At 67.4% G+C, this 230,686-nt stretch carries 214 protein-coding genes, 3 tRNA genes and 2 pseudogenes (2 of these 219 cut by a window edge); 107 read left to right on the forward strand and 112 right to left on the reverse strand.

From position 1 onward, the window contains the following. On the reverse strand, positions 1-569 hold the 5' portion of the coding sequence (locus ACFU5V_RS13730) for an NAD(P)H-dependent flavin oxidoreductase (protein ID WP_378699862.1). 433 nt of this gene lie to the left of the window's left edge; 569 of the gene's 1,002 nt are visible here — the first part of the coding sequence; it begins with the start codon at positions 567-569; the stop codon falls past the left edge of the window. A 37-nt stretch (positions 570-606) separates the two neighbouring features. Beyond that, positions 607-2,661, reverse strand: coding sequence for a CoA transferase (locus tag ACFU5V_RS13735; protein WP_378699865.1), 2,055 nt, complete (start codon positions 2,659-2,661; stop codon positions 607-609). Positions 2,662-2,931: 270 nt separating this feature from the next. On the opposite strand from ACFU5V_RS13735, the gene ACFU5V_RS13740 reads away from it, so the two are divergent. The 4 genes from ACFU5V_RS13740 (at position 2,932) to ACFU5V_RS13755 (ending at position 7,451) form a co-directional block, all read left to right on the forward strand. Continuing rightward, entirely contained in the window at positions 2,932-4,911 is a 1,980-nt protein-coding gene (locus ACFU5V_RS13740; protein ID WP_378699867.1) for a flavin-containing monooxygenase, read from the forward strand. 16 nt (positions 4,912-4,927) lie between these two features. Continuing rightward, positions 4,928-5,791, forward strand: a complete 864-nt coding sequence (locus ACFU5V_RS13745) for a crotonase/enoyl-CoA hydratase family protein (protein ID WP_378699870.1) — start codon at positions 4,928-4,930, stop codon at positions 5,789-5,791. A 34-nt stretch (positions 5,792-5,825) separates the two neighbouring features. Further along, entirely contained in the window at positions 5,826-6,602 is a 777-nt protein-coding gene (locus tag ACFU5V_RS13750) for an enoyl-CoA hydratase-related protein (RefSeq protein WP_378699872.1), read from the forward strand. 102 nt (positions 6,603-6,704) lie between these two features. Continuing rightward, a complete protein-coding gene (locus ACFU5V_RS13755) occupies positions 6,705-7,451 on the forward strand; it encodes an IclR family transcriptional regulator (RefSeq protein ID WP_378699874.1) in 747 nt (248 codons plus the stop codon). A 7-nt stretch (positions 7,452-7,458) separates the two neighbouring features. Here ACFU5V_RS13755 and ACFU5V_RS13760 read toward each other — a convergent pair whose 3' ends face one another. Genes ACFU5V_RS13760 through ACFU5V_RS13775 form a run of 4 tightly spaced genes read right to left on the reverse strand, consistent with a single transcriptional unit; the run spans position 7,459 to position 10,353 of the window. Further along, entirely contained in the window at positions 7,459-8,292 is an 834-nt protein-coding gene (locus tag ACFU5V_RS13760) for a hydroxypyruvate isomerase family protein (RefSeq protein ID WP_378699877.1), read from the reverse strand. Further along, entirely contained in the window at positions 8,292-8,720 is a 429-nt protein-coding gene (locus ACFU5V_RS13765) for a PaaI family thioesterase (protein ID WP_378699879.1), read from the reverse strand. Before ACFU5V_RS13765 ends, ACFU5V_RS13760 begins: the two co-directional genes overlap by 1 nt. Further along, entirely contained in the window at positions 8,717-9,298 is a 582-nt protein-coding gene (locus ACFU5V_RS13770; protein WP_378699881.1) for a nuclear transport factor 2 family protein, read from the reverse strand. Before ACFU5V_RS13770 ends, ACFU5V_RS13765 begins: the two co-directional genes overlap by 4 nt. Continuing rightward, complete coding sequence (locus ACFU5V_RS13775; protein ID WP_378699883.1) at positions 9,295-10,353, reverse strand: NAD-dependent epimerase/dehydratase family protein; 1,059 nt, start codon at positions 10,351-10,353, stop codon at positions 9,295-9,297. Before ACFU5V_RS13775 ends, ACFU5V_RS13770 begins: the two co-directional genes overlap by 4 nt. Positions 10,354-10,716: 363 nt before the next feature. Here ACFU5V_RS13775 and otnK point away from each other — a divergent pair, with 363 nt between their 5' ends. The 6 genes from otnK to ACFU5V_RS13805 all read left to right on the forward strand — a co-directional run bounded on the left by otnK (position 10,717) and on the right by ACFU5V_RS13805 (position 16,347). After that, on the forward strand, positions 10,717-11,982 hold the full coding sequence (otnK, locus tag ACFU5V_RS13780; RefSeq protein WP_378699885.1) for a 3-oxo-tetronate kinase: 1,266 nt from the start codon (positions 10,717-10,719) through the stop codon (positions 11,980-11,982). Further along, positions 11,969-12,616, forward strand: coding sequence for an aldolase (locus tag ACFU5V_RS13785; RefSeq protein ID WP_378699887.1), 648 nt, complete (start codon positions 11,969-11,971; stop codon positions 12,614-12,616). Before otnK ends, ACFU5V_RS13785 begins: the two co-directional genes overlap by 14 nt. Before the next feature lie 126 nt (positions 12,617-12,742). Then, on the forward strand, positions 12,743-13,585 hold the full coding sequence (locus tag ACFU5V_RS13790; RefSeq protein ID WP_378699889.1) for an oxidoreductase: 843 nt from the start codon (positions 12,743-12,745) through the stop codon (positions 13,583-13,585). Positions 13,586-13,836: 251 nt separating this feature from the next. Beyond that, the gene (locus ACFU5V_RS13795; RefSeq protein ID WP_378699891.1) at positions 13,837-15,018 is read left to right on the forward strand and encodes a thiolase family protein; all 1,182 of its coding nucleotides are present in this window, start codon (positions 13,837-13,839) and stop codon (positions 15,016-15,018) included. 1 nt (position 15,019) lies between these two features. Continuing rightward, positions 15,020-15,334 carry a DUF3263 domain-containing protein gene (locus tag ACFU5V_RS13800; RefSeq protein ID WP_378699893.1) on the forward strand — a complete coding sequence of 105 codons (315 nt, stop codon included), beginning with the start codon at positions 15,020-15,022 and terminating at the stop codon, positions 15,332-15,334. Between the two features lie 272 nt (positions 15,335-15,606). Then, on the forward strand, positions 15,607-16,347 hold the full coding sequence (locus ACFU5V_RS13805; protein WP_378699895.1) for an IclR family transcriptional regulator: 741 nt from the start codon (positions 15,607-15,609) through the stop codon (positions 16,345-16,347). Between the two features lie 453 nt (positions 16,348-16,800). On the opposite strand, the gene ACFU5V_RS13810 is transcribed toward ACFU5V_RS13805, so the two are convergent. The 10 genes from ACFU5V_RS13810 to ACFU5V_RS13855 form a co-directional block, all read right to left on the reverse strand. Then, positions 16,801-17,025: a hypothetical protein gene (locus ACFU5V_RS13810; RefSeq protein WP_378699897.1), complete on the reverse strand. Its 225-nt coding sequence runs from the start codon at positions 17,023-17,025 to the stop codon at positions 16,801-16,803. A gap of 145 nt (positions 17,026-17,170) precedes the next feature. Beyond that, on the reverse strand, positions 17,171-18,277 hold the full coding sequence (locus ACFU5V_RS13815; RefSeq protein ID WP_378699899.1) for an ABC transporter permease: 1,107 nt from the start codon (positions 18,275-18,277) through the stop codon (positions 17,171-17,173). Positions 18,278-18,279: 2 nt separating this feature from the next. After that, the gene (locus tag ACFU5V_RS13820; protein WP_378699901.1) at positions 18,280-19,749 is read right to left on the reverse strand and encodes a sugar ABC transporter ATP-binding protein; all 1,470 of its coding nucleotides are present in this window, start codon (positions 19,747-19,749) and stop codon (positions 18,280-18,282) included. Between the two features lie 68 nt (positions 19,750-19,817). Further along, positions 19,818-20,825, reverse strand: coding sequence for a sugar ABC transporter substrate-binding protein (locus ACFU5V_RS13825; protein ID WP_378699904.1), 1,008 nt, complete (start codon positions 20,823-20,825; stop codon positions 19,818-19,820). A 163-nt stretch (positions 20,826-20,988) separates the two neighbouring features. Further along, positions 20,989-22,332, reverse strand: a complete 1,344-nt coding sequence (locus tag ACFU5V_RS13830) for an MFS transporter (protein WP_378699906.1) — start codon at positions 22,330-22,332, stop codon at positions 20,989-20,991. A 709-nt stretch (positions 22,333-23,041) separates the two neighbouring features. After that, positions 23,042-23,707: an SDR family NAD(P)-dependent oxidoreductase gene (locus ACFU5V_RS13835; RefSeq protein WP_378699908.1), complete on the reverse strand. Its 666-nt coding sequence runs from the start codon at positions 23,705-23,707 to the stop codon at positions 23,042-23,044. Positions 23,708-23,778: 71 nt separating this feature from the next. Beyond that, a complete protein-coding gene (locus ACFU5V_RS13840; protein ID WP_378699910.1) occupies positions 23,779-24,801 on the reverse strand; it encodes a zinc-dependent alcohol dehydrogenase family protein in 1,023 nt (340 codons plus the stop codon). A 63-nt stretch (positions 24,802-24,864) separates the two neighbouring features. Continuing rightward, a complete protein-coding gene (locus ACFU5V_RS13845) occupies positions 24,865-26,049 on the reverse strand; it encodes an alpha/beta hydrolase (RefSeq protein WP_378699912.1) in 1,185 nt (394 codons plus the stop codon). A 646-nt stretch (positions 26,050-26,695) separates the two neighbouring features. Beyond that, on the reverse strand, positions 26,696-27,283 hold the full coding sequence (locus ACFU5V_RS13850; protein WP_378699914.1) for a DUF998 domain-containing protein: 588 nt from the start codon (positions 27,281-27,283) through the stop codon (positions 26,696-26,698). Positions 27,284-27,401: 118 nt separating this feature from the next. Next, a complete protein-coding gene (locus ACFU5V_RS13855; protein WP_378699916.1) occupies positions 27,402-28,649 on the reverse strand; it encodes an MFS transporter in 1,248 nt (415 codons plus the stop codon). Between the two features lie 176 nt (positions 28,650-28,825). On the opposite strand from ACFU5V_RS13855, the gene ACFU5V_RS13860 reads away from it, so the two are divergent. Then, a complete protein-coding gene (locus tag ACFU5V_RS13860; RefSeq protein WP_378699918.1) occupies positions 28,826-29,737 on the forward strand; it encodes a helix-turn-helix transcriptional regulator in 912 nt (303 codons plus the stop codon). Between the two features lie 63 nt (positions 29,738-29,800). After that, positions 29,801-30,691 carry an IS982 family transposase gene (locus ACFU5V_RS13865; RefSeq protein WP_378699920.1) on the forward strand — a complete coding sequence of 297 codons (891 nt, stop codon included), beginning with the start codon at positions 29,801-29,803 and terminating at the stop codon, positions 30,689-30,691. Positions 30,692-30,909: 218 nt separating this feature from the next. Here ACFU5V_RS13865 and ACFU5V_RS13870 read toward each other — a convergent pair whose 3' ends face one another. Further along, positions 30,910-31,326 (reverse strand): nuclear transport factor 2 family protein, encoded by a 417-nt coding sequence (locus tag ACFU5V_RS13870; protein ID WP_378699922.1) that lies wholly within the window; start codon positions 31,324-31,326, stop codon positions 30,910-30,912. Between the two features lie 82 nt (positions 31,327-31,408). Between ACFU5V_RS13870 and ACFU5V_RS13875 the strand changes: the two genes are divergently transcribed. After that, entirely contained in the window at positions 31,409-31,690 is a 282-nt protein-coding gene (locus ACFU5V_RS13875; RefSeq protein WP_378699924.1) for a hypothetical protein, read from the forward strand. A 596-nt stretch (positions 31,691-32,286) separates the two neighbouring features. Here ACFU5V_RS13875 and ACFU5V_RS13880 read toward each other — a convergent pair. Beyond that, positions 32,287-32,883 (reverse strand): TetR family transcriptional regulator, encoded by a 597-nt coding sequence (locus ACFU5V_RS13880; RefSeq protein WP_378699926.1) that lies wholly within the window; start codon positions 32,881-32,883, stop codon positions 32,287-32,289. 74 nt (positions 32,884-32,957) lie between these two features. On the opposite strand from ACFU5V_RS13880, the gene ACFU5V_RS13885 reads away from it, so the two are divergent. Then, entirely contained in the window at positions 32,958-33,494 is a 537-nt protein-coding gene (locus tag ACFU5V_RS13885; RefSeq protein ID WP_378699928.1) for a GNAT family N-acetyltransferase, read from the forward strand. Between the two features lie 4 nt (positions 33,495-33,498). On the opposite strand, the gene ACFU5V_RS13890 is transcribed toward ACFU5V_RS13885, so the two are convergent. Next, a complete protein-coding gene (locus tag ACFU5V_RS13890) occupies positions 33,499-33,951 on the reverse strand; it encodes an Imm63 family immunity protein (protein WP_378699930.1) in 453 nt (150 codons plus the stop codon). Position 33,952: 1 nt separating this feature from the next. Then, the gene (locus ACFU5V_RS13895; protein WP_378699932.1) at positions 33,953-34,645 is read right to left on the reverse strand and encodes a TNT domain-containing protein; all 693 of its coding nucleotides are present in this window, start codon (positions 34,643-34,645) and stop codon (positions 33,953-33,955) included. 238 nt (positions 34,646-34,883) lie between these two features. Between ACFU5V_RS13895 and ACFU5V_RS13900 the strand changes: the two genes are divergently transcribed. The 3 genes from ACFU5V_RS13900 to ACFU5V_RS13910 all read left to right on the forward strand — a co-directional run bounded on the left by ACFU5V_RS13900 (position 34,884) and on the right by ACFU5V_RS13910 (position 37,252). Continuing rightward, on the forward strand, positions 34,884-35,177 hold the full coding sequence (locus ACFU5V_RS13900; RefSeq protein WP_378699934.1) for a DUF4193 domain-containing protein: 294 nt from the start codon (positions 34,884-34,886) through the stop codon (positions 35,175-35,177). A gap of 68 nt (positions 35,178-35,245) precedes the next feature. Further along, positions 35,246-36,487, forward strand: coding sequence for a UPF0158 family protein (locus tag ACFU5V_RS13905; protein WP_378699936.1), 1,242 nt, complete (start codon positions 35,246-35,248; stop codon positions 36,485-36,487). Positions 36,488-36,610: 123 nt separating this feature from the next. Then, positions 36,611-37,252 carry a dihydrofolate reductase family protein gene (locus ACFU5V_RS13910; RefSeq protein ID WP_378699938.1) on the forward strand — a complete coding sequence of 214 codons (642 nt, stop codon included), beginning with the start codon at positions 36,611-36,613 and terminating at the stop codon, positions 37,250-37,252. Positions 37,253-37,281: 29 nt separating this feature from the next. On the opposite strand, the gene ACFU5V_RS13915 is transcribed toward ACFU5V_RS13910, so the two are convergent. Continuing rightward, positions 37,282-38,613: an MFS transporter gene (locus ACFU5V_RS13915; RefSeq protein WP_378699940.1), complete on the reverse strand. Its 1,332-nt coding sequence runs from the start codon at positions 38,611-38,613 to the stop codon at positions 37,282-37,284. A 195-nt stretch (positions 38,614-38,808) separates the two neighbouring features. Here ACFU5V_RS13915 and ACFU5V_RS13920 point away from each other — a divergent pair, with 195 nt between their 5' ends. After that, a complete protein-coding gene (locus ACFU5V_RS13920) occupies positions 38,809-40,425 on the forward strand; it encodes a helix-turn-helix domain-containing protein (RefSeq protein WP_378699942.1) in 1,617 nt (538 codons plus the stop codon). A gap of 147 nt (positions 40,426-40,572) precedes the next feature. Here ACFU5V_RS13920 and ACFU5V_RS13925 read toward each other — a convergent pair whose 3' ends face one another. Both ACFU5V_RS13925 and ACFU5V_RS13930 read right to left on the reverse strand, forming a co-directional pair. After that, on the reverse strand, positions 40,573-40,866 hold the full coding sequence (locus ACFU5V_RS13925; RefSeq protein ID WP_378433412.1) for a HigA family addiction module antitoxin: 294 nt from the start codon (positions 40,864-40,866) through the stop codon (positions 40,573-40,575). 50 nt (positions 40,867-40,916) lie between these two features. After that, positions 40,917-41,198 carry a type II toxin-antitoxin system RelE/ParE family toxin gene (locus ACFU5V_RS13930; protein ID WP_378699944.1) on the reverse strand — a complete coding sequence of 94 codons (282 nt, stop codon included), beginning with the start codon at positions 41,196-41,198 and terminating at the stop codon, positions 40,917-40,919. 105 nt (positions 41,199-41,303) lie between these two features. Between ACFU5V_RS13930 and ACFU5V_RS13935 the strand changes: the two genes are divergently transcribed. Continuing rightward, complete coding sequence (locus ACFU5V_RS13935; RefSeq protein ID WP_378433414.1) at positions 41,304-41,564, forward strand: acyl-CoA-binding protein; 261 nt, start codon at positions 41,304-41,306, stop codon at positions 41,562-41,564. Here ACFU5V_RS13935 and ACFU5V_RS13940 read toward each other — a convergent pair. Together ACFU5V_RS13940 and ACFU5V_RS13945 are read right to left on the reverse strand one after the other, a co-directional pair. Then, positions 41,561-42,517, reverse strand: a complete 957-nt coding sequence (locus tag ACFU5V_RS13940; RefSeq protein WP_378699946.1) for an alpha/beta fold hydrolase — start codon at positions 42,515-42,517, stop codon at positions 41,561-41,563. The genes ACFU5V_RS13935 and ACFU5V_RS13940 overlap by 4 nt on opposite strands. A gap of 127 nt (positions 42,518-42,644) precedes the next feature. Further along, entirely contained in the window at positions 42,645-43,769 is a 1,125-nt protein-coding gene (locus ACFU5V_RS13945) for a serine hydrolase domain-containing protein (RefSeq protein WP_378699948.1), read from the reverse strand. 151 nt (positions 43,770-43,920) lie between these two features. Between ACFU5V_RS13945 and ACFU5V_RS13950 the strand changes: the two genes are divergently transcribed. After that, positions 43,921-44,970, forward strand: a complete 1,050-nt coding sequence (locus ACFU5V_RS13950) for an MBL fold metallo-hydrolase (protein ID WP_378699950.1) — start codon at positions 43,921-43,923, stop codon at positions 44,968-44,970. 49 nt (positions 44,971-45,019) lie between these two features. On the opposite strand, the pseudogene ACFU5V_RS13955 reads toward ACFU5V_RS13950, so the two are convergent. Beyond that, positions 45,020-45,357, reverse strand: a pseudogene (locus ACFU5V_RS13955) (winged helix-turn-helix transcriptional regulator). Here ACFU5V_RS13955 and ACFU5V_RS13960 point away from each other — a divergent pair. Continuing rightward, on the forward strand, positions 45,348-45,959 hold the full coding sequence (locus ACFU5V_RS13960; RefSeq protein ID WP_378700172.1) for a malonic semialdehyde reductase: 612 nt from the start codon (positions 45,348-45,350) through the stop codon (positions 45,957-45,959). The pseudogene ACFU5V_RS13955 and the gene ACFU5V_RS13960 sit on opposite strands and share 10 nt — an antisense overlap. Positions 45,960-45,966: 7 nt before the next feature. Here ACFU5V_RS13960 and ACFU5V_RS13965 read toward each other — a convergent pair whose 3' ends face one another. Further along, complete coding sequence (locus tag ACFU5V_RS13965; protein ID WP_378699952.1) at positions 45,967-46,257, reverse strand: hypothetical protein; 291 nt, start codon at positions 46,255-46,257, stop codon at positions 45,967-45,969. Between the two features lie 225 nt (positions 46,258-46,482). On the opposite strand from ACFU5V_RS13965, the gene ACFU5V_RS13970 reads away from it, so the two are divergent. Both ACFU5V_RS13970 and ACFU5V_RS13975 read left to right on the forward strand, forming a co-directional pair. Next, positions 46,483-46,968 (forward strand): polyketide cyclase, encoded by a 486-nt coding sequence (locus ACFU5V_RS13970; protein WP_378699954.1) that lies wholly within the window; start codon positions 46,483-46,485, stop codon positions 46,966-46,968. Positions 46,969-47,019: 51 nt separating this feature from the next. Continuing rightward, positions 47,020-47,502 (forward strand): carboxymuconolactone decarboxylase family protein, encoded by a 483-nt coding sequence (locus ACFU5V_RS13975; RefSeq protein WP_378699956.1) that lies wholly within the window; start codon positions 47,020-47,022, stop codon positions 47,500-47,502. A gap of 12 nt (positions 47,503-47,514) precedes the next feature. Here ACFU5V_RS13975 and ACFU5V_RS13980 read toward each other — a convergent pair whose 3' ends face one another. From ACFU5V_RS13980 to ACFU5V_RS14000, 5 genes are all read right to left on the reverse strand, one after another. Continuing rightward, complete coding sequence (locus tag ACFU5V_RS13980; protein ID WP_276142592.1) at positions 47,515-48,408, reverse strand: LysR substrate-binding domain-containing protein; 894 nt, start codon at positions 48,406-48,408, stop codon at positions 47,515-47,517. A 92-nt stretch (positions 48,409-48,500) separates the two neighbouring features. After that, positions 48,501-49,772, reverse strand: coding sequence for a glucarate dehydratase family protein (locus ACFU5V_RS13985; RefSeq protein ID WP_378699958.1), 1,272 nt, complete (start codon positions 49,770-49,772; stop codon positions 48,501-48,503). Next, entirely contained in the window at positions 49,772-50,707 is a 936-nt protein-coding gene (locus tag ACFU5V_RS13990) for a 5-dehydro-4-deoxyglucarate dehydratase (protein ID WP_378699960.1), read from the reverse strand. Before ACFU5V_RS13990 ends, ACFU5V_RS13985 begins: the two co-directional genes overlap by 1 nt. Before the next feature lie 25 nt (positions 50,708-50,732). Then, on the reverse strand, positions 50,733-52,328 hold the full coding sequence (locus ACFU5V_RS13995; protein ID WP_378699962.1) for an aldehyde dehydrogenase (NADP(+)): 1,596 nt from the start codon (positions 52,326-52,328) through the stop codon (positions 50,733-50,735). Between the two features lie 49 nt (positions 52,329-52,377). Then, positions 52,378-53,736: an MFS transporter gene (locus tag ACFU5V_RS14000; RefSeq protein WP_378699964.1), complete on the reverse strand. Its 1,359-nt coding sequence runs from the start codon at positions 53,734-53,736 to the stop codon at positions 52,378-52,380. A 288-nt stretch (positions 53,737-54,024) separates the two neighbouring features. On the opposite strand from ACFU5V_RS14000, the gene ACFU5V_RS14005 reads away from it, so the two are divergent. Then, on the forward strand, positions 54,025-54,849 hold the full coding sequence (locus tag ACFU5V_RS14005) for a class II glutamine amidotransferase (RefSeq protein ID WP_378432462.1): 825 nt from the start codon (positions 54,025-54,027) through the stop codon (positions 54,847-54,849). Here the strand turns inward: ACFU5V_RS14005 and ACFU5V_RS14010 are convergent. Further along, complete coding sequence (locus ACFU5V_RS14010) at positions 54,825-55,835, reverse strand: AraC family transcriptional regulator (RefSeq protein WP_378699965.1); 1,011 nt, start codon at positions 55,833-55,835, stop codon at positions 54,825-54,827. The two genes, ACFU5V_RS14005 and ACFU5V_RS14010, sit on opposite strands and share 25 nt — an antisense overlap. Positions 55,836-56,056: 221 nt before the next feature. Between ACFU5V_RS14010 and ACFU5V_RS14015 the strand changes: the two genes are divergently transcribed. The 10 genes from ACFU5V_RS14015 (at position 56,057) to ACFU5V_RS14060 (ending at position 67,461) form a co-directional block, all read left to right on the forward strand. Beyond that, positions 56,057-57,031 carry a quinone oxidoreductase family protein gene (locus ACFU5V_RS14015; RefSeq protein WP_378432459.1) on the forward strand — a complete coding sequence of 325 codons (975 nt, stop codon included), beginning with the start codon at positions 56,057-56,059 and terminating at the stop codon, positions 57,029-57,031. 35 nt (positions 57,032-57,066) lie between these two features. Next, positions 57,067-57,981 carry a TauD/TfdA dioxygenase family protein gene (locus ACFU5V_RS14020; protein ID WP_378432457.1) on the forward strand — a complete coding sequence of 305 codons (915 nt, stop codon included), beginning with the start codon at positions 57,067-57,069 and terminating at the stop codon, positions 57,979-57,981. A gap of 51 nt (positions 57,982-58,032) precedes the next feature. Further along, complete coding sequence (locus tag ACFU5V_RS14025) at positions 58,033-59,085, forward strand: 3-keto-5-aminohexanoate cleavage protein (RefSeq protein WP_072943797.1); 1,053 nt, start codon at positions 58,033-58,035, stop codon at positions 59,083-59,085. A 124-nt stretch (positions 59,086-59,209) separates the two neighbouring features. Next, the gene (locus ACFU5V_RS14030; RefSeq protein ID WP_378432456.1) at positions 59,210-60,517 is read left to right on the forward strand and encodes an MFS transporter; all 1,308 of its coding nucleotides are present in this window, start codon (positions 59,210-59,212) and stop codon (positions 60,515-60,517) included. 16 nt (positions 60,518-60,533) lie between these two features. Further along, entirely contained in the window at positions 60,534-61,127 is a 594-nt protein-coding gene (locus ACFU5V_RS14035) for an RBBP9/YdeN family alpha/beta hydrolase (RefSeq protein ID WP_378699967.1), read from the forward strand. A gap of 67 nt (positions 61,128-61,194) precedes the next feature. Continuing rightward, the gene (locus tag ACFU5V_RS14040; RefSeq protein ID WP_378699969.1) at positions 61,195-62,763 is read left to right on the forward strand and encodes a long-chain fatty acid--CoA ligase; all 1,569 of its coding nucleotides are present in this window, start codon (positions 61,195-61,197) and stop codon (positions 62,761-62,763) included. Continuing rightward, positions 62,760-64,457 carry a PHA/PHB synthase family protein gene (locus ACFU5V_RS14045; protein WP_378432452.1) on the forward strand — a complete coding sequence of 566 codons (1,698 nt, stop codon included), beginning with the start codon at positions 62,760-62,762 and terminating at the stop codon, positions 64,455-64,457. Before ACFU5V_RS14040 ends, ACFU5V_RS14045 begins: the two co-directional genes overlap by 4 nt. Positions 64,458-64,497: 40 nt before the next feature. Further along, the gene (locus ACFU5V_RS14050) at positions 64,498-64,950 is read left to right on the forward strand and encodes a MaoC family dehydratase (RefSeq protein WP_378432451.1); all 453 of its coding nucleotides are present in this window, start codon (positions 64,498-64,500) and stop codon (positions 64,948-64,950) included. After that, positions 64,947-65,795 (forward strand): poly(3-hydroxyalkanoate) depolymerase, encoded by an 849-nt coding sequence (phaZ, locus tag ACFU5V_RS14055; protein ID WP_378432449.1) that lies wholly within the window; start codon positions 64,947-64,949, stop codon positions 65,793-65,795. The genes ACFU5V_RS14050 and phaZ overlap by 4 nt, the downstream gene beginning before the upstream one ends. An 85-nt stretch (positions 65,796-65,880) precedes the next feature. Beyond that, the gene (locus ACFU5V_RS14060) at positions 65,881-67,461 is read left to right on the forward strand and encodes an MFS transporter (RefSeq protein WP_378699975.1); all 1,581 of its coding nucleotides are present in this window, start codon (positions 65,881-65,883) and stop codon (positions 67,459-67,461) included. 7 nt (positions 67,462-67,468) lie between these two features. On the opposite strand, the gene ACFU5V_RS14065 is transcribed toward ACFU5V_RS14060, so the two are convergent. Both ACFU5V_RS14065 and ACFU5V_RS14070 read right to left on the reverse strand, forming a co-directional pair. Next, positions 67,469-69,160 (reverse strand): alpha/beta hydrolase, encoded by a 1,692-nt coding sequence (locus ACFU5V_RS14065; protein WP_378432448.1) that lies wholly within the window; start codon positions 69,158-69,160, stop codon positions 67,469-67,471. A 62-nt stretch (positions 69,161-69,222) separates the two neighbouring features. Further along, positions 69,223-69,630, reverse strand: coding sequence for a hypothetical protein (locus tag ACFU5V_RS14070; RefSeq protein ID WP_378432447.1), 408 nt, complete (start codon positions 69,628-69,630; stop codon positions 69,223-69,225). Between the two features lie 164 nt (positions 69,631-69,794). Here ACFU5V_RS14070 and ACFU5V_RS14075 point away from each other — a divergent pair, with 164 nt between their 5' ends. Together ACFU5V_RS14075 and ACFU5V_RS14080 are read left to right on the forward strand one after the other, a co-directional pair. Further along, positions 69,795-70,193, forward strand: a complete 399-nt coding sequence (locus ACFU5V_RS14075) for a hypothetical protein (protein ID WP_378699977.1) — start codon at positions 69,795-69,797, stop codon at positions 70,191-70,193. A 6-nt stretch (positions 70,194-70,199) separates the two neighbouring features. Beyond that, on the forward strand, positions 70,200-71,597 hold the full coding sequence (locus ACFU5V_RS14080) for a hypothetical protein (protein WP_378432445.1): 1,398 nt from the start codon (positions 70,200-70,202) through the stop codon (positions 71,595-71,597). Here ACFU5V_RS14080 and ACFU5V_RS14085 read toward each other — a convergent pair. The 4 genes from ACFU5V_RS14085 to ACFU5V_RS14100 all read right to left on the reverse strand — a co-directional run bounded on the left by ACFU5V_RS14085 (position 71,575) and on the right by ACFU5V_RS14100 (position 73,060). Beyond that, positions 71,575-71,952 (reverse strand): PLDc N-terminal domain-containing protein, encoded by a 378-nt coding sequence (locus tag ACFU5V_RS14085; RefSeq protein ID WP_378432441.1) that lies wholly within the window; start codon positions 71,950-71,952, stop codon positions 71,575-71,577. The genes ACFU5V_RS14080 and ACFU5V_RS14085 overlap by 23 nt on opposite strands. 30 nt (positions 71,953-71,982) lie before the next feature. After that, positions 71,983-72,270, reverse strand: a complete 288-nt coding sequence (locus ACFU5V_RS14090) for an SHOCT domain-containing protein (RefSeq protein ID WP_378699979.1) — start codon at positions 72,268-72,270, stop codon at positions 71,983-71,985. 33 nt (positions 72,271-72,303) lie between these two features. After that, positions 72,304-72,753: a DUF6325 family protein gene (locus ACFU5V_RS14095; protein WP_378432439.1), complete on the reverse strand. Its 450-nt coding sequence runs from the start codon at positions 72,751-72,753 to the stop codon at positions 72,304-72,306. 91 nt (positions 72,754-72,844) lie between these two features. Beyond that, the gene (locus tag ACFU5V_RS14100) at positions 72,845-73,060 is read right to left on the reverse strand and encodes a three-helix bundle dimerization domain-containing protein (protein ID WP_378432437.1); all 216 of its coding nucleotides are present in this window, start codon (positions 73,058-73,060) and stop codon (positions 72,845-72,847) included. A 226-nt stretch (positions 73,061-73,286) separates the two neighbouring features. On the opposite strand from ACFU5V_RS14100, the gene ACFU5V_RS14105 reads away from it, so the two are divergent. The 4 genes from ACFU5V_RS14105 to ACFU5V_RS14120 are packed head-to-tail and all read left to right on the forward strand — an operon-like array spanning position 73,287 to position 79,054. After that, complete coding sequence (locus ACFU5V_RS14105) at positions 73,287-73,685, forward strand: hypothetical protein (RefSeq protein ID WP_378432435.1); 399 nt, start codon at positions 73,287-73,289, stop codon at positions 73,683-73,685. A 22-nt stretch (positions 73,686-73,707) separates the two neighbouring features. Further along, positions 73,708-74,547 (forward strand): polyphosphate kinase 2, encoded by an 840-nt coding sequence (gene ppk2 / locus ACFU5V_RS14110; protein ID WP_378432434.1) that lies wholly within the window; start codon positions 73,708-73,710, stop codon positions 74,545-74,547. Positions 74,548-74,574: 27 nt separating this feature from the next. Then, on the forward strand, positions 74,575-77,328 hold the full coding sequence (locus ACFU5V_RS14115; protein WP_378432432.1) for a cation-translocating P-type ATPase: 2,754 nt from the start codon (positions 74,575-74,577) through the stop codon (positions 77,326-77,328). Between the two features lie 10 nt (positions 77,329-77,338). After that, positions 77,339-79,054, forward strand: coding sequence for a SulP family inorganic anion transporter (locus ACFU5V_RS14120; protein ID WP_378432430.1), 1,716 nt, complete (start codon positions 77,339-77,341; stop codon positions 79,052-79,054). Between the two features lie 7 nt (positions 79,055-79,061). On the opposite strand, the gene ACFU5V_RS14125 is transcribed toward ACFU5V_RS14120, so the two are convergent. Further along, positions 79,062-80,036, reverse strand: a complete 975-nt coding sequence (locus ACFU5V_RS14125; RefSeq protein ID WP_378432429.1) for a GlxA family transcriptional regulator — start codon at positions 80,034-80,036, stop codon at positions 79,062-79,064. Between the two features lie 71 nt (positions 80,037-80,107). Between ACFU5V_RS14125 and ACFU5V_RS14130 the strand changes: the two genes are divergently transcribed. The 7 genes from ACFU5V_RS14130 to ACFU5V_RS14160 all read left to right on the forward strand — a co-directional run bounded on the left by ACFU5V_RS14130 (position 80,108) and on the right by ACFU5V_RS14160 (position 88,394). Next, positions 80,108-81,418, forward strand: a complete 1,311-nt coding sequence (locus ACFU5V_RS14130; RefSeq protein ID WP_378432427.1) for an MFS transporter — start codon at positions 80,108-80,110, stop codon at positions 81,416-81,418. A 50-nt stretch (positions 81,419-81,468) separates the two neighbouring features. Continuing rightward, on the forward strand, positions 81,469-83,319 hold the full coding sequence (locus ACFU5V_RS14135; RefSeq protein WP_378432426.1) for an AMP-dependent synthetase/ligase: 1,851 nt from the start codon (positions 81,469-81,471) through the stop codon (positions 83,317-83,319). 39 nt (positions 83,320-83,358) lie between these two features. Next, positions 83,359-84,120, forward strand: a complete 762-nt coding sequence (locus tag ACFU5V_RS14140) for a MerR family transcriptional regulator (RefSeq protein ID WP_378432425.1) — start codon at positions 83,359-83,361, stop codon at positions 84,118-84,120. Between the two features lie 16 nt (positions 84,121-84,136). Beyond that, complete coding sequence (locus ACFU5V_RS14145; RefSeq protein WP_192581843.1) at positions 84,137-84,526, forward strand: DUF5313 family protein; 390 nt, start codon at positions 84,137-84,139, stop codon at positions 84,524-84,526. Positions 84,527-84,694: 168 nt separating this feature from the next. Next, entirely contained in the window at positions 84,695-86,317 is a 1,623-nt protein-coding gene (locus tag ACFU5V_RS14150; protein WP_095865491.1) for an acyl-CoA carboxylase subunit beta, read from the forward strand. Continuing rightward, positions 86,314-86,586: an acyl-CoA carboxylase subunit epsilon gene (locus ACFU5V_RS14155; protein ID WP_378699982.1), complete on the forward strand. Its 273-nt coding sequence runs from the start codon at positions 86,314-86,316 to the stop codon at positions 86,584-86,586. The genes ACFU5V_RS14150 and ACFU5V_RS14155 overlap by 4 nt, the downstream gene beginning before the upstream one ends. Positions 86,587-86,612: 26 nt before the next feature. After that, complete coding sequence (locus tag ACFU5V_RS14160; protein WP_378699984.1) at positions 86,613-88,394, forward strand: acetyl/propionyl/methylcrotonyl-CoA carboxylase subunit alpha; 1,782 nt, start codon at positions 86,613-86,615, stop codon at positions 88,392-88,394. Positions 88,395-88,433: 39 nt separating this feature from the next. Here the strand turns inward: ACFU5V_RS14160 and ACFU5V_RS14165 are convergent, their stop codons facing one another. After that, positions 88,434-89,339: an IclR family transcriptional regulator gene (locus ACFU5V_RS14165; protein WP_378699986.1), complete on the reverse strand. Its 906-nt coding sequence runs from the start codon at positions 89,337-89,339 to the stop codon at positions 88,434-88,436. Positions 89,340-89,454: 115 nt separating this feature from the next. Between ACFU5V_RS14165 and ACFU5V_RS14170 the strand changes: the two genes are divergently transcribed. Continuing rightward, positions 89,455-90,378, forward strand: coding sequence for an oxygenase MpaB family protein (locus tag ACFU5V_RS14170; protein WP_378699988.1), 924 nt, complete (start codon positions 89,455-89,457; stop codon positions 90,376-90,378). A 116-nt stretch (positions 90,379-90,494) separates the two neighbouring features. Further along, positions 90,495-90,893, forward strand: a complete 399-nt coding sequence (locus ACFU5V_RS14175) for a hypothetical protein (RefSeq protein ID WP_378699990.1) — start codon at positions 90,495-90,497, stop codon at positions 90,891-90,893. Between the two features lie 30 nt (positions 90,894-90,923). Here ACFU5V_RS14175 and ACFU5V_RS14180 read toward each other — a convergent pair whose 3' ends face one another. Both ACFU5V_RS14180 and ACFU5V_RS14185 read right to left on the reverse strand, forming a co-directional pair. Continuing rightward, entirely contained in the window at positions 90,924-91,604 is a 681-nt protein-coding gene (locus ACFU5V_RS14180) for a TetR/AcrR family transcriptional regulator (protein ID WP_072942833.1), read from the reverse strand. 37 nt (positions 91,605-91,641) lie between these two features. Then, complete coding sequence (locus ACFU5V_RS14185) at positions 91,642-92,487, reverse strand: SDR family oxidoreductase (RefSeq protein ID WP_378699992.1); 846 nt, start codon at positions 92,485-92,487, stop codon at positions 91,642-91,644. A gap of 41 nt (positions 92,488-92,528) precedes the next feature. Between ACFU5V_RS14185 and rraA the strand changes: the two genes are divergently transcribed. Next, positions 92,529-92,999, forward strand: coding sequence for a ribonuclease E activity regulator RraA (gene rraA, locus ACFU5V_RS14190; RefSeq protein ID WP_005563989.1), 471 nt, complete (start codon positions 92,529-92,531; stop codon positions 92,997-92,999). A gap of 37 nt (positions 93,000-93,036) precedes the next feature. Then, entirely contained in the window at positions 93,037-94,392 is a 1,356-nt protein-coding gene (locus ACFU5V_RS14195) for a dipeptidase (RefSeq protein WP_378699994.1), read from the forward strand. Here ACFU5V_RS14195 and ACFU5V_RS14200 read toward each other — a convergent pair. Next, on the reverse strand, positions 94,383-94,610 hold the full coding sequence (locus ACFU5V_RS14200) for an RNA-binding S4 domain-containing protein (protein ID WP_378432553.1): 228 nt from the start codon (positions 94,608-94,610) through the stop codon (positions 94,383-94,385). The genes ACFU5V_RS14195 and ACFU5V_RS14200 overlap by 10 nt on opposite strands. Positions 94,611-94,720: 110 nt before the next feature. On the opposite strand from ACFU5V_RS14200, the gene lysX reads away from it, so the two are divergent. From lysX to ACFU5V_RS14220, 4 genes are read left to right on the forward strand one after another with little or no spacing between them, the layout of a single operon-like run. Then, entirely contained in the window at positions 94,721-98,065 is a 3,345-nt protein-coding gene (lysX, locus tag ACFU5V_RS14205; protein ID WP_378699996.1) for a bifunctional lysylphosphatidylglycerol synthetase/lysine--tRNA ligase LysX, read from the forward strand. Beyond that, positions 98,062-98,742, forward strand: coding sequence for a DUF998 domain-containing protein (locus tag ACFU5V_RS14210; RefSeq protein ID WP_378699998.1), 681 nt, complete (start codon positions 98,062-98,064; stop codon positions 98,740-98,742). Before lysX ends, ACFU5V_RS14210 begins: the two co-directional genes overlap by 4 nt. Before the next feature lie 14 nt (positions 98,743-98,756). Beyond that, on the forward strand, positions 98,757-99,575 hold the full coding sequence (locus ACFU5V_RS14215; RefSeq protein ID WP_378700174.1) for an alpha/beta fold hydrolase: 819 nt from the start codon (positions 98,757-98,759) through the stop codon (positions 99,573-99,575). A gap of 5 nt (positions 99,576-99,580) precedes the next feature. Further along, positions 99,581-100,180 carry a histidine phosphatase family protein gene (locus ACFU5V_RS14220; protein ID WP_378432558.1) on the forward strand — a complete coding sequence of 200 codons (600 nt, stop codon included), beginning with the start codon at positions 99,581-99,583 and terminating at the stop codon, positions 100,178-100,180. A 16-nt stretch (positions 100,181-100,196) separates the two neighbouring features. Here ACFU5V_RS14220 and ACFU5V_RS14225 read toward each other — a convergent pair whose 3' ends face one another. From ACFU5V_RS14225 to ACFU5V_RS14245, 5 genes are all read right to left on the reverse strand, one after another. Then, positions 100,197-101,423, reverse strand: a complete 1,227-nt coding sequence (locus ACFU5V_RS14225) for an Hsp70 family protein (protein WP_378700001.1) — start codon at positions 101,421-101,423, stop codon at positions 100,197-100,199. Between the two features lie 71 nt (positions 101,424-101,494). Further along, entirely contained in the window at positions 101,495-102,955 is a 1,461-nt protein-coding gene (locus ACFU5V_RS14230) for an Hsp70 family protein (protein ID WP_378700003.1), read from the reverse strand. Between the two features lie 233 nt (positions 102,956-103,188). Next, positions 103,189-103,890 carry a dienelactone hydrolase family protein gene (locus ACFU5V_RS14235; RefSeq protein WP_378700005.1) on the reverse strand — a complete coding sequence of 234 codons (702 nt, stop codon included), beginning with the start codon at positions 103,888-103,890 and terminating at the stop codon, positions 103,189-103,191. Between the two features lie 11 nt (positions 103,891-103,901). Continuing rightward, the gene (locus tag ACFU5V_RS14240; protein WP_378432562.1) at positions 103,902-104,195 is read right to left on the reverse strand and encodes a putative quinol monooxygenase; all 294 of its coding nucleotides are present in this window, start codon (positions 104,193-104,195) and stop codon (positions 103,902-103,904) included. A 61-nt stretch (positions 104,196-104,256) separates the two neighbouring features. Beyond that, positions 104,257-104,754, reverse strand: coding sequence for a hypothetical protein (locus ACFU5V_RS14245; RefSeq protein WP_378700008.1), 498 nt, complete (start codon positions 104,752-104,754; stop codon positions 104,257-104,259). Positions 104,755-104,785: 31 nt separating this feature from the next. Here ACFU5V_RS14245 and ACFU5V_RS14250 point away from each other — a divergent pair, with 31 nt between their 5' ends. Then, a complete protein-coding gene (locus ACFU5V_RS14250; protein WP_378700010.1) occupies positions 104,786-105,694 on the forward strand; it encodes an SDR family NAD(P)-dependent oxidoreductase in 909 nt (302 codons plus the stop codon). A 9-nt stretch (positions 105,695-105,703) separates the two neighbouring features. Here ACFU5V_RS14250 and ACFU5V_RS14255 read toward each other — a convergent pair whose 3' ends face one another. Both ACFU5V_RS14255 and ACFU5V_RS14260 read right to left on the reverse strand, forming a co-directional pair. Then, positions 105,704-106,543: an SDR family oxidoreductase gene (locus ACFU5V_RS14255; RefSeq protein ID WP_378700012.1), complete on the reverse strand. Its 840-nt coding sequence runs from the start codon at positions 106,541-106,543 to the stop codon at positions 105,704-105,706. A gap of 1 nt (position 106,544) precedes the next feature. Next, positions 106,545-106,988, reverse strand: coding sequence for a hypothetical protein (locus ACFU5V_RS14260; protein ID WP_378700014.1), 444 nt, complete (start codon positions 106,986-106,988; stop codon positions 106,545-106,547). A gap of 116 nt (positions 106,989-107,104) precedes the next feature. Here ACFU5V_RS14260 and ACFU5V_RS14265 point away from each other — a divergent pair, with 116 nt between their 5' ends. Continuing rightward, positions 107,105-107,770 (forward strand): TetR/AcrR family transcriptional regulator, encoded by a 666-nt coding sequence (locus ACFU5V_RS14265; protein ID WP_378700016.1) that lies wholly within the window; start codon positions 107,105-107,107, stop codon positions 107,768-107,770. A 32-nt stretch (positions 107,771-107,802) separates the two neighbouring features. On the opposite strand, the gene ACFU5V_RS14270 is transcribed toward ACFU5V_RS14265, so the two are convergent. From ACFU5V_RS14270 to ACFU5V_RS14290, 5 genes are all read right to left on the reverse strand, one after another. Then, positions 107,803-108,252 (reverse strand): acyl-CoA thioesterase, encoded by a 450-nt coding sequence (locus tag ACFU5V_RS14270; protein WP_378432569.1) that lies wholly within the window; start codon positions 108,250-108,252, stop codon positions 107,803-107,805. Positions 108,253-108,274: 22 nt separating this feature from the next. Next, positions 108,275-109,189: a cutinase family protein gene (locus tag ACFU5V_RS14275; protein WP_378432588.1), complete on the reverse strand. Its 915-nt coding sequence runs from the start codon at positions 109,187-109,189 to the stop codon at positions 108,275-108,277. Positions 109,190-109,370: 181 nt separating this feature from the next. Further along, positions 109,371-110,822: a glutamate synthase subunit beta gene (locus ACFU5V_RS14280; protein ID WP_378700018.1), complete on the reverse strand. Its 1,452-nt coding sequence runs from the start codon at positions 110,820-110,822 to the stop codon at positions 109,371-109,373. After that, complete coding sequence (gene gltB, locus ACFU5V_RS14285) at positions 110,815-115,413, reverse strand: glutamate synthase large subunit (protein WP_378432573.1); 4,599 nt, start codon at positions 115,411-115,413, stop codon at positions 110,815-110,817. Before gltB ends, ACFU5V_RS14280 begins: the two co-directional genes overlap by 8 nt. Before the next feature lie 306 nt (positions 115,414-115,719). Beyond that, positions 115,720-116,268: a TetR/AcrR family transcriptional regulator gene (locus ACFU5V_RS14290; RefSeq protein ID WP_378432574.1), complete on the reverse strand. Its 549-nt coding sequence runs from the start codon at positions 116,266-116,268 to the stop codon at positions 115,720-115,722. A gap of 55 nt (positions 116,269-116,323) precedes the next feature. Here ACFU5V_RS14290 and ACFU5V_RS14295 point away from each other — a divergent pair, with 55 nt between their 5' ends. From ACFU5V_RS14295 to ACFU5V_RS14310, 4 genes are all read left to right on the forward strand, one after another. Further along, entirely contained in the window at positions 116,324-117,346 is a 1,023-nt protein-coding gene (locus ACFU5V_RS14295) for an FAD-dependent oxidoreductase (RefSeq protein WP_378700020.1), read from the forward strand. Positions 117,347-117,635: 289 nt separating this feature from the next. Next, positions 117,636-118,517, forward strand: a complete 882-nt coding sequence (locus ACFU5V_RS14300; RefSeq protein ID WP_378700022.1) for a glycoprotein — start codon at positions 117,636-117,638, stop codon at positions 118,515-118,517. Between the two features lie 71 nt (positions 118,518-118,588). Further along, a complete protein-coding gene (locus tag ACFU5V_RS14305) occupies positions 118,589-119,266 on the forward strand; it encodes a hypothetical protein (protein ID WP_378700024.1) in 678 nt (225 codons plus the stop codon). Continuing rightward, complete coding sequence (locus ACFU5V_RS14310; RefSeq protein ID WP_378700026.1) at positions 119,263-120,039, forward strand: hypothetical protein; 777 nt, start codon at positions 119,263-119,265, stop codon at positions 120,037-120,039. Before ACFU5V_RS14305 ends, ACFU5V_RS14310 begins: the two co-directional genes overlap by 4 nt. Before the next feature lie 203 nt (positions 120,040-120,242). On the opposite strand, the gene ACFU5V_RS14315 is transcribed toward ACFU5V_RS14310, so the two are convergent. Next, on the reverse strand, positions 120,243-120,638 hold the full coding sequence (locus tag ACFU5V_RS14315; protein WP_378432579.1) for an SRPBCC family protein: 396 nt from the start codon (positions 120,636-120,638) through the stop codon (positions 120,243-120,245). 113 nt (positions 120,639-120,751) lie between these two features. On the opposite strand from ACFU5V_RS14315, the gene ACFU5V_RS14320 reads away from it, so the two are divergent. Next, positions 120,752-121,147: a VOC family protein gene (locus ACFU5V_RS14320; protein WP_378700028.1), complete on the forward strand. Its 396-nt coding sequence runs from the start codon at positions 120,752-120,754 to the stop codon at positions 121,145-121,147. Here the strand turns inward: ACFU5V_RS14320 and ACFU5V_RS14325 are convergent. Genes ACFU5V_RS14325 through ACFU5V_RS14340 form a run of 4 tightly spaced genes read right to left on the reverse strand, consistent with a single transcriptional unit; the run spans position 121,137 to position 123,428 of the window. Continuing rightward, positions 121,137-121,820 carry a helix-turn-helix domain-containing protein gene (locus ACFU5V_RS14325; protein ID WP_378432580.1) on the reverse strand — a complete coding sequence of 228 codons (684 nt, stop codon included), beginning with the start codon at positions 121,818-121,820 and terminating at the stop codon, positions 121,137-121,139. The genes ACFU5V_RS14320 and ACFU5V_RS14325 overlap by 11 nt on opposite strands. 46 nt (positions 121,821-121,866) lie before the next feature. Further along, on the reverse strand, positions 121,867-122,328 hold the full coding sequence (locus ACFU5V_RS14330) for an RDD family protein (RefSeq protein WP_378432582.1): 462 nt from the start codon (positions 122,326-122,328) through the stop codon (positions 121,867-121,869). Continuing rightward, positions 122,325-122,978 carry a hypothetical protein gene (locus ACFU5V_RS14335; protein ID WP_378432583.1) on the reverse strand — a complete coding sequence of 218 codons (654 nt, stop codon included), beginning with the start codon at positions 122,976-122,978 and terminating at the stop codon, positions 122,325-122,327. Before ACFU5V_RS14335 ends, ACFU5V_RS14330 begins: the two co-directional genes overlap by 4 nt. A gap of 54 nt (positions 122,979-123,032) precedes the next feature. After that, on the reverse strand, positions 123,033-123,428 hold the full coding sequence (locus tag ACFU5V_RS14340) for a DUF6292 family protein (RefSeq protein WP_378432584.1): 396 nt from the start codon (positions 123,426-123,428) through the stop codon (positions 123,033-123,035). 273 nt (positions 123,429-123,701) lie between these two features. On the opposite strand from ACFU5V_RS14340, the gene ACFU5V_RS14345 reads away from it, so the two are divergent. After that, complete coding sequence (locus ACFU5V_RS14345; protein ID WP_378700030.1) at positions 123,702-124,157, forward strand: hypothetical protein; 456 nt, start codon at positions 123,702-123,704, stop codon at positions 124,155-124,157. Positions 124,158-124,235: 78 nt separating this feature from the next. Here the strand turns inward: ACFU5V_RS14345 and ACFU5V_RS14350 are convergent. After that, positions 124,236-124,321 (reverse strand) — tRNA-Leu (locus ACFU5V_RS14350). A 255-nt stretch (positions 124,322-124,576) separates the two neighbouring features. On the opposite strand from ACFU5V_RS14350, the gene ACFU5V_RS14355 reads away from it, so the two are divergent. The 7 genes from ACFU5V_RS14355 to pknB all read left to right on the forward strand — a co-directional run bounded on the left by ACFU5V_RS14355 (position 124,577) and on the right by pknB (position 134,322). Beyond that, on the forward strand, positions 124,577-125,875 hold the full coding sequence (locus ACFU5V_RS14355) for a DUF3662 and FHA domain-containing protein (RefSeq protein WP_378440248.1): 1,299 nt from the start codon (positions 124,577-124,579) through the stop codon (positions 125,873-125,875). Positions 125,876-126,131: 256 nt separating this feature from the next. After that, the gene (locus ACFU5V_RS14360) at positions 126,132-126,596 is read left to right on the forward strand and encodes an FHA domain-containing protein (RefSeq protein WP_005249074.1); all 465 of its coding nucleotides are present in this window, start codon (positions 126,132-126,134) and stop codon (positions 126,594-126,596) included. Continuing rightward, complete coding sequence (locus ACFU5V_RS14365) at positions 126,593-128,080, forward strand: PP2C family protein-serine/threonine phosphatase (protein ID WP_378700036.1); 1,488 nt, start codon at positions 126,593-126,595, stop codon at positions 128,078-128,080. The genes ACFU5V_RS14360 and ACFU5V_RS14365 overlap by 4 nt, the downstream gene beginning before the upstream one ends. Further along, positions 128,080-129,534, forward strand: a complete 1,455-nt coding sequence (locus tag ACFU5V_RS14370; RefSeq protein WP_009476773.1) for an FtsW/RodA/SpoVE family cell cycle protein — start codon at positions 128,080-128,082, stop codon at positions 129,532-129,534. Before ACFU5V_RS14365 ends, ACFU5V_RS14370 begins: the two co-directional genes overlap by 1 nt. After that, on the forward strand, positions 129,531-131,018 hold the full coding sequence (locus ACFU5V_RS14375) for a penicillin-binding transpeptidase domain-containing protein (RefSeq protein ID WP_378440253.1): 1,488 nt from the start codon (positions 129,531-129,533) through the stop codon (positions 131,016-131,018). Before ACFU5V_RS14370 ends, ACFU5V_RS14375 begins: the two co-directional genes overlap by 4 nt. Before the next feature lie 2 nt (positions 131,019-131,020). Continuing rightward, positions 131,021-132,406 carry a serine/threonine-protein kinase gene (locus tag ACFU5V_RS14380; protein WP_378700038.1) on the forward strand — a complete coding sequence of 462 codons (1,386 nt, stop codon included), beginning with the start codon at positions 131,021-131,023 and terminating at the stop codon, positions 132,404-132,406. Continuing rightward, the gene (gene pknB / locus ACFU5V_RS14385; protein ID WP_378700040.1) at positions 132,403-134,322 is read left to right on the forward strand and encodes a Stk1 family PASTA domain-containing Ser/Thr kinase; all 1,920 of its coding nucleotides are present in this window, start codon (positions 132,403-132,405) and stop codon (positions 134,320-134,322) included. The genes ACFU5V_RS14380 and pknB overlap by 4 nt, the downstream gene beginning before the upstream one ends. A 60-nt stretch (positions 134,323-134,382) precedes the next feature. Here the strand turns inward: pknB and ACFU5V_RS14390 are convergent, their stop codons facing one another. Next, on the reverse strand, positions 134,383-135,036 hold the full coding sequence (locus ACFU5V_RS14390) for an aminodeoxychorismate/anthranilate synthase component II (protein ID WP_072942778.1): 654 nt from the start codon (positions 135,034-135,036) through the stop codon (positions 134,383-134,385). Between the two features lie 54 nt (positions 135,037-135,090). After that, a complete protein-coding gene (locus ACFU5V_RS14395) occupies positions 135,091-135,792 on the reverse strand; it encodes a DUF881 domain-containing protein (RefSeq protein WP_378700042.1) in 702 nt (233 codons plus the stop codon). A 119-nt stretch (positions 135,793-135,911) separates the two neighbouring features. Here ACFU5V_RS14395 and crgA point away from each other — a divergent pair, with 119 nt between their 5' ends. Further along, positions 135,912-136,175 carry a cell division protein CrgA gene (gene crgA / locus ACFU5V_RS14400; protein WP_005249082.1) on the forward strand — a complete coding sequence of 88 codons (264 nt, stop codon included), beginning with the start codon at positions 135,912-135,914 and terminating at the stop codon, positions 136,173-136,175. 67 nt (positions 136,176-136,242) lie between these two features. Next, positions 136,243-136,701 (forward strand): PH domain-containing protein, encoded by a 459-nt coding sequence (locus tag ACFU5V_RS14405; RefSeq protein ID WP_378430717.1) that lies wholly within the window; start codon positions 136,243-136,245, stop codon positions 136,699-136,701. Here the strand turns inward: ACFU5V_RS14405 and ACFU5V_RS14410 are convergent. Together ACFU5V_RS14410 and ACFU5V_RS14415 are read right to left on the reverse strand one after the other, a co-directional pair. Further along, entirely contained in the window at positions 136,695-137,612 is a 918-nt protein-coding gene (locus ACFU5V_RS14410) for a rhomboid family intramembrane serine protease (RefSeq protein ID WP_378700044.1), read from the reverse strand. The two genes, ACFU5V_RS14405 and ACFU5V_RS14410, sit on opposite strands and share 7 nt — an antisense overlap. A 13-nt stretch (positions 137,613-137,625) precedes the next feature. Beyond that, positions 137,626-138,153 (reverse strand): peptidylprolyl isomerase, encoded by a 528-nt coding sequence (locus ACFU5V_RS14415; RefSeq protein ID WP_029539740.1) that lies wholly within the window; start codon positions 138,151-138,153, stop codon positions 137,626-137,628. Positions 138,154-138,253: 100 nt separating this feature from the next. On the opposite strand from ACFU5V_RS14415, the gene ACFU5V_RS14420 reads away from it, so the two are divergent. Then, positions 138,254-138,793 carry a hypothetical protein gene (locus ACFU5V_RS14420; protein WP_378700046.1) on the forward strand — a complete coding sequence of 180 codons (540 nt, stop codon included), beginning with the start codon at positions 138,254-138,256 and terminating at the stop codon, positions 138,791-138,793. Positions 138,794-138,933: 140 nt separating this feature from the next. Beyond that, a complete protein-coding gene (locus tag ACFU5V_RS14425; RefSeq protein WP_378430720.1) occupies positions 138,934-139,398 on the forward strand; it encodes a hypothetical protein in 465 nt (154 codons plus the stop codon). Here the strand turns inward: ACFU5V_RS14425 and ACFU5V_RS14430 are convergent. The 21 genes and pseudogenes from ACFU5V_RS14430 to dnaA all read right to left on the reverse strand — a co-directional run bounded on the left by ACFU5V_RS14430 (position 139,388) and on the right by dnaA (position 163,459). Further along, entirely contained in the window at positions 139,388-140,359 is a 972-nt protein-coding gene (locus ACFU5V_RS14430) for a helix-turn-helix domain-containing protein (RefSeq protein WP_378430721.1), read from the reverse strand. The two genes, ACFU5V_RS14425 and ACFU5V_RS14430, sit on opposite strands and share 11 nt — an antisense overlap. Positions 140,360-140,409: 50 nt before the next feature. Continuing rightward, positions 140,410-141,000: a chorismate mutase gene (locus tag ACFU5V_RS14435; RefSeq protein WP_378700048.1), complete on the reverse strand. Its 591-nt coding sequence runs from the start codon at positions 140,998-141,000 to the stop codon at positions 140,410-140,412. Between the two features lie 19 nt (positions 141,001-141,019). Beyond that, the gene (locus ACFU5V_RS14440) at positions 141,020-141,853 is read right to left on the reverse strand and encodes a siderophore-interacting protein (RefSeq protein WP_378430723.1); all 834 of its coding nucleotides are present in this window, start codon (positions 141,851-141,853) and stop codon (positions 141,020-141,022) included. 94 nt (positions 141,854-141,947) lie between these two features. Next, positions 141,948-142,020: transfer RNA gene (locus tag ACFU5V_RS14445), tRNA-Ala, on the reverse strand. A 120-nt stretch (positions 142,021-142,140) separates the two neighbouring features. Then, positions 142,141-142,214 (reverse strand) — tRNA-Ile (locus tag ACFU5V_RS14450). A gap of 131 nt (positions 142,215-142,345) precedes the next feature. Then, positions 142,346-143,743 carry a DUF3566 domain-containing protein gene (locus ACFU5V_RS14455; RefSeq protein WP_378700050.1) on the reverse strand — a complete coding sequence of 466 codons (1,398 nt, stop codon included), beginning with the start codon at positions 143,741-143,743 and terminating at the stop codon, positions 142,346-142,348. Next, positions 143,743-146,265: a DNA gyrase subunit A gene (gyrA, locus tag ACFU5V_RS14460; RefSeq protein ID WP_378430725.1), complete on the reverse strand. Its 2,523-nt coding sequence runs from the start codon at positions 146,263-146,265 to the stop codon at positions 143,743-143,745. Before gyrA ends, ACFU5V_RS14455 begins: the two co-directional genes overlap by 1 nt. Before the next feature lie 151 nt (positions 146,266-146,416). Further along, positions 146,417-147,259, reverse strand: a complete 843-nt coding sequence (locus tag ACFU5V_RS14465) for an MHYT domain-containing protein (protein WP_378700052.1) — start codon at positions 147,257-147,259, stop codon at positions 146,417-146,419. Positions 147,260-147,270: 11 nt separating this feature from the next. Continuing rightward, positions 147,271-147,822 carry an ATP/GTP-binding protein gene (locus ACFU5V_RS14470; protein ID WP_005249094.1) on the reverse strand — a complete coding sequence of 184 codons (552 nt, stop codon included), beginning with the start codon at positions 147,820-147,822 and terminating at the stop codon, positions 147,271-147,273. A gap of 13 nt (positions 147,823-147,835) precedes the next feature. Further along, positions 147,836-148,210, reverse strand: coding sequence for a DUF742 domain-containing protein (locus tag ACFU5V_RS14475; protein WP_005249095.1), 375 nt, complete (start codon positions 148,208-148,210; stop codon positions 147,836-147,838). A 7-nt stretch (positions 148,211-148,217) separates the two neighbouring features. Further along, positions 148,218-148,634, reverse strand: a complete 417-nt coding sequence (locus ACFU5V_RS14480) for a roadblock/LC7 domain-containing protein (RefSeq protein ID WP_005249096.1) — start codon at positions 148,632-148,634, stop codon at positions 148,218-148,220. After that, positions 148,631-151,474, reverse strand: a complete 2,844-nt coding sequence (locus ACFU5V_RS14485) for a sensor histidine kinase (RefSeq protein WP_378700054.1) — start codon at positions 151,472-151,474, stop codon at positions 148,631-148,633. The genes ACFU5V_RS14480 and ACFU5V_RS14485 overlap by 4 nt, the downstream gene beginning before the upstream one ends. A 425-nt stretch (positions 151,475-151,899) precedes the next feature. After that, positions 151,900-153,942 carry a DNA topoisomerase (ATP-hydrolyzing) subunit B gene (gene gyrB, locus ACFU5V_RS14490; protein ID WP_378430728.1) on the reverse strand — a complete coding sequence of 681 codons (2,043 nt, stop codon included), beginning with the start codon at positions 153,940-153,942 and terminating at the stop codon, positions 151,900-151,902. Positions 153,943-154,139: 197 nt separating this feature from the next. Continuing rightward, positions 154,140-155,078: an alpha/beta fold hydrolase gene (locus tag ACFU5V_RS14495; protein WP_378700056.1), complete on the reverse strand. Its 939-nt coding sequence runs from the start codon at positions 155,076-155,078 to the stop codon at positions 154,140-154,142. 40 nt (positions 155,079-155,118) lie between these two features. Then, on the reverse strand, positions 155,119-156,237 hold the full coding sequence (locus tag ACFU5V_RS14500) for a PDR/VanB family oxidoreductase (protein WP_378700057.1): 1,119 nt from the start codon (positions 156,235-156,237) through the stop codon (positions 155,119-155,121). Next, entirely contained in the window at positions 156,234-157,142 is a 909-nt protein-coding gene (locus tag ACFU5V_RS14505) for a metal-dependent hydrolase (protein ID WP_378430731.1), read from the reverse strand. Before ACFU5V_RS14505 ends, ACFU5V_RS14500 begins: the two co-directional genes overlap by 4 nt. A 125-nt stretch (positions 157,143-157,267) precedes the next feature. Then, positions 157,268-157,831, reverse strand: coding sequence for a DUF721 family protein (locus ACFU5V_RS14510; protein ID WP_378430732.1), 564 nt, complete (start codon positions 157,829-157,831; stop codon positions 157,268-157,270). Beyond that, positions 157,821-159,053: a DNA replication/repair protein RecF gene (recF, locus tag ACFU5V_RS14515; protein ID WP_378430733.1), complete on the reverse strand. Its 1,233-nt coding sequence runs from the start codon at positions 159,051-159,053 to the stop codon at positions 157,821-157,823. Before recF ends, ACFU5V_RS14510 begins: the two co-directional genes overlap by 11 nt. Continuing rightward, positions 159,054-159,989 (reverse strand): annotated as a pseudogene (gene gnd / locus ACFU5V_RS14520) (phosphogluconate dehydrogenase (NAD(+)-dependent, decarboxylating)); the annotation flags it as partial. A gap of 37 nt (positions 159,990-160,026) precedes the next feature. Beyond that, positions 160,027-161,211 carry a DNA polymerase III subunit beta gene (gene dnaN, locus ACFU5V_RS14525; protein ID WP_378700060.1) on the reverse strand — a complete coding sequence of 395 codons (1,185 nt, stop codon included), beginning with the start codon at positions 161,209-161,211 and terminating at the stop codon, positions 160,027-160,029. Between the two features lie 661 nt (positions 161,212-161,872). Continuing rightward, the gene (gene dnaA / locus ACFU5V_RS14530) at positions 161,873-163,459 is read right to left on the reverse strand and encodes a chromosomal replication initiator protein DnaA (RefSeq protein ID WP_378430736.1); all 1,587 of its coding nucleotides are present in this window, start codon (positions 163,457-163,459) and stop codon (positions 161,873-161,875) included. A 739-nt stretch (positions 163,460-164,198) separates the two neighbouring features. Between dnaA and rpmH the strand changes: the two genes are divergently transcribed. From rpmH to ACFU5V_RS14580, 10 genes are all read left to right on the forward strand, one after another. Then, on the forward strand, positions 164,199-164,342 hold the full coding sequence (gene rpmH, locus ACFU5V_RS14535; protein WP_005263481.1) for a 50S ribosomal protein L34: 144 nt from the start codon (positions 164,199-164,201) through the stop codon (positions 164,340-164,342). A gap of 27 nt (positions 164,343-164,369) precedes the next feature. After that, a complete protein-coding gene (gene rnpA / locus ACFU5V_RS14540) occupies positions 164,370-164,747 on the forward strand; it encodes a ribonuclease P protein component (RefSeq protein WP_378700062.1) in 378 nt (125 codons plus the stop codon). Beyond that, on the forward strand, positions 164,744-165,109 hold the full coding sequence (yidD, locus tag ACFU5V_RS14545) for a membrane protein insertion efficiency factor YidD (protein ID WP_378430738.1): 366 nt from the start codon (positions 164,744-164,746) through the stop codon (positions 165,107-165,109). Before rnpA ends, yidD begins: the two co-directional genes overlap by 4 nt. 4 nt (positions 165,110-165,113) lie before the next feature. Further along, positions 165,114-166,196: a membrane protein insertase YidC gene (yidC, locus tag ACFU5V_RS14550; protein WP_378700064.1), complete on the forward strand. Its 1,083-nt coding sequence runs from the start codon at positions 165,114-165,116 to the stop codon at positions 166,194-166,196. A 19-nt stretch (positions 166,197-166,215) separates the two neighbouring features. Then, the gene (locus tag ACFU5V_RS14555; RefSeq protein WP_378700066.1) at positions 166,216-166,770 is read left to right on the forward strand and encodes a protein jag; all 555 of its coding nucleotides are present in this window, start codon (positions 166,216-166,218) and stop codon (positions 166,768-166,770) included. 479 nt (positions 166,771-167,249) lie between these two features. After that, on the forward strand, positions 167,250-167,654 hold the full coding sequence (locus tag ACFU5V_RS14560) for a nuclear transport factor 2 family protein (protein WP_378430754.1): 405 nt from the start codon (positions 167,250-167,252) through the stop codon (positions 167,652-167,654). 592 nt (positions 167,655-168,246) lie between these two features. Next, complete coding sequence (gene rsmG / locus ACFU5V_RS14565) at positions 168,247-168,930, forward strand: 16S rRNA (guanine(527)-N(7))-methyltransferase RsmG (protein ID WP_012690670.1); 684 nt, start codon at positions 168,247-168,249, stop codon at positions 168,928-168,930. A 69-nt stretch (positions 168,931-168,999) separates the two neighbouring features. Next, positions 169,000-170,013 (forward strand): ParA family protein, encoded by a 1,014-nt coding sequence (locus ACFU5V_RS14570; RefSeq protein WP_378430741.1) that lies wholly within the window; start codon positions 169,000-169,002, stop codon positions 170,011-170,013. Further along, positions 170,010-171,089 (forward strand): ParB/RepB/Spo0J family partition protein, encoded by a 1,080-nt coding sequence (locus tag ACFU5V_RS14575; RefSeq protein WP_378430742.1) that lies wholly within the window; start codon positions 170,010-170,012, stop codon positions 171,087-171,089. Before ACFU5V_RS14570 ends, ACFU5V_RS14575 begins: the two co-directional genes overlap by 4 nt. Before the next feature lie 157 nt (positions 171,090-171,246). After that, positions 171,247-171,945, forward strand: coding sequence for a GNAT family N-acetyltransferase (locus ACFU5V_RS14580; RefSeq protein ID WP_378430743.1), 699 nt, complete (start codon positions 171,247-171,249; stop codon positions 171,943-171,945). A gap of 15 nt (positions 171,946-171,960) precedes the next feature. On the opposite strand, the gene ACFU5V_RS14585 is transcribed toward ACFU5V_RS14580, so the two are convergent. From ACFU5V_RS14585 to ACFU5V_RS14605, 5 genes are all read right to left on the reverse strand, one after another. Further along, positions 171,961-173,160: an N-acetylmuramoyl-L-alanine amidase gene (locus ACFU5V_RS14585; protein ID WP_378430744.1), complete on the reverse strand. Its 1,200-nt coding sequence runs from the start codon at positions 173,158-173,160 to the stop codon at positions 171,961-171,963. A 163-nt stretch (positions 173,161-173,323) separates the two neighbouring features. Further along, positions 173,324-173,647 (reverse strand): thioredoxin, encoded by a 324-nt coding sequence (gene trxA / locus ACFU5V_RS14590; protein ID WP_005249122.1) that lies wholly within the window; start codon positions 173,645-173,647, stop codon positions 173,324-173,326. A gap of 43 nt (positions 173,648-173,690) precedes the next feature. Further along, entirely contained in the window at positions 173,691-174,674 is a 984-nt protein-coding gene (gene trxB / locus ACFU5V_RS14595; RefSeq protein ID WP_378700068.1) for a thioredoxin-disulfide reductase, read from the reverse strand. Positions 174,675-174,786: 112 nt separating this feature from the next. Further along, positions 174,787-175,974, reverse strand: coding sequence for a 4,4'-dithiodibutanoate disulfide reductase (nox, locus tag ACFU5V_RS14600; RefSeq protein WP_378700070.1), 1,188 nt, complete (start codon positions 175,972-175,974; stop codon positions 174,787-174,789). A 32-nt stretch (positions 175,975-176,006) separates the two neighbouring features. After that, positions 176,007-176,978, reverse strand: coding sequence for an NAD-dependent epimerase/dehydratase family protein (locus tag ACFU5V_RS14605; RefSeq protein WP_378700072.1), 972 nt, complete (start codon positions 176,976-176,978; stop codon positions 176,007-176,009). 89 nt (positions 176,979-177,067) lie between these two features. Between ACFU5V_RS14605 and ACFU5V_RS14610 the strand changes: the two genes are divergently transcribed. Then, positions 177,068-177,637, forward strand: a complete 570-nt coding sequence (locus ACFU5V_RS14610; RefSeq protein WP_378700074.1) for a helix-turn-helix domain-containing protein — start codon at positions 177,068-177,070, stop codon at positions 177,635-177,637. 3 nt (positions 177,638-177,640) lie between these two features. On the opposite strand, the gene ACFU5V_RS14615 is transcribed toward ACFU5V_RS14610, so the two are convergent. From ACFU5V_RS14615 to ACFU5V_RS14635, 5 genes are all read right to left on the reverse strand, one after another. After that, a complete protein-coding gene (locus tag ACFU5V_RS14615; RefSeq protein ID WP_378700076.1) occupies positions 177,641-178,387 on the reverse strand; it encodes a hypothetical protein in 747 nt (248 codons plus the stop codon). A 90-nt stretch (positions 178,388-178,477) separates the two neighbouring features. Further along, complete coding sequence (sigM, locus tag ACFU5V_RS14620) at positions 178,478-179,059, reverse strand: RNA polymerase sigma factor SigM (protein WP_005263510.1); 582 nt, start codon at positions 179,057-179,059, stop codon at positions 178,478-178,480. A 47-nt stretch (positions 179,060-179,106) separates the two neighbouring features. After that, the gene (gene murJ, locus ACFU5V_RS14625; RefSeq protein ID WP_378700176.1) at positions 179,107-183,015 is read right to left on the reverse strand and encodes a murein biosynthesis integral membrane protein MurJ; all 3,909 of its coding nucleotides are present in this window, start codon (positions 183,013-183,015) and stop codon (positions 179,107-179,109) included. A gap of 113 nt (positions 183,016-183,128) precedes the next feature. After that, positions 183,129-185,525 carry a DUF6049 family protein gene (locus ACFU5V_RS14630; RefSeq protein ID WP_378430750.1) on the reverse strand — a complete coding sequence of 799 codons (2,397 nt, stop codon included), beginning with the start codon at positions 185,523-185,525 and terminating at the stop codon, positions 183,129-183,131. Positions 185,526-185,527: 2 nt separating this feature from the next. Beyond that, on the reverse strand, positions 185,528-186,103 hold the full coding sequence (locus ACFU5V_RS14635; protein ID WP_378430751.1) for an NUDIX hydrolase: 576 nt from the start codon (positions 186,101-186,103) through the stop codon (positions 185,528-185,530). A gap of 149 nt (positions 186,104-186,252) precedes the next feature. Here ACFU5V_RS14635 and ACFU5V_RS14640 point away from each other — a divergent pair, with 149 nt between their 5' ends. From ACFU5V_RS14640 to ACFU5V_RS14665, 6 genes are all read left to right on the forward strand, one after another. Then, entirely contained in the window at positions 186,253-187,704 is a 1,452-nt protein-coding gene (locus ACFU5V_RS14640) for a CCA tRNA nucleotidyltransferase (RefSeq protein WP_378700078.1), read from the forward strand. Positions 187,705-187,954: 250 nt separating this feature from the next. Next, entirely contained in the window at positions 187,955-192,091 is a 4,137-nt protein-coding gene (locus ACFU5V_RS14645) for a molybdopterin-dependent oxidoreductase (protein WP_378700080.1), read from the forward strand. A gap of 86 nt (positions 192,092-192,177) precedes the next feature. Further along, positions 192,178-192,582 carry a molybdopterin-binding protein gene (locus tag ACFU5V_RS14650; RefSeq protein WP_072942706.1) on the forward strand — a complete coding sequence of 135 codons (405 nt, stop codon included), beginning with the start codon at positions 192,178-192,180 and terminating at the stop codon, positions 192,580-192,582. Beyond that, positions 192,579-193,388 carry a molybdate ABC transporter substrate-binding protein gene (gene modA / locus ACFU5V_RS14655; protein WP_378700082.1) on the forward strand — a complete coding sequence of 270 codons (810 nt, stop codon included), beginning with the start codon at positions 192,579-192,581 and terminating at the stop codon, positions 193,386-193,388. The genes ACFU5V_RS14650 and modA overlap by 4 nt, the downstream gene beginning before the upstream one ends. Then, entirely contained in the window at positions 193,385-194,191 is an 807-nt protein-coding gene (locus ACFU5V_RS14660; protein WP_378434088.1) for an ABC transporter permease, read from the forward strand. Before modA ends, ACFU5V_RS14660 begins: the two co-directional genes overlap by 4 nt. After that, on the forward strand, positions 194,188-195,267 hold the full coding sequence (locus tag ACFU5V_RS14665; RefSeq protein ID WP_378700084.1) for a sulfate/molybdate ABC transporter ATP-binding protein: 1,080 nt from the start codon (positions 194,188-194,190) through the stop codon (positions 195,265-195,267). Before ACFU5V_RS14660 ends, ACFU5V_RS14665 begins: the two co-directional genes overlap by 4 nt. A gap of 21 nt (positions 195,268-195,288) precedes the next feature. Here ACFU5V_RS14665 and ACFU5V_RS14670 read toward each other — a convergent pair whose 3' ends face one another. After that, positions 195,289-196,845, reverse strand: a complete 1,557-nt coding sequence (locus ACFU5V_RS14670; RefSeq protein WP_378700086.1) for a DUF4185 domain-containing protein — start codon at positions 196,843-196,845, stop codon at positions 195,289-195,291. A 250-nt stretch (positions 196,846-197,095) separates the two neighbouring features. Between ACFU5V_RS14670 and ACFU5V_RS14675 the strand changes: the two genes are divergently transcribed. Further along, entirely contained in the window at positions 197,096-197,506 is a 411-nt protein-coding gene (locus ACFU5V_RS14675) for a PaaI family thioesterase (RefSeq protein ID WP_378434091.1), read from the forward strand. Positions 197,507-197,515: 9 nt separating this feature from the next. Here the strand turns inward: ACFU5V_RS14675 and ACFU5V_RS14680 are convergent, their stop codons facing one another. Both ACFU5V_RS14680 and ACFU5V_RS14685 read right to left on the reverse strand, forming a co-directional pair. After that, on the reverse strand, positions 197,516-198,814 hold the full coding sequence (locus ACFU5V_RS14680; protein ID WP_378700088.1) for an MFS transporter: 1,299 nt from the start codon (positions 198,812-198,814) through the stop codon (positions 197,516-197,518). A 10-nt stretch (positions 198,815-198,824) separates the two neighbouring features. Further along, the gene (locus ACFU5V_RS14685) at positions 198,825-199,766 is read right to left on the reverse strand and encodes an NAD-dependent epimerase/dehydratase family protein (protein ID WP_378700090.1); all 942 of its coding nucleotides are present in this window, start codon (positions 199,764-199,766) and stop codon (positions 198,825-198,827) included. Between the two features lie 142 nt (positions 199,767-199,908). Here ACFU5V_RS14685 and ACFU5V_RS14690 point away from each other — a divergent pair, with 142 nt between their 5' ends. The 3 genes from ACFU5V_RS14690 (at position 199,909) to ACFU5V_RS14700 (ending at position 201,538) form a co-directional block, all read left to right on the forward strand. Next, complete coding sequence (locus ACFU5V_RS14690) at positions 199,909-200,604, forward strand: TetR/AcrR family transcriptional regulator (protein WP_378434094.1); 696 nt, start codon at positions 199,909-199,911, stop codon at positions 200,602-200,604. Positions 200,605-200,671: 67 nt separating this feature from the next. Next, the gene (locus ACFU5V_RS14695) at positions 200,672-201,277 is read left to right on the forward strand and encodes a YqgE/AlgH family protein (RefSeq protein ID WP_095865449.1); all 606 of its coding nucleotides are present in this window, start codon (positions 200,672-200,674) and stop codon (positions 201,275-201,277) included. Positions 201,278-201,361: 84 nt separating this feature from the next. Beyond that, the gene (locus ACFU5V_RS14700; RefSeq protein WP_179220060.1) at positions 201,362-201,538 is read left to right on the forward strand and encodes a hypothetical protein; all 177 of its coding nucleotides are present in this window, start codon (positions 201,362-201,364) and stop codon (positions 201,536-201,538) included. Here the strand turns inward: ACFU5V_RS14700 and ACFU5V_RS14705 are convergent. After that, positions 201,526-202,302, reverse strand: a complete 777-nt coding sequence (locus tag ACFU5V_RS14705) for a Mut7-C RNAse domain-containing protein (RefSeq protein ID WP_378700092.1) — start codon at positions 202,300-202,302, stop codon at positions 201,526-201,528. The two genes, ACFU5V_RS14700 and ACFU5V_RS14705, sit on opposite strands and share 13 nt — an antisense overlap. Positions 202,303-202,317: 15 nt before the next feature. Continuing rightward, complete coding sequence (locus tag ACFU5V_RS14710) at positions 202,318-203,622, reverse strand: MFS transporter (protein WP_378700094.1); 1,305 nt, start codon at positions 203,620-203,622, stop codon at positions 202,318-202,320. A gap of 68 nt (positions 203,623-203,690) precedes the next feature. Here ACFU5V_RS14710 and ACFU5V_RS14715 point away from each other — a divergent pair, with 68 nt between their 5' ends. Beyond that, positions 203,691-204,368, forward strand: a complete 678-nt coding sequence (locus ACFU5V_RS14715) for a FadR/GntR family transcriptional regulator (RefSeq protein ID WP_378434097.1) — start codon at positions 203,691-203,693, stop codon at positions 204,366-204,368. 32 nt (positions 204,369-204,400) lie between these two features. On the opposite strand, the gene ACFU5V_RS14720 is transcribed toward ACFU5V_RS14715, so the two are convergent. Both ACFU5V_RS14720 and ACFU5V_RS14725 read right to left on the reverse strand, forming a co-directional pair. After that, a complete protein-coding gene (locus ACFU5V_RS14720) occupies positions 204,401-205,372 on the reverse strand; it encodes a DUF1648 domain-containing protein (RefSeq protein WP_378700096.1) in 972 nt (323 codons plus the stop codon). 22 nt (positions 205,373-205,394) lie between these two features. Beyond that, positions 205,395-205,796 carry an SdpI family protein gene (locus ACFU5V_RS14725; RefSeq protein ID WP_012690639.1) on the reverse strand — a complete coding sequence of 134 codons (402 nt, stop codon included), beginning with the start codon at positions 205,794-205,796 and terminating at the stop codon, positions 205,395-205,397. A 116-nt stretch (positions 205,797-205,912) separates the two neighbouring features. Here ACFU5V_RS14725 and leuS point away from each other — a divergent pair, with 116 nt between their 5' ends. Further along, complete coding sequence (gene leuS / locus ACFU5V_RS14730) at positions 205,913-208,777, forward strand: leucine--tRNA ligase (protein ID WP_378700098.1); 2,865 nt, start codon at positions 205,913-205,915, stop codon at positions 208,775-208,777. Positions 208,778-208,798: 21 nt separating this feature from the next. Here leuS and ACFU5V_RS14735 read toward each other — a convergent pair whose 3' ends face one another. Next, positions 208,799-209,533, reverse strand: coding sequence for a haloacid dehalogenase type II (locus tag ACFU5V_RS14735; protein WP_378700100.1), 735 nt, complete (start codon positions 209,531-209,533; stop codon positions 208,799-208,801). 133 nt (positions 209,534-209,666) lie between these two features. Here ACFU5V_RS14735 and ACFU5V_RS14740 point away from each other — a divergent pair, with 133 nt between their 5' ends. Beyond that, positions 209,667-210,305, forward strand: a complete 639-nt coding sequence (locus ACFU5V_RS14740; RefSeq protein WP_378700102.1) for a GntR family transcriptional regulator — start codon at positions 209,667-209,669, stop codon at positions 210,303-210,305. 123 nt (positions 210,306-210,428) lie between these two features. Further along, on the forward strand, positions 210,429-210,713 hold the full coding sequence (locus tag ACFU5V_RS14745) for a hypothetical protein (protein ID WP_378700104.1): 285 nt from the start codon (positions 210,429-210,431) through the stop codon (positions 210,711-210,713). A 686-nt stretch (positions 210,714-211,399) separates the two neighbouring features. On the opposite strand, the gene ACFU5V_RS14750 is transcribed toward ACFU5V_RS14745, so the two are convergent. The 3 genes from ACFU5V_RS14750 to ACFU5V_RS14760 form a co-directional block, all read right to left on the reverse strand. Next, a complete protein-coding gene (locus tag ACFU5V_RS14750) occupies positions 211,400-212,914 on the reverse strand; it encodes an APC family permease (RefSeq protein ID WP_378700106.1) in 1,515 nt (504 codons plus the stop codon). 726 nt (positions 212,915-213,640) lie between these two features. Then, positions 213,641-214,417, reverse strand: a complete 777-nt coding sequence (locus tag ACFU5V_RS14755; RefSeq protein WP_378700108.1) for an SDR family NAD(P)-dependent oxidoreductase — start codon at positions 214,415-214,417, stop codon at positions 213,641-213,643. Positions 214,418-214,482: 65 nt separating this feature from the next. Then, the gene (locus ACFU5V_RS14760; protein ID WP_378700110.1) at positions 214,483-215,238 is read right to left on the reverse strand and encodes an SDR family NAD(P)-dependent oxidoreductase; all 756 of its coding nucleotides are present in this window, start codon (positions 215,236-215,238) and stop codon (positions 214,483-214,485) included. Positions 215,239-215,609: 371 nt separating this feature from the next. Here ACFU5V_RS14760 and ACFU5V_RS14765 point away from each other — a divergent pair, with 371 nt between their 5' ends. The 7 genes from ACFU5V_RS14765 to ACFU5V_RS14795 all read left to right on the forward strand — a co-directional run bounded on the left by ACFU5V_RS14765 (position 215,610) and on the right by ACFU5V_RS14795 (position 223,512). Further along, entirely contained in the window at positions 215,610-216,662 is a 1,053-nt protein-coding gene (locus tag ACFU5V_RS14765) for a LacI family DNA-binding transcriptional regulator (protein WP_378700112.1), read from the forward strand. Positions 216,663-216,894: 232 nt separating this feature from the next. Beyond that, entirely contained in the window at positions 216,895-217,023 is a 129-nt protein-coding gene (locus tag ACFU5V_RS14770; protein ID WP_378700114.1) for a hypothetical protein, read from the forward strand. Positions 217,024-217,039: 16 nt separating this feature from the next. Further along, the gene (locus ACFU5V_RS14775; protein WP_378700116.1) at positions 217,040-218,758 is read left to right on the forward strand and encodes a phytoene desaturase family protein; all 1,719 of its coding nucleotides are present in this window, start codon (positions 217,040-217,042) and stop codon (positions 218,756-218,758) included. Positions 218,759-218,846: 88 nt separating this feature from the next. Then, the gene (locus tag ACFU5V_RS14780; protein ID WP_378700118.1) at positions 218,847-219,899 is read left to right on the forward strand and encodes an aldose epimerase family protein; all 1,053 of its coding nucleotides are present in this window, start codon (positions 218,847-218,849) and stop codon (positions 219,897-219,899) included. Positions 219,900-219,990: 91 nt separating this feature from the next. Further along, entirely contained in the window at positions 219,991-220,692 is a 702-nt protein-coding gene (locus ACFU5V_RS14785) for an RraA family protein (RefSeq protein WP_378700120.1), read from the forward strand. A gap of 130 nt (positions 220,693-220,822) precedes the next feature. Beyond that, complete coding sequence (locus ACFU5V_RS14790) at positions 220,823-222,553, forward strand: IlvD/Edd family dehydratase (protein WP_378700122.1); 1,731 nt, start codon at positions 220,823-220,825, stop codon at positions 222,551-222,553. A 104-nt stretch (positions 222,554-222,657) separates the two neighbouring features. Further along, entirely contained in the window at positions 222,658-223,512 is an 855-nt protein-coding gene (locus ACFU5V_RS14795; RefSeq protein WP_378700124.1) for a fumarylacetoacetate hydrolase family protein, read from the forward strand. A 172-nt stretch (positions 223,513-223,684) separates the two neighbouring features. Here the strand turns inward: ACFU5V_RS14795 and ACFU5V_RS14800 are convergent, their stop codons facing one another. Together ACFU5V_RS14800 and ACFU5V_RS14805 are read right to left on the reverse strand one after the other, a co-directional pair. Beyond that, positions 223,685-224,566 carry an SMP-30/gluconolactonase/LRE family protein gene (locus tag ACFU5V_RS14800; RefSeq protein ID WP_378700126.1) on the reverse strand — a complete coding sequence of 294 codons (882 nt, stop codon included), beginning with the start codon at positions 224,564-224,566 and terminating at the stop codon, positions 223,685-223,687. Between the two features lie 5 nt (positions 224,567-224,571). After that, positions 224,572-225,354: an IclR family transcriptional regulator gene (locus ACFU5V_RS14805; RefSeq protein WP_378700128.1), complete on the reverse strand. Its 783-nt coding sequence runs from the start codon at positions 225,352-225,354 to the stop codon at positions 224,572-224,574. Positions 225,355-225,399: 45 nt separating this feature from the next. Between ACFU5V_RS14805 and ACFU5V_RS14810 the strand changes: the two genes are divergently transcribed. Further along, on the forward strand, positions 225,400-228,273 hold the full coding sequence (locus ACFU5V_RS14810; RefSeq protein WP_378700130.1) for an FAD-binding and (Fe-S)-binding domain-containing protein: 2,874 nt from the start codon (positions 225,400-225,402) through the stop codon (positions 228,271-228,273). Positions 228,274-228,595: 322 nt separating this feature from the next. On the opposite strand, the gene ACFU5V_RS14815 is transcribed toward ACFU5V_RS14810, so the two are convergent. Both ACFU5V_RS14815 and ACFU5V_RS14820 read right to left on the reverse strand, forming a co-directional pair. Next, positions 228,596-229,903: an MFS transporter gene (locus ACFU5V_RS14815; RefSeq protein WP_378700132.1), complete on the reverse strand. Its 1,308-nt coding sequence runs from the start codon at positions 229,901-229,903 to the stop codon at positions 228,596-228,598. Positions 229,904-229,970: 67 nt separating this feature from the next. Then, a protein-coding gene (locus tag ACFU5V_RS14820) for an alpha/beta hydrolase (protein WP_378700134.1) crosses the window boundary here: on the reverse strand, positions 229,971-230,686 show its 3' portion. 520 nt of this gene lie beyond the right edge of the window; the window shows 716 of its 1,236 coding nt (coding positions 521-1,236); its start codon lies beyond the right edge, outside the window — the gene reads right to left on this strand; it ends in the stop codon at positions 229,971-229,973.

Raw genomic sequence — 230,686 nt, forward strand, 5'->3', positions numbered from 1 at the left:
GCGAGCGCGGCCGCGAGTCCGGAACCGGTGGCGAAGCCGCCTGAGGCGATGATCGGAAGGTCGACCTTCGCCGCCACCGCGGGAATGAGCACGAGGCTCGGGATGTCGTCCTCACCGGGATGGCCGGCACATTCGAATCCGTCGACAGAAATCGCGTCGACGCCGAGCCGTTGAGCCGACAGCGAGTGCCGCACGGCGACGGCCTTGTGAATGACCTTCACCCCGGCGTCCTTGAACGCGGGGAGATGGTCGGACGGGTTTGCGCCCGCGGTTTCGACGATCCGGATGCCGTTGTCGATGATGACTTGCCGGTACTCGTCGTAGGGGACTGGACGAATGGTCGGCAGAATCGTGAGATTGACTCCGAAGGGCCGGTCGGTCAGCGCCTTCGTCCGCCGAATCTCGTCGTCGAGCTGGGCCGGTGTCGGTTGGGTGAGCGCGGACAGGAAGCCGAGGGCTCCCGCGTTCGCGACGGCCGCGATGAGTTCAGCGGTCCCGACCCCGGTCATCCCGCCGCAGACGATGGGGTGCTCGATGTCGAATTCGCGGGTGAAGCGGGTGTGGATCATCCGGGGTGAACCTCCTGGTTGGCTGTGTGTCCGTAGCTCATGGCCGTTCCGGTGCGGCGAACACCGGCTCCCGGTTCCGGTCGACGAACGACCACGGCAGGCCGACGACTTCGTAGTCCCCCAGGGTCGGGCTGGTGACCGCTTGGAACAGTCCGGTCGTCCGCAAGAACGGGTCGACCGACAACTCCCGTGCGGTCAGCACCAGTGCAGACGGAAGGCCGGCCGAACGCAGTCGCTGGTCGAGGTCGGCGACCGAGTGCAGGTCGGCGGTGGTCTGGAAGTCGACCAGCTGGCCGCGGCGTGTGATGGGGGGAAGCGTTGCACCCAGCAGGTTTTGGAGGGTTTCGATGTCGTTCTGGTCGCGTAGGGAGACCGCGACGAGATCGTTCGCGCCCGCGAGGCGGACGAAGATGTCGCCGCCGACCGTCGGTGCGTTGTAGGCCTCGCCCACGTCGACGCCGTCGAGGTCGATGAGCTGGGCGGCCATCAGTTCGGCCATCGAGATGTCGACCGCCGTGCTCGCGTCGCGATGGGGTGTCAGCGCCCATGCGAGGACCCAGGCGTTGAGGGCGACACTGGTGAGGACGTCAGCGACTGGCACACCCATGTCGGCCATGTTGTCCAGCGGGTTGCGGGTCGATGCGGTCACGCCGGAGAAGGCGTGGACGTTGTGCCCGTAGGCGCGGAAGTCGGCCCAGGGTCCGATGCGGCCGAACCCGCTCGAGGTCAGCGACAGCTTCGGCGTCGACAGGTCGGTGACCGATGCGGCGTCGATCCCGACTTGGCTCGCGCGACGCTTGGTCACGTTCTGGATGACGACGTCGTAGCCGCTGAGGCCGAGGGAGCTTCCCCGCTCGTCCACGGTGATGTCGAGGCCGGTCTTGCTGTAGTTGATGTGGTTGAAGTAGCCGCTGCGGTTCAGGCCCGGTTCACCGTGGGCGAACGGGCCGCGGCGCCGATACACGTCGAGTCGCTGCGGGTCCTCCATCTTGGTCACCTGTGCTCCCATGGCTCCGAGCCATGCCGCGCCGAGCGGCACGGCGAGCACGTTGCCGGCATCGAGCACGCGGAGATCGTGCAGGTCGATAGCGCCCGACGCACGGGCGTCGGGGGCCTTGTCGGCCACATCGGTCACCACGGCGGGCAGTGACGGAGCCACGCCCGGACGGAAGCCCGACGGCCGGCCGCTGTCGAAGGTGCGCTCGATGAAGGTCGAGACGGAGTTGACCGAAGTTGCTGGGACGCCTGCATCTTGGAGCGCGCTCTCGGCGTCCGCCGCGTTCTGGTCGCGGACCCAGTCGGACATCGCGTCGTTGACTTCGTCGTGACGGTCGCGTCCCTCTTCCAGGGTGGCGATCGAGTCCAATCGGGGGGCAAGCGCCTTCCGGAACCCTTCCCACTGGTGCTGTTCGAGCACGCACACGTACACGTGGCCGTCTCGGCACTGGAAGAAACCGGTGGGTGCGCCGTAGCGGATGCTGCCTCCGCCGCCGGGGCATTCCGCGAGGACGTGGCCCATTTCCAGTGCCAGCCCTGTTGCGATGAGCACCGCCTGGGCGGAGACGTCGACGTGGGCCGGTTCGCCCGTCCGGCGGAAGGTGTGTAGTCCGTGCAGGGCCGCTACTGCGGCGGCGATGCCGACCATCCGAAGGCCCAGGAAACCGGGAGTGACCGTCGGAGGGAGGGTCTCGTCGAAGCGGGCGTGTGCCAGGAATCCTCCGGACGCCTCGACCGACAGCTCCGAACCGATCGCATCGCCGCGATCGCCCTGAATTCCGAAGGGGCTGATGGTGACCCACACCGATCGGTTCTTTTCAGCGACATGCTGGAGGTAGCTGGTGGCGTGGCCCGCAGGAAGCCCGGGAAGGTCTGGGACGGACTCCACGCGGTCGACCAAGACGATGTCGGCGGCCTCGGGCGCCGGTGCGTCGCCGTCGTTGGCCCGCAGGGTGGCGCCGAACTGCTGCAAGGTCGACTCCACGGCACGCAGCGCCGCCGAAGTCCCGTGACTGCTGACGGTGACGCCTTCCAACCACGTGATGGTTGCAACCGAGTCGACCGTTGCGGTCGCACTTCCGGTGCGGTCGGACATCTTGCTACCCCACTTCCTCGTTCGTTATTCTGAATGGGCCTTCGTAATATGAAACCATGTATAGCCGAGATCGGCCGTGAAATTCAAGGGGTAACCCTGTTTTGCAAGCGCAAATGGTGGACACGGCCGCGACCCCAAGGCGTGAGGGTTGACACACGTCGACGGCTCAAAATATCCTGATTCCCGAACCGCTATTCATAATACTGAACGTAGCTGTGCTGGCGCGCGATCGGATCCGCCATCTCGCGGCCTACGACACCGGGAGGACACATGACCAACACCGACTCGTCCGCAACCAAGAAGAAGACACCGCTCACGGACGCCGAGATTCGCGCGGCCGTACAGAACGCCAACATCCCCCCGCTGCTGATGACCGTCTACCAATTCACCGGTGACCGCGCATGGCTCGACGACCGCTTCCGTCCGACGCGGATCCGTGGCCTGAACCCACGAACCGACGGCGGACTGACCCCCGAGGCGCAGGCAGAGGTGCGCGAGGCCGCCATACCGGTGATTGCCGCACTGCAGGCCGGCCAGCAGCCGGTGGTCACCGACGTCGACGGCGCCGAGATGGCCGAGCTGATTTCCTTCTTCCTCGGCGAGGAGATCGACTCTCGGTACGGCCCGATGCTGGGCGCCGAGGTCGAACGTCGATCGCACTTCCAGCGAGTGGCACCTCCGGCGCCGCCGGTGGCCGTGCCCGCCGGCCTGCACGTCGCCGTGATCGGCCTCGGCCTCGCCGGCCTGGCGGCCGTGAACATGCTGCAGTCGATGGGCGTGGACGACTACACCGTCTTCGAGCGCAGCGAAGACGTGGGCGGCGTCTGGAGTGTGAACAAGTACCCCGGTGCCGGCGTGGACACCCCCAGCCACCTCTACACCTTCTCCTTCGCCTACCAGGACTGGGCACGGCATTTCGAGCTGCGCGACGAGCTGCACGCCTACTTCCTCGACGTGTTCGACCGACTGCAGGTCCGCGACCACGTCCTCTTCGACAACGAGGTGGTGCGGCTCGACTACGACGACGACACTGCCCTGTGGACGATCACGACGAAGAACTCCGGCGGTCAGACACGGACCCACACCGCCAACATCGTGATCAGCACCGTCGGCGCCCTCAACAAGCCCAAGCTCCCCACTGTGCCCGGCATGGACACCTTCACCGGTGTGCAGTTCCACTCCACCGACTGGCCCGACGACCTCGACCTCAGCGACAAGCACGTCGCGATCGTCGGCGCCGGCGCGAGCTCACAGCAGATCGCGCCGGCCATCTCCACGAAGGCCGCGCAGGTGACGATCTACCAGCGCTCGCCGCAGTGGGTTGCACCGTTCCCCCTGTTCCGCAAAGAAATCGAGGAGAGCCAGCGGAACCTGCTGGCCAGCACGCCCCTGTTCCACGCGTGGGCATGGCTCGAACAGTTCTGGCAGTTCGGCGACACCGTCATCCACCACCTGCGCGTCGATCCCACCTGGCCGCATCTGGACCGGTCGGTCAACGAACGCAACGAGGGACATCGTCGTTTCTTCACCCGGTACATCGAGGAGAAGCTCGAAGGACGCCCGGACCTGGTGACGAAGGCGGTGCCGGACTACCCGCCCTTCGGCAAGCGAATCCTGCTGGACAACGGCTGGTACGACACCCTCAAGCGCGAGAACGTCGAGCTGGTGACCAACGGCGTCACCGAGGTCGACGCCACGGGGATCATCGACAGCGACGGTGCGCACCGCGACGTGGACGTCATCGTGTGGGCGACCGGGTTCCAGGCCGATCACTTCCTCGACTCCGTCGACGTCTACGGGGAGGAAGGCCGTCGGCTCCGCGACGTCTGGGGTGCCGACGACCCGCACGCCTACCTCGGTGTCGCCGTTCCCCACTTCCCGAACTTCTTCATGCTCGGTGGACCGGGGTCGTTCCCAGGCAGCGGGAGTGTCATGTACGTCACCGAGGTCCAAGCGCGGTACGTCCGTGAGCTCCTGCGGAAGATGTTCGATGAGGGGACGACCGCGATCTCGGTGCACGAAACCCTCAACGACGAGTACAACGCGACCATGGACGAACTGCATGCCCGGACGGTGTGGAGCCACCAAGGCTTCAACACGTACTACCGCAACTCCAAGGGCCGCGTCGTCTTCATCATGCCGTTCACCAACCTGGAGTACTGGGAGCGTATTCAGGGCGCAAACCTCGACGACTACCACCGCCACGACGTGACCTACGTGCCCGCCGCCGACGCGACTGCTTCCGTCTGAATTTCGAAGGACTGTAATGGATTTCGAGACCCTCACCTGGGACGTTGACGACGGCGTCCTGACGTTGACCCTCAACCGTCCCGATCAGTTGAACGCCTTCAACCTCACGATGGCGTCAGAACTCGAGCAGGCGTTCCTCCGGGTCCGGACAGACAACGCCGTGCGCGCGGTGGTCGTCACCGGAGCGGGTCGAGCCTTCTGCGCCGGCATGGATCTGACGGCCGACGGCAACGTCTTCGGCCTCGACGAGTCGGCGGCGCCCACGCCGCAGGCGTTGCGCGAGCACCTGACCGAGCCGCCGTTCCAGGACGGCGTCCGTGACACGGGCGGAAAGGTGACCTTGGCGATTCACGCCTGCGACAAGCCCGTCATCGCCGCCATCAACGGAGCAGCCGTCGGCATCGGTGCCACGATGACCCTGGCGATGGACGTTCGACTCGCGTCCACCGCAGCGCGATTCGGGTTGGTCTTCGGGCGGTTGGGCATCGTCCCCGAAGCCGCGTCCTCCTATTTCCTGCCACGGATCGTGGGGATGTCGACGGCACTGGAGTTGGTCTTCGCCGCGGACATCCTCACCAGCGAGGATCTCCTCTCCACCCGCCTGGTGCGGTCCGTGCACGAGCCCGACGATCTGCTGCCGGCCGCGCAGACTCTGGCGCACAAGTTCATCGACGGCCGATCGTCGGCAGCACTGGCGATGGCTCGGCGGCTGCTCTATGCCGGTGCGGGCTCGAATCATCCCCTCGAGGCCCACCGGCGCGACAGCCTGGCCATGTGGCACGCATCGATCGGCGACGGCAAGGAAGGCGTTGCCGCGTTCCTGGACAAGCGTCCCCCGGTCTTCACGCAGAACGCCACCGACGCCCCCGCACTCGACTGACGCCGAACACCGCCGACGAATAGGACCCGATCCCATGAGCGACGAGTTGCTGTACTCCGTCGACAACCACGTCGCCTATCTCACCCTCAATCGCCCACACAAGCTGAACGCCATCGACGCCGCCCTCGATGAGCAGCTGGCCGAGCGGTGGGAGGAGATCGAGACCGACCCAGGGATCTGGGCCGTCGTCCTCACCGGTACCGGTGATCGTGCGTTCTGCGCTGGCGGAGACATCAGCGGCGGCACCGAGATCGCGCCCGCGCGCGTCGGTCTCGGTGGCGGCCTCACCGGCATCGGGGGGCCGCTGCGGCAGTTGAGCAAACCTCTCGTCGCCCTCGTCCACGGGTACGTCCTCGGGGGCGGGTTCGAGCTCGCCATGTGCGCCGACATCATCGTCGCGGCCGAGGACACGCTGTTCGGGCTGCCCGAGGTGCGGGCCGGCATCATCGGCGAAGCCGGGGTGGTCCATCGTGCGATCCGTCAGCTCCCGCACCGCGTCGCGATGACCATGATCCTGACCGGCGAGCGACTTCCGGCCGAGCGTGCTCTTCATTTCGGGCTCGTCAACGAGGTTGTTCCGCGTGAAGCTCTTGCGGAAGCCGGAGACTCGTGGGTCGAGCGGCTGACCGCGGCCTCTCCCCTCGCACAGCAGGCCGCCAAGCAGGCCGTTCTCTCTCGTGCGAACCATCCGCTCGAGGTAGCGCTGTCCACCAAGTATGAAGCGATCGAGGCCTACGCCGGTTCCGAGGACGTGAAAGAGGGCCGCCGGGCCCACGCCGAGAAGCGACACCCGCAGTGGACCGGGCGCTGAACGACGGTGCGGGGGCGCTCGCTCCCGCAGATCGAAATACGAACAGCTGTAGCACGAATGGGAGCAGGTGCGAGTCCTGTCGGACATGGAGAGGGGAACGGTATGCGCAGTGAGGTAACCGCGTCTGTCGCGGCCGAACACCGAACGGTGTCGCGGGTGATGAGCATCATCGAGGCGGTGGCCGCCAGCGAACCGCGGGGGCTGAAGCTGGGAGAAATGGCGGATGCGCTCGACGCACCGAAATCATCGGTGCACGGCCTGGCCAAGGGCCTCGTGGCGCTCGGCTATCTGCGGGAGACCGATGTCCGCTACCTGACTGGCCCGGCGATTCCCCTGCTCATGCCGACCGACACCGACGCCTGGCGCCAGCGCGTCGTCACCGAGCAGCTGACAGTCCTGCGGGACAAGTGGAACGAGACGGCGATGGCCGGCATCCTCGCCGGCGACTCGGTCGTCTACCTCCAATCCGTCGAGTCCTCGCACACGCTGCGAGCCTCGGTGCCCCTGAACACGCGCGTGCAGCTCTGGCCGGGCAGCAGCGGAAAGTGCCTGCTCGCTGCCATGCCCGTCAAACGGCTGGAGAACTACTTCAAGCGAATCGGTGTCGAGGGTGACGAGCGCACCGACGCCATGGAGGAACTCGCCCAGGTGAAGAAGCAGGGCTTCGCCCTCAACCTCGGCGGCACCGCGATCGGCATGTTCGGCGTGGCCAGCCCAATCGTGTTGCCCAACAAACCGATCACGCAGACGATCGCGGTGACCGGGCCCGAGGCGCGGCGCTCCGGCCAGCTCGCGGCGTTGGCCAGCGATGTGTACGAGGCCGCGCAGGTCATCGCCCGCGCAGGTTGATCACCCGTCAGGTTGGTTGCGCGTTCCGGGACCGCAGCCCGGCCCACCACCGCAGGCTGTCCTTCGTGGCCACCTCGGGCACGTATTCGAGGCCGATCCGCCCGCCGTACCCGGCCGCGATGAGCTCGTGGAGATAGTCCCCGATCGGCAGTGTCCCGCGCCCGGGTTCGATGCGCCCAGGAGCGTCGGCGAGTTGCACGTGCCCGATGCGGTCTGCGTGCCGGTGGATCACACGGTGGACGTCGTCTCCGTTGACCGACAGGTGGTACAGGTCCGCGAGCAGACCGACGTTGGGTTCGCCCACCCGGTCGAGCACGGCCACGACGTCTGCGGCGGTCCGGAGCGGGAAGTCTGCAACGGCGCTGAGCGGTTCGACGACCACCGTCGCATCGATCGTTGCGGCCGCCCTCGCGGCGTGGGCAAGGTTGTCCGCGGCGACGTCGTCCTGCGCGGCCCCGTCGGCGCCGGGCGTTCGCCGCCCGTACAGAACGTTCAGCACGGTGCAGTTCAGGCGCTCGGCCAGCGCAATGGCTATCTCGAGGTTTGCCAGGAATTCCGGGATGCGGTCCGGACAGGAGGCTATTCCGCGGTCACCGCCGGGAAGGTCGCCGCCGTAGGTGTTGAGGCTGGCGAGCTGGACGTTCGCGTCGGCTACCGCGTCCGCGAACGCCTGGACCTCGCGCGCGGATGGTACGGCTGTGTCGAAGGGCCACCAGAACTCGACCGCGGCGAAGCCCGCGGCCCGCGCCGCGGCGGGGCGCTCGAGTACCGGCAGCTCGGTGAACAAGATCGAGCAGTTCGCGCTGAACCGGCGTGGGTCGATAGTGAGTTGATCGGTCATCAGTCCTGCTCCTGCCATGGTCGCAGCCCTACATACAGCGCCGAGGCCTGCGCGAGGACCGTCTCGCCGTCGCGCAGTTCGCCGGCGATGAAGTATTTGCGTCCCTCGCGTGCGTCCAGCCAGCCCACGAACTGGAGCTCGGCGTCGAGCGGCGTCAGCGCCCGGTAGTCGATCTTCAGATAGGCGGTGCGGCTGCGGTCGTGCTCGCCCTGGACCGAGATGCGGCCGAGTACCTCGTCCAGGATGGTGGCGATGGCGCCACCGTGGACGGCATTGCGGCTGCCGTGATGCGCGGGACCGAATCGGACCACACCACGCACGTGAGAGGTGTCGAGGTCATCTATCCGAAAGGACGGGACCAGCGGTTTGTCCGCGAGCTCGACGAGCGACTGCTCCTCGAGCTCGCGGACACCAGTTCTGTCGGTCACGATGATGCCGAGGCGACCGATGCCGCGTCGACCGGCGGTAGCGGCCCGAACAGCAGATCGCTCGAGTCTCGGCGCGCGGGGGTCCAGGCCGGATCGATGTCGACGAAGTCGTCGGTGTCGATTCGACGCATCCAGTCGAAGACGCAGTCGCGCCGGAGGATGCGCCACCCGCCCCGCTCGCGGTCCTCGAAGGTGTCGACGTACCGGCTCATGACGTTCGTGAAGACCGGCTTGTCGCCGGTTCCGGCGAAGGGGTCGCCGCTGGAGGGGTCGACGAGTTGCATGCTCAAGCAGTAGCTTTCGACCCGCGCGAACCGGTGGTCATCGCTGAATCTGACCGATACGTTCGTCAGCACGTGGGTCGAGGTCAGAACATGGTCGTGCCGCTTGCGCAGCCAGGCGATCAGGCCGTCGGCATCGCCCACGTAGGCCCCGTGTGAATCGACCGCGCCGGGGTGGTAGCAGTCGCGGATCTGGTCCCATGCCCGCCGGTCGACTCCCTGACAGTAGGCCAGGAGGACCTTGGTGATCGCCCGTTCGGCGAGGAGTTCCTGAATCTCGATGTCCGCGTTGGTCACAGTGCCACCTCACTGACGGGGCTCGCGGGTGCCTCCACGGGCTCGAGCCCGGCTGCCGCCCGATTGAGGTTGATCGTCCGCAGCAGACCGTTCTCGAGCTTGTACTGGCTCTCGTAGCCGATCTCTGCTGCCGCCCTGGAGCCGTCGTACCGCCGCGCCCAGGCGTACGACGAACCCGGAGGCAGTGGGGCGTCGTCCATGACCAGTTTGAGCGGTGCCTCGGGGAAGACGGACTGCACGAAGTCGACCGCCTCGGACACCTTTCGGAAGTCGCCGCGGATGATGTAGTTGCGTGAATCCGGCTCGGCGTGGTTCAGCGCCTTGACGAAGGCCGCGGAGGCGTCCTCGAGGTAGAGGAAGTCCATCGGGCGGGCGCCGAAGGGCACGACCACCTCGCGGCCGCTGCCCACGGCCGGTTCGAGCAGCATTGCCGACATCCACGAGCTGCCGCCGCCCCGGCCGGCCTTGATGTGCTCGCCGAAACCGAAGGCGCGTGTCAGTCGCAGACCGGTCAGGCTCAGTCCGTGGTTCTCGGCGTAGCGCCACGCCAGGTGCTCTCCGAAAACCTTGGTCGCCCCGTAGATGAACGGCGGGTCGTACGGGGAGTCGTCTCGGACGATCCCGTCCGCGCCGATCGACTTGTCGCCGAATACGTCGACACTGCTCGCCCACACCACTTTCGAGACCCCGTGGCGAGCCGCCGCTTCGAGGACGTTGGTCATGCCGACCACGTTGACGCTGGCGGCGAGGGGCGGATTCGCCTCCACGCCGGCGGAGAGCAACGACGCCAGGTGCACCACCTTGGTCACGCCGTACCGGTCGATGACGTCGCGGATCTTCGTCAGATCGACGACGTCACCGACAACGATGTCGACCTTCTCGCGCAACCCGCCTCCGACGAGGTCGTCCACGAACTGTAGGTCGGGAGGGAACGTGTCCGCGGGATCACCGACGCCACCGAAGAATCCATAGAGCACGACCTTCTCGCCCGCCGCGAGGAGGTCGCGCACGACGTATCCCCCTACGTGGCCGATACCAGTCACCATGACGGTCATTCGATCTTTCCCTCCATCCCGCCAAAGCGGATTCATATATACGAATGTATATTCAACACTGAGAACGATCCTACGAGCGGCCACAGCGGCCAGTCAAGACGTACGACGAATCCCTGCACATCACCGGCTGTGGACTTTTGCCCTGTTCACTGCCATCGGAGACAGCTCGACCCACGCATCTTCAATCCGATTCGCCGAAACCGATCCTCGACTCATCCGTTCGTGATGTCGTATAGTCATTCACAAATTCAGACGATACGAACGATCCGCTCCGGGTGTCAACCATCACACCCGACGGTGACCCCGCCGTGGGTTCGCGTATTCCTCTGAAAAATCCGTACTTCAACACGAACGAGGGATCTTGTGGGACTGACAGTGGGCGCAATCGCCGACGACTTCACCGGCGCGCTGGACCTCGCCAACAACTTTGTTCGCGCCGGACTCAGCGTCGCTCACGTCAACGGTGTCGACGAGTCGGCCACCGCTCCGGCGGACGTCGACGTGGTGGTCGTGGCACTCAAGACGCGAACGGCACCCATCGAGGAGGCGATCGCGCGTTCCCGCGAGGCACTTCGGTGGCTGGTCCGCAACGGTGCAACGAAGTTCTATGTCAAGTACTGCTCGACGTTCGACAGCACACCCAGCGGGAACATCGGCCCGATCGTGGATATGGCGATGGATGTGCTGAACGTCGCTCAGGCGGTGGCGGTTCCATCTTTCCCTGACACGGGGCGCACGGTCTTCCAGGGCCATCTTTTCGTCGGTGATCGCCTACTTGCCGAATCGAGCATGCGCCATCATCCCCTGACTCCGATGACCGACTCCGACGTCGTCCGTCTCCTTACACCCCAGACCCGGCGCGCTGCGGCATCGGTCGGCAGAGGCCATGTCGCGGCCGGCAGGGTGGCCCTGCGGGACGAACTCGACCGCCTGGCCGACGAAATCGGCCCGTCGATCGTGGTTGTCGATGCGATCGACAACCACGACCTACAGACCATTGCGGACGCCGTGGCCGCCGACGCACTGGTGACCGGCGGATCGGGCTTGGCACTGAGCCTTCCCGCCGCATGGGGACTCAATCACCAGGCAGCCGGTGAGCTGCCCGCCCCGCGGGGGCATCGCGCGATCGTCGCGGGAAGCGTCTCGACTCGCACCAACGAGCAGGTAGCGCAGTACCCGGGCCCCAAATTTCGCATCGACCCCGCTCTCCTCGGCGAGACCGACGTCGTCACCGAGGCGGTGGACTGGGCGGTGAAACAGCTCGACTCGAACCGCACCCCCTTGATCTATTCGACGGCCTCACCTGATGACGTCGCCCGGGCACAGCTGCGGCTGGGTGCGTTGCAGGTCGGGGCCGCGATCGAGGAGGCGTTGTCCTCGATCGCGGTACGGCTGGTCGCCCACGGCGTGGGCCAGCTCGTCGTCGCCGGGGGCGAAACCTCTGGAGCCTGCATGCAGGCTCTCGGGATCCGGGAGCTGCGCATCGGACGCCAGATCGACCCCGGAGTTCCGTGGGCCTACGGCCGCAGCGCCGATGGGCATGACCTTCACATTGCGTTGAAGTCCGGCAACTTCGGTGCCGAAGACTTCTTCACCAAGGCCTTCGAGGAGCTGTATGAACGAGTGTGACGCGCGGGTCCAGATCGCCGAGACCGGTGCATCGCTGTTCGCACGCGGGTACGTGCACGGCACGACCGGAAACATCAGTGTGAAACTCGACGACGGCATTCTCATCACTCCGACCGACGCATGCCTGGGCCGGCTCGAACCCGATGAGATCAGCAAGGTGGACCTCGACGGCAAACATGTCAGTGGTGCCCGTCCGAGCAAGACCGTGGTGCTCCATCGTCGGATCTATGCTTCTGTCCCCGAGGCCAGGTGCGTCATCCATACGCACAGCCGGGAGCTCGTGGCGGCGTCGCTGGTGCGGACGGACACCAGTGACCTCCTGCCCGCCATCACGCCCTACTTCGTCATGAAGGTCGGGCGGGTGCCCCATATCCCCTACGCCGCGCCTGGCGCACAGATCACTGCCGACCGGGTGCAGACCGCCATCGAATCGGCGCAGGCACAGGGACGAGCTGTCCGTGCAGTCATGCTCGAGCGTCTGGGCCCCAATGTGTGGGAGTCCTCGCTCGGCCGTGCGATGGCTGTTCTCGAGGAACTCGAGGAGACCGCTTACCTTTGGAACAGGACGGCCGCCGCCCCGTTACCAGCCGAGGCCATCGCCGCGTTGGAGGAGCGGTTCGCAATTCGGTGGTAGTCAGGTCACACCGGGCCTGGTTTGGATCGGCCGACTGGGCTGTCCCGCACTGGGCGCGTATCGAGCACGTCACCACGACACCCACCGCAAACCAACAGAAACTCATACAGGATTCGAGGAAGTCGCATGTCGAATTGGTTCATCACAGGGTGCTCGGCAGGTCTGGGCCGCGCACTTGCCGAGCGAGCACTGCACGCTGGCCACTCGGTGGCATTGACGGCGCGTGATCCGCGCACGCTCGAGCCGCTCGTCCAGTCCTTTACCGGACGCGCGATCGGCTTGCAGCTCGACGTGCGGGACCATCACCGGGCTGTCGAAGCCATCGATGAGGCGTCCACCGCTCTCGGCCCGATCGATGTCCTCGTCAACAATGCCGGCCATGGCTACCGAGCGGCGATCGAGGAGGGCGAACTCGACCGGGTACGAGACTTGTTCGAAACGAACTTCCTCGGGCCGATCTCCCTCGTCCAGGCAGTCCTTCCGCACATGCGTGAACGGCAGAGCGGAACGATCGTGAACGTGTCGTCGACCGCGGGATTTACTGCCGCCGCGGGTTCCGGTTTCTACGCCGCGTCCAAGGCCGCATTGGAACTGGCATCTGATGCGTTGCGTGCAGAGGTCGAACCTCTGGGAATCAAGGTCATCGTCGTCCAGCCGGGAGGATTCCGCACAGAATTCGCGGGCAGATCCCTTCAGCAATCCGAATCGTCGATTTCCGCTTATGCCGAGACTGCGGGGCGTCGACGCAAGGAGACCGACAGCACCCACGGTACCCAGCCCGGCGATCCGGAGCGGGCCGCGAGTGTTCTTGTCGAGCTGGTGGATTCGGCGCAGGCTCCGTCGCGGATCCTGCTCGGGTCCGATGCTGTGCAACTCGGGCAGGAGCAGGCGCACACGCGCCTGAGCGACATCCAAGAATGGGCCGACACGTCGATCAGCACCGACATCGTGCCCAGCTCGTCGAACTGAGACCTCGACGACGCCACCATGAACATCCGAGTCCGACTGAACCGCCGCGACGGCCGGCCGAGCTGTGCACGGAGCCGGGCAGTTCGGTGATCCGACGCGCCCTCCCGCGTGGTCGGGGTCATGGCTGTCGCGGCCGCGCGCACGGCACCCTCCCGCCGGGCTGCGCGGTCCTCGACCCATTCCACCCGTACCCACGTTGAGTCCCACTATCTGCTGAACAGTCAGCTCGTTTGCGAACGGAAAGGCACGTGATGAATTCTCCTGAACCGATCGTCGTCGTCGACGGCGCGAGGACCCCGATCGGCAGCTTCGGCGGTGCGTTCAAGGACGTGCCCGCCCACGAACTCGGTGCCACCGCCGCGAAGGCCGCACTGGACCGTGCCGGGGTGGCAGGCGGCGACATCGACGAGGTGGTGATGGGCTGCATCGGTCAGGTCGGGCCGGACGCCTACAACGCCCGCCGCGTCGCCCTGGCCGCCGGACTTCCGGAGAAGACCCCGGCGTACACCGTCAACCGGCTGTGCGGGTCCGGTCTGCAGGCGGTGTGGTCGGCGGCGCAGCAGATGCGGTGGGGTGGGGTGAACTTCGCCCTCGCCGGCGGCGACGAGAGCATGTCGCGGATGCCGTTCTACGACTTCTCGGCCCGCTCCGGGTACAAGCTCGGTGACCGCAAGCTGGTGGACGGCACCGTCGCGATCCTGACCGACCCGTTCGGTGGGGTGCACATGGGCCGCACCGCCGAGGCCGTGGCCCGCAAGTACGACGTGAGCAGGGACCAGCAGGACGAGTTCGCCGTCGAATCCCAGCGCCGCGCCGCCACCGACGCCGCGCGGGCGGCGTTCGCCGAGGAGATCACCCCGGTGCAGATCGGGGGCCGCCGCCCGAAGACGGTCGAGGTCGACGAGCATCCCAAGCCCGACACCACCCTCGAGACCCTGGCGAGGTTGCGGCCGGCGTTCGAGGAGGGCGGTTCGGTGACCGCGGGGAACGCGTCGGGGATCAACGACGGCGCCGCGGCGCTGGTGCTGGCCACGCAGTCCGCCGCCCGGGAGAGGGGCCTGACCGGGCTGGTGACCCTGGAGGCGGTCGCGACGGCGGCGATGGACCCCGCGCTGATGGGGTACGCCCCGGTGCTGGCGTTGGCGAATCTGTTCGAGCAGACCGGCACCACCCCGGGTGATATCGACGTGATCGAGCTGAACGAGGCGTTCGCGTCGCAGGCGGTCGCGGTGATCCGGGACGCGAAGCTCAGCCCGGACAAGACCAACCCGTACGGCGGGGCGATCGCGCTGGGTCACCCGGTCGGGGCGACCGGGGCGATCCTGAGCCTGCGGATCGCGAAGGACATGGTGCGCCGCGACCTCGAACTCGGCATCGTCACCATGTGCATCGGCGGCGGCCAAGCCCTCGCCGCCCTCTTCCGCAGGATTTGACATGCGGAATGGACAACGCCCAGCATCGACACGGCGACCGATCACCCCGCCCAGCCATCACCGCGACATCGCCACCGTCTACCGGGAGGAACACGACCTCGTCCAGTTCGCGCTGACGTGGCTCCCCTTCGGCAACAGGGCGAACGAACAGATCTGGACCGAGTTCGGCATGACACCCGCGCGCTACGTCGACCGTCTCGCCGAAGCACTCGACAGTCCCGTCCGGCGCACCCTCCACCCGGAATCGCTCCAAGAGCTCAAGCGCTTCGTGTCGACGAAGATGATCGAACGACGTCGGAGAGACCCGCAGCACTGACCGGTCTTCCGGGGTTTGACTGACGACCGGCTCCACCGCAGCGGTCCTGGTCACATCCGCTCGGGGCACATCGAGTGCGGCTAGTACACAGGGGTTTTCGACTGAATCCTGTGGGTTCGCGAACCCACAGACGTTGCGTTGACCGGGGCTCCGGCGGCCACCGACGCTATTGCCATGATGTATGGGCGTTCGATATGCTGAACGGGTGATGTCCTATGGCATTGCCGCCGAGATGACCCTACACGGAGGACCCGAATAGCGTGTCAGTCGATATGAACAGCTCGCTCGCCGCAGAACACCGCTCGGTCTCGCGGGTGATGGGCCTCATCGAGGCCATCGTTGCCAACGAACCTGAAGGTCTGAAACTCGGTGAACTGGCCGATGCACTCTCGGCACCCAAATCCTCGGTTCACGGTTTGGCCAAGGGGCTGGTCGCGCTGGGATACCTGCAGGAGCGCGATAGCAAGTACTTCAGCGGTCCAGCGATGGCCGCGATCGGACAGCTGCTCAGTTCCCGTAGCGAGGAACGCTGGCGCCGATCGTTCACCGAGCAACTGCGACTGCTGTCCGAGACCTGGAACGAGACGGCCATGCTCGGCGAACTTGCCGGCGACTCCGTGGTGTATCTCGAATCCGTCGAGTCGACCCAGACGCTGCGCGCTGCAGTGCCGCTGCATACCCGAGTGCAGACCTGGCCGGCCAGCAGCGGCAAATGCATCCTCGCCTTCATGCCTCCTCGACGCCGCGACGCCTACTTCGACCGGATCGGATTGTCCGGCAAGGAACGTAAGGACGCGATGGCTGAGCTGGCCGAGGTGAAGGAGAGGCGTGTGGCATTCAACGTGGGCGGAACCGCGGTAGGAATGGTTGGTGTCGCGAGCCCCGTCTTCCTCCCCGGCAGACCGATTCCGATGACCATTGCGGTCACGGGTCCGGAGGTTCGACTGGTGGACAAGCTTGAGGAGCTCGGGCACGACGTCCTGCAGGCGGCAACAATCCTCTCAGCTGAGTGAGCTACGCCTTTCGAGCCCTCGTGGCGGGCGCACAGCCGATTCGATCGGCAGTCCGTTAGAGCCCTGCGAAACGCTGGCACCGCGGTTTGCGGCGCAATCCTGCATGGGCCGGTTCGTTGGGGTCGACGACATGCCGCAGACTCCCGCCCCACCCGGCAGCGGATCGCAGTGTCGATCCGGCCGATTCCGAGCTACGGCAGCCCACGTGGGGAGGGGTTCGGAGCCATGAGTTGGTTGCTGCTCACGTCTCCCCCCGCCCCCCACATCCACATCAGTTGTGTTCGTGGCGATACCTTCTGAGGAATCGGTGTGACCGAGGGGTCGACGAGGCGTGCCGGGGATGTAGATCCCCTGGGCACCGCCGACACCGCGGTCCGACGCCGACGTCGGGCCCGTGGACCGGGCCCGACGTGTCATCACGCCGGTGCGGCGCAGTCGGGCGCGTGGGTGTGATCAGCTACGCCAGTCGACCGGCTCGCAGCGGAAGGTATACCGGTCCTCCGGGTTGTCGACCGGGATCACGTCGGTTTCGCCGTCGTGGTAGATGACCAGCCAGCAGTCGCGGCCTTGCGAACGAATCGCCATCACGATCTGTGCCCACTGCCCGGTCCGGTAGCCGTGGTTGCTGTTTCGCCGGACGAACTGTCCGATGCGGTTGTGAGTGAGGACGGCGGTCACTGGATTCTCCGTGGGGTTGGGTGACACGGTGCGATGGCCGTGCCGTGGGTGGACGACCACTCGGCGCAGCCTCACCGGGACGCCGCCGTGGGGTCGGTGCGTATCCCGGTTCCGGCTGCCGGACCTGGTGGATCTGTGTGGTCGGTTACGGTGCCGAAGTGGTGGTGGGTGGTGCGAGTGAGTCCGCCGGCCGGCGTCGGGACGAGATCTGCCGGAGGTGGGAGTACATCGCCGAGACGCGCCCGATCAGGAGCGCTCCCAGGATGATCACGCCGTAGGCGGCGTTGATCCAGAACGACGGCACATTGGACAGGGTCAGGATGTTCTGGATGATGCTCAACAGCAGGACGCCGAGTGCGGCACCCACCAGCGTGCCGCGGCCACCGTTGAGGTCGATGCCACCGAGGACCGCCGCGGCGAACACGGTGAAGATGATGTTGTTGCCGAGGCTGGCGGTGGCGACCGAGGTTTGCGCGGCGAGCATCAGGCCGGCCAGCATCGCCATGAGGCTACCGACTACGAACAGCCCGAAGGTCAGTCGTCGGATGTTCAATCCTGCCGCGCGTGCGGCCTCGATGCTCCCGCCCATCGCGTAGAGCCCGCGCCCGGTCGGGGTGAAGCGCATGATGACTGCCCCGAGGGCGAACGCTCCGACGAAGATGACCGCCTGGATGGGGAGCCCGAACACACTGGCGGTTCCCAGCCACAGGACGAACCCGGGAAGGTCGGTGTAGGTCTGTCCGTTGGAGATGCCCAGGGTGACGCCCTGGATGAGGATCAACATGGCCAGGGTGACGATGAAGGCGTTCAGCTTCAGCACCGAGACGAAGAAGCCGTTGAGCAGTCCGATCAGCAGAACCACCCCGAGGGTGATCAGCAGGGCCACCGGCAGCGGCAGCCCGTACCCACGGGTGCCGGTGGCCGGGGCGGTGATGAGCACCGCGAAGACCATGACGGAGAAACCGACGGTGGACTGCAGTGACAGGTCGAAGTATCCGCCGATGAGGATGACGCTTTCGGCGATCACCAGAATCGCGAGGGGCGCCGACAGTGCGAGGACGTTGTTGATGATGTTCGTGGGGGTGAAGAAGTGCGGGCTGATCAGCGCACCGAGAATGCACACCGCGATGATGACGGGGATGAGCGCGACGCTTTGCAGGTTGCGGCCCGCCAGCGAGAATCTGCGGATTCTCTCTTTCTTCGACTCCACTGGCACAGCGGCATCGGGGATGGTCGGTGACGTTTGAGTCATGTTCAGTTTCCTTGAATTGCCGTGGAAAGTTCTGTGTCGGTGAATGGCGCGTCGAGTTCGCGGTGAACGCTGCCCTGAAACAGGACCATCACGCGGTGGCAGATCGAGAAGTCCTCGTCGTCCGAGGAGACGATGATGATGGCTTTGCCGCGGCTGGCGATCAGTTTGATCGTTTCGTAGATCGATCGCTTGGCGGCGACATCGACACCGGCGGTGGGGTTCATCAGAACGAGTACGGACGGGTCCGATGACACCGCGCGTGCCAGCACGACCTTCTGCTGGTTACCGCCGCTGAGTTCTTCGACGGGTTGCCCTGGCCCCCAGGCCTTGATCGACCATTCGTTGGCCAGGTCTCCGTAGATCTGTTCGCGTTCTTTGTTACGGATCATGCGCATCGAGTTCGTAAGCTGGCGCATCACCGGCAAAGTCGCGTTTTCTGCCACCGAGAGTGCGGGCACGAATCCACCGGCGCTGCGGTCCTCGGGGACGAAGCCGATCCCGGCCGCGATGCGACCCCGCACATCCGTGGCCTTGATCGGCCGTCCGGCCAGGCTGACGGTTCCGCCGTCCGATCGGGTGAGACCGCAGAGGGCTTCGGCTATCTGGACGTGACCGGAGCCGTCGAGTCCGGTGATTCCCAGGCATTCGCCGGGGTGTACGTGAAAGTCCACGTTCTCGACGCGCGGTTGTACCGCCAGGGACGACACCGTCAGTAGTGGATCCTGTTTGACGATGGCGGGTGGTTGCTCGACTCGCTGAGTGCTCTGCACGTCACCGACCATGGCGTTGACGAGGTCGCCGACGGTGAGGCCATCGAGGGACTGGTCGAGCACCACCTCACCGTCGCGCAGCACGGTGGTCTTGTCGCATACGTCGAAGATTTCCTCGAGGTGGTGCGAGACGTAGATGATGGATACGCCGCGCCGGCGCGCCTGGTGGATGTGTGTGAACAAGCGCTGGGCGCCGCCGTAGTCCAGGCCGGCGGTCGGCTCGTCGAGGAGGAGCACGTCGGGATCCAGTGACAGAATCCTGCTGATCTCGACGATCTTTCGTTCCACGGGGTCGAGGTCCTCGACCAGCCGGTTGCTGATGTGACCGCAGTTCCACTCCGCCAGTCGTTCCCGTCCGGTGCGGCGCACCTGCCGCCAGTCGATGAGGCCGGTGCGGGTGCGCGGGTAGCTGTGCAGGGATATGTTTTCGGCGGCGGTCAGACCTTGTATCAGGGTGCTCTTCTGGTAGACGCAGCCGACGGCTTTGTCCTGACCACGTGCACCGTCACCGAAGGTGATCGTGCCGGTGTCGGGCGCCTGCAGTCCGGTGATGATCGATACCAGCGTCGACTTGCCGGCGCCGTTTCGGCCGAGCAGGGCCACCGAGGATCCCTTGTCCACGCTCATGGACACTCCGGAGAGCGCCCGGGTGGCCCCGAACGTTTTGGAGATGTTGCTGACTTGTACAGCGGGTTGGGTCATCTAACTTTCACCTCGACGGGTTGTCTGCGGGGTGGGCGGCCGGTCGGGGCCAACCCGCCTGTGGGTGGCTATTGGTTGCCCCACAGCGAGGGCTCGTCCACGTTTGCTTTGGTGACCATGGGCGCTGGAATGTTGTCGACGTAGGCGCCGTCGATCTCGGCGACCTCGCTCCCGTGCGGTGTCGGTCCTTCCTGGATCGGCAGTTGGTTCATCGCCCGGTCGATCCAGTAGACGGCGGCCTGTGCGTATCGGTCTCGGGGCTGGGAGATGAGTCCGTCGAGAACACCGACGCGGACGGCGTCGAGTCCCTGACTCGAACCGTCGATGGCGACGAAGGGCACATGGTTCGGCGCTCCCAGCGGCGCCAGTCTGCCCACCGACCTGAGTGCATTCGACACCGGCTTGAGGCAGATGATCTCCGAGGCCGAGTAGACCGCGTCGATGTCAGTGGTGGACAGCACTGTTTGTGCGACTTCGGCGCATTTCTCGGGCGACCATTCCATCTGTTTGGACACAACGTTGATGCCGGGGAACTTCTCTGCGATGCAGTCGGTGAAGCCCGCACTGCGTTCGACGCCGACGTTTCCGGCCAGGTCGCCTTGCAGATTCAGGACGGCGCCCTGCCCGTGCAGTGCCGATCCGATCGCCTCGCACGCCTGTGCGCCGAGTTGACGATTGTCGGCCTGCACCGCCATGGCTACCTGGCCGCCCGAGGCGCTGGAGTCGATCGTGACAACCGGAACTCCCGCCTCGTTCGCCTCCTCGACGGCCGGCACGATCGCGGCGCCGTCGAGCGGATTGATGATCAGGCCCTTGACTCCGCGGCTCAGGGCGGTCTTGACGTCTTGGTTCTGCTTCGCGGGATCCCCATTCGCGTTGATGACCGGCAGCAAATCGACCCCTCGTGCCTGGGCCTGTTGCTCGACGAGGATGGCCTGCAGGCTCTGAGATCGGTCGTCGAGAGTGCGGATCGAAAAGGCGACCTCGGCATCGCCGGAGGCGCTTACCTCGGTGTTGCCGCAGCCCGCGACGGTGAGTGCGAGCGCTGCGGCGGGAATCAGCCAACGAAATCTCATGAACAATTCCTAGATTCTTCGGCACCGGACCAGCCGAGTTCATAATGACGAATGTGCATTCACTTCGGGGACCCGCGGTCCCTGCCCGGTCGTGTGGCTCAGAGGTCCTCACGACCGGGGGCCGAGGCGAGGCGGTGCCCGGCCGGGGACGGTCCCTGTTCGGTCAGACGGGGTTGCCGAGTTTGGTCAGGGGTGTGCGGTAGGTTTCGCGGGCGGTGAGCGCGGCGATCGACGAGATCGTGCACAAGCCGAAGAACAGCAGCGCGACCGGCATCCAGTTCGTACCGCCGTCACCGATCATGGCCCAGGCGATCGTGGGCGACAGACCGCCGACGACGAATCCGAGCTGCGTGCCGACGGCCAGTCCGGTGAAGCGGACCTTCACGTTGAACATCTCGCCGAAGAAGGAGGGGTAGATGGCGTTCGGCAGTACGCCGAGAAGGCCATTCATCGCGATGGCGGCGACGAAGATCAGGACCAGGTTGCCCGAGGTGATGGCGCCGAAGTAGGCGAAGATCATCACACCGCAGCCGAACACTCCGGCGATGAACAGCGGCTTGCGGCCGAAGCGGTCGGCGGCCAGGCCGGCGAAGGGGAACACGAGCAGCTGAACGGTGAAGCATGCCACCGACACCCACAGCATGGTGCTTCTCGAGATGCCGATTGCCGGGCTGGTCGCGAATGCCACCGCAAAGATCGGCGGAATCTGGTGGATCGTGGCGTACAGCGAAATGATGACGACGCGGATCAGCGCGGCGCGGTGGGTGCGCAGCAGTGTTGCCAGCGGCGACGCCTCGGGTTCTCCTGACTCGTCGGTCTCCTCGACGAAGACTTCCGGCTCGTCGAGGTGTCGACGCACGAGGTATGCGCCGATGACCAGCACAAAGCTGGCCCAGAAAGGCACTCGCCATCCCCAGGACAGGAGCATGTCGTCGGGCAGCATTGCCACCGTGGCGAAGACCAGGGTGGCGATGAGGAATCCGGCCGACGAGCCGGCCGGGGTGAAGCTGGTGAAGAACGCTCGGCGGCCGGCCGGTGCGTGCTCGAGCGTCAGTGTGCTCGAACCGGCCTGTTCGCCGGCCACCGAGACGCCCTGCAGGATTCGAAGGCAGATCAGCAGGATCGGCGCCCAGATGCCGACTTGCTCGTAGGTCGGCAGACACCCGATCAGGAAGGTTGATGTTCCCATCAGCGTCAGGATGAAGATCAGCATCTTCTTGCGACCGATCCGGTCACCGAAGGTTCCGAGGACCGCGGCCGCGACGGGTCGCACCAGGTAGGCAATTGCGAAGGTCGCCAACGAGAGCAGCGTCCCGACGAAGGCGTCCTGTGCGGGGAAGAAGACTCGGCCGAAGATCAGCGCGGCCGCCGATCCGTAGACGTAGAACTCGTAATACTCCAGGGACGTGCCCAGGAATGCGGCGATCGCCGCTCTTTTGACCTTCCGAAGATCTTGCTCCGGATCGGTCTGAGCTGGACTCGTCACGTCATCAACGGGTCTCGTCACCACGGTCTCTCCTTCGATTGACTTATTGCCAGATCGATAGCTGCTGTCATTCGTAATGTCGAATGACCATTCACACGGGGAGACGTTACGTGGCTGCTCGTCAGCGTGTCAAGGCTCACAGTGAGGCGGTCCGGTGCCATACGGCACCGGCCGTTGCCCTGGCGTCCCTGCAAGCACCTGCGAGTGGCCGATCGGGTCGAGCGAGGGAATCCGCGCCGGGCCGGCAGAGACGACGCGGGCTGCGATTCGGCAGGGCTGTCTGGTGTTCCGAACTGCCTTCCTCGCTCGTCCTCGTACCGGTGGCCGTCCCCGGTCCGGCGACAGCCACCGGTACGAGGACGGGCTTGGATCGAAGACTGTTGTTCTGCAGTGCAACCCACGTGCTTCGGAACGTGGGGTGTGACGGTCTCGGCACGTACCGCGGCCGACCCGGTTCCTGCTCGGGCGGGCCCGCCCTCAGGTCCTCGATCCGACCGGATGATTCGAATCCGGGTGCCGCCGCCGGGGCGTTGACTCCGTCCCGGGGACTGGATGCGTGTGGGGATGGGAGCAGGTCACAGGCTCGATCCCGGGCGGCGGCATTGCAGGAGGACGGTCGACCGGATATGCAGACGCTGGCGGCCTGGGACGGTTCGACTCGCGTCCGAGGCTATCGAGCGTGCCAGGGAGCGGGCATCCGCGCCCGGCACCTCGGGCGTGTCCGCCTACCTCACTTGTCGAGGTCCTCGGCGTACACGCGGAAGTCACCACGCTCGGTGTGGATGGCCCAGAGTTTGTCGGCCAGCACGTCCGGGTCATGCGTTGGATGACCCGTCCTTATCGCTCCCGGAATGATGAGTTGGGCGACGTGAACACCAGCATCTGCCAATTCTGTGTGCAGCATCTGGGCATAGGCTGATTCACCGGCGAATGCAACGGACGTTCCCGCAACGCGAGCATTGGGTCGGGCGGCGCTGCCGCCGTTGACGAACAGCACAGTGCCCCGGCCTCGTTCGCGCATGCCCGGCAGCACGTGCCCGACTGCTGCGACGGGGCCCAGGACCGAGAACTCGACCGCGGCGATCAGGTCATCGCGAGTGGTCGCGAGCACCGGGCGCAGGAACTCACGCTGCGGAATTGGGCTGTAGTCGAGTACATCGATCGGTCCGAGATCGGAGACGGCGCGGTCCAGGACGGCCGTGAGGGCATCGGTGTCGCGAACGTCGGCGGCGTAGCCGCGGGTGTTGACCCCGGCCTGTTGCAGTTCGGCGGCGAGGGCGTCGACGTTGGCCTGGGTTCGGGAGATGAGGGCGACGTCGAAACCGTGCGCCCCGAACTTTCGGGCGACGGCAGCGCCGAGTCCTCTGCCGGCGCCGATGATGGCAATGGTGGACATGGTCGGTGGTCCTTCCGGGTCGTGCGGTGCGGCTCCGTCCGGGCGGGAGGAGCCGCACCTGCGCATGTGGATCAGAGGGTAAGCAGCACCTTGGTCGCGCGGCGCTCATCCATCGCTTTGTAGCCTTCGGCGGCCTGTTCCAGGGGCAGGGTCAGGTCGAAGACCTCGCCCGGGTCGATCTGACCGGTGATGATGAGCTCGATCAGTTCGGGGAGGAATCGGCGTACCGGGGCGGGGCCACCGTGCAGGTGCACACCGGAGAAGAACAGCTCCATGCCGGGGAGTTCGACTTCGTGGGCGACGCCGACGTAGCCGACGTGACCGCCGGGGCGGGTCGATCGGATGGCTTGCATCATCGATTCCTGGGTGCCGACGGCTTCGATGACCGAGTGCGCGCCGAGGCCTTCGGTGAGTTCTTTGATCTTCGCGACGCCGTCGTCGCCGCGTTCGGTGACGATGTCGGTGGCACCGAACTTTCGGGCCAGGGCTTGGCGGTCGGCGTGTCGGCTCATGGCGATGATGCGTTGCGCGCCGAGGCGTTTGGCGGCGAGCACGGCGAGCAGTCCCACCGCGCCGTCTCCGACGACGGCGACGGTCTTCCCCGGGCCGGCCTCGGCGGCGATGGCGGCGAACCACCCGGTACCGAGGACGTCGGAAGCGGCCAGCAGATGGGGGATCTGGTCCGGGGTCGGCTGTGTCCGGGTGGCCACGAGGGTCCCGTCGGCCAGCGGAACACGCACGTACTCCGCCTGGGTGCCGATCGATCCCATCGGGACGGCGTGCACGCAGCGGCTCTGGTAGCCGGATCGACAGATCTGACAGGTGTTGTCGGAGGCGAAGAACGACCCGACGACGAAGTCGCCGACCTTGACGCTGTTCACCTCGTCGCCGATCTGCTCGACGATGCCGACGTACTCGTGGCCCATCGGTTGCGGCCACTGCGGCTTCTCGATGCCGCGGTAGGGCCACAGGTCGGAACCGCAGATACAGGCGGCGGTGACGCGGATGATGGCGTCGGTCTGTTCGAGGATGGTCGGGTTGTCACGCTCGTCGACACGAACGTCGCCGGGGGCGTGCATCACAACTCCACGCATGAGTGGATCCTTTCCACGTTGGTCTGCTGATGGTGCCGGTGTTGGGTGAGCAGCCGGGTGCGCCTAGCGTTCTCCCCCAGCGGTGTGCGGGCTACCGAGGTTGTCCTGGAAGAACGTGGTCAACTTGTCGAAGGGGATGAGGTTGACGCGGTCGTAGAGATCCACGTGACCGGCGCCGGGAACAATCACCAGTTCCTTGGGCTCACCGGCCAGCCGGTAGCCCTCTTCGCTGAACTCCCGGGAATGCGCCTGCTCGCCCGCGATGAAGAGCATCGGTCGGGGAGAGATCGTCTCGATGTCCGCGAACGGGTAGAAGTTCATGAACTTGACGTTGCTGGTCAGGGTGGGATGCGTTGTGGTGGCCGGGCTGTGTCCACGGTCGGTGCGGTAGAAGTCGTAGAATTCGCGGTCGATCGCGGTCGACTGGTCGGTGAGCTCCTCCGGTGTTCCGCTGGTGTATTCGGTTGGTCCACCGGAGAACTCCACGTCGCGCTGTTGCGCTGCCTGCGCGAGGATGTCCTTTCGCTGCTCGACCGTGACGGAGCGTCTGAGCCCGTTCCGGTTGGCGGCACCCATGTCGTACATGCTCACTGTCGCGATGGCCTTGATACGCGGGTCGATCTTGGCGGCACTGATGACGAAGCTGCCGCTCCCGCATATCCCGATCGCGCCGATCGCTTCCTTGTCGACGTAGGTCTGGGTGCGCAGGTAATCGACTGCGGCGCTGAAGTCCTCGGCATAGATGTCCGGTGAGACGGCGTTGCGGGGCTGACCTTCACTCTCGCCCCAGAACGACAGGTCCAAGGACAGGGTGACGAATCCCTGCTCGGCCATCTTCGTGGCATAGAGGTTCGCGCTTTGTTCCTTGACCGCACCCATGGGATGACCGACGACCATCGCCGGATTCGTCGCATTGCGATCCAAGTTCTTGGGCACGAACAGGTTGCCCGAGACATTCATCTGGTACTGGTTCTTGAACGTCACCTTCTGGGCGGTGACCTGGTCGCTGGTGTAGAAGTTGTCCGCGCCGTTGGAGGTGTCCCCCGGTGCCAGGTTCAGTGTCGCCGGGGTCGCCGAGGCCGCGGCCGAGGACGTGGTGGTCTGGGACGGCGCGCAGCCTGTAGCGGCGAGCACGCCGAGTACGGCGGCACCCGCACCCGCCATCTTCAGCAGACCACGGCGTTTGAGGTCCCGTCCCGCAGGAGCTGACGTTCTCGTCCGTCCAGCGGTGTCAGGGTCAGTGTTCATCGTTGAAGCTCCTTGTCGTATGCGATGAAACGTGTATGGCTGCAGGCGCAATTGCCGCAGGTCGGTGATGAGGTTCAGGCGGATCGGTGTTGCTCGGTGTCGCACGCGCTCGACCGCTCGTCGTACGGGGTGGCAGACACCGACGTGAGAGGGCTCGCTGTTCCTCTCGCTGACAGAAAACTTCACTGTCCTGCCTGGTCGACGGCCGTCGCCGCCGAGCCCCGGTGTCTGCACCCATACAACACCGCAGCGCGCGAACGTGGGAGGCGCTGATCAGAGGGGTGCTGCCAGCACCCCTCTCATCCCTCGCAGCGGTCCGTCTGCGCGGCCGGATCATCGCGGTGTCTCCGGGGCCCTCCTTGCCGTCCACCATGGCGTCGCCGAAGGTGCGAGCGTCGTCGAGGTCTCGTTCTCGCTGACGCGGAGCGCCGATCACCCGCGCCGATGGGGGCGTCTGGCGGTGGGCGGCGCCTCGAGATCCCATACCGATGCCGCACCGGCCGAGCGCGCCGGCGGAGCAGACTACGGCGCGATCATCCGCACAGCGAGTCCAGGTAGGTGGTGACACCGAGGATCCCGACGACGATCGAGAAGATGACTGCGTCCGCGCGGATGTATCGCCCGTGCGGACTGCAGTTCTCATCGTCTAACGATGTGCGCGGGCCCATACGCTGATCACCACCAGTATCGCCACCTCACTGAGCGCGAGGACGCGTTCGGAGTGACCGAGCGCGATGACGTTCCACCACTGAGCGTCGGTGGCAACGGCGACCCCGATCGCATAGAACAGTGGCGTGAAGCCGACGATGGCCACCGCGCCGGAGATCAGGGTTCGGCGGGCATGGGTGGCATGACGAGGGTGCCGAAGCCACGGACGCGCGAGTAGGACTGCCGCGGCCGGAAGGCTGAGGAAAGCCACCATGCTCGCGATCCGATGAATGCTGCCACCGATGCTTTCCGGCTGGGACCAATCCTGTTTCGGGAAGACTGCCAGGACGACGAGTCCGATGATCCACAGCGTCATCGCGACCGAGGCGCTCGATCGCCATCGGGCGAGCCGGCGGCCGACCAGCGCAATGAGCAGCGCGGCCGATCCGGCTGCGAGAAGGAGTACGGCGAGGGTGAAGATCCACCGACCGCCTCCCAGCCCGTACGCGCTGATGGTCGATTCGAGTCGGCTCCCGGTAGCCAGGACGGCGTGCACGTCGAGGACGAGGAACAAGGTGAGGGACATGACGACGGTGCAGAATCCCGCCACTGCAATGTGAGCCAGCGAAGCTGGTGGGGCCAGCGCGCGAGTAGGTGGTTGTGTCACAGTTCGATCCGTCCTCCGGTGCAGTAGGCGGTGCGGGTCAGCGCACTGCGGTGAAATCGCCGATCTGTTCATCGTGGCGGCGGCTGCTCATGTCGTGGATGGTTCGTCGTGTGGTGGTCGCAAGCAGGGCGATCGGCGCGAGCGCGGATCCGGTCAGGACCGCTCCGAGCACGGCCGGGCCGACCAGCCCCAGCGACGTCGACAGGGTTAGCCCGGCCATCGCCGATCCGGCGGCGGTACCGAGATTGAATCCGGCGGTCGCCAGCGATGACGCCAGCGCCGACCCGTTTCCGGCGAAACGCAACGTCTGCGCGATTAGCACGGGATTGGCCCCGAGACCGCACGCACCCAGAAGGACGACCAGCATGACCACGATCGCCGAGTGATCGGCTACGGCGGCGAGGACCAGCAGCGCCGTCGCGGTGAGCGAGACCGCTACGGCGATCGTGACCAGTGGGAACCGGTCCCCGACACGACCGCCGAGCGCCGTGCCGGCGAGTGCACCGATTCCGAACCCGACCAACACCAGCGGCACCATCGGTGCTGGAATCCCGGCGCGGTCCGTGAGCAGGGGGCTGATGAAGCTGTAGGCGCCGAGGAACCCGGCCTGGGCGAGCACGATCGCGCCCAACGCAACCCACACCCGCCACGGCCGGACCGCGGAAATCTCGGCGCGAACCGAGACCTCTGCCTGGTGGCCGCCGACTGCGGCCGGCACGAACCGCAGCACGGCCCCGATCGCGAGCACCGACAATCCGGCCAGCATCCAGAACGGGCCTCGCCACCCGGTGACCTGGCCGGCGAAAGTGCCCAACGGCACCCCGGCGACCACGGCCAAGCTCAGTCCGCCCGACATCACCGCCAGCGCTCGCGCGCTCGCCCCGGGCCCAGCGACCGTGGTGGCCACGACCGCACCGATCGCCCAGAATGTGCCGGTGGCCAGCGCGGTCACCACCCGCGAGGCAGTCACCACCGTGAACGAGTCACTCACCGCGGCGACGATGTGCCCAGCGGCGAACACGGCCAACGCGCTCACCAGGGTGGCCCGGGCAGGCAGACGTAGGGTCGCCAGAGCCATCACCGGCGGTCCGACGATCATGCCGACCGCGAAGGCGGTGACCAGCAACCCGGCTCGCGCGATGTCCACACCGAGATCAGCTGCGGCCTCGGGCAGCAAGCCTGCGATCATGAATTCGGTGGTGCCCATCAGGAAGATTCCTGCACCGATCACGTACACCAGCCCGGGCAGCCGAGGTGTCGGCGCCGTCCGGTCTCGCTGCTCCATCGTCACCTCTTCGTTTCGGGATCGCTGTCCATCGAGGCGATACAGGTGCCTCGATGTCCGACACCCATGCAACGCCGCAAACAGCCCCCGTGGGAGGCGGAGATGACAGGGGTGCTGGCAGCACCCCCCTCACAGAACCTGGCAGCCGCCGCTGGTCCGGTCGTACCCTCGCTTCTATGGAGTCCACCAACCGAGCGGCCGAGATCGGCCAGTTCCTGGCGTCACGGCGGGCGAAGATCACCCCTGACCAGGTCGGGCTGCCGGTCTACGATGCCGCCAAACGCCGGGTTCCTGGCCTGCGCCGCCAAGAAGTCGCCACCCTGGCCGGGCTCTCGGTCGACTACTACACCCAGATCGAACGCGGCAAAGTCACCGGAGTCTCCGAATCCGTGCTCGACGCCATCGCCCGCGCTCTCGAACTCGACGAAGCCGAACGCTCCCATCTGGTCGACCTGCATCGTGCCGTCACCACGGGTCCGCAGCGAAGCAGGCCGCGCCGCACCAAGTCCATTCGGCCGATGGTGCAGCGCCTGTGCGATGCGATGACGGTGCCGGCGTTCGTGCGTAATGCGCGCCATGATTTCGTCTGCGGAAACCAGCTCGCCTACGCGTTCTACAGCCCGCTCTACCCCGACCTGCGGCACCCCGACCCCAGCAAGCCTGTCAACTTCGTCCGGTTCTGTTTCCTCGACCCCCGCGCACGCGAGTTCTACCCGGACTGGGACCACATGGCCGATGGCTCGGTCAACCTGCTGCGCACAGATGCCGGCCGTGACCCCTACGACCGCAGCATCTCCGACCTTGTCGGTGAACTGTCTACCCGCAGTGAAGAGTTCCGGGTCCGCTGGGCCAAACACAACGTGCGCCTGCACTACACCGGAACCAAACGTTTCCATCATCCCGTGGTAGGAGACATCGAAGTGGGCTACGAGACGATGCCCCTACCTGCCGACCCCGGTCTGGTCCTCACCATCTACAGCCCCGAACCCGGAAGTCCGTCGGCCGACGCCATGACCCTGCTCGCGACCTGGGCAGCCACACACCTCGATCCCGCTCCCGATCAAGCACTGCCGCACCACCCCAACTAGATGGTTGATTCCTTGAAGCGTGTCGCGGAGGAGGAGTAGGCGGAGGGTTTCCAAGATCAAAGCGTGACCAAAGAACTGGAAACCCTCCTGACCGAACTGTATGTGCTCATCGACGATCATGTCGTCGAACCCCGCTCCGGTCGGGGTCGGCGGCCCGTGCTCAGCGATGCCGAACTGCTCACCCTGGCCGTGGCACAGATGCTGCTCGGGTTCGATTGTGAACGCCGGTGGATCCGGCACGCCCACCACAGCGTCGAGTTGCGCGCCCTGTTTCCCTACATTCCCGGACAGTCGGACTACAACAAATGTGTCAGGGCGGCACGAGGGTTGCTGTGCAAGGCAATTCAGACGCTGGCGCGGATCTCACCATCCTGGTTCGACGACCTGTGGATCACCGACGCCACCCCTGTGCCCTGCGGGATGTCTCGTGAAACGGTGAAGCGATCGGACCTGGCCGGACACGCCGGATACGGCTATTGCGCTTCCCACTCGCGCTTCTACTGGGGGCTGAAGCTGTATCTGGTCTGTGCGGGCGACGGGATGCCGATCATGTGGTGCCTGGAGAATCCGAAGCTCGGTGAGCGGGAGGTGGTGACCGCGCTGCTCGAACGCGATCATCACCTGATTCGGTCGGGGCAGATCTTGCTCGCCGACAAAGGCTTTTCCGGCGCACAGTTCGCCGATACCACCGCCGCGATGGGTCTGAAGCTGCTACGGCCGGACCGTAAGGACGAAACGTACAAGAACGGCAATCTCGGCGGGGTACGGCAGTGGATCGAATCGGTCAACCACACGTTGAAAGGGCAGCTTGGCCTGGAGGAACACGGTGGCCGTACCACGCACGGGGTGTTCGCCCGCGTCGCCCAGCGTGTGCTGGCGATGGCCGCCGGGATCTGGCACAACTGGAACATCGGTGCCACTGCCAAGCGATCATTGATCGCCTACGACCACTGATCCGTTCAAGGAATCAATCATCTAGGGCCGGGCGCACGGCGCCGCAACATCGCCGTCGATCGTCCTACGAATCGCCGAACCACCCCACCGTTGCGGGGAACGATGGGGTGGCGAAACCGGCGTACCGGCAGATTCGAAATCCTCGGAAAATCAGCTCCAAAGTTCCACCCTTCCGGAAGAGTGCGACTCGATCGACGCTGGACTCAGGCGTGACCCTGTTAGGGAGTAGATGGCATGTATCCGTCAGGGGTCTGATCTCGAACCGCGCGGTGACCCAGGCGCCAATCTCCGCCGCCGGCCTCGTGGAAAACGTCATGATAGCGGCCAATCGCTGCGACAGACCATCCTGAATCACCGTATACAAGGAAGACGAAGTCGCTGATTGCGATCGCACGCTGATCCTTGACCTCGATCGCAGAATTCGTCACGACATGTCGCTGCGGCTGCCTGGGCGCGATTGCCTCCAATACGGTTCGAATCTCATCACGCCCCGAATACGTTCCTGACGGGATCTCCCAGACCGCGTCGGGTGTGAAGCATGCGACGTAATCGTCGATTCGATTGTCGTCGGCGGCGTGCGCAATCGCGGCAAGCCGACGGCGAATCGCTTCGGCGGCAAAGTATATAGGCGTCAAGACGATCTCCCAACTGATCCGATCAGGTCACACACAAGCCTGCCAGCCATTCATAATAACGTACGCACATTCCTGTGCAGGTATGACTACTGGTGGCGCATACGGCTCGGACAGCGTTGTGCCTTATCTGCACATAGTGGATCAGACTCGAGAATTGTCGTCGATGGTGCCCGCACCGAACAGTTTTCGCAACAGCCAATGGGGGTTTGAGTGCACTCACCCCCCGCCGTTGCTCTTCCGAATTGAACAGCAGTCGATCGGTCGAACAACAGAGCAGATCGCCGAGGAGTTTGTCAGCTTTGTCTTCGACGCAGTCGAGGATGTCGGTGACGCCCTCAAAGGTGTCATGGGCTGCTCGGCGTAAGTGGATGCCGCGGTCGTAGCAGTCCCCGTCCACCTCGATCGGATTGGCAATCAAGTGCGGTGCGGGTCCCGCCCCTCGGTGGCCGTATCGGAGACGTTGCTGCTCTTAACGATCGACCGGACCAACAATGTATTCTCACTTGGCCTTTCGTAGAAATGGTGCGGACACCGACCGCGAGGAACTCACTCCACCCCCCCTTCCACCTCTGCGTCCACCAGAACGATCTGCAGCGACCACACGCTCGCATGGAGTCGCGAACGTGCTCGCAGCAAAGCGAAATCCAGCGCGATTGAAGGCCCCTCTGTGCGAGCTGGGCAGTCAACACATGGAACTACTCAGGACTGCAACAAGACTCGCACTGAGTGAACACCCCATACTGCGTCGACTGGCCCGAACAGCGTCATCACCTTGCCGGGCCGCTCGGCGCAGCACTGACCGATCGCATGTTCGACCTGAGATGGTTATGCCGCACCGACCAACGGCGGGTCGTGCATCTGACCGACTCCGGACGCCACGGCCTGAACGACACCTTCGTGCGCCCGAGAACTGGGACGAGCGCACCTGAACCGGCTCGCGACTCGTTACCACTCGCCCTGTCACTGCGCCGCATCCGAGGACAGCGCGGCGAGCTGGTGCCGGACGGCGGCGGTGACGCGCGGCCGGTCGTCGGTGGCGAGGAGATCGAGCAGGGCGCCCCGCAGCACTGCCAACGCCGCGGTGCGACGGACCGCACCGGCCTCGCTGTCCCTCTCCGGCTGCGGTTGGCACGCCGCGAGGACGGCGAGCCAATCGTCGACCGTCGAGCGGGCGAACCCGGCCCACGCACCGTCGGGTTCGACGAGTGAGCGGGCGTACGCCTCCGTCCACAACCGCAGCAACGGTCGATGCTCCTCGGCGGCCAGCCACTCCCACACCCGCTCGGCCGCCGCGGGCAGGCCGATCGGCTCCGCGCCCGCCGCCTGCCCGAGGCGGTCCAGCATCGCCAGTTCGTCGCTGCGGGCCTTCGCCAGCAGTGCGCGCACCAAGCCGTCCTTGTTTCCGAACAAGAACATCAGCACCCGTGGGCTCGAGCCGATCGCCGCCGCCAGCGGACGCAGCGACAGATCGGCCAACCCGTGCCCGAGTGCGTAGCGGTAGGCCGCGTCGAGCAACTCGGTCTGCCGCGCGGACGGGGTTGTCGCTTCCCTGGTCACAGCGGTAGCCTACCTCCACTGAAACAGTCGTGTCAGTGAGTGTCGGTCACGGTCGCGCTCCGGAAAGGAAACCCATGTCTTCGCAACCACCTCAGCGACCGGAAGTCGTGGTGCGCCCGGCCGATCGCCCCGGAGATCTGGGCTGGGCCGTGATGGCCCACGGCGAGATCTACCACCAGCAGTTCGGATGGGACGCGAGCTTCGAGGCGCTGGTCGCGCAGATCGTCGCCGACTACGCCACCGACCACGACCCGGCCCGGGAAGGGGCCTGGATCGCCGAAGTCGACGGCGAACGCGTGGGGTGCATCCTCTGCGTCGCCGGTGACGAACCCGCAGTCGCCGCGCTACGGATCCTGCTGGTCGCCCCGACCGCTCGCGGTCTCGGCGTCGGGTCCCGGTTGGTGGAGCGATGCGTCACCTTCGCCCGCGACGCCGGCTACCGGCAGGTGACGCTGTGGACCAACGACGTGCTGGCGTCGGCCCGCAGAATCTATGAGGCTGCCGGGTTCGTCCTCGCCGACGAAGAACCACACCACAGCTTCGGCCACGACCTCGTCGGCCAGAACTGGACACTCGACCTGAGCGTGATCACGACGGCGGCCGGCAACTGACGTCCTACGGCGGTGTCGGCAGCAGATCGAGGACGGCCCGGTCGGCGCCGGCGGCCGTCAACGCCGACCGGGTCGCGGTGAGCCACGCGTCGGCCCACGCAGGCTCGATGCCGCGCAGCAACTGGTACTGCGCACGCCAGGACGCGGCGCGGAACCCGGGCTTTTCCGGTGGATGCAGACGCAGGGCGATGCGCTCGGACACCGACTCCGCGACCCAGAACACGAACTCGTCCGGATCTGTCGTGTGCCGGTCCGACAGCACCCGATCGCGTTCCCGGACGGTCAGATGCCAGCCGCCCCGGGGCGCGGTCCAGCAGAACGGAACCGCGTCCTCGTGCGCCTGCCCGAGCGCCGGTAGATCCGCCGGGCGCGCACCCATCCGCTCCGTCACCTCCAGGATCCGCCGGCGCATGTCGTGATCGAGTAGGTCGTCGTTCAACGGATCGACCACGGGCACGTCACTGCAGCGGATACACGCTGCGCACATACCCGGCGCACCGCAACCAGTTGACATCGACCTTCGTCCCGCATTCGGCGACCTGCGGCAGCAACTCGGGCACCACCTCGAACTGCGTGCCGAACCCCTGCTGCTCGAACCACGGTGCGATCGGACCGGTGTAGAGGGGAAGCGGCTTGGTCACGACGTAGACGTGGTAGTTGCAGAAGTCCGCGGGATCGGACACCAGGTTCACCGGCGGAAGCGCGCGGGAGGTGTAACTCGCACCGGCCGGGGCCAGGAAGTTACCGCCCTCGCTGCCGTAACGATCGATCAGCGTGCCCACATCCAACTGCCCCTGCACCCGCTGAGGATTACCACTGCCGTCGAGGACGTAACCATTCTTCGGCGGGTACTTGAAGGAACCCGCGGGAAGCACCGCCGGATCCCAGTACTTGCTCAGAAACTGATCGGCCGTGAGATCGCCGGTGCGCTGGTATCCGGCAAGCTGCTCGGCAACCGGGAACAGATTCGACAGCGTCTGCGGTCCGAGCCTCCGGTCATCGTCGAACAACTCCGTCGAACAGCCCTGCCCGCCGAGAAGATCACTGGAACCAGCCGACGACCCCGGCGCCGCGCCGGCCACCGTCCCTCCGGCGCACAGAATCGACAACACGAACCCGACGACAAGGAACAGCTGACGACAGCGATGCATAACGAACCCTTCCCCCTCGAAAGACGATTCCGATGCGGTCCCATCCGACCGGCGCATCGACCACAGCAAGATCATGTTCGAAAAGAATCGTGACAGATCCGGCCGCGATCGTGACCGAACTTGCGACCGCGCGTCGCGCCCAACGGAATAAGGCCGCCCACCACCCCGGGTGCATCGCGCGCCGCCCGGGGCTCTAACCTGGCGGGTCAGAACACGCAGAGCACGAGGTTGAACAATTATGGCCACCGATTACGACGCACCCAGAGTCACCGATTCCGACGAGTCGACGGACACGTCGCTCGAACAGCTGACGGCCAGCCGGAAAGACTCCCAATCCCCCGCGGTGGATATCGACGACACCGACCCCGCCGAATCCTTCGACCTGCCCGGGGCAGATCTGTCCGGCGAAGAATTCACCGTCCGCGTCATCCCGAAGCAGTCCGACGAATTCACCTGCACCAGTTGCTTCCTGGTGCATCACCGCAGCCGGCTCGCCCCCGGTGGGGAGCTGATCTGCCGGGACTGCGCCTGACGACATCGATGCGGGCGCGTCGGCGGCGATGACCGGACGCGCCACGGTTTGCGTGCCATCCTCGGGGGATGGCACGAACGTGGTTGTCGGTGACGGTGGAACTGCTCGGCGGGCGCGGCGAGGAACTGTGGCCGTGGCCCGGCCGGGTTTTCGCGGTCGGGCCGTCGCACACCTTCATGGATCTCGCGAATGCCGTCAACGACGCCTTCGCCCGCTGGGACAGGTCTCATCTGTCGATGTTCACCCTCGCCGATGGACGAGTGGTCACCGACGCGGAGACGGGGGCCGAGATGGCCGGGTCGCGCGGAGGGCCCATCACGGAGCCGGTGGATATCGAGACGGCCAAGGTCGCTCGGCTCCTGGTGCCCGGAGCGGAGTTCCAGTTCACGTTCGACCTGGGCGATGACTGGACCCACCGTTGTGTGGTCGGCGACGACAAGGTCGACCCCATCGAAGTTCTGGGAATCGCGCCGAAGAAGCCCCTGCCTTACTGGGGCTGGGGAAGCATCCCCGATCAGTACGGGCGCCGGTGGGCCGACGACGACGGGCAGAGCCGGGCGCCGAGCAGACCCGCCCATCCGCATCCGATGATGTTGCACGCGTGGCCCGGACTCGAACAGATCGCTCCGCTCGACCTGTCCGAGTTGCGCGGAGCCATCGCGACAGCAGATGCAGCCCGCTTCCTCGCCGCGGTGCGGGGACGCGACGTCGACGACGCGCTGCAACAGGTGGGGGCCGGCATACCGATGGCACTGGAACAGCGACGGGAGCAGGCCGAGTCGGTGGCGCTGTCGGTCGTCAACCGGCTGACGTGGCGCGCCGGTGCCGGTGACGAGGTGCTGGCCGAAGACCTGCTTGCATGTTTGCGCGGCGAGCCGCTCGCGGGGCGGGTGGTGCCGGTCGACCTCGAGATGCTCGGTTCCGAACTGGAGGGGGATCCGGGTATGTCGACCGGCGGCTACGTCGACCTGCGCACCGGGGAGGTGTACGACGACAGCCTCACCGACCCGATGATGGTCGGGGAGGACACCGCCGTCGACGTGGAGGCAGAGCCCGACCGTTGGCTCCGGTTCGACTGCACCGGCTCCCGGGACGGCTGGCGCGACATGGCGGCCTTCGCCGAGCGGCATCACGATGCGGCATTGCGGGATCGGCTGTTGCGGGCGATCGAGGGCAAGGGCGCATTTCACCGGTTTCGCGACCTCATCCACCAGGAGAGCCTCGTCGAACAGTGGTTCACCTTCTCGACCGACCGCCAACTGGGTCGTGCCCGCGAGTTCCTCGCCAGCCAGGGCATCCGTGTTGGCTGACGGATCGGACGTAGCCGCGCGGACCGACGGAGCACGATTTTCGTCGTTCCGCGATGAGTTCGGCCGGCTCGTCCGGTCTGTCTATTCGTATCCCGGTCCATCCGATCATCGAAGGAGTCGCCCGTGCCCCGCACCCGGATCCACAACATGAACATCTCGCTCGACGGCTATGCCGCCGGCGAGCACGTGACGTTCGACGCCCCCATCGGCGGTGCCGAGCGGCTGTTCGGCTCGTTCGACGGGCGCGTCATCCACGGGGTCGACCGGGTGGACGACCCGATCACCCTGGACCGCGCCGTGACCAGTCTGTGGGGTCAGGGCATCGGCGCGGAGATCATGGGTCGCCGCAAGTTCGGGCCCCAGACCGGCGAATGGCCCGACGACGGGTGGCGAGGCTGGTGGGGTGACGAACCGCCGTTTCGAACACCGGTGTTCGTCATGAGCCACCACCCACACCCCAGCATCGACTTTCCCAACGGAACCAGCTTCCACTTCGTCGATGCGCCACCCCACGAGGTGCTGCGCCTGGCGCAGGACGCCGCCGACGGCCAGGACATCCGCATAGGCGGCGGACCGTCGACCGTGCGGCAGTTTCTGCAAGCCGACCTGATCGACTTCATGCACCTGGTGATCGTGCCCATCACGCTCGGGCGCGGCGTATCCCTGTGGGAGGGCGTGGACGGCATCGAAGACCGCTTCACCATCGAGACGTTCGCCTCCCCCAGCGGACTCACCCATCAGTTCTGGAACAAGAACGTCAGCTGAGGCCGGCAGCGGCCCGGGCGATGCCGACGTCAGATTCGCGTGGAGTCGGCGAGGGACTTACCGCGGGTCTCGGGCGCCCACGCGGCGCTGACCGCGAGACCGACCACGGCGATCGCGGCAGCGCCGAGCATCGTCGGGCCGATGCCCCAGCGGTCCAGGGCGATCGGGACCATGTAGGTACCGATCGCCCCACCGACCCGGCTCAGTGACGACGCCAATCCCACCGCACTGCCCCTGATTTCGGTCGGGAAGAGTTCGTTGGGGTACACGAGTTGAAGGACCTGGGCGCCCCCGGTGAAGATCGCGTACGTCGCGAACAGGCACAGGATGACGGGTACGGGACTGCCCGGGAACAATCCCAGCAGCAGCAGGGTCAGCCCCGACCACGCGAAGCTGTGGATCAGCAGGGTGCGGCGACCGAGCTTGTTGATGGCGGTGAGCGCGAGGACGCAGCTGACCAGGAGCAGGATCGTGATGACGGCCGAACCCATGTCCGCCACCCGCCCGTCGAGGCCGAGACCGGCGAGGATCCTCGGCCCGAAGGCGTACACCGCGAACAGCGGCACCACCGACGCCGTCCAGAACGTGGTGACGAAGGCGATTCGTCCGAGGTAACCCGACTTCCGGAGCGGGCCGATTGCCCCGGCGGAGCGCCCGGACTCGGTCTCGAGTGTGGCGTGGGGGCCGAAGACTTTCGTGATGATCGCGTCGGCTTCGGCGACGCGTCCCTTGCCGGCGAGCCAGCGGGGTGACTCCGGTGTTCCGGCGCGGGCGAGCACGGCGAGGGCGGCCGGGACCGCGGCGCTGGCCAGCACCCACCGCCAACCCTGATCACCGACTCCGCCGACGATGTCACCGACCACATAGGCGGCCGCGGCACCGAGGAACCACATCACGGTGAGGGACCCGATGAAGGGGCCACGATATTTTCTCGGGGTGAACTCCGTCAGAAGTGAGGCGGCCACGGGATAGTCCGCCCCGATCGCCACTCCGATCAGAACCCGGAGCAGAAACAACCACCAGAAGTCGTCGACCCAGAACTGCGCGACCGAGAATACGACGACGGCGATCAAGTCGAACGAGTACAGACGACGGCGACCGAAGCGGTCGGTGAGCCGACCGCCGAGGAATGATCCGAGGAAGATGCCGATCGTCGCCGACGCCGCAACGAGGCCCTGCTGCGCCGAACTCAGGCCCCACTGCGGCGTGATCTGCACCGTGGCGATGCCGATGATGCTCAGCACGTATCCGTCGAGGAAGGCTCCCCCGCCGGCGTGGAGGGCGAGCCGTTTGTGGAAGGGCAGCAGCGGGGCGTCGTCGACGAGGAAAGACGCTGTCCGGGCGTGAGGTGGCTGGTCCATCGGTTCTCCTGAGCTGATTGCGGTGAGTATGCATGCGCCGCCTGTTCGTCGACCATCGGCTGGGGCCGACACCGTTGTCTCGCTAGGTTCTGATTCATAAATTCCTGAGCAGGCAGGCAGGGCAACGTACCAGTTCAACCGCCTCGTGCCCTGCTCTACTATTTATGAGTCGATCGCGGTGAAAGGGGTGCAGGCGTGCCACTGTCCGACGCGGAACGACGGGCACTCGAGCGCCTGGTGTCGGCGCCGGGCACTCCGCAGTCGCTGGCCCTGCGCGCCCGCATCGTTCTGGCGAGTTCCGAGGAGTCGATTTCCACAGTCGCTCGCTCCCTTGGGGTCTCACGCAACACGGCGTCGAAATGGCGGACCCGATTCGCCACGGACGGGATCCGGGGGCTCGAGGACCTGCCGCGGCCGGGTCGCCCCACCGCGGCAGGGGACGACTTCCCTCGTGCAATCCTGGGTATGCCGCTGCAGCGACCGCCGGCCCGCGGGTGGACGACACGCGCGATCGCCGAGGCACTCGGCACCAACCAGGCGGCGGTGAGCCGGGTTCGGCGCCAGTGGTTCGCAGATCGACCGGACCTCGTCTCCCGTGCGGTCCTGAACTCGGCGCACTCGATGGTGCTCGCGGCTGTCGTCATCGATCCCGGTGTGCGGGTTCTCGTCTTCCACCGGCCGGCGACGCCCGCCGCGCGACCGCGCAGCAGACAGTCGAGTGCGCTCACCGAATCCGTCCGCGTCCTCCTGTCGGCTCAGTTCGCCTTCCCTCGCGACACCCCGGCCACCGGGACCGACATCTCCCCCATATTGTCGACCGCGTTGGGTGAGGTCGACGCCGCGGTGCCGCCGGATCGGCCGATAACAGTGCTCCTCGACCGTCCGTCACCGCCCCGGGTGCACCGTTGGCTCGACCGGCATCCCCGCTTCGGGGTGTACGAAGTCGGCCCCGACTCGTGGCTCGCGCAACTGAACTCGATCACGGCAGTCCTGGACCCTCGGCAATCGCCGGAAGTGCTCGATCTCGCGCACGAAGCGCGCCGGTGGGCGGAGCAACCGACCACCCCATTTTCCTGGGTCCGCGCGTCGCCTACCCGTACCTCTCGCCGGTCCACGACCGAAGATCAGCAGTCACGGTCCCCCTCACCGAGATTGGCGTCGGCAGTGGTCGATGCGCTACGCGAGTCGCTCGCCACCGGCGCGTTCCGGCCAGGACAGCGCATCGCGGAACAGCCTCTCGCCACCCGGCTCGGTGTCTCCCGCGGGCCGATCCGGGACGCCCTGAAGATCCTCGCCGAGGACGGACTGATCGAACTCGAGCCGCACCGCGGCGCGTACGTTCCCCTCCCCACTCAGCGCGACGTCTACGACACCTACACCGCCCGAGGCCCCCTCGGAGCCCTGCTGCTCCGCCGCGTCGCCACGAACGGATCATCCCGTCTGACCGGGGCCAAAGATGCGCTCGCCGACCTCGTCCGGCATGCGGAAATGCGCGACGTTCCCGGCACGGGCGACGCCGACATCCGGTGGCAGGACACCCTCGCTGCCGCGGCCGACATGCCGAGGATCGAGAAGATGTTCGTCCGTCTCTCGCTGCAGCTGCGGATGTTCGTCTCGATTCTCGGTCTCGAATACGCGTACTCGGTCGACGAGATCGTCGCCGATAACACCGCGATACTCCTCGCTCTCGAGGCCCACGATCCCGACAAGGTGACGCGGCTCTGGCGCCGCAAGATCGACAACGCCGTGACCTACATGGTCGGACAACTCGGCCATCTCGACATCGACCCGGCACACCACGGCTCGGAGTGAACTGACGGCGCCTCGCTGACGGTCCTCACCGAAATCAGGGCCAGCGACGCGTCACGAATGGACCACAACTCCAGAACTCATCTGCGGCAAACGCCTTTGCGAGTGGACCGGATCGTACGGCTGGTACTGAGCCCGATACTTATTGTTCTATGCCGAGAGACGGGTGATCTTGGCGAGGGTGTCGCCCAGCTTGTCGGCCGCGAGGTCGAGATCGTAGCGGTCCTGGATGTTGAGCCAGAACTGTGCGCTGTTGCCGAACACCTTAGCCAACCGCAGCGCGGTATCTGCGGTGATCGACCGCTTGCCGAGCACGATCTCGTTGATCCGTCGGGGCGGAACACCGATGATCGTGGCCAGGCGGTTCTGCGTGACACCGAAAGGCTCGAGGAAGTCCTCACGGAGGATCTCGCCGGGGTGAATGGGACTCAGGTCCGTAGTCATTGTCGGTGTTCCTTTCCCTGGTCGGAGGGTGGTGGTTCTCCGTCAGGTGGTCAGTGATAATCGGTGATTTCCACGTCGTACGCGGCGGTGGCACGCCAGACGAAACAGATGCGGTACTGATCATTGATCCGAACGCTGTACTGGCCCACTCGATCCCCGGAGAGCTTCTCCAGGCGGTTACCCGGGGGAACTCGCAGGTCGTTGACGTCGGTGGCCGCGTCGATCAACAGGAGGCGCCGGCGCGCGATCCGCTGAATGTCCTGCGGGAGCTTCTTCGAGAACTGCCGGCGAAACACCCGTTCGGTCTCTTTCTCGGCGAACGATTCGATCACCCGCCCTAGCATAACGCAGTGCGTTAATAACGCACAACGTTATACATGTTCCGGCTCCGGCCGTTACCATTGCGTCGAATCGTCCGTCCGAGAGCCAGGGGTGCCATGCCAGAGTTGGATAAGGCGTTTGCCGATGCACAGGAGAACGTCAACAAGCTCACTTCGCGGCCGGACAATGATCAGCTGCTGCAGCTGTACGCGCTGTTCAAGCAGGGGTCGAAGGGTGATGTCGAGGGCAAGCGGCCCGGTCGGTTGGACATGGTCAAACGCGCCAAGTACGACGCCTGGGCCAAGTTGACCGGTACGAGCAGCGCCGACGCCAAACAGGGCTACGTCGACCTGGTAGCGCGGCTCACGCAGGGCTAGGCAGTAAGCACCAGGTTCGCATCTTCTGCGGTCTCGGAGCCGCCGATCCGGGTCACGAGGCGGGCGATCGCGTCGGCAACCGCAGTCGGTTGTTCGAGGATCACCGAGTGGCCGGCGCCGTCGATGCAGACGAAGTCGGCGCCGCCGACCTGCGCGGCGATCGACACCGAGTGGGTGGGCGGCGTCATCAGATCCGCGGACCCGCACAGCACGAGCGTGGGAATCGCCGAGAGCGCGGGCAGCGTCGCGGACTCGTCGTAGGTCGCGAACGAGTTCAGGAAGCTGGTCATCGTCACGATCGGGGTCTCGTCGTGCATCGCGACGGCAAGCGCGAGGACGTGCGGGCTGACTTTCCGGTCACCGAACTCGGCCCCGCGGATGACCGGTGCGAACACCTTGCACCCGAGGCGCTTCACGTGCTCCATGGATGTCGGTGCAAGGCGCACGGCCTCCTGGACCCAGGACAGGACCGGGGCGCGCAGCAGTCGGCCGAATCCGGCGTCGGCCAGCCCACTCGCGGCGGTTGCGATCAAGCCGATCCCGACGATGCGGGTGCCGATCTCGTGCGGATATTGGCGGGCGTAGGTCAGTGCGGTCATTCCACCCATGGAGTGTCCGACCAGAACGACCGGATCGGTGGCGGCGACGGCGTCGAGTACCGCGCGGAGGTCGCGGCCCAGCTGCTCGAGGGTGTAGGTCGCAGCGGGCGCCACATCGGAATCGCCGTGTCCGCGATGGTCGTAGCTGACGATCCTGGCGTCGGCGTACTGCCGCATCAGCTCGTCTCGCACCGCGTTCCACGACTCGGCACTCAGGCAATGGCCGTGCAGCAGGACGATCGTCACGGGGGCGTCGGTGGGGCCGTACTCGCGAACCGCAAGCGTGACACCGTCGTCGGCCGAGACTGTGGTCCTGCGCCGGACCGGGGTGGGGATGATGCTCTCGATCGACATGACGACCTCCCTCCTCCGTGAGTGACAGGTTCTACTGTCCATCGCGCAGGTTCGGGAGATAAGCACCCCGAGTGCCGGCCTCGATTACCCGCGGGTGACCGTCCCGCCACCCAGGGGTGGGTCCGGCCTACGACGGCGGCGCAGGCCACGGATGGTCGGGGCTGACGATCTTCACGATCTCCGTGAAGAAGTTCCACACACCCAGCGGGTCGACGTTCGAATTGACCAGCACCACCACGGTCTTGCCCTCGGGGGGAAGGTAATAGGCATAGCTCTGGAAGCCCGCGATGTTTCCGTTGTGGCCGATCCAGCCGTTCTGGTATTCGACCCCGAGTCCGTACAGCGAACCCGTTCCTTCCGACGGCGCCGGCTGGAACTGCTCCCGTTCGTGCTGAGTGGCCGGCGAGAGCATCGTTCCTTCTGCCAGGTCGCGCACCCACACGCCCAGGTCGTCGAGTGTGGAAATCATGTTGCCCGCGCCGAATCCCCACGACGGGTTCCAGTCGGTCGCGTCCACCGTCGCGCCGTCCGATGTTGCCGAGTATCCCTGGGCGTGTGGTGACGGCAACGCCGCCGTGGTGGGGACCGAGGTGCCGTCGAGATTCTCGGGTTCCGTGATCCGCTCCGCGACGTAGGTGTGCAGCGGGAGGCCCGACACCTTCTCGACCACGAGACCCAGGAGGAGGGTGTTGGTGTTGGAGTAGTCGAACGCGGTTCCCGGTGCGAAGAGGGGTGGACGGCTGAAACTGATCGCGAGCAGTTCCTGAGGTGTCCATTGGCGCTGTGGCTGACTGGGGAGCGCCGGAATCACCACCTCGCCGTAGTCGAACAGCCCACTGCGCATGGCCGCCAACTGGCGGAGGGTGATCGCCTCGCCGCCGGGGACGTCGGGCACATACCTGCCGATCGGATCGTCGAGGCCGACTTTTCCCTCGTCGACCAGTTGCAGCACGGCGGTGGTGGTGAAGGTTTTGGTGAGACTGCCGACGCGCATGAACAGGTCCGGCGCCATCGGGTCGCCGGTGACGGTGTCGCGCACCCCGAACGCCTGCACGTAGGGCGCTGCGCCGTCCTGCCAGACACCGACGATCGCCCCTGGAACCGAGGCGTTCTCCATCGCCGTCGGAATGGTTTCGGTGAGCTGTGCATCGGGCAGGACCGGTGCATCGTCCGATTCACCGCATCCCGCCAGTCCCGTCGCCAGGACCGCCAGCACGGCGGCCAGTCGGCGCACCGAGGATGTTCGTGCCACCCCGCTCTCCCCTCGCTGTCTCGAACCTCGACCTGCTCGTAACCGTGCGTGGAACGCTGTTTCCAGTATGGGCGGCCATACCCGGCCGGGGAGGCGGATTACTTCGAGCGAACCGTCGCCGACGAGTCGGGTGGCGTGTTAGAACGAACGAGTGGCACTCGGCGAACAGATCGAGATCGACACTCGGACGCGCATGATCGTGGGTCAACCGCTCGACATGGCCGCGCAGCAGCCGGACGTGGGCAACGTGATCGTTCACCGAGCCGGAGATCTCCTGGTGCTCGTCGACAGCGGGGTGACCACCGCTTTCCGCGACGCGATCCGATCCGCCGCCGACGACCTCGCCCCGTGGTCGAAGATCCTGCTGCTCACCACCCACGGTCACCCCGACCATGTCGGGAACAACGACCTCGTCGACGACCTCGGCGACGGACTCGACCGCTCGAACGTGCAGCACTTCGTCAGCGCTCACGATGCGAGCCAGTACCACGACGACGGTCTTCCCTACTGGATCACGAGCCTCGAGCGCGTGTCCGGCCTGGTGCCGGGGTTCGAGGATCCGGCCGACGCAGCTCGCCGGCTCCTCGCCATGTACCGGCCCTACGTTCCCGTCACCGACATCACCCGGACCTACGAGGAACTCCCGCTCGAGCACCTCGCCATCGGCTCCCAACACGTGTCGGGCTGGTCGTTCGGAGACGGTGCCGTCCAAGTCGTCCGCACCCACGGCCACTGCGCCGGCCAGGTCGTCGTCCACCTTCCCGGGGCACGATTGCTGCACCTGTCCGACGAACCGAACGGGCCGTGCGGCGCGATGCACGACGCCAACCAGATGAACATCTTCGCCGCGGCCGCCCTGGCGCTGACGCTCGTCGAGACCGGCGCCGTCGACGTCGTCACGGAGGGCCACGCGTTCGAGGTATTCGATCGCCGGGCCGCCGCCGAGCGCCTTTCGACGCTGCTCGATCAGGCTTCGGCGCTCGACGGCGCCGCACAGGCACTGCTCACCGATCGCATCGACGACCTACCGGCGTTCGTTCACGCCTTCATCGCGCGATCCCGGGAGCTGGGCGTGACCGGTGCGAATCCGAACCCCATGTTCAACACCATGATGACGATCGCCAAGTTGCGCGAGCTCGGCCTCGTGGCGAAAGGTGCACGCTCGCAACAGACGTGGACCCGACCCGCGCTCGACGGCTGACGCGCGCGCCCTGCCCCTCGGTCGCGCAGGTCCACACCGGACGTGCCGGTCACCGCACCGTGAGATGCGTCCTCGCCCACGCCGCCAGTTCGTCGAGGACCGGCATCAGTGACTGGCCGGCCTCGGTCAGCTGATACGTGACCGACACGGGCGGTCCCTCGCAGACTTCCCGCGTCACCAGACCGGCCCCGGCCAGTTCGACGAGACGGTCGGAGAGCACCGAATCGCTGATGCTCCCGACCGATCGGCGCAGCCCGGAGAACGTCGCCGGGCCCGACATCAGCGTCGCCAGGATGACGCCGTTCCAACGCTTGCCCAGGAACGTGAACGCCCTGGCAGCGCGCCGTCGCACGCGCGCGGATCGTGGTGTTCGACGCCTGAGCTCAGACGTACAGACGCGACCGGAGCTGGACGAGGCGGGTCGCGCCCTGCTGTTCAGCGAGGCACGCACGGCCAACAGTTTCGCGCCCACCCCGGTGACCGACGAGCAGCTCGCCCAGATCTGGGACCTCGCGAAGTGGGCACCGACCGCGGCGAACACCCAGCCCCTGCGGATCGTTTTCGCCCGGACCGACGAGGGTCGCGCGCGACTGCTGCCGCACATGAGCGAGGGCAACAAGGCGAAGACCGAGTCGGCGCCCGCGGTCGCCATCCTGGCCGTCGACACCCAGTTCCACGACCACATCCCGGCGTTGCTGCCGTTCCGGCCCGAGTTGCGCGACGTCTTCGAAGGCGACGCGAAGATGCGCGAGCGAACGGGCGATTTCAACGGCGCCCTCCAGGCCGGTTACTTCATCCTCGCCGTCCGATCACTGGGCCTGGCCGCAGGCCCGATGGCCGGCTTCGACGCCGCCGGAATCGACGCCGAGTTCTTCCCCGAGGGCCGCTTCCGTTCCATTCTCGTCGTCAACATCGGCCATCCGGGGGAGAACCCGTGGTTCGATCGGCTCCCCCGCCTGGACCCGGCCGACACCGTGTCCTGGGTCTGACTACTCGCTACTCGTCGGAACTCTCACGACGGTGCGTGCCGCGCCGACCGGATCGGGGGCTGGGGTCGACGGTCACCTCGTCCGTGTCGGCGAAGACGAGGCGCCCGTCGTCGAGTGCGATCGCCCACCGATGCGCCGGCGCCCACTCGTGCCCGGTTCCACCCGGCTCGGTGAGTGCCGCGTAGTCCTCGAGGACCTCACCGGTCGCGGCGGCCTCGGCCTTCCTGCGGACCAGCACCCGCGTGCCGACGGTCAACTCGGGGGCGGGCCCCGACCTGTCATCGCTTGTGTCGGCCATCGTGCACCTCTTCGTTCGGCGAACCTGGTCAGGAGCATAGGCACCTACGAGCCCCGGGGCGACCCGAGCCGCATATTTCGGGTGCAGGTGTTACTCACGCCTACAGGCACTTTGGCCGTGAAATGGATGCGGACCGGTGAATTTCGCGCCGCCGGGCAGTCAACATGGAGTGAACGGCCCCTTCCGCACCTGTGGGAGACCGAGGCGACGAGGAGCGTGCCCACCGTGGACCAGGAGAATGTGAGCGCCACCCTGACCGTCGCCGTGCCCGCCCCCACGGTGTTCGCGGTGCTGGCCGACCCGGGAACCCATTGCGCGATCGACGGCACCGGGTGGGTGCAGGACGCCGCCGACCGGGCGCCGCTCACCGAGGTGGGGCAGATCTTCCGGATGGACATGTACCACCCCGACCATCCGAACGGGAACTACCGCGTGGCCAACCAGATCCAGGTTCTCGACCCACCGCGCGCCATCGCCTGGCGCACCGGCGAAGAGAAGGAGGACGGTCACCTCGAGTTCGGCGGCTGGAGCTGGCGCTACGACCTCGTGCCGCTCGGCCCGTCCGAAACCGAGATCACGCTCACCTACGACTGGTCGCCGGTACCGCAGCGCATCCGGGAGTACCTCCACTTCCCGCCGTTCGGTCCCGAGCATCTCGTCAACTCGCTACGGCACCTGGCCAGGCTTGCCGCGCCGACTTCCACAACATAGAACACGTGTCAGATCTATCGCCCGCGACGGCTCCCGCTGTAGCATTCGGGAATGAGTCGAGTAGGTAGCTACAGTGACGATGACGTGGCAGGTTGGCTGTCGATCTCGCCCGAACTGGGTGGTGCGCTCGGCACCTTCACGGATGCGGTCTACAACCGGAACCGGTTACCGTTACGGGTGCGGGAGATCGCACGAATGGCGGTCGCGGAGGCCAACGAGTGCGCTGTGTGCCTCGGCACCCGCGACCGCAGCGGCGCCGACGCGGGCATCGACGAGCACTTCTACGATCACGTCCTCGAGTGGGAGTCGTGGCCCGGGTACAGCGCGGAGGAGCGGACGGCGGCGGAGTTCGCGCACCGGTTCGCCACCGATCACACGGCGCTGCGCGAGGACGAGGACTTCTGGGCGCGGTGTCACGAGCATTTCACCGACGAGATCCTGACCGACCTGGCGTTGTCGTGCGCGTTGTGGCTGGGCACGGGCCGGGTGCTGCGGGTGCTCGACATCGGGCAGACGTGCAAGCTCACGCTCTGAGCGTGCCGGTGCTCATTCCCATTCCCGCTGCGGCAGGACATCCTCCATGAGCCTGCGCAACGCGGGGTTCCGGCTGTCCGAGCGCCAGGCGGCGTTCATCTGGACGGGCCGGTCGCGGATCGCGGAGACGGGCCGGAACACGACCCCTTCCGGGTGCATCGTCTGCGCGGATTCCGGGACGAGGGCCAGGCCCAGCCCGGACCGGACGAGCACCAGCATGGTGTGCACCTGCGTGACGTACTGGACGTAACGCGGGGAGGCCCCGACGATCGTGAACGTGCTGATGAGCAGTTCGTGGAAATACCGCGCATCGACCGGCGAATACATGACGACGGGCTGGTCGTCGAAATCCTCCACCGCCAACTGGTCGGCGTCGGCGAGGGGGTGACCCGCGGGCAGCGCGGCGACGAGCCGTTCGTGGTGGATGGGGCGGGTGTCGATGCCGGGGCGGGTGAGGATGGGGCGGATCAGTCCGAGATCCAGTTCACCGCTGATCAGCGATTCGATCTGCACCGACGTGACCATCTCCCGCAGAACGAGTTTCACGTCCGGTAGCCGGTCGCGTGCGGCCTCGAGCAACCTCGGCAGCACCGCGTGCGCGGACGCGCCGGTGAACCCCACGACGACGGTGCCGAGATCGCCGGCAGGCACCCGCCGCACCGTCAGGGCGGCACTCTCCGACAGACTCAGAATGCGCCGGGCGTCGGGCAGGAACGCCGCCCCGGCTGCGGTGAGGGTGACGGACCGGCTGGTGCGGTCGATCAACTGCACCCCGAGTTCGCTTTCGAGCTGCTGGATCTGACGGCTCAGCGGCGGCTGCGTCATGTGGAGGCGCTCCGCGGCGCGACCGAAATGCAGTTCCTCCGCGACGGCGATGAAACACGACAGCCGTGCGAGGGAGAACATTCGATCCACTCCTTTGCCTCGAGGTGGAACTCAATCTAGCCCACGTTGAAGGCGCCGACCGCGTGGGCGGTCGGCGCCTTCCGGTGCTACTGCTACCAGCGAGGGCAGGTGTTCTCGAACGTGGGATCCACCGACTTCATGTACCCCGTGTCGTCGCGGTCGCGCACCCCGCAGTCGAGGTACTGCTGGTGCAGGGCGGCGAGGGCGTCCTCGTCGATCTCGACACCGAGACCCGGCGTCGTCGGCACCGCGACCGCGCCGTCGACGAACGTCAGGACACCCGGCTTGACGACGTCCTCGGTCTTCCACGGCCAGTGCGTGTCACACGCGTACGTGAGGTTCGGGGTGGCGCCGGCGAGATGCACCATCGCGGCCAGGCTGATGCCCAGATGCGAATTCGAGTGCATCGACAGGCCCAGGCCGAAGTTGTCGCAGATCCCGGCGAGCAGCCGCGACCGCTGCAGGCCACCCCAGTAGTGGTGATCCGACAGCACGACCTGCACCGAATCCTTCAGCACCGCAGGCTTGAGCTGATCGAACGCGACGACGCACATGTTCGTGGCCAGCGGCATCTTCGCCTCACGTGCCACCTCGGCCATACCGTCGAGACCGGGTGTGGGGTCCTCGAGGTATTCGACGATCCCGTCGAGTTCCGACGCCACCCTGATCGACGTGTCGACGGTCCACGCGGCATTGGGGTCGAGGCGCAGCGGCAGGTCGGGGAACGCGGCGCGCAGCGCCTTGATGCCGGCGATCTCCTCGTCCGGGGAGAACACGCCGCCCTTGACCTTGATGGCCTCGAAGCCGTACTCGCCGATCATCTTCTGCGCCTGGCGGACCAGACCGTCGGGGTCGATCGCCTCGCCCCATTCGTCGGGCTCGGCGCCGGGGTGCCCGGCCCACTTGTAGAACAGATACGCACTGAACGGGACGGCGTCGCGCACCTTGCCGCCGAGAAGATCGGACACCGGCCGGCCGAGCGCCTTGCCCTGCACGTCGAGGCACGCCACCTCGAACGGGGAGAACACGCGGTCGGTGGTGCTGGCCGTGGTGATCATGCCCGCGACGCCGTCGCCGCCCGTGACGGTCAGCGTGGCGATCTTCGCGTCGATCGCCGCGCGGATCGCGTTGAGCGCGAACACGTCCAGACCGACGATCGCCTCGGCGGCCGCCTCGAGCCGGAGCAGGTGGGCCGTGTCGGCGTAGGTTTCACCGAGTCCGACGAGACCGCCGTCCGTGTCGAGCTGGATGATCGCGCGCAGCGCGTAGGGCTGATGCACGCCGACGGTGTTGAGGAGCGGCGGGTCGACGAACGCGACGGGCGTGATCCGCGCGCCGGTGATCCGGATCGGTGCGGTAGTCATCAGACCGCCGCCTGCACGGCGAGAGCGTTCGCGAGAACGGCGCGGCCTGCCGCGGTGATCCGAGTGAGCTCACGCACGTGCACGTCGCTCGTGGGGACGAGCGGCGGCCGCACGGGCCCGGCGTCGATACCTTCCATCGCGACACCCGACTTGATCAGCGACACCGCGTATCCGGGCACCTGGTCGCGCAGGCGCACCAGGGGGTGGAAGAAGTCGCGGAGCAGTGCGTCGGTGAGTTCCTGGTTGCCGGATTCGAGTGCGTCGTAGAAGCCGAGCGCGAGTTCCGGCGCGAAGGCGAACGTGGCGGACGAGTACAGCGTGACACCGATCGCGCGGTACGCCTGCTGGGTGACCTCGGCGGTGGGCATGCCGTTGAAGAACAGGAACTGCTTGCCGGACGGGGCGAGCGCGTCCTTCACCGCACGGACGATGCGGCCCACCTTGTCGAGGTCACCGGTGCCGTCCTTGAAACCGACGACGGTCGGGAACTGCGCGACCTCCACGGCTGCCGCCTCGTCGAATCGGGCGTTGCCGCGGTTGTAGACGACGAGCGGCAGGTCGGTGGTCTCGGCGACCGCGCGGGTGTACTCCACCAGTCCGGCCTGCGGCATCGTCACCAGGTACGGCGGGAGCAGCAGGATGCCGTCGGCGCCGTTGGCCTTCGCGCTGGCGGCGAACTCCTTGGCCTGCTGCACGGAACCGCCTGCGCCGGCGAAGACGGGGACCCGTCCGGCGACGACCTCCGTCGCCTTGGCGACGATCTTGCCGAACTCCTCCAGCCCGAGGGCATGGAATTCGCCTGTGCCGCAGGCGATGAAGACGCCTCCGGGGCCGGCGTCGACACCCTTGGCGACGTGCTCGGCGAGCCGGTCGTAGTCGACGTCGCCGGAAGCTGTGAACGGGGTGACGGGGAAGAACAGGACGCCGTCGAGCATGGGGAACTCCTTCACGAGGGAAAAATCAGGCTTGGGTGAGTCGGCCGTCGATGCGACGCCACAACTGGTCGGGGTTGCCGTCGGCGATGGCGGCAGGGAGCAGCGAGCTCGGAACATCTTGGTAGGCAACGGGTCGCAGGAATCGTTCGATCGCCAGCGAACCCACGGACGTGGTGCGCGAGTCGGACGTCGCGGGGTGCGGGCCACCGTGCACCATCGCGTGCCCGACCTCGACCCCGGTGGGCCAGCCGTTGAACAGGATTCGCCCGGCCTTGAGCTCGAGGACGGGCAGCAGGCGGCCTGCCTCGTCGAGATCGGCGTCGTCGACGTGGACGGTCGCGGTCAGCTGGCCTTCCAGCTTCGCCGCCACGGCGCGCACCTGCTCGGCGTCGCGGCACCGGACGATCAGACTGGACGAGCCGAACACCTCCTGCTGCAACACCTCCGACCCCAGGAACGTGTCGGCGTCGGCGCTGAACAGCGCTGCCCGGCCGGTGTTCGGTGCGTCGGATTCGGTGCCGCGGGCCTCCACGGTCGCGGCGCCGCTGAGCGCGGTGACGCCGTCGGCGTAGCAGCCGGCGATGTTCGGGGTGAGCATCGGGGTGGGCGTGCTCTCGGCGACCGCAGCGCGTGCGGACTCGACGAACGAGGTGAGGCCGGGACCGTCGACCGCGATGACGAGACCGGGGTTGGTGCAGAACTGCCCGGAACCGAGGGTCAGCGACCCGACGAAGGCGCGACCGAGTTCGGCGCCGCGGGTGGTGAGCGCGTTCTCGAGGAGGAACACCGGGTTGATCGAACTCATCTCCGCGTACACCGGGATCGGTTCCGGGCGACCTGCGGCGGCTGCGACCAGAGCGGTTCCGCCGGAACGGGATCCGGTGAAGCCGACGGCCTTGATGCGCGGATCCGTGACCAGCGCGGTGCCGAGCCCGCGGCCCGAACCGAACAGCAGGGAGAACGTCCCCGCAGGCATGCCGGTGCTCGCGACGGCGTCGGCGATGGCGCGTCCGACGAGTTCGGACGTGCCGGGGTGCGCGTCGTGGGCCTTCACGACGACGGGGCAGCCGGCCGCCAGTGCCGAAGCGGTGTCGCCGCCGGCGACGGAGAACGCGAGGGGGAAGTTGCTGGCGCCGAACACCGCGACCGGTCCGAGCGGGACCTTCCGCTGGCGGATGTCGGCACGCGGCAACGGCGTGCGGTCGGGCAGCGCCGGATCGATGCGGGCACCGTTCCAGCCGCCGTCGCGCAGGACGCCGGCGAACAGCCGCAGCTGCCCGGAGGTGCGCCCGACCTCGCCGGTCACGCGGCCCTGGGGGAGTCCGGATTCGGCGCACACCCGGGCGATCAGCGTCTCGCCGAGCGCCTCGATGTTGTCGGCGATCGTCTCGAGGAACCGGGCGCGCTCCTCCGACGTCGTGGCGCGGTACGGCCCGAACGCCTCGGCGGCGGCGGCGCAGGCGGCGTCGACGTCCCGGTCGTCACCGTGCGCGAAGCCGGGCTCGAGCTGGTGGCCGGTGGCGGGGTCGATGCCGTGGATGGTCGTGCCGGAACCCTGCACGGGGTTGCCCGCGATGATCATCTGTCCGGTCACGTCGGTCCGGTTCACCGTTGCTGTCATGATGCGATCCTCGAATTCTCGTCTGCGTTTCGTATGGTCCGGTGACGGGTCATTTGGTGGCCAGGGTGTCGTCGGACGCCACCTCTGCGACGTTCGCGACGTCGTCGATGTCTTCCTTGTCGCGCCGGAAGTACGTCACCGCCGCGGCGGCGGCCAGGGCGAACAGCGACAGCACGATCAGGCCCATCGTCACCGTGCCGGTCTGCTCCTTGATGACACCGAAGCCGAACGGGGCCACGAAGCCACCGAGATTGCCGAGCGAGTTGATGATCGCGATCGCCGGTGCCAGCACCATCGGGTGCAGCGTGCGCTGCGGAATCGACCAGAACAGCGGGCTCGCGCTCTTGAAGCCCATCGTCGCGAGGCACAGCAGCGGCAGGGCCAGCCAGGGCGTGACGAACGCGGCGGCCATCGTGCCGATACCGCCGATGAGCAGCGCGGCGACGAGGTAGGGCTTGTGCCGTCCGGTGCGGTCGGCCGAGCGGTTGGAGAAGTACATCGCGAAGATCGCGCAGATCCACGGAAGTGAGGACAGCAACCCGACGGTGATGTCGGTGGTGCCCGGGATGCGGCGGATGATCGACGGCAGCCAGAACGTGTTGGCGTAGATCGCCATGGTGATCGCGAAGAAGATGCCGCAGCACACCAGGATCCGCGGCTGCAGGAGCAGCTTCCAGCGCGAGCCCGACTCGCCGCGCTTCGCGGACGCCTCGCTGCGCAGCACGTCCTCCTCGGCGATGACGGCCTGCAGGTCGTGCTTCTCCGGGCCGGTCAGCCACTTCGCGTCGTCGATCTTCGAGTCGAGCAGGCGGTAAGCGATGAGCCCGACGACCACCGACAGCAGGCCCTCCAGGGCGAACATCCACTGCCAGCCGTGGTGCCCGCCGAGTCCGTCGAGGGACAGCAGCGGTCCGGACATCGGTCCCGAGATGGCGGCCGCGATCGAGGAACCGGCGATGAACAGGGCGGTGGCGCGGCTGCGGTGGTTGTTCGGCAGCCAGCGGGTGAAGTAGAAGATGATGGCCGGGAAGAAGCCGGCCTCGGCGACACCGAGCAGGAAGCGCAGGGCGTAGAACATCTCGGGGCCGTTGACGAACGCCATGGCCGCGGACACCAGGCCCCACGAGATCATGATGCGGGTCAGCCACACCTTGGCGCCGAACTTCTCCATCAGCACGTTCGACGGCAGTTCGAAGATCGCGTAGGCGATGAAGAAGACACCCGCGCCGAATCCGTACGCCGCGGCGCCGATGCCCACATCCGCTTCGAGGTGGGTCTGGGCATAGCCGATGTTCGAGCGATTGAGCTGGTTACAGATCAACATCACGATGAACAGCGGCACGACACGACGGAAGATCTTGGAGACCGCGCTGTCGACTGCCGGCGAGACGGCGAGGGGGAGGGTCATCGGTGACTCCTCTCTCTGGATTCGGGGGGTGACGAAGTTGGGGGACTCTGATCACGCCCCGATCCGGAAGCGTGACCTGAGTCATAGGAATCACGCTAGAGGGAGGTTCGATACATGTCCAAGTCAAAGATTCTCGCTATCGATACCGAAGTTGTATCGACTCGGGTGGTGCTGGTTTCCCTACCGTGAGCGCCGGCGAGGGCTGACTCCCGCCCGACGATCCGATCGACGACGAAGCCCGTTTCATCAGCGGACACGACCTGCTTGAATGAGAAGATGTGCAGGTGGATGGCATACTCCGGCGATCCGATCCTCGTCGAGGACCTCCTCTTCCGGCCGGTCCATTCCCTGATCGACCAGAGCCTGCACTCCCGCATGGGTGCGACCACCACGAACGGTGACGGGTTCGGCCTCGGCTGGTACGGGGACGGCCCCACCCCGGCCCTGTTCAAGTGCATCGAACCCGCCTGGAACGAACGCAACCTGCAGGAGATCTCCCGCCAGATCCGGACGCCGCTGTTCTTCGCGCACGTGCGCGCGTCGACGGGAACTCCCGTGCAGCGCAGCAACTGTCACCCCTTCCGGCACGGCAACTGGCTGTGGATGCACAACGGCGCCCTGCGCGGATTCACCGAGATCAAACGCGATCTGGCCCTGGCCGTCGACCCGAGCCTCTACCCGCAGATTGAAGGATCCACCGACTCCGAGACACTGTTCTTCCTCGCGCTGACGTTCGGACTCACCGACGACCCGTTCACCGCCGTCGCCCGCGCCGTCGGGTTCGTCGAGGACGTCGGCGCCCGGCACGGGGTCGAGAACCCGGTGCAGGCGACGATCGCCACCACCGACGGCGTCTCCGTCTGGGTGTTCCGGTACTCGACCGAACAGCAGACGCGGTCCCTGTTCTTCTCCACCGCGATGGACAAGGTGCGCGCGCTGCATCCCGAGGTGGAGGTTCTGCACGAACTGGGCGACGAAACCCGGTTCGTGGTGTCCGAACCGCTACGCGACCTCGAAGGCGCGTGGCAGGAGGTCCCCGAGTCCCATGCCGGGGTCATCCGCCCCGGCGACGACGAGATCCGGCCGTTTCACCCCGTCTCACCCGCCCGCTGAGCTCGCCACCTGCTCGGGCTGACCCCGAACCGGCCTCGGAACCACCGGGAGAAGTTGCTCGGCGCCGAGAACGCCAGCATGTCCGCGATCTCGGTGAGGTTCAGCCGCGGATTCGCGACCATCCGTTCGGCGAGTTCCGTGCGGGTGCCGTCGAGGACGGAGGAGAACGTCTCCCCGCTCTCGGCGAGACGGCGGTGCACGGTTCTCCGGTCGACCCCCAGGCTGCGGGCCACCTGTTCGACGGAGCAGCGGCCGGTGGGAAGCAGAAGTTCGATCAACTCGCGGACCCGGCTCACGATCGTCACGTCGTCCGACGGTTCCCACGACTCGAGCAGTTGCTGGGTGTACGGGCGGAGCAGCGGATCGGACATCTTGTTCGGCGCGTTCAGGTCGCCCGCTTCGAGGACGATTCCCGCGAACTCGTGGTCGAACTTCATCGCGGGCCCGAACAACCGGCGGTGCGTCGCGGCGTCGGCCGGCGCCGGGTGCGGGAAGCAGACGTCGAGCGGTTTCCAGCCGCCGCCGAGGAAGCCCCGCAACAGCCGGTACAGCACCCCGACCGCCAGTTCCACCGACTGCCGGATGTCGGTGGCCTCCCCCACGTCGAGTTCGATTCGCAGGGTCACCAGCCCGCCACGCTCCGACATCCGGGTGCGCAGCGCCTCGTTGTAGGTGTGGTCGTAGCGGGTGAGGACGCGCAGGGCGCTCCGGACGTCGGGTTCCTCGCGGACGACGAGACTGAGCGGTCCGAGGTTGGAGAACTGCCTGCGTTCGGCGAGGCGAACCCCGAAATCCGCGTATCCAGATCTGTCCGCCGACTGCTCGAGCAGTCGCGCGATCGCAGCGGCGGGTATCCAGCGGTCCTGCAGGCCGAGCCCGGACGGGTCGAGGCCGGCGGCGCGCAGCAGCGGTGCCGGCTCGAGTCCGAGTGACCGGCACAGTTCCACGTACCCGTTCAGTGACGCGTACCGCGCGAGGGGTTTCACGTCCCGTCCCTGCCCTGTCCCGACACCTGGCCGTGTCCCGAAATGATAGGCCTCCTGTCCCGTCAGGATAAGCATACTGCCGGATGCGCCCCTACTGTTAGGTGCATCACAAAGAGACGGCGCGGAGAGCCACCCCACGGCACCGGATCACCCCGGCCCGCCCCCGCGAGCAGTTCCGCAGCGGTACCGCGCCGATCATCACGTCGAAGAGGAGAATTACTGTGGCACAGGCTGTTCGGTTCTACGAGCACGGCACACCCGAGGTCATGAAGTGGGAGTCCGTCGAGGTCGGAGAACCCGGCCCGCACGGGGTCCGGATCCGCCACGAGGCGGTCGGCCTGAACTTCGCCGACACCTACTTCCGCACCGGCCTCTACCCGGCCGAACTGCCCGCGGGCATGGGCGTCGAGGGTGCCGGTGTGGTCGAGGCGGTCGGCACCGGAGTGACCCACGTGCAGGTCGGCGACCGCGTCACCTACACGGGAAGTCCGCTCGGCGCCTACAGCACAGAACGCGTCATGCCTGCCGCCCCGCTCATTCCGCTGCCGTCCGCGATCGGCTTCGACACGGCCGCCGCGATGACGATGCGCGGGCTCACGTCGGCCTACCTGCTGCGCCGCATCGCCCCGCTGAAGTCCGGCGACACGGTACTGCTCCACGCGGCCGCCGGTGGCGTCGGACTCATCTTCACCCAGTGGGCGAAGCTGCTGGGCGTCAACGTGATCGGCACGGTCTCCACCGACGAGAAGGCCGCGATCGCCCGCGCTCACGGCTGCGAGCACGTGATCGTCTACACCCGTGAGAACGTCGCCGAACGGGTCCGCGAGATCACCGACGGCGCCGGCGTTCCCGTCGTCTACGACAGCATCGGCCAGTCCACCTTCGAGACTTCGCTCGACTGCCTCTCCCGGCGGGGACTGCTCGTGTGCTTCGGCACGGCGTCGGGACCGATTCCGCCGATCGACGCGATGCAGTTGGCCGTCAAGGGTTCGCTGTTCGTCACCCGGCCCGCGCTCGCCGACTACATCGCGGACCCGGCGGAGCGCGCCGAACTCGCCGGTGAACTGTTCGGCCACGTCGAGGCAGGCCGGATCCGCATCGAGATCAACCAGAGCTACGGGCTCGAGGACGCCGTCCAGGCGCACCGCGACCTCGAATCCGGCACCAGCATCGGCTCCTCGGTGTTCCGGCTCTGAGCCGGGACACCCCTCACCAGGACGGAGACACCAACATGAACGACACCGCACAACTGACGTATTCGCCCGAGCGGAACGCGATCCTCTCCCCCTCCGGTTCGTTCCGGCTGGCGCCGATGACCTGCTCTCTGGGCGCCGAGTTGTTCGACGTGAGCCTCGGTGACGTCTCTCGGGACGACGCCCTGTTCGCCGAACTCCGGGAACTGCTGCTCGAGTACAAGGTTCTGTTCTTCCGCGACCAGGACATGAGCCGCGCCGAGCACGTGGCGCTCGCCGAGCGCTTCGGCCCGCTCGAGGATCATCCCGTCGCCGGCAGCGACCCCGAGTACCCCGGGCTGGTGCGGATCTACAAGGACCTCGACAGCCCGGCCGAGCACTACGAGAACGCCTTCCACTGCGACGCCACCTGGCGCGACAACCCGCCCATGGGGTGCGTGCTCCGCGCCGTCGAGACGCCGCCCGTCGGTGGCGACACCATCTGGGTGAACATGGCGCTGGCCTACGAGAAACTCCCCGACCGGGTGAAGGAGCAGATCGGCGGACTGCGCGCCCGGCACAGCATCGAGGCCTCGTTCGGCGCGGCCCAGACGCCGGAGCAGCGGCACGCCCTGCACGATCGGTTCCCCGACGCCGAACACCCCGTGGTGCGCACGCACCCGGACACGGGCGAAAAGATCCTGTTCGTCAATTCTTTCGCAACCCACTTCGTCAATTACCACACCCCGGACAACATCCGGTACGGCATCGACTACGCGCCCGGCAGCAGCAACCTGCTCAACTACCTGATCAGCCAGGCCTCGATCCCCGAATACCAGGTGCGGTGGCGGTGGACCCCGAACAGTGTTGCGATCTGGGACAACCGGTCCACACAGCACTACGCCGTCCAGGACTACTGGCCCGCCGTCCGCAAGATGGAACGCGCCGGAATCGTCGGCGACCGGCCCTTCTGAATTCTCACGCCCCCCTGGTCATCAGTTCCGATTTCGAAACGGAGAACACCCATGCATTTCCACGACGACGCCCTCTTCCCCGAGAACCAGGAGAAGCTGGTCATCACGTGCGCCCCGTACGGTCCCGAGTGGGAGCCGGACGACTTCCGCGAGGACCTGCCGCTGACGATGGACGAGCACGTCCAGAAGGCGGTGGACTGCTACGAGGCCGGCGCCACCGTGCTGCACATCCACGTCCGCGAACTCGACGGCAAGGGCTCCAAGCGGCTCTCGAAGTTCAACGAACTGCTCGCCGGACTGCGGCAGGCCGTGCCGGAGATGATCCTGCAGGTCGGCGGTTCCATCTCGTTCGCCCCCGAGGGTGAGGGTGCGGACGCGAAGTGGCTCTCCGACGACACCCGGCACATGCTCGCCGACCTCGATCCGGCGCCGGATCAGGTGACGATCGCGATCAACACCTCGCAGATGAACATCATGGAGCTGATGACCGCCGACGACATCGCCGGCACCTCGATGCAGCGGCCCGAGCTGGCCGAGGCGTACCGGGAGATGACGGTCCCGGCCGGTCCGGCGTGGGTGGAGGAGCATCTGCGCCGGCTGCAGGCGGCCGGGATCCAGCCGCATTTCCAGCTGTCGAGCATCCCGCAGCTCGAGACGGTGGAGCGGTTGATCCGGCGTGGGGTGTACACCGGTCCGCTGAATCTGACCTGGGTCGGTATCGGTGGCGGTTTCGACGGCCCGAATCCGTACAACATCATGAATTTCGTGCAGCGGGTGCCGGACGGTGCGTGCCTGACCCTCGAGACGTTGATGCGCAGTGTGCTGCCGGTCAACGCGATGGCGATCGCGATGGGTCTGCATCCGCGGTGCGGGAACGAGGACACGATCTGGGGTCGCAAGGGCGAGAAGATGACGTCGGTCGCGCAGGTCGAGCAGTTGGTCCGGGTGGCCGGGGAGCTGGGCCGGGAGGTGGCCACCGGGAAGGAGGCCCGCGACATCTACCGGATCGGCCAAACCTACGCCGACGCCGACGAGACGCTCGCCAAGCTCGGTTACGCCCCGAACCGCCGTCCCGGCCAGGTCGGCTTCACCCAGCACGCCTGAGTTCCCGCACCCGAGGGGATTTCGTCACGAACGGGGAGGGAGCCGGAGGATTCGCTGCTCCCGCCGAGCACGCCCGGCTCCCTCCCCACACCCTTTACCAATCCTGTCGGCCATAGGAGGCCTCATGGGACCGAACACCACCACCGCCCCGGACACGGTCGGCGCGACCGCTGCGCCGGCCGGACGGTCGCGGGTCTACCCCTGGATCGTCTTCGCCCTCACGTTCGGGCTGCTGCTGTCGGACTACATGTCCCGGCAGGTTCTCAGCGCCGTCTTCCCGCTCCTCAAAACCGAATGGGCGCTGACCGATTCACAGCTGGCCTCGCTCAGCAGCATCGTCGCTCTCATGGTCGGCCTGCTGACCCTCCCGCTGTCGCTGCTTGCCGACCGGTGGGGCCGGGTCAAGAGCCTGCTTCTCATGGCCGTCCTGTGGAGCGCCGCGACGCTGCTCTGTGCGCTCGCCACCAGTTACGAGCAAATGCTCGGCGCACGGTTCCTCGTCGGTGTCGGCGAAGCCGCCTACGGCAGTGTCGGCATCGCGGTGGTGCTCAGCGTGTTCGCCCCGCGCGTGCACTCCGCGCTCAGCGGCGCCTTCATGGGCGGCGGATCGTTCGGTTCCGTGATCGGGGTCGCCCTCGGCGGCGTCATCGCCGTCAACCTCGGCTGGCGCTGGTCGTTCGCCGCGATGGCCGTCTTCGGCCTCATCCTCGTCGCCCTGTTCCGTGCCCTCGTATCCGAGAAGAAACTGACGGACGCCGCCGTCCTCGACGACCCCGCCGACACACCCACCGGTTTCCGAGCACCGCTCTCGAGCCTCTTCTCCACACCCGCCGTCGTGCTGGCGTACATCGGTGGCGGTCTGCAGATGTTCACCGCGGGCGTCCTGCTGGCGTGGCTGCCGAGTTTCTTCAACCGGTCGTACGGCCTCGCCCCCGACAAGGCCGGCGCGATGGCGTCGATCTTCGTCCTCGCCGTCGGTAGCGGCATGGTGGTGTGCGGCATCATCACCGACCGTGTGAGCCGGGACGATCCCACCAAGAAATGGACCACGGCCGTCGTGTACGGCGTGCTCTCGCTCGTGTTCCTCGGAGCCGGTTTCCAGATGCCGTCCGGTTCCACCCAGCTGATCCTGATCGGTATCGGCGCGTTCTTCTCCGCCGGCTCGTCCGGTCCGATCGCCGCGATGGTCGCGAACCTCACCCACTCCTCGGTGCGTGCCTCGGCCTTCGGCACCCTCACACTCGCCAACAACCTTCTCGGACTGGCACTCGGCCCGTTCGTCGTCGGACTGCTCGCCGACCGCTTCGGCCTCGTCACCGCCCTGCAGATCGCGCCCCTGATCTACGTCGTCGCGATCGTCGCCCTGATTCTCGGCAAACGCGCCTACCCGGCCGGACGCCGCAAGCTCGCCGCCCTTACCGCCATCTCTTAGGAAACTGGAGCCGACCGTGACCACCTCCACCGAACCGACCGTGGTGATCGTGCCCGGACTGCGCGATCACGTCGCCGACCACTGGCAGACGTTGCTCGCCGAGCGACTCGACACCGTGCGGACGGTGCCGCCGCTCGAGCGGGACAAGCTCAGTCTCGCCGCGCGGATCGCCGCCCTCGACACCGTTCTCACCGACATCGACGGTCCGGTGGTACTCGTCGCGCACAGCGCGGGCGTGGCGATCACGGTGCACTGGGCCCAGCAGGCGTCCCGTCCCGTTCAGGGTGCGCTGCTGGCCACCCCACCCGACTTCGAGGAGCCGCTGCCCGCGGGCTACCCCACACGCGGGGAGCTCGACGCGAACGGCTGGAATCCCGTCCCCCGGCGCAGGCTCCCGTTCCCCAGCATCGTGGCGGCGAGCACCGACGACCCCCTGGCCCGGTTCCGCCGGGTCGCCGGGATGGCCGAATCGTGGGGCAGCAAGCTCGTCGACCTCGGCGCAGTCGGTCACCTCAACCCGGCCGCCGGCTACGGGTACTGGCCGTACGCCGAAGAGCTGCTCCGCGAACTGATCAACTCGACCGCCGCCACCGCCGCGTCGTTCGCCTAGCGCGACGGCACTGCCGCGTCGTTCGCGTAGCGCGACGACACCGTTCCCCCCGACGAGAAAGTTCACCGTGCTCAACCTCTCCGTACTCCTCGAAGACTCGGCCCGCCGATTCCCCGACCGCGTCGCCCTGGTGCTCGGTGACCAGCGGATGACCTACGCCGACCTCGACGCCCAGTCGAACCGGGTCGCGAACCTGCTGGTGTCGGCCGGCATCGAACCCGGCGACACGATTGCGCTGTCGTGCCCCAACATTCCGCAGTTCCCCGTCGTCTACTACGGCATCCTCAAGGCGGGCGCGGTGGTCGTGCCGCTCAACGTTCTGCTCAAGGATCGCGAGATCGCGTATCACCTCGACGATTCCGATGCCAAGGCCTACTTCTGCTACGAGGGCACCCCCGAACTGCCGATGGGCGAGTACGGACTGTCCGGCTTCGCGCAGAGTCCGCGCTGCCGCGCCCTGTTCCGCATCACCACCGACCCGGCCGCGCCCGCCATGATCGACGGCGTCGGGACGCTCGCCGACGCCCTCGCGCGGCACGACAGCAATTTCGACGCCGTGGTCCGCGAACCCGGGGACACCGCCGTCATCCTGTACACGAGCGGCACCACCGGAAAGCCCAAGGGCGCCGAACTCACCCACGCCAACATGGCGCTGAACGCGCTGACCGCCAACCGGCTGTTCGACAGCACACCCTCGACCCACGACCGCTATCTGGTGACGCTGCCGCTGTTCCACTCGTTCGGCCAGACCGTCACCCTCAACGCAGGCATCTCGGTGGGCGCGACCCTCGTGCTGCTGCCCCGGTTCGAGGCCCGGGCCGCACTCGACCTCATCGAGCGGGAGGACATCACCGTCTTCGCCGGTGTGCCCACCATGTACTGGGGTCTGCTCGGTGCCCTCGACGAACACCCGGCCGACATCGACCGCATCGCACGGAACATGCGCCGCGCCATCTCCGGCGGCGCCGCGCTGCCGGTGGAGATCCTCACCCGGTTCGCCGACCGGTTCGGCGTGCAGATCCTCGAAGGCTACGGGCTGTCCGAGACGTCGCCACTCGCGACGTTCAGCGATCCCGCTCTCGAACCCCGGCCCGGATCGATCGGCGTTCCCGTCTGGGGCATTCAGGCGCGTCTCGTCGACAAGGACTGGAACACCGTCACCGGGACCGATCAGATCGGTGAGATCGCGCTGCGCGGTCACAACATCATGAAGGGCTATTACAACCGCCCCGAGGCCACCGCGGAAGCGCTGCGCGACGGCTGGTTCCGCACCGGCGACCTCGCGCGGGTCGACGAGGACGGCTTCTACTACATCGTCGACCGCGCCAAGGACCTCATCGTGCGCGGCGGTTTCAACGTCTATCCCCGCGAGATCGAGGACGTCCTCATCGGGCACGACGCCGTCTCCTTCGCCGCCGTCGTCGGTGTTCCCGACGACAGCCACGGCGAGGAGGTCAAGGCCTACGTCATCCTCGAACCGGGCGCACAGATCACCCCCGGCGAGCTGATCGCCTGGTCCAAGCAGCAGATGGCGAGCTACAAGTACCCGCGCACCGTCGAATTCGTCGACTCCCTGCCGATGACCGCCACCGGCAAGATCCTCAAACGCGAACTCGGCAGGAGCCCCGCCGCATGACCACGACTGTTGCCCAGGCGACCCCCGACGAGTTGACCGCTCCCCTCGACCTCCTCCTCACCCGCGGAACCCGCGGCGTCGCCGCCCGCATGCTCCCCGACAGTTCCTGGAGCCGGTTCGGCATCAGCCTCGCCGGCAGGCCCCGCACCGTCGCCCTGCGCGGCGGCGCCCTCGTCCGTGAACTCGGTGCGATCGTCGCCGGCACGTCCGACCGGGCTCCCGCCAAGGCGGACAAACGTTTCGGCGATGCCGCGTGGCAGCAGAATCCCGCCCTGCGGCGGGCGATGCAGGCGTATCTCGCCACCTCCCACACCGCCACCGCCCTGCTCGAGGACGCCGACCTGGACTGGCGCGATCACGAACGGATGCGGTTCGTCTTCGACAACCTGGTCGAAGGTCTGTCGCCGACCAACAACCCGTTGCTCAGCCCGCTCGGGTGGAAGGCGATAGTGGACACCGGCGGACTCAGTGCGGTGCGCGGCGTCCGGTCCTTCCTCCGCGACATGCAGTCGAGTCCGCGGGTTCCCGCCATGGTCGAACCCGACGCGTTCGAGGTCGGGGAGCACGTGGCGGCGACGAAGGGCGCCGTGGTCTTCCAGACCCGCACGTTCGAGCTGATCCACTACGCGCCGCAGACGGAGACGGTCCACGCCACACCGCTGCTGATCGTCCCGCCCGTCATCAACAAGTACTACATCCTCGACATCGCACCGGGCCGCAGCCTGATCGAGCACCTCGTGCAGCAGGGACAGCAGGTCTTCGCGATCTCGTGGCGCAACCCCCACGCCCGGCACCGGGACTGGGGTGCCGACACGTACGGTGCCGCGATCGTGGAGGCTCTCGACGCGGTGCAGTGCATCGCCGGAACCACGAGCGCACACGTCCTCGGCACCTGCTCGGGTGGCATTCTCGCCGCCATGGTCGCCGCACACCTCACCGCGATCGGCGAGGGCGACCGCATCGCCGGCCTCACCCTGGCCGTGACCGTTCTCGATCAGACCCGCGCCGGAACGGCGTCGGCCATGATGAGCGAGCGTGCCGCTGCCGCGGCGATCCGGGACTCGGCCGCCAAGGGATTCCTCGACGGTCGCACGCTCGCGGAGATGTTCGCATGGCTGCGTCCCACCGATCTGGTCTGGCGGTACTGGGTCAACAACTACGTGCAGGGCCGGTCTCCGGCCGCGTTCGACGTGCTGTTCTGGAACTCGGACACCACCCGTATGGCAGCGGCACTGCACCGGGACCTCGTGCTGCTCGGCCTGCGCAACGCGCTGACGATCCCCGGTGCCGCCACCATGCTCGGCACGCCCGTCGACCTCGGCACGGTGACCGCGGATTCGTACGTCGTCGGCGGGTCCGCCGACCACCTCTGCCCGTGGCAGTCGACGTACCGCAGCGCTCGCCTCCTCGGCAGCAAGGACTCGCGGTTCGTGCTGTCGTCGAACGGACACATCGCCTCACTCGTGAACCCGCCGGGCAACCCGCGGGCGTCGTACCGGTTCGGTGAACCCGCCTCCGAGACGCCGGACGCGTGGCTCGACACCGCGGAGACCGCGACGGACTCGTGGTGGACCGATTACGCGCACTGGCTCGCCGAACGCAGCGGACCCGACGTCGACGCACCGCACACCCTCGGTGCCCGGCAGTACCCGCCGCTGGCCCCCGCCCCGGGCACCTATGTCCACCACTCCTGACCCGTTCGTCATCGACATTCGTCACCGACAGAGGAACACCATGACCCTGCATCTCACCCATCCCGCCGAACTCGTCGAGTCGGTCGGCCGGACCATCGGAACCACAGGCCCCTACAAGGTCCTGCAAGACCAGGTGAACCTGTTCGCGGAGGCGACCGGCGACTTCCAGTGGATTCACACCGATCCGGATCGCGCCGCCGACGGACCCTTCGGCGGCACGGTCGCCCACGGCTACCTGACGCTGTCGCTGGCGCCGAGCATCCTCGCGGAGGCACTCACCGTGGACGGCGTCGAAGCCGCCCTCAACTACGGACTGAACAAGGTCCGGTTCCCGGCGCCGCTTCCGGTCGGATCCGTCCTGCGCGCCACCGTGGCTCTCACCGCCGCCGAAGAGAAGCCGGCCGGCGTCGAGGCCGTGTTCCGGCTGACCTACGAGATCGACGGCGGCACCCGCCCGGTGTGCGTCGCCGACGTCGTGGTGCTCTACACGTGACGGTGACCGAACTGTTCGGGGGCCGCGACCGATTCGAGGACAGGGTCGTTCCGGTGTGCGGGCTGCGGATCCGGGTGCGGATCCGCGCCGGCACCGGGGTGCCGCTGGTGCTGTGCAACGGCATCGGGGCCGGCCTGGAAGTGCTCGAACCGCTGGTCGCCGCACTGGATCCGGCCGCGACGATCATCAGTTTCGACGTCCCGGGCACCGGAGGTTCGCCTGCCTCCCCGGTTCCGTACGCACTCCCGGCCCTCGCCTGCGGTCTGAGCCGGCTGCTCGACGAGATCGGGGTCGGCACCGTCGACGTCCTCGGGTTGTCGTGGGGCGGAGCGCTGGCCCAGCAGTTCGCGCTGCAGCACCCGCGGCGGTGCCGTCGTCTCGTCCTCGTCGCCACCGGTACCGGCGCCCTCATGATTCCGGGTCACCCGAGGGTGCTCTCGAAGATGTTGACCCCGAAGCGGTTCACCGATCCCGCCTACGCGGCGGCCGTCGCCGGCGACCTGTACGGCGGCGCCGCCCGCCGCGCCGGCGGGGACGTGGCACGGATCTTCGGGAAGCAGCGGCAGTCCGGCTCCCGGGTCGGCTATCTCCACCAACTCCTCGCGGGCGCCCTGTGGACGAGCCTTCCCGTCCTGCCACTGATCCGGCAGCCCACACTCGTCGTGGCGGGCACCGACGACCCGATCATTCCCGTCCTCAACGCGCGCATCATGAACGCACTGCTGCCGCACGCGACGTTGCACATCCACCCCGGCGGGCACATCGACATCGTCACCGACGCATCCGGACTCGCACCGGTCGTCGCCGGGTTCCTCGCACACCCGGAAACGGGTGAATCCACATAGGACGCCCCCTGCACGTGGGAGACTCGGGTCTGGGAATCACCGCTCGGCGCGACACCGCAGTGGCCGGGCAGCTCAGGAGGTGCCCGTGCCCGAAGACCGAACCAACAGCTCGGGTACCAACCTGGAGGGGTCGCAGCGGCTGCTCGCCCTGCTGCTGGCGATGGCGATGTTCGTGCTCGTCGTCGACACCTCACTGATGAACGTGTCGATCTCAGCCGTGGTCCGCGACCTGGGCACGACCGTGAGCGGCGTCCAGGCGGCGATCGCACTCGAGGCACTGGTGTCGGCCGCGTTCATCCTGATCGGCGGTAAGGTCGGCGACCTGATCGGACGTAAACGGGCGTACGTGATGGGTCTGCTCGGGTATGCCGTGGGCGCATCCGCGATGGCGCTCGCGCAGAGCCTGACGGCGATCATCGTGTTCTGGGCGATCCTCGGCGGAATCGGTGCGTCACTGCTGTTGCCCGCCATGCAGTCCCTGATCCACGGCAACTTCGAAGGCGGCGCGCAGAAGAAGGTCTACGCATTGGTCGGCGCGGCCGCAGCGATCGCCGCCGCAGTCGGACCGCTCCTCGGAGGTTTCATCACCACCTTCCTGTCGTGGCGCGTCGCATTCGTGCTCGAGGTCGTCATCATCGCGATCGTGCTGTCCGGGATCCGACTCGTCCGCGACGTGCCGTACACCGGGCCCCGGGGAATCGACACGGTGGGTGCAGGCCTCTCCGTCCTCGGGATGGGCGGCATCGTGCTGGGAATCCTCGTGTGGCAGGAAGGCGGCGAAGCGGTGGCCGCCCTGCTGGTCGTGGGTGCGCTGGCGCTGGCCGGACTGGGGTACTGGCTCGTCCGCCGGAAGCGTCGCGGGGAACCGCCGCTGCTGGACCCCGATCTGTTCCGCTCCACAGTGTTCCGGCTGGGAATCTCACAGCAGATGCTCCAGCAGATAGCGTTGGGCGGCACGATGATCGCCCTGCCGATCTACCTCCAGATGGTGCTCGAGTACAACGCGATGCAGGCGGGACTGTCGCTTGCCCCCCTCTCGCTCAGCATGTTCGGCGTGGCGCTGCTGGCGGGCAAGAAGGCGGGAGATCGCAGTCCGAGCACCATCGTCCGCTGGGGATTCGTCCTCGTCACGATCGGCGTCGCAATCCTGATCCCGATCGTGCCGCGGGCCGAGTTCGGCTGGGCATTGCTGCTCCCGCTGGCGATCGCGGGCTCGGGGCTGGGTTTGCTGGTATCCCAACTCAACAACTACACGCTCGCCCCGATCTCGGAGGAGCACGTCAGCGAGGCGGCAGGCGCGAACTCCGCAGCGGGATCGTTCGGGTTGTCGTTCGGACTGGCGTTCGCCGGCGCCATCATGCTGGCGACACTGTCCATCACGTTCACCGCCATGGCGCAATCGAGCACCGTCCTCCCGCCGGCCGACCAGCAGCACGTGGCGCAGGTACTCGAGGACGACGCCGAGGTCATGAGCAACACCCAACTCGAACAACTCCTCGTCGGCCAGCCACCCGAGATACGAGACGAGGTGGTCCGCATCAACACCGACGCACGGCCACTTGCCCTGCAGGTTGCGCTGCTCGTACCCCTCCTCGCCGGTCTCGCCGGACTGCTCAACTCGTTCCGCATGAGACGAGCACAGGAACTCGCGCCGCCGCAACCGTGACGACGGGTCAGCCGTCCGCCCCCATCTCGGCGAGCACGGTGCGCAATCGCTCGTTGTCCACCGGGGTCCAGCCGTCCGGCGCCAGGATCGCGCTCCACGCATCCGCGATGTCGACGACGTAGGTATGCCCGTGCCCGTCGGGGACGCCCGTCGACACCGCCATGTCCGCCGCAACTTGGAGGAACGTCACGAACGGGAACCATTGCGTGCTGTCCAGGACGTCGTACCCGCGCTCCTCCTTCAGCCAGTCGGGCTCGCTCACCAGCAGTTCCGGCGACCACCAGACGATCGGGTCGGACGCGTGCTGCAGGTACACCATCCGTGGCTTCCCCCACGGGGTGTCGGGGCGGGGCAGATCCTCCGGCGCCCGCGCACCGAAGCGCACGGTCTCGCCCTGCTCGTAGATCGGAAGCCATTCGGGTGAGCCGGGATCCCGGTTGGTCGTCACGTCGGTCCAGATCTCGTTCGCGTTCGGCGGTCCGGTGAACAGAACGCCGTCGGAACGCGCCTCGACGTCGTCGACGCTGCCGAACGCGCTCTCGCCGCCGAAGGAGCCCAGGCTCTCCCCCATCACGACGAGTTTCGGACGGGTCTCCGGTGGCAACTGCTTCCACTTGTCGTACACCGCGTCGAATTGCGCCTCGCCCGCCTGGCGGGCCCGCTCCTTGTCCACGAGGAACGACAGCCAGCTGGGGAGATACGAGTACTGCAACCCGACGATCGCGGTGTCGCCGTTGTACATGTACTCGAGTGAGGAGGCGAGGCTCTCATTGATCCATCCGGTGCCGGTGGTGGTCGCCACGCCGATCACCGCGCGATCGAACCCGCCGGCCCGTTCGAGTTCGTCCGCTGCCAGTTGGGCGCTCTCCCCGATCGAATCGCCACCGCTGGCGAGCCCGGCGTAGGTCCGGATCGGCTCCAGTGCGGGCCGTCCACCGTTGAAGGCGGACAGTTCCTCGACGGTCGGGCCACGCGAGATGAACGACCGGCCCTGCCTTCCCAGCGAATCCCACGTGACCAGTGATTCCGGTCCGCCCGAACGCAGCGGCGTCGTTGGCGGTTCGTCACCGGCCTTGGTCTCCTGGTTGACGGCGGCGAACGAATTGTTCAACCCGGTCATGATCACGCGCACCGCCACCCCGTTGAGGAGTGCGAACAGCAGAGCCACCGTGAGTACGCCGATCACCGTCGCCGAGATCCGCCGCGGCACCACCCGGCTGATCTCGCGTTCGACCGACCGCACCGCCCGCAACAGCAACCGGGAGATCGCAACCAGCAGGACGAAGATCAGCACCGCCACGATCACCGTCACGACGTAGCCCGTCCACGGGAACGATGCGGCGCTCATGAGTGCCCGGAGCTCATCCTGCCAATTCGCGAACCACACCAGCATCGCCGCGGTGCCGACGAGCCCGATCACCAACGCCCCCCGCCGAACCCAGGTCTTCACTCGTGCCGACGGTTCCCGCCGCACGAGATGACGAACCAGAACGGAACCCAGAAATCCGAGGGCGTAGCCGACGGCCGCCGAGACGCCGGTGACCAAGCCCTGGAAGAACGGGCCACGCGGCAGCAGCGTCGGTGTCAACGACAGCCACACGAACAGGACGGCGACGACCAAGCCCCCGAACGCATATCGGTGGGGCAGCCAGCGGCGGCGACGCTCGGGCGGTGATGACGATCCGGGTTCGTCGGTCATCTCATCCTCTCCGTGACGGGGCGGACGCGACGATTCCCTCGTGCCGCGTGTGGAACAACGACCTAGACGCTCTCCTCGTAGCCCGGATGCCACGTCGCCACGGCCCAGATCACGAACACGTCGAGCAGAATGATGACGATCGACCACAACGGGTAGTGGGGCAGCCACAGGAAATTCGCGAGTATCGACAACGCGCAGATCACCATCGCGCCGACGCGGGCCCACGTCGCACCGGTGAACAGCATGACGCCGACGAGCGCGACGATCACGCCGAGCACGAGGTGGATCCACCCCCACGCCGTCGTATCGAACTGGTAGACGTATTCCGGCCCGGCCACGACCAGGTCGTCCTTCATCAGCGCCGAGATACCCGAGAGCACGTGCAGTATTCCGATAGTGAGCAAAACTATCGCTGCCACCATGGACGTGGCCGCGGCGACCCCCTGCTTGACCAACGATTGATCGGACATGAGAATCCCCTTCCCGGATATGCGGTGGGATGCAGACATTGTCGCCGCCGCGACGAGCAAGGTCAACATCTGCCGGAGCGGGCATCTCGCTGACAGCAGGCGATCCCACGGAGGATACTTACAATCGCCAGTTCATTTCGTATGTTGACGAAAGAGGAACGGTCATGTCCGATGAATCGCTGGTCAAACAAGGTGTGGCAAAGGGAACCTCGGTGGGCGGGGCGGTGCTCCTCGTCACCGTCGGCTTGCTCGAGTTCTTCCAGGGAATCTCGGCGATCGCCAAGGACGACGTCATCGTCGTCGGCGTCGAGTACACCTACAAATTCGACGTCACCGCGTGGGGATGGTTCCATCTCGTCTTCGGTGTAATCATCGCCGCCGTCGGCGCCGCACTGTTCACCGGTGCAACCTGGGCCCGGGTCGGCGCCATGGTCCTCTGCGCCGTCTCGATCTTCGTCAATTTCCTGTGGCTGCCGTACTACCCCCTGTGGGCGATCACGATCATCGCGCTGAACGCGGTCGTGATCTGGGCGGTTGCCACCTGGAATCCCGAAACGGTCTGATCGACGATGGACGGGGCCACGGGCGCAGACGCGCTCGGCAAGGACGAACGCGCCGAACTGCTCCGGTTGCGCGACGAAGTCGCCACCCTGCGAGCCCAGGCGGCGGGTGAAGCTGCCGGTGTCCCCGCCGAACCGGTCTCCCACCCACCCCACAACGGGCTGCGCTGGACGGCGGTGACGATTCTGCTCGTACTCGTCGCCGTCCTCGCGGTCGCGTCGGTGACCGCCCGCTTCACCCGCAGCCAGATCCTCGACACCGACCGCTACGTGAGCACGGTCGCGCCGCTGGGCTCGAATCCCGCTCTGCAGGCGGATGTCACGAACCAGATCACCGACGAGATCTTCGCGCGCGTCGACGTCGAGGGTCTGACCACCGAAGCCCTCACCGCGCTGACCGACGTGACGAATCTCGCCGCGAACGCGCCGCGCCTCGACAAGGCGGTCGTCGGCCTCGCCCCGGTGCTCACCAGCCAGGCAAAGAACTTCGTCCACGACACCGTCAGCTCGCTCGTGCGATCCCAGCAGTTCGAAGACCTGTGGATCCAGGCGAACCGGGCCGCACACAACGCACTCGTGGCGGTGATGACGGGAAACTACGGCCTCAGCTCCGTGGAGGTCGACCAGAGCGGCACCGTCAGCATCTCCCTCGGTACCGTCATCGACCGCGTGAAATCGGAACTCGCCGGGCGCGGGTTCGCGTTCGCCGACAAGATCCCGTCGGTGGACAAGCAGTTCGTGCTCTTCCAATCTCCCGAACTCGTGAAGGCGCAGCGCGCCGTCCGCGCACTCGACAAGGCGTCGGCGATCCTGCCGTGGCTGGGCATCGCCTGCGCTGCCGCCGCCGTGGCCGTCGCACCCACCGGCCGGCGGCTCCGCGCCCTCGCGCTGGCGGGACTCGCGATCGCACTCGGAATGCTCGCTCTCGCAATCGGGATTCTCGTCGGACGAGCCATCTACCTCGACAGCGTCCCACCCGACATCCTGTCGCCCGATGCGGCGACGGCCGTCATCGACACGGTCCTCGTCCCGCTGCGGACGAGTCTGCGCGCGGTGGCGGTACTGGGCCTGGTGATCGCACTCGGCGCCTACCTCATCGGTGGCTCGTCCTCGGCGACCGCCGTCCGTCGCGGCTACGGGCAGGCACTCGACTTCGTTCGGCGGTCCGGCAGCGGCCGGCCACCGAACGAGGTGGAGCGGTGGGCCTACCAGCTCCGCATTCCGTTGCGCTGCGCGGTGATCGGTATCGCCGCGGTACTGCTGATGTTCTGGCGCTACCCCACCGGACTGGTCGTGCTGTGGATCGTCATCATCGGCCTGCTGGCGCTCGTGGCGATCGAGTTGCTCATCCGTCCGGCCCGCACGTCCGCCACGGCGACGGACGCTATGCCAGCGTCTTCGCCTTGATCGACTGGAACTCGGCTTCGGTGATCGCCCCGGAATCGAGGAGCGCCTTGGCATCCGAGATCTGCTGAGCCGGAGACTGCCCGGCGACGTCCCGAATGTAGGTGTCCTGCGCCCGCTTCACTTCCTGGGCGGCAGCCATCGACCGCTTCGCCATGCCGTCGCTGTTGACGATCAGGTAGATCAGCGCCGACAGGAACGGAACGAAGAACAGGAAGAAGATCCAGATCGCCTTCACCCAACCCGAAGTGTCGCGGTCCCGGAACAGATCCGTGATGATCGAGAACAGCACCGTCAGGTACGCCACGAAGGCGAAACAGACGAAGATGAACCAGAAAAACTCCCAGAAGCCTTCCATTTTCGGTGCTCCGTCCACTCGGTGTTGCGGTCAGGAAGCCAGGATTTTGGCCTTCTCTGCGTTGAATTCTTCCTCGGTGAGGACCCCCTGATCGCGAAGTTCACCGAGTTGTTTCAGGGCCGCAATACGATCCGTGCCAACGGCCTGCGGTGCGGGTTGCGCCGGGGGCGGGGGTGGGGGTGGCGGCGACTGCTGTTGCGGGGCAGGTTGATTCGCCGCCCACCGCTGCCCTTGCCTTCGCGAAACCCGGTTGGAGACGGCGGTCGCGGTGCCCGCCACGACGGCGGTCCGGGCGATCCCGCGCAGAAGTCCTGGCATGATGTGCTCCTCAGCTCTGGATTCGGCAGCCTGTCAGCTGGCGGAGTCGAGCGCGTCGAGCGCCGCCAGAATGCCCTGGACGGGAATGCGCCCGGACGCCACGAGCTGGGCCCCCTCGCGCCGCAGGGCGGAGGCGAACGGTGCGGCCCAACAATTCTCGTAGACGAGAATCGCTCCCGAACACCCCGGTTCGAGCACGGCCGCGGCCTCCTCGAGGTCGGTTCGGTCGATCAGGCCGGAGGCCGCTTCGGCGAAGAGCGTCACGTCGACACCGCCCTCGAAACCGAGGTCCTCGATCGCGATTCCGGACAGTGTTCCGTCGGTGTCCTTACGGACGAAGATCAGGTCGAGTACACGGATGATGTTCCGATCGACGAGATCGATGAGGAGTGGAAGTGCCGATCCGTCGGGTTTCCGGTCTGCGGGGAACTCCACGACGAGATAGTCGATGGGCCCGAGCACGTCGAGATCGTTGTCGTTCACCGCAGGACCTCTCTTCTGAAGACAGCAGCGGCAGCCACACAGGCCTTCGCTCAGTATCCACGAGCGGGTGTGGCGCCGCTAGAGCACAAAGTCACCCGACCGTTTCCGACGCCTCGCGGGCGGCGAGGTCGCGGCGGGCCGCCCTCTCGACGAGGAGGGGTATGAAGTCGCGAACCCTGCTCTCCGCCAGTCGCTTGTGAACAGTGCGCACGATGTGCTCGATGTCTACTGGTGAGAGCGAAGGGTACCGAGTGATCAGGCGCTCGATGACCCGCTCGACTTGAAGAAGTTCGTCGTCGCCGGTCATCGATCAATCGTCATCCCGGCAGACGGCCACCGTCAAGACACGAAACGGCCTCTCGAGCAACACGGTTCGGTTCCGGCACCCGAGTACGCCTGAGCCTGGAATGAATCCAGAATCCGACTGTGTCCGGAAATTCTGTTTCACGACTGCGCCGGGGGCCTCACGGCGGACAATGGGGGTACCGGGCCGCCGGCTCGCGGAGAGAACTCGCGGACAGAAAGGGACGGTCATGTCCGAGACATCATCGGTCAAGCAGGGCGTCGCGGCAGGCACCTCGATCGGGGCGGCCATCATCCTCGTCACCGTCGGCATCATCCAGTTCTTCCAAGGGGTCGCCGCCGTCGCCGAGAACGAAGTCTTCGTCGCCGGCATCGAATACGTCTACAAGCTGGACCTGACGACGTGGGGCTGGATCCACATCGTGCTGGGCATCGTGGTCCTGGGGGTCGGTCTGGCGCTGTTCACCGGGGCAGGGTGGGCGCGGGTGTCCGCGATCGTGATCGCGGCGATCTCGATACTCGCCAACTTCCTGTGGCTGCCGTACTACCCGTGGTGGTCGCTGCTCATCATCGCGCTCGACGTCGTCGTGATCTGGGCCGTGTCTACCTGGAATCCGGAGCAGGTCTGAACCCGGTAGAGCGGGAGAGACCGTGGGAAAGAAGAGCAAGCGCAGGGCCGGGGACGAACTCTCCCGGCCAGACGCCGCCGAACCGACCGCACCGATGAAGAACAAGGAGTACCGGCGGCTCCTGAAACCCCTCCACGCCGAACTCGTCGCACTGCAGGAGTGGGTGAAGTCCTCCGGTGCGAAGGTGTGCGTCGTCTTCGAGGGCCGTGACACCGCGGGCAAGGGCGGCGTCATCAAGGCGATCACCGAACGGGTGAGCCCGCGGGTGTTCCGAGTGGTCGCGCTGCCGGCGCCCACCGAGCGCGAGAAGTCGCAGATGTATGTGCAGCGGTACCTGCCGCACCTGCCCGCCGGCGGAGAGGTCGTCATCTTCGACCGCAGTTGGTACAACCGCGCGGGGGTCGAACGGGTACTCGGCTTCTGCACCGAGGAGGAAGCGGAGCACTTCCTCCAACTGATCCCGACGGTCGAACGCGCGATCGTCGACTCGGGGGTCATCCTGCTCAAGTACTGGCTGGAAGTGAACGAGGAACAGCAGACACTGCGCCTGCAGAGCCGGATGGACGACCCCCGGAAGTACTGGAAACTGTCGGAGCTCGACCTGAAGTCGTACAGCCGCTGGTACGACTACTCCCGCGCGCGAGACGCGATGTTCCACTACACCGACACCGGATGGGCGCCCTGGTACGTCGCGAACAACGACGACAAGAAACGCGGTCGGCTCAACGTCATCAGCCACTTGCTGAGCCAGGTCCCGTACGAGCCGCTGGACCGCCCCGACCTCACCCTGCCGAAGCGGCAGAAGGCGGAGGGCTATCAAGAACCGGGGCAACCCCTGCACTGGATCCCCACCCCGTACTGAGGGTCCGAGCCGAAAGGACGAGCGGTCATGGTCTCGACGGAATCCGCGCAGACGCACACGGCCTGGTACGCCCAGGACGCCGATGCCGTTGTCGCCGCGACAGCGTCCGATCAGCAGGCGGGCCTGACCGCCGGCGAAGCGGACGAACGCCGCCGCCGGCACGGTCCCAACGAGATCGCCTCCGAACCGGCGCCGTCGACGTGGGCGATCGCGCTGGCGCAGCTGAAGGATCTGATGAACCTGATGCTGGTCGCGGTGGCCGTCGTCAGCGTCCTCATCGGCGAGGTGCCGACGGCGATCATCGTCGCGGCGCTCGTCGTGCTCAACGTCGTGCTGGGCACGCGGCAGGAACTGAAGGCGCGCGCCAGTGTCGACGCGCTCGCGAAAATGCAGATACCGCAGGTTCGGGTGACGCGGGACGGGACGCTCGTGCAACTCGCCGCCACCGTCCTCGTGCCGGGCGACATCGTGCAACTCGAGGCCGGCGACGTCGTCCCCGCCGACGGCCGACTGCTCACGTCGGCGACCCTCGAGACCCAGGAGGCGGCGCTGACGGGCGAGAGCGCCCCCGTCCCGAAGGACACCCGGACCCTCGGCGCCGCGGACGTCCCCCTGGGCGACCGCAGCAACATGGTCTTCCAGAACACGTCGGTCACCCGGGGCACCGCCACCATGGTGGTCACCGAAACCGGCATGAGCACCCAGATGGGCCAGATCGCGTCGATGCTCTCGGCTGTCGCTCCGAGCAAGTCTCCGCTTCAGCGCGAACTGAATTCGCTCACCAAGGTGCTGGGGATCATCGCGTGGACGGCGGTCGCGCTCATCGTGATCCTCGGGGTGATCCGCGGGCAGAGCCTGACGACGGTGCTGCTGCTCGGCATCTCCATGGGGGTGTCCGCGATCCCGACCGGGCTGCCGACGTTCGTGCAGGCGATGCTGGCATTCGGGGCCCGTCAGCTGGCCGAGGCGAAGGCCGTCGTGAAGAACCTCACCGACGTCGAGACCCTCGGCGCCACCAGTGCGATCAACTCGGACAAGACCGGCACGCTGACGATGAACCAGATGACCGTGCGGTCGCTGTACTTCCACGGCCGGTGGTACACCGTCGACGGCGAGGGATACAGCAAGACGGGCCGGATCACCCAGACCGCGGGCGAGGCCGCCCCCGATTTCACCCTGCTCGCGTACGGACTGTGCCTCGACAGCGACGCTACCGTCTCCGATACCGGCGACGTCGTCGGCGATCCCACCGAGGCCGCGCTGGTCGTGCTCGCCGCCAAGATCGGCGTCGACGCCCCGCTCACCCGGCGCACGTATCCACGCGTCGCGGAGGTGCCGTTCGACTCCGCGTACAAGTTCATGGCCACGTTCCACCACCTCCAGGTCGACGGCAGCACGCAGTTCGTCGAACTCGTCAAGGGCGGGCCCGACGTGGTCCTCGCCCGCTGTACCACCGCCTTCCTGCCCGGCAGGCGCGCGGTGCCCCTCGACGACGTCCGGGACGAACTGACCGCGGCGAACCGGGAGTTGTCCGAGAAGGGGCTGCGGGTGCTGGCTTTCGCCGCCCGCCGACTCGACGGGCAGGAGGACGCCGCGGCGGCAGACCCCATGTCGTTCGTCGAAGACCTCACGTTCGTCGGGATGGTCGGCATCATCGACCCGCTGCGGCCGGAGGCGATCGACGCCGTGCGCACCGCCCACGCCGCGGGTATCGAGGTCCGCATGATCACCGGCGACCACGCGATCACCGCGTCGGCGATCGGCGCCGAACTCGGCCTCGGCCCCGGCGCGATCGGCGGCCCCGAACTCCAGGCCATGACGGACGAGGACCTCACCGCGGCCCTCCCGCGCCTGCACGTGTTCGGCCGCGTCACCCCCCAGGACAAGCTCCGTCTCGCCGACATCATGCAGCGGAGCGGCGCGGTCGTGGCGATGACCGGGGACGCCGTCAACGACGCCGCCGCACTGAAGAAGGCCGACATCGGCGTCGCCATGGGTTCGGGCAGCGAGGTGACGAAACAGGCGGGCAAGATGGTGCTCACCGACGACAACTTCGGAACCCTGATCACCGCGATCCGGCTGGGCCGCAACATCTACGAAAAGATCGTGTCGTACATCCGGTACCAGATGTCGAAACTGTTCTCGCTGGTGCTGCTGTTCCTCGTGGCGAGCATCTTCGACATCAACGACGGCGTCGCCCTCACGCCGCTCATGGTGTTGTTCCAGCACTTCTTCATCACGCTGTTCCCCGTCGCGGTCATCATGCTCGACCCGGCGCCGCCGGACCTGATGAACAAGCCGCCCCGGGACCCGCACACGCCGATCGCCAACCGGAAGGCGTTCACGCAATGGCTGGTGTACGGCGTCCTGCAGTTCGCCGTCACACTCGCCGCGATGCTGCTCGCACCGGGCGACATGAGCACGACCGAGGCGAGCGTTCCGATGACGACGGCGTTCGTGGTGCTGTCGCTCGGGTCGATCCTCGCCGGGCTCGTCATGCGCCGCGACCCGGAATCCGGTCTCACCCCACCGATCCTCGGCGCACTGAAGATCCTGTCGATCCCGGTCGTCGTCACCGTGTTCGCGGTCGAGATCGGTTTCCTCCAGGACCTCCTCATGACCACGTCGCTGACCGGTGGGCAGTGGCTCGCCTGCCTCGGCTGGTCGCTGATCATCCCGGTGGTCGTGGAGGCGGAGAAGGCTCTGCGCCGCAGGCGGCACGCGCGTCCGATCACTCCGATCTCCGCGGCGGCCGCGGTCGACCCGCAGCGTGCGCGCTGAGGCCGGCGTCATGTCCTGGACAGGAGGCCTCGCGCAGTTGCCCGGCATCGCGACGGCACGGGTGTACCGCCGCGAGTGGCTGCGCCCCGACATCACCGCCGGACTCGTCCTCACCGCACTGCTCATCCCCGCCGGAATGGGTTACGCGGAGGCCGCCGGGTTGCCCGCCTACGCCGGGCTCTACGCCACCATCGTCCCGCTCCTCGCGTACGCGGTGGTGGGTCCGTCGAAAATCCTTGTTCTCGGACCGGATTCGTCGCTCGCGCCGCTCATCGCCGCGGCGGTCCTGCCCCTCGCAGTCACCGACGACCCGGAGAGTGCCCTGGCCCTCGCAGGCATTCTGGGCGTCCTCATGGGCCTCATCCTCCTCGTCGGCGGGTTCCTGCATCTCGGCTTCGTGACCGAACTGCTGTCGAAGCCCATCCGGCTCGGGTACCTGAATGCGATCGCGCTCATCGTCATCGTCGGCCAGCTACCCAAGATGCTCGGGTTCGACGTCGACGCCTCCGGACTCCTCGGGGAGATCGGCGGAATCGGAAAGGCGGTGTTCGGGGGCGACATCGACCCCGTTGCCGCCGCGGTGGGTCTCGGCTCCCTCGTCGTCATCGTGGTGTTCCGCATCTGGATTCCCCGCATCCCCGGCGTCCTGGTGGCGGTCGTCGGAGCGATCGTCCTGTCGGCCGCGCTCGGTCTCACCGACGACATCGGGATGGTCGGCGCCCTCCCCACCGGCCTGCCGCTGCCGTCGTTCGGCGGCGTCGACTGGGGCGACGTGGGACAACTCGTGGGGCCGGCCGCCGGAATCGCCCTGATCGCGTTCGCCGACACGGGGGTTCTCTCGCGCACGTTCGCCGCCCGGCACGGCGAGGACGTGAACGGCAGCACCGAGATGAAGGCTGTCGGCGTCGCCAACATCGCGGGCGGGCTGTTCGGCGGATTCCCGATCTCGGCCAGCGGATCCCGCACCCCGGTGGCCGAACAGAGCGGCGCCCGCACACAATTGGCGTGTGTCGTCGGCGCCGTCGCGGTGCTGGTCTTCGTCCTCGTCGCCCCGGGTGTCACCGCCTACCTCCCCGACGCGACGCTGGGCGCCGTGGTGATCGTCGCGGCCACGGCGCTGGTCGACGTGGACGGCATGGTCCGCATGTGGCGGATGAGCAGCGTGGAATTCGGGCTCGCCGTCGCCGCGTTCCTCGGGGTCGCCCTGGTGGGTGTGCTGCAGGGCATCCTCGTCGCGATCGGACTGTCGTTCGTCGCCGTGGTCGCGCAGGCCTGGCAGCCGTACCGCACCGAACTCGTCCGGACGGCGGACCGGCCGGGCTTCCACGACGTCGAACGCCACCCCGGCGGCGACCGCATCCCCGGGCTGGTGCTGGTGCGCTTCGACGCCCCCCTGTTCTTCGCGAACGGCGAGATCTTCGACGAGTACGTGCGTTCAGTGGTGGCGGAGGCGCCGACCCCGGTCGAGTGGGTCGTCGTCGCCGCCGAGCCGATCACCGGACTCGACACCACCGCCGTCGACGAACTCGTCGACCTCGACACCTACCTCGAGGGCAAGGGAATCCACCTGGCGTTCGCGGAGATGAAGGGCCCGATCAAGGATCGGCTCATCCGGTTCGGGGTGGGCGACAGGTTCGACGCCACCCACTTCTACCCGACCATCGAGTCCGCGGTGGCGGCATTCCGCGACCGGGCCGGACGCGCCGAGGATCCGGCCGGAGACTGACTCTCGCTCAGACCGCCCGGCCCCGAAAGGTTCTGCGATACGCCGACGGCGGCACCCCCAGCACCGCACCCATGTGCTGCCGCAGGGAGGTGCCGGTTCCGAATCCGACCTCACGGGCGATGACGTCGACGGACAGGTCCGTGGTCTCGAGGAGTTGCCGCGCGCGGTCGACCCGGCGGGTGGTCAGCCAGCGGTTCGGGGTGGTGCCGACCTCCTCGCCGAAACGCCGGGTGAACGTGCGGACGCTCATGTTCGCGTGCGCCGCCAACCGGTTCAGCGCCAGCGGTTCGCCGAGGCGGTGCAGCGCCCACTCGCGGGTCGCCGCCGTCGACTCCGCCGTGGTCTCCGGGATCGGCCGCTCGATGTACTGGGCCTGCCCGCCGTCGCGCCACGGCGGGACGACGCATCGGCGCGCCACCCGGTTGGCGACGTCCGACCCGTGGTCGCGGCGCACGATGTGCAGGCAGAGGTCCAGTCCGGCGGCGACGCCGGCCGAGGTGAGGATGTGGCCCTCGTCGACGAACAGCACGTCGGGGTCGACCCGGACCTGCGGATACGTGCGCTGGAAGTGCTCGGTGTTGCGCCAGTGGGTGGTGGCGCGCAGGCCGTCGAGCAGCCCCGCCGCGGCGAGGATGTACGACCCGGTGCAGATCGAGACGTACCGCGTGCCGGGCCGGACGTACGCGAGCGCCCGCTCGAGGTCGGCGGGCAGACGGCCTTCGTCGTACGCGGGGCCGAGTTCGTAGGACGCGGGGATCACCACCGTGTCGGCGTCGGCGAGCAACTCCGGGCCGTGGTCGACGGACACCGAGAAGTCGGCGTCCGAGCGCACCGGCCGACCGTCGGCCGTGCACGTCTGCACGTCGTACAGCAGATTCCCGTCGGCGTCGTGGGCCCGCCCGAAGACCCGCGACGGGATGCCGAGTTCGAACGGGATCACACCGTTCAGGGCGAGCACGACCACACGATGACGCACAACCATGGCCAGATTCTTTCACATGTTGTCATTCCGGCAACTGTTCCGGCGCGGTGGCGTCGCGCAGACTTACCGTCGTGACGTCCGACATCGCGCCCCCGGCACCTCCTGCCCAGACGGCCCCGCCCCGCCTGCACTACGCCTGGCTCGTGGCGGCCGTCGCGTTCCTCGCCCTCGTGGGCGCAGCCAGCTTCCGCGCGGCGCCCTCGATCCTGATCGACCCCCTGCACGAGGACTTCGGCTGGTCGCGGGCGAGCATCTCGTCCGCCGTGTCGATCAACCTGGTGCTCTACGGTCTGACGTCGCCGTTCGCGGCGGCGCTCATGGAACGCTTCGGCATGCGCCGGGTGGTCACCGCCGCGCTGGTCCTCGTGTCCGCCGGCAGCGGCCTGACCGTCTTCATGACCGCCACCTGGCAACTCGTCCTGCTGTGGGGCGTGCTCGTCGGGCTCGGCACCGGCTCGATGGCACTCGCCTTCGTGGCCACCGTCGTCGACCGCTGGTTCGTCGCCCGCCGCGGCCTCGTCACCGGCATCCTCACCGCGGGCAGCGCCGCCGGACAGCTGGTGTTCCTGCCGATCCTCGCGATGGTCGCCGAGCACTACAACTGGCAGACCGTGGCGCTGACGGTGTCGTTCGCCGCCCTCGCCGTCGTGCCGCTGGTGCTCGTGTTCCTGCGCAACCGGCCGTCCGACGTCGGGACGGTCCCGTACGGCGCCGGGCCCGAGTACGTCGCGGAACCACCCGCCCCGAGTGGTCGCGGCGGCGCCGCGGGCCGGGCCGTGACGGTGCTGCTGTCGGCGGCGCGGACCCGGGTGTTCTGGCTGCTGGCCGGCACGTTCGCCATCTGCGGAGCGAGCACCAACGGACTCGTCGGCACCCACTTCGTGCCGGCCGCACACGACCACGGCATGCCGGTGACGGCGGCGGCGACCCTGCTGGCGGTGATCGGGATCTTCGACGTGATCGGCACCATCGCGTCGGGCTGGTTCACCGACCGGTTCGATTCACGCAAGCTCCTCGGCATCTACTACGTGCTGCGCGGGATCTCGCTGATGCTGCTGCCGATCCTGTTCGCGAACACCGTGCACCCGCCGATGATCGCGTTCGTCATCTTCTACGGCCTCGACTGGGTGGCGACCGTGCCCCCGACCGTCGCGCTGTGCCGCAAACATTTCGGCGGCGACGCCCCCATCGTGTTCGGCTGGGTGCTGGCGTCGCACCAGATCGGCGCCGGCCTCGTAGCGTTCCTCGCGGGACTGGTGCGCGACCAGTTCGGCGGCTACGACGCCGCGTTCTACGTCGCGGGCGGACTCTGCGCGATCGCGGCCGTGATGTCTCTCGCCATCGTCGCGAAACCCCGTACGGCGGCATCCGGGATCGCCTGACCCGCGCCGAAACCACTCCCCGGAGCGCCGCCGGTTCCTAAGATCGGTACATGGCAGCTCAGCGCGCATCGGACGAAGTCATTGACCGCTCCAAGATCGAGAATCGGGCTCCGTCGGTAGCCGCACTGTTCGTGGATCGGGTGGCCCACTCGCCCGGTCGCGAAGCGTTCCGATACGTCGACCCGGACGACCCGACCATGTGGGCCAGCGTCACCTGGTCGGAGGCGGGTGACCGGGTGCGCAACCTCGCGGCCGGTCTCATCGTCCTCGGCGTACAGGCCGAACAGCGGGTGGCGCTGGCCTCTGCCACCCGCTACGAATGGGTGCTCGCCGACCTCGCCGTGATGTGCGCCGGCGCGGCCACCACCACCGTGTATCCCACCAGCACGGCCTCCGACGTCGCCTACATCGTCGCGAACTCCGGCAGCCGCGTCGTCTTCGCCGAGGACGAGGCGCAACTCGCGAAGCTGCGCGAGAACCGCGGCGAACTCGGCGACGTCGAGAAGGTCGTCCTCATCGACGGCAGCGCCGCCGACGACGACTGGGTCATCACCTTCGACCAGCTGCACGACCTCGGCGAAGAACTGCTGGCCGAGACACCCGACGCCGTGCACGACCGGATCGAGGCCATCGCCCCCGACGACCTCGCCACCCTGATCTACACATCGGGCACCACCGGCAGGCCGAAGGGTGTGCGACTGTCGCACTCGGCGTGGACGTACGAAGCCGCCGCGATCGACGCCACCGGCATCCTCGACGCCGACGACCTGCAATACCTCTGGCTCCCGCTTTCCCACGTGTTCGGGAAGGTCCTGCTCACGCTGCCGCTGCAGATCGGTTTCGCGACCGCGGTCGACGGTCGCGTCGACAAGATCGTCGAGAACCTCGCGGTGGTCAAACCCACGTTCATGGGCGCCGCCCCCCGCATCTTCGAGAAGGCGTACGCGCGGATCGTCTCCACCGTCCGCGCGGAGGGCGGGCCGAAGGAGAAGATCTTCGACTGGGCCGTCGGCGTCGGCCTGCGGGTGTCGAAGGCCAAGCAGGCAGGCAAGGGCACGTCGCTGCTCGACTCGGTGCAGCACGCCGTCGCGGATCGGCTGGTGTACAGCACGATTCGCGAACGCTTCGGCGGACGCCTGAAGTTCTTCATCTCCGGGTCCGCGGCGCTCAATCGTGATGTCGCGCAATGGTTCGACGCCGTCGGCATCGTCGTCCTCGAAGGGTACGGACTGTCCGAGACCAGTGCCGCCTCGTTCGTCAACCGCCCGTCGGCATACCAGTTCGGCACCGTCGGCTGGCCCATCCCGGGCACCGAGACCCGGATCGCCGACGACGGTGAAATCCTCATCAAGGGTCCGGGCGTCATGAGCGGGTACCACGAGAACCCCGAGGCCACAGCCGAAGCGCTCACCGACGAAGGCTGGTTCCACACCGGCGACATCGGCGAACTCGACGACAAGGGCTACCTGCGGATCACCGACCGCAAGAAGGACATGTTCAAGACGTCCAACGGCAAATACGTCGCACCGTCCGCGCTGGCGGCCACGTTCAAGGGCATCTGCCCCTACGTCGGTGAACTCATCGTCGACGGCGAAGGGAAGTCGTACTGCGTCGCCCTGATCTCCCTCGACGCCGAATCGATCGAAGAATGGGCGAAGAACAACAACCTGGGCGGCAAGTCTCTCGCCGAGATCGCCAACGCCCAGGAGACCCGCAACCTGATCGGCGGCTACGTCGAGGAACTCAACGCCGGACTGAACCGGTGGGAACAGATCAAGAAGTTCCGCATCCTCGAACGGGAACTCACTGTCGAGAACGGCGAGATCACCCCGAGCATGAAGCTCAAGCGCAAGGTCGTGATGACCAACTTCTCCGGCGAACTGGAAAATCTCTACACCTGAGTTGACCCTCACGCGACGTAAGGCTGCACGGTAGGAGTCGTGAGCGAGAAACACACGGTCGGCGTGGTCGCCGGACTGGTCGGAGTGAGCGTGCGCACCCTGCACCACTACGACGAGATCGGTCTGGTGACCCCGTCCGACCGCACCCCCGGTGGCTACCGCAGCTATTCGGACGCCGACGTGGAACGTCTGCACCGCGTACTGACATACCGCGAACTGGGATTCCCCCTCGAGGAGATCGCAGCCCTCCTCGACGACCCGGACGTCGATGCACTCGCGCATCTACGGCGACAGCACGCGTTGCTGAGCGAACGGATCGATCGCTTGCACGAGATGGCTGCAGCCGTGGAGAAGATGATGGAGGCGAAAAGCATGGGCATTCAACTCACCCCCGAAGAGCAGAACGACATCTTCGGCGACAACTGGCCGGGCGAGGAGTACGCGGCCGAGGCCGAGGAGCGGTGGGGCGGCACCGATGCGTGGAAGCAGTCCCAGCAACGCGCCGCGAAGATGAGCAAGGACGACTGGAAACGCATCAAGGCCGAGGGCGACGCGGTCGAAGCCGCACTCGCACAGGCGATGACCGACGGCGTCGAACCCGGATCCGACCGGGCCAACGCGCTCGCCGAGCAGCACCGCGCCGGCATCGAACGGTTCTACGACTGCGATCACGCGATGCAGGTGAACCTCGCCGAGATGTACCTCGCCGACGACCGCTTCCGCAGGCACTACGACGACGTCGCCCCCGGCCTGGCGCAGTACGTGCGGGACGTCATCGTCGCGAATGCGGAGAAGCAGTAGCACTATCCTGAAACGCATGTCCGATCCGCAGCGTCCCAGCCCCAGTCAGTACGTCGGGTATCTGTTCGGTCGGACGCTGCCGGATTCGATGCAGGACTGGGTCCGCAACGACCTCGTCGGGCCGGGCGCGTCGGTGCGGTACGTGCTCCGGTTCATGCTTCCCGTCGCCGCGGTGCTGGCGCTGTTCCTCCTCATCCCCGGTCCGATCTGGATTCCGCTGGCGATGATGGCCCTGCTGCTGCTCCCGCTGCTCTACTTTGCGGTCGCGCTGATGAACATCTACCGTCGCCACCGTCTGCTCAGCCACGGCCTCGATCCGGACCTCGTCGGCGAGAAGGCGCAGCGCCGCGCCGACCGCACTCGCGAGGACTACGAACGCCGCCACGGCCGCACCGAGGACCGCTAGCAGCAGCGTGACGCATCACTCCCCCTCACCGGGAGTGATGCAGCGCACGTGAACGATCGATAAGTAATGCGTTAAAGTGGCGGCGTCCGAGTGGGTACTCCCACGAACCGCGTACCCCACAGGGTGCAGCGCAGGTTCCGACAGCCTCGACGGGAAGAGCAGTCATAGATGACAGTCACAGATTCGGCGGTCACGCCCGATATTCACACGACGGCGGGAAAGCTCGCCGACCTGCGTAATCGTCAGGCCGAGGCGCAGCACCCGAGCGGTGAAGCCGCGGTCGACAAGGTCCACGCCAAGGGCAAGCTCACCGCCCGCGAACGCATCACCGCGTTGTTGGACGAGGGCTCCTTCGTCGAACTCGACGCCCTCGCCCGGCACCGCTCGGTGAACTTCGGCCTCGCCGACAACCGCCCCGTCGGCGACGGCGTCGTCACCGGCTACGGCACCGTCGACGGCCGCGACGTCTGCGTGTTCTCGCAGGACGCCACCGTCTTCGGCGGCTCCCTCGGCGAAATCTACGGCGAAAAAATCGTCAAGGTCATGGACCTCGCCCTCAAAACCGGCCGCCCCCTGATCGGCATCAACGAAGGCGCCGGCGCCCGCATCCAGGAAGGCGTCGTCTCCCTCGGCCTCTACGGCGAAATCTTCCACCGCAACGTCCAGGCGTCGGGCGTCATCCCCCAGATCTCCCTGATCATGGGCCCCGCCGCCGGCGGCCACGTCTACTCCCCCGCCCTCACCGACTTCGTCGTCATGGTCGACCAGACCTCCCAGATGTTCGTCACCGGCCCCGACGTCATCAAGACCGTCACCGGCGAAGACGTCACCATGGAAGACCTCGGTGGCGCGCACACCCACATGGTCAAGTCCGGCGTCGCCCACTACGTCGCCTCCGGCGAACAGGACGCCCTCGACTACGTCAAGGACCTGCTCTCCTACCTGCCGTCGAACAATCAGGCCGCCGCCCCCCGGATGCTGCCCACCGACCCGATCACCGGCGCCATCGAGGACTCCCTCACCGCCGAGGACCTCGAACTCGACACCCTGATCCCGGACTCGGCGAACCAGCCCTACGACATGCACGAGGTCATCCGCCGCATCCTCGACGACGACGAATTCCTCGAGGTCCAGGCCGAACGCGCCGGCAACATCGTCGTCGGCTTCGGCCGCGTCGACGGCCGCTCCGTCGGCATCGTCGCCAACCAGCCCACCGTCTTCGCCGGCTGCCTCGACATCGACGCCTCCGAAAAAGCCGCCCGGTTCGTGCGCACCTGCGACGCGTTCAACGTCCCCATCATCACCCTCGTCGACGTCCCAGGCTTCCTGCCCGGCACCGACCAGGAATACAACGGCATCATCCGCCGCGGCGCGAAACTGCTCTACGCCTACGGCGAGGCCACCGTCGGCAAGATCACCGTCATCACCCGCAAGGCCTACGGCGGCGCCTACGACGTGATGGGCTCCAAGCACATGGGCGCCGACGTCAACCTGGCCTGGCCCACCGCCCAGATCGCCGTCATGGGCGCCTCCGGCGCCGTCGGGTTCGTCTACCGCAAACGCCTGCTCGAGGCCGCCAAAAACGGGGACGACGTCGACGCCCTGCGTTTGCAACTGCAGCAGGAATACGAGGACACCCTCGTCAACCCGTACGTCGCCGCCGAACGCGGCTACGTCGACGCCGTCATCCCCCCGTCCCACACCCGCGGACAGATCGTGGCCGCCCTGCGCCTACTCGAACGCAAAATGGTCACCCTCCCGCCCAAGAAGCACGGGAACATCCCGCTGTGACCGCCGAGTTGGTTGTCGAGGATGTGCTCGACGAGATCGCGCTGGGCTCCGGCATCGCCGAAGAGCCGCCGGCGGCGCCGGCCGTGACGTTCTCGGGCAACCCGAGCGACACGGACATCGCCGCGGTGCTCGCAGTGTTCGCTGCGATCGCCTCGTCCGGTTCCGCGGCGGAAACGCCCGCATCCGATGACGATTCGTGGGGCACCCCCGCCCTCATTCTGCGCCGGCAAGTAGCCGCCGCTGCCGTCCTGGTCAACGCAGGCTACTGAAACTGTAGAAAAGGGAAGACATTTCGATGAGTAGTGCACGTATTTCCAAGGTGCTCGTCGCGAACCGCGGTGAGATCGCAGTGCGGGTGATCCGGGCCGCCGCCGACGCCGGCCTGGCCAGCGTCGCCGTCTACGCCGAACCCGACGCCGACGCCCCGTTCGTGCGCCTGGCCGACGAAGCCTTCGCCCTCGGCGGACAGACCTCCGCCGAGTCCTACCTGGTGTTCGACAAAATCCTCGACGCCGCCACCAAATCCGGCGCCGACGCCATCCACCCCGGCTACGGCTTCCTCTCCGAAAACGCCGACTTCGCCCAGGCCGTGCTCGACGCCGGCCTGATCTGGATCGGCCCCTCCCCGCAATCGATCCGCGACCTCGGCGACAAGGTCACCGCCCGCCACATCGCCGAAAAAGCCAACGCCCCGATGGCCGCCGGCACCAAGGACCCCGTCAAGAACGCCGACGAGGTCGTCGCCTTCGCCAAGGAATACGGTGTCCCCGTCGCCATCAAGGCCGCCTTCGGCGGCGGCGGCCGCGGCATGAAGGTCGCCCACACCATCGAGGAAATCCCCGAACTGTTCGACTCCGCCACCCGCGAGGCCGTCGCCGCGTTCGGCCGCGGCGAATGCTTCGTCGAACAATATCTGGACAAGGCCCGGCACGTCGAAGCGCAGGTCATCGCCGACCAGCACGGCAACGTCATCGTCGCCGGCACCCGCGACTGCTCCCTGCAACGCCGCTTCCAGAAACTCGTCGAGGAAGCCCCCGCCCCGTTCCTCACCGACGACCAACGCAACCGCATCCACTCCTCCGCCAAGGCCATCTGCAAGGAGGCCGGCTACTACGGCGCCGGCACCGTCGAATACCTCGTCCAGGGCGACACCGTCTCCTTCCTCGAGGTCAACACCCGCCTGCAGGTCGAACACCCCGTCACCGAGGAAACCGCCGGCATCGACCTGGTGCTGCAACAGTTCAAGATCGCCAACGGCGAGGCACTCGACATCCTCGAGGACCCCACCCCCCGCGGCCACGCCTTCGAATTCCGCATCAACGGCGAGGACGCCGGCCGCGGCTTCCTGCCCGCCCCCGGCCCGGTCACCAAGTTCGTGCCCCCCACCGGCCCCGGCGTCCGGATGGACTCCGGCGTCGAAACCGGCTCCGTCATCGGCGGCCAGTTCGACTCCATGCTCGCCAAGCTCATCGTCACCGGCGCCACCCGCGACGAAGCCCTCGCCCGGGCCCGCCGCGCCCTCGCCGAATTCCAGGTCGAAGGCCTGGCCACCGTCATCCCGTTCCACCGGGCCATCGTCTCCGACCCCGCCTTCATCGGCGACGGCACCTCATTCGACGTCTACACCAAGTGGATCGAAACCGAATGGGACAACCAGATCGAACCCTTCACCGGCGCAGCCCCCCTCGACGACGAAGAGAATCTGCCCCGGCAGAACGTCGTCGTCGAGGTCGGCGGCCGCCGCGTCGAGGTGTCGCTGCCCGGCCAGTTCACCCTCGGCACCGGCAACGGTGCCCCGGCCGGGGCGGTCCGGAAGAAGCCCAAGGCCCGCACCCGCGGCGGCGCCCACGGCGGCGCCGCCTCCGGTGACGCCGTCACCGCCCCCATGCAGGGCACCGTCGTCAAGGTCGCCGTCGAAGAAGGACAACAAGTCGCCGAGGGCGACCTCATCGCCGTCCTCGAGGCCATGAAGATGGAAAACCCCGTCAACGCCCACAAGGCCGGCACCGTCACCGGCCTCGCCGTCGAACCCGGCTCCGCCATCACCCAGGGCACCGTCCTCGCCGAGCTCAAGTAGCTCGTGAGTACTTGTTAACCGCCCGCGGTTAACAAGTACTCACGGGTGGCGGCCGTGCATGGCGGTCGTCACCCGGGCCGCGGCGTCGCGGACCAATTCACCGATTTCCGCCGTGCGCACCCCCGACATCGGCCGGGACGCATCGGCGACGCACAGCACGACAGCCGGTTCACCGTCGCGGTCGAACGCCGCCGCGTTGATCGACAGCGGCTGGTACCTGCCCTCCGGGTCGATGTCACCGACCACCGCATCCGCCGACAGCAGTTTGCGCGCCTCCCGCAGCGCGACGGTCGAGCGGTGCCCACCCACTCCGCGACCGCGGAGTTCCGACACTGTATCTGCCAGCGAATGCTGTTGCTGCTGCATGCATTCCATCGCGTATCCGCGCTCCCGGACGAGCGCGAGAGCCGGCTCGTACGTCGCGCGCAGCACGTCCACGTCGACACCGAGGCTCTGCCCGCCGAGGGCGTACCACTCGTCGCGCTGCTCCTGCGGATACCAGGCCGCGATTCCCGAACCGATGGGCGGCACGAGCAGCACCTTGTCGCCGAGGCGCAACCCGAGGGTCCCCCGGCGCCCGCCGACCGGTTGCACCACCTCCGCCACCACCACGTCGCTTCCCGATTGCACGAACGCGATGGACGCCATGTCGGACGCGTCGGCCAGTTCGTGCATCACCGACCGCGCGAGGTCGACGACGTCCGTCGCCGTCTCCGCGGCCCGCCCGACCGGGATCAGCGCGGGACCGAGACGGTAGGTCTTGCGGGTGGGGTGCCGGATGAGCCAGCCGGCTTCGGTCAGTGCGACGACCATCGGGTAGCAGGTGGCCTTCGCGACGCCGAGGTGCCGGGCGATGTCGGCGAGGCTCCGGGGCGTCTCCGGCTCGTCGGCGAGGAGTTCCGTCAACATCACGATGCGGTCGGTCTGCGGGGAATTTCGTGCCATGTGTTTGCATAATGCCACTCTGGCATCGCACTGTGACAAGGGATACAGTCGAGCCATCTGAACGATCGCTAAATTGCCTGGCCATCTGTCACAGCCGCTGCAGGAAGTGAAACTCATGAAACGCTTCGACCTACGTCGCCGGACCGACCGCCTCGACCCCGAGACGCAGTACGAAGAGATCGCCCGGATTCTCGCCACGCAGGAGTTTCCCTGGGACATCAACCAAGCCCTCAGCTTCGCGCTGTTCCGGACGTACGCGGTGCCCACCATCGGCAGGCTGCTGTTCGAGACCGGCGAATTCACCGAACGCGTGCAGAAACGCTACGACGACACCGGCCTCATCCTCGACGCGGTCCTCGAAAACGGCCTCACCAGCGACCCGGGCCGCGCCGGCATCCGCCGGATGAACCAGATGCACGGCTCCTACGACATCTCCAACGACGACATGCGGTACGTGCTGTCGACGTTCGTGGTGATCCCGGCGCGCTGGATCGAAGACTTCGGCTGGCGGAAACTCACCCGCAACGAGATCGTCGGTACCACCAACTACTACCGTGCGCTCGGCAGGTACATGGGGATCAAGGAGATTCCCGAGACCTTCGAGGCGTTCGAGAAGTTCCTGGACGACTACGAGCGGGAACACTTCCTCTTCGACTCGGGCGGCCGCGCCGTCGCCGACTCCACGCTCGACCTCCTCTGCACGTTCCCGCCGAACAATCTCGCACCCGCCGCCCTGATCAAACGGTTCTCCTGGGCGCTGATGGACGATCCGCTTCTCGACGCGTTCGCGTACCGTCGGCCGTCCCGCCTCGCGCGGACGCTGTCCCGGGGCGCACTGAAGGCCCGCGCCCGGCTGGTCCGGTTCTATCCCGTGCGCACGGTGCCCAAGTTCGCCCGCGACCTGCCCAACATTCGCAGCTACCCGAACGGGTACGACGTGGAGAAACTGGGCACCTTCCCCCGAACCTGCCCCGTGCAGCACACCAACGGTACGGTCGCGCCGGAAAACACCTCATCCCGAACCGCTTTGGACGCCTGATCGACGTAATGCCGTGTGTTCGAACTATTCTCGGACACACGGCGAATGAGGGTGGGCAACTCCCGGTTCTGCCGTAACGTGGCCGCGCATAGAGACCGTCGACAGGAAGGGATTTTGTGCACTTCTCGCGAGGGACCCTGACCATTGCCGCACTGGCCGGAGCGGCCACACTCGCTCTGGCGCCCACGGCAACCGCCGCCACCACCTACCAGATCACCGTCATTCCGCCGATCGGCACCGTCCGCGCCAACAATCTGGTGACGCTCGGCGCGCTGGTCACTCCCACTCCGGCCGGCACGGACGGATCCACCCCGGTCGAACTCGAGATCACCGAACCCGACGGCGATGTGAACACCCGCAGCATCCCGCTCACCCTCGGTGCCGGGACGGCGGCGATCCGGACCCACGAGGCCGGCCGCTACACCGCTGTCTTCACGTTCGCCCCGCCGAACGGCACTCCCGCCGAGGCGACGGCACAGTTCGACGTCGTCGCGTCGTCGGGTCTGGGGAGCTGACGACCGCACCCTGCCGGGGCGCATCGCCGGTCAGACGTCGGCGGTGCGCCTCTTCTTCGGCTTGACGGGAAGCTCGGTGGAGCCGACCGTCTTCATGGCGATCTCGACGTACTTGCGGGCCACCGCGTCCGGGGTCAGCTTGCCTTCGGCGTGGTACCAGCGTGGAATCGACTGGCACATGCCGAGAAGCGCCCGCGTGGTCTCCGCGGCATCCGCCACGTCGAACAGCTCCCGCTTCTTGCCTTCCTTGACGATCTCGAGCACCAGTTCCTCCACGCCCTTGCGGACGGTGCGGTACCGCTGCCGGTTCTCCGGGCTCAGGTACCGCACCTCGCTCTCGAGCGCCGCCAGGCGGGACCGCATGGTCATCCGCAGCACGATCGCCTCGATCACGTTGGCGAGCCGTTGCACCGGATCGTCACCGCCGTCGGCGCTCGCGGCGTGGGCCCGCTCGAGGACGTCGCTGGTGGAGAGTTCGAGAAGCGCGAGGAGAACGGCCTCCTTGTTCTCGTGGTGGTAGTAGAGAGCGGGTACCGTGACACCGACACGGCGGGCGATGTCACGCACCGAGGTGCCGTGGAAGCCGTGTTCGTAGAACGCGTCGAGGGAGGCGCTGAGGATCGGCGTCAACTTCGTGGGTTCGAGGCGGCGCCAGTCTGCCGCGTTGCCGACCTCGATGGGCGGCGTCGCACCCTTGGATGAGCTGACCATCAAAGACCTATCTACCGCTCGCTATGCCAGGACTTGGTCAAGTGTAGCTGGAAAGGTAGTCGGCGAACGTCTGCGGCGGACGCCCGGTGAGCGTCTCGACGTCGCCCGTCACCACCGCCAACTCGCCGGCCGCGATCGCCGCGTACGAGGTCACCCACCCTGCGACCTCGAATTCCGGCGCCCCGTAGTGGGCCCGCGACGCGTACGCCTCGGCCAGGGTCTCGTTCTCGAAACGCACCGAACGTCCGGTCACCCTCGTGATCGTCTCGGCCGCCTCGGTAAGAGTGAACGCGTCCGGTCCCGTCAGCCGGTAGGTGACGCCGTCGTGGTCGCCGTTACCGGTGGTGAGGACGGCCGTCACCGCATCGGCGACGTCGTCGGGTGCCACCGCGCTCACCCGGCCGTCGCCGGCGGGCCCCCGGATGACGCCCTGATCGTCGGCCATCAGCGGAATCATCGACTGATACCAGCCGTCCTGCAGGAACGTGAACTTCAGGCCACTCTCCCGGATGTGCTGCTCCGTGAAGTAGTGGTCGCGGCCGAACGTGAACGTGCACTCGGACGCCGCGCCCAGAAACGACAGGTAGACGATCCGCTCCACCCCGGCGGCACGGGCCGCGTCCACGGCGGTGCGGTGCTCCTCGCGCCGGGTCGCGCTCTCGTGACCCGAGACGAGAAACAGCAACCGGACACCGTCCAGCGCGGCCGTCATCGCCGGACCGTCAGCGTACGTGGCCACGGCGAACGCGGAGTCGAAATGCTCGGCCAGCGGCCCGAGCCGCTGCGCGTTCCGCCCGATCAGCCGCACACCCGCGCCGCCGCCGAGCCGCTCGAGCACCTTGCCGCCGACGGACCCGGTGGCTCCAGTCACTGCAATGGTCATGGCTCGCATTCTCCCAGCGCCGGACCTCTATCCTGGCGCGTATGACTGAACCCGTGGCAACCGCTGACCTGGCAGACGAGATCGGACCCGACATCCGGAGCTGCGACACGCAGTTCATCCAGTTCGGCGGCCGTGAAGTGTTCTCCGGCCCCATCACCACCATCAAGTGCTTCCAGGACAACCTGCTGGTCAAGCAGACCCTCGGCGAGCCCGGCAACGGCGGCGTCCTCGTGGTCGACGGCGACGCCAGCATCCACACCGCCCTGGTCGGCGACATCATCGCCGGCCGCGGCGTCGACAACGGCTGGGCAGGCGTGATCGTCAACGGCGCGGTCCGCGACTCGGCGATCCTGAAGACCCTGGACATCGGCGTCAAGGCACTCGGCACCAACCCCCGCAAGAGCACCCAGACCGGCTCCGGTGAGAAGAACGTCCCGATCGAGATCGGCGGCGTGACGTTCAACCCCGGCGAGACCGTCTACAGCGATCAGGACGGCGTCGTCGTCCGCTGAGTACGCCGGGACCGACCTGACACTCGAGGAGGCGTTGATGTCCGACGAAATCCGTTCCAGGGTGGCCGCGCTGATGCCCACGGCGCGTGACGAACTCGCCGAGCTGGTGGCCATGCGGTCGGTGGCCGATCCGCGGCAGTTCCCGCCGGAGGAATGCCTTCGCGCCGCCCACTGGGTCGAGGACGCGTTCGCCGGGGCCGGAATCGGACAGGTCGAACTGATCGAGACGTCCGACGGTTCACACGCCGTCGTCGGACATCAACCCGCGCCCGACGGCGCCCCGACGGTGCTGCTGTACTGCCACTACGACGTCCAACCGCCCGGCGACGAGAACCTGTGGCACACCGACCCGTTCACCCTCACCGAGCGGGACGGGCGCTGGTACGGGCGGGGCGCGGCCGACTGCAAGGGCAACATCGTGATGCACCTGCTGGCATTGCGCGCACTCGGCACCCCGTTCCCCGTCGGCATCAGAATCGTCGCCGAAGGGTCCGAGGAAATGGGCACCGGTGGCCTCGAGAACCTCGTCGAGGCCAGGCCCGAACTGTTCGACGCCGACATGATCCTCGTCGTCGACACCGGAAACGCCGCCGTCGGCAGACCCACCGTCACCACCACCCTGCGTGGCATCGCGAACGTCGTGGTCCACGTCGAGACCCTGGCCGGGGAGGTGCATTCGGGCATGTACGGCGGACCGGCCCCCGACGCACTCGCCGCGCTCGTCCGGATGCTCGCCACACTGCGTGACGCGGACGGCAACACCGTCGTCGACGGACTCGAATCCGACCAGACGTGGCCGGGCGTCGACTACCCCGAGGCCCAGTTCCGCACGGACGCCGGGGTGCTCGACGGTGTCGGTCTCGCCGGCTCGGCTTCCGTCGCCGACGCCGTGTGGGCCCGGCCCGCCCTGACCATCCTCGGCATCGACTGCCCGCCCGTGGTCGGCTCCGCCGCCGCCATTGCGCCACGCGCCTCGGCCCGCCTCAACCTGCGGGTGCCGCCCGGGATGGACCCGCAGAGGGCGCAGGACGCCCTCGCCGCGCACCTCGAGAACGCCGCACCGTGGAATGCGCGGGTGACGGTGGAACGCGAAGCAGTCGGCTCCCCGTTCCGCGCGACCACGGACGGTCCCGGTTACGCCGCCCTCGGCGCGGCGATGGAGGAGGCATTCGGGACAGACCTCGGAACCGCCGGGCAGGGCGGCTCCATCCCGCTGTGCAACGTCTTCTCCGCCGTGATCCCGACCGCGGAGATCGCCCTGATCGGGGTGGAGGAACCGCGCTGCCTCATCCACGCCCCCAACGAGAGTGTGGATCCCAGCGAAATCGAGAACCTCGCCGTCGCCGAGGCACTGTTCCTGCAGCGGTTCGCGACCGCCGCCCGTCAGGACTGAGAACTCACCCGGGCCGTCATCCCACCGATCTCCACGACGTCCCCGTCCCGCAACTGCCGACCCCGCCGCACCTCGATCTCACCGTTCACCGACACGAGTCCGTCGGCGATCACTTCCTTCGCCTCGGCCCCCGACTCGATGAGGTTGGCGAGCTTCAGGAATTGGCCGAGACGGATGGATTCGTCGCGGATCGGCACGGCGTCGTGAATGTCGGACATGCCTCTATCTTCCCTCTTCACCCAAATCGCGGCCCGACGGCTCACACTGAACACTGGAACATCTGTCTCCCGTGATCGGTACGTATCTCTCGCCGGGAAGGAAACGCTCGATGTCAGCTAGCACCGAGACACACCACGCGTCCGAGGCGGCCGTCCCCACCGCACCACGGCCCCGGCCCGCACTCGGCTCGAAGAGCGGGCGCCTGCACCAGGTTCCCCACATCGCGGGACTGATCCTGGGCGTCTTCTCGGTGCTCGTGTTCCTGTGGAGCATCTCACCGGTGCTGCGCTACTACGTGCACGTGCCGCGGGAGTACATCGACACCTACTACTTCGATGCCCCCGACACCAGCCTGTCGTGGGCGCTGGTGGTCGCGCTGCTCGCGGCGGCGCTGGCGAGCCGCAAGCGCATCGCGTGGTGGCTGCTGACGCTCTATCTGACTCTGATCCTGATCACCAACGTGATCGTGAGCATCACCGACCGGAACGTGAACGCGATGGTCGCCGCCGTGGTCCAGGTGGTGCTGATCGGCATCCTCATCGCGGCCCGGCCCGAGTTCTACACCCGGGTCCGGCGCGGCGCAGGCTGGAAAGCGCTGGGCGTGCTCATCGTCGGACTCGCCATCGGCACCCTCGTCGGGTGGGGACTCGTCGAACTGTTCCCCGGCACCCTGCCGCAGGGCGAGCGTTTCCTGTGGGCGCTCAACCGCGTGACCGCGCTCGCCGCCGCCGACAACGAACAGTTCAGCGGTCGCCCGCACGGATTCGTCAACACCCTCCTCGGCCTGTTCGGCGCGATCGCCCTCCTCGCCGCCGTCATCACCCTGTTCCGCGCCCAGCGCTCCCACAACGCGCTCACCGGCAACGACGAATCGGCGCTGCGGGGACTGCTGTTGCAGTACGGCGCCGACGACTCCCTCGGCTACTTCGCCACCCGCCGCGACAAGGCCGTCGTGTTCGCACCGAGCGGGAAAGCGGCCATCACGTACCGCGTCGAACTCGGTGTGTGCCTGGCCAGCGGGGATCCGATCGGCGACCCGGAGGCGTGGCCGCACGCGATCGAGGCGTGGCAGGCACTCGCATCCCAATACGGTTGGGCCACCGCCGTGATGGGCGCCAGCGAGACCGGGGCCACCGCCTACAACAAGGCCGGTCTCACCGTCCTCCAACTCGGTGACGAAGCGATCCTCCGCACCCGCGAGTTCAACCTCAGCGGACGCGACATGCGGCAGGTCCGCCAGGCCGTGACCCGCGTCCGCCGCCAGGGCGTCACCGTCCGGATCCGCAGGCACCGCGACGTTCCCCCCGAGGAGATGGCCGAGGCCATCCGGCTCGCGGACGCCTGGCGCGACACCGCGACCGAGCGCGGCTTCTCGATGGCGCTCGGCCGGCTCGGTGACCGCCTCGACGGCGACTGCCTGCTCGTGGAGGCCATCGCCGAGGACGGTGAGATCGACGGCATCCTGTCGCTGGTTCCGTGGGGACCCACGGGCGTCTCGCTCGACCTGATGCGCCGCAAGCCGACCTCCCCCAACGGGGTGGTCGAGTTGATGGTGTCCGAACTGGCCACCACCTCCGACCAATTCGGCATCACCAAGGTGTCGCTGAACTTCGCGGTGTTCCGCTCGGTCTTCGAGGAGGGCTCCCGCATCGGCGCCGGACCCATCCTGCGGATCTGGCGCTCGATCCTCGTCTTCTTCTCCCGCTGGTGGCAGCTCGAGGCGCTGTACCGCTCCAACGTGAAGTACCAGCCGGAATGGGTGCCGCGGTTCCTCTGCTTCGAGGACAACCGGGAACTGCTGCGCGTCGGATTCGCCTCGGCCGTCGCGGAAGGGTTCGTGACGTTGCCCCGGTTCGGCCGCTCCGGAACCCACGACGCCATCGCTCACACCGGCCACCACGCCGCGGTCCCCGCCGCACTCGTCGCCGCCGAGGGACTGCACTCCGACGGCAGCGCACCCGGCGAGGGCCTCGCACCGACGGCGACCGGACCGAAACGTCCCGAGCAGGTCCGCGTCCGGCTCGACAAGTTGGCCGGCCTCGCGGAACAGGGAATCGACCCCTACCCGGTCGCGTACCCACCGTCCCACACGGTGTCCGAGGCCGTGGAGTCGCCGGAAGGGACCACCGTCCGCATCGCCGGCCGCCTGCTCCGGATCCGCGACTACGGCGGCGTCGTGTTCGCCGTGGTCCGGGACTGGTCCGGCGACATCCAGATCCTCGTCGACGAGGCGCGGGTGGGTACCGACCGAATCCGGGCGTTCGCCGCCGAATTCGACCTCGGGGACCTCGTCGAGGTCGCCGGCGTCATCGGGTACAGCCGTCGTGGTGCGCTGTCGCTGCTCGCGAACGAGTGGCGCATGACCGGCAAGTGCCTGCACCCCCTGCCCGACAAGTGGAAGGGCCTGTCCGACCCGGAAACCCGGGTGCGGCAGCGGTACGTCGACCTCGCCATCAACTCGGACGCCCGCCGCCTGCTCGAGGCCCGCAGCGCCGTCGTGAAGTCGCTGCGCGATTCGCTCGGCGGCCGCGGATTCCTCGAGGTGGAGACCCCGATCCTGCAGCAGGTGCACGGCGGCGCCAACGCGGCCCCGTTCCTCACCCACATCAACGCCTACAACCTGGACCTGTACCTGCGGATCGCGCCGGAGCTGTACCTCAAACGGCTGTGCGTCGCGGGCATGGAGAAGGTGTTCGAGATCGGCCGCGTCTTCCGCAACGAGGGCGTCGATTTCAAGCACAACCCGGAATTCACGATCCTCGAGGCGTACGAGGCGCACAGCGACTACGAGAAGATGATGGTCCTGTGCCGGGAGCTCATCCAGACGGCGGCGGTCGCGGCGTACGGGCGCGAGATCATCATGCGGTCGGGCCCCGACGGCACGCTCGTGGAGGTCGACATCTCCGGCGAATGGCCCGTCAAGACGATGCACCAGGCGGTCGCCGAGAAACTCGGCGTCGACGTCTCCCCCGAGACACCGCTCGCGGAACTGCACCGGCTCTGCGACGAACACGAGATCCCGTACCAGTCCGCGTGGGACGCCGGCGCCGTGGCGCAGGAAATGTACGAGCACCTGGTGGAGGACTACACCGAGTTCCCCACGTTCTACACCAACTTCCCCACGTCGATGTCGCCGCTGACGCGTCCGCACCCCACGATTCCGGGGGTCGCGGCCAAATGGGACCTCGTCGCGTGGGGCGTCGAACTCGGCACCGCCTACAGCGAACTCACCGACCCGGTCGATCAGCGGAACCGCCTCACCGAGCAGTCGATGCTCGCGGCCGGCGGCGACGAGGAGGCGATGGAACTCGACGAGGACTTCCTGCAGGCGCTCGAACACGCCATGCCGCCGACCGGTGGTCTCGGCATGGGCGTCGACCGGGTGGTCATGCTCATCACCGGCGGCAGCATCCGCGAAACCCTCGCCTTCCCCCTGGCCAAGCCGAGGCAATGACCGCCCGTGGCCGGGTGGCCGTCGCGGCACTGCTGATCCTCGGCGCCGTGGGCTACGCGTCGTGGCTGCTCGAATTCGTCCTCGACACCGGCATCGATCCACTGCGGGGGTTCGCGAGCGAACTCGCCGCCGCGGACCAGCCGTACGGATTCTGGTTCCGGACCGGCGACCTGGTGACCGGATGCATCGTCGCCGTGGCCGGGGTGCTCGGACTGTCGCGGTACTCCCAGGGCTGGGTGACGGCGGTCGGTTGGGTCGCGCTGATCGTGTTCGCTGCCGCGACCATCGCCGATTCGCGCCTGCCGATGAGTTGCGCGGCCACCACCGACGCCGTGTGCGCCGCGCGCGAATCCGCCGGGCACCTGCCGCTCACCCACGATCTACACGCCATGACCAGCGCGTCCGCGTCGACGGGAGCCGTGGTGTCGTGCCTCGCGTTCCTGCTGGCCGCGTTCCGGTACGGCTGGCCGACCTGGTTGAAACTGACCGGCGGGGCCGTGGCGATCGTGTTCGTCGGGGGCACGGTGTGGACGCTGACGGCCGCCGGACTGCGCGGCCAACAGGACGCCTGGCTCGGGCTCGGCCAGCGCGTCCAACTGCTCGCGTTCTGCGGGTGGCTGATCTTCGTGGCGCTCAGCGTGATTCACGTCACCCCGGAAAGGGATGGTTCCACGTGAAACGTCCTGGGGAAATGGTCGCGGGAGTACACGTGGTGATCGACGGCGACGGCCCACCCGTCGTCCTCTACGGCGGCCTCGGCGGGAACTGGTTCGACTGGGACGACGTGGTCGAACTGCTGTCCGAGACCTGCCTCGTCGTGCGGATCGATCGACCCGGGTACGGACTCAGTCCGCCGTCCGCCGAGCGGCCGTCCGCTCGCGGTGAGGCCGACAGAATCGCCGGCGTTCTCGACGCGCTTCGGGTGACCACGCCGGCGGTGCTCGTCGGCCACTCGCTCGGCGGCATCTACGTCGAGGCGTTCGCGCGGCTGTACCCCGAGCGGACCGGCGGCGTGATCCTGCTCGACGCCACCGTCACCACCCGCCCGCACCGCGTGATCCCGACCCGGTGGCGCGTCACGGCAGGCAGGCGGGTGGCCCGGGCGGCCAGCGCGGTGGGACTGCAGAAACTTCTCGGCCCCACGGTCCGCCGGGTCCTGAACCATTCGACCCCACCCGGCGGGGTCGCCCCCGACACCCGCCGGTGGGTCGAGCGGATCTACCGCGAGCCCGCATACCTCGAATCCTCGATCGTCGAGAACGCGTCGTACCCGGCGCTGGCCCAGGAACTGGCCGCGCTGCGCGAGACCACGACGATCACGGCGCCCGCCGTCGTGGCCGCCGCCCACACCGGACGCCCGACGCCCTGGGGGTCGGCGTGGATCCGCACGCAGAAGCAGTTCGCGCAATTCCTGGGCGCCACATTCCGCGTCGTGCGCCCCGCGCACCACCACGCGATGATCGATCAGCCCGGCCAGATCGCGGCGCTGGTGCGGGAGCTGGCAAGCTGAGCTGCGTGCAACTGCTATTGATCCGCCACGCGCTGCCCGAGCTCGTCACCGCGTCCGACGGGCGCGCGGACCCCGCACTGACCGAGGAAGGTCACGCCCAGGCCAAGCGGCTGCCCGCCGCGCTGGCCCCGTACCGCATCGCCCGGATCGTGAGCAGCCCGCAACGCCGCGCACTCGAGACGGCGGCGCCGGTCGCCGAGGCGCTCAACCTTCCCGTCACCGAATACGTCGGGCTCGCGGAATACGACTACGACCTCGACCACTACATCCCGTTCCACGAAGCGGAGGCACGGGCACCGGAGGCCTACGCACGCATCCGGGCAGGCGAGTTCCCCGAGTCCGTCGACGCCGACGCATTCCGCACCAGGGTGTTCGAGTCCCTCGGCCGCATCGTCGACGAGTCCGGCCACGAGGACACCGTCGCGGTGTTCGCCCACGGCGGCGTCGTCAACGTGTTCCTGCAGCAGCTTCTCGGCCTCGACCGGCCTCTCGTGTTCCCAATCGAGTACGTGTCCGTCACGCGGGTGCTCGTCTCCCGCAACGGCGAGCGACGGGTCGCGTCGGTCAACGAGACCGGCCACGTCCGGGACATGCTGCGCCGGTAGCACCCGCCCCGATCCGCTAGAGGCCCGGAATCCGGGGCAGCGGCGGTAGCGGCGGGGGCGGTGGGAGGGTCGGCAGCTGAATCTGCGGCAGACCGGGAATGAGGGGCCGCGGGGCGGGGGCCGGTGCGGGCGCCGGTTCCGGCACACTCGCCTCCTCCTGGGCCGGCTCCGGAATCGACACCGCGGCCGGCGGCGGCGCCACCGGCGACGGCGCGGGCGACGGTGACGCCTCCTCCGCGCTCGGCTGCGTGGCGGCGGGTTGCGCTTCGCCCTCCGCGCCCCGCAACTGGTTGCCGTAACCGAGACCGAGACCGATCACCGCGACGACCGCCAGCGCACCACCGGCCAGCGCACCGGCCCGGATCACCGGCTTGGCGAACCTCCCGGCGGCAGACGGGGCCCCGACCCGGCCCGAGTACTCCTGCGCCAGCACCGCGGCACCTTCCGCCGCGACCAGTTCGGGTTGTGCGGGCACGATCACCGGGAGCGCGAGCCACGACTCCATCAGCGACGCCACCAGCGGGATGTGCGCGCCGCCCCCGATCAGAACCACCGCGTCCGGTCTGCGTCCGGACGAGTCGATCACTTCACGCGCCAGACGCGCCGACGCCTCCACCGGGCGGACGATGAGCGAATCGAGATTGTCCTGCGAGAGCAGCAGCAGACCGCCGTCGCCGGGCACGCAGACCGCGGTGTTGGTGGACAGTTCCTCCTTGGCCCGCCGGCAGCGCTCGGTAAGCGCCCACTCCGCGGCCTCGTCGACCGGGCGGGCAATGCGTTCCTGCTCGAGCTGGTGGTCGCGGATCAAGCGGTCGATGCCGTCGCCGCTGATCTCCTCGGTCCGTGCCGCGGCGAGGGCCTCCCCGGTGTGCCGGTCGACGACCGTGACGGTGAGGCCGGAACTGCCGAGGTCGTAGAACACGAGCGTCGAATGGTCGTCGAGCTGTCCCGACGCCTCGAGCTGCCGGAGCACCGCCGTCACCTCCGGGACCAGCCGGCAGTCGCCCATCGCGGCCTGCACGGCAGCGGCTTGCGCCTGATCGCGATACGCGACACCGATCGCCTGCACCTCGTCGGCGGCAGGGCATTGGGCCATCACCGTTTCGATGGAATCGGCAACCAGCTGTTCCGGGTGGGTGTGAGCAGAATCCACGGGAAACGACCGGAATACGGCCCCCTCGTCGTCCGGGAACGCCACGCGCACCGCGCTGGCACCGACGGATACACCCAGAACTGAAACCATGACCAGACTATAACGGTTTGGTCACGACAAGCATGTCGGGGCCTCGCGACGACCGCCGTCGTTATAACGGATCAGAGCCCGGGGATCCGCGGCAATTCCAACGGAGCGGGCGGCGGAATCGTCGGCATCTGGAACTGCGGCAGACCCGGGATCAGCGGAGCGGGTTCCGTCGTCGTCGGCGGAGCCGACGTGTCGGTCGGCGCGACGCTCTGCGTGTCGGGAGCGGCCGGCGCCTGCGTCGGACTCTGCATCCACGTCTGCGGCTGGTACGTGCTGCGCACCTCGGTCTGCGGCGGGATCACCGGCTGCTCGTCGACCACCGACGGAGCCGCCTCCACGGGCGCGGGGACTTCCGCGGTCGTCGTGGGCTGCGGCGGTGCCGCCTGCTGCGCGGCGGGCGCCTCCGTCGCGGCCGGCTGCGCGTCCTCCTCGGAACCCTGCAGAAGGTCGATGCCGAAGCCGAGTCCGAGACCGACCGCGGCGACCACGCCAACGCCTGCGAGGACGAGGCCACGACGCTTCCGGGCCGGGGCGATCACCTCGTCCGAGTTCGAGTGCGGGGACGAGGCCCACAGGGCCTGCGTCTCCGGTTCCGGTTCGGGTTCCAGCTCCAGTTCCGGCTCGTGCGCCGGCTCCGGCTCGTGCTCCGGCTGGGGCAGAGGTACCAGGAACTCGTCGAACGTCGGGAGCGCCAGCAGGGCCGCACCCTCGGCCGCCACCAATTCGGGCTGCGCGGGGACGATCACGGGAAGGTCGAGCCAGGACTCCATCACCGACGCGACCAAGGGAATGTGCGCGCCGCCGCCGATCAGCACCGCGGCGTCGGGGACGCGTCCCGAGCGGCGGATGACCTCGCGCGTGAGGCGCGCCGACGTCTCGACGGGACCCACGATGAGCGAATCGAAGGTGTCCTGCGACAAAAGCAGCAGACCGCCCTCGCCGGGCATGCACACGGCGCCGTTGCTGGACAGCTGCTCTTTCGCGTCGCGGCACCGCGCGGCGAGCGCGAAGGCGGCCGCAGCGTCGGCGGGGTGCGCGAAGCGGTGCAGTTCGAGTTGGTTGTCGCAGATCAGCCGGTCGACGAGGTCGCCGCTGATCTGATCCGAGCGGGCACTACTCAGCACCATGCCGGTGTCGCGGTCGAGGACGGTGACGGTGAGACCCGAACTGCCGAGGTCGTAGAACACGAGCGTGGCGTGGTCACCGAGTTCCCCGGACATCTCCAGCATCTGCAGCGCGGCGGTGACTTCGGGGACCAGTTGGAAGTTGCCGATCTGCAGCCGCGCCATCGCGGCCTGCATGGCACCGGCCTGCGCGTCGTCCTGGTACGCGACGCCGATGGCCTCCACCTCGTCGGCCTCGTCCCGCTCGGCGAGCACCGTCCCGATGGACTCGGCGGCCAGTTCCGCCGGTCGTTCGAGTGTTGCGGTCACCGACCGTGATTGGAAGGTCGGGGTTTCGAGGCTCACGGCGTCGTGGCACGCGAAGCGCACCGCGCTGGCGCCGACGGATACACCGAGAACTGAAGTCATGCCGCCGACTATAACGGTTCGATTACGGGTCTCGCGCAGGAAGGAGACCGGACGCCACGTCAGGCGGGGTTTTCGACGTACTCCTGTGACGCACATCGTATTCCCGGCGACGCACCGGCGTCGAAACCTGCGGAAACGCGGCGCCCGAGACGCGGCGAACGCAACACGCCGTGATCTGTCTGATTCGTGGACGAATGTCGCGTTGCCGTACACCCGAGGAGATTCGGCGGCGATCAGTCGGTTCCGGCTGCGCGTGTTCCGTCGACGTGGGTGCCGAACCACTGCAGCGTTCGCGCCCATCCGTCCCGGGCGGCCGCCTCGTCGTACACGGCGGGCCGGTCGTCGCAGTGGAAGCCGTGTTCGGCCTCGGGGTAGCGGACGATGTCGGTGTCGACCGGTGCGTGGGCGGCGGCGGTGCGCAGTTCCTCGACCTCCTCGGCCGGGATCCCCTTATCGCGGTCGCCGAACAGGCCCAGCCACGGCGTCCGGAGACGGCCGGCGGCGTCGAGTTGCGTCGGATACCCGAACCGCCCCTTCGCGATGCCGCCGCCGTAGAAACTCGCCGCCGCGCCCAGGTCGAGGCGGGTCGCCGTGTGGAACGCGACCGTCCCGCCCATGCAGAATCCGACGATCGCCGTGTTCCGCGGTTCGATCGAGGCCGCCGACAGAGCCGCGACGGCCCCGTCGACGTCCTCGTCGATGTGCTCCGCGGTGAGCTCACCGATCAGCGACATCGCCGACTTCAGGTCGTCGTAGGCCAGCACCGGATACCCGCCCCGGTGGAACAGGTGCGGCGCGACGGCGTGATACCCGGCCACGGCGAAACGACGGCAGACGTCGACGATGTGCTCGGTGACGCCGAACGCCTCCTGGATGACGACGACGCCGCCGCGGACCGGACCTTCGGGGGCGATGACGGTGAGTGGTGTGGTCACGAAATGTGACTCTAGGAAACCGGCTTCAGCGGGTGGATTCCCGGTGCCCCGGCGAGGTGCTCACCGAACGTCCCGAGTGCGGCCTGGAAGTGCGGCGACTGCATGTGCGCGTCGAGCGCCTCCTGGCCGGTCCACACCTCCACGGTGACGAAGGTTCCCGCGACCGCGGCCGATTCGAAGACCTCGTACGAGATGCAGCCCTCCTCCTTGCGGCTCTCCGCGGCCAGCGCGGACAGTCCGCCGCCCACAATGTCCTCGGAGCCGGGCTTGGCAGGAATGGTCGCTACGACATGCAGATCGGACATCGACTCCCTTTCGTGAACGCCACCTCGTGTGGCCCGTCTCACGTAAGCACAGTTGGGTCGGCTAGGAAACCCGAAGTCGCGTCAAATAATCGGTGACCTTCGGTTCGTCCCAGCCGTGCGCCTCACGGAGACCGTCCGCGATGGTCGCGAGATAGGCGGGCGCGGGCGCATTCCTGGCGACGACGTCGCCGCGGGCGCGGGTGGTGAACGTGCGCATGGGGACGCCGTTGCGGCATCCGACCGTGACCAGGCGGTCGTAGCAGGCGGGTTCCTGCGCGTGAATGTCCTCGAACTGTTCCCGCGTCACCAGAAAGGCGCGGGCCGCGACGGTGCCGGGTGCGTCGGGGTCGTAGAACGCGCGGCCGCCGCCCCAGATCCGCGACTCTCCCGCGAAGAACACCGTGCCGGGTATCACCACCGGCATCGACGCCCGTGGGGCACGCGCGTCGCGGGCGCCCGCGTGCACGAGGTTGCCCCCGGCCGGGCGCCCACCACGCAGGTAGCAGGTCAGACGCGTCGCAGCCATGTTCGACCCATAGCTGACGTACCAGATCAGCACACAAACGACCGTACTCGGACAAGATGGTCACATGAGTCTTCTCGGCGAAGTCAGGGCCTGGCGCAGCGGTGCACGGAAGCATCACCGTCTGCGGGATCTCGACGGCACTCTCGTCGTCGTCACCGGCGGCGGCAGTGGGATCGGGCGCGAGACCGCGCTGGCGTTCGCGTCCGAAGGTGCCGTGGTGGTGGTCGCCGATCGCGATCTCGAATCCGCGCAGCAGACCTCCGATCTCATCAACTCCGCCCAGATGAAGGGCGGCGGCGCCGTCGCCATCTTCGGTGGCGGCTCCCACGCGTATCAGGTGGATGTCGCGGTGGAGGACGAGGTGCAGCGCTTCGCGGAGACGGTGCAGGCCGAGCACGGCACCCCCGACGTCGTGATCAACAACGCCGGAATCGGATATTCGGGAACGTTCACGAAGACGCCGCAGAAGGACTTCGAGCGGGTGATGGACGTGAACTTCTGGGGAGTCGTCTACGGTTGCCGCGCGTTCGCCGAGCAGATGATCGAACGCGGAACCGGCGGGCACATCGTGAACCTGTCGTCCGCCGCGGCGTTCACGCCGCAAAAGCGACTCACCGCGTACGCGACGAGCAAGGCCGCGGTGTTCATGCTCTCGGATTGTCTCCGAGCGGAATTGGTGAATCACGGCATCGGCGTCAGCGCCATCTGCCCGGGACTCGTCCACACCAACATCATCCAGGCCACCGACTTCGCCGGCGCCACCCCGGAGGAGCAGGCGAAGATGCGCGACCGCACCGACCAGCTCTATCGCAAACGTGGTTTCACCCCGGACCGGGTGGCGACCCAGATCGTGAAGGCCGTCAAGTCCGACAAGGCCGTCGTCCCCGTCACGTCCGAAGCCAAGTTCGGGCGCGCGCTGAGCCGCCTCGCGCCGGGCAGCATGCGGCTCGGCGCCCGCCTCGACCTCGGCTGATCCGAGACGTCAGAGAGTGGGCGCCTGCACCCGGCCGGTGTAGGCGTCCATGCTGTGATAGACACCGAGCCGGTCGGCCAGGCGGTCCCAGGCACGCACCGGCAGGACGGCTTTCGCGACCCGCGACAGGTACAGCGACCGCGGCAGCATCAGCAGCGGCGTGCCCTGCCGCATCGCCAGCCACGACCGGACCGTGACGTCTTCCGGGCTGAGGATCGGGGCGAACAGCGGGTTCTTCACGCCGTCGAACATGCCGGTCGAGATGTAACTCGGGCACACCGTCGTGACCTTGACGTGCCCGTGGCCGGCCTGGACCAGTTCGAGTCGCAGCGAATCGCTCCACCCCAGGACGGCCCATTTCGACGCCGCGTACACCGCCATTCTCGGCGTCGCGACGGTCCCGGCGGCCGACGCGATGTTCACGATGCGGCACTCCCGGCCGCGGTCCTCGATCATGGCGGGCAGGAACTCGTTGGTGACGTACATCGGCGCGAGCGTGTTGACGTCCATCACGAATTTCGTGTCCGACTCGTGGTCGTGCTCCCAGAAGTACTTGCCGCGCACCACCCCGGCGTTGTTGACGAGCACGTCGGGACGGCCGAACGCACCCCTCACCTCGGCGGCCGCGGTGCGGACCGAGTCGAGGTCGCCGACGTCGACGACCCGCGCACTGACAGCACACCCCGATTCGCGCAGCTCCTGTGCGGTGCGTTCGAGCCCGTCGGCGTCGATGTCCCACAACACGACCGCGGCGGCGTCGTCGGCGGCCGCGAGGCGGGCGAAGAGCCGTCCCATCCCCATTGCCGCCCCGGTGATCAGGACCGTCCGGCCCGCTGCCGAGAATCCCACGTCATGCTCTCCTTCGGTCGAGACCGGCCCGGTCGGCGGGCTCGTAGTAGAGGGTTTCCATCCGGTCCTTCAATGCGACCTGCGCGCGGCGCAGCGCTTGCCACACGACCGGTGCGGCCACCCCGCCGAGCAGTTGTCCGGCCGGCCTGCCGGGTGAGTGGTAGCGGAAGTCGACGGTGAGTTCCGTTTCGTCCTCGCTGAGGGCGGCGAACGTCCAGACCGATTCGTGCACGCCGTGATCGGCCTCGACGACGAGGCGGCGACCCGGATCCGACGCGGTGATCCGGCCGCGGGACGGCAGCGTGACCGGGCCGAGCACGGTCTCCGCGTCGGCGAGGTATTCGAACGCCATCGGGGGCGGGACGACGATCACCGTGGCGCTGCGCAACCCGATCATCGAACGCCCGGGCCTGCGGGGGCCGGACAGGCAGAGCTGAATGGACAAGGCGGTGTTCCCAACGTGTCGGCGTCCGAGCTGCAGAGTGTGTGGTACATCGATGTACCGCATACTGGTGACGCTATACGGAAACACCGCCGCAGGGAAGACTACGATTCGATTCGATGACGAACCCCCAGCAAGACGCCGGTGACGGGCGCGCTGCCCGTTGGCGCGGCCAACGCGAGAAGCGGCGCTCGGAGTTCGTCGAACGAGCACTCGTCGCCATCGCCGAAGAAGGTCCCGACGTGTCGGTCGCGACGATGGCCGTCTACGCCGAGGTCGCGCGCACGCGCATCTACCGGCACTTCGAAGACAGCACCGACCTCCGGAACGCCGTCGCACGCCGGGTCGCCGCGATGATGCTCCTCGAATACGCGCCCGTGATCACCATCGACGGCGCGCCGCACGCGATCCTCACCCGCGCCGCCCGCACCCACCTCGACTGGGTCACCGAACACGCCAACCTGTACCGCTACCTGATGTCGTTCTCCCCCGCCGCCGAAGAGGTGCGACGGGCCATCACCACCGCCGTCGCCGACATGCTCCGCCCCTACCTGGATGCGCTCGGCACCCCTGCCACCGCGACGCCTCTGGCCAACGCGCTGATCGGGATGGTCGAGTCGGTGGCGGTGGACTGGATCGAACGACCGGGCGGCACCGACGTCGGCACCCTGACCGAACAGCTCGCCGCGTGGGCGTGGGCACTGGTCGACACCACCATGCGCGGCCGCGGCGTCGTCCTCGATCCCGACCTTCCCCTACCGGCCCCCGACGCCCTCCGCACGTGAGTGGGAAAGCGTCCCGGAACACACTTTGCCGCTCACGTGCGGGACCAGCGGGCCAGGTACTCGCGCTCGGTGGGAGTGATGCGGCGTAGCCGCTGGGCATCGACGTCCGCGACGGCCATCTGCGTGGTCGCGGTGACGGCGGGCGGGTCGGTGAGCGCGGCACGGGCGCCACGAACCTCGTAGCCGATGGTGAAATCGACGGCCCGGTGCTGGGCGATCCACATCGTGACCCGCAGCGGGCTGTCGGAATGCCGCAACTGCGCCCGGTACTTCACGTGGATGTCGGCGATGAACGCGCTCGTGATGAGCGACGAGTTCTCGCTGCCCTCACTGAGCAGCCAGTCGATCCGGGCCTCCTCCAGCAGCGTCACCATCCGTGCGTGGTTGACGTGCTGAAAGGCATCCATGTCGGACCACCGGACGGTCACGAAGGCGTCGTAGCCGACGAAGGCGGCGGGGGTGTCAGTCACGCTGGACATCATCCCCCGCCGCCTTCGGTGGAACTCACGCGATGTCGCGCAACCAGTTCCTCAGCCACGTCGTGGCGGGCGTACCCGCACCGTCGACGGCGTAGCTGGTGTAGTCCTGGTGGGCCTGCGACTTGTAGAACTGCTCGAGTTCGTCGATGCGCTTCTCGTTGGACGGCTCGTCCAGCTGAGCCATCAGCGCGGGCACACCGCCGACCGCGAGGAGATCGTTCCAGATCGCGAGGGCCTCTTCCTGGTACCGGCCGAACAGCGACGGCGTCGGATCCGACGTCTGCGCGAGGAAGCCCGCGAACCGTGTCACGAAGTCGTCCTTCGGCGTGGAGCAGTACAGGTCGCCGTACGCGCAGAACGTGCGCGTGTTCTGGCTGACCCAGCCGAACCCGCCGATGCGGGGACCGCCGGCGCCGCTGCCGGCCACGGCGGGGCCGACGAGGGCGTCGGTCGGCGACCGCCGCGGATCGGAGACGAGTCCGACGGCCGCGATCTTGTCGGCCGGAACGACACCGAGGCCGGTGCCGATCTCCGCGGCGAGATCACCCGCGGCGTCGGCGCCCTGGCTGTAGCCGATGATCGACAGCTTCGTGTCCGGGCACTGCTGCGCCATCGACGACAACATGCCCTTGGCGTTGGTGACCGCCTGCGCCTTCGAGCGCCCGTACACGTCCGACTCCCACGGGAACGCCGTGGCGGCGTACGTGACGTAATCGGTGCGGATCGACGACGGCAGGCCGTTGGTGACCGCGGACAGCAGACCCGGAGTCGGCTTGACATTGGCCTTGGTGGACGTTTCCCACGTCCCCGGAATGGCGACCACGTACAGGCTCGGGCAGGGGTCCGCGTTCGCCACTGCGCTCGTACCCACCACCCCCGACACCACCGGGATGGCCGCGGCAGCGGCCACTGCGGTCAAGAATGCGATAACCCGTCTCATTGCCATGGCATCAACCTGTTCTCCCCTTCGCCGTCCAGCAGACGGGATGCTGCCAGGACGACGTGACCTAAAGATGCACGATCGGTAAATGAACGTTACCGACCGAACGTGACCCCCGCACGATAAACCGGCACCCCGGTAGGAAAACCTACCGGGGTGCGGATTGTACTGGCGGTTACAGCTACCGCTGCGGGGCGGTGGTGGTCTCGATCGGAGACGGCAGCGCCGTCTTGCCCTCGAGGTACGTATCGACCGCTGCGGCCGCGGAGCGACCCTCGGCGATGGCCCACACGATCAGCGACTGTCCGCGTCCCATGTCGCCGGCCACGAAGACACCGTCGACGTTGGTGGCCCACTTCGCGGAGCGGGCGACGTTGCCGCGCTCGTTGAGGTCGACGCCGAGATCCGTGAGCAGGCCCGGCTTCTCGGGTCCGACGAAGCCCATCGCCAGCAGAACGAGGTCGGCCTCGAGCTCGAAGTCCGAGCCCTCGACCTTCTCGAAACGACCCGACTTCATCTCGACCTCGTGGGCCTTCAGTGCGGTCACCTTGCCGTCGGCACCGACGAACCGTTCCGTGTTCACGGAGAAGAGGCGTTCGCCGCCTTCCTCGTGAGCGGACGCGACGCGGTACATCAACGGGTACGTCGGCCACGGGGTGTGCTCGGCGCGGGTCTCGGGCGGTCTCGGCATGATCTCGAACTGGTGAACGCTCTCGGCACCCTGGCGGTGCGAGGTGCCCAGGCAGTCCGCGCCGGTGTCGCCGCCACCGATGATGACGACCTTCTTGCCCTCCGCGGTGATGGTCGGCTGCTCCAGATCGCCGAGCTGCACGCGGTTGGCGATCGGCAGGAATTCCATCGCCTGGTGGATGCCGTCCAGCTCGCGGCCGGGGATCGGCAGGTCGCGGGCCTCGGTGGCACCGCCGGCCAGGACCACGGCGTCGAACTGCGCGCGCAGTGCGTCCGCGGTGATGTCGACACCCACGTTGACACCCGTCTTGAAGACGGTGCCCTCGGAGTTCATCTGGTCGAGACGGCGATCGATGTGCCGCTTCTCCATCTTGAACTCGGGGATGCCGTACCGCAGGAGCCCGCCGATGCGGTCGGCCCGCTCGAACACGGTGACCATGTGCCCGGCGCGCGTCAGCTGCTGCGCTGCAGCGAGACCCGCGGGACCGGAACCGACGACGGCGACCTTCTTGCCCGTCGAACGCGTCGGGTGCACCGGCTTGACCCAGCCCTCGTCGAAGGCGCGGTCGATGAGCTCGACCTCGACCTGCTTGATGGTGACGGGGTCCTGGTTGATGCCCAGGACGCACGACGCCTCACAGGGTGCGGGGCACAGCCGCCCGGTGAACTCCGGGAAGTTGTTGGTCGCGTGCAGACGCTCGATGCCGTCGTGCCACCGGTCCTTGTACACCAGGTCGTTCCACTCGGGAATCAGGTTCCCCAGCGGACAGCCGTTGTGGCAGAACGGGATACCGCAGTCCATGCACCGGCTGGCCTGAGTCTTCAGGGTGTCCGACGAGAACTCCTCGTAGACCTCGTTCCAGTCGAGCAGACGCAACGGCACCGGCCTGCGAACCGGAAGTTCGCGCGACGTGTGCTTCAGGAAGCCGCTTGGATCACCCACGAGCTGCCTCCATCACTGCCTCGTCCACGTTCTTTCCATCCTTCTTCGCGGCCTCGATGGCCAGGAGCACCTTCTTGTAATCGCGGGGCATGACCTTCGCGAAATGATTGACCTGCTGCGACCAGTCGGAGAGGATGCGCGCGGCAACCTCGGAGCCCGTCTCGTCGCGGTGACGCTCGATGGCGGACTTCAGCCAGGTGAAGTCGTCACCCGTCAGGTCCTCGAGATCCACCAGTTCGGTGTTCAGGTTGTCCTCGAACGCCTTGTCGGGGTTGTAGACGTACGCGACACCACCGGACATGCCGGCACCGAAGTTGCGTCCCGTCGCACCGAGGATGACGACCTTTCCGCCGGTCATGTATTCGCAACCGTGGTCGCCGACACCTTCGACGACGGCGGTGGCACCGGAGTTGCGGACCGCGAACCGCTCGCCCACGACACCGCGGAGCAGAGCCTCACCGCTCGTGGCACCGAACAGGATCACGTTGCCGCCGATGATGTTGTCCTCGGCGACGAACCCGGGCGCGGTCTCCAGCGGCGGGCGCACCACGAGGCGTCCACCGGACAGGCCCTTGCCGACGAAGTCGTTGGCGTCGCCGTGCAGGCGCAGGGTCATGCCCTTGGGGACGAACGCACCGAAGCTGTTACCGGCCGAACCGGTGAACGTGATGTCGATCGTGTTGTCCGGCAGTCCGTCGCCGCCGTACGCCTTCGTCACCTCGTGGCCGAGCATGGTGCCGACCGTCCGGTTGACGTTGGTGATCGGCGACTCGAACGTGACCTTCTCGCCCTTGTCGAGAGCGTTGCGGCTCTGGACGATCAGCTGCTGGTCGAGCGCCTTGTCGAGGCCGTGATCCTGGGTGCCCGTGCAGTACAGGTCCTGGTCCATGAACGCCGACTCGGTCTCGTGCAGGATCGGCGACAGGTCGAGGTTGCCGGCCTTGCTGCCCTTCCAGTGCGCGAGCGCCTTCGTGGTGTCGAGGACGTCCACCTGCCCGACGGCCTCGTCGAGGGTGCGGAAGCCGAGCTCCGCGAGAAGCTCGCGCACCTCTTCGGCGATGAAGAGGAAGAAGTTCTCCACGAACTCCGGCTTGCCGTTGAACCGCTTGCGCAGCACCGGGTTCTGCGTCGCGACACCCACGGGGCAGGTGTCGAGGTGGCAGACCCGCATCATGATGCAACCCGACACCACCAGCGGCGCGGTCGCGAAACCGAACTCCTCGCCACCGAGCAGCGCGGCGACCATGACGTCGCGGCCCGTCTTGAGCTGGCCGTCGACCTGCACGACGATGCGGTCGCGCAGACCGTTCAGCAGCAGCGTCTGCTGGGTCTCGGCGAGGCCGAGCTCCCAGGGTGCGCCCGCGTGCTTCATCGACGTCAGCGGGGTGGCACCGGTGCCACCGTCGTGACCGGAGATCAGCACGACGTCCGCGTGTGCCTTGGACACACCCGCGGCGACGGTGCCGACACCGACCTCGGACACCAGCTTCACGTGGATCCGGGCCTGCGGGTTGGCGTTCTTCAGGTCGTGGATCAGCTGCGCGAGATCCTCGATCGAGTAGATGTCGTGGTGCGGCGGCGGCGAGATCAGCCCGACACCGGGCGTGGAGTGCCGGACCTCGGCCACCCACGGGTACACCTTGTGCGCCGGCAGCTGGCCGCCCTCACCGGGCTTCGCTCCCTGCGCCATCTTGATCTGGATGTCGGTGCAGTTCGTCAGGTAGTGCGACGTGACACCGAAGCGTCCCGACGCGACCTGCTTGATCGCGGACCGGCGCCAGTCACCGTTCTCGTCCGGCGTGAACCGGGCCGGGCTCTCGCCGCCCTCACCGGAGTTGGAGCGACCGCCGAGGCGGTTCATGGCGATGGCGAGCGTCTCGTGCGCCTCGGCGGAGATGGAGCCGTAGCTCATCGCACCGGTCGAGAAGCGCTTGACGATCTCGGTGGCGGGCTCGACCTCGTCCAGCGGGACGGGCTCGCGCACGCCCTTCTTGAACTCGAAGAGGCCGCGCAGCGCTGCGAGGCGCTCGGACTGGTCGTCGACCAGCTTCGTGTACTCCTTGAACACCTCGTACTGCCCGGTGCGCGTGGAGTGCTGCAGCTTGAACACCGTGTCCGGGTTGAACAGGTGGTACTCGCCCTCACGACGCCACTGGTACTCGCCGCCCACCTCGAGCTCGCGGTGCGCGCGCTCCTCGGGACGGTCCAGGTACGCGTTCGCGTGGCGGACGGCGACGTCGGCGGCGATCTGGTCGAGGCCGATGCCGCCGAGGCTCGACTGCAGGCCGGTGAAGTACTCGTCGACCAGTTCCTGCGACAGGCCGATGACCTGGAACAGCTGGGCGCCGGTGTAGGACGCCAGGGTGGAGATGCCCATCTTGGACATCACCTTGAGCACACCCTTGCCCGCGGCCTTGATGTAGTTCTGGATGGCCTTGTCGAGGGTGACGCCCTGCAACTCGTTGTTGCGGACGGCCTCGTCGACGGTCTCGAACGCCATGTACGGGTTGACCGCCGCCGCACCGAAACCGATGAGGAGCGCCATGTGGTGCACCTCGCGGGCGTCGCCGGCCTCGACGATGAGACCGACCTTGGTGCGGGTCTTCTCGCGCACCAGGTGGTGGTGCACGGCCGACGTCAGCAGCAGCGACGGGATGGGCGCGTACGTCTCGTTCGACTCACGGTCGGACAGGACGACGAGGCGCGCACCACCGGCGATGGCCTCCGACACCTGGTAGCGGACGTCGTCGAGGGCCTTGCGCAGGCCCGCTCCGCCCTCGGCCACCGGGTACAGACCGCGGACGATGACGCTGCGGAAGTTCGGGAATTCGCCGTCGTCGTTGACGTGAATGAGCTTCGACAGGTCGTCGTTGTGCAGGATCGGCTGCGGCAGGAAGATCTGCCGGCAGGACTCCGCGGTGGGGTGCAGCAGGTCGTGCTCGGGGCCGATGGTGCCGCCGAGGCTGGTGACGACCTCCTCGCGGATGGCGTCGAGCGGCGGGTTCGTGACCTGCGCGAACAGCTGCGAGAAGTAGTCGAACAGCATCCGCGACCGCGACGACAGCACGGCGATCGGAGTGTCGGTACCCATGGAGCCGAGAGCCTCGGCACCGGAGATCGCCATCGGCTTGACGAGGAGGTTGACCTCCTCGTTGGTGTACCCGAACATCTGCTGACGCAGAACGACGCGCTCGTGCGACATGTAGGTGTACGGGCGGTCCGGCAGGTCGTTCATGTGGGTCAGACCCTGATCGAGCCACTCCTGGTAGGGGTGCTCGGCGGCCAGTTCCGACTTGATCTCGTCGTCGCTGATGATGCGACCCTCGGCGGTATCGACGAGGAACATGCGGCCGGGCTGCAGCCGGATCTTCTTCACGACGGTGGCCGGGTCGATCGGCAGGACGCCGACCTCGGACGCCATGACGACGAGGTCGTCGTCGGTCACCCAGAGGCGGGACGGGCGCAGGCCGTTGCGGTCGAGGACGGCGCCGATGACGGTGCCGTCGGTGAAGCACACCGACGCCGGTCCGTCCCACGGCTCCATGAGCGACGAGTGGTACTGGTAGAACGCCCGGCGTGCGGGGTCCATGCTCTCGTGCCGTTCCCAGGCTTCCGGGATCATCATCAGCACGGCGTGCGGCAGGCTGCGGCCACCGAGGTGCAGCATCTCGAGCACCTCGTCGAAGCGCGCCGTGTCGCTGGCACCCTTCGTACAGACCGGGAAAATCTTCTCCAACTGATCGCGACCGCCGAAGATGTCGCTGTCGATGAGCGCCTCACGGGCGCGCATCCAGTTCTCGTTGCCGGTGACGGTGTTGATCTCACCGTTGTGGGCCACGCGCCGGAACGGGTGGGCCAGCGGCCACGATGGGAACGTGTTGGTGGAGAAGCGCGAGTGCACGAGGCCGAGGGCCGACTCGAGGCGCTCGTCCTGCAGGTCCAGGTAGAAGCCCTTGAGCTGGGGGGTCGTGAGCATGCCCTTGTAGACGAACGTCTGGCTCGACAGGCTCGGGAAGTACACGGTCTCGCGACCGGGGCCGTCCTTGCCTGCGCCTTCGCTGCCCAGTTCGTGCTCGGTGCGCTTACGGACGACGTAGGCGCGGCGCTCGAGGTCGAGTCCGCTGAGGGCGTCGTTCTCGCTGCCGATGAAGATCTGCCGGAACGTCGGCATGGCGTCGCGGGCAAGGGCGCCGAGCGACGAGTCGTCGGTCGCGACCTCACGCCAGCCGAGGACCTTCAGGCCCTCGCTCTCGACGATCTTCTCGACGGCTTCGGCGGCACGCTGCGCGTCGGCCTTGCTCTGCGGCAGGAACGCGATGCCGGTGGCGTACGTGCCTTCCGCGGGCAGCGGAAAGTCGACCACGGCGCGGAAGAACTTGTCCGGGACCTGGAGGAGGATGCCGGCGCCGTCACCCGTGTTGGGTTCGGAGCCCGCGGCACCACGGTGCTCGAGGTTCACCAGCGCGGTGATCGCCTTTTCGACGATGTCCCTGCTGCGGCGGCCCTTCATGTCCACGACGAACGCGACACCACAGGAGTCGTGCTCGTTCGACGGGTGATACAGCCCCTGGGGGCCTGGAAGTTGCTTCATACCTAGCCTTCGTATGCCAAAAGATGCACCGACGACCAGCAGCGCTGATGGCCATCAACTTGCAATGCAGGTGCCGTCACGACGTGCTCGGCACCACCGATCGGCTATCGCCCTTTTGCAGCACGCTGGGTGTGGTCCTCGCACCAGGCGACGTGGCTTTTCGGTCGGGTCGGACTTTCGTGGGTCCAACGTGTAACGAAAACGATAATTCAGAACCCCTGACGAAACACAACTTAGGTTGGCCTATTTACCCTCTGAACTGGGCATTGTCGAGGGCGGACCTCGTCCGACTGCACTGAGTACATGTTAAGTGAGCGCGCGGAGGAGCGCTGTAATTCCCGCAGTCGGATCGAAATCGAGATCCGGGACGGTGAGCTGGTGAAGGATGACACCGTCCAGGTAGTCGGTGATCACCACGGCGTCCGAGGCGGGGTTTCGCGAACCCACGTGTTCCAGCATGCCCGCGCCCCACTCCACGAGTGCGCGCCGGGCCGCGCCGATCTTCGCGTCCAGCCCCGGCGTGACGGAGGCCTCGACGAACAGTGCGTAGCGCGCGCTCGTCCGGACCCGGTCGGGACCGGTGGAGAATCTCACGAAGGCAGCCAGCGCATCGACCAGCGCATCCCTGCTCTCGGGCCGGAGGTGCGCGAACGTCTCCCAGTCCTCCCGGTCACGTTCGACGAGCCGTGTGACGATCCCCTCGAGCAGCGCGCCCCGGCTGCGGAAGTAGTTGGACGTCGATCCCTGTGGCATCCCGGCCAGTTCGTCCACGCCGCGATGCGTGAGCGCCCGGACCCCCTTCGTGCCGAGAAGCGCGATGGCGGCGTCGAGCACCTGCTCCCGTTTGTCAGCCATGTTCCCGACACTACATCGGTAGTAAACTCACTACACCCGTAGTAGCGTAGTGGTCATGACCCACTCCGCAGCAGTCCTCGGCGGCGGCATCGGTGGACTCGCCGTCGCCCGCTACCTGTCCCGCGCCGGCTGGCACGTCGACGTGTTCGAGCGGGCCGACGCCCTGCCCACGTCCGGCACCGCGCTCGGCATGTGGCCGCAGGCCCTCGACGCGCTGGACGCGATCGGCGCGGGCGATCAGGTCCGCATCCTCGGATCACCCCAGCACCGCGGCTCGCTCCTGCGCCCCGACGGATCCGTGATCGGCACCATCGACAACCGCGACCGCACCGCCTACCTGCTGTCGAGGCCCGCCCTGCTGGCCACGCTCGCCGAGACACTCCCCGACGGCATGATCTCGTTCGGCACCCCCGCTCCCGCCCTCGACGCGCTGACGGATCACGACGTCGTGATCGGCGCGGACGGTCTGCGCAGCCCGACCCGCACGCAACTGTTCGGCGACACATTCGAGCCGCGCTATGTCGGAGCCACCGCCTGGCGCGGCTGGGTGCCCGGACATCGCGACACCGTGAGCGAAACCTGGGACGCAGACGCACTTTTCGGCATCACCCCGCGCGACGGCGAACTCGTCAACTGGTTCGCGTGCATCCGCACCGAGGCCGGGCACCCCGGCGGCCTCGACTTCCTCCGGTCCCGGTTCGGGGGCTGGCACGCCGACGTCCGGGCCGTCCTGGAGGCCGCCACCCCCAGCGCGATGCTCCACCACGACCTGTACGAGTCACCGGCCCTCCCGTCGTACGGGTCGGGCACCACGGCGCTGCTCGGCGACGCCGCCCACGCGATGGCGCCGAACCTCGGCCGCGGCGCGTGCGAGGCCCTCGTCGACGCCGTCACACTCGGCCGATTCCTGACCGCCGACACCGACATTCAGACGGCGCTGCGCCGCTACGACCGCACGCGTCGGCCCGCCACCCGGCGGCTGGTGCGCGGATCGCGCGCCATGTCCGCCGTCGCGATGACCGGCCGTCTCCGCCCGCTGCGCGATCTGACGGTGAAGCTGGCCGCGGGCCTGGCCTGACCGGAATCCGGGGGCGCGGGAACGGTTGCCCGTCTGGTACTTTGCCGCGGTAGGGGGAAGAGAAAGAACCGGGGGCGGTCATGGGGGCGATGAACGACGGCTGCGGCAGTGCGCCGGCAGCACGGACGGATCTCATCGGGGAAACAACACATCCACCGTGTCGGTGGAGGCATTCTGCTGTGCTCGCTTCCCTCTTTCGGTGCCTCTGATCTGCATCTCTCTTGCGTTTGCTTCGTCAGCACCAGTCCGTTCGATCAACCATGTCCGTTCGACTTCAGGAGTCAAAGACTTGAGAATCCGCATGCACGCTCTGGCCGCCGCGATCTCGGTGTCCGCCGCCGCACTGCTCGGGGCCGCGGCCGCACACGCCGCTCCGGCCACCACCCCACCGTCGACGTCGCAGCCGGGCGTCACCGACCCCTCGGCGGCGCCCACCACGTCGCAGCCCGGCGTGACGGTCCCGTCCACGCCGCCGAGCACGTCCCAGCCGGGTGTCACCGACCCCGCGGCCCCGACCACGACGACACCCGCTCCCCCGCAGGCGCCGCTGGCCGTCCCGGGCGCCGAGACGGCCGCACCCGCCGCACCCGATCTGGCGAAGGACGAGGCTCCGGCGGAACCGGCACCCGCGGCGCAGTCCGTGCCCGCCGAGCAGGCCGCCCAGCCCGCGACCGTGTGGATCGACCCCGACGACATGCCGAAGTCGCACCAGGCACCCGTCGCCCCCGCCCTGCCCGTGCCGAAGCCGGTGGTCGAGGTGAATGCGGCCGCCGACACGCTGGTCGGTGCGGTGCCGGTGGCCGTCAACGGACGCCAGTACGGCAACCCCGAGGGGTACGTCGGCACCATCGGCTGGCGGGTCGGTGACGCCACCGGAACCGCGGGCATCGCCGTCGACCCGTCCTCGCCGACCGCCGCCACCGTCTCCGCGTTCTCGGCCGACTCCAACGCCGAGAACCCGACGAACTGGTCGGCACCCGTCGACGTCACACCCGTCGCCGCCGCGATCGCGAACGCCGCCGACCGGTACCCGGCGTTCGGGCAGCTGGTGCAGACGATCGCGTCCCTGCCCGCACCGCAGCTCCCGCAGCTGCAGTCGACCGACAGCGGTCCGGCGACCACCACCATCGGCGGCGTGAACGTGCGCAGCCAGGCGACGCTGCACGTGTGATCCGATTCCGCTGCGCGGAGCCCGTCAGGGGTGGGCTCCGCGCGGGGGAATGAGGTGTGGAGGATTCAACTGTGACAGAACCGCCGAACAGGGCACCCCTCGACCGCTTCTCGCACTGGTACCCGCCCTTCCCGTCGGCCGCTGCACCGACGGTTCCCGTCGTGGAGCTTGAACCCGAACAGCTGCCCCCTCCCCCCGCACCGACGTGGCTGACGCCGGGCGACGAACCCGACCCCACCCTGCCCGTCCGGGACGGTCGCGGCAAGCGGAAACTCGCGGTCGCCGGAGCCGCCGCCGCGGTGGTCGCCGTCGTCGTCGGTGTGGTCGCCGTGTTCACCTCGACTTCCGGTGACGCGAGCGGAAACCCGGTCGCCGCAGGATGGTGCACCGCGTCCCGCGACGGTGCGACGGTCGTCGGCAACGGTCCCGGCGGGACCACCGACGGCGTCGCCGCGATCCTGGCCTTCGATCACGCCTACTACGTCGAACGAAGCGGCGCGAAGGCCCGCGAGGTGGTCGCCCCCGACGCGCCCCTGGGGTCCGCCGAGACCATCCAGGGCGGCATCGACTCGCTGCTGCCCGAAGGCACCGAGCACTGCCTCGCCATCACCGAAACGGAACCCGGCCACTACGCGGTGACGCTGTCGGAACTGCGACCGGACGGGTCCACGAAACAGTACGAGCAGGTCGTGACCACCGCGGACCGCGACGGTCGCACGTACATCACATCCATTGGAGACGCGAAGTGACCGACCTACTGCAGCAAGCACTTCCGGTGTCGACCCTGGTCCTCGGGGCGTGCGGAGGAGCAGGCGCCACCACGACGACACTCGGGCTCGCCAACACCGAGGCGGCCCGTGGCGGCGGGGTCGTCGCCGTCGATGCGACACCTGCCGGCGGCGATATCGCCGAACGCGGCGCCGACGCGGTGCTGTCCGTCAGCGGCCTGGAGCAGGTGGTGGCGTCCGCCGCCGCAGGCCCCGTCGCGGACGACGTGTTCGACGGATACTGCTCCCGCACCAACGCCGGCACCCGCATCCTGAACCGCATCGGCAACCGGACCGCGACAGATCGTGAATTCCACACTCTCACAGGCTCGCTGCGCGCCCGAGGGGTCAGCGCCGTCCACGACCTCGGCCACCGATTGCGAGCCGCGTACCTCACGCCGCTGCTCGCGACGCCCACCCCCATCGTCCTCGTCGTCCCGTGCCGCGCCGACGCGTTCAACCGCCTCCGATCCGCACTGCAGTCGATCGGTGACACGCTCGGCGAACCCGGACTCGCCCGCACCGTCGTCACCGCCTCGAACCAGGACGCCACCGGCTGGCAGGTGGATCTCGACCTCCTCCGCGAATACCTCGGCGGACAGGTATGGGGCGTCGAGACCATCCCCTACGACGAACACCTCGGCATGGGAATCGTCATCGAACACACCGAACTCGCACCCGAAACCCGGGCCGCGTACCGACGCGTCGCCGCAGCGGCAACGGCCGTGGCCGAAGGTCGTCCGGAACGGGTCTGAGCACGGCAAGTCCAGTACCCTTCCGGGCCGGGAGGACATTCGACAACAGGGGGCTGTCTTGGGGGGAAACCCGTTCGGCGATCACTGAACTGACCGGAGCCGCTGACATCCGCACACGAATTTGCCATTTGCGCCCGCAATTGCGTGAGATTCTGGCTAATCGGTATGCAAACGCACCAACGAGCGACAACAGCGCGCCCGCCTCACGCCTCCAGCAATTCCTTCAGCTTCTGGAGGTCGGCGGTGACGGTTGCGGCGTCCTGCGCGAATTCTTCGGCGCTCACGCCGTCGCGTCGCCGGATGGTGAAGAGGACTTCGCTGTGGTCGCCGTCGGGGAGGACGCGGACGGGGTTGTAGACGGTGTCGCCGCCGGGGAGGGTGACGTCGTGGTCGAGGACGCCGTAGTCGTTGGCGGGTGCGAAGGTCACGGCGACCTGGCCCATCGGGGAGTCGGCGAGCCAGCGGTCGCCGTCGCGGGTGATGGTGCTGCTGAGGCCGGCCGCCCAGGCGGGGAGGTTGGCGGGGTCGCTGGCGTAGGCGTACACGTCGGCGGCGGTCCGGGCGATGAACACACTGACATGGGTTGATTCGGTGGTCATGACTCCCAGCATCCCCGCTGCACGGCCCGAATGATTGAAGAAATCGGACCCGCGGGTGCGCGATGTCCGAAACCTTCAATGCGGGTCCGTCCGAGGTCGTTAGCGTTCTGGACATGACCGCAACATTCAGTGCCATCGAACTGGTCGTCCGCGACCTGCCCACGTCGCTCGCGTTCTACCGGCGGCTCGGACTCGACATTCCCGCCGACGCCGATCAGGCGCCGCACGTCGAATTCGAGCTTCCGGGTGGGGTTCGCCTGCTGTGGGACACGATCGACACCATCCGCTCGTTCACCCCCGATTGGACCGAACCTGCCGGCGGGCATCGCATCGCGCTCGCCTTCGACTGCGGGACCGCTGCCGACGTCGACAAACTCTTCGACGAGATCACGGGCGCCGGGTCCAACGGCAGGAAGAAGCCGTGGGACGCACCGTGGGGGCAGCGCTACGCCACCGTCGACGATCCCGACGGCAACTCCGTCGACCTCTTCGCCCCGCTCACGCCGTGACGAGTTGACCGAACGTGCGGCCCGTCAACTCCTGGGCCTCCCGGATCAGGTGGGCCTGGTCGGCGAATCCGGCCATGCCGGCCGCCTGCGCAGCGGGAATGGCCGACCCCGCGAGCCCGACAGCCGACTGCAACCGGAGGATCCGGGCCAGCATTTTCGGCCCGTAACCGAACTGCCGCCGGCACAGGCGGTGCAGTTGGCGCTCGCCGACACCGATTCCGTCCGCGACGTCGCGGACGGACGCCTGCTGCTGCAGAAGCCGCACGACCGTGGAGATCCTGCCGTCCGGCGGCGGCCCGAGGAGCCGGCGCGACCGCGCGAACTCCTCGAGCGCCCGGCCGGGATCAGCGGTGTCGGCGATCCTGCCGAGGAATTCTGCGGTGGTGCGGTCGCTCAGCACGTCGGCGAGCGGCACCCGCTGATTGATCAACTCCTCGGCCGGTGTTCCGAGGAGATCCGGCAGAATGCCCGGGGAACAACGCAACCCGACGTAGCGGTCGCCCTCCCGGCTGCGAGTGAGATACGGGCGGGAGTCGGGGCCGGCCACGACGACGTCACCGTTCATCCAGATGAGGTCCATGCAGCCGTCGGGCAGGATCTCCGCCTCACCGCCGGCCACCGTCTTCTGCCACACGACGGCGCCGGGGAACACCGACCGCCGCTCCGTGTACATGACCCCATGCTAGGCAGCCACTACGACATGCTGCCGGGGTGCGCGGTCAGGCGCCGGGCTCGCCGAGGTGCAGATCCGGCTCCCAGTCGTAGACGACGGCGGTTCGCAGCAGAATGTCCTGCAGCGATCGGCGCCTGCCGTCGACCGCCGCCCACAGCAACCCGAACCCGAACATCACGCACAGCACCGCCCGGAGAAGTGCGCGGACCCAGCCGATCAGTTCACCGTTGCGGCTGACCACCCGCAGCCCCATGATCACGGCGCCGACGGTGCGGCCGCTCACCGCCCAGCACGCGGTCAGGTACAGCACGGCCACGCCGATGAACATGCTGACGGAGAGCAGGGCACTGGCGTCGGGAAACGTGAACGCCTGCGGGGAGAACAGCAACCGCACGAACAGTGCGCCCACGTAGATGCCGCCCATCACGGCCATGACGATCGCCAGATCGATGCCGCAGGCCAGCCCGCGGGTGACGATCCCGGCGGCACGATGCGCCGGCGCGGTCATGCATCGTCCGGTTCGTGCCCGCGCCCGAACAACTTGCCCACGAACCCGGCGACGGCGTCGTCGGCCTGCATGCCCTGGGTGCGCACCCCGCGGACCGCCTCGTTGGACATCGAGTCGGTCGATTCTCGGATGATGCGCGGGAGGTCGACGCCCTCGATCACGGTGTCGGCGAGCACGACCAGATCGACGCGTCCGATGACGGAATCCACGTCGACGCGGTCGACGATCGCATCCACGTCGACCCGCGCGGCGACGGCGTCGATGTCGACGCGGTCGAGGATCTGCGGAATGTCGACCCGGGCGGCGATCGCATCCACGTCCACCCGGTCGATGATCCGCTGGATGTCGATGCCCTCGGCGACGACGTCGAGGTCGACGTGATCACGCACGATCGTCGTGAGGTCCACCTCCTGCAGAGCGACCTGCACGACCTTCCGCAGCACCGCGTGCAGCACCCGGTCCGCGAGTTCGTCGGCGCCGCGGAGTGTCTCGGTGCCGCGTTCCTCGAGGGTGACCAGAACGGGGTCGACGCCCGGCAGGCGTCGCGCCGTGTCGATGCCGAATCCGATCACGCGCTGCAACGCGCCGCCGGCGGTCGCGGCGGCGCCGACCGCGAGGCGCAGCGGATCGGGGGCTCTCCTGCCGTCCATATTCGCTATCCAAGCCGGTCGGCGCCGGAGCCGCACGGGTTCCCGCGAACTGGGTCATCCGCGAGGAGCGCCGGGGCCGTGCACGATTCGCGGGGCAGGTTTTCCGGACGCCCGCTGAGGGGCCCAGCCGGCGAGTTCGGTGAGCATCTCCGCGACCCGATCGGAACACTGCGCGGGATCCGGGGCCGGTCCCAACCCGAGTGCCTCGACCACCAGAACATTGCCCTGGGACAGTCCGTGGACTCCGAGCGACCACCCGAAGTGGCGGTTCCAGGCCAGGACGGCCTTCCGGCCGCGGTAGTAGGGGATTTCGCTGGAAAGGGTCACGACCACGTCGAACGCTGGGGTGAACCACCAGTCGACCGACAGGGCTTCCACCATCGTCGCGACGGAACCGACGTACTCACCGACATGTGCCGAGCTGGTGGCCCGGACCTGGCTGATGCTCATCTACAACCCACTCTCGACGTTCGCAGAAACCGAGCGGAAGAAGCCGGACGGCAGGTTCACACTCGAGTCATTCGTCACGAACCGCCGAGGGGACGGGTTCCGGTCCGGAAGGACCGGAAGTTCGCGACGTGGCTTCCACTCCATCGTCGGGCCGCGCCGACCGCCCGGGTAGGCACCCTGGGGTGGGGATGACACCACCCCGGCGGGCCCGTCGGCTAACGGAATCCGGTGCCGCACCGACACAGGCAGCGAACGGACCCGAAGGAGTAGTCGATGACCCACAGGTTCCTCAGGATCTTCGCCGGAGCGGCCGCGTCGTCCGCCGTCGCCGCCGCCCTGGTTGCGCTGGGCGCCGCACCCGCCCAGGCCGAACCCACCGCCGACTGTCACACCGCCACCACACCCACGTCCGGCACCTCGCACTGCACGGCGCAGGACGTGCCCGCCGGCAGGACCGCCGTGCACATCGGGACGGTCGAGTGCTTCGGCCTCACGCCGCGGGCGATTCCCGGCCCCGGCGGTGTGTCGCACATTCCATGGGTCCAGGGCTACCGCCGCGACGGCGTGTGGGTTCCGGCCGGGACACCGTCCACCGGATCGTGCGTCGCCGGATACGGCGCCCCGTGGTGGGAGGTCGGCGTCTCGACGGGCGCCTACACGACCTGCGGACTGCAGGAAGGGATCGTCACGTACGTCAGCGTCGCCTGCAATCCGATCCGCCCCCAGTAGGCACCTGCATCCAACGAAACGAGGCCACGCACTCCGTGGAGTTCGTGGCCTCGTTCTCGCGATTCCGAAGAATCACTGTGGTGGGCGAAGGGGGACTTGAACCCCCACGTCCCGAAGGACACTGGCACCTGAAGCCAGCGCGTCTGCCATTCCGCCACTCGCCCGAGCGACCCGGAAACATTAACACGAGGTCGCCAGAAATTACGATTCGTACAGGTCAGGGCCCGAAACGGCGACAAAAACACCCGTCCAGGCAAAGACCGATATCATGCAAGGGCGTAGACCCGTGTCATGGCTCGAGGCAATGACAGTACCGTGGGATACACGCACGGCTGTGGCGCGACACGGACATGTCTCGTCACAGCGACCGCGCACCGAGGACAGAAGACCCGACCGACAGGCACTGTGAGGAGGTTCCGATGGGGATAGTTCAACGTTTCGAGCGGAAGCTCCAGGGAGCCGTGGGTGACGCGTTCGCCCGGGTCTTCGGCGGTGGCGTGGTGCCGCAGGAGGTGGAGGCCGCGCTTCAGCAGGAAGCCTCCGACCGGATCCAGCAACTGGACGGTGGGCACCTGCTCGCGCCGAACAGCTATGTCATCGCCATCAACAACTCGGATCACGAAGAGCTTGCCGCCGACCGCGAGTTGACGGTCAAGGCCTTCGCCCGACACCTCGAAGACTTCATTCGCGACCAGGGCTGGCAGACGTATGGTCCCATTCATGTCGCGTTCGAACCGTCGCCGTCACTGCACACCGGGCAGTTCCGCACCCGGGGTTCGGTGGATCCGGACGCAGGCCGCCAGGATGCGGCCGCGCCGGGGCGACCCGAACCGCCACGCGGTCCCGCACCGCGACCACAGGCACCGTTTGTACCCGTCACGTCGAATCCAGGAGCTGGCCCCATGACGCAGAACTCAGGCTACGACCCCAGCCGCGAACCAGCGGGCAACCGCAATCCCGACCCGCAGTACGCGCGCAACGGTCATGCCCATGCAGGTCAGGACCAGCGGTACCCGCAGGGCTACCAGAACGGTTACGACCGCGGCGGCTACCAGCAGGGCGGTTACGACCAGCAGCAGTACCCCGACGACCAGCGCGGCGGGTACCCCCAGGATCAGGCCTACGGTCAGGCGTACGACCAGGGCGCGCAGGCTCCCGGATACGAGCAGCCCGCAGACGCCGGTTACGACTACCAGCAGGGCGGCTACCAGCAGGACTACCAGGGCGGCTACGACCAGCAGGCTCCCGCGCGCTACCCGGACGGCTCCTACGCCGACGCCGGCTACCAGCAGCCGCAGGGCTACGACCAGGGTTACGACCGCGGCGGCTACCAGCAGGGCGGTTACGACCAGCAGCAGTACGACCAGCAGGGGTACGCCGACTACGACCAGGGCGGCTACGGCCAGCAGGCGTACGCTCCGGACGGCCACACGTTCACGGCGACTCTGCAGCTCGAGGACGGCAGCGGACGCCACTTCCAGCTGCGTGAGGGCAACAACATCATCGGCCGCGGCCAGGAGGCACAGTTCCGCCTGCCCGACACCGGTGTGTCGCGCCGCCACATCGACATTCGCTGGGACGGTCAGGTCGCGATGCTGTCCGACCTGGGTTCCACCAACGGCACCACCGTCAACGGTGCCCCGGTGCAGGACTGGCAGCTGGCCGACGGAGACATCATCCGGGCCGGTCATTCGGAGATCCTGGTCCGAATCCTCTGAGGCCCCACCGAGTTGGGACCCCGAAGAGACATCGCCGATACCCGAACCCGAACTCCCTCGCCGAGACACAACCGAGACGGCTTCGATACTGGACCGACATCGCGTCGGAGCCCGTGTCGGACGTAACACGGTGGGGACTCCGTATCGTTGTGGGCTGTCCGTATCCTGATCGCAGGATGCGGGTTGCCCCTATGATGCTGCGAGAAAAAGACGCCGGAACCTCGACCGTTCCGGCCACAGAAGGAGGTGGACTGCCGTGCAAGGTTTGATTCTGCAACTCACACGAGCAGGTTTCCTGCTTCTGCTGTGGCTGTTCGTCTGGACCGTTCTGCGGGCGTTGCGTGGCGACATCTACGCCGGCTCCGGCGTCCGTGTGCCGCCCCGATATTCGCGCAGCGGCAATGTTCTGCCGTCGCTGGGCAAGACGAAGACGGCCAAATATCTGGTGGTGACGCAGGGCGGCCTCGCCGGCACGCGCATCACTCTCGGCACCCAGCCCGTCCTCATCGGCCGGGCCGACGACTCCACGCTGGTCCTCACCGACGACTACGCGTCCACCCGCCACGCTCGGCTCTCCCCGCGGGGCGCCGACTGGTACGTCGAAGACCTCGGCTCGACCAACGGCACGTACCTGGATCGCGCCAAGGTCACCACATCTGTCCGCGTGCCGCTCGGTACCCCCGTACGGGTCGGCAAAACGGTAATCGAGTTGCGCCCGTGACCCTCGTACTCCGCTATGCCGCCCGCAGCGATCGTGGCCTCGTCCGTTCCAACAACGAAGATTCGGTGTACGCCGGGGCCCGCCTGCTGGCGCTGGCGGACGGCATGGGCGGTCACGCGGCCGGTGAGGTCGCGTCGCAGTTGATGATCGCGGCCCTCGCGCATCTCGACGACGACGAGCCCGGCGAAGACCTGCTCGGCAAGCTGGAGGCCGCCACCCGCGAGGGCAACGACACCATCGCCGATCACGTCGAGGAAGACCCGGAACTCGACGGCATGGGCACCACGCTCACCGCAATCCTGTTCTCCGGCAACAAGCTCGGGCTGGTCCACATCGGTGACTCCCGCGCCTACCTGCTCCGCGACGACTCCCTCGCGCAGATCACCCGGGACGACACGTTCGTGCAGTCGCTGGTCGACGAGGGCCGGATCACCGCTGAGCAGGCGCACACCCACCCGCAGCGCTCGCTCATCATGCGCGCCCTCACCGGCAACGAGATCGAACCGACGCTCACGGTCCGCGAGGCCCGCGCCGGCGACCGTTATCTACTGTGCTCCGACGGACTGTCGGACGTGGTCAGCGACGAGACCATCGAGAACACGATGCGGGAGGGCTCGCAGGACGAGTGCGCCGACCGGCTCATCGAACTCGCCCTGCGCAGTGGCGGTCCGGACAACGTGACCGTCGTCGTCGCCGACGTCATCGACCTCGATTACGGGCAGAGTCATCCCATCGTGGCCGGTGCCGCGTCCGCCGACGACGAGGAGGACACGCCGCCGCCCAACACCGCCGCGGGACGTGCCGCGGCGATGCGTCCGCCGCGTGCCACGCCGAAGCGGGTGGTCCCGCAGGTCGAGGAACCGCCGACGAAGAAGAAGCGTCACCGCATGTGGTGGGCTGCACTCGCGCTCGGTCTGATCGTCGTGGTCGCCGTCGCTGCCTTCGTGGGTCGGGCTCTGGTCCGCAACAACTACTACGTCGGCGCCGACGGCGAACGCGTCACCGTGCTGCGCGGAGTTCCCGGCTCGGTGCTCGGGTACTCGCTGCACGAGGCGAACCTGGTCGGCTGTGTCAGCGATTCCGGCGACCTGACGTTGATGTCGCCGACCGAATCTCCGAACGGGTGCACCGTCCTCGAGGTCGACGACCTTCAGCCGTCCGCTCGTGAGCAGGTGCGTGCGGGGTTGCCTTCGGGCAAGCTCGACGACGCCCGCAACCAGATGACGCGGCTCGCGCAAAACGATCTGCTTCCGGTGTGCGAGTCGGAGTCCGCCACCACCACGACGACCACCCCGGCACCGAGTCCGGTTCCGACGCCGGCACCCGCGCCGGTCCCGGAGACCACGGCGCCCGCGCCCGCGCCGGCTCCCGCTCCCCCGGCAGCGTTGCCGGCGCCGGAGACGCCTGCCCCTCAGACCCCGACCGCCACGCCGGCGCCGACCGTGACCCAGGTTCCCGGTCAGAACTGCAGGACGGCTAGCTGATGTCGGTCGCAAGTGCATCACCGGGGGCGCAGTTTCCCAGTCCACCCGGCGGGTTCGCGCCAGCCCCGGTCCAGTCGACGCGCCGGGGCACCGAGCTGATCCTGATCGGTTTCGCGATCCTGATCACGACGATCTCGCTGGTGCTGGTGGAGGCCAGCCAGGAACAGAGCATCACCTGGGACCTCGCCAAGTACGCCGCCGCCTACTCGGCGCTGTTCCTGATCGCGCATCTCGCGGTGCGCCGGTTCGCGCCGTACGCCGACCCCCTGATCCTGCCGATCGTCGCGCTGCTCAACGGCCTCGGCCTGGTGCTGATCCACCGGCTCGACCTCGCCGACGCACAGTCCGCCGCCTACTTCGGGCTGCCCGTCCCGTCACCGGACGCCAACCAGCAGGTGCTGTGGACGACGCTGGCCATCGCCGGGTTCGTGGCCGTGCTGGTGCTGCTCAAGGACTACCGCCTCCTCGCCCGCTACAGCTACACCCTGGGCCTCGCCGGACTGGTGTTCCTCGCCATCCCGGCGATCCTGCCGTCGAGCTTCTCCGAGGTGAACGGCGCGAAGATCTGGATCCGCCTCCCCGGCTTCAGCATTCAGCCCGGCGAGTTCGCGAAGATCCTCCTGATCATCTTCTTCGCGTCCGTCCTCGTCGCGAAGCGCGACCTGTTCACCACCGCGGGCAAGCACGTGTTCGGCATCGACCTTCCCCGCGCCCGCGACCTCGGGCCCATCCTCGTCGCGTGGATGGTGTCGGTGGGGGTGCTGGTGCTGGAGAAGGACCTCGGCACGTCGCTGCTGCTGTTCAGCACCGTGCTCGTGATGCTCTACATCGCCACCGAACGCGTCGGATGGCTGCTGATCGGTGTCGGACTGCTCGGCATCGGGTTCTTCTTCGCGTACCAGCTGTTCGGCCACGTCCGGGTTCGGGTCAGCACCTGGCTCGACCCGCTGGCCGACTACAACAACACCGGCTACCAGATCTCGCAGTCGCTGTTCGGGCTCGCGACCGGTGGTGTCGCGGGCACGGGGCTCGGCAGCGGCAGGCCCGCCCAGGTGCCGTTCGCGAAAACCGACTTCATCGTCGCGACGATCGGTGAGGAACTCGGGCTCATCGGTCTCGCCGCCGTCCTGATGCTGTTCCTGATCCTCGTCATCCGTGGCCTGCGCACCGCGCTCGCCGTCCGCGACAGCTTCGGCAAGCTCCTCGCCGCTGGTCTGTCGTTCACGATCGCGGTGCAGGTGTTCGTGGTGGTCGGCGGTGTCACCAAACTGATTCCCCTCACCGGTCTGACCACGCCGTTCATGTCGTACGGTGGGTCGTCCCTGCTCGCCAACTACCTCCTTCTCGCGATCCTCATCAAGATCTCCGACGCTGCCCGCGAGCCGGCCGTTCCGAAGAAGAAGGGGCCCGCACCCATCGCCGACGCCCCGACCGAGATGGTGCCGCGCTCATGAACACACCTCTGCGTCGCGTCGCGATCGCCGTCATGGTGATGGTGGTCGCCCTCCTCGCCAACGCCACCTACGTCCAGGTCATCAAGGCGGACAACCTGCGGGCCGATCCGCGGAACTCGCGCGTGCTGCTCGACGAGTACTCGCGTCAGCGCGGCCAGATCTCGGCGGCCGGGCAGGTGCTCGCGGCGTCCGTTCCGACCGACGACCGCTACAAGTATCTGCGCACCTACCCGCCGAATCCGGCGGCGCCGTCGAGCCCGCTGGCCAACGCACCGGTCACCGGTTTCTACTCCATGCAGTACGGCAGCACCGGACTCGAGCGGTCCGAGGACCCCGTCCTCAACGGTTCCGACAACCGGCTGTTCGGGCGTCGCTTCTTCGACCTCGTGTCGGGACGCGACCCGCGCGGCGGCAACGTGGTGAGCACCATCAACCCGGTGATGCAGCAGGTGGCGTACGACGAACTGACGGCGAAGGGCTACACCGGTTCGGTCGTGGCGATCGAGCCGAGCACCGGACGCATCCTCACGATGGTGAGCACCCCGAGCTACGACCCCAACTCGCTCGCCAGCCACGACGGCACCGAGACCACGCAGGCATGGGAGGCCCTGAACGCCGACCCGGAGAAGCCGCTGATCAACCGCGCGGTGTCGCAGACGTACCCGCCCGGTTCCACGTTCAAGGTGGTGGTCACCGCCGCCGCGCTCGCCGCCGGGACCACCCCCGACACCCAGCTGACCGCGGCCCCGCAGATCACCCTTCCCGGCACGTCGACGACGCTCGAGAACTACAACGGCTCCACGTGCGGCGCCGCACCCACCGCGTCGCTGCGGGAGGCGTTCGCGCGATCCTGCAACACGGCGTTCGTCGAACTCGGCGTGAAGACCGGAGCCGACGCCGTCGGCGACCAGGCCGGTGCACTCGGCATCGGCGGGCAGATGCCCGGCGTCCCGTTCCCCGTCGCCGACAGCACCATCGGGTCGATCCCCGACGACGCCGCACTCGGCCAGAGCAGCATCGGCCAGCGTGACGTGGCGCTCACCCCGCTGCAGAACGCAATGATCGCGGCTACCGTCGCCAACGGTGGAGTGCGCATGCAACCACAGTTGGTGTCGGAACTGCAGGGCCCGGACCTCTCCAATCTCGCGACCACCAACCCGGTGTCCGAAGGCCAGGCGATGTCGTCCCAGGTGGCGGCTACCCTGACCGATCTGATGATCGGTTCCGAGAACAACACCAGCGGCGAGGGCAAGATCCCGGGCGTGCAGATCGCGTCCAAGACGGGCACCGCCGAACACGGAACCGACCCACGGAACACCCCGCCCCACGCCTGGTACATCGGATTCGCACCCGCCCAGAACCCGACCGTGGCCATCGCGGTCATCGTCGAGGACGGTGGAGATCGTGCACTGGCCGCAACCGGCGGCTCGGTGGCTGCACCTATCGGCCGTGCCGTCATCGCAGCCGGACTACAAGGGGGCTGATTGTGGCACTGAACAACGGCGCGCTGATCGCCAATCGATACCGCCTGATCCGGCTCATCGCCACGGGCGGAATGGGACAGGTCTGGGAAGCGACCGACAACCGGCTCAACCGTCGTGTCGCGGTGAAGGTGCTGAAGTCCGAGTTCTCGTCCGACCCGGAGTTCGTCGAACGGTTCCGCTTCGAGGCACGTACCACCGCGCAGCTGAACCATTCCGGCATCGCCGGGATCTACGACTACGGCGAGGTCCGCGACGCCACCGGCGACTCCACCGCCTACCTGGTGATGGAACTCGTCAACGGTGAGCCGCTGAACGCCGTCCTCGCGCGCGTGGGCCGTCTCGCGGTGCCGCACGCACTGGACATGCTCGAGCAGACCGGCCGAGCGCTGCAAGTGGCGCACGACGCCGGCGTGGTGCACCGCGACGTGAAACCGGGCAACATCCTGATCACCCCCACAGGTCAGGTGAAGATCACCGACTTCGGCATCGCCAAGGCCGTGGAGAACTCGCCGGTCACGCGCACCGGCATGGTGATGGGCACCGCCCAGTACATCGCCCCCGAGCAGGCGCTCGGCCAGGACGCGACCGCGGCCAGCGACGTGTACTCTCTCGGCATCGTCGGCTACGAAGCGCTGTCGGGACGGCGCCCGTTCATCGGCGACGGGGCCATCACGGTGGCGATGAAGCACGTGCAGGAGGCGCCGGCACCGTTGCCGAACGACCTGCCGCCGAACATCCGCGAGCTCATCGACATCACGATCGCGAAGGATCCGAGCACCCGCTACGCCAGCGGCGGAGAGTTCGCCGACGCGGTCGCGGCGGTCCGGGCGGGCAGGCGTCCTCCGCCGCCGGGCGTGTCGGGCACGGGGGCGGCGCGGGTGCTGCCGCCGCCGATGACCGGCGCAACCCAGATGATGCCGCCCTCCCAGACCGCGTATGCGGGACCGGTGACCGGGCAGGTGCCGCCGGACAACGCGAACGGTGACGGTAAGAAGGGCGGGTTGACCAGCGGCCAGAAGGCCGTGGCCTGGGGTGCGGGTGGTCTGATCCTGCTGGCGGCGGTCATCGCGCTCGCACTCGTCCTGTTCGACGGTGGTGACACGAAGGAACCGACGTCACCGGCCGTGACCTCGTCGCTGCGGACGATCACGACGACACCGCGGCCGACGACCACGACGACGACCGAGGAAGAGACGTACACCACCGAGCCGACGTACACGACGTACACCACCGAGCCGACGTACACGACGACCACGACCACAGCACCCACCACGACGACGACAGAGCCGACGACGACTACCACCACGACCACCACCGCCCCCACGACGACGACCACGACGACCACGTCGGAGGAGTCAACTACTCCGACCCCACAAGGACAGCCATGACGACACCGCGCAACCTCTCCTCACGCTACGAGCTGGGTGAGATTCTCGGCTTCGGTGGCATGTCCGAGGTCCACCTCGCCCGGGACGTCCGGCTCAGCCGCGATGTCGCGATCAAGGTCCTGCGTGCCGACCTGGCCCGCGACCCCACGTTCTACCTGCGGTTCCGCCGCGAGGCGCAGAACGCGGCGGCGCTGAACCACCCGGCGATCGTGGCCGTCTACGACACCGGCGAGGCGGAAACCGACGCGGGACCGCTGCCGTACATCGTGATGGAGTACGTCGACGGCGACACGTTGCGGGACATCGTGCGCGGCGAGGGCCCGATGGCGCCGCGCCGGGCGATGGAAGTCATCTCGGACGTGTGCGCGGCGCTTGACTTCAGCCACCGCAACGGCATCGTGCACCGTGACGTGAAGCCCGCCAACGTGATGATCAACCGTGCGGGCGCGGTGAAGGTGATGGACTTCGGCATCGCGCGGGCGATCTCCGACGCGTCCAGCCCCATGACGCAGACGGCCGCCGTCATCGGCACCGCCCAGTACCTGTCGCCCGAGCAGGCTCGCGGCGAGCAGGTCGACGCCCGCTCCGACGTCTATTCGCTCGGTTGCGTGCTGTTCGAGATCCTCACCGGCGAACCCCCGTTCAAGGGTGATTCCCCGGTCGCGGTCGCGTACCAGCACGTGCGGGAGGACCCGCAGACGCCGTCCGTGGTCAACCCCGACATTCCGCGTGAGCTCGACTCGGTGATCCTCAAGGCGATGAGCAAGAACCCCGCCAACCGTTACCAGACTGCCGCGGACATGCGCAGCGACCTGGTCCGGGTTCTCGGTGGGCAGCGCCCCAGCGCGCCGATGGTCATGAGCGACGAGGACCGCACCACGATCCTCGGTGCCGTCGACTCCGGCGCGGGGAACTACCGGCGCCCGCAGACCACCACCCAGGCGACGGCGTCGAAGACGGACGGCGGCGAGCCCGACAAGAAGAAGAACCCGATGCGGCTGGCGCTGATGGCGTTGGGCGCCCTCATCGTCGTCGGCATCGTCGGCGCGTTCCTGTGGTCCGTGGGTCCCGGTTCGAAGGCCGATCAGGTGACCATGCCGGACGTCACGAACCAGGCCGCGGACGACGCCGAGACGACGCTGCAGAACCTCGGCTTCCGCGTCGCCCGCCAGCAGAAACCCGACGCCGTCGTCGCGACCGGCAACGTCATCACCACCCGGCCCGTCGGCGGCGTGCAGGTGGACGAGGGCAGCACGATCACCCTCGAGGTGTCGTCGGGCCCCGAACAGGTGAAGGTCCCGCGGCTCGCGGGCCTGACCCAGCAGGAAGCCCAGCAGGAACTGAACGCGGTCGGTCTGCGGCTCGACACCGCGGTGGCCCGCGCCCCGTCCGACGCGTCCGACGTCGACAAGGTGATACAGCAGAACCCGTCCTCGGGGGCGAGCATCTCCCTCGACTCCGAGGTCGCCGTCACGCTGGGCACCGGACCCGAGCAGATCCGCATCCCCGACGTCACCGGTCAGAAGGTCGAGGTCGCGCAGGCGAACATCGAGGGCGCCGGCTTCAAGGTGCAGATCCAGAACATCGATTCCGGTGTGCCCAAGGGGCAGGTCGTCTCCACCGATCCCGTCGGCGGCTCCACCGCCGCCAAGGGCGACACCATCCAGATCCGTGTGTCGAACGGCAACAACATCGAGATGCCCGACCTGACGGGCAAGACGGTGTCGCAGGCGCTCGCCGAACTCCGCAGCGCCGGCTGGAGCGGGTCGTCGGCCTCGCTGAACCAGACGCAGACGTCCACACTGGACCCGGAGATGGTCGGCAAGATCATCAGCCAGGAACAGCCGCCGGGATCGGAGATCACGAAGAACGCTGTCGTCTCCGTCGGTGTCGGAGCGCTCGGGATCCCGCGGTAGGCGGCTCCGCCGCCCGTGCGTGGTTGAGGAGTCTCTGGACTCGTCAACCACTCACGGGGGCTACGCCCCTAATGCCTGCGCGACCTCGGCTTCGAGGGTGGCGACGAGGGATTCCTTCGGGGCGTCGCCGCAGACGGTGAGCCAGTTGGCGAGCATCCGGTGCCCGCCCTCGGTGAGCACGGACTCCGGGTGGAACTGGACGCCGTGGATCGGTAGTTCCCGGTGCCGCATCGCCATGACGATGCCGCTGTCGGTGTGCGCTGTGACCTCGAGTTCGTCCGGGATGGTGTCTTCCAGGACGGTCAGCGAGTGGTACCGCGTGGCGGTGAACGGGTCGGGCAGACCCGCGAGAACACCCTCGCCGGTGTGGTGGACGATGCTGGTCTTGCCGTGCAGGAGTTCGGGCGCCCTGTCGACGGTCGCGCCGAACGCGGCGCCGATCGCCTGGTGTCCGAGGCACACCCCGAGTAGCGGCGTGCCGGCCGCGGCGCATGCCGTGACCAGGTCCATCGTCGCTCCGGCGCGCTGCGGTGTGCCGGGGCCGGGGCTCAGGAGGATGCCGTCGAACTCGGCCGCCGCGGCCGCGATCGCGTCGGGCCCGGTGAGGTTCGGATCGTCGTTGCGCCAGACCACGGCCCGGGTTCCCAGCTGTCCGAGGTACTGGACCAGGTTGAACACGAAGCTGTCGTAGTTGTCGACGACGAGAATCCTCATGGGAGCAGGGTATTCTGCCCGCCCCGAGCCGCGCACGGCCGGGGACCGTTCCCGTCAGTGGCCCGCGTACCCGGGCACGGACAATTGGCCGGACGCGGCCTCCGAGTAGCCGAGACCGAATCGCGTCGCGTACTGCTTGAACACCCGGATTCCGGGTTCGTTGGCGAGTGCCGCCTCCAGTCGCGCCGGATCCCCGATCGCCGACATCACGTACGGCGGGCTGTAGGTGCGGCCGTGCAACAGCAGTGTGTTGCCGATGCAGCGCGGCGCGGACGTGTTGACGATCCGCTGGTCCTGCATGCCGACGGCCTCGGCGCCACCCACCCACAGCGCGTTCAGCACGCTCTGGACGTCCTGCTGGTGGACGACCAGGTCGTCCGGCGACGCGTCGACGGGGTATTTGCCGTCCGCGTCGCGGGGGGCGTCGGTGAGCGTGACGGTGACGCCGGGCCCGGTCATCGGTGTGAGCCCGGCATCGGTGGCGAGGGCCTTGCTGTCGGCGAGGGCCTGCGCGACACCGCTGTCGGACGCCGCCGCGTCCTGCTGCAGCGATTCCACCTGCGCCGCCAGCTCGTCGCGGGTCTCGGCCACCTGGTCGGTCTCGGACTGCGCGTTCCGCACGAGGTCGGACAACCGCGTGGAGTCACCGGCCCGGATCTCGTTGCCGTGCGACACCTGGCGGGTGGTGGCCACCAGCAGGCCGGCCACCAGACACACCACCAGCACCGCGATCCGCCAGAAGATCGACCTGGTCACCGGTGTTTCCGTCCCCTCGTCCTCGCCGCGCGAAACGCGGCTACGTTAGCGTGTACACACGCAGGTATTTCCGAATCTACCTGCCCACATTCCCGCAGAGCCGCACGAACGAGGACGTCATGCCGAAGTCGAAGGTCCGAAAGAAGACCGATTACACGATCAACCCTGCGAGCCGCACCCCGGTGAAGGTGAAGGCCGGCCCCTCGAGCACCCTGTACGTCTCGGTGATGCTCGGGTTCATGCTGGTCGGCCTCGTGTGGCTGCTCGTCTACTACCTGGCCGCAGACCAGCTCGAGTGGATGAACAACCTCGGTGCCTACAACTTCCTGATCGGATTCGGCTTCATGGTGGTCGGGCTGATCATGACGATGCGCTGGCGTTGACGATCACAATTACACGCATGTCATTCATCCCCATTGTGGACAACCCCTGTGGATAGCCGCAGGTCGAGTGCCGATGTCTGCTGACGAGGCACCGCTGGAGTGGTCGACGCCGCTCGGTGCGGTGATCGCTCTCGCCGTGGGCGGGCTCGCGTTGGGGGTCGCGGGACTGTCGGTGTCGATCGAGCCGGCGGGCCGTGTCCTCGTGTGCGTCGCCGCCCTGGGGCTGCTGCTGACCGCCGCGTCGGCGCTGCGGCAGCGGCCGCGCCTGGCCGTCGACAAGGAGGGCGGCGGGATCGTGGTGAACCGGCTGACGGGCCGCCACGGGTATGCCCGTGCGCAGATCGACCGGGCGCGCCTCGTCCGGTATCCGCGGCTGGGCCGCCGGGTGCCGATGCTCGAGATCGACGTCCGCACCGAGGACGGCACCGAACGCCTCCTGATCTTCGGCCGCTGGGATCTCGGCACCAATCCGGAGGACGTGTTCGATGCCCTCGCGGTGCATCGCCTGGTCGGCCGGGGTCAGTAGCCGAAGCTCGCGCGGAGCTGCAGGGTACGGGCCGCGATGACGGCCAGCGGCACCAGCACGACGACACCGAGGCAGATCCAGCCGACGGTGACGGCCTTCTCCCGGTTGTTCCCGGCGCCCAGCAGCTGAGGGCCGTAGAGGATCGCCGCGGTGGCCGCGGCTCCGGCGACCAGGCCGCCGAGATGCCCCCACAGTGAGATGCCGGGGATGGTGATGCTGATGATCACGTTGATCGCGATCACCGAGATCACCGGCGCCGGGCTGCGCCGCAGCCTCAGGAGGATGACAGCCTGCGCGCCCATCAGTCCGAAGACGGCACCCGACGCACCCGCGGTGACCGCGTGCAGTTGGAACAGCATCACCGCGGCGGAACCGCCGAGGATCGACGCGAGGTACACGAACGCGTAGCGGGCGCGGCCGAGGACCAGTTCGGTGTCGCGGCCGATGATCCACAGCGCGAACATGTTGACGGCCAGGTGGATGAGACCGAAATGCAGGAATCCGCTGCCGATCACGCGGACGAGCTGACCGTCCACGACGGCGGGTGGGAACAGCGCCCAGTCGGCGAAGAGCGCCGATCCCGCCTGGTTCTGCATGATGCTGCGGGACTGCGCCGCGGTGATCAGGAAGATGCCGACGTTCGCGGCCATCAGGATGTACGTCACCAGCGGCACCGCACGCTGTGCGGTCACGGCGCCGGCGACGTTGCGGACCCGGCGAACGTCACGCTGCCCGGCGGCGACACAGTCGACGCACTGGTAGCCGACTGCGGCTTCGCGCAGGCATTCGGGGCACGCGGGGCGACCGCACCGATTGCACGACAATGCAGTGGGGCGATCGGGGTGTCGGACGCACCGCGGCTGGGGCGGAGTGCCCTCGTTCGCGGCACCGCCCCAGCCGGGGTTGGTCATGTGCTGCGGTTCCCTACGCGATGGTGACGCTGTTGATCACGACCGGCTCGAGCGGGCGGTCCGCACGATCGGTGGCCGTGGTCGAGATGGCGTCGACGACCTTCTTCGACTCCTCGTCGACGACCTCACCGAAGATGGTGTGGCGGCGGTTGAGGTGCGGCGTCGGGCCGGTGGTGATGAAGAACTGCGAGCCGTTGGTTCCCGGGCCGGCGTTGGCCATGGCCAGGATGTAGGCGCGGTCGAACTGCAGTTCCGGGTGGAACTCGTCGCCGAACTTGTAGCCCGGGCCGCCGGCGCCGGTGCCGGTCGGGTCGCCACCCTGGATCATGAATCCGTCGATGACGCGGTGGAAGATGGCGCCGTCGTAGAACGGTCCGGAGTCGGTGCCGCCTGCGTTGGCGGTGCTGTAGTCCTTCGAACCGTCGGCCAGGCCGACGAAGTTCTCGACGGTCTTGGGCGCGTGGTTGCCGAACAGCGCGATCTTGATGTCGCCGCGGTTGGTGTGCAGCGTTGCGGTTGCGGTCTGATGAGGTGAAGTCACACCACCATGTTGCCATTGTGCGGTTCGGTGTGGTTCCGCCGCCGTGACTCGAGTACTTCGGATCGGTTCGTGCTGCCGGTTCTTGTGACAAAGTGGGGTCATGACACGAGCGACGGAGTCCCTCACGAATCTGCTTCCGACCGAACGCGCCGAGCACCTGCAGGAGCAGGTGTCCGAACGAGTCGAGACCGCGCTGGCCCACGTCGAGGATTCGGCTTCCCGGGTCAAGGAATCCGAGGCTGTCGATCAGGCCCTGCGCTGTGCGCGCTCGGCTGCGCTCGCCGCGGCCCGTGGCGCCGGGCAGGTGAGTGTGTTCCTCGGCAGGCAGGGGGCGTCGCTGGCGAAGAAGGGCTACGAACGCGCCCGGACCGCACCGGTGAAAGAGGTCGCCCAGGACGTCATTCGTCCCCTGACGGCGGCTGTCGCGCCGGTCGAGGAGAAGAAGTCACGGAAGGGCCGTCGCGTCGCGATCGTCGTGCTGGTCGGTGTCGCTGTCGCCGGGGGCGCGGTGTTCTTCAAGAGCCGCCGCCGGGAGCAGCCGCGGGTGGCGTCCGCTCCCCCGAACCTGCGCGACGTCGACAGCGCAGACACGCAGGAGGCCACGCCGCCGACGGCGACGAAGCCCCTCGCCACCAACTGATCCGCCATTCCCCGGCCGGCAGGGCGCGCGCTCGTGCGGTGTCGGCCGGCGTGCGGTCATGTCTTCGTTTCACGGCTTGTACCACGGGTATCCCGCCGGCAGGTGCACACCAGCGCGAGGATCCGTTCCGAGGAACAGACATGACCGCCACACGTATCACCCACCGCATCGCCGTCGTCGCGTTTCCGGTCGCCGCCACCGCGGCCCTGCTGACGGCCGGCCCCGCAGGCGCCGACCCACCCCACCCCTTCGGCGGACCGGCCCTCACCATCGGATGTCCGAACCAGGGCAGTCTGATGTCGTTGACGGCGCTCACCGGCCAGTCCGGGCCGGAGGCGGTCCCGCCGATCGCCGACGGCGACATCCGCTTCGAGTCGCACCCCGCCGCGCCACCGATCCCGGCCGCCGCGCAGGTCACCGTCGCCTGGGTCAACACCGACAGCGGACGCTCGGGGATCGTGAATCTCGGCGGCGTCTACCCGTTCCTGTCCGCGACGGTGAACACCGGCGTCGGGAACGTGGTGGCCACGGCGTTCGGGTCGATCAACTTCGGCAGCAGCCCGATCTGCCAGGCGAACCCGGCCATCGGAACGTTCATTGCGTGAGTTCGGCCGTGTTGCAGCCGAACCGGCGACGGTAATCGCCGGGCGCGAGTCCGACCACCCGGTTGAAGTGGTGGCGCAGCAGCGCACCGGAACCGAATCCGGTGCGTCTCGAGATGGCCTCGAGACCGAGGTCGGTGCCCTCGAGTAGCTGCCGGGCGTAGAGCACGCGCTGCGTCGTCAGCCACTTCACCGGGGTGGTGCCCGTCTCGGCCGCGAACTTGCGCGCGAACGTCCGCGTCGACATGGACGAGCGGGCCGCGAGCTCGTCGATCGTGTGCGGTAACTCGAGGTTCTCGCTCATCCATGCCATCGTCTCGCTCAGGCTGTCCGACGTGCACGCGACCACCGGCTGCTCGATGAACTGCCGCTGCCCGCCGTCGCGTTGCGGCGGCACGACCATCCGGCGGGCGATCGTGTTGGCCACCGTGGAACCGAGTTCCCTGCGGACCACGTGCAGGCAGGCGTCGATTCCCGCCGCGGTGCCCGCGCTGGTGACGAGGTTGCCCTCGTCGACGAACAGGACGTCCGGGTCGACCACCGCGGTCGGGAACCGGGCGGCCAGCTCCTCGACGTACCCCCAGTGGGTGGTGCACTTGCGCCCGTCGAGCAGTCCCGCCTCGCCGAGCAGGAACGCACCGGAGCACAGGCTGAGGACGGTGGCACCGGCCTCCGCGGCCGCGCGCACGGCGTCGAGCGCCTCGTCCGGGAAGCCGGACTGCGCCCCCGGCGGCGGGACCACGACGAGATCCGCGTCGCGCAGCGAGTCCAGCCCGTATCCGGCGGAGAGCGTCAGTCCCGGGGTGACCGATGCGAGTGGTTCGCCGGGGCGGATCCCGCAGATCCGGAAGTCGAATGCCGGCACCCCGTGTTCGGTGCGGTCGATTCCGAACACCTCGCAGACCACACCGAACTCGAACATCGACACCCGGTCGAGGAGGAGGGTCGCGACCGTGGAGATCATGCCCCCAGTCTAGTTGGCGATATCTTGCCGGACCATGTCGAAACGGCCAGTCATTCGCGGACCGCGCCGCAGATCGACACGAGCGCGCGGGCCAGCGTCGCCTGATGCAGTGCGTCGAGGTGCTGTTCGGACGCCACCGCGACCGCGGCGTCGACGAGAGCGGGCACGCAACCCGGACCCGCGAGCAGTTCCTCCTGCTCACGCAACTGCAGCAGGATGTCGGTGTTCTGGCGGTCGATGACCGGGCGGACCTCCGTCAGGTCGGGCCGAACGGTCGGCGCCGCACCGGGCGCGACGCTCCACCAGGAGAACAGCGCGCGCTGCACCGCCTTGTTGGCCTCGATCTGATCCCGGAAGATCTGCTGCACCCGCGGCACACTCAGGCCCTCGTCGGCCGCCTGGGTGGCGACCGCGCCCAGAACCTGCGCCTCGCGCGCGGGATCGTCGATCGGCGACGGCGTGCCCCATTTGGCGGACGCCACCGTGTCCGCCGTGGCGAGACGCAGCGACACCGCCAGGGCGATCGGTTGCAGCGGGCGGGTCTGCGCACTCGCGGGTGCGGCCCCACCCACCGTCAGTATTCCGAGCACCGCCACGGCCACGACCGCTCGGCGGGCGAGTGCGGGCCGGACCGTCGTCATGGTGCGAGTGTAGGGCCGGTCAGTCGTCCAGGCCCGCGACTCCGCGTTTCCAGTAGCCCGTGAACAGCGACTCCATCCGGTCCTTGCTCCACGCGCGCAACGGTTTGATGTCGCTGGCCTCGCCGGCCGCGAAGAGGAATGTGCGACCGCCGGGCAGCGCGAGCGACTGCACGGTCGACGCCAGGGAGGACTCGCTGCCATCGCGAACGAGCCACGTCACGTCCACGTTGTCGCGCACGGCCAGCGGGTAGTCGTGCTCGACGGCGTCGTCGGTCTCGATCACGACGTGCGCCGACACGTCGGCCGGGGACTCGTCGAGCCACCGCGCGACCGCGGGAAGCGCGGTGGAATCGACCGCGAAGACGTAGTGGTCGAAGTTGTGGGCGAACGCCTTCGCGCCGGGCGGTCCGGCGATGGTCACGTCGTCGCCGATCTCGACCGTTTTCGCCCAGGACGACGCGAGCCCGCCGTCGTGCAGCACGAAGTCCAGGTCCAGTTCGCGGGCGTCGGCGTCGTAGCGCCGGACGGTGTACTTCCGGCTCGTCGGGAGCGGGCGCGGCCAGTCGAGCATCATGGCGTCGTTCACGACCGGGATGCGGCGGGTGCCGTCCGCGTCGGGGAACACGATCTTGACGTGATCGTCGGCCTGATAGGTGTGGAACCCGTCGAGGCCGGGACCACCGATCGTCAGGCGCACCATGCGGGGCGTGACGTACTCGCGCGCACGGACCGTGACCGTGCGAACTCCGATCGGGTAACCGATGCGCGCGGTCCCCTCCCCCGTCCGGTGGTGGGACGCGACGCGGCTGCGCGGGTCGAGACGGTCACGGGCTCCGGGATCGAGTGCGGTCATGAAGTAAGGGTAACCTCACCCGTTTCGGGCCCGCACAGCAGTGTGCCCCGGATTCTTTCCGAATCCGGGGCACACCGTCACTTCTGTGTACTTGTGGAGCCTAGGAGATTCGAACTCCTGACATCTGCCTTGCAAAGGCAGCGCTCTACCAACTGAGCTAAGGCCCCGTTACCTCGTGCCACACCTCGTTGCCGCGGAGCAACTTGGACAGTCCGATTGCCACCAGCACTCCGGCTCCCACGAACAGGAGGACCTTCATGCGACTGACCTTTCACCGGCACCAGGAGTGGGCCTAGGAGGACTTGAACCTCCGACCTCTTCGTTATCAGCGAAGCGCTCTAACCGCCTGAGCTATAGGCCCCTGAAGTCCGGAAACTCATCTCGCACAGTTCCCTGAACCGAGTCGGAAGATTACCCCACCGGACCGGCAACTACCAAAACCGGTCCGGCGAGACGCTCTTTTCCCAGCTCAGTCCCTCTCGGTTTTCGCGTTCAGTCCCGGTCCGCGAGCGTCACTTCGACGCCGCCGACGAGGTCCGAACACAGGTTGTAGATGAACGCGCCGATCGTCGCCAGCGCGGTGAAGAGCACCATGTTGGCCAGGCCGATGACGGCGGCGTATCCGAAGACCTGCCCGGCCGTCACGAGCCCGTCAGAGCTCGACTCCGCGACGATATCGGTGAACGCGTTGTTCAGCCGGTCCCACACCCCCATCCCGTCCAGGACGACGTACAGCAGACCGACGGCCACCATCCACACGAAGAACAGCGACACCGAGATGACGGACGAGATCTTCAGCGTCGACCACGGGTCGATCTTGCGGACCTGCACCGTCGCGCGGAGGGCCTCACCCTCCTCGACCCGCTGCGGGGCCACGGCGATCTTCGGCTGCTGACCCGTGGCCGCCGCCCCCGGCAGGGGGTGCTTGGCCTCGGACAGGTCCGGCATGTCCTTGGGGAGAACGTCCCGGTTGATGTGCCGGGTGGGTCCGTCGATCGCGGACGCCTTCGCCTTCGCGGCCTCCCGCTGCGTGACGGCCCCCGCCGCGGCTGCACCGGACACCGCACCGACCGCGGCGGTGGCCGCCGTCGAGGAGGTGCGGTTCGATTCCTGCGTGGGCGCGGGCCGGCCCTTCGCCTGGGAGGGGTTCTGCGCCGGCGACTTCTGCGTGGGCACCGCCTGCGTGGGCGCACCCGCATTCTGCGCGGACTGGGGACGCTGCCCCTGCGTGGAGCCCTGGTCCGGCGTCTTCTGGGTCGGAGCCGTCTGGGGCTTCTGGACGTCCTGGCCGCCGGCGGCCTTCGCGGCTGCAGCGCCCGCGGCGGCGGTGCCTGCACCGTTGGCCGGGTTCGGCTGCCCCTCCGGCCGCGAGGCCTGCTTGGCTCCCGCCCCGCCCTGCAGGGGCCGCTTCAGGTTGGTCTGCGGCTCACGCTGCATCCCCCGCTGCCACGGCGGCGCCTGATTGCCCCGGATGGACTCGGTGGGCGCACCACCCGCGGGAGCCCGGTTGCCGGGAGCCTGCTGCGGCGGGGCCTGATGCCCGGGGGCCTGCTGGTTCGGAGCCTGACCCTGCTGCGGTGGCACCGACCGGCCCTGCGGGGTCTGCGTACGCGGACCCTGATGCTGGGGAGTCGACGGAGACCGGGCCGGATCGGCCGGAGCCTGCCGATCCGGTCTCGCGTCGGGAGCACCGCCCGGCCGGGCAGCCGGCCCCGCCTGAGCGGGGCCACGACCGGCTGACGCCTGCGGCCCCTGCGGCGCGGAACCCTGCTGCGGGTTCGGTCGCGCCGACCCGTTCTCGGGAGTGCGGGAGGCCTGCTGGTCGGGTCGCGCCGGATTGGCGGAACCCGGGTTCTGCCGGTCACTGCCTGGCTGGTTGGGAGTGCTCACTAGGACTCCTTAGCTCCTTTGCCGCTGCTCTCGGCGTTGTCGTCGGTCTCGTCGGGTTCGTCGGCATTGCGCGCAATCGCGAGCAGGGTGTCGCCTTCCCCGAGGTTCATCAAACGAACACCCTTGGTCTGCCGACCCGCCTTGCGGACCTGCTTGGCGGCGGTGCGGATGACCCCACCGCCCGACGTGATCGCGTAGAGCTCGTCGTCGTCGTTCACGATGAGCGCTCCGACCAGGGTGCCACGTTTCTTGTCGTATTGAATCGTGAGTACACCCTTTCCGCCGCGTCCCTGGACCGGGTAGTCCTCCATGCCGGTGCGCTTCGAGTAGCCGCCCGACGTCGCCACCAGCAGGTAGGTCCCCTCGCGCACCACGTTGAGCGACAGCAGTTCGTCGTCACCGTTGAATCGCATGCCCTGGACCCCGGACGTGGCGCGTCCCATCGGGCGCAGCGCCTCGTCGGTGGCGGAGAAGCGGATCGACTGCCCCTGCGCGGAGACGAGCAGCAGGTCGTCGTCGGAGGAGCAGAGGACCGCGCCGACCAGTTCGTCCTCGCCGCGCAGGTTGATCGCGACGATGCCGCCGCTGCGGTTGGAGTCGAAATCGGTGAGCTTGGACTTCTTCACCAGACCGTTGCGGGTGGCGAGAACCAGGTAGGGCGCGTCCTCGTACGTCTTGATCTGGATGACGCTCTGGATGCGCTCGTCGGGCTGGAACGCGAGCAGGTTGGCGACGTGCTGTCCGCGGGCGGTGCGGCTCGCCTCCGGCAGCTCGTACGCCTTGGCCCGGTACACCCGCCCCTTCGTGGTGAAGAACAGCAGCCAGTCGTGGGTGGAGCTGACGAAGAAGTGCGAGACGATGTCGTCCTGCTTCAGCCCGGCGCCCTGCACACCCTTGCCGCCGCGCTTCTGCGAGCGGTACAGGTCGGTCTTGGTGCGCTTGGCGTACCCGGTCTCGGTGATCGTGACGACGACGTCCTCGCGGGCGATCAGATCCTCGTCGGCCACGTCGCCGTCGGCGGCGATGATGCGGGTGCGGCGGTCGTCGCCGTGCTTGTCGACGATCTCCTTCAGCTCGTCCCGGACGATCCGGCGCTGACGCTCGGGCTTCTCGAGGATGTCCTTGAGGTCGGCGATCTCCCGCTCGATCTCGGCGAGTTCGTCGATGATCTTCTGACGCTCGAGGGCGGCGAGGCGGCGCAGCTGCATCGCGAGGATCGCGTCGGCCTGGATCTCGTCGACGGTGAGCAGCTCGATCAGGCCTGCGCGCGCGATGTCCACGGTCTGTGACGCCCGGATCAGCGCGATGACCTCGTCGAGGGCGTCGAGGGCCTTCACCAGTCCGCGCAGGATGTGAGCGCGTTCCTCGGCCTTGCGGAGCAGGTACTCGGTGCGCCTGCGGATGACCTCGACCTGGTGGGCGACGTACAGCCGGATCATCTGGTCGAGGCGCAGGGTGCGCGGCACGCCGTCGACGATGGACAGCATGTTGCAGCCGAAGCTGGTCTGCAGCTGGGTGTGCTTGTACAGGTTGTTGAGCACGACCTTCGCGACCGCGTCACGCTTGACGGTGACGACGATGCGCATACCCGCGCGGTCCGAGGACTCGTCGTGGATGTCGGAGATGCCGGCGATCTTCGCGTCGCGCACCTGCTCGGCGATCGACGTGATCAGGTTGTCGGGGTTCACCTGGTACGGCAGTTCGGTGATGACGATCGTGGTGCGCCCCTTGGCGTCCTCCTCGATCTCCACCACACCGCGCATACGGACGGAACCGCGACCGGTGGTGTAGGCGTCGTGGATGCCCTGGCCGCCGACGATCAGGCCGTGCGTCGGGAAGTCGGGGCCCTTGACGCGTTCCATGACCGCGGTGAGGGTGGACTCCTCGTCGGCTTCCCAGTTCTCCAGGGCCCAGTAGATGGCCTCGGCGACCTCGCGCAGGTTGTGCGGCGGAATGTTGGTGGCCATACCGACGGCGATGCCGCCGGAACCATTGATCAACAGGTTGGGGATACGGCTGGGGAGAACTGACGGTTCCTGTGTACGACCGTCGTAGTTCGGGGTGAAATCGACCGTCTCGTGGTCGATCTCCCGGAGCATTTCCATCGCCAGCGGAGTCAGCCGGCACTCGGTGTACCGCATCGCGGCCGCGCCGTCGTTGCCGCGGGAACCGAAGTTGCCCTGACCGTCGACGAGCGGGTACCGCAGCGACCACGGCTGGGCCATGCGGACGAGCGTGTCGTAGATCGAGGCGTCGCCGTGCGGGTGGTAGTTACCCATCGTCTCGGCGACCGGTCGCGCAGACTTCACATAACCGCGATCGGGCCGGTACCCGTTGTCGTACATCGCGTACAGAACGCGGCGGTGCACCGGCTTGAGGCCGTCCCGCACGTCGGGCAGCGCACGACCCACGATCACGCTCATCGCGTAATCGATGTAGCTGCTCTGCATCTCCTGCTGAATGTCGACGGGCTCGATGCGGTCGTGCCCCGGTCCCTCCGGCGGCAACGTTGTGTCGGTCATGAGCTCCTTCTTCTACTCGGCTTGACGTCTCCTCGCGGACTCGCGGTCCAGCACGACGTCGCGCAACCACCCGAGTCTATAGGTGCAGGTCAGCTATGAGGGTGAAGGACTCGGGTGCGCCCGGGAATCGGTGCCGCAGGAGTCGCCCGATCTACTGGAGTTCGAGCTCCCTGCCCTGCGTTTCGGCGGCGAGGGATTCGGCGGCGAGCATGTCGGCCTCGAGTTCGAGCTCGGCGGCGACACGGTCGGGCGCCATCAGCAGCGCGGTGATCGGGATGGTGACCACCAGCATGCCCAGCACGAAGACGGGGAACAGGATCGAGAACACCTCGAGCCCGTCCGGACGCGCCACGGACTGGTCGACGGCGACGCTCAGCCCGAACACACCGGTGTAGTGCACGGCCACCAGCCCGGCCGCCACGACCACCGACGCCACCAGCCGCAGCGTGCGCGACTCGAGGGCCGAGACGGACCACATGATTCCGGCGCCGACGACGAGGCCGATCACCGCGGACGCCGAGGTCAGCAGGATGTCGGAGTTCACCGAACCCTGGATCTCGAGGGAGGCGACGATCGCGAGGTCCATGCCGGTGAATCCGATGCCGAGGAGCACCGCACCGCCTGCGAGGCGGCCGATCTCCACCGTTGCGCTCGGCAGCCGGTGTTTCGTCGGCGGCGGGCTGATGATCAGCAACGCCACCGCGGCGGCCGCGACGGGCACCACGAACGAGATCACGATCCACAGGACGTCGTAACGCACCACGCTGCCGTACACCTCGAATCCGACCATCGCGATGTAGTGCGGCAGCCAGGCGCCGATACCGCCGATGGACAGCGCGCCCCACGCCAGCCACAGGTACCGCTGCCTCGGGTTCGGCGCGGTCACCGCCTTGCGGGCGCTGGCGATACCGACGAAGACGCCGATGAACGACGTGACCGCGGCGAGGGCGACGATCCACGTGCCCATGGAGAAGTGCTGCAACTCGTCCGACATGTTTCGAATCCTCAGTACGCGGCCGTGTGGAGCTTGGTCAGTGCGTATTCGGTGATCGCGACCAGCGCGCGTTTCGCCGATTCCCGGTCACGCGCGTCGATCGGGATGATCGGCACGTCCTCGGAGATCGCGAGGGCCGCCCGAATGTCCTCGATCGGGTAGCGCGGGGCGTCGTCGAACTCGTTGATCGCGACGAGGAACGGCAACTGCCGGGCCTCGAAGAAGTCGACCGCCGCAAAACTCTCGTCCAGCCGGCGGGTGTCGATCAGGACGATCGCACCGATCGCACCGCGGATCAGGTCGTCCCACATGAACCAGAACCGGTGCTGACCGGGCGTGCCGAACAGGTACAGCACCAGGTCGTCCGCCAGGCTGATGCGACCGAAGTCCATGGCGACGGTGGTCGTGCCCTTCTGCGGTGTCGCAGCCAGGTTGTCGACGCCGTCGCTGGCGTTGGTCACGAGCGCCTCGGTGCGCAGCGGGACGATCTCGGAGACCGCCCCCACCAGCGTGGTCTTGCCGACGCCGAACCCGCCGGCGATCACGATCTTGGTCGAGGTCACCCGATTGCGGGGATCAGATTTCGCGAAGTCCACTGAGGACCCTTTCGATGAGTTCACGACGTTCGGAGTCGGTCGAGTCTTCCTTCAGGGTGGCCAGGATCTGAAGATGACCGGCCTCGACCAGGTCTGCGACGAGGACGCGTGCCACTCCGAGGGGCACACCCACCCGGGCGGCGATCTCGGCGACCGAAGGCGACTGCTGGCACAACGCGACGATGGCCGCGTTGACGTCGTCGAGTTCCCACTGCCGGTCCACCGACTGCGGCAGTGCCTGAATCAACGCTTCGAGCGCGAGCTCGACCGCAGGCCGGGTCCGGCCCGACGTCAGCGAGTACGGGCGCACGATGTTCGGGCCCGGCTGCTCCGAGTGGTGGTCGTTCATGGGCATGGGCTGGTCAGAGACCCTGCGGGGTGCGGGCCGTGGCCTGCACCGATGCGCCGACGCGGTCGACCAGGATCGCCATCTCGTAGCCGACCTGCCCGATGTCGCATTCGGCGTCCGTGAGTGTCGCGAGGTGCGAGCCGTCGCCGACGCTCATGAGCAGCAGGTACCCGTGCTGCATCTCGACCACCGACTGCAGCACGCCGCCGCCTTCGAACAACCGGGACACACCGGCCGACAGGCTGGCGAGCCCCGACGTGACCGCGGCCAGTTGCTCCGCCCGGTCGATGGGGAGGTGGGCGCTGGCCGCCATCAGGAGACCGTCCGCGGACACCAGCACGGCGTGCGAGACACCGGGGACGTCACTGGCGAAGTTCGACACCAACCAGTCGAGAGGTCGCGTGACGTCGGATCCATGAGCGGTGTTCATCGGTCTCCTTCAATGCTGTTACGTTCCGCGAGCCTCGTGGCCCTGCCGTTTCGGACGCCCTGCTGGTGACGACTGAGATTGGCGCGAATTGTCTCGGGGTCGCGCACCCGGCGCAGGGTCCCCGTATTGTGCGCGCCTTCGACCGTGCCGGGAACCAGCCGGTCGCCGGGACGCCGCTTCGGCAGCCCGATCTCCGGGTCGACCTCGACGGGGGTCTCGCTGATCCGTTCCGCGGCGGACCATCCGGCGTCGCCGGCGGAATGCCAGACGCCGGGTGCGCCCTCGGCGCCGGTCGGATCGGTCAGCCAGTCGGACACCATGTCGGAGAAGATCGGGGTGCCGCCGCCGGGCCGCGGGGTCGCCGCCGGGGGCGGATCGATCCGCGACTGGAAGAACGACGCGGTCTTCGCCGAGTTGGTGCGGTAGCGGTGCCGGACCGGTGCCTGGTCGTCGCCGTTCGACGACGGCGGCGCCGGTTGTTCCGCGGTCCGCGCCTCGATGCGGTTCTCGCTTCGGGGTGCGTGCGGTGCGTGCTGCGGCTGCGATTCCGCCGGCGCCGTCTCCGGCCGCGATTCCGGGGTCGCTGCCTGCGGCCGCCGCACGGGCAGCTTCGGCATCGCTCCGGATCCGCGGACGTTGACGGTGTCCTGGGACTGTGCGGCCGGGGCAGCGGCCGACGATCCCGCGCCGGCCGCGATGCCGCTGGCACCGGGCTGCCGCCGGGGCAGGCTGGTACCCGACGCCGTCGTCACCGCACCCGCGGCAGCCGGACTCGCCGCAGGCGGAGGCGTGGACTGGGTGCGGGTCGGCAGTCCGTTGCGGGTCGCGGGCAGCTGCGGGTCGTTCTTGCGCGGTGCCGGGGCCGCGGGCGCCGGGATGGCGGTCCGGACCGGTGCCGCGGGAATCTTCCGCTGCGGTCCCGTGTCCTGCCGGGCGGCCTGCGACACGATCAGCGCGTTCGGGATGTGGATGCTGACGGTGACACCCGGGTTGCGGGCGGTGTCGAACGTCGACCGCAGGCGCACGGTCAGACCGTGCCGCTTCGCGAGCCGGCTGACGACGAACAGGCCCATGTGGCGGGCGGTTTCGGGACCGACCTCACCACCCGACGCCAGGCGTTCGTTGACGGCGCGCATGTCGTCGGCGGGGATACCGATGCCGCGGTCCGCGATCTCGAGCAGCACTCCACCGTCCACGGCGCGAGCGAAGCTGAACGTCACCACCGTGTCCGGCGGCGAGGCGCGCAGCGAGTTGTCGACGAGTTCGGCGAGCAGATGCACGACGTCGGTGACGACGGTGCCGCTGAGCGCGCCTTCGGGGGTCGCGCCCATCTGGACGCGCTGGTAGTCCTCGACCTCGGAGATCGCGGCGCGCAGCACGTCACCGAGCGGGATCGGCGCCGCCTGTGACCGACGCACCCGGGTGCCGGCCAGAATAAGCAAGTTCTCACCGTTCCGGCGCATACGCGCGGCCAGGTGGTCGAGCCGGAACAGGCTCTCGAGCCGCTTCGGATCCTTCTCCTCGAACTCGAGGTTCTCGATCAGGCCGAGCTGCTGGTCGACGAGCGACTTGCTTCGGCGGGCGAGCGTTTCGAACATGTCGTTGATCTGCAGACGCAGTTGCGCCTGCTCACCGGCGAGCTTGAGGGCCTGCCCGTGGATGTCGTCGACAGCGCGGGCGAGCTGCCCGATCTCCTCGGAGGAGTGCACGGCCACCGGTTCGAACGACAGGCCCCGCGGATCGTCGCTGGCCTTGATCTGCTCGATCGCGTCCGGAAGGTCGCGGCGGGCCGCCTTCAGCGCGCCGTACCGCAGGCGGCGGATCGGGCCGATCAGCGACCGCGACACGAGGAGCGCGAGGACGAGCGCGGCGAGCAGCGTTCCGAGGACGATCGCCGTGTCACGCAGCGCGGCGGACCGGGTCTCGGCGGCGCGGATCTGCACGGTGGACGCGATGTCCTTCGCCGCTTCGCTGGTCAGGTCCTGGTAGACGTCGCGGCTGGCGATGAGCGAGGAACGCAGCTGCAGGATGGGCAGCACCCCGCCGCGTGCCGCGTCGGCCAGACCCTGGTCGATGAGGGCGTTGCGGTCGTTGATGTTGTTGCGCAGCGTCTGGAGCCGCTCGTCGCCCTTCGGGTAGTACCGGTCGAGGACGTCGAGGAGGCTCGATTCGGCGCCGGCGGCCGCGACGACGGCCGAGGTGGGAATGTCGCCCGTGCGGGCCTTCTCCCGTCCGTCGGGTCCGGCGTAGACGTCCTTCACGATCACGAGACCCATGGCCTGTTCGAACAGGCGGCGCTGCGCCTGCCAGGCGTTGGTCAGCTGGTAGCCCTTGTCGACGACCTCGCTGTCCTCGATGGGACGGACGATGTCGTCGACTTCGCGGATGAAGTCCGCGGCGAACGCGCGCTGGCGTTCCGCGAGCAGGTCGGTGGCGACGCCCGGCGAGTCCATCAGATTGAGGAGGGCGCGGCCGTCCGAGACGGTCTGATTGATGGAACTCGCGACGGCGGGATCCAGTTCGGGGTTCCGGGCCTGTTCGGACACGTTGTTCATCAGGGATTCCGCGGCCGCGCGGTCTTCCTTGGTGAGGGTGCCCGATGCGTAACCGCTGGTCACGGTACCCATCGAGGCCTCGAGGGCCACGATGTCCGGGACGACGACGATCTGGTCGGCGGCCTCGGTGAAGTGGACGGCGTTGCTCAGCTCGCCCTGCACGCGGAGCCCGCCGAGCACCATGGCGACGGTGACGGGAACTGCGAGTACCGCAGTGACCTTCCACCGCAGGCCCCAGCCCTCGATATCCCAGAACTTTGCCCGGGGCGGCGAATCGTCGCTCATCCCACGCTTCCTTTCCCACCACTCATAGCTTGTCGCTCTGTGCTCGTGACCCCGCCCGTGAGTGGGCAGCCGTACCGGATCGGACGACACGCGTCGACAGAGGAAAGTGATCGATCAGTTGCGCTGTGCGCAGCGCTGCCCGACTTACCGATTTCCGAATGTAACGAGTTCATCACATCCCCATGGGGAACGTTCTTACCACAGAAATTCCCCGATCCTTACTTCCAAGTAACATGCGCACCACTGATCCCAGACGTTGCCGCCACGGGGTGGATCAGCCGACCAGGCTACACAGAATCGCCGTTCACAGTCGAGGACGGAATTCTGCGTCGTCCGGTCCCGCAACGGGTCCAGACGAGTGCAGCCACCGGGGTCTTCCGACCACCGGTGGCTGCACGCGATCCGTATTCTCTTGTGCCCGATACCTAGACGTCGAGGAAGCGGACGTCCTTGGCGTTACGGGTGATGAAGCTCCGCCGGGCCTCGACGTCCTCGCCCATGAGGACGCTGAACAACTCGTCGGCCGCGGCCGCGTCGTCGAGCGTCACGAGACGCAGGACACGCACGGTCGGATCCATCGTGGTCTCCCACAGTTCCTTGGCGTTCATCTCGCCGAGACCTTTGTAGCGCTGGATGCCGTCGTCCTTGTTGATCTTCTTGCCCGACTCGAGGCCGGCCTTGACGAGGGCGTCGCGCTCGCGGTCGGAGTACGCGAACTCCGGGTCGGCGCGCTGCCACTTGAGCTTGTACAGCGGCGGCTGCGCCAGGTACACGTGGCCGTGCTCGACGAGCGGCCGCATGAAGCGGAACAGCAGCGTGAGCAGCAGCGTTGCGATGTGCTGGCCGTCGACGTCGGCGTCGGCCATCAGCACGATCTTGTGGTACCGAAGCTTCGCGATGTCGAACTCGTCGTGGATGCCCGTGCCGAACGCGGTGATGATCGACTGGACTTCGGTGTTCTTCAGCACACGGTCGATGCGTGCCTTCTCGACGTTGATGATCTTGCCTCGCAGCGGCAGGATCGCCTGGTACATCGAGTCACGGCCGGACTTCGCGGAGCCGCCTGCGGAGTCGCCCTCCACGATGTAGATCTCGGACTTGCTCGGGTCGTTCGACCGGCAGTCGGCGAGCTTGCCCGGCAGGCCGCCGAGGTCGGTGGCGCTCTTGCGGCGAACCAGTTCGCGGGCCTTGCGGGCGGCGACGCGGGCCTGCGCCGACGACACCGCCTTGTTCACGATGGTTTTCGCGTCGGCCGGGTTCGCCTCGAACCAGTGCGACAGGTGCTCGTTGCTCGCCTTCTGCACGAACGACCGGACCTCGGTGTTGCCGAGCTTCGTCTTCGTCTGACCCTCGAACTGCGGTTCACCTACCTTGACGGAGATGATCGCCGCGAGGCCCTCACGGATGTCGTCACCGGTGAGTTTCGGGTCCTTCTCCTTGAGCAGCTTCTTGTCGAGCGCGTACTTGTTGACCGTCGCCGTCAGGGCGGACCGGAAACCCTCTTCGTGGGTGCCGCCCTCGTGGGTGTTGATGGTGTTCGCGAACGTGTGGACCGACTCCGAGTAGCCGGAGTTCCACTGCATCGCGATCTCGAGTTCGTGGCCGGTGCCCTTCGCGGTGAAACCGACGACGGAGTTGTGGATCGGCTGTTTCGTGCGGTTGATGTGCCGCACGTAGTCCTCGAGTCCGCCCGGGTAGTGGTAGACGCGCGTCTTGACCTTGTGGACGGCCGGTGCATCGGCTTCGGCGTGCTCGTCCTCGGCGGTCTTCGGGGCGTCCGCGACCTGGCTGACGACCTCTTCGGTGACCTCGGCGTCGCTGACGCGCTCGTCGGTGAGGGTGATCGTCAGGCCCTTGTTGAGGAAGGCCATCTCCTGGAGGCGGCGCGCGACCGTCTCGAAGCTGTAGACCGTGGTTTCGAAGATGTTCGGATCCGCCCAGAACCGGACCGTGGTACCCGTTTCCTTGGTGGCCTCGCCCTTGACGAGTTCACCCGGCTTGGAGTCGGTGTACGTCTGGTTCCAGCGGAAGCCGTCGCGCTTGATGTCGACGTCGAGCCGGGTGGACAGCGCGTTGACGACGGAGATACCGACACCGTGCAGACCGCCGGAGACGGCGTAGGAGTCGGAGTCGAACTTGCCGCCGGCGTGCAGCTGGGTGAGGACGACCTCGACGGTGGGGACACCGGAGGCGTGCATCCCGACGGGGATGCCTCGGCCGTCGTCGACGACCTGCACGCCACCGTCTTCGAGAAGGGTGATCTCGACCTTGCTGGCGTAGCCGGCCATGGCCTCGTCGACGGAGTTGTCGACGACTTCCCAGATCAGGTGGTGGAGACCGCGTTCACCGGTGGAACCGATGTACATACCCGGTCTCTTACGGACGGCTTCGAGTCCCTCGAGGACGGTGATGGAAGAAGCGCCGTAGTCCTTGCTGGAGGTGCTTTTGTCTGACTTCTGGGCAGCCACGGGTGGGTAGCTCTCCTTCTCCGTCCAATGCCCGACGCAGGCGCCCACCGCCCTGGTCGGGCACGCGGGAGACGAGAATCGGGAATCTTGCCGCTAGTTACCTCGGCCATCTTACTGGTACGTCTGGCCCAGGAGCGGGCTATGACACCCCTGAGCGCCCCGTAGACGAATTTTCAGGGCGCTTCGGGAGTGAAAACCTAGGCCGACGCACTCTCGGACAGCCCGTCCTGGGCTTTCCCCCATTGCCGGTCCTCGATGTCCAGCACGAACTCCGCGGCGAGTTGCGCGATGTCCTCGGCGTGGGAGATGGGCGACCAGTGACCGGCGTCGACCCCTCGACGGCGCAGGTCGGGTGCCCATTTCTCGGTGTCCTCGTAGCCGACGGGCCGCACCGCCTTGTCGTTCTGGTTCAGGATCAGCTGGACCGGGACGTCGGTGTACCGGTCACGCGGCCGCAGCAGGCTGGTCCGGATGTTCGCCCGGTACAGCTTGAGACCGTTGACCATGTCGTCCGCCAGCGTCGGCGCCGGACGCACCAGGGCCGGGTCGAGGCGGTCGAAGAACTTCAGGAACGCCGGCCAGTGCCGGGAGAACCACAGCCGCAGCGGCAGCGTCGCCAGGCCCGGAATCTGGAACAGGACGGTGTAGCCGGACGCGACGGCCTGCGCGAGCGGCCCGCCGAACCGGCGGTCGGCGATGCGGCGGCGCATCCACTTCCCGAGGTGGTCGAGGTTCGGACCGGAGACGGACGTGAACGACCCGATCCGCGTACGGGCGCCCGGTTCGCAGACCGCCTCCCACGCCTCCACCGACCCCCAGTCGTGTGCGAGCACGTGCACCGGCCTGCCCGGGCTGACGGCGTCGATCACCGCGAACAGGTCGCCCGCCAGAGCGGGCAGCCGGTAGTCCTCGACCCGGGTGGGCACGGTGCTCTCGCCGGCGCCGCGGCTGTCGTAGCTGACCACCCGGAACCGTTCCTTCAGGAACGGCACCACCCGGCTCCACAGTTCGTGGGTGTCGGGCCAGCCGTGGACGAGCACCATCGTCTCGCCGGCGGGGTTGCCGTCCTCGAACACGGCGAGGTCGACGGAACCGTTGGTGATCCGCCGGGCGGTACCGGACGTGGATGAAGTCATGGGTGTCCTCTGATCGTCGTTCGGTTCGGGGTCGGGTGGGTTACAGGTCGAGGACGAGGCGGCCGCCGGCAGCGCGGGACACGCAGATCAGCATCTCGTTCTCCTGCTCGGCATCGGTGAGCCGCGTCTCGCGGTGGTCCGGCGTGCCGGACAGCACCTTGACCCTGCACGTCCCGCAGAAGCCCTGCTGGCACGAATACCCCACTCCGGGCATCGTCTTCTTGATCGCCGTGAGCGCGGATTCGTCGGCGGGCACGGTGAGCACTTCACCGGTGCTGACGAGTTGCACTTCGAATTCGGTTCCGCCGAGCACCGGCGGCGCGCCGAACCGCTCGAAATGCAATGCGGTGGCCGGGCTTCCGGGAAAGGCGCGGCGCACCGACTCGAGCATCGGCGTCGGCCCGCAACAGTAGACGGCGCCACCGGGCGCGGCACGCTCCAGCAACTCCGCAGCGGTCGGCAGGCCGAACTCGTCGTCGGGTCGGATGAAAACCCGTGACCGGTCGAATGTTTCGATCTCGTCGAGGAACGGCATCGACTCCCGCGACCTGCCGGAGTACACGAACTGCCAGTCCATCCCGAGTTCGCGCGCGGCACGCACCATCGCCAGGATCGGCGTGATGCCGATTCCGCCGGCGACGAACAGGGCACTCCCCTCGCCCACGAATGGAAATCCGTTGCGCGGACCACGAACCGTCACCGACGCTCCCGGCTCGAGGGCATGCATCTCGAGGGATCCGCCACCGCCGTCGGGGATCCGGCGGACGGCGATGCTGTAGCCCGTCCGGTCGGACGGGTCGCCGCACAGCGAGTACTGGCGTCGCAGCCCGGACGGCAGATGGAAGTCGAGGTGCGAACCCGGCTGCCACGCAGGCAGTTCGGCACCGTCCTCCGCCTCGAAGCGCAACTGCACGACGTTGTCGTCCAGTGCGACGACGTCCCGTTGGGAGACAACCATTTTCATCGCCACATCGGGGTTGTGCCCGGCGACGCCGGGGTCGTACTCGTACGCGGTGAGAACACGCAGATACTTGGCGGCCACCGCCTCGGTGAGCCGCATGGCGCGGTCGGGACGCGGGCGCCCCTTGATGTCCGGCGGTGCGTCGTGACGGGGCAGCCCCTGCCCGGTGAACACCTCCCGAACCTGGGACAGCTTCATCGCTCGGCCGCCTGAGCCGCCGGCGAGGACGCCAGGTATTTCACGGCCTGCGCCGTCGAACCCTCGTTGCTCGGGTGGTACGCCCGCGTGAAATACGTGGACATCCGCTTGCCGAGTTCCCGGGCCGTCGGGAGGGTGCCACGCTTGCCCGCCGCGAAGAAATCGGTCAGGTGCGGCTTGCGGCGGTGCGCCGACCACTGCGCGAGCTCCGGATCGTTCCGCATGAGGAATCGGGTGCCGCGCACCCACAGCCACACGATGACCGGGGTCACGATCAGCTGGGTGCGGATCCGCCGCGACTCCCGCTTGTCGAAGTACCGCATCACGTCGTATGCCACCGACCGGTGTTCCACCTCCTCGGCGCCGTGCCAGCGCAGCAGGTCGAGCATCGTCGGATGCAGCCCCGCGCGGTCGAGGCCCTCGGCGTTCAGCACCCAGTCGCCGAGGAACGCGGTGATGTGCTCGATGGCGGCGATGACCGCCAGCCGCTCGATCAGGTAGTTCTTCTCGCGCAGACCGGTCAGCGGTCGCGGTCCGAGGATCTTGGAGAAGGTCCACTCCATCTGCTCGGTGAAGGGTGTCGGATCGAGACCCTTCTCCTTCAGGTGCACCAGCACGCCGGTGTGGGCGTCGGCATGCATCGCCTCCTGGCCGATGAACCCGACGACGTCGTCGCGGAGCTGTTCGTCGTCGATCAGCGGCAGGGCCTCTTTGAACGTCTCGACGAACCACTCCTCGCCCGCGGGCAGGAGAAGGTGCAGGACGTTGAGGACGTGCGTGGTGAACGGATCGCCCGGGATCCAGTGCATCGGGAGGTTCGACCAGTCGAACTCCACGTTCCTGGCCTGCAGCAGGATGTGGTCCGGTTCGGGGATCGCGTTCCGGGGTGCAGTCGGGGCGGACATCTCACTACTCCTTCGTGCCGGCGGCTGCGCCACGACGGAGGCTTGTGGCACAGTTCACTCGATGACTTGGAGTAACTGTAACACCGGGTAATAGACAAAACTAGGGACCGAACGGCCGCTCCGGCCTATCCGTAGGTGTCGCGGGGACCACGCCCCCGGATGTGCCGTTCCCCTTTTCGCCAGCTCGGAGCGGTCGGACCGGTGATCCGCAGCGACTTCACGACGCCGTCACCGACGGCCGCGGCGATCTTCGCGAGAATCTGCGACTGCATCATCCGGAGCTGGGTCGCCCAGGCCGTCGACTCCGCGGAGACGCTGAGAATCCCGTCCCGCAGCCCGGTCGGTTCGGCGTGTGCGGCGATGTCCTCGCCGACCACCTGTACCCACCGTCCGAGGACGGTTCCCTCGGACACCTTGGGAGACCAGCCGCGTTGTTTCGCGAGCGCGCTGGTCAGCGCACCGAACGGCTGGGGATCGCGGTCGTCGGGCCCCGGACCGGACCAGCCGCGCCGTCGCCGGGCGCGCAGGGCCCGCACGCCGGTTCCGGACCGGCGTCCCTGCCCGACGGATTTTCCACTCGCCTTCGCCGCGGCCCGCGCCTCCTCGAGGGCACGCCGGGCGAGATCGATTCCCTTCACCTCCGGTTCGGGGGCTGCCGCGGGCGCGGCGGGTTCGGCGTCATCCGTCACGGCGGTCCTCCGTCTCTTCCAGGATGTGTGAGATTCGTCCTCGATCGGTGTCGCGGGCCTCGACACCGAACCGGACGGCGTCGAGTTCTTCCGGTACATCTTCCGGCACGGCAGCCGTGATCAACACCTGTTCGGCGTCCAGCGCAACCTTGGCGAGGGCGCGGCGACGCTTGCGGTCGAGTTCGGCGAACACGTCGTCGAGCATGAGGACCGGATCGCTGCCGTCCGAGCGCAGGAGGGCGAATCCCGCGAGTCGCAGCGACAGCGCGAACGACCACGACTCGCCGTGACTCGCGAATCCCTTCGCCGGGGTGTCACCGAGTTGCAGTTCCAGATCGTCACGATGCGGTCCGACGAGGCACACACCCCGCTCGATCTCCTTCGAGCGCATCACGGACAGCTCCTGGAGGAACCGCTCCTCGAGGAACGCGATGTCGCCGGACTCGGGCGCTCGCGCCGGTTCGGTGAATTCCGGCGGCAGCGACGAGCCCAGACTCGAGCGGTAGCGGATGCTCGCCGGCCGCGATTCGGGCGCCAGCGACTGGTACGACTCGGCCAGGTGCGGTGCGAGATCGTGGACGAGGTGCAGCCGCCCGGCGAGCAGCTGGGCGCCGTGCGCAGCGAGGTGTCCGTCCCAGACTTCCAGTGTGGCAAGGGCGCTCGGGCCGTCCTCGCTCGACTGACCGCTGCCGCGCGAAGACCGACGCAGCGCGCCGCCCGCGGTCTTGAGCAACGCCGACCGCTGCCGCAGCACCCGTTCGTAATCGGCTCGGACCGCCGCCATGCGGGGTATCCGGGACGTGAGGAGTTCGTCGAGGTAGCGGCGTCGGTCCCCCGGATCCCCGCGGACCAGCGACAGATCCTCCGGCGCGAACAGCACCGTCTGCAGAATCCCGAGAATCTCCCGCGGCCGGCGGGTGGGCGACTGGTTGATCCGGGCCCGGTTGGATTTTCCCTCGTTCAACTCGAGATCGACGGTCAGTTCCCGGCCGGTGTTGACGACGGTGGCCCCCGCGAACGCCTGAGCCGTTCCCGTCCTGATCAGCGGGGCGTCCGAACCGACGCGATGCGACGAAAGCGTCGACAGGTAGCCGAGCGCCTCGAGCACATTCGTCTTGCCGTGCCCGTTGGGTCCGACGAAGACGGTGCAGCCCGGACGCAGGTTCAGACCGAGGGCGTCCCAGGAACGGAAATCTCTGAGCGAGAGTGCGCGAACGAACACCTACGTTCCAGAACCGGCTTCTGCCTCGCCTGCCGCCTTCTTCACGGCGTGACCACCGAACTGGTTGCGCAGCGCCGAGACGGCCTTCATCGCGGGGGAATCGTCCTGACGGGACGCGAACCGCGCGAACAGCGCGGCCGAGATCACCGGCGCGGGCACGGCGTGGTCGATCGCCTCCAGCACGGTCCAGCGTCCCTCACCGGAATCGTCTGTGTAACCGGAGATCTCGGCGAAATCGGGATCCTCACCCAGGGCCTTGACGAGCAGTTCCAGCAGCCACGACCGGACGACGGTGCCGTTGGTCCACGCGCGCAGCACACCGTGGACGTCGGTGACGAGGTCTTCGGCCTCGAGCAGCTCGTAGCCCTCGGCGTACGCCTGCATCAGTCCGTACTCGATGCCGTTGTGGATCATCTTCGCGTAGTGGCCTGCGCCGATCGGGCCTGCGTGGACGAATCCGTCCGCACGCTCGCCCTCGGGACGCAGTGCGTCGAAGATCGGCAGTGCCCGCTCGACGTCCGTGGCGGATCCGCCGACCATCAGCCCGTAGCCGTTCTCGAGTCCCCAGACACCACCGGACACACCGCAGTCGAGGTAGCCGATGCCGCGGGAACCGAGCAGCTCACCGTGAATCTTGTCGTCGGTGTATCTCGAGTTGCCGCCGTCGATCACCAGGTCGCCGCTCTCGAGCACCGACGCCAGCCCGGTCACCGTGTCCTGGGTGATCTGTCCCGCCGGAACCATCACCCACACGACGCGCGGAGACTCGAGTCGCTGCGCGAGTTCCGCCAGCGACGCCACATCCGTGACCTCGGGGCGGGGGTCGTAGCCGACCACCTCGTGCCCGTGCGCGCGCAACCGTTCGCGCATGTTGAATCCCATTTTTCCGAGCCCGACCAACCCGATCTGCATCGTGATCTCCGTCCACTCGTGAGATGTCTTACGGCAGTACTGGTTTCGCTTCCGCGAAGCGTCAGCCCGGCAGACGGACCGGCATCAGCAGGTACGTGTACGCGCTCGCCGGTGCGGCGAAGTTGCCGGAATCGTCGGGCTCGATCTCCTCCTCGGTGGCCGGACGCAGCACCGCGGGGCGGCTGGGGGTCGTGAAGCCGAACAGCACCTGCTCGCTGTGCAGCGAGGACAGCCCGTCGATCAGGTAACCGGGGTTGAAGGCAATGGTGAGCGGCTCGCCCTGGAAGACCGCGTTCAAACCTTCCTCGGCGCGCCCGGCATCGTCGCCACCGGCGGAGAGCAGCAGCCCCTCGGTGGAGAACTGCAGGCGGACCTGCGCACCGCGCTCGGCGACGAGGGCGACACGCTTGATGGCCTCGAGGAGCGGAGCGATCTCCACGGTGGCCAGCGCGGTGTGCTCGGACGGCAGCAGCTGCCGGAACTTCGGGAACTCGGCGTCCAGCAGTCGGGTGGTGGTGCGACGGCCGTCGTTGACGATGCCGAGAAGGCCGTCGTTGCCGACCGCGGAACCCGAGCCGAGAGCCAGCTCGACCGGTGAAGTGGCATCTCCCGCAAGCGTTTTCGCCGACTCGGAGAGAGTCTTCGCCGGGATGAGGACGGCCGCGGTGGTGTCGGGGTTCGCCGGCGACCACTCGAGTTCACGGACCGCGAGACGGAACCGGTCGGTGGCGGCGAGCACGATCGCGTTGCGTTCGATCTCGACCCGGATGCCGGTGAGCATCGGCAGCGTGTCGTCCTTGCCCGCCGCGACAGCCACCTGGCTGATCGCCTCGGAGAACAGATCCGCGGGAATCGAGCCGGTCTGCTGCGGCAACTGGGGAAGCTGTGGATAGTCCTCGACCGGCATGGTCGGCAGGGAGAACTTGGCGCTTCCGCAGGTGATCAGCACACGGGTGCCCTCGAGCGTCACGTCGACGGGCTTGTTGGGAAGCGACTTCGTGATGTCGGCGAGAAGCTTGCCCGAGACCAGGACCTGACCGGCGCTACCGACCTCGGCCCCGACCCTGACCTGGGCCGACACCTCGTAATCGAATCCGGAAACCGTCAACCCTTGCTCGGTCGCGTCCAGGAGAACTCCGCCGAGGACGGGGACAGGAGGCCGCGACGGCAGACTGCGAGCGACCCATGCCACTGAATCAGCGAATTCTTCCCGGGAGACGCGAAACTTCAGGCTTCCAAGCTCCATCGCCGGGTTGTTCCTCTCGGTAGGCACGGTTGTTCGCCACGGTCGGGCCGTGACCACAGCACTGCAGTCTTTCACAGAGCGGCGATGCATAACCGTATGCCCTCGAGGACGAACTTGAAAGCGGAACGCGTCCGTCCTCGAGTCTCCGGCGGAGGCCTGTGAACGGACGCGATCCCCAACCCTGTTTTCAAAGAAGTTTTGAGAAGAATTAATGAGAAGTACTATTAGGTCCTGTGGAATCTGTGGACGAACAGCTGTAGACGCTGGTCCCTCCGCGTACTCGTATGGGGAATTCTCGAGGACAAACTCGAGGACCGATCCGGCACCCGTGTGGACTACTCGAGGTTGTTCAAAGTTCTGCACGTTCTGTCCACAGAGATTCCACCCCATCCCCACATTTATCCACAGGTGTGCATGCTTTATCCCAGGTCGCAGCGTCGGCGTGTCGCCCCGGTGTGTCGCCCCGGCGGGGTTTCGGACGAGCCTCGAGTAGACCCTCGAGCGACACCTCGAGGACCCGCTCGAGCCCACCCTCGAGGACCCGCTCGAGGAGCCCCTCGAGTTGCCCGCGGCGGCGGAGCCGGACCTCGCCCTCCCACAGAACGGGCTGTGCCCCCGGTAGGCGAGCTACCGGGGGCACAGGAGAGGCAGAGGTGAGCGACTACCTCTTGGAACGCTGCTTGATTCGGGCGGTGAGCTCCTGGACCTGGTCGTAGACCTTCCGCCGCTCCGTCATCTCCTTGCGAATCTTCTTGTCCGCGTACATGACGGTGGTGTGGTCGCGGCCGAACGTCTGCCCGATCTTCGGCAGGGACAGATCGGTCAGCTCACGGCACAGGTACATGGAGATCTGGCGGGCGGACGCCAGCGGACGCGCCTTGCCGGGCCCGCAGAGGTCGTCGATCGACATGTTGAAGTACTCCGCGGTGACCGCCATGATCGTCGCCGCATTGATCTCGAGACTCGACGAGTCCGGCATCAGGTCACGCAGCACCACCTCGGCGAGCGTGAGGTCCAGGGGTTGCCTGTTCAGGGACGCGAACGCCGTCACACGGATGAGGGCACCCTCGAGTTCCCGGATGTTGCGTTCGATCCGGGAGGCGATCAACTCGAGGACGTCGTCGGGCACCTCGAGCCGGTCCATTCGGGCCTTCTTGCTGAGGATGGCGATGCGGGTCTCGAGTTCGGGCGGCTGAACGTCGGTGATCAGGCCCCATTCGAACCGGGTGCGCAGGCGTTCCTCGAGTGTCGCCAGCTGCTTCGGCGGCCGGTCGGAGGAGACGACGATCTGCTTGTTCGCGTTGTGCAGGGTGTTGAAGGTGTGGAAGAACTCCTCCTGGATACCTTCCTTGCCCTCGATGAACTGGATGTCGTCGACCAGCAGCACGTCGGTCTCGCGGTAGCGGCGTTTGAACGCCACCTTGCGGTCGTCGCGGAGGCTGTTGATGAAGTCGTTGGTGAATTCCTCGGTGGAGACGTACTTGACGCGCATCCCCGGGAACAGCCGCTGGGCGTAGTGGCCGGCGGCGTGCAGCAGGTGTGTCTTGCCGAGGCCGGACGCACCCCAGATGAACAACGGGTTGTACGCGCGCGCCGGCGCCTCGGCGATGGCGACTGCCGCGGCGTGGGCGAACCGGTTGGACGAGCCGATCACGAACGTGTCGAACGTGTACTTCGCGTTGAGGCTGTTTCCTCCCGTCGCCGCAGGTGCCGGGCCTGCGGGCGGCTTCGTGAAATACGACGGCCAGGATTCGTGGACGCTGGCGAGGGCCTCGCTGTCGTCGTCCACCTCCTCGAAGTCCGTGGTGTCGGAATACGGCTGGTCTTCCCCGGAGCCGAAGCGGCGCCTGCGGAACGTGCCCGAACTGGTGACGGACGGCTCGAGGTGGCGAGGGGTGTGCACAGGTTCCGGGTCGGGCCTGCGCTCCCTGCTCGGGGCCTCGGACTCGGGTTCGTCGTCGACCGGGGCGGCGATGCGCACACCGAGACCCTCTACCTGCTCACCGAGATGCCGGCCGAGCGCGTGGAGGATCGGCTCACGAAGATCCCGTTCGATCGCTTCCTGCGCGAAGGGCGACGGAACGGACAGCAGCGCGAAGCCCTGTGCGAGTGTCAGCGGTTTGACGAGCGCCAACCACGCCTTCTGTCCCCTCGTCAACGGCGGCAGATCGCCGCCGGGCGAATCGGATGTGAGGTCGGCGACGACGTCGATCCAGATCCGTGCGAGCGCATTCGGATCGTCGTTCACGAGGTTCCTCCCCAGTGTGTTCGCGGACTCGGTGCCTGCGGTGCCGAGTCCAGTGTCGGTGCCGTCGTCGAGGCGGAAATGGGAGCTTCCCCGACCTGAGGATGGACCCCGTACGGACCTACGAATATGCCATCTGAACTGTGTTTCCACACAATTATCCACAGATGTGGACAAACCGCAGACGCCTCCCGTTTGGGCGGCGTGTGACGGTGAGTGGTCCAGATTGAGCGCGCTGACCTGCGCTTATGCATGCGAAACCTGGATGAGCGGGTGTGGGGACCCGAGAAGTGAAGGGTGTCAGGAACCCTCGTGACGATCCGAAGCGGGACACCAACTGTGCCCTGTGGATGAATTGTGGTGAATGTGCAGATGAGAACGGTGAAGTCGAGAGCTGGGCACTCGATCAGGGTTCATCGGCGAGACCATGCATAGACGCTAGCAACTGTGTCGGCAACCTCACAGTGGTTTGGCACATCGGAAGTTGGGGTGCAAGCATTTGTCGATCCTCGGCGTGTCGGTCAGCCGATTCGCGGGGGAATCGCAGGTGAGCGAGTTTGACCTGACCGGGAGTGGTAAGTACTCTCGAACAGTCACCCTGTGGTGAGGTGGCGGTTTCGTGCTGGCTCGAGTCCAGTGTCGGAGGCGTTTCATCCCCACCCTGTGGATGAACACCTGAGTTTTCGCCAATGTTAGATCCATGACGCCGGGAGGCGTCGATGAACTTCGAGGAGTGTTGACCGTGGCCAAGGGCAAGCGGACGTTCCAGCCGAACAACCGACGCCGCGCGCGCGTTCACGGCTTCCGTCTTCGTATGCGGACCCGTGCGGGTCGTGCAATCGTTTCGGCGCGTCGCCGTAAGGGCCGCGAATCCCTCACCGCCTGATCCCGACACTGGGTTCGGGAGCTCGGGGTGTTGCCTGAGCCGCACCGATTGCGTCGTCATTCAGATTTTTCGTTGACTGTGCGACGTGGTCGTCGGATGGGAAGACGCGATCTGGTTGTGCACGCGTTCGACCGTGCACAGGCAGATGAGCTGGTGAGTAGCGGCGGTCCGCGATTCGGACTGGTTGTGAGTAAGGCTGTCGGGCCGGCGGTGATTCGACATCGAGTCGCACGCCGGCTTCGTCATATCTGCATCGACCTCGTGGATGGTGTTCCATCAGGAACCGATGTGGTGATTCGCGCTCTCCCGGGAGCTGCGACTGCAAGTAGCCGGGACCTGGAGAAGCAACTCCGTGCAGGTCTCCTTCGATTGGACCTTCTTGCGCCCGTGAGTAACTCCACATGAAAAGCGCACTCCACGAGTCGCGCACCGACACGGCCGAGGACAGCTCCTCGGCCTCTTCCGCGTGGAAATCGGTCCGTGCGTTACCGGCGCGCACTCTCATTTTCTTCATCGAGCTCTACCGGACGTATGTGTCGCCCCTGCGGTTGCCGACCTGCCGGTTCATGCCGACCTGTAGCGAGTACGCAGTGGAATCCCTGCGCACCCACGGGGCGATCAAAGGCCTTTTCTTGACGGTGGTTCGGTTGGCGAAGTGTGCCCCCTGGCACCCTGGAGGGTGGGACCCGGTCCCTGCCCGTCACGACCGTCATGCGGGTAGCCGTCGTTGCTGTCCGGCGAACGTGGACGAACAGAGGAGTACATAGAGCCGTGCTCGACTTCATTTACTATCCGGTGTCCGGGATCCTGTGGGTCTGGCACAAGATTTTCGGTGCCATTCCCTTCCTCGGACCGGACAGCGGTGTCACCTGGGCACTGTCCGTGGTGTTCCTCGTGTTCACGCTGCGTGCCGTTCTGTACAAGCCGTTCGTCAAGCAGGTCCGCACGACGCGCCAGATGCAGGAACTTCAGCCGCAGATCAAGGCTTTGCAGAAGAAGTATTCCGGTGACCGCCAGCGGCAGGCCGTCGAGATGCAGAAGCTCCAGAAGGAGCACGGGTTCAACCCGATCATGGGCTGCCTCCCGGTTCTCGCGCAGGCGCCGGTCTTCATCGGCCTGTTTCACGTGCTTCGCTCGTTCAACCGCACCGGCACCGGATTCGGGCAGCTCGGCATGTCGGTCGAGGCCAACGCGAACACGCCGAACTACTTCTTCAGCGTCGAGGACGTGCAGTCCTTCCTGAGTGCCCGTCTGTTCGGCGCCCCCATCTCGGCGTGGATCACCATGCCGAAGGAGCAGCTCGACGCGTTCGCTGCGTACGGCCCGATCCCCACGGTGCTGAACATCGCGGTTGTCGCGGTTCCGCTGATGGTCATCGCCAGCATCGCGACTCACTTCAACTCGCGTGCCTCCGTCGGGCGCCAGAGCCCCGAGGCCGCCGCGAACCCGCAGTCGGCGATCATGAACAAGCTCGCGCTGTGGGTCTTCCCGCTCGGTGTGCTCGTCGGTGGTCCGTTCCTCCCCATCGCGATCCTTCTGTACTGGGTGAGTAACAACATTTGGACGTACGGGCAGCAGCACATCGTCTTCCGTCGCATCGACCAAGAAGAGGAAGAGAAGAAGCAGGCTGCCATCGCACGCCGGGCGGACAATGCTCCGAAGCCCGGTGCACGTCCCGATCTCACCAAGAAGAAGAAGTCCGCGACCGCAACGGACGGTTCTTCCTCGGATCCGGAGATCATCGAAGGCGACGTCTCCGATCAGCCGAGCGGGGACGGTTCGGCGTCGAAGCCGAAGCCCGGTGCCCGCCCCCAGTCCAACCGCGGAAAGTCCCCCAAGCGCAAGCGGCGCTGATTCAGAAAAGAGAACGAGCATGGCTAGTGAGCCTGACATCGCAGTGGACGGAGATGAGACAGACGTGACTGCACCGACGCAGAACCCGGACACCGAGGTGGATTCCGATTCTGACGACTACCTGATCGAGGAAGGGGAAATCGCCGGCGACTACCTGGAGCAGCTGCTCGACGTCCTCGACTTCGACGGCGACATCGACCTGGACGTCGAGGGTGACCGCGCTGTTGTCAGCATCGACGGTGGGGACGATCTCACCAAGTTGGTCGGGCGCAAGGGTGAGGTGCTGGACGCACTGCAGGAACTCACGCGCCTCGCCGTGCAGCAGACCACGGGCGAACGCAGTCGACTGATGCTGGACATCGCCGGATGGCGTGCCGGCCGGCGCGCCGAACTGACCGAGCTGGGTTCCTCGGCGGCACGTCGCGTCCTCGAGAGTGGTGAACGCGAGGAGCTCGCTCCGATGACGCCGTTCGAGCGCAAGATCGTTCATGACGCGGTCGCGAAGGTCGACGGCGTATCGAGCGAGAGCGAGGGCGCCGAACCGTCGCGCCGCGTGGTCGTCATCAAGGACTGATCCACACACGCACCACCGAGGCGGGGCTTCCGGATTCACTTCCGGGAGCCCCGCCTCTTTTCTGTTCCCTTGTCGCGTCCCGTCACTCTCGGTGCGTTTCGTTTCACGTGAAACACAGACCCCTCCCCTCCCCCGCCGAGAGGCCGGTGTCGGCTGCCCACGTCGCGCAGTGGGGCGCCTGGGCGCGGTGTCGGAACTCGAGTAAGTTCCCGTGCCTGCTGATCGGACTCGAGTCGGCCGGGAGGGACGACGGGATGTTCTCCGTCGAAGCTTGCGCCGCGACTGCGCATCGGCGGATTGGAGTTACCGCCGGCCTACCCGCGTTGGGCCACATCTCTTTCGCGGTCCCGAAGTCGAGCGGCTCGGTAGGTGCTCGAGTCCCCGCTCGAGACTCACGTGTGTCGGGCGATGAGTTTCGACGCTTCGCGAAGTCCACATCATCGAAGGGGCCGAGCAGTGGCGTCGACTGGACGGAGTGACTGATGAGCGAGGACGAACGACAGATCCGGAATCTGATCGAGCGGTGGACCGAGGCTGTGCACGGTGGTGACATGACGGGGGTTCTCGCGGACCACTCCGATGACATCGTGATGTTCGACGTGCCACTGCCCTACGAGGGCGCACGCGGAATCGAGGAGTATCGCGAGACGTGGCCACCATTCTTCGAATGGCAGTCGAGTGGTGCCAGGTTTGAGTTGGTGTCATTGGATGTGACCGCGGGCGAGGATGTCGCGTTCGCCCATGCGCTCCTCCGGTGCGGAACGGAAGCGGAGCTCGCCGACAATCCGGAGAACCGTCTTCGGCTCACCGTCGGATTGCGGAAGGAAGACGGTCGTTGGCTCGTCGCTCACGAGCATCATTCTTTTCCGGATACCAGTGTCTGACGGACGATCGATATGGGTCGGCGACAGTCGTTGTTTGGGCCCTTTCTGGCCGAATTTAGGTTGTAGTTTCACCCACCCAACCACACCCAGGAGTTTCGTCACTGTGATGATTACGAAATCGGAGTCATGGGTGCGAAATCGAAATTTCGATGAAGGGCGCACCAGGCTCGACTGACCTTCGTGAGATGCGGGCGCCCCGGTCCCCCAGAGTGTGTTCCACGTGAAACACCGCCCCGATGTTCCACGTGAAACTGCTCGGCGATTCGACTGCCGCGGTGAACTCTGCTCCATCGAGATGACGCGGTCGGCCGGGTAGGAACGAGAATCAGTGCCGTCGCGACCCAGGCGACCTGACCGTTCCACGACACCGCGCTCGCCGCTGCGGTTCCACGTGAAACATTCCGTGGGCGACCCCGACGCGGTGTCGTTCATCAACAGCCGACGGCGGCGCAGCATCCCTCCCCTCCCCCACCGGAAGGGGGTGCTGCTCGACACTGTCCGGCGTTGCGCGTTCGAGTTGAGGGACATAGTCGTGGCCGAGGGCGGATAATGGAGAGGCTGTGTTTGTTGATTTCGCGTTATTCGCGGGAGGATGTTTCACGTGGAACCGAATGCTGGAGAGCCGGCCGAATGGGACGAACAAGCGGCGGCACGCCAGGTGTTCGGTGAACGATTCGATATTGCGGAGCGCTACTACAAGTCGTTGGCGACCGACGGTGTCGAGCGGGGGTTGATCGGACCGCGCGAGGTTCCGAGGCTCTGGGAACGTCACCTACTCAACTGTGCCGTCGTCGGCGAGTTGATCGCTGAGGGTGAGTCGGTCGTCGATGTCGGAAGCGGGGCCGGGTTGCCCGGCATCCCACTCGCAATCGCCCGGCCCGATCTCCGCATCACGTTGGTGGAGCCGTTGCTGCGGCGGTCGGTGTATCTCGCGGAGTTCGTCGAGTCGAACGGTCTGGACGTGCTCGTCGTCCGAGGGCGTGCCGAGGAGTCCGGCGTGGTGAAGGAAGCCGGCGGCGCCGACGTCGTCACTTCCCGTGCGGTGGCACCGCTGGAGAAGTTGGCCAAGTGGTCGCTGCCGCTGATCCACGAGCATGGGAGAATGCTCGCATTGAAAGGTTCGAGCGCCGCCGAAGAGATTTCCCGTGATCGCGCTTCCCTGACTCGGTTGGGTGCTGGCAAGCTGGATATCGTGGAATGCGGAGTGGGCCTGCTTCCTGTCCCCACCGTTGTCGTTCGGGCAGAACGTTTGCCGAAACGCCGTCAGCGTCGATGACGATGAGCACGGTGGACCAGGGAGTGAGTATGTCGAGTAACGAGCGATTCCCAATCGAAGGAGTAGTCAATGTCGGGTGGGCCTGAATCCGCCGTTTCACGTGAAACAGTTTCACGTGAAACCGACCATCAATCCGACCAGGCGACGAACTCCGGGAACGGAGACGACGGATTCACGGCCCCCTACAACGGAATCTCCGTCGAGGAGACTCCGATCGGTGCGGCCGCGCACCGCGCGAGCCAGGTGCTGCACCCACACTCGGTGGGCCTGCCGAAACCACCCGAACGGCGGATCCTCACCATCGCCAACCAGAAGGGCGGCGTCGGCAAGACGACGAGTGCCGTCAACCTCGCCTCCGCTCTCGCGGTTCAGGGGCTGACCGTTCTGGTGATCGATCTCGACCCGCAGGGCAACGCGAGCACCGCGTTGGGCGTCGCCCACCACTCCGGTGTGCCGTCCAGTTACGAGCTTCTGCTCGGTGAGGTGACGGCCGCGGAGGCGATCCAGAAGAGTCCGCACAACGACCGGTTGTTCTGCATCCCGGCGACGATCGACCTCGCCGGCGCGGAGATCGAACTCGTCTCCATGGTGGCCCGCGAGGGACGGCTGAAGGGTGCGCTGTCCGAGAAGGCGCTCGGCGAGGTGGACGCCGACTTCATCCTCATCGACTGCCCGCCGTCGCTCGGACTGCTCACGGTGAACGCGATGGTCGCCGCCAAGGAGGTGCTGATCCCGATCCAGTGCGAGTACTACGCACTCGAGGGCGTGGGACAGCTGCTGCGGAATATCGAACTGGTGCAGGCGCATCTCAACCCCGACCTTCACGTGTCGACGGTCCTTCTCACGATGTACGACGGCCGCACGAAGTTGGCGGACCAGGTGGCCGAGGAGGTTCGCACCCACTTCGGGGACGCGGTCCTCCGCGCTGTCATTCCGCGCAGCGTCAAGGTGTCCGAAGCCCCCGGGTACGGGATGACCGTGCTCGATTACGACCCCGGTTCGCGGGGCGCCATGAGTTACCTCGATGCGGGACGTGAACTCGCAGCACGCACCGCGCACGTCACGAAGCAGGAGCAGCGATGAGTCAGACGCGTAAGGGTGGACTTGGCCGTGGACTGGCTGCGCTCATTCCTACCGGGCCGACCACGACCGGACCGGGGTTGGGAAACGCCGCCGCCGACGTCGTGATCGGAACTGACCGGCGCAACGTGCTGACCGCGCCCGCACCGAACTCGTCGGATTCTGCGACCGACAAGGAGGCCGCTCCCGCGTCCACGGGAAACAATGGAGAGAGAGGCGGCGCCGACGGTACCGCTGGAAATGGTGCCCAACCCCTCCCCTCCCCCACCGGTGCGGTGTACCGGGAAATCGCTCCCGACCTGATCGAGCGGAACCCGAAGCAGCCGCGTCAGGTGTTCGACGACGACGCTCTCGCGGAACTCGTCCACTCGATCCGCGAGTTCGGTCTGATGCAGCCAATCGTGGTGCGCCCTCTCGACGACGGCAAGTTCCAACTCGTCATGGGCGAGCGCCGGTGGCGGGCCAGCCAGGAAGCGGAGCTGGAGACGATCCCGGCCATCGTTCGTGAGACCGGCGACGACGCCATGCTCCGCGACGCGCTGCTGGAGAACATCCACCGCGTCCAGTTGAACCCTCTCGAAGAGGCTGCGGCGTACCAGCAGTTGCTCGAAGAGTTCGAGGTGACCCACGAGGAACTGGCGGCGAAGATCGGCCGCTCGCGTCCCGTGGTGACGAACATGATCCGACTGCTGAAGTTGCCGATTCCCGTGCAACGACGCGTCGCGGCGGGTGTGCTGTCCGCAGGTCACGCTCGGGCGCTGCTGTCGCTGGAGGCGGGTGCCGACGCGCAGGAAGTGATGGCGGCCCGCATCGTCGCCGAGGGCATGTCGGTTCGCGCGACGGAGGAAGCGGTGACGCTCGCCAACCGCAGCGACGATCAGGCGCAGCCCGTCCAGCGACGCAAGCCGATCCAGATGCCTGGCTTGCAGGACGTCGCCGAGCGGTTGTCCGATTCGTTCGACACGAGGGTCACGGTCAGCCTCGGCAAGCGCAAGGGAAAGATTGTGGTCGAGTTCGGTTCGGTGGACGATCTTCAGAGGATCGTTGGAATGATGGAGGCACAGAAGGCCGATTCGTGAGCGCCTGAGAGAGGTAGAAGTACCCGCGGATGATCCGTCACTGTGACAGCGGCCGCCGGCGGACCGATTCCAGCAGAACTATCGGGGGCGAAACACATTGAATACCAGAGGATGTCGAATGATCTGCGGTAGTGACATTTGGAGGCTGAGCTAGCCAGTGTCGACTCACGTCACATCGCTCACTCTCGACGGCTTGGACAAACTCTCCGCCCATGCCCGTCGCTGTGTCTTCTGGGAGATGGATCCGGCAGCGATCCACAGTTCACGCGGATTCTGCGACCAGGAATTCGAAAAGGAAGCCTGGCTGTCGATGGTCATGCTCGAATGGGGATCGTGCGGGCAGGTTGCCGTCATGGACGGGAAGCCGGTCGGCAGCGCTCTCTACGCTCCCCCACGGACCGTGCCCCGCGCGCAGTTACTCCCGACCGCTCCGGTCGGTGCCGATGCCGTCCTCCTCACGAGTCTCCGGCTCGAGCCGGCCGGCGAGGAACAGAACCTCGGAACCACGTTGATCCAAGCGGTCGTGGCCGATCTGGTGCGCCGCGGTGTTCGCGCCCTCGAGGCTTTCGGGATCCGCGACACGGAGGGCACCGGGCCGATCGACACGATGGGACTGGCCTCGGCCACCGCTGCTCGCGAGTGCTCCCCCGAGGAGTGCATGATTCCGGCGACCTTCCTCGAGGACAACGGTTTCGAGATCGTCGCGCCACACCACCGGTTCCCGCGACTGCGGCTCGAACTGAACCGGGATCACGGGTGGAAGGAAGACGTGGAGGCCGCGCTGGAGCGTCTCATCCACACCGCATCGGTGAGCATGGTCGATATCGGAGAGCGCACGCCCGTCGGAGCGCACTGAGCGCTCGTCGGAAGGTCAGGAACGTTCGGAGGAAGACAGCTCTTCGGCGAGCAATTCCGCGAACGTGAACGTTCCGGTCGGCTGATCGTCCTGACCGAGCAGGTACAGACGCTTCACGGAGATGAGGATCGCCTCGGCGATGGCGTCGCGCGCCCGCGGGTTGGAGAGCACCGCGGCGTCCAGGTCGTTGGTGAGGTACCCGAGGTCGATCTGCACGGTCGGCATGTTCGTCAGGCGCAGCAGATCCCAGGTGCGGCCGTGGGTGCGGCAGTCCTGCAGCGGCGTGCGTGCCACGATCTCCCGCTGGATGAATCCGGTGAGAACCTGACCGATCATCGACGTCGAACCGTGCGAGTTGCCGAAGTGGAAGCTCGCGACACCGTTCGCGGACGGGCTGGTGTTCCCGTCGCAGCGCAGCGAGATCATCAGGTCGGCATCGAAGGCGTTCGACGTGGATGCGCGTTCGATGTCCGTGGGGTTCTCGTGGTGCGGGCGGGACAGGAACGTCTCCATTCCCGTGGCGGCCATGCGCCCTTCGAGGCGGCTGGCGAGGTCCCACAGGATGTCGGACTCCGAGATCGTGCCGTACGGGGAACGAACGATGGTCCCGTAGGTGTTGCCGCCGAGGCCCGGATCGATGACGATCCGCTTGCCGCTCAGCTGCGGTCCGGAGCTGCGGACCATTTCCTCTTCGCTCATCGCGTGCGGGGACCCACCGGTGACGCGGGTGCCGAGCAATTCGAGCGACCGCAGGGTGGCGGGACCGCAGATGCCGTCGGCGGCGATACCGATCTCACGCTGGAACGAGGACAGGGAGTCGTGGGTCTGCGGGCCGAAGAAGCCGTCGACGCGGCCGACGTAGAAACCGAGGTCCTGCAGGCGGGTCTGCAGGGTGGCGACGTCGTCGCCGTAGAGCGGTGCGGACAGCTGATAGATCAGCGTGCGCGCGCCCAGGCGGTACGACGCCTCTTTCATGGATCGGTAGGTGGCCGGACCCACGATTCCGTCGACGAGGAGCCCACGCTGCTGCTGGAAGGCCCGTACGGCGCTGTCGAGGTGATGATCGAAGACGGCGTCGGGGGCGATCCAGTGAGTTCCGTTGGTGTTGTCACGCCGGGTGCCGGGGACACCGTTGTGCAGGAAACCGAGACCGGCCAGCGTGCCCCGAATCTCAGCGACGGCCGGACCATGGTCGCCGTGACGGAGTCGGTGCATGTTTCAGGGCCTCTCAGTCCGAATCAACGAGAAATACGATTCTCGGTACAAACAAAACGATCGATGTGCCCGGTCGGTCTAGCTGATGCGACTGGAGCACATCGATCGATTGTCTCAGAGATTCCCACAAAATCGGGAATCGCGCTGGGTGTTCGGGTGTCGATCAGAGAACGTCGGCGAGCTCTTTCAGCAGCGCAGCCTTGCCCTTGGTGCCGACGATCGTGTTGATCGGCTTGCCGTCCTTGAACAGGATCAGCGTCGGGATCGACATGACCTGGAAGTCGCGGGCAGCGCCCGGGTTGGCGTCGATGTCGAGCTTCGCGATGGTCAGCTTGTCGCTGTGCTCACCGGCGATCTCCTCCAGGACGGGGGCGATCATCTTGCAGGGGCCGCACCAGGTGGCCCAGAAGTCGACGAGGACGGGCTTGTCGCTGGAAATGACGTCCTGCTGGAACGAATCATCGGTGATGGTGACGGTATTCGACACGGGGATTTCCCTTACTCGAGGTGGGTAGGTGTGTGTGGACGGCTCAGGCGTCGACCGGTGAGCCGGCGGCGGCGACGGTGTTCGCCGTGATGTCGCCGCGCTCGGCCAGCCAGCGCTCGGCATCCATCGCCGCGGAACATCCGGTGCCGGCGGCGGTGATCGCCTGCTGGTAGATGTGGTCGACGAGGTCGCCTGCGGCGAAGACGCCGTCCACCGAGGTGGCGGTGGACGGGTTCTTGACGACCACGTAGCCGGCCTCGTCGAGGTCGACCTGACCCTTGACCAGTTCGCTGCGCGGATCGTGGCCGATGGCGACGAACATGCCGGTGACGTCCAGCGTGGACGTCTCACCGGTGACGGTGTCGCGGATCACGAGGCCGGTGACGCTGTTCTCCCCCAGCACCTCGACGGGCGCTGCGTTGGTCACGAACCGGATCTTCGCGTTCGCCTTGGCGCGCTCGAGCATGATTCGGGACGCGCGGAACTCCTCGCGGCGGTGCACCACGGTGACGCTGCGGGCGAAGCGGGTGAGGAAGGTGGCCTCCTCCATGGCGGAGTCGCCGCCGCCGACCACCACGATGTCCTGGTCCTTGAAGAAGAATCCGTCGCACGTGGCGCAGGCGCTGACGCCGCGGCCCAGCAGCTTCTCTTCACCGGGAATCCCCAGGTAGCGGGCTGCGGCACCCATCGCCAGCACGACCGCGTGCGCCTGGTAGGTCTCGCCGTTCACGACGACCCTCTTGATCGGGCCGGTGAGGTCGAGTTCCTCGACGTCCTCGGTGCGGATGTCGGTGCCGAAGCGCTTGGCCTGCTCGCGCATCTGGTCCATCAGGTCGGGTCCCATGATTCCCTCGCGGAATCCGGGGAAGTTCTCGACCTCGGTGGTGGTCATGAGGGCGCCACCGAACTGGGTCCCCTCGAACTGCAACGGCTCGAGTTCCGCGCGCGCCGCGTAGACGGCAGCGGTGTATCCGGCAGGTCCCGAACCAACGATGATGAGTTCATGAACCGTCGATGGAGTGGTCATGCGGGCCTTCCAGTAGTGAGGGGGTGCTCAGTCGTATGGATCAACACAAGACTAAAGGGTGTTGTTCCCGGACTGCAGGTGATACCGGTCGCTCCCCTCGCAGGCCACGTGATCAGCGCAGCGTCTCCCGGATGACGCAGCGCGTGCCCGTGTAGATCGTCGGCATGCACTTGTTGCAGTGGATGCACAGTCCCTCGGCGACGTGCCGGTCGCGGAACTTGTTCACGAGGTCCGGGTCGCGGAGCAGGGCGCGGGCCATCGCGACGAACTCGAATCCTTCCCCGAGCGCGTTCTCGATGGTGTCGAGCCGGTTGATTCCGCCGAGGAGGATGAGCGGCATCGACAGGGCGTCGCGGAACTGCCGGGCCATCGGCAGGAAGAAGGCCTCCTCGAACGGGTAGGTCGGAAAGATCCTCGGCCCGTACACCTTCAGCCCCCAGCCCACCAGCTTCGGCTGTGAGGCAACGAATTCCGCCATCGGCACTTCGCCGCGGAAGAAGTACATCCCGTTGAGCAGCGAGCTGCCGCCGGTGAGCTGCATCGCGTCGAGGTGCCCGTCGGCTTCGAGGAGCTGGGCGATGCGGAGACTGTCGTCGAGCCACAGCCCTTTCGGGACACCGTCCGTCATGTTGAATTTGGCGGTGACGGCCACCGAGTCGCCGACGGCGTAACGCACCCGCTCGAGCACGCGGCGTGGGAACGCCGCCCGCCGCTCCAGGCTGCCCCCGTACTCGTCCGTGCGCCGGTTGAGGTTGGGGCTCATGAACGAGCTGAGCAGATAGTTGTGGCCGAGGTGGACCTCGATCGCGTCGAATCCGGCGTCCACGGCGTTGCGTGCCGTGTTCTCGAAGTCGCGGGTGACCTCGTCGAGTTCGTCCCGGGTGGCACCTCGCACGAGCCCCATCGCGGGCGGGCTGAGCCGAGTGGACGGCGCCAGCGTCCTGGTGCGGTTGGACAGCGTGTTCGCGACCAGACCGGCATGACCGATCTGGGCCGCGGCCAATCCCCCTTCGGCGTGGACGGCGTCGGTGAGCCGGCGCAGATCGGGGACGCGGTCGCGGTCGAGCACCAGGGTGTTCGCGTGGACGCGTCCGCCGGGTGAGACGGCGCAGTACGCGATGGTCGTCAGTGCGGCGCCGCCGCGAGCGACCTCGGTGTGGAAGTCGACGAGCCGGTCGGTGACGCGGCCGCGTGGCATGACGCCCTCGAACGTGGCTGCCTTCAGGATGCGGTTGCGCAGCGTCAGGGGGCCCAGGCGGGCCGGCTCCCAGATATCGGGTCGCGGTGGTGGAACGGTCATGGTGGTCTGCCTTCGGGGGAAGTGATGGGTGCTCAGGCGAAGGTCGCGGCCAGCGCCGCGCGGGCCGGGCGCCAGGTGAGCCCGAGTTCGTCGCGGGTTCTCGAGTCGTCGGTGGGGGTGGCCGAGGTGAGGAGCCAGGCGGCTTCGTATCCGAGCCCGGGGCTGAGCGGCGTGAGTCGGCCGATCACGTCGGCGATCCGCCCGATCGTGCGAAAGGCGCTGCCCGACAAAGGGATGCGCCGGATTCGACGACCCGAGGAGTGTTCGAGGACGTCGATGAGCTGATTGAACTCGACGAGTTCGCCGCCGCAGACGTACCGGCGTGGACCACGGCCGGGGTGCATCGCGGCGGCGTGGACGGCGGCCACGTCCCGCACGTCGATCATCTGCATGCCGCCGTCGAATCGCGGCGCCACCCCGCCGCCGACGATCGCGCCCCAGCCCTGTTCGGTGACCCCCCTCGTGGTTCCGAGGCCGGGGCCGACGACGCTGGTCGGGTAGGTGATGACGACCGGGGCGCCCGCGTCCTGGAGCGCGCGGGCGATGCGGTCGGCGGCGGCCTTGGTGCGGCCGTACGCGCTGCGGCCGGACGCGGTCGGACTGTCCGGTCCGATGACGGCGTCGGGCGACGGAAACAGGGCGCTGAAACTCGCGACGTGGACGATCGGATCGAGTCCGAGGAAGGCCGCGCGGGTGAGGATCGCGGCGGTGGCCTGCGTGTTGATTTCCCACATCAACTGTTCGCGGCGGTCGTCGGTGCCCACCACCCCGGCGGCGTGGAGGAGGGCGTCGCAGCCGTCGAGGAGGTGCGTCACCGTCTCGGCGTCGCGGATGTCGCCGACCACCGGTTCGATCCGCGCGGCGTCGGCCCCGGCCGCCGCGAGCAGGGCGTCGGGAGTTTCGGTGGGGAGGACCAGCAGTCGAATCGTGTGCCCGTCGGCGAGCAGCGCCAGTGTGGTGTGGGCGCCGACGTAGCCGGTGCCGCCGGTGACCGCGATCTTCATGTATCCGCCTCGTTCGAATTACGGTGCCACTGGACTCGTAATGGGTACGATATAGCGCGGACGGCACTTCTGTCCCACAATTCGAACCAATGAATGCAACCGGAACCGGCCGCCCCCGCGACCCGCGGATCGACACCGACGTCCTCGCGGTCACCCGCGCGATGCTCGTGGAGTCGGGCTGGGAACAACTGAGCATGCGAGCCATCGCGACGCGGTCCGGGGTGAGCAGGGCATCGATCACCAGGCGGTGGCCGTCGAAGGCGCACCTGGTTCTCGACGCGATCCTCGGTGCGACACCCGACCTCACACCGTTCGAGGGCACCGATCGCGAAGGCTGGATCCGCTGGGTGGTGACCGGCAGCGCCGAACTGTTCTCACGGCCGGAGGTGCGGGCGGCCACGCCGGGCCTGCTGGCCGCGATACGGGACCACGACGATCTCCGGACCGCGCTCTGGCGGGGATTCAGCGGTCCGAGTACTCAACTGTTCGGGAGCGCGGACTCCGAGGAGTCGAACACCGCGACGGCCGTGCTGGTGCTCGCCGCGGGCGCGGCCCTGTTCACGAGCCTGATCGCCGTGGAGGACGATACTCCGGCACTGCGGGCGAAGATCCTCGAGCTACTCGTGCCGGTCGCTCGTTCGGAACCCGAAAGGGACTGAGGGTCAACCGATGTCGGTGACCGCGATGGTCGCCGGATCGCCCGCGCCGCATTCGCGGCCCACCACCAGGGCGGTGATCTGCGGCGGACGCGGCGCGGCCACCAGCAGCAGAACCCCGGGAACGCCGTCGAGGCGAACCTCACCGGAACCGAGAAGCGCACGGGTCGGATCGATGCCGTTGGCGCGCAGGCATTCTGCCAGCCGATCAGGATTCTCGAGCGGTCCGAGCTGCCGCGATCCGATCAGGGTGAGGAGGCGCCCGGAATCGAGGTCCGAGCCCAGATCGAGGACCGCCGGTGCCTGCGAGGTCTCGGAACCGGGCAGCGCAGCCGGCGGACTCGACTCCCGGCCGTCCGGAACGACGACCGCGACGGCCACCACGACCGCCGCCGCCGCAGCGAACGTTCCCGCGGCCGCGGCAGCCCACTTCCGCCGCCGGGCGAGCGGCACGAGGGCGGCCTCGGCCGGGGTGGCACGTTCCGCGGCGAGCGCGCGGTTGATGCGGTCGGCGATGCCGGCGGGAATCGGGGTCGAGACGGAATGATCGCGGCCGAGCGCACCGAGCTGATCGGTGACCCGGTCGAGGGCGTCGATGACGGCCATCGCCTGCGGGTCGCTGCGAACGAGCGGCCACAGACGATCGCTGACCGTCTCGGGCAGCACCCCGGCATGCAGATCCGCGAGTAGGTCCTCGGAGTAGGGAGGTTCGGGCAGCGCGGCATCGGACGGCCCGGATTCACGGTCGGCCATGGCACCTCCTCACCGAGTCGTCGTGTCCCGGGACATGGCCCGGGACGTCGGGACACTTCCCCGCTCCTCTTACGTTTTGACGCTGCGGAGTCATGATCGGTTCCCCTCCACCCGAAAATATTCGAGAGAGGCGGCCAGCTTCTTCCGGCCGCGGGCGCAGCGGCTCTTCACGGTGCCCTCCGGAACGCCGAGAAGCGCCGCGGCCTCGCTGGTCGACCGGCCCTCGAGGTCCACGGCCACGATCGCGGTCCGCTGATCCGGCGGGAGCTGCGCCAGAGCGCGCTCGACCACCAAACTGAGCTCCACCTCGGAGACGTAATCGCGGGTGTCGCGCGGTTCGTCGTCCTCGTCGGCGGACAGGGACACCGCCGGACGGGCCTTGTTGCGCCGGATCCGGTCGAGGCAGGCGTTGACGACGATCGTGTGCAGCCAACTCCGGACCGCGGCATCCCGGCGGAACGAGCCCGCGTTGCGATGCGCCGACAGCAGCGCCTCCTGCAGGGCGTCCGCCGCGTCCTCGGTGGTGTAGCTGGTGCGCTTGGCGACGTGCCACAGGTGGTCGTAATGCCGTCCGAGCAGCGTCTCGAAGGCGTGCCGATCGCCGGCGACGTGCGCAGCCAACAGGTCGACGTCCGAGGGCTCACCCTCGGAATCCCCCCGGAAGATTCGCACCGGCGGATGTTAGCTCAGATCGCCGGTCCGCGAGCACCGGGTGCCGACTACGTGGAGGCGTTGAAACCGATGTCGGCGATGGACGATTGATTCGTGCCGCGCGAATTGCTCAGGCCGGTGATCCACACCAGGACGTTCTTGGTGGGTCCCTCCGACTTGACCGGGATCTCGGTGACGCCGTTGCCGAGGACCTTCGAACCGAGCACCTGCGTCTGGTCGAGGGTCGGGTTCTCGGACGGGGCGCTGCGGATCTCGACGTTGGTGCCCGGGGTTGGCGAGTTGATCCACACACTCGACAGGGTCGCCGGCTCGTCCAGCGTGACCATCAGGCCCACACCGTTCTTCAGCGCGGGGAACGGCTGAAAGTACGAGTCGGTGCTCCACACGGTGGACGTGTTGCCGTCGATCGCCAGCCGGGCGTTGGCGGCGGAGTCGGGTGTCCCCTGCGGCGAGAACACCGTCGCCCCCGAGGGGCTGATCGGCGCGACGTTCGCCGCCGGGGCGGGCGCGGCGGTGGGCGACTCCGGGTTCGGTGGGGCCTCCGCCGAGGTGGTGAGTCCGAATTCCTGTTCGGTGAGCGGCGCGTCGGAACTGCTGCCCGTGAGGAACGTGGCGAGCCAGAATCCCAGCAGCGCCAGCACGATGATCGTGACGACCGCCAGGCCGACGAGCGCGGCGATCATCCGGTTGGACTTCTTCTTCTCCGCCTCCAGCGCTTCCGGGTCGGCGAGAGCGTGACCGGACGGGCCGGGGCCCCGCTGCCCGAGCCGCAGCGCGGGGATGAACTCGGTCTTGTCGTTGACGACGGACGCCTGATCGAGGATGTGCTGCACGGTGGCCGCCGTGCGGATTCCACCGTTCGGCTCGAGCGAACGCAGGGCCACCGCGGAGATCTCGAACGGGACCTCCGGCCGGATCACCCGCGGTCCGATGGGCTGCCCGCTGGAGTCGCGGTCGGCCAGTCGCATACCGCCGACGCTGCCGGGCCGCTGCGAACCCGACGGGTCATCCGCGGGAGCGGACGGGTCGCCGAGCGGCCAGCGGGCGGTGATGAGCGCGTAGAGCATGGCGCCCAGTCCGCGCACGTCGGAACTCGAGTCGGAGTCGGCGAGCGTGGCCGGGAACGCCAGCACGGCATCGCCGTTGATGCTGATCCGGACACGGTCGGGATGGTCGATGGACAGTGCCCCACCGGCCCGGTGCGCGGTCTCGGCGGCCGCGGCGAGCGCGCGGATGGCGCTGGCGGCGCCGATCGGAGACGGCTTGGTGTCGGCCATCTCCCGCAACGACCGGCCCGGCGTCCACTCGGCGACGACGATGCCGCCGGAGCTTCCCCGGACCACGTCGAGGACACGGGCGAGACCGGGCGAATTGATCCGGCCCAGTCGCAGGGTGCGCGACAGAATTGCTTGGGGGCCTTCGGGACCGGCCGAGGTGGAGCGCTGCTCGGCGTCGACGAACGTCAGCGCCACCTCGCGGTCGAGCTTGACGTCCAGCGCCTGCCAGAACTGCAGTCCCCGCGAACCGCCGTGCGGGGTCAGCAGGCGGTAGCGGCCACCGGCGACGGAGGCGCCGGGAATGAGCTTGGGGCCACGGGGAGTACGACGCGGACCCGCTCCGGGGTCACGACCCGGTGCGGGTGTGATCGGGATCACGCCGGTGTCGTAGCTGAGATCCCGTGCGGGTGCGGATCCCATGTGACGTGTGTCTCGACGCTCGTCGGCGGACGGCTCGCCGGAGTTTTCGGCGGGCGTCTTCGGCGCAGCGTTCTTGCCGGTGTCGGCCCCGGTCTCCTTGCTCTGCGCCGGTTTCGGAGTGCCGGCAGAGGCCGCGGACGCGTCGGCGGCCTTCTGCTGCGAAGCGTCCGCGTCGTTCTTCCGGGGTGCGTCGGCGCCGGCCTTCTTGTCGGACTTCGCGGAGTCGGTGGAGGCCGACTCGGACGAGATCCGGGTGGTCGGGGCATCGACGCCGTTGGGTGCGGCGGCCGAATCGCGTTCGGACGCTTGCACCGTAGAACCCCCGGCTCTCTTGCTGCCGGCCACGTCGTCGTCGCTCACCCTCACTCCTTCATTTTCGAATGCCCAACTCCGACCAGTACCGGGCGGCGATCCGACCCGCTCGTGTCCAGGGTACGGGAGTCCACCGGGTCGTTCGATACCACGCGGCTGTCCCCCGACGTCGCGCGGTGTGGCACGGACCACGGGAATCAGTTCTGTTTCGGCGTCTGCGAGCGGGTCGACCTCCGGTTCCGGTGCGGCGCCGCGACCGCGCAGTGCGCGGACCTTGCGGGTGACGGCGACGGTGATCGAGACGATTTCGGGGATCTTCGCGAACCAGAGGATCACGAACGTGACGACGAGCATCAGCATGCCGCTGATGGCGACGCGGACCATGGAACCCGATCCGCCGAACAGGTCGGTGAGCCGGTCGAGTTGCAGCAGCCGGTCGGCGCCGAGCATGGCGAGGGCGCCCGCGAGGGAGGCGAGGACCACCACCCACACGGTCTTGCCGACGTTCGCCATCTGGAGATTGCCGAGACTGCGGTGCAGCAGGTACCCGCCGACGAGGGCGCCGGTGATGTAGCCGAGGCCGTTGGCCACGCCGAGCAGGATCACCACCTGGTCGTCGCTCGAGGCGATCATCGGGGTGAGCGCGGACAGCGCGATCTTCACCGCGGTGATGCCGAGGACGATCCACGTGGGAGTCCACGCCTGTTCGCGCGCGTAGAACACACGGAGCTGGATCAGGACGAGCGAATACGGGATGAGGGTGAACGCGGACCAGCTGACGGCCTCGCCGAGACGTTCGGCGTCGCCGGACCCGAAGTTGCCGTATCCGTACAGCGCCTGACCGATCTCCGGTCCGGCGAACGTGAGGAACGTGATGATCGGGATCAGGGAGATCATCGTCAGCCGGGTGGCGACGGACAGGTCGTCGACCACGGCGGGGGTGTCGTCGGCGGCGGCGTTGCGGCTGAGCCGCGGCATGATCGCCGTCAGCACCGTCACGCCGAGCACGCCGTACGGCAACTGCAGCAGCAGCCACGCGTTGTTGTAGATCGCGGGGCCCGACGCGTCCGCGTGGGACGAGATGCGGGTGGCGACGATCATGCCGGCCTGGCTGATCAGCACGTACAGGATGATGGCGACGGCCATGCCGCCGAACTGCTTGAGCCGGTCGTCGAGACCCCACAGCGGTTTCAGCGAGATGCCCTCGCGACGGATCGCCGGCACCAGGCTCATCGCCTGCACGACGACACCGAGCGTGACGCCGACGCCGAGGACCAGCAGTTTCGGGTCGCTCATCCGGACCGGGTCGAGGGTGATCTCCCCCGGGGTGGCGTAGTAGATCACCAGCACGGTGAGCATCACGACGTTGTTCAGCACCGGAGCCCAGGCCCCGGGTTTGAACACCTGCCGGGTGTTGAGAATCGCGGTGAGCAGCGCCGACAGCCCGTAGAACAGGATCGCGGGCAGCAGCAGATACGACAGAGCTGTGGTGAGGGACGTGTTCACCTTGCCGTCGGCCGACAGAAAGACGTGGGTGGTGAGCACGGGTGCCGCGGCGGTCGCCAGCAGCGCCGCCGTTCCCAGCAGCACACACGTGGCGGTGAACAGGCGGCGCACGAACGCGGCACCCTGGTCCGGGTCCTCCCGTTCGGCGCGCACCAGGACGGGCACCACGATCGCGGTGAGCACGGCGCCCAGCACCAGCTCGGAGATCATGTTCGGGATCTGGCTGGCGACGGTGAACGAGCTGGCCACCGACCCGCCCAGCAGCGTCAAGACGAGAAGCTGCTTGGCGAAACCGGTGATGCGGCTGACGAGCGTCGCCACCGCGATCGACCCGGTGGACGCCAGCAGGCGGGAGTTGCTCTGCTTCTGCGGCGCCGTCGACGGCCCGGAGTCGCGGACCGGGGGCGGCGGCGGGTCGACCCGGATGGCCGCGAACTGCACCGTCGGCGCCTCGTCCGGCCGGATCTCCCGCGCCCAGTGGTCCCGCTCCCACGGCGCGACCCGGGGATGGGAGCGATCGGGAAGCCTCTGGCCCCTACTGGGCAAGTTCCCGGTCATGAACGTTCGTACCCTTCGTCAGCTGGATCCGGCTGGCCGCGGAATCGATGCCACAGCCGGCGGCCGGCGAGGAACAGCAGCAGAGCACCCGCGCATGCTGTCAGTATCGCCAACGCCTGCCCGTACGCGTTGGACCGTACCGTCACGCTGGTCGGCTCTCCCAGTTGCTGTCCATCGGCGGTGGTCAGAGAGAATTTGACGACGAGCTTGCGGGAGTCGTTGGCCTCGGTGGGAACGGTGAGGGTGCGACTGCCCCGCGGAGGCAGCGTGGTGGGGCCGATGTCGGTGATCGTCATCCCGGACGGCGCATCGACCTGCAGGCGGACGGTGATCCCGACCGGGAGGTCGTTTCTGGCGACCAGCAGCAGCGGGCTCTGTTCCGACGCCAGCGTGTAGACACCGCCCGGCGACACGACGGTGACGGCCCCGAACATGTCGTCCATGGTTTCGGCGACCTCGTCGGCGCGCGTGTCGGACGCGTCTTCCGCGGACGGGCGTTCGTCGTCGCGGCGATGCGCGAGGCTCATCGACCGCACCAGGTCCTCGCGGAGCGGTGCCGTGAACCGCTCCGGGGTGAGCGGGGCCTGCGGGTCGTCGACCAGCGCCGCGTTCAGCGCCTCGATCCGGGGCATCTGCGTGGCGGCGGCGTCGCGGATGTGGGCGGGGACGCCGTCCTCGGCGGCCTGATCCGGGTAGTCCAGGCTCGCGACCTCGGGTGACCCGGGCTGACGTCCCAGCATCGCGGGCAGCGGCCGGGGTGTCGCCAGGCCCGAGCGCATCAGAGTCGACACCGTCGACAGCAGTGTCTTCGCGTCGTCGGCGCCTGCCGTCCACAGCTGCGGCGGCACCACCATCAGCGACCGGGGAACGCCGGCGGCCCGTGCGGCCTCGGGTTCGAGGGCCGACCACGACACCGCGCCGAGCGCGTCCTGCAGCCGGGCGGTCTGGGAATCGTCCGAGAGGTCGTACCGGGCGCGCTGGGGTGTGTAGGACGGAGTCTGCGGAGTCGTCCCCATCGCGGCGAGCGCCGTGCCGACGGACGGATCGAACAGCAGCGCGTCGACGCTCCCCGTGGCCGCGGGGGTCTCGGAGGCCGCCGGTGTGGTGGTCTCGCCGTTCGCCGGGACGGGGGCTGCGGGCGGTGGTGTCGCCTCGATGACGTGGGCGCTGTCGCGGGGGGTGGTCGTGTCGACGGAATTCGCGGCCACGAGCGCGGTGGTCGCGTCGTCTCCGCGGAGCATCTGCGCCGTCGCATCGTCGAGCACGCCGGCGTCGCTCCACACGAAGTTGCGCAGCGACGTGACACCGAGCACGTTGTCGACGATGTCGGCGGGGGCGTCGACGGCGGTCGCGGTGAGGTCGGCGTTCCCGACCTCGGTGATCGCGGACAGGTCGGCCTGCGCGAACGGCACCGACGTGGTGCACATCGTCGCGGCCAGCGTCCGGGCGCGCTCGAGCCACGCCGACGCGGCATCCTTGCCCGCACCCTCGTGCGCGGAACCGGTGGGATCGGACGGGTCGTCCACCACCAGATAGCCGCGCGTCATGTTCTCGACGGTGATCAGTAGGTCCGGGTCCACCGCCAGGCACAGACTGTCCCGCAGCGTGTGGTCGCGGTCGACGCTCTCCCGGGTGGCGAACTCCGCCGCCCCCAGAAGTTCGTCGAGCCGGCCGCCGTCGTCCAGTGAGGTCGCGAGGTCGTCGTCGACGAGACGCACCGGTTCGGTGACGGAGCCGGCGACACCCGCCGCGAGTCGGGGGCGGTCGGCGAGGGGCCACATCATGGTGACGGCGACGGGACTGGAGATGTCCGGGGGTACCGCCGGACTGCCCGGGACCCCGAACACGGGCAGCAGGAACCGGGCGTCGTCGAGGCGCGCGGCCCCGCCGTACTCGGGGGTGCCGTTCACGTTCACCATCAGCGGGTACACGCCGGGTTCGGTGATGTCGAGGGAGAGGTCGGTGTCGGAACGCAGCGGCAGCGACAGCGTGAACTGCTTGCTCTGGCCCTCGTCGAGGCGGCCCGCGACCGTGTCGAACATGCCGACCGTGTCGTAGCGGGACTGATCGAGGGTGAGGGACGTGCGGAGACCTTCACTGCTCGCGACGGCCGGCGCGCGTTGCAGCCGCACGCTGACGTCGCGGACCGTGCGGTCGCCGATGTTCTTCACCGAGCCCGTGACGGTGACGATCGGGTCGCTGGTGGTGGTCACCGTGGACGGGGTGACGTTGTCGATGTGCAGTTCGAGGAACTCGGGGTCCTCGTCGACGAGCTGGGTCCCGGCGCTCTCCGGCGGCACGGGTTCCTGGGCCGACGCCACCACGGTGCTGGTGGGAGCCAGAACGACCGCGAGTGCGGTCAACGTCACGGCACCGACCCGACGCAAAGCCATCCTCATCCGGCGTCTGGCCCCTTCTGGAGCTTCAGGTCGGGTGCGGGCGGAGTGGTAGTCATCTTGGAGATCAAGTCACCGGCGATTTCTGCGAGTTTCCGTTCGTCTGCGTAGGCCAGGCGTGATCCCAGCTCGGCGAGCGGCACCCACGCTACCTCGGTGACTTCCACGTCTTCGTCCGACAGTTCCCCGCCGAGGAATCTCAGCAGATAATGGTGGACGGTCTTGTGGACCCGGCGGCCCTCGGTGACGAACCAGTAGTCGATGCTGCCGAGCGACGCCAGGACGGTGCCCTGGATGCCGGTCTCTTCCTGGACCTCACGCATCGCAGTCTGTTCGGCGGTCTCGCCCTGCTCGATGTGCCCCTTGGGCAGCGACCACAGGAGCCGCCCGCGACGGTCGGTGCGCCCGATCAGCGCGGCGCACAGATTCTCCCGCGGTCCGCCGAGTCCGTTGACGACGAGCCCGCCCGCCGACGTTTCCCGCACCGTCCTCATGTGGGGTTTCGCGGGTTTGCCGACGGCGCCGCGCCGCCGCGAGTTGCGGCGACTCCTGTTCGCACGTTCGGCAGCAGACACCCCATCGATAGTAGTTGGCTTTACCGTTTCCACCGGAACGCCGCACCCGAACCGAGACGCTTCGTGACACACCTGTGGTGAACCGAACTGCGAGGTGACAGCGTGTATGCGTATCCCGCTATTTGCGCACCTCGGTAAGCTTCCTGGACGTGACTGCCCCTTCTCTCGACGACGAGCGCCGTACGCGACTGCTTGCCGGCGCCGCGGTGACGCTGCGCGAGCTGTCCGAAGTCCTGACGCCGCTCGGTGAGAAGTTCGCTTCCGCCGGTCACGAGTTGTACCTGGTGGGGGGCAGTGTCCGCGACGCGATACTGGGTCGCCTCGGCACCGACCTCGACTTCACCACCGACGCCCGCCCGGAGCAGGTGCAGAAACTGCTGTCCGGCTGGGTCGACAACCAGTGGGACACGGGCATCGAATTCGGGACGATCAGCGCCGCGAAGGCGGGTCAGCAGATCGAGATCACGACGTACCGGGCGGACGCCTACGACCGGGTGTCGCGCAATCCCGTCGTCCAGTTCGGGACCAAGCTCGAGGACGACCTGGTGCGGCGCGATTTCACGGTCAACGCGATGGCCGTCCGGATCGGTGCGGACGGCTCGCAGGACTTCGTCGACCCGCTGAACGGCATGGACGCGCTGCTGGCCGGGGTGATGGACACGCCGTCGGCGCCCGAGAACTCGTTCAACGACGACCCGCTGCGCATGCTGCGGGCCGCGCGCTTCGTGTCCCAGCTCGGGTTCACGCTGCACGAGCGTGTGCATCGGGCGATCGCGGACATGGCCCCGCAGATCGAGCGGATCACCGCCGAACGCGTGCGGGCCGAACTGGACAAGCTGATCCTCGGCGAGTTCCCCATCGACGGCATGAACGTGATGTGCGAGACCGGTCTGGCCGATTTCGTGCTGCCCGAGGTGCCGCAGATGAAGCTCGAGATCGACGAGCACCACCAGCACAAGGACGTGTACTGGCACTCGCTGACCGTGTTGAAGCAGGCCGTCGACCTCGAAGACGGCGACCCCGACCTGGTGCTGCGCTGGGCGGCGCTGCTCCACGACATCGGCAAACCGGACACGAAGCGCAACGAGCCGGGTGGTGGTGTGAGTTTCCACCACCACGAGGTGGTCGGCGCGAAGATGGTCCGCAAGCGGATGCGGGCCCTGAAGTACTCGAAGCAGATGGTCGACGACGTCTCGCAGCTCGTGTTCCTCCACCTGCGATTCCACGGTTACGGCAAGGGGCAGTGGACCGATTCCGCGGTGCGCCGGTACGTGACGGACGCCGGTCCGCTGCTGCCGCGCCTCCACAAGCTGGTCCGCGCCGATTGCACCACCCGCAACAAGCGGCGGGCGGCGGCGCTGCAGGCGACGTACGACGACATCGAGGAGCGGATCGCGCGGATCGCCGAGCAGGAAGACCTCGCCCGGGTGCGCCCCGACCTCGACGGCAACGCGATCATGGAACTGCTCGGCATTCCCGCGGGGCCCGACGTGGGGAAGGCGTGGAAGTACCTCAAGGAACTCCGGCTCGACCGCGGTCCTCTCAGCCGGGACGAGGCGGAGGCCGAACTCCTGTCGTGGTGGGCCGAGCAGCAGGCCTGACCGTTCCGCCGGTCGCTTCAAGCGCTCCTCCCCCTGCTCGGCCACCCTGCACACCTGAATCGAGTGACGACGGTCACAGAACTTGTCGTTGCCGTTGTGCCGATATCACCACCGCACCCGCGGCCGGGTGCGAGAGACGTCATCGAACGCTCACCGGGGTTAATCCCGACGAAACACGCCGCTCGGCACCATTGATACAGGTCGTGCGCCAGGTGGACACGCGGCGACCGTGCAGGTGAGGAGCGAGTCGATGCAGCAGCAGAAAGCCGGGACTTCCACAGTGAAGACCGCCTGCTCGTACTGCGGTGTCGGCTGCGGCATGGTGCTCGAGATCGGGATCGATCCCGAGACGAATGCCCGCCGGGTGCTCAAGGCGTCCGGCGACAAGGACCATCCCACCAACTTCGGGCGGCTCTGCACCAAGGGCGCGACGAGCGCGGAGATGCTCGTGGCCGGTGGCCGCATGGAAACCGGGTACGTCCGGGACGAGCGCGGGGAGGCGCCCACCGCGGTGGACGTCGACGCCGCCATCAGCGAGACCGCCCGCCGACTGAAGGAACAACTCGACGAGCACGGTCCCGACGCCCTGTCCTTCTACGTCTCCGGTCAGATGTCCATCGAGGCGCAGTACCTGATCACCAAACTGGCGAAGGGTTTCGTCGGGACCAACCAGATCGAGTCGAACTCGCGGCTGTGCATGGCCAGTGCCGGCACCGGGTACAAGCAGTCCCTCGGCGCCGACGGCCCGCCCGGCTCGTATCAGGATTTCGACAAGGCCGACGTGTTCTTCGTGATCGGCGCCAACATGGCGGACTGTCACCCCATCCTGTTCCTGCGGATGATGGACCGGATCAAGGCCGGCGCCAAACTGATCGTCGTCGACCCGCGCCGCAACGCGACCGCCGACAAGGCCGGCCTGTTCCTGCAGATCGCGCCGGGCACCGACCTCGCGCTGCTCAACGGCCTGCTGCACCTGCTCGTGCAGAACGGGCACACCGATCCCGAGTTCATCGCCGAGTTCACCGAGGGCTGGGAGGTGATGCCGGAGTTCCTCGAGGAGTACACCCCCGAGAAGGTCGCGGAGATCACCGGCATCCCCGAGGCCGACATCCGGCAGGCCGCCCAGTGGATCGGTGAGGCCGAGAACTGGATGAGCTGCTGGACGATGGGCCTCAACCAGAGCACCCACGGCACGTGGAACACGAACGCGATCTGCAACCTGCACCTGGCGACCGGCGCGATCTGCCGTCCGGGCAGTGGCCCGTTCTCCCTCACCGGTCAGCCGAACGCCATGGGCGGCCGCGAGATGGGGTACATGGGTCCCGGTCTGCCGGGCCAGCGGTCGGTGCTCGCCGCCGACGACCGGGCGTTCATCGAGGACCTGTGGCAGCTGCCGGAGGGCAGCATCCGCACCGAGGTCGGCACCGGCACCGTCGACATGTTCGAGCGCATGGTGGCGGGCGACATCAAGGCCTGCTGGATCATCTGCACCAATCCCGTTGCCACCGTGGCGAACCGGCGAACCGTGATCGAGGGCCTCGAGGCCGCCGATCTCGTGATCACCCAGGACGTCTTCCTCGACACGGAGACCAACGGGTACGCCGACATCCTGCTGCCCGGTGCGCTGTGGGCGGAGTCGGATTCGGTGATGATCAACTCCGAGCGCAACCTCACCCTGCTGCAGCAGGCCGTCGATCCGGTCGGCCAGGCGCTGCCCGACTGGCAGATCATCGCCCGCGTCGCCTGCGAGATGGGGTATGCGGACGCGTTCACCTACGAATCGTCGGAGGACGTGTTCGAGGAGATCAAGCGCACCTGGAATCCCAAGACCGGCTACGATCTTCGCGGCGTCAGCTACGACCGGCTGCGGGAGACGCCGGTGCAGTGGCCGAGCCCGCCCGGCAACCGCACCGACCGCAACCCGATCCGCTACGTCAACGACGGCGTCAGCCAGAACCTGCTGTCCGCTCCCGACGGTTCCCTTCCCCGCCTCGCGTTCGCCACCGCGAGCGGCAAGGCCGCGTTCTTCCCGCGCCCGCACATGCTGCCCGCGGAGATGCCCGACGACGACTACCCCCTGGTCCTCAACACCGGGCGCCTGCAGCACCAGTGGCACACCATGACGAAGACCGGCAAGGTCGACAAGCTCAACAAGTTGAACTCCGGCCCGTTCGTCGAGATCAACCCGGCCGATGCGCAGAAGCTGTCGATTTCCGAGGGCGACAAGGTGGAGGTCGCGTCGCGTCGCGGGCGCGCGGTGCTTCCCGCCGTCGTCAGCGACCGCGTGCTGCCCGGAGGCTGCTTCGCCCCGTTCCACTGGAACGACTCGTTCGGTGAATACCTCAGCATCAACGCCGTCACCAACGACGCCGTCGACCCCACGTCCTTCCAGCCGGAGTTCAAGGTGTGTGCCGTCTCCCTGACCCGGGTGGCCCCGGTGTCCGAGCCCGAGGTTCCCGAATCGAGCGGGGCGCTCACCCTCGCGAGCGGCTCGCCCGCCGCCGAGATGAGCCGCATTCTCGGACTGGATGATTCGGCATCCCCCACGTTCGACGAACACGAGCGCACGTACCTTGCGGGACTGCTCGCGGGTCTGCAGTCCACCGAACTGCAGGGTGTTCCGGTTCTTCCGCGCACCGCGCCGATCTCCGGGTCGAAGAGGGTGTGGCTGGACGGCCTGATGGCGGGATTGTTCTCCCGTTCCGCCGTGCCGGACGGCACCGCGGCGCCGGATGCGAGTCCCGCGAACGCTGAATCGGTCCAGCACCCCGTGGTGGTGGTGTGGGCGTCGCAGACCGGCAACGCGGAGGAGTTCGCCGCCGAATGCGCCCGCCAACTCGAGGAAGCCGGCCACGGCACGCACCTGACGAGCATGGACGACTACGACGTCGCGGGCCTCGCCGACGTCCGCGATCTCCTGATCATCACCAGCACGTTCGGGGACGGCGACGCCCCGGACAACGGCAGCAGTTTCTGGTCGGCGCTCAGCAGCGACGAGGCGCCGAGGCTGTCGCAGACCCGCTACGCCGTCCTGGCTTTCGGTGATTCGAACTACGACGACTTCTGCGGGCACGGCAAGCGGATCGACGCCCGGTTGGAGCAACTCGAGGCGAAGCGGCTGACCGAGCGCGTCGACTGCGAACCCGACTACGAGGACCAGGCGCGTCAGTGGCTGACCCAGGTGCAGAACCTGGTCCGCGAGCGTGCGGCCGGCGGCGGCGCCACGGCCGCCCCGGCGCCTGCCGCACCCGCAGCGAAGAAGGCGGCGACGTTCACCCGGAAGTCCCCCCTCGTCACCCGGCTGACGAGGAACATGCCGCTCAGTGCGGCCGGGTCGTCGAAGGACGTGCGGCAGTTCGGTTTCGAGGTGAGCGATCCGGAATTCTCCTACGAGGCGGGCGACGCGCTCGGTGTGTGGCCCACCAACAGCGACGCCGTCGTCGACGAGTGGCTGAAGGTCACCCGGTCGATCCCGGACACTCCCGTCGCACTGCCGGACCTGCCGGAGATGACGCTGCGGGAGGCGCTGCGCACGAAGCTCGAGATCACCAAGGTGACGCCCGAACTGCTGCGGTTCGTGCAGAGCCGCACGCAGGACACCGAGTTGGCGCGACTGCTGCGCCCGCACAACAAGATCGCGCTCCAGCAGTGGTTGTGGGGACGGCAGTCGATGGACGTGCTGGCGCAGTACGAAGTCGACGCCGACGCGGACGAGTGGCTGGGCGTCCTCAAGCGCCTCCAGCCGCGGCTGTATTCGATCTCGTCGAGCCCCAAGGTGGACCCGGGTGAGGTGCAGCTGACCGTCTCCGCGGTGCGCTACAACCACGAGGGCAAGAACCGGTCCGGGGTGTGCTCGACGTTCCTCGCCGATCACTGCGACGACGCCGACGTGCCGATCTTCGTGCAGAAGTCGGCGCACTTCCGTCCCCCGCAGGCCGCCGATGCGCCGATGATCATGGTCGGCCCCGGCACCGGGATCGCACCGTTCCGCGGATTTCTGCACGAACGCAGGGAATTGGGTCACACAGGTAAGAACTGGATGTTCTTCGGTGAGCAGCACGAGGCAACCGACTTCTACTACCGCGAGGAGATGGAAGCTATGCACCGCGACGGATTTCTCACCCACCTCGATGCGGCGTTCTCCCGGGACCAGCGGCAGAAGATCTATGTGCAGGACCGCATTCGCGAACACGGCGCCAAGCTGTGGGGCTGGATGCAGGAGGGTGCCTCCCTGTACGTCTGCGGCGACGCCAGCCGCATGGCGAAGGACGTCGACGAGACGGTCCGCGAAGTCGTCCGCACCCACGGACGCCTCGACGAAGAGGACACCGAGCTGTACATGAAGCAGCTCGCGACCGACAAACGCTACGTGCGAGACGTGTACTGATCCGCATCTGCGGAATCCTCCACTTGATCGGTCCGCATTTGCCGACATAGGATGTCGGTCATGACGCATGCGCGGACGATCTCCGGATGACGGGTATCCGAATACGACAGGCCGCGGAACTACTCGGCGTCAGCGACGACACCGTCCGGCGGTGGATCGACAACGGCAGCCTTGCGGCGGACAAGGACGAGTCGGGCCGCAAGGTGATCGACGGTCCCGCCCTCGCCGAATTCGCGCGCGCCAACGCGTCGAAATCGCCCGACCTGCTCGGATCGGAATCCTCGGCGCGCAACCGATTCACCGGCATCGTCACCGCGGTCGTGATGGACAAGGTGATGGCCCAGGTCGAGATGCAGTGCGGGCCTTTCCGTGTCGTTTCCCTGATGAGCAGTGAAGCCGTCCGCGACCTCGGGCTCGAGCCCGGCAAGGTCGCGGTAGCCGTCGTCAAGTCGACCACGGTGATCGTCGAAACTCCTGGAGGAATTTCATGAAGATGTCCTGGCGCCGGGTCACGACGGGGGCTGCTGCGGCCGCACTCGGTCTGGGTCTTCTCACCGGTTGCGGTTCGAACGACGACAGCGGCGCCTCGGGTTCGGCCGAGTCGACGTCCGCGGCCGCGTCGGGCGGCGACATCACGGTGTTCGCCGCGGCGTCGCTGAAAAGCACGTTCACCGAACTCGGCGAGATGTTCGAGACCGCGAATCCCGGATCCCACGTGGAGTTCAGCTTCGCGGGTTCCTCCGACCTCGCCGCGCAACTCGACCAGGGCGCCACCGCCGACGTGTTCGCGTCCGCCGACACCAACAACATGACGAAGGTCGTCGACGCCGGACTCGTCCAGGGAACCCCCGTCAACTTCGCGACCAACACGCTGACCATCGTCACGGCACCCGGAAACCCCAAGGGCATCACGTCCTTCGCGGACCTGAACCGTGAGGGCACGCTCGTCGTCACGTGTGCTCCGCAGGTTCCGTGCGGATCCGCGACGCAGAAGATCGAGACGGCTTCGGGTGTCGACCTCACCCCCGTCAGCGAGGAGTCGTCGGTCACCGACGTGCTGAACAAGGTGACGGCCGGTCAGGCGGACGCCGGACTCGTGTACGTCACAGACGCGGCCGGCGCGGGCGACAAGGTGACCGCCGTGCCCTTCCCCGAGGCCGCGCAGGCCGTCAACACCTATCCGATTGCCGCGCTGTCCGCTTCGAAGCAGCCCGACGCCGCGCAGGGCTTCATCGACCTCGTCACCGGACCCGACGGCCAGGCGGTGCTGGCGAAGGCCGGATTCGCCCAGCCGTGATCCGAGCGCCGCGCGTCAAGGTTCCGTCCGGGCTCCCGGGCTGGATCTTCGTGCCCGCAGCGGTGGGCGGCCTGTTCGTCGTCCTGCCGCTGTTCGCGATGCTGGCGAGTGTCGACTGGACGCGCTTCTTCGAACTGGTCACGTCGGAATCGTCGCTCGCGGCGCTGGAACTGAGTGTGCGCACCGCCGCCGCGAGTACCGCCCTGTGCATCCTGCTGGGTGTTCCGATGGCGGCGGTGCTGTCCCGCAGCAGCTTTCGCGGCCTCGAGGTGCTGCGGTCGCTGGTGCTGCTGCCCCTGGTGCTCCCACCGGTGGTCGGGGGTATCGCCCTGCTGTACACGTTCGGCCGGAAGGGTCTGATCGGGCAGCACCTCGAGGTCGCGGGCATCCACATCGCGTTCACCACCACGGCCGTGGTGCTCGCGCAGACCTTCGTCGCGCTGCCGTTCCTGGTGGTGAGCCTCGAAGGATCGCTGCGGACCGCGGGCAGACGGTACGAGCACGCCGCCGCGACGCTCGGCGCGAGTCCCACCACCGTCTTCCGGCGGGTGACGCTCCCCCTGGTGCTGCCCGGACTGGTGTCCGGTTCGGTGCTGGCGTTCGCGCGGGCGCTCGGCGAGTTCGGGGCGACGTTGACGTTCGCGGGCAGTCTGCAGGGTGTCACGAGAACCCTGCCGCTCGAGATCTACCTGCAGCGTGAGACGGACGCGGATGCGGCCGTGGCACTGTCGCTGGTGCTGGTGATCGTCGCGGTCGTCATCGTGGTGGGTTCGCGGGGCTGGGCGTCGAGGGCGGCCCTGTGACCGGCCTGAGCGTCGACGCCCGGGTCGCGGCGCGCGGCGTCGAGGTGGGATTCGACCTCGCCGAGGGCGAGGTGCTGGCCGTCCTGGGACCGAACGGCGCAGGCAAGTCGACGGCACTGTCGGTGGTCGCGGGCCTGGTCCGCCCCGACGCCGGACGGGTCGAAATGAACGGCCGGGTGCTCACCGACACCGAACGCGGCATCGCAGTGCCGCCGCACCGTCGCGGGATCGCGCTGCTCGCGCAGCAGGCACTGCTGTTTCCGCATCTGACGGTGGCCGCGAATGTGGCGTTCGCGCCGCGCAGTTCGGGCCGCGGGCGCCGGGAGTCCCGGGCAGTCGCCGAGAAGTGGCTGGACGCGGTCGACGCGACCCAGTTCGCCGACCGCCGTCCGCACGAGTTGTCCGGGGGGCAGGCGCAGCGGGTCGCCGTGGCCCGGGCGCTCGCCGCGGAACCGCAGGCGCTGCTGCTCGACGAACCCATGTCCGCCCTCGACGTGGCTGCGGCCCCCGCCCTGCGGGTGCTGCTCAGGCGGGTGCTGCGGGAGGGCGATCGGACCGCGGTCGTGGTCACCCACGACGTCCTCGACGCGTTGGCGCTGGCGGACCGGGTGATCGTCGTCGAGGGCGGACGGGTCGTCGAATCCGGTTCGGTGCGCGACGTGTTGACGCGGCCGCGCAGCGCGTTCGCCGCGCGGATCGCCGGACTCAACCTCGTTCCCGTGTTCGCGGCGCAGGACGGGTTCGAGACCGAGGCGGGTGTCCGCATGCACGGCCTGCTCGACGCCGACTTCGCCGGGGGCGCGCCGGCTGTCGCGGTGTTCGCGCCGCATTCGGTCGCCGTCCACCGACGCTCTCCGGAAGGCAGTCCGCGCAACGTCTTCCAGGTGACCATCTCGGAGATCGAGGTGCGCGGGCCCACGGTCCGCGTGCGCGCCGCCGAAGCCGGGGGCAGGATCGAACTGAGCGCCGACGTGACGGCCGCGTCCGTGGCGGAACTCGATCTGGTACCCGGCCTCGACGTGTACTTCGTCGTCAAGGCCACCGAGGTTGCGCTCCACACCGTGCGTACTTGTTAACGTCCGGCGGTTGATAAGTACTCACGGGTGCAGGGACGCGTGCATCAGGTAGACGTTGTAGCTGTCCCACTCCGAGATCGTGAAATACAGGTCCTCGTCCGTCGACCACGGATGGATGAAGCCGCCGTACGCCTTCGGGTAGTCGGCCGTGTCGACGAGGGTCGCCCCGTCCGACCACACACCCTGCGGGCTCGACGACTGCCGCAGGATGATCGAACCGCCGACGGGTTCGAGGTAGCTCATCTGCCACTTGTCCGAGGCCGCGTCGTAGCGCACCGACAACTCGCTGGCGACCCCGCCGACGATCGGGGTCGCGAGGTGCCGGGACACCGGCGTCCACGTGCCGTCCGACCAGTACTGGTACGACGTGGTGTTGAGTACCTGGTCGACCGGTACCCGGGCCAGGCCGATTGTGCCGATCCGCCCGTTGGGGGTGCCGAACATGTACACGTAGTCGCCGTGCGGCACCATCGCGGACACCTGGAACCGGGCGCCGAAGATGTTGTGCCACTTGGCGTGCTGATCCTTGGTCCAGGTCTGCCCGTTGTCGTCGGAGTAGGCGATGCCACCGTAGTTCGTGTACCACATGCCGGGAACGATGCTCCAGCGCTTCACCGACATGTAGCTGAGGTACTGACGGTCACCGATCGCGAATCCCGACGTGGGGATGGTGGTCGTCTCGAAATTGTTGATGTGCCTGCTGTCGATGATCTCGGCGGCGTGGCATCGGCTGTCCTGGACCATGCTGTCGATGGTCATGCCGTCGGACAGGTCGGTGTCGGTGCTGTGGCCGAGAACGTTGCTCCGCCAGTCCTCGCCGAACGCACCGGGCGGGGCCCAGTCCTTGCCGAACGTGTCACCGAACGCGACCGCCACTTCGCCGGGCTTCGTTTCCCAGGTGATGCCGAGGTCGGTGCCGTCCACCTGCCAGCGCTTGTCGGTCCGGTTCTCGGAACCCTGTCCGGTCAGCTGCGACACCAGCCGGACGTCGCCGACGCCCGGCTTCGCGATCGCCGCGGTGAGGGAACCACGCACGGCCGGGTTGATCTGGACCGGCGGCGCCGGCTGCGGGTCGGGCCCCGGACCGCCGGGAACGGGAATCGGAATGGTCTCGGGCCGCGGATCGATCGAGATCTTCGGGATGGTCAGCGCACTCGACCCCGATGACCCCGACGACCCCGACGACCCTGCCGAACCCGACGCGCCCGGACCGGTTTCCGGTTCGTCGACGTCGTCGGTGAGGTCGGGGCACGGGTCCGCGCACGGATCGGCGGGCAGGTCCTGGGCGACGCGGGTCTGGTCGACGCGCGGTCCGGGAACGGGGACGGGCACGAAGTCGGGGTACGGGATCGGGATGCTCACGGTCGGCGGGATCGGGGGCAGCAGTGGCCCGCCCGGGCCGGGCGGCTCCTTCGCCGGGTTGAATCCGGTCTCGCCGCAGGCGTTCACCGGGAGCCACGGCAGCGTCTCGGCTGACGCAGGGACGGTGGCACCGATCGTCGCGGCGACGACGGCGGCAACGCACAGGGGCACTCCGGACACGGACCAGGACTTGTCGACCACGGGACCCCTCCACATCGGTGGTCGGAGTGACGGTGGACCGACCTGCACGCGCGGGGTCGAAGATAACACCGGGGGACGGCATCCGCGGCGCACGCGCCCGGCCCGTCCGGTTGCGGTCCGGTCACGGCGCGGTGTCACCGCCGCAGCGGAATTCGCGACCCGATCCGGTGGTCGGCACGGCCGGGGCCATTGACGCCTGCGCCGAAGCCGGGCACAGTGGGTTGGGATTTCAAACTTACCGAGCGTTCGACGAGGAGAACACACGATGACCGATCTGACCCGCGAGGCGGCGAGCGCCTTCGTCGTCGCAGCCGGACTGGAAATCGACGAGGTGTCGGGAACGAAGGTGGTCGGCCACATCGACCTGTCCGCCGACCATCACACGCCGTGGGGAGTCGTGCACGGCGGCGTCTACACGACGGCGGTCGAATCGGCCGCGAGCATCGGCGCGAGCACGGCCGTCGCCGACCGCGGTCAGTTCGCGGTGGGTGTGCACAACGGCACCGACTTCCTGCGGGCCCGCACCGAGGGGCGGGTCGACGTGGTCGCGGTGCCGATCCAGCAGGGCCGCGTGCAGCAGTTGTGGTCGGTGGTGATCACGGCGTCCGACACCGGCAAGGAGGTGGCTCGCGGTCAGGTCCGCCTGCAGAACGTGCCGATGCCGGGGTCGGAATAAGCCCGGTCCTCAGGCAGGTTCGCGCCGGGTGTTGAACAGGACGGCGACCAGTCCGAGACCGTAGAACGCCCCGCCCGCCAGTACCAGTGCGAGTGATCGGCCGTCGGGCGCGATCACGAGCGACGCGGCGGCGATCGACCCGATGAACGCCACGTTGAACACGGTGTCCTGAAGCGCGAACACCTGTCCCCTGCGGTCGTCCTCGATCTCGATCTGCATCGCCGCGTCGCCGCTGAGTTTGATGGACTGCCCGGCGAATCCGAGCAGCAGTGCACCGCACAGCAGCGACGCCTGCGTGAGGGTCGCGACGAACGTGCACTGCACGACGAGGGCGAGGATCAGGCCGCCGACGATGGTGCGAGACCGTCCGATGCGCGGAATGAGAAACGGCGTCGAGATCGCTGCCAGCAGCATGCCCGTGGCGGTGGCGCCGAGCGCGACACCGAAACCGGCGAGGCCGCCCGGCAGGGCGCTGACGGTGGCGGTGTCGCGCAGCACCAGAACCATGATCAACGTGTTGACGCCGAACACGATCCGGTGCGTGCCGATCCCGATCATCGCGGTGGTGACGCCCGGAGAATGCCACACGGCGAGCGCCCCGTTGCGCAGTCCGGCGGCGACGGCGCGGACCGCCCCGTATTCGGGTTTCTCGTCGGCGTGCGGACCGAGGAGTCGATGGTGGAAGCGCGACGCCGCGAACGCGGCCACCGCGGAACCGCACGCGGCGGCCGCCACGGCGATTCCGGAGCCGCGGTCACCGGCGCCCACGAACGAGATGATGGCGACGGACGTCGCGGCCCCCAGCGCGGCGACGACGGAACCGGTGGTGGCGAGCACCGAATTGGTGGCCACGAGCCAGGACCGGTGCACCACCCGCGGCAGCGCCGCCGAGACGCCCGCGAGAACGAATCGGCTCACCCCGATGGCGGCGAGGGCGAGCACGAGGAGCGCGGATTCGCCGGTCCCGGTCTCCAGCAGTGCGGCGGTCACCAGAATCAGCAGTCCGCGCAGCACATTCGCCCACAGCAGCACGTTGCGGCGGTCCCAGCGGTCCAGGAGTGCGCCCGCGTACGGTCCGATCACCGAATACGGCAGCAGCAGCACCGCGAAGCCGGCGGCGATCGCGACCGGATCCGTCTCTCGCTCGGGGTTGAACAGAATCGCGCCGCCGAGTGCGGCCTGGAACATGCCGTCGCCGAGTTGGCTGGCGAATCGCACGGTGGCGAGACGGGCCAGCCCGGGTGACCGCCGGAGCGTGTACGCCGTTCTGCGCCACGCCTCGCGCCGGTCCCCGAGCTGTTTCGCCATTCACAGGACCCTATCCGGCGGCCGCGACCGACCTGTCCTGCCACCACCGGACGGTCTCCTCGGCAGCCCGGTCGAGTGGCGTCGGGGTCAGTCCGAGGCGGGCCTCGCTCTCGGACGAGTCCATCACGAACGGCTCCTCGAACTGGTACAGCATCTCCGCGAGTTCGCGGGTCCCCTGGTGGACGAGCCCGCCGCCGCGGATCACCCAGCCGGGCAGGGTGCCCACCTTCGGGGCGGGAACCCCGGCGGCCTTCGCGTAGGCCTCGACCATCTGCCGCTGCGTGACGGCCGGCGCGGTCGGGGCGTGCAGCACCGAGTTCCACAGTGCCGGGTCGTGGGCGGCGGCGATCATCGCGGCCGCGAAGTCGTGGATGTACGTGAACGAGTGGGGGAGGTCGGCGGAACCGAGGACGCGCATCGTCTTGCCCGCGAGGACGACGGGCACCATGCGCTCGCCGGCGTGCGCGTTCAGCACCCGCGGTCCGAAGAAGTCGGACGCGACGACGCTGACGGTGGGCGTCGAGGACTCGGCGCGGGCCTTCAGCAACCGGGTCCGGATGCCGCGCTTGCCGGAGTCGGCCGACCGCGGCGTGTGCTCGGTCATCGGCTGCTCAGACGCGTCGTAGGAGTAGAGGCTCTCGGGGAAGACGACCACCGCGCCGACGCGTCCGGCGGCCTCGAGGACCGTCTGTTCGGCGGCGGGGAGTTCGCGCTCCCAGGCGTCGGCGTTGTAGGCGGCGTGGATGCAGTGGTAGACGGCGGTCGCTCCGCCGAATGCCTCCCGCAGGGCGGCGGCGTCGGAGACGTCGACCTTCCGTCGCTCGATCAGGGGATGGTCCGGGCCGCTGCCCGAGCGGGTGAGAACCCGCACCCGGCGGCCCTGTTCCGCGAGCTGCGTGGCGACGGTCCAGCCGACGGGTCCTGCTCCGGTGACGATCTCGAGGTTCGACATTTCTGCTCCCGCTGAGTGAGTCGTTTTCGGTGATTCGAGAGCACTGCTCTCTGTAATTCGAGAATGCTCTCCCGCGCCCGCGATGTCAAGAGCAGTGCTCTCTTTTGTTGACACTGCTCTCTGAAATTGCGACGCTGGACCCATGCCGGTCACACCACGAGAGCGCGCCCGCGAGCAGACGTTGCAGGACATCACGAGGATCGGTCGCGAACAGCTGGCCGCGGTCGGGGGTGCGGCCCTGTCGCTGCGGGCCGTCGCACGGGACCTCGGCGTGGTGTCCTCCGCCGTCTACCGGTACGTCAAGAGCCGTGACGAACTGCTGACGCTGCTCGTCGTCGACGGATACAACGAACTCGGCGACGCCGTGGAAGCGGCCGTGGCGTCCGCGGCCGGACCGCGGGAGCAGTTCCTGGCGCTCGGACGTGCGGTGCGGGAGTGGGCGCTGCGCGAGCCCGCCCGCTACGGATTGCTGTTCGGCAGCCCGGTTCCCGGTTACGACGCGCCCGGGGAGCAGACGACGACTCCGGGGACGCGGGTGATCTACGCGCTCGTCGGGATCTTCGACAACGCGTTCCGGGCGGGCGAACTCGCGGCGGACGCGGCGGCGCCCATCGACGACCGGCTCGCCGCCGACCTCGACCGCGTGCGCGCCGAACTCGGCCTCACCACACCCGACCATCTGCTCGCCCGCGGCGTGCTGGTGTGGTCGGCGCTGTTCGGGGCCGTGAACTTCGAGGTGTTCGGACAGTACGGCGCCGACACCTTCACCACACCGGGCGCGCTGTTCGAGCACCACCTCGCGGTTCTCGCCGAGACGGCGGGGCTGCCCCCGGCCTAAACCGGCGAACCGGACGCAGGTCGCGTCCTCCGACACATCGCGTTCGCCGCGGTGGGATGATGTTCAGGTGGCGCACGCAGAAGAACCCGAAGATCGAACGGCGTCGACGGAACCGGTGGTCCGGCCCGGCAGCCTGTTGGTCTCGTCCACAGATCTCGTCGAACCCGCTTTCCGTCGCACCGTGATCTACGTGATCGAGCACAACGAGGCCGGAAGCCTCGGTGTGGTCATCAACCGTCCCAGTGAAACCGCCGTCCACGACGTGCTGCCACAGTGGGCGCCGCTCACCGCGCGCCCGTCCGCCCTGTACGTCGGCGGTCCCGTCAAACGTGACGCCGCACTGTGCCTGGCGACGCTGCGCACCGGGGCGCAGGCCGACGGCGTCCCCGGCCTGCGCCGGGTCCACGGCCGCGTGGTGATGGTCGATCTGGACTCCGACCCCGAGGTCGTCGCCCCGCTGGTGGAAGGTGTCCGGATCTTCGCCGGCTACTCGGGCTGGACGTACGGTCAGCTCGACTCGGAACTCCAGCGCGACGACTGGATCGTCATCTCGGCGCTCGCGTCGGACGTCGTCGCCCCCGCCCGGGTCGACGTGTGGGCGCAGGTGCTGCGCAGGCAGCCGCTCCCCCTCGCCCTGCTCGCCACCCACCCCATCGACGTCGAGCGGAACTAGACACACCCCGCGCACGTCCCTGGGCTGTCGGGGACGGGTGGTATCAACAGAGGTGGGGAACGAGAAGTGAGGAGGACAGCACACGTGATCGACACCTGTCACGGAACATTGATCGTGCACACGCTCTACGGAGCCGAATGCACCGACGAGTCGTGCGTCGAGTTGTCCGAGGTCCGGCACGCACTGATCATCGACTGCGACGAATTCGGTGACTGCGCATGCTCGGCGGAGTTCGCCGAGCAGTTGCGTCACGCGTCCTGAGAATCCACCTCGAGCGTCACCCCGACCTCCGACAGCCGGCGGCTCAGCTTCGGGAGATGGCTGCCCGGCCAGTACAGCTGCGCACAGTCCCGGCACCGGCTGAAGTGGTGTTCGTTGCGGGCGACCCCCGGCGGTGCCTCGGCGAGCGCGTCGTCGCGGGCAATCGGCGCGAGTGGCCCGTTGCATCGCGCGCACCGCGTGAACGGCGTGATCCGCGACCGAAGGTCGAAGCGGTCCAGCACTTCCCGCAGCTGCCGGCGCGGGTCCGTTTCGTGCAGGAACGCGCCGTGGGTGACCGCCGACCTCTTGAGCAGTCCCGTGTCCCGGGTGAGGACGATGCGGTGCTCGGCGAGGGAGATGTCCACCAGTTCCGTGTCGTCGAAGTCGTTGCGGTAGCGGGTGTCGAAGCCGAGCAGGCGGAGGTAGCGGGCGAGGCGGCCGAGGTGCACGTCGAGCACGAAGGCCGGGTCCCGCAACGGTCGCGGGCGCAGTGCCGTCACCCCGGTCAGGTCGAAACGCTCGAACACGGGGTACACCGCGACACGTTCGCCGCCGCGCAGGAGATGCGCGAAATCGACGGACACCTCGTCGACGAGGATCAGATCCACCTCGGTGTGCGGGACGCCCAGCGCCTCGATGCGGTCCTTCACCGACGGTGTGCCGTCGAATCGGTGCTCGAAGGTGCGCTTGCGCTGCACCGGCGGCAGAAAGTCGTTCAGCTCCTCGTAGAAGCGGAACTCGCAGTGGCGAAGCGGTTCGGGCATCGGCGTTTCACGTCCTCAGGCCACAGTACTGGCCGCCTCGGCCCGGTCCCCACCCTTCGTGCGGACGCCCAGCACGGCGACGACGCCGCACAGGACGGCGCCGATGACCGCGAGTTCGAGAACGGCCACGTGCATGCCCTGGACGGTGATCGCGATGCCCGCGCAGATGGACGGCACCGCGAGACCGACGTAGCCGACGGTGAAGAACGCGGCGAGTGTGCCGCCCTGGGCGTCGGGGGCGTGCTCGGCGGCCGCGGCGCCCACCGCGCGCATCGCACCGGCGAACGAGAGTCCGTGTCCCACACCGACGACGACCGTCACGGCGCACAGCAGGGCGAGGGACGGCGCGAAGTCGACGACGAGCAGACCGACCATGCCGACGCCGACGGCGCCGATGCCCAGTGTTCGGCAGAGCACCGTTCCGAGCCGGTTGGCGACGAGTTGCGCCGACACCGAGCACACCATGACCAGCGCGGCGGCGCCGCCGGCGACCACCAGGTTGCTTACGTCGAGCAGGTCGATGATCCACGTCGGGACCACCGACTGGAACAGGCCGACGGCGCCCCACGCCAGCGCCACTCCGAGGGAGGACAGCCAGAACACCCGGCGGAGCGGTGCGGGGACGTGCGGCACCTGGAACAACTGGGTGGGGCGTGACTGTCCGCCGGTGGACGCAGGGAGCAGCAGCACCAGGATCAGCGCGGGCAGGAGCGCCAGCACGAACAGCACGTACGGCAAGACCAGGGCGTGCGGAAGGTACTGCGCGACGGCGCCGCCGAAGAGCGGGCCGAGTGCCGCACCGAGGGCGGTGGTGAGGGTGGCGGCGAGACCGGCGCGCCGGAGGTTCCGGGCGGGTTCGTGCTCGATCAGGGCGGCGGAACCGGCGGCCGAACAGGCGCCGACGGCGATCCCCTGGGAGATCCGGCCGAGGAACAGCCAGACGGTCGAATCGGCGACGGCGAGGAGCACGGCGCCCAGGACGCTGAAGAAGATCGCGGCCAGCAACACGAAGCGGCGTCCGAGCGCGTCCGACAGCGGGCCGAAGAACAGCAGCGAGGGAAGCAGACCGGCGACGTAGACGGCGAAGATCAGCGTCTGGACCAGCGGGGTGAAACCGAATTCGTGGCGGTACAGCGAGTACAGCGCCGTGGGCATGTTGGAGCCGAGGAGCAGGACGACGAGGAGATAGTTCAGGCCGTGGAAGTGGCGGCCGGTGGTGCGGGCGGTGGCGGGCGGGAGGGTGTCGGCGCGAGCGGTTGACGTGGACGTGTGGGGTCGCCTCCTCGGGCTGTCCGAATACGTGACGCTGTCCGGATACATAGGACGTCCTACGTAGTGTAGGCGGCCCGGTAAGGACGAGCGAGCCGGCGAGGTGTGAGGATGAGTACATGACGGTGGTTCGGCGCGAGTCCGCGTATCAGCAGTCCCTGGACTGGATGCGCGGCAGGATCGCCGAGGGCGACTGGACGGTGGGCGGGCGCATCCCCACGGAACCCGAGCTGATGACGCTGCTCGGGGTCGGGCGCAACACCGTGCGCGAGGCCATCAAGACCCTGACGTCCACGGGCATCCTCGAGATCCGGCGGGGATCGGGGACGTTCGTGCGGGCACGCACCGACATCGGCGGGCTGCTCGGGCGGCAGGTCGCGGTCGCCGAGATGCTGAACGTCTTCGAGGTCCGGCGGGCCCTCGAGACGGAGGCCGTCCGGCTGGCGTGCGCGCGGCGCACCGAAGATGATCTGCGGTCGTTGTCCGCGCTACTCGCCGAACGGCAGCGCACGGCCGACGAGGCGTCCCGATTCGCGGACGCCGACCTCGCGTTCCACCTCGGGGTGGTGGAGGCCGCGCACAATCCGGTGCTGTCCGACCTGTTCGCCGGGATCCTCGAACCCACCCGCGCCACGTACGACTTCACCGAGGGCGTCCACCCGCCGTCGCTGACCACCGACGACCACCACGCCGTCGTCGACGCGATCGCCGCCCGCGACGAGGACGCCGCCGTCCGCGCCGCTCTCGGCTACCTCGACCGCGTGCTCGATGCGGTGCACCAGGCCTCCGGCCCGTGAGTGGTTAGCGAGTCCCTGCACTCCTTACGCACTCACGGGCGGCGGAGCCGCCTGTCGGCGAACGCGTTGAGTGCGCCGGCCATGTCCTCGGCCCGTGCGCTGGTGACGGTCAGGCGGTCGCCGCACGCGGTCGTGACGATCACGGCGGGGCCGGTCCTCGTCACGACGCCGTAGTTGCGCCTGCCCTTCACCCTGAGTCCCCAGCCGCCGAAGTCGTCGAACGGCTTGATCACGTCGACGCGGGCGCCCTCGATCTCCTCGATCCCGTACTGCAGCGCGGTCATGCCCATGTTCACCACCCGGATGCCGGACCCGTCGACGATCACCCGGAACCGGAGCAGGCTCACGATCAGCAACCCCACCGGAACGAACACCGCGAGCGGCCACCATCCGTCGACGAGCAGGCAGACCGCGAGCGCGGGCGCGACCCCGAGAATCAGGAGCAGCACCAGCGATCCGACCGTACCGAACCCGACCGCGTCTGCGACGGTCGCCGGGCCGTCGGCGCGCGGCAACCGTGGGTCGGGAGTCCCGGTCGCGGCGACCCGGGGCCGGTAGTCGCGGAGCAGGGCGGCGCCGATCAGACCGACGACGGCGCCGATCACGACGCCGAGGCCGAGCGACCACATCGGAAGGGCGGTGTTCGCGGGGTCGGTGACGTCGAGCTGGACGGAGAGCAGCACCACCTGCACCGTGAGGATCAGGCCGACCACGGAAAGCCCGACGACGAGCATCGTGCGGCGCATCATCAGCATCGCCTGGGCGAGGGCGGCGATCGCGGCGCATCCACCGCCGAACAGGACCGTCACCAGGGCGAACGTCCAGGCGCTGGACATCGGGGTGGAGAAGCCGTCCGGCGAGGTGGTGGTCCAGTGTGTCGCGATCTGCGGGGGGAGCCGCGGTTCCCAGACCGTCGTGAGGATCACCCCGGACAGCGCGGCGATCACCGGGAGCAGCAGACCGAAGACTGCGCCTGCGGGGTCGACGACGCGCGAGGAGTTCACCGGACGGGCCGTCGCCTGCCGGTCAGGACGGCTGGCAGGCGCCCTTCAGGGTGCACGCGCCGCAGGAACTGCCGCATCCGCCGGTGTCGGCGGCGGGTACCGACGCGGCGGCACGGGCACCGAGCGATCCGCCCGTTGCCGCGGTGAGTGCGGCGGCGACGACGCTGACGAGGACGGCGCCGATTCCGAAGACGCCGCCGATCAGGATTCCGGCGATTCCGCCGATGACGAGGAGCCCGGCCGCGGCGAGCAGGGTGGGGCCCGCGACCTTGTTGGCCAGCGCAAACGTCTGATCGTCGCGCATCGTCTCGGGGGTGCGGACACCCGCCCACCGGTTGCGCGGGAGGCGCTCGGCGAGGCCTGCAACGGCGACGCCGGAGACGGCGACGGCGAGCACGAACAGCACGACGGAGGCAATCAACACGCGACCAGGATACGGCGGACCCGGATGCGCAGGTGAGCCCGGGTGGGGTGAGGCTCTACCCTGGTTGTCGGTATCCCCCCTGATCCGGAATGTCAGCCAAGTAGATAGCGACCACAGTGACCGAGCACGTGCAGCCCGCCAACCCGTCCGATGCGACCCCGCAGCACCGCTACACCGCGGAGCTCGCCGGCCAGATCGAGCTGCGCTGGCAGGACCGGTGGAGCGAGGAGGGCACGTTCGACGCGCCCAACCCGGTCGGCCCCCTCGCCGGTGACGTGCCTGCGGACAAGTTGTTCGTGCAGGACATGTTCCCGTACCCGTCGGGGACGGGTCTGCACGTGGGCCACCCGCTCGGCTACATCGCCACCGACGTGTTCGCCCGCTATCACCGCATGCAGGGCCACAACGTGCTGCACACCCTCGGCTACGACGCGTTCGGTCTGCCCGCCGAGCAGTACGCGGTGCAGACGGGCACGCACCCGCGGACCACCACCGAGGCCAACATCGGCAACATGAAGCGGCAGCTGCGCCGCCTCGGGCTCGGCCACGACGAACGCCGCACGTTCGCGACCACCGACGTCGACTTCTACCACTGGACGCAGTGGATCTTCCTGCAGTTCCACGACGCGTGGTTCGACAAGGACGCCGGGAAGGCCCGGCGCATCTCCGAGCTCGAGGCCGAGTTCGTGTCGGGGGCGCGCGCCCTGGAGGACGGACGGGACTGGGCGTCGCTGTCGGTGACCGAGAAGGAAGCGGTCCTCGACTCCTATCGCCTCGTGTACCACTCCGATTCGATGGTCAACTGGTGCCCGGGGCTGGGCACGGTGCTGGCCAACGAGGAGGTCACCGCCGACGGTCGCAGCGACCGCGGCAACTTCCCCGTGTTCCGTAAGCACCTGCAGCAGTGGATGATGCGCATCACCGCGTACTCGGACCGTCTGGTGGACGACCTGGAGTACCTGGACTGGCCCGAGAAGGTCAAGACCATGCAGCGCAACTGGATCGGGCGTTCGCACGGTGCGCAGGTGAAGTTCGCCGTGACGGTCGAGCGGAGCGAGGGTGGATCCACTGCCCACGGCGTCGAGGTATTCACGACGCGGCCGGACACGCTGTTCGGTGCCACGTACGTGACGCTGGCGCCGGAGCACGAACTGGTCGACGAGATCGTCGCGGCCGAGTGGCCCGCGGGTGTGGACCCCCGCTGGACCGGCGGTGCCGCCAACCCGGCGGAAGCCGTTGCCGCGTACCGGAAGTCGATCGCGTCGAAGTCGGACCTCGAGCGTCAGGAATACAAGGAGAAGACGGGCGTCTTCCTCGGCACCTACGCGGTGAACCCCGTCAACGGGAACAAGCTGCCGGTGTTCATCGCCGATTACGTCCTCACCGGCTACGGCACGGGCGCCATCATGGCCGTCCCCGGCCACGATCACCGTGACTACGAGTTCGCCACCGAGTTCGGCCTCGACATCATCGAGGTGATCTCCGGCGGCGACCTGTCCAAGGACGCGTACACCGGCGACGGCACGATCGTGAACTCCGGCTTCCTGAACGGCATGTCCGTCGCCGACGCGAAGAAGGCCATCACCGAGCGGCTCGAGGCCGACGGCACCGGCAAGGGAACCATCCAGTACAAGCTGCGCGACTGGCTGTTCGCGCGGCAGCGGTACTGGGGCGAGCCGTTCCCGATCGTGTACGACGCCGAAGGAAACGCGCACGCCCTGCCGGACTCGGCTCTGCCCGTGGAGCTCCCGGAGGTCGAGGACTACGCGCCCGTGTCGTTCGATCCCGACGACGCGTCCTCGGAGCCCTCTCCCCCGCTGGCGAAGGCCGTCGACTGGGTCAACGTCGAACTCGACCTCGGCGACGGACTGCAGACGTACCGCCGCGACACCAACGTGATGCCGCAGTGGGCGGGCAGCTCGTGGTACCAGCTGCGCTACATCGACCCCACCAACCCGGACGTGTTCTGCGACAAGGAGAACGAGCGGTACTGGACGGGTCCGCGTCCGGAGATCCACGGGCCGAACGACCCCGGCGGCGTCGACCTGTACGTCGGTGGTGTCGAGCACGCGGTGCTGCACCTGCTGTACTCGCGGTTCTGGCACAAGGTGCTGTTCGACCTCGGGTACGTCAGCTCGAGCGAGCCGTACCGCCGCCTGTACAACCAGGGCTACATCCAGGCCTTCGCGTACACCGATGCGCGCGGCGTGTACGTGCCCGCCGACGAGGTGGAGGAGAAGGACGGCAAGTTCTTCCACCAGGGCGCCGAGGTCAACCGCGAATACGGAAAGATGGGCAAGAGCCTCAAGAACTCCGTGTCGCCGGACGACATCTGCGAGGAGTACGGCGCCGACACGCTGCGCGTGTACGAGATGTCGATGGGGCCGCTGGACACGTCCCGTCCGTGGGCGACCAAGGACGTCGTCGGTGCGCAGCGCTTCCTGCAGCGCGCCTGGCGTGTGGTGGTCGACGAGGAGTCCGGCGCCGTGCGCGTCACCGGCGACGCCCCCACCGAGGACACGCTGCGCGCGCTGAACAAGGCGATCGCCGGTGTCAGCGAGGACTACACCGCACTGCGCGACAACACGGCCGCAGCCAAGCTGATCGAGTACACCAACCACCTCACCAAGGCGTACCCGGCCGGTGCCCCCCGCTCCGCGGTGGAACCGCTCGTGCTCATGCTCGCACCGCTGGCCCCGCACCTCGCGGAGGAACTGTGGTCGCGGCTCGGCCACGAGAAGTCGCTGGCGCACGGACCCTTCCCGGTCGCCGAGGAGAAGTGGCTCGTCGAAGACACCGTCGAGTACCCGATCCAGGTCAACGGCAAGGTCCGCAGCCGCGTGACCGTCGCCGCCGACGCGCCGCGCGAGGAGATCGAGAAGATCGCGCTCGCCGACGACAAGATCGTCGCACTGCTCGACGGCAAGGATCCGCGCAAGGTCATCGTCGTGCCGGGGAAGATGGTCAACATCGTCCTCTGACGTGATGGGCCCCGCGGCGCGTCATTCGTCCCGCCCTGTCTCCTTCGCGGCGCGTGCGGCGGCGGCGAATTCCGCCATGGTGGGGAATTCGAGGGCGTAGGTGTAGTCGTCGGCGGGTTCGGGAGTCGCGCCCCAGCCCGGGCGGTCGTGGCGGCGGTTGATCCACACCGAGGGCACGCCGTGGCGCTTGGCGGGCACGTGGTCGTGAAAGAGGCTCTGCGCCACGTGCAGAAGACGCTCGCGGGGAACCCCGAGTTCCTCCAGTGCGCCGTCGAGCGCCTCGAAGTGGTTCGGCGCAGGCTTGTAGGCCTTGACGTCCTCGGCGGTGATGATCTTGTCGAACGCGACTCCCAGGCGGGCGTTGCTGCCTGCGAAGCCCGCACGGTGGACGTTGGACAGGATGATCAGCTTGTAGTCCTTCGCCAGGGAGGCAAGTGCGTCGGCGGAGTCGGGAAACGCCGGCCAGTCGGGGACCGATGCGCCGAGCCTCGCTGCCCATTCGTCGCTGACATCCTTGCCGAGCGTCACCCCGGTGCGACGAAAGGCGTCGGCGAGGATCGCCGAGTACAGCGCGTCGGGGGTGTCGCGTTCGGCCCGGGCCTCGTTGTCCGCGTATGCGAGGAGCAGTTCCTCGTCGGTCAACGCAAGCCCGACTTCCTTCGCCCAGGGCGCGAGAACCGCTGCGATGCCGGCTTCCCAGTCGATCAGGGTGCCGTAGCAGTCGAAGCTCAGTGCGTCGTAGTCGGCCAGATGCATGGTGGTTCTCCTTGCGGTGTCGTCGCAGTGCCCTGATCAGGCGGTTCGTTCGGTAATACTGTTATACAGTACAACAGGGAACGCGGGAGTGGTAGGCGGTATAGCAGATATACTGCGCCCGGAGGAGGACGGTATGAGTCCAGTGCTGCAAACCCAGACCACCCGCGACGCGCTGGTGGCGGAGATCCGTGCCCAGATCCTCGGGGGTGCCCTCGCGCCCGGCACCCCGCTCACCGAGACAGGTCTGGCGGCCATGTTCGACGTCGCTCGCCCCACGGTGCGCTCGGCGCTGCAGGTGCTGACGAGCCGGCACCTCGCCCAGCAGTCCCAAGGTCGGTCGCTGATCGTTCCGGTTCTCGATCACGAAGACGTCCGCGATCTGTACTTCGTGCGGATTCCACTCGAACTCGAAGGCGTCCGGGTCATCGTCGAGAAGCGCATCCCCCTCGGCGAGGCGGAGCGGCACCTCGAGAAGATGGAGCAGATGCCGACCGACGCCAGCTGGGCGGAACGGGTCGAAGTCCACACCGCGTTCCACGTCGCCATCATCGACGCGGTCGGCAGCAATCGACTGAGCCGGATCTATTCGACACTGCAAGACGAAATGCAGTTGTGCCTGGCGCAGATCCAGAAGTCGTACCCGAATCCCCGAGATCTCGTGACGGAGCATCGAAAACTCTTGGACGAGTTACGATCCGGCGGCCTCGATCGCGCACAGGCCGAGATGCGCAGGCACCTCGAGCGCGCGGTGGAGAACTACGAGAGCACCTGATCGCGACCCGTTGGCGTGACGGCGATTCCGCTTCAGGAACCCGTGATGCCGCGACCATGATTGGTAGCACCCCGGCGTCCACCCTCAATAAGGAGCTGGCTGACACTGCCCCGCACTATCTCGATGCCCTTGCCTACCCTCGATGCGACGATCGCCGCCCTCGCCGGCGCCGACAAGGATCCTGACCAGCCGGCAACGCCGATGGCACTGCTCTCTACTCTCGGCGTCCTGACCAGGGAGCACGACGTGACCCCCCAGCGTCTGGGTGCCGGAGCCATTCCTCATGTGAGCGGCGCGCTCATCGAGAGCACCGCGGACCTCGTACACCGGGCGCTGATACCCGACACCGGCCGACAATGGGTTCGGTCTGTGGGCGATTCCCTGCGATCGATCGTGAACGCACCGTGACTGCCGCGGGCGCACTGGCGGCTGAAGAAACGACAAGTGCAGAAGTTCTCCGCGCAGGGCTGATCCTTTGACGCGGCACCCCCCGCGGTCATGACCATTTCGGCAGTGCCTTCTGCCAAATAAGCTGGCAGAGAGAGAGTTCCATTTAGCCGATTGCAGATATCATGTCAACTAGTAAAATTGGCTATTCGCGTGGCTTGCGAATATGACCATCCGTGGTAACACTCCTCTGCCGCAGTCGCTAAGGGGTATTTACCTGCGGTCCTCGTGAATTGGGCGAGGCGGTGACGTCTGTGATGCGCAGTTCGCTGGCGGCTGGGGCGTGCTAACGGCACTGGATCCGCACAGGACAGGAGCGGCACACCTTCTTCGCGAGACACTCGTGCGGGACGCGGGCCCCCTTCTCTCGTCGTCGTAGGGAAAGAACAGATCCCCGACGACGTTTCTGCACCTTGCCTGCAGCTGCCATGCCCACCATTCTGTCCGGGGATCCGGTAAACCCAGTGTCATTCCTATTGCTCTCTCTCTTATCGGGCCACGGACAAGCTGAGCGATGCAAGGGCTGTTGAAAGTGGGTACGAAGGCCCTCGCTACGAGGGCCTTCGTACGCTGCCTGAACTGCACCGGTGCTGGATTGCAATCACTTTCTGATTCGGCCCGGCGAAGAGCCGCCTACCCCGGGCTGATCAGAATCCCACGGCCTCTACCTCGACACCGTCTGTCACAGAGCCGATGCGTTCGTAGGTTGTGGGAGCACGGTGGCGGAGCCACACCGCTCGCGTCACTCCGACCAGGACAGCGAGGATGATTACTGCACTCATTGCCACCATGACGAGCGCGCTGGAACTTCCGATGAGGAGATCGAAGTTGTCCAGAGCGATCACCGTCATTGCGCCTAGCCCGAGTATGGCGAGAACTGGAGCGATAACTGTATTCCACAGTCTCTTGTCGACATTGCTCCTGCGGAAAAAGGCGAAGACTGCGACGGAGGCGAGGGTCTGCAGCAAGATCACGCCTACGGAACCGACTCCGGTTGCCCAGACAAATACCTCGGTGTATGGGTCGGCGCCGACGATTGCGAAGGCAACGATGATCGCGACAGCGGTGAGCGCCTGGGCCGTACAGGCAACGAACGGGGTCTGGTGTTTGCGGCTAGTGCGTCCCAGGGCCGACCAGAATATCTTCTGCCGACCGAGCGCGTACATGTACCGCGCCAAGGTGTTGTGGAACGCCAGCAGGGCCGCGAAAATGCTCGTGACGATCATCAGATTTGTGAGACTGAAGGCCAGGTGCCCGAGCTCGCCGTCGATTGCGTTCGCGGCCAGTCCTTCAGGGTCGTCCTGAGCAACTCCCACCACGACGTCGACACCGTATGCGTTGATGAGGAGCCAGATCGACACGGCGTAGAAGATGCCCATCGTCGTGACCGCGATGTATGTGGCGCGGGGCACTGTGCGCTTGGGATTGATGGCCTCTTCTCCGTAGATGGTGGTGGCTTCGAATCCCATGAAGGCGGCGAATGCGAAAACGATGGCGATGCCGAACGACCCGGACAGCACGAGGGCAGGAGAGAAGGGCTCCCAGGACAGACCAGCTGGTCCGTCGTCGGAGGCACCCCCGGTGATGAGGATCGCCACATCCAGTAACAGGATGAGCGAAGTTTCAAGGGTTAGCATGACGCCGAGGATTCGGGCCCCCACCTTGATCTCGCGCACGCCAAGGGCCAGGCAGGCGGAAACACCGACGATCGCGTAGATCCACCAAGGAACGGAGAATCCGATGATCGGCTCGAGTAGCCGGTTCAGGTAGGCGCCGAGTGCGCCGAACATGCCGGCCTGCAGACCCGTGTAGGAGAAGACCGCGAGCGTGGCCGCACCCAGCCCCGCTATGCGGCCCAGTCCCTGCGCAACGAAGGTGTAAAAGCCTCCCGCGTTAACGATGTGGCGACTCATCGTGGTGTAGCCGACCGCGAAGAGGAGCAGGATCACCGTCGCGATGATGTATGCGCCTGGTGCCCCGATCCCATTTCCGAGGCCGATGACCACAGGGAAGCCGAGAACGACAGCCGACAGGGGGGCGGCGGCGGAGACGACGAAGAACACGATGTGTCCCACACCGATGCTGTTGCTTCGAAGTCTCCCGCTCGTAGCCGGCGGGGACATCGTCGCAGCCCCTTCCGTTTGGGCAGGTTGTGAACTCATCCGGATCTCCTCGTGTATGGATCGATCAAATCGTCTGAACAGCAGGCGCTTACGATTCGCTGATGAGCGGCGTTCGGGTCGCTTACCGTTTCGATGTGTGAAGTATTTCGCCCGAGTTCTCAGCCGAAGTTCAGGCGGGGTCGGCTCCGAGCTGCGACGGTGTTCGCGCATCTCACGGGTGTGATCGCAAGTTTGTCATGAGCGAACTCCGGTCCCTGGCGTCAGCGGGTGAACGCAGAACACAGCGGTGGCCGTCCGGGCCCCTTTATGTCTCACGAGAGTGGGGGAGGTGATGGCCGTCACTCGTATTTATCGTTCAACTGATTGAAGCTGCTGATCGCCTGCATGTCAACGCCTGGGGGCAAGAAAGTGTGACGTTAAACCTGTTCGTGACCAACTCACCTCCTTGGCGATACCCGAGGGGCGAGAGCGGGTGGTGAGCGTAGTGACTGCAAGCCCGAAACGGGCATCCACCGCATCAATGTTGGCGGATGATATTGCGCCGCCCCGCCGGATCTCCACCGGACCGCCGGTGAGTGTGAGCATCGCTGCTAGACGCGGACGCTGCTGGACACGGCAGTGCCCTCGACGGATCTCGAAAGAGCCTGCCGAGGGCACTACGGTTTTCGCCCATGAACAGCGCGTCGGAATTCGTCCAGACCCCCTGCAGGGTGGCCTGATCGAGTCGTTACTTGCGATGTGGGCCGGAACCGGGATGCAGTCGTATCAGTAGATACGTGCGAGGAGGCCGCCGTCGACGATGAGGTCGGTTCCGGTGATGTAGGACGACTCGTCGGAGGCGAGGAACAGCGCAGCGTTGGCGACGTCACGGGGATCAGCGAGCCGTCCGAGGGGATAGCGCTGCTCGATCTCGGCTCGGGCGGCTTTCGGGTCGGGCTGGAAGTCGAAGAATTCGCGCACCATGTCTGTATCGACGTCACCAGGGCAGATCGTGTTGCAGCGGATGTTGTCGGTGCCGTACGCGGTGGCCAGTGAACGGCACAGCGCCCGGAGGGCTCCCTTCGTCGCGCCGTACATCGGAAGGTCCGGGTCTCCGGTGATCCCGAGCAGCGACGAGGTAAGGATGATCGAACCGCCGCCGTTCTCGCGCATATGGGGGACGATCTCGCGGATTGATTCCGCGATGGCTCGTTGGTTGACCGCGTACATGCTGTCCCAGTCGTCCGGGGTGGTCTGCTCGAGGCCGCCCATCACCTGAACTGCCGCATTAGCAACCAAAATGTCGATGCGCCCGTAGGCTGCGAGAGCATCGGCGACCAGGACCCGCGCCGCGATCACGTCTGCGACGAGTGGGGTGGCGGCGCCACCGGCCTCAGTGATCAGCTCGACGGTCCGCTGCACGCCGGGTTCGTCGCGGCCTCCACAGATCACCGACGCACCTTCCTCGGCAAACCGCTGCGCGATGCCGCGGCCGATGCCGCCGCTGGCGCCGGTGACGAGGGCGACCTTGCTCGACAAACGTGGTTGGGGCTGGGTTTTCATCGGGATTCTCCACGGGTTCGACGATCCGTCCTGACGGGACGGGGGACGAGAATTGAGCATTTGAACTAGGTGATACGAATGCCGGTCATACCTCCGTCGACGGAGAGGAGGGTGCCGGTGGTCGATCCTGAGAGGGGGCTTGCGAGATAGGCGATGGCCGTGGCAACCTCCTCGGCGCCGACCAGGCGCCCCATCGGTTGGCGTGCCTTCAACGCGGTTGCCGCAGCATCGGTGTCCGCCGCCTGGTCCAGCAGGCGTCCGACCCATGGCGTCTCGACAGTTCCCGGATTTACCGCGTTGACCCGGATCCCCTGCTTGACATGGTCTGCAGCCATCGCGAGCGTGAGCGCCTGAACTGCCCCCTTGCTGGCGGAGTACAGGGCGCGCTGGGGAACTCCCACGTTGGCGACGACCGAGCAGGTATTGACGATTGCCGCGTGGTCGGCGTGGCAAAGATAGGGCAGTGCGGACCTGGTGACCCGGGCGACTCCGACGACGTTGATTCCTAGAACCCGAAGCCATTCGTCGTCGTCGTTGGCCGTGATGTCCCCGATGGCACCGATTCCGGCGTTGTTGACGAGTACATTGATGCCGCCGAGCGCGTCCGCGGCGGTTTCGATCGCCTCGGATACCGAAGCCGAGCTAGAGATGTCGCACGGAATGGTGAGCAGACGGCCACCGTCGCGCTTATCGACTCGAGTGTAGGCGCGGTCCAGACTGGCGACCGCGGCACCGCGGTCGCGAAGCAAGGTCGCGGTTGCGGCACCGATTCCGCTTGCACCGCCGGTGATTACCGCAACGAGACCATTGAAATCATTCATGGGTGCTCTCTTCTCCGAAGAGTCGGGGGGAGGAATGGCCCGCATGAGCTGCGGGCCCGTTCAACAGAGTTTCCTCTAGTAAGTAGTCGACGATCCGGCGAAGCTTTGGTAGGCCTCGCGGGCACCATCATCGCGTCCCAGAACGGACCATGTTCCACAATATAGACCATCGTTCGAATTAGTGGAAGTATGCGGTTTGCAGTTAAGGGCTGGTGACACGAGCACGCGGGGACGGCTGCAGCCTGCCCGCGCCGCAACGCGGCTTGCCCAATCGAGTCGGTGAGCGGATCCAGCCAGCTGGAGCGCCGACGTTGGTGATACGGTTTGAACGTTCCACTTCCCGATGGAAGGTCAGCTTCTAAGGAGCCGTGATGGATACGGAGAGCCTTCAGCGCAACGGGCGATCACGGATCACGCTGCGCGACGTCGCCGAGGCAGCGGGCGTGTCTGTGCAGACCGTATCGAACGTCGTCAACGGCCGAGCAGACCGGATGGCGCCGAAGACGCGCGCCCGGATCGAAGAAGTGATCGACGAGCTGCGCTACCACCCCAACAACGCTGCCCGAGGATTGCGCTCGTCTAGAACCATGACGGTCGCGTTCATCGTGCTCGACGCGCACTCAGCCTTCCTCGCCGACCCGCTCACGGACTTGTTGATCGCCGGGGTCGGCGACGTAGCCCTCGAACGCGGCTACGGGGTGCTCATCCAGGGCGCACGACCGGGTTCACGCGACCGACATCTGCTTGCACCCCTGCACGAGGCGCGCGTGGACGGTGCTTTCGTGCTGTTGTCCGGCGAGCCGGGCACCCGCCGAGAAATCCTCGCCGAACTGGAGAGTATCGGCAAACCGTTCGTCGTGTTCGACGAGCACCCCACCTCCGACGCACTGCTGTCGGTCCGCGCCGACCAATACACCGGCGCCGCCCGTCTGGTGGAATACCTCGTCGGCCGCGGCCACCGACGGATCGGTTTCATCGCCGCACGGGTGCCCTGGCCGGTGGTTGAGGACCGGTTCGCCGGCTACCGGGACGCACTCGCCAGAGCTGACATCCCTGAGGACGTCAGCCTGCAGCGATTCGAGGGCAAGTATCAGCCCGATGGCGGCCATCGGATGATGCAGGAATTGATCGACATGGCCGAGCCGCCGACCGCAGTCGTATGCGGCAGCGACCTGCTCGCCATCGGAGCCATCGGAAGTGCGCGTCAGCGTGGCCTGCGCGTCCCCGACGACATCGCGATCTGCGGGTTCAACGATTTCACCTTCGCCGAGTTCTTCGAGCCGCCGCTGACCACGGTGCGGGTTCCGGGATACGAGATGGGTCGCGCCGGGGCGAACATGCTGCTCGATCGCCTCGATGGCAGGCCGCACGCTACCGAACAGATCGTCTTTCCTGTCGAACTCCGAGTTCGCGGGTCCGCGTAGCCATCGCGCGCTGCGCTGACTGGCGAACCACACCCACATTGCTGGGTCGACCTGCCGCCCCATCGCGCGATCTCGCTCGACCTCTTGACACTTCGACCCTCCCGGACCTACCGTTGGTTTAACGTTAATCTTGGACTCGGTGGCGCCCCTACGACCTCTTCCCGGGGCCCTGATTTATTCGCGCGGTGTTCGCCGATCCAGTTCGTACACATGCCCGACGGAAGGTAATAAATTGTCCGAGAAGGTTATTCAACTTGGCCGACTCGCCGGGAAGGCCGCCGACGCAATCGTGTTCCTTCATTCCGCCAAGTTCGCCCCTGGCGCCTGTCTGGCGCTCGACGGTGGCACCACCGTCATCTGACGAAAAGGAGACAGCCATGGTCGGCACTGCAGCGCAGTACGACGCCGCCATCATCGGTTCAGGTCACAACGGCCTGGTCGCCGCAAACTACCTCGCCGACAACGGCCTGAAGGTCATCGTCCTCGAGCGTCGTGGAATTGTCGGCGGGGCTACGGTGACCGAGGAGGTCATTCCCGGGTTCCGCGCCTCGGCGTGCGCGTATGTGGCCGGAATGTTACACCCGACGATTCTGCGGGATATGGACCTTGCCCAGCACGGTCTGGATCTGTATCAGACCGAAATGGGGTCGGCGAACATCTTGCGCGACGGCCGGCACATGTTCATGTACCGCGACCTGAGTCGCACCCTGCGTGAGCTCGAGAAGGTAGCTCCGGGCGAGGGCGACGCTCTGGCAGCGTTCGGCCTGCGGATGGAGCGTTTCGCGGCCCTGACCGGGCAGTGGCTACTTTCAACCGAACCGCCGTCGGTCGACGAGGTCATGCGTGCATTCGTCAATTCCGGGGACGGTGACCTGTTCGACGAGTTCTTCACCCTCAGCGTGCTGGACCTGCTCGAGCGGTACTTCTCTTCCGACATCGTCAAGGGTTTGTTCACCTTCCTCGCCATGGTCGGTGTCTCCGGCGGACCTCGTACCCCGGGATGGGCGTACGTGTACGGTCATCATGCCAGCGGCGAATTCAATGGGCACATGGGACAATTCGCCTTTCCTCGGGGCGGAATGGGGGCAATTGCCGAAGCTCTCGCAACTCGGGCCCGCTCCCGTGGAGCCGTTGTTCGGACGAACGCGGCCGTAGAGAAGGTACTCGTCGAGCGCGGCCGGACCACCGGCGTGCTGCTTGCGGGTGGCGAAGAGATTTCCGCGGGCACGGTGCTGTCCAATGCCGATCCCCGCAGTACCTACCTGTCCCTGGTCGACGCCAGGGAACTGCCGAACGAGTACACCGGGCACATGAGGAAGTTCGACGACCGCGGATCGATGGCGCGGGTGTTCCTCGCTCTCGACAAGCTCCCCGACTTCGTCGGGTGCACTCCGGGTGAAGGACCGCAGCACCGCGGCCTCACCCTGCTCGGTGCCGAGGTCGAATCGTTCGAACGAGCCTCTGACGCTCAGCGATACGGCCGCTACGCCGACGACTTCCCGATCGAGTTCATCATCCAGAGCGTCCACGACGACTCGTTGGCACCGGCCGGCAAGCACATCATGTCCACCGGAATCCAGCAGTTGCCGTTCGAACTCGCCGACGGTACCTGGGACACCCACCGGGCGGCGTTCACCGACAAAGTCGTCGATGTGATCGCGGACTATGCACCGGGTATCCGCGAGAGCATCATCGGGACCCACACGATCACCCCGCTCGACCTCGAACGCGAATACGGGCTGCCGGGCGGCAACATCTTCCACGGGGCGTTGACGCTCGGCCAGCTCTACGACAGCCGCCCAGCACGGGGCTACGGATCTTACCGGTCCCCGATCAAGGGCCTGTACCTCTGCGGTTCCGGCGCCCATCCCGGTGGCGGTGTCACCGGTGCACCGGGGCACAACGCGGCCCGCGCCGTAATCGAGGACCGTCAGTCCGGCGGGTTCACCCCCCGCTCCCGTCCGGCCAATGGTTCCGTGGTGCGGACACCGCTGAAGAACAAGCTGCTCGCGAACCCGAAGATCCGGAAAGTAGCCATGGCGGCGGCACGTCAACCCGCCCTGGCCAAGATCGTCGACACCATGAGCAAACGCTAGCCAGATCGTCTCCGGGCCGGCTCTGTTTCGTGATCATTCCTGCGCGCAGCAGGTATCGGCCTCACTGCCATCCCTTGGAAGGGGCTTCATGCCTTCGTCAACCCATTCGACCGTCGACGGTTATCCAGTACAGGTCGTCACCCTCAGCAATGCTCAGTGCAGTGTGGTGCTCACCGACCTCGGTGCTCGCCTGCTCGAAGTCCATGTGCCGGACCGTGAAGGGAACGTCGCCGATGTCGTTCTCGGCCGCCCCGACACGACGCAGACCCTCAACGACCCGCACTACATGGGCTCTACCGCAGGACGGTTCGCCAACCGGATCCGGGGCGGACAGTTCAGCCTGGACGGCCAGGCCTACAAACTCGCCACCAACGAGGGGCTCAATCACCTGCACGGCGGCGACCGCGGATTCGACCGCTTCGTATGGAGCACCGAAATTCACGACGACGCGGAAGCGGTCACCTTCAGCCGGATCTCCCCGGACGGGGAGGAGGGCTATCCCGGCGAGCTGAGTACCCGCGTGACCTATCGGCTCGATCGCAACACCCTGCACATCGAGATGTCCGCGACGACGGACACACCGACGATCGTCAATATGGTCAACCACGCGTATTGGAACCTGGCCGGTCACGACTCCGGCAGCGTTCTCGATCACGAGGTGCAACTGTTCGCCTCGAACTACACCGCCGTCGACCCGGACGACCTGTTGCCGACGGGCGAGATCCGCTCGGTCCGTAACTCCCCCTTCGATTTCCTTGCCCCGCACACCTTTGGGGAACGCAACGGGTCGGTGGAGAACTCCGGCGCCGGACGGGCAGAGAACGGCTCGGCCGGTTACGACCACAACTGGGTACTCGACGGCTCCGGAACCCGAACCGTCGCCGTCATCACCGATCCCGGCAGCGGGCGCCGGGTGGAACTGGCGACCAACCAGCCCGGCCTGCACGTCTACGTCGGCGGGTACCTCGGTGGCGTCTCCGCGAAGGGACCGGCCGAGCAGTACGACACGTTCGCCGGCTTCACTCTGGAGACACAGACCTTCCCGGACGGGATCAACCACGCTCACTTCCCCTCACCGGTTCTGCGTCCCGGCGAGCACTACCTCAACACGTCGGCACTCACCTTCACCGCTGTGCAGTAGGCCACATCACCACCACGAACACGCCGCGAGCCCGGACGCAGGGTAGGCGCACCGGGCACTCACGGACCCATCACAGAAACTGGAGAACCTCATGACTACTTCCTCCCCCACCACGGTCGACTACACCAGCCGGTCTGCCGACCAGGGCGACATCAATCCCGATTGGGACCTGCTGACCAGCGCGCTGGCCTCCGATGCACTCGATAGCCTCGGCTACCGTAACCAGTGCCTGAGCCACGACATCCGCCCGCTCGCGCTCACCGACCGCGTCGTCGGCCGTGCATATACCGCGCTCGCGGTCCCCGCCCCCGACGTCACTCCCGCCCGGCCGTACGAGGGCCTGCTCGAAGCCCTCGACACCGTCGCACCCGGGGCGGTGTTCGTCTTCAACACTCAGCGTTCCGACGCAGCCGGGGTGTGGGGCGAACTGGTCACCACTGCCTGCGTCGCCGGCGGGGTCGCCGGGGCGCTGACCGACGGACTGATCCGCGACGTCACCCGCGTGCTCGACCTCGAGTTTCCGGTCTTCAGCCGGGGCGCGACACCCTATGACAGCAAGGGTCGCGTCGACGTCATCGAGCACGGTAAGCCCATGATGATGGACGGGGTCTTGATCAGCACCGGCGACGTCGTGGTCGGGGATGCGGACGGTGTCTGCATCATCCCGCGTGCAGTCGAGAGCGACGTCATCGATCTGGTCCGCACCAAACGTGAGGGCGAGGGCGAGTTCCGGCAGGCCGTCAAGCACGGCATGCGCGTCACCGACGCATTCCGCAAGTTCGGGATTCTCTGACCGAAAATTCCATACCGCCGCGTCCGCACCCACCCCGGTGCCGGCCCACGACATCGATACTGGAAGAGGTCGGCACCGGTGGTGGCGCGGTCACGACGACGGAAAATCCCACAGAAGATGGCACAGATCGATGGAAGGCAGACCCGTGAGTGAAACTCGGAGTGCGCAATGGTACGGAGGCTCCGACCGCAACGGCTACATACACCGTGCGTGGATGCGCCGGGGACTACCTGCGCATGCCTTCGACGGACGGCCACACATCGCGATTGCCAATACCGCATCGGATCTCACCCCCTGCAACGCTCACCTCAACGAGGTCGCCGAGAGCGTCAAACGCGGCGTGTACGAAGCCGGTGGCATTCCGCTGAACATGCCGGCCGTCTCGCTCGGCGAGACCATGGTCCGGCCCACCGCCATGCTGTGGCGGAACATGGCAGCGATGGCGACAGAAGAGTTGTTGCGGGCCAACCCGATTGATGGAGTGGTGCTGCTCGGCGGATGCGACAAGACGATACCGTCGTTGCTGATGGCGGCGGCTTCGGTGGATCTTCCCGCCGTCGTGGTCCCTGGTGGCCCGATGCTGACAGGAACCTTCCGTGGGCAGCCCCTTGGCTGCGGGACCGACGTGTGGCGGCTGTCCGAGGAGGTTCGTGCCGGCACGATGTCCCAGGAGCAGTTCATTGCGTCTGAGTCCTCGATGATTCGCAGCCGCGGGCACTGCAACACCATGGGCACCGCGTCGACGATGGGGTTGATGGCCGAGGCGCTCGGCATGGTGCTGCCCGGCCTGGCCGGCACGCCCGCCGCGGACAGCCGACTGCTCGAGCGGTCCCACGAGACCGGACGCCTTGCCGTGGAGATGGTGACCGAGCAGCGCCGCCCCAGCGACCTGCTCACCCGCGGGTCCTTTCTCAACGCCATTGTCGCCCTTGCAGCCACCGGAGGATCGAGCAATGCGGTGGTTCACCTGCTTGCAATCGCCGGCAGGCTTGGTGTCGAGTTGACGCTGGAGGATTTCGATCACACCGGATCTGACGTGCCGCTGCTCGTCGACCTCCAGCCCGCCGGCCGTTTCTTGATGGAAGATCTATTTCGGGCCGGTGGTCTATTGGCCGCGCTCCGTGAGGTGAAGGATCTGCTCGACCCCACCGCGCTCACGGTGACCGGCAAGCCGCTGGTCGACTTCCTCGACGGCGCACAGGCGTGGGACCGGGAAGTAATCCGCTTCCGCGACAACCCGGTTCAGCCACAAGCGGGTATCGCGGTCCTGCACGGCAACCTGGCACCGGACGGGGCGGTGATCAAGCCCGCCGCGGCCTCACCCCACTTGCTTCAGCACCGTGGCCCTGCCTTGGTGTTCGATTCGGTGGAAGACATGCATGGGCGGATCAATGACCCCGACCTCGACGTCGACGCCGATACTGTCCTCGTGCTGCGCGGATGTGGGCCGAAGGGCTATCCCGGCATGCCCGAGGTCGCCAACATGCCGTTGCCCCCGAAACTGCTCGAACAGGGCGTGCGGGATATGGTGCGCATCTGCGATGGTCGAATGAGCGGCACCGCCTACGGCACCGTGATCTTGCACGTTGCACCGGAAGCGGCAGCAGGCGGCCCTCTGTCTCTGGTCCGAACGGGCGACATGATCAACCTGGACGTGTCGGCACGCACAATCGATGTGGACGTCGCCGCCGACGAGTGGGCGGCACGTACACCGAACGCCGCTACTGTCGAGGCGTTCGCGACCCCCCGGCGCGGCTGGGAACAACTGTACGTCCAGACGGTGCAGCAGGCGAACACCGGCGCCGACCTCGACTTCCTGGTCGGGTCCAGCGGAAACGAAGTCTCTCGGGAATCACACTGAGCTACTGAAGATTACACAACCAGCAGAATCCTCAAAGGGAAAGGTGCGGGGCCGCCAAAGCCTTCCCCGTCCGTCCATCCCTCCACCCCTCGAAAGAAGAACTCATGTACCTCATGCGCATCGGCGCGGCCGGAGCGGAAAAGCCGGTCGTGCGAGTCAGTAACGACCACTACATTGACGTCTCGGATGTCGTTGCGGACTTCGACGAGGCCTTCTTCGCGGACGACGGTCTCGGCCGCCTGCGCAAGCTTGTCGCGGCGCGAAGCGATCACCCGACCCCGTTCGCCGGGGAGCGAATCGGGTCCCCGATCGCCCGCCCGCACCAGATCCTCTGTATCGGACTCAATTACAGCGATCACGCTGCAGAAACCGGCCAAGCGGTCCCGGCGGAGCCAATCTTGTTCACCAAGTCACCGAACACCCTGGTCGGCCCGGAGGACGACGTTCGGATTCCTCGCGGCTCGACCAAACCGGACTGGGAAGTCGAACTCGGCATCGTGATCGGCACGCGGACCAGCTATCTCGACACCGTCGACGACGCACGCGAAGCCATCGCTGGTTACGTCCTGGTCAACGACGTCAGTGAGCGGTCCTTCCAGATGGATCGCGGCGGACAGTGGAGCAAGGGCAAGTCCGCGGAAACCTTCAACCCGGCCGGTCCGTGGCTCGCCACCCCGGACGAGGTCGACGATGTCAGAGACCTCGGTATGTGGTTGGACGTCAATGGTATTCGCCGTCAGACCGGGTCCACGTCGACGATGATCTTCGATCCATACTTCATCGTCCATCACCTGAGCCAGTTCATGGTCCTCGAGCCGGGTGACCTGATCAACACCGGTACGCCGCCCGGTGTCGGCATGGGTTTCGATCCGCAGATCTGGCTCCAGGCCGGAGATGTGATGGAACTGGGCATCGATGGGCTGGGCCGGCAACGCCAATCTGTCCTCGCCCCTCGCTGACCGAGCAACGGGCACCACAGAGCCAGCGGGCGGCGCATCCCGATCCTTCCATGCGCCGCCCGTCCCGGATTGCCCCTGCCGTTGACGACAGTCATGCCGTCGAAGGGTCTTCTCGCGCGCGCGGTCGACGGCAGCGGCGCGGCTCACCCGTCACGTGGGCCGAATCGTTGATCTAGTCGGCCCAGTACGGGCTCGGTGTGCCGCAGGTGCCCACCTGAGCGAGAAACAGCTTCCCGGAGTCCGGGTACTGCTCGAGTTGGCGATCGGTCAGTTCGCTGCGGGCGGTGGTAATCAGGAGGAGATCGAGGTCGTCACCGACGAATGCCACCGAGGAGGTGTGCGGGGCGGGTACCTCGACCACGGTAAGGAGATGCCCGGAAGTGGTGTAGCAGCGAACTTGCCCGGATCCCCACACTGCTACCCACAGATTGCCGTCGACGTCGACGCACAAGCCGTCGGGATATTCGCCGTCGAAACGCAGCAGCGCACGTCGGGTACCCCAGACTCCCGAGTCGGGGTAGTAGGGGCGCGCCCAGATCACTTTGGAGAGGGTGTCGGTGTTGTAGAAGACATCCCCGACTGGGGACCAGCCCAGCCCATTCGAGAGGGCAAGATCAGTGTCGATCGGTACGAGGTGGCTCCCTCGCAGCTGAAACAAACCCTCCTCGTTTTCGCGGGCGTCGAGAGCCAGGGTGCCCACCATGAACCGCCCGGCGGGGTCGCACTTGCCGTCGTTGAGGCGACTCTTGGTTCCGGTCTCGATGACTCGGGGTCCGGGCGTGCGGCGTCCCGCCGTGTCGAGAACGGTCAGCGTCTCCTGCTCGGCGACGAGCAGACGGCCGTCCGCGGCAGCGGCGACGGCACTGACGGTGCCGGCAAACCGATGGACGGCCGTGCACTCGATCGCGGTCCGCCCGGGTACTACGCGCCCCTCGCATACCCGATGACCGTCGATATCTACCCACAGCACCCGGCGGCGCAGCGGATCCCAGGCGGGCCCTTCGGCCAGCAGGTAGGTCTCGGTCGAGGCAACCGTCGCTGATACCGACCTCACCATGTTCATCCCACGATCGCCCGGATCTCGGGGAGATCGTCGAGCAGTTCCTTCAAGGGTGTGCGGTAGGCCAGCGCACTGATGCTGATTGCGCCGCTCGGGTGCGTCGGCGACATGAGAAAGGCAGGCATCGCAAGGCAGTTGATGCCCGGCTCGTTTTCTCGGTCGTCCACGCTGTATCCGCGCTCGCGAATCTTCTCGAACTCGAGGTGCAACCCTCGTGCGGTCGTGAGGGTGTGCTCGGTCGGCCGCTCCAGGACGCGATCACCGATCCACGCCGTGATCGCGTCCTGGTCCGGGAGCAGGTAGGACAGCAGCAGTTTGCCGACAGCCGTGCAGTGCGCCGGATTGCGGCCACCCACGGTCGAGGTCAACTTCACGGCCCCGGCGGGAGGGTCGACCTTGGAGCGGTAGACCACGGAATGGTCGTCGAGGACCGCGTAATGTGCTGTCTCCCCGAACCGCTCACAGAGACGCTCCAGGATCGGGTGCACCCGCATGTGGTCCGGCCGCGCCTCGTGATGCGCGAAGGCCATTCGCAGGAATTCGTCGCCGAGGACATACCGTCCGTGCCCGTCCTTGGCGGCGAACCCGGCCTTCACCAGCGATGCCAGCGCCCGGTGCACGGTGGGTTTGGCGCTGTCGACCGCGCGGGCCATCTCGTCGAGGCCGATTCCGTCGGGGTGCCGGGAGAGTTCGCTGAGAACTCCCAGCACCCGATCGGAGCCCACCAGTCGAGGTTCGGCCGCGACTACCGCATTCGCTGACGGCGATGTACTGTTGCTCACATTCCACATAGTAGATCGCAATTCCGAGAAATGGAAATGTCTGAGATGTCGTCACGCTCTCATCCTCTACGCTCACCTTCGGCGGGAACCCTCTTCGCAACCTCTGCGCCGAGCACGCCGCCGCATCGGCGGATCCACCCCGCCCCACCGGCCGCGCTCGAGATCCTCGAATCGGTAGCCCCGGGCCGGGTCCGGTCCCGCTCGTCGGATCGGCTGGCATTGGCCCATGACGCCTCGCACTATCTGTTCACCCCGGATGCTGTGGTCGCTCCGGCGGACAGCGCTCAGGTGGCGGGACTCCTACGGGCCAGTGCCGAGCACAGTCTTGCGCTGACGTTCCGCTCCGGTGGAACAAGCCTGAGCGGACAATCCTCGAGCAACAACATTCTCGTCGACACTCGGAAGAACTTCCGTGACATCGAGGTGCTCGGCAACGGTGCCCGGGTGCGGGTACAGCCCGGCGCAACCGTCCGGCACGTCAACGCCCGGTTGGCACCGTACAAACGCAAGCTCGGTCCCGATCCGGCCAGCGAATCGGCATGCACGATCGGCGGTGTTGTCGCCAACAACTCCAGCGGCATGGCCTGCGGCACCGAGTTCAACACATACCGGACCCTGGAATCGATGGTGCTCGTGCTGGCATCGGGCACGGTGATCGACACCGGAGCGCCCGACGCCAATACCCGACTGCGAAACCTCGAACCAGACCTGCACTACGGACTTCTGCGACTGCGGGACCGGGTCCGCGACAACCGCGAATCGCGCAGGATCATCGAGAAGTTGTACTCGATCAAGAACACCATGGGGTACGCCGTCAACTCGTTCGTCGATCACCATCGGCCCGTCGACATCCTCAGTCACCTGATGATCGGCAGCGAAGGAACGCTCGGGTTCGTGGCCGAAGCCACCTTCCGCACCGTACCGGTCCAACCCCACCACGCGACCGGCCTGCTGGTGTTCGACCGTTTGAGCAAGGCCACTGCCGCATTGCCGGACCTCGTGGCCGCCGGATTCGCAACCATCGAATTGCTCGACTCGAGGTCCCTCGCGGTGGCGCAGCGCGATCCCGCTGCCGACGCCGTGCTCCGAGGCATCGAAGTGCACAAGCATGCGGCGCTGCTCGTCGAGTTCCAGGAGATGAGCGAGGACGCGTTGCAGGAACGCACCTTCGCTAGCACCCCGCTGCTGAACGAGCTGCCGCTCACCCTGCCTGCCGCCCTGTCGGCGGACCCGAAGTCGCGAGCCGGTCTGTGGCACATCCGCAAGGGGCTCTACGCCACCGTGGCGGGTAACCGGCCCAGCGGAACCACCGCACTGCTCGAGGACATAGCGGTCCCGGTGCCGGCGTTGCTGGACACCTGCGAGGACCTGATCGGCTTGTTCGATCGGCACGGCTACCACGACAGCGTCATCTTCGGACATGCCAAGGACGGGAACATCCACTTCCTCCTCAACGAAGACTTCGAACGGCCCGACCAACTCGATCGCTACGTGCGCTTCACCGAAGACATGGTGGCCCTGGTCCTCGGCAACTCCGGCACCCTCAAGGCCGAGCACGGAACCGGGCGGATCATGGCGCCGTACGTGCGACGGCAATACGGTGACGAGCTGTTCGACGTGATGTGCGAGGTCAAGCGGCTCGCCGACCCCGTAGGGATCCTCAATCCCGGTGTCCTGCTCAACGAGGACATCACCTCGCACATCACAAACCTGAAAACGTCCGTCACCGTCGAGGAAGAAGTCGACCGCTGTGTCGAGTGCGGGTACTGCGAACCGGTCTGCCCAAGTGCCGACCTGACGCTGACCCCACGTCAGCGCATCGTCCTGCGCCGAGAAATGGCCGCCGCCGAAGAGGCCGGAGACCTTGATCTTCTCAACGAGCTGCGTGGTGACTACGAATACGACGGGCTCGACACCTGCGCGGTCGATGGCATGTGTCAGACAGCGTGCCCGGTACTCATCGACACCGGTGAACTCGTGAAACGGCTCCGCGCCGACAACATCGGACGCCTGGAGCAGGCCGGGTGGCGACAGGCCGCCAAACACTGGTCCGCGACTGTGCAGGCAGGTTCTCTCGCCCTCAGTGCCGCCAAACGTCTGCCGGCGCCGCTCGTGACCGGCGCCGCTTCGACAGCCCGCCGCGTCATCGGAGACAACACCGTACCGCTGTGGGACAAGGACCTGCCCAGCGGCGGGACCCGGCGCACACCGCGCACCACCGCCGCGGATCCGCAAGCTGTCTTCTTCTCCGCCTGCATCGGATCCATCTTCGGCCCCGCCGACGGACCCGGGGGCGTCGCCCAGGCCTTCCTCGCGCTGTGCGATCGAGCAGGCGTCCAGGTCGCCGTCCCCGAGGTCATCAACGGAATGTGCTGCGGGACACCATGGAAGTCCAAGGGAATGACCGACGGATACTCGATCATGACCGAACGAGTCAGACCCGTACTACACGCCGCCAGCCGCAGCGGCACCATACCGATCGTCTGCGACGCCACATCCTGCACCGAGGGGCTCGAGCGCATCGCCCAGGGTTTGCCCATCATCGACGCTGTCGCATTCGTCGACCAAGCTGTCCTGCCGCGCCTCACCGTGTCCACTCGACTGAAATCGCTCGCTTTGCATCCCACCTGCTCGTCGACCCGACTCGGAACCAACGACGCCCTCGGCCGAATCGCGACCGCGATCGCTGATACCGTCGTCGTCCCCGACGGATGGGGATGCTGCGCCTTCGCCGGTGACCGCGGCCTACTCCACCCCGAACTCACCGCGTCCGCCACCCGAGCAGAATCGGACTCCCTATCCGGGGAACACTTCTCCGCCTACGCCTCCGCGAACCGCACCTGCGAAATCGGCATGACCCGAGCAACCGGCAAAACCTACCACCACATCCTCGAACTGCTCGAACATGCAACACGCTGATCCGCACATCTACACAACAACACACCCGCACCTGCGGCCACCACACTCGGTGCCACTCATCGACACCCCCACCGGAGACGGCCACAGGGAAGGTCGCTGCGCATCGGTGCCGAATCTCCGTCCGAACTTCAAACCACGTCTTCGACAAGCCGTGTCTACCTGATCGTCAAAGAACTGATCCTCTCCGGTCAACTCCGTGGGGGTGACTCGATCAGCGAGAACCTCTTGGCCAGCATGACCCCCACAAGCCGAACGTCGATCCGGCCCTATGCGGTAAGCGCCCGGTCGATCATGGCGGCGACCTGTCCGGTGAAATCGATTGTCATGACACGGCTTTCCGGTCCTCGGGCAGGGCCGCGGGGGTTTTGACGACTGAGTCGCCTGCAGTGTGCCGCGGTACGAGTGCGGTCAGTGCTGCGCCGACGACGGCCGGGGCGGCGAAGGCCAGCAACTGCCAGGTGGCGCCCGCTCCGATGGCGACGAAGAAGCCGCCGTACGTCGGTCCGATGATCGCCCCGATGCGTCCGATTCCGAGTGCCATTCCGATGCCGGTGGTCCGGCATGCCGCGGGATAGTGGCTGCCGATGAATGTGTTGAGCAGGATCTGGGTTCCGGTGGTGCCGACGCCGGCGAGCAGCACCAGCAGGTAGACGGCAGCGGTGGGCGGACCGGTGGCGATCAGGATCAGTGAGACTGCGGCGCAGAGGAATCCGATCGCGGTGACGGGTTTGATCCCGTACCGGTCGGCGAGTGCGGCGCCGCCGAGGGCTCCGACAGCGCCGCCGACGTTCAGTGTCAGCAGGAACGACAGCGCGGCCCCGAGCGGATATCCGGCCGACTTCATCAGGGCGGGCAGCCACGTCGCGACACCGAACAGCACCAGCAGGCACACCAGGGTCATGCCCCAGAACAACAATGTCGCGGTCGTCCGCCCGCTGCCGAACAGGGCACGCAGTCCGCGCTCGGGGTGCGGAACGGTCGAGGTGGGCTCGGGTTCGAGCCCATACCGTGCGCCGATCGCCGTGGCCTCGGTCGCGCGGCCGCGGGAGGTCAGGTACGCGGGTGATTCGGGGAGATACCGGAGCATCAACGGCAGGAACAGCAGCGCCGGAACCAGCCCGGCCACGAACATCGCCCGGAAACCGAACGTGGGCACGAGCCACAGGGACAGCACACCGGCCAGAATTCCGCCGATGCTGGTGCCGACGAATCCCATCGCCACCGAGCGTGCCCGGGTTCGGCTGTGGGAGAACTCGATCAGGGTGGAGGCGGCGGTCGGCATGAGGACGCCGGCACCGATGCCCACCGCCGTCCGGCCGACCCCGAACACCGCGGGGGTGGGTGCGAGTGCGCAGACACCCATCGCGGCGGAGAACACCAGGACCGCGGCGAGGAGGGTGCGGCGGCGGCCCCAGCGGTCGGCGACGCCGGCGGCGACCAGCGCGCCGATCAGCATGCCGACGCCGGTGAGGGAGCCGAGCATCCCGACGTCGGTGGCGTCGAGTTGCCAGGGCTCGTAGGCGAGGAGGGAGGGAACGACGGTGCCGTACATCAGCAGGTCGTATCCCTCGAGGACGAGGGCCATCAGGCAGAGCCCGATGACGGGGGCAGTGGTGGGGCGGGCAGTCATGTGTACTCCGCTCGACCGGGCACCCGACGACCGCGACGCGGTATCGGGTGCCCGGATATAAAGGGGGTCAGGAGAATCGGTCGGACAGCCAGGCGCCGATGTCGGCCGCGGCGAGGGCGGCCCCGGTGGGTGCGCCCTCGGCGATGGGCCCGCCGAAGTGGGTGCCGGCGACGCGGACGTGGGTCTTGTCCGTCGACCCGAGGGCATCGCACATGGTCTTGGCGTCGTCGGGGAAGCAGGCCTGGTCGCCGGTGAGTTCGACGAACAGGGCGGGGGTGGTCACGGCGGGAGCGCAGCGCAGGAAGTCGGCGTTGGTGCTGAGCCCGGACCACGTCGACAGCCAGGCGTCGGGGGTGGCGAAGCGGCCGAAGCCGACGAGTCCGTAGTTGGTCAGATCCGGCCGCCTGCCGAACAGCGACCCGTACGTGCGCTCGTTGGGGCTCAGCGACAGGTCGGTGAACCGTAGGTCCGCGTCGGTGCGGTAGACGGTGAGGACGCGGGGCACGAGGGCGGCGCGCCGGTCGGCGGGTTCGCCGGTGCTCTTGTATCGGCGGCGCGCGTCGGCGGCCTCCTCGACACGTTGCCGGGCGATCTCGTCGAGGCGGGCGACGCGGTCGTGTTGTGCTGCCCGGTAGCGGGTGACGAACTCGGGTGCATACGCCGAACTGTGCGGGGGTTCGGCGAATCCGTTGGCCGGGTCGAACGGATTCAACGCGGGATCGGCCGCCAACGGGTCGGACTCGTCGACGACGGACGGGTCGATCAATCGGAGCAGCAGCGCGC

It is taken from the genome of Rhodococcus sp. NPDC057529 (assembly GCF_042802055.1).
In the GTDB taxonomy this organism is placed as follows: domain Bacteria; phylum Actinomycetota; class Actinomycetes; order Mycobacteriales; family Mycobacteriaceae; genus Rhodococcus_F.

Excerpts from the sequence above, each read along its gene's own strand:
- ACFU5V_RS13915 (WP_378699940.1), bottom strand. The coding sequence starts at position 38,613 with ATGGACCAGCCACCTCACGCCCGGACAGCGTCTTTCCTCGTCGACGAC.
- ACFU5V_RS13845 (WP_378699912.1), bottom strand. The coding sequence starts at position 26,049 with ATGAACACTGACCCTGACACCGCTGGACGGACGAGAACGTCAGCTCCT.
- ACFU5V_RS13805 (WP_378699895.1), top strand. The coding sequence starts at position 15,607 with ATGAACAGCTCGCTCGCCGCAGAACACCGCTCGGTCTCGCGGGTGATG.
- dnaN (WP_378700060.1), bottom strand. The coding sequence starts at position 161,211 with ATGGAGCTTGGAAGCCTGAAGTTTCGCGTCTCCCGGGAAGAATTCGCT.
- ACFU5V_RS13800 (WP_378699893.1), top strand. The coding sequence starts at position 15,020 with ATGCGGAATGGACAACGCCCAGCATCGACACGGCGACCGATCACCCCG.
- ACFU5V_RS14605 (WP_378700072.1), bottom strand. The coding sequence starts at position 176,978 with ATGAAGATCGCGGTCACCGGCGGCACCGGCTACGTCGGCGCCCACACC.
- ACFU5V_RS14180 (WP_072942833.1), bottom strand. The coding sequence starts at position 91,604 with ATGGTCAGCTCATCCAAGGGTGCGACGCCGCCCATCGAGGTCGGCAAC.
- gltB (WP_378432573.1), bottom strand. The coding sequence starts at position 115,413 with ATGAAGCAACTTCCAGGCCCCCAGGGGCTGTATCACCCGTCGAACGAG.
- ACFU5V_RS13900 (WP_378699934.1), top strand. The coding sequence starts at position 34,884 with ATGGCCACCGATTACGACGCACCCAGAGTCACCGATTCCGACGAGTCG.
- ACFU5V_RS14125 (WP_378432429.1), bottom strand. The coding sequence starts at position 80,036 with ATGGTTGTGCGTCATCGTGTGGTCGTGCTCGCCCTGAACGGTGTGATC.
- ACFU5V_RS14670 (WP_378700086.1), bottom strand. The coding sequence starts at position 196,845 with ATGTGGAGGGGTCCCGTGGTCGACAAGTCCTGGTCCGTGTCCGGAGTG.
- ACFU5V_RS13735 (WP_378699865.1), bottom strand. The coding sequence starts at position 2,661 with ATGTCCGACCGCACCGGAAGTGCGACCGCAACGGTCGACTCGGTTGCA.
- ACFU5V_RS14780 (WP_378700118.1), top strand. The coding sequence starts at position 218,847 with ATGCCTTCGTCAACCCATTCGACCGTCGACGGTTATCCAGTACAGGTC.
- ACFU5V_RS14575 (WP_378430742.1), top strand. The coding sequence starts at position 170,010 with ATGAGTCAGACGCGTAAGGGTGGACTTGGCCGTGGACTGGCTGCGCTC.
- ACFU5V_RS14610 (WP_378700074.1), top strand. The coding sequence starts at position 177,068 with ATGAATGCAACCGGAACCGGCCGCCCCCGCGACCCGCGGATCGACACC.
- ACFU5V_RS14735 (WP_378700100.1), bottom strand. The coding sequence starts at position 209,533 with ATGCATCTGGCCGACTACGACGCACTGAGCTTCGACTGCTACGGCACC.
- ACFU5V_RS14120 (WP_378432430.1), top strand. The coding sequence starts at position 77,339 with ATGTCCTGGACAGGAGGCCTCGCGCAGTTGCCCGGCATCGCGACGGCA.
- ACFU5V_RS13755 (WP_378699874.1), top strand. The coding sequence starts at position 6,705 with ATGCGCAGTGAGGTAACCGCGTCTGTCGCGGCCGAACACCGAACGGTG.
- ACFU5V_RS14210 (WP_378699998.1), top strand. The coding sequence starts at position 98,062 with ATGACCGCCCGTGGCCGGGTGGCCGTCGCGGCACTGCTGATCCTCGGC.
- trxB (WP_378700068.1), bottom strand. The coding sequence starts at position 174,674 with ATGACCACTCCATCGACGGTTCATGAACTCATCATCGTTGGTTCGGGA.
- rsmG (WP_012690670.1), top strand. The coding sequence starts at position 168,247 with ATGTTTCACGTGGAACCGAATGCTGGAGAGCCGGCCGAATGGGACGAA.
- ACFU5V_RS13740 (WP_378699867.1), top strand. The coding sequence starts at position 2,932 with ATGACCAACACCGACTCGTCCGCAACCAAGAAGAAGACACCGCTCACG.
- ACFU5V_RS14295 (WP_378700020.1), top strand. The coding sequence starts at position 116,324 with ATGACCCACTCCGCAGCAGTCCTCGGCGGCGGCATCGGTGGACTCGCC.
- ACFU5V_RS14085 (WP_378432441.1), bottom strand. The coding sequence starts at position 71,952 with ATGGAAGGCTTCTGGGAGTTTTTCTGGTTCATCTTCGTCTGTTTCGCC.
- ACFU5V_RS14230 (WP_378700003.1), bottom strand. The coding sequence starts at position 102,955 with ATGACTTCAGTTCTCGGTGTATCCGTCGGCGCCAGCGCGGTGCGCTTC.
- ACFU5V_RS14020 (WP_378432457.1), top strand. The coding sequence starts at position 57,067 with ATGAACGACACCGCACAACTGACGTATTCGCCCGAGCGGAACGCGATC.
- ACFU5V_RS14645 (WP_378700080.1), top strand. The coding sequence starts at position 187,955 with ATGCAGCAGCAGAAAGCCGGGACTTCCACAGTGAAGACCGCCTGCTCG.
- ACFU5V_RS14480 (WP_005249096.1), bottom strand. The coding sequence starts at position 148,634 with ATGAACACCGCTCATGGATCCGACGTCACGCGACCTCTCGACTGGTTG.
- ACFU5V_RS13985 (WP_378699958.1), bottom strand. The coding sequence starts at position 49,772 with ATGACTACCGCACCGATCCGGATCACCGGCGCGCGGATCACGCCCGTC.
- ACFU5V_RS13885 (WP_378699928.1), top strand. The coding sequence starts at position 32,958 with ATGTCTTCGCAACCACCTCAGCGACCGGAAGTCGTGGTGCGCCCGGCC.
- ACFU5V_RS14240 (WP_378432562.1), bottom strand. The coding sequence starts at position 104,195 with ATGTCCGATCTGCATGTCGTAGCGACCATTCCTGCCAAGCCCGGCTCC.
- ACFU5V_RS14765 (WP_378700112.1), top strand. The coding sequence starts at position 215,610 with ATGGATACGGAGAGCCTTCAGCGCAACGGGCGATCACGGATCACGCTG.
- ACFU5V_RS14795 (WP_378700124.1), top strand. The coding sequence starts at position 222,658 with ATGTACCTCATGCGCATCGGCGCGGCCGGAGCGGAAAAGCCGGTCGTG.
- ACFU5V_RS14250 (WP_378700010.1), top strand. The coding sequence starts at position 104,786 with ATGAGTCTTCTCGGCGAAGTCAGGGCCTGGCGCAGCGGTGCACGGAAG.
- ACFU5V_RS14585 (WP_378430744.1), bottom strand. The coding sequence starts at position 173,160 with ATGCACCGACTCCGTCACGGCGACCATGGTCCGGCCGTCGCTGAGATT.
- ACFU5V_RS14320 (WP_378700028.1), top strand. The coding sequence starts at position 120,752 with ATGACCGCAACATTCAGTGCCATCGAACTGGTCGTCCGCGACCTGCCC.
- ACFU5V_RS14370 (WP_009476773.1), top strand. The coding sequence starts at position 128,080 with ATGTCGGTCGCAAGTGCATCACCGGGGGCGCAGTTTCCCAGTCCACCC.
- ACFU5V_RS14145 (WP_192581843.1), top strand. The coding sequence starts at position 84,137 with ATGTCCGATCCGCAGCGTCCCAGCCCCAGTCAGTACGTCGGGTATCTG.
- ACFU5V_RS14290 (WP_378432574.1), bottom strand. The coding sequence starts at position 116,268 with ATGGCTGACAAACGGGAGCAGGTGCTCGACGCCGCCATCGCGCTTCTC.
- ACFU5V_RS14495 (WP_378700056.1), bottom strand. The coding sequence starts at position 155,078 with ATGACTTCATCCACGTCCGGTACCGCCCGGCGGATCACCAACGGTTCC.
- ACFU5V_RS14555 (WP_378700066.1), top strand. The coding sequence starts at position 166,216 with ATGGCTAGTGAGCCTGACATCGCAGTGGACGGAGATGAGACAGACGTG.
- ACFU5V_RS13835 (WP_378699908.1), bottom strand. The coding sequence starts at position 23,707 with ATGTCCACCATTGCCATCATCGGCGCCGGCAGAGGACTCGGCGCTGCC.
- ACFU5V_RS14225 (WP_378700001.1), bottom strand. The coding sequence starts at position 101,423 with ATGGTTTCAGTTCTGGGTGTATCCGTCGGTGCCAGCGCGGTGCGCGTG.
- ACFU5V_RS14185 (WP_378699992.1), bottom strand. The coding sequence starts at position 92,487 with ATGACCATTGCAGTGACTGGAGCCACCGGGTCCGTCGGCGGCAAGGTG.
- lysX (WP_378699996.1), top strand. The coding sequence starts at position 94,721 with ATGTCAGCTAGCACCGAGACACACCACGCGTCCGAGGCGGCCGTCCCC.
- ACFU5V_RS14680 (WP_378700088.1), bottom strand. The coding sequence starts at position 198,814 with ATGGCGAAACAGCTCGGGGACCGGCGCGAGGCGTGGCGCAGAACGGCG.
- ACFU5V_RS14710 (WP_378700094.1), bottom strand. The coding sequence starts at position 203,622 with ATGTATCCGGACAGCGTCACGTATTCGGACAGCCCGAGGAGGCGACCC.
- ACFU5V_RS13785 (WP_378699887.1), top strand. The coding sequence starts at position 11,969 with ATGAACGAGTGTGACGCGCGGGTCCAGATCGCCGAGACCGGTGCATCG.
- ACFU5V_RS14740 (WP_378700102.1), top strand. The coding sequence starts at position 209,667 with ATGAGTCCAGTGCTGCAAACCCAGACCACCCGCGACGCGCTGGTGGCG.
- ACFU5V_RS14570 (WP_378430741.1), top strand. The coding sequence starts at position 169,000 with ATGTCGGGTGGGCCTGAATCCGCCGTTTCACGTGAAACAGTTTCACGT.
- ACFU5V_RS14265 (WP_378700016.1), top strand. The coding sequence starts at position 107,105 with ATGACGAACCCCCAGCAAGACGCCGGTGACGGGCGCGCTGCCCGTTGG.
- ACFU5V_RS14775 (WP_378700116.1), top strand. The coding sequence starts at position 217,040 with ATGGTCGGCACTGCAGCGCAGTACGACGCCGCCATCATCGGTTCAGGT.
- ACFU5V_RS14650 (WP_072942706.1), top strand. The coding sequence starts at position 192,178 with ATGACGGGTATCCGAATACGACAGGCCGCGGAACTACTCGGCGTCAGC.
- ACFU5V_RS14715 (WP_378434097.1), top strand. The coding sequence starts at position 203,691 with ATGACGGTGGTTCGGCGCGAGTCCGCGTATCAGCAGTCCCTGGACTGG.
- ACFU5V_RS14065 (WP_378432448.1), bottom strand. The coding sequence starts at position 69,160 with ATGACCGACGAACCCGGATCGTCATCACCGCCCGAGCGTCGCCGCCGC.
- ACFU5V_RS14485 (WP_378700054.1), bottom strand. The coding sequence starts at position 151,474 with ATGAGCGACGATTCGCCGCCCCGGGCAAAGTTCTGGGATATCGAGGGC.
- ACFU5V_RS13895 (WP_378699932.1), bottom strand. The coding sequence starts at position 34,645 with ATGCATCGCTGTCGTCAGCTGTTCCTTGTCGTCGGGTTCGTGTTGTCG.
- ACFU5V_RS13840 (WP_378699910.1), bottom strand. The coding sequence starts at position 24,801 with ATGCGTGGAGTTGTGATGCACGCCCCCGGCGACGTTCGTGTCGACGAG.
- ACFU5V_RS13775 (WP_378699883.1), bottom strand. The coding sequence starts at position 10,353 with ATGACCGTCATGGTGACTGGTATCGGCCACGTAGGGGGATACGTCGTG.
- ACFU5V_RS14705 (WP_378700092.1), bottom strand. The coding sequence starts at position 202,302 with ATGCCCGAACCGCTTCGCCACTGCGAGTTCCGCTTCTACGAGGAGCTG.
- ACFU5V_RS14790 (WP_378700122.1), top strand. The coding sequence starts at position 220,823 with ATGGAAGGCAGACCCGTGAGTGAAACTCGGAGTGCGCAATGGTACGGA.
- ACFU5V_RS13760 (WP_378699877.1), bottom strand. The coding sequence starts at position 8,292 with ATGACCGATCAACTCACTATCGACCCACGCCGGTTCAGCGCGAACTGC.
- ACFU5V_RS13750 (WP_378699872.1), top strand. The coding sequence starts at position 5,826 with ATGAGCGACGAGTTGCTGTACTCCGTCGACAACCACGTCGCCTATCTC.
- ACFU5V_RS14390 (WP_072942778.1), bottom strand. The coding sequence starts at position 135,036 with ATGAGGATTCTCGTCGTCGACAACTACGACAGCTTCGTGTTCAACCTG.
- ACFU5V_RS14215 (WP_378700174.1), top strand. The coding sequence starts at position 98,757 with ATGGTCGCGGGAGTACACGTGGTGATCGACGGCGACGGCCCACCCGTC.
- ACFU5V_RS14475 (WP_005249095.1), bottom strand. The coding sequence starts at position 148,210 with ATGCCCATGAACGACCACCACTCGGAGCAGCCGGGCCCGAACATCGTG.
- ACFU5V_RS14115 (WP_378432432.1), top strand. The coding sequence starts at position 74,575 with ATGGTCTCGACGGAATCCGCGCAGACGCACACGGCCTGGTACGCCCAG.
- ACFU5V_RS14465 (WP_378700052.1), bottom strand. The coding sequence starts at position 147,259 with ATGTCGGACGAGTTGCAGCACTTCTCCATGGGCACGTGGATCGTCGCC.
- nox (WP_378700070.1), bottom strand. The coding sequence starts at position 175,974 with ATGACCGTTCCACCACCGCGACCCGATATCTGGGAGCCGGCCCGCCTG.
- ACFU5V_RS13925 (WP_378433412.1), bottom strand. The coding sequence starts at position 40,866 with ATGACTACGGACCTGAGTCCCATTCACCCCGGCGAGATCCTCCGTGAG.
- ACFU5V_RS14340 (WP_378432584.1), bottom strand. The coding sequence starts at position 123,428 with ATGAGCATCAGCCAGGTCCGGGCCACCAGCTCGGCACATGTCGGTGAG.
- crgA (WP_005249082.1), top strand. The coding sequence starts at position 135,912 with ATGCCGAAGTCGAAGGTCCGAAAGAAGACCGATTACACGATCAACCCT.
- ACFU5V_RS14745 (WP_378700104.1), top strand. The coding sequence starts at position 210,429 with ATGCCCTTGCCTACCCTCGATGCGACGATCGCCGCCCTCGCCGGCGCC.
- ACFU5V_RS14420 (WP_378700046.1), top strand. The coding sequence starts at position 138,254 with ATGACACGAGCGACGGAGTCCCTCACGAATCTGCTTCCGACCGAACGC.
- ACFU5V_RS14685 (WP_378700090.1), bottom strand. The coding sequence starts at position 199,766 with ATGTCGAACCTCGAGATCGTCACCGGAGCAGGACCCGTCGGCTGGACC.
- ACFU5V_RS14270 (WP_378432569.1), bottom strand. The coding sequence starts at position 108,252 with ATGATGTCCAGCGTGACTGACACCCCCGCCGCCTTCGTCGGCTACGAC.
- ACFU5V_RS13875 (WP_378699924.1), top strand. The coding sequence starts at position 31,409 with ATGACTACTGGTGGCGCATACGGCTCGGACAGCGTTGTGCCTTATCTG.
- ACFU5V_RS14375 (WP_378440253.1), top strand. The coding sequence starts at position 129,531 with ATGAACACACCTCTGCGTCGCGTCGCGATCGCCGTCATGGTGATGGTG.
- ACFU5V_RS14630 (WP_378430750.1), bottom strand. The coding sequence starts at position 185,525 with ATGGCTTTGCGTCGGGTCGGTGCCGTGACGTTGACCGCACTCGCGGTC.
- ACFU5V_RS13815 (WP_378699899.1), bottom strand. The coding sequence starts at position 18,277 with ATGACTCAAACGTCACCGACCATCCCCGATGCCGCTGTGCCAGTGGAG.
- ACFU5V_RS14090 (WP_378699979.1), bottom strand. The coding sequence starts at position 72,270 with ATGCCAGGACTTCTGCGCGGGATCGCCCGGACCGCCGTCGTGGCGGGC.
- ACFU5V_RS14050 (WP_378432451.1), top strand. The coding sequence starts at position 64,498 with ATGACCCTGCATCTCACCCATCCCGCCGAACTCGTCGAGTCGGTCGGC.
- ACFU5V_RS14690 (WP_378434094.1), top strand. The coding sequence starts at position 199,909 with ATGCCGGTCACACCACGAGAGCGCGCCCGCGAGCAGACGTTGCAGGAC.
- ACFU5V_RS14410 (WP_378700044.1), bottom strand. The coding sequence starts at position 137,612 with ATGACCAACCCCGGCTGGGGCGGTGCCGCGAACGAGGGCACTCCGCCC.
- ACFU5V_RS14150 (WP_095865491.1), top strand. The coding sequence starts at position 84,695 with ATGACAGTCACAGATTCGGCGGTCACGCCCGATATTCACACGACGGCG.
- ACFU5V_RS14315 (WP_378432579.1), bottom strand. The coding sequence starts at position 120,638 with ATGACCACCGAATCAACCCATGTCAGTGTGTTCATCGCCCGGACCGCC.
- ACFU5V_RS13825 (WP_378699904.1), bottom strand. The coding sequence starts at position 20,825 with ATGAGATTTCGTTGGCTGATTCCCGCCGCAGCGCTCGCACTCACCGTC.
- ACFU5V_RS14005 (WP_378432462.1), top strand. The coding sequence starts at position 54,025 with ATGGCATACTCCGGCGATCCGATCCTCGTCGAGGACCTCCTCTTCCGG.
- ACFU5V_RS14750 (WP_378700106.1), bottom strand. The coding sequence starts at position 212,914 with ATGAGTTCACAACCTGCCCAAACGGAAGGGGCTGCGACGATGTCCCCG.
- ACFU5V_RS14330 (WP_378432582.1), bottom strand. The coding sequence starts at position 122,328 with ATGACCGCGCCGGCGCATCGTGCCGCCGGGATCGTCACCCGCGGGCTG.
- ACFU5V_RS14755 (WP_378700108.1), bottom strand. The coding sequence starts at position 214,417 with ATGAAAACCCAGCCCCAACCACGTTTGTCGAGCAAGGTCGCCCTCGTC.
- ACFU5V_RS14165 (WP_378699986.1), bottom strand. The coding sequence starts at position 89,339 with ATGGCACGAAATTCCCCGCAGACCGACCGCATCGTGATGTTGACGGAA.
- ACFU5V_RS13990 (WP_378699960.1), bottom strand. The coding sequence starts at position 50,707 with ATGCTCGACGGCGTCCTGTTCTTCCCCGTCACCCCGTTCACAGCTTCC.
- ACFU5V_RS14815 (WP_378700132.1), bottom strand. The coding sequence starts at position 229,903 with ATGACTGCCCGCCCCACCACTGCCCCCGTCATCGGGCTCTGCCTGATG.
- ACFU5V_RS13745 (WP_378699870.1), top strand. The coding sequence starts at position 4,928 with ATGGATTTCGAGACCCTCACCTGGGACGTTGACGACGGCGTCCTGACG.
- ACFU5V_RS14025 (WP_072943797.1), top strand. The coding sequence starts at position 58,033 with ATGCATTTCCACGACGACGCCCTCTTCCCCGAGAACCAGGAGAAGCTG.
- ACFU5V_RS13940 (WP_378699946.1), bottom strand. The coding sequence starts at position 42,517 with ATGTCGATCGAGAGCATCATCCCCACCCCGGTCCGGCGCAGGACCACA.
- ACFU5V_RS14500 (WP_378700057.1), bottom strand. The coding sequence starts at position 156,237 with ATGAAGCTGTCCCAGGTTCGGGAGGTGTTCACCGGGCAGGGGCTGCCC.
- ACFU5V_RS14440 (WP_378430723.1), bottom strand. The coding sequence starts at position 141,853 with ATGACCGCACTCGATCCCGGAGCCCGTGACCGTCTCGACCCGCGCAGC.
- ACFU5V_RS14160 (WP_378699984.1), top strand. The coding sequence starts at position 86,613 with ATGAGTAGTGCACGTATTTCCAAGGTGCTCGTCGCGAACCGCGGTGAG.
- ACFU5V_RS14195 (WP_378699994.1), top strand. The coding sequence starts at position 93,037 with ATGTCCGACGAAATCCGTTCCAGGGTGGCCGCGCTGATGCCCACGGCG.
- modA (WP_378700082.1), top strand. The coding sequence starts at position 192,579 with ATGAAGATGTCCTGGCGCCGGGTCACGACGGGGGCTGCTGCGGCCGCA.
- ACFU5V_RS14135 (WP_378432426.1), top strand. The coding sequence starts at position 81,469 with ATGGCAGCTCAGCGCGCATCGGACGAAGTCATTGACCGCTCCAAGATC.
- ACFU5V_RS14355 (WP_378440248.1), top strand. The coding sequence starts at position 124,577 with ATGGGGATAGTTCAACGTTTCGAGCGGAAGCTCCAGGGAGCCGTGGGT.
- ACFU5V_RS13980 (WP_276142592.1), bottom strand. The coding sequence starts at position 48,408 with ATGTTCTCCCTCGCACGGCTGTCGTGTTTCATCGCCGTCGCGGAGGAA.
- ACFU5V_RS14075 (WP_378699977.1), top strand. The coding sequence starts at position 69,795 with ATGTCCGATGAATCGCTGGTCAAACAAGGTGTGGCAAAGGGAACCTCG.
- ACFU5V_RS14785 (WP_378700120.1), top strand. The coding sequence starts at position 219,991 with ATGACTACTTCCTCCCCCACCACGGTCGACTACACCAGCCGGTCTGCC.
- ACFU5V_RS14100 (WP_378432437.1), bottom strand. The coding sequence starts at position 73,060 with ATGACCGGCGACGACGAACTTCTTCAAGTCGAGCGGGTCATCGAGCGC.
- ACFU5V_RS14000 (WP_378699964.1), bottom strand. The coding sequence starts at position 53,736 with ATGACCCTCCCCCTCGCCGTCTCGCCGGCAGTCGACAGCGCGGTCTCC.
- ACFU5V_RS13855 (WP_378699916.1), bottom strand. The coding sequence starts at position 28,649 with ATGGAGCAGCGAGACCGGACGGCGCCGACACCTCGGCTGCCCGGGCTG.
- ACFU5V_RS14170 (WP_378699988.1), top strand. The coding sequence starts at position 89,455 with ATGAAACGCTTCGACCTACGTCGCCGGACCGACCGCCTCGACCCCGAG.
- ACFU5V_RS13850 (WP_378699914.1), bottom strand. The coding sequence starts at position 27,283 with ATGTCCCTCACCTTGTTCCTCGTCCTCGACGTGCACGCCGTCCTGGCT.
- ACFU5V_RS13965 (WP_378699952.1), bottom strand. The coding sequence starts at position 46,257 with ATGGCCGACACAAGCGATGACAGGTCGGGGCCCGCCCCCGAGTTGACC.
- ACFU5V_RS14425 (WP_378430720.1), top strand. The coding sequence starts at position 138,934 with ATGACCGCCACACGTATCACCCACCGCATCGCCGTCGTCGCGTTTCCG.
- ACFU5V_RS14505 (WP_378430731.1), bottom strand. The coding sequence starts at position 157,142 with ATGTCCGCCCCGACTGCACCCCGGAACGCGATCCCCGAACCGGACCAC.
- ACFU5V_RS13820 (WP_378699901.1), bottom strand. The coding sequence starts at position 19,749 with ATGACCCAACCCGCTGTACAAGTCAGCAACATCTCCAAAACGTTCGGG.
- ACFU5V_RS14045 (WP_378432452.1), top strand. The coding sequence starts at position 62,760 with ATGACCACGACTGTTGCCCAGGCGACCCCCGACGAGTTGACCGCTCCC.
- ACFU5V_RS13860 (WP_378699918.1), top strand. The coding sequence starts at position 28,826 with ATGGAGTCCACCAACCGAGCGGCCGAGATCGGCCAGTTCCTGGCGTCA.
- ACFU5V_RS13795 (WP_378699891.1), top strand. The coding sequence starts at position 13,837 with ATGAATTCTCCTGAACCGATCGTCGTCGTCGACGGCGCGAGGACCCCG.
- ACFU5V_RS14810 (WP_378700130.1), top strand. The coding sequence starts at position 225,400 with ATGTCGTCACGCTCTCATCCTCTACGCTCACCTTCGGCGGGAACCCTC.
- ACFU5V_RS14615 (WP_378700076.1), bottom strand. The coding sequence starts at position 178,387 with ATGGCCGACCGTGAATCCGGGCCGTCCGATGCCGCGCTGCCCGAACCT.
- ACFU5V_RS14080 (WP_378432445.1), top strand. The coding sequence starts at position 70,200 with ATGGACGGGGCCACGGGCGCAGACGCGCTCGGCAAGGACGAACGCGCC.
- ACFU5V_RS14325 (WP_378432580.1), bottom strand. The coding sequence starts at position 121,820 with ATGTACACGGAGCGGCGGTCGGTGTTCCCCGGCGCCGTCGTGTGGCAG.
- ACFU5V_RS14105 (WP_378432435.1), top strand. The coding sequence starts at position 73,287 with ATGTCCGAGACATCATCGGTCAAGCAGGGCGTCGCGGCAGGCACCTCG.
- ACFU5V_RS13790 (WP_378699889.1), top strand. The coding sequence starts at position 12,743 with ATGTCGAATTGGTTCATCACAGGGTGCTCGGCAGGTCTGGGCCGCGCA.
- ACFU5V_RS14430 (WP_378430721.1), bottom strand. The coding sequence starts at position 140,359 with ATGATCTCCACGGTCGCGACCCTCCTCCTCGACCGGGTGTCGATGTTC.
- ACFU5V_RS14345 (WP_378700030.1), top strand. The coding sequence starts at position 123,702 with ATGACCCACAGGTTCCTCAGGATCTTCGCCGGAGCGGCCGCGTCGTCC.
- yidD (WP_378430738.1), top strand. The coding sequence starts at position 164,744 with ATGAAAAGCGCACTCCACGAGTCGCGCACCGACACGGCCGAGGACAGC.
- ACFU5V_RS13935 (WP_378433414.1), top strand. The coding sequence starts at position 41,304 with ATGCCAGAGTTGGATAAGGCGTTTGCCGATGCACAGGAGAACGTCAAC.
- ACFU5V_RS14435 (WP_378700048.1), bottom strand. The coding sequence starts at position 141,000 with ATGACGACGGTCCGGCCCGCACTCGCCCGCCGAGCGGTCGTGGCCGTG.
- ACFU5V_RS14760 (WP_378700110.1), bottom strand. The coding sequence starts at position 215,238 with ATGAATGATTTCAATGGTCTCGTTGCGGTAATCACCGGCGGTGCAAGC.
- ACFU5V_RS14030 (WP_378432456.1), top strand. The coding sequence starts at position 59,210 with ATGGGACCGAACACCACCACCGCCCCGGACACGGTCGGCGCGACCGCT.
- ACFU5V_RS13995 (WP_378699962.1), bottom strand. The coding sequence starts at position 52,328 with ATGACAGCAACGGTGAACCGGACCGACGTGACCGGACAGATGATCATC.
- ACFU5V_RS13905 (WP_378699936.1), top strand. The coding sequence starts at position 35,246 with ATGGCACGAACGTGGTTGTCGGTGACGGTGGAACTGCTCGGCGGGCGC.
- ACFU5V_RS14275 (WP_378432588.1), bottom strand. The coding sequence starts at position 109,189 with ATGAGACGGGTTATCGCATTCTTGACCGCAGTGGCCGCTGCCGCGGCC.
- rraA (WP_005563989.1), top strand. The coding sequence starts at position 92,529 with ATGACTGAACCCGTGGCAACCGCTGACCTGGCAGACGAGATCGGACCC.
- pknB (WP_378700040.1), top strand. The coding sequence starts at position 132,403 with ATGACGACACCGCGCAACCTCTCCTCACGCTACGAGCTGGGTGAGATT.
- ACFU5V_RS14070 (WP_378432447.1), bottom strand. The coding sequence starts at position 69,630 with ATGTCCGATCAATCGTTGGTCAAGCAGGGGGTCGCCGCGGCCACGTCC.
- ACFU5V_RS14675 (WP_378434091.1), top strand. The coding sequence starts at position 197,096 with ATGACCGATCTGACCCGCGAGGCGGCGAGCGCCTTCGTCGTCGCAGCC.
- ACFU5V_RS14200 (WP_378432553.1), bottom strand. The coding sequence starts at position 94,610 with ATGTCCGACATTCACGACGCCGTGCCGATCCGCGACGAATCCATCCGT.
- ACFU5V_RS14335 (WP_378432583.1), bottom strand. The coding sequence starts at position 122,978 with ATGGACGGCAGGAGAGCCCCCGATCCGCTGCGCCTCGCGGTCGGCGCC.
- gyrA (WP_378430725.1), bottom strand. The coding sequence starts at position 146,265 with ATGACCGACACAACGTTGCCGCCGGAGGGACCGGGGCACGACCGCATC.
- ACFU5V_RS13975 (WP_378699956.1), top strand. The coding sequence starts at position 47,020 with ATGAGTCGAGTAGGTAGCTACAGTGACGATGACGTGGCAGGTTGGCTG.